The 230686-nt window shown below is 67.1% G+C and carries 204 protein-coding genes, 3 tRNA genes, 1 other RNA gene, 5 pseudogenes and 1 other annotated feature (2 of these 214 running past the window's edge); of the genes and pseudogenes, 112 read left to right on the plus strand and 101 right to left on the minus strand.

Going from position 1 to position 230686, the window contains the following annotated elements:
- A protein-coding gene (locus RS883_RS02805) for an Ig-like domain-containing protein (protein ID WP_315762435.1) crosses the window boundary here: on the plus strand, positions 1-4329 show its end. 8013 nt of this gene lie to the left of the window's left edge; only the last 4329 of its 12342 coding nucleotides appear in the window; the start codon falls outside the window, past its left edge; its stop codon occupies positions 4327-4329.
- 16 nt (positions 4330-4345) lie between these two features.
- On the opposite strand, the gene RS883_RS02810 is transcribed toward RS883_RS02805, so the two are convergent.
- Positions 4346-5599 (minus strand): dicarboxylate/amino acid:cation symporter, encoded by a 1254-nt coding sequence (locus tag RS883_RS02810; protein WP_315762437.1) that lies wholly within the window; start codon positions 5597-5599, stop codon positions 4346-4348.
- A gap of 84 nt (positions 5600-5683) precedes the next feature.
- On the opposite strand from RS883_RS02810, the gene glmM reads away from it, so the two are divergent.
- On the plus strand, positions 5684-7024 hold the full coding sequence (gene glmM / locus RS883_RS02815) for a phosphoglucosamine mutase (protein WP_315762439.1): 1341 nt from the start codon (positions 5684-5686) through the stop codon (positions 7022-7024).
- A gap of 223 nt (positions 7025-7247) precedes the next feature.
- Here glmM and RS883_RS02820 read toward each other — a convergent pair whose 3' ends face one another.
- Complete coding sequence (locus RS883_RS02820) at positions 7248-7613, minus strand: DUF1244 domain-containing protein (RefSeq protein ID WP_315762441.1); 366 nt, start codon at positions 7611-7613, stop codon at positions 7248-7250.
- Between the two features lie 84 nt (positions 7614-7697).
- Between RS883_RS02820 and pyk the strand changes: the two genes are divergently transcribed.
- Positions 7698-9161: a pyruvate kinase gene (gene pyk / locus RS883_RS02825; RefSeq protein ID WP_315762443.1), complete on the plus strand. Its 1464-nt coding sequence runs from the start codon at positions 7698-7700 to the stop codon at positions 9159-9161.
- Positions 9162-9276: 115 nt separating this feature from the next.
- On the opposite strand, the gene RS883_RS02830 is transcribed toward pyk, so the two are convergent.
- The 3 genes from RS883_RS02830 to ykgO are packed head-to-tail and all read right to left on the minus strand — an operon-like array spanning position 9277 to position 11703.
- Positions 9277-10896, minus strand: a complete 1620-nt coding sequence (locus RS883_RS02830) for an alkaline phosphatase family protein (protein WP_315762446.1) — start codon at positions 10894-10896, stop codon at positions 9277-9279.
- A gap of 40 nt (positions 10897-10936) precedes the next feature.
- On the minus strand, positions 10937-11551 hold the full coding sequence (locus RS883_RS02835; protein WP_315762448.1) for an HAD family phosphatase: 615 nt from the start codon (positions 11549-11551) through the stop codon (positions 10937-10939).
- Between the two features lie 26 nt (positions 11552-11577).
- Positions 11578-11703: a type B 50S ribosomal protein L36 gene (gene ykgO, locus RS883_RS02840; RefSeq protein WP_066575973.1), complete on the minus strand. Its 126-nt coding sequence runs from the start codon at positions 11701-11703 to the stop codon at positions 11578-11580.
- Between the two features lie 192 nt (positions 11704-11895).
- On the opposite strand from ykgO, the gene RS883_RS02845 reads away from it, so the two are divergent.
- The 4 genes from RS883_RS02845 (at position 11896) to RS883_RS02860 (ending at position 14269) form a co-directional block, all read left to right on the plus strand.
- On the plus strand, positions 11896-12501 hold the full coding sequence (locus RS883_RS02845) for a DUF4136 domain-containing protein (RefSeq protein WP_315762493.1): 606 nt from the start codon (positions 11896-11898) through the stop codon (positions 12499-12501).
- Positions 12498-13610, plus strand: coding sequence for a M14 family metallopeptidase (locus RS883_RS02850; protein WP_315762495.1), 1113 nt, complete (start codon positions 12498-12500; stop codon positions 13608-13610). The genes RS883_RS02845 and RS883_RS02850 overlap by 4 nt, the downstream gene beginning before the upstream one ends.
- Positions 13580-13981, plus strand: a complete 402-nt coding sequence (locus RS883_RS02855; protein WP_315762497.1) for a GNAT family N-acetyltransferase — start codon at positions 13580-13582, stop codon at positions 13979-13981. Before RS883_RS02850 ends, RS883_RS02855 begins: the two co-directional genes overlap by 31 nt.
- Before the next feature lie 132 nt (positions 13982-14113).
- Complete coding sequence (locus RS883_RS02860; protein WP_315762499.1) at positions 14114-14269, plus strand: hypothetical protein; 156 nt, start codon at positions 14114-14116, stop codon at positions 14267-14269.
- A gap of 2 nt (positions 14270-14271) precedes the next feature.
- Here the strand turns inward: RS883_RS02860 and RS883_RS02865 are convergent.
- The 5 genes from RS883_RS02865 to RS883_RS02885 form a co-directional block, all read right to left on the minus strand.
- Positions 14272-14347: transfer RNA gene (locus RS883_RS02865), tRNA-Thr, on the minus strand.
- A 16-nt stretch (positions 14348-14363) separates the two neighbouring features.
- A complete protein-coding gene (locus RS883_RS02870) occupies positions 14364-15251 on the minus strand; it encodes a hypothetical protein (protein WP_409977379.1) in 888 nt (295 codons plus the stop codon).
- The gene (locus tag RS883_RS02875) at positions 15235-15576 is read right to left on the minus strand and encodes a hypothetical protein (RefSeq protein WP_315762501.1); all 342 of its coding nucleotides are present in this window, start codon (positions 15574-15576) and stop codon (positions 15235-15237) included. Before RS883_RS02875 ends, RS883_RS02870 begins: the two co-directional genes overlap by 17 nt.
- Positions 15576-16922, minus strand: a complete 1347-nt coding sequence (locus tag RS883_RS02880; protein WP_315762503.1) for a serine hydrolase — start codon at positions 16920-16922, stop codon at positions 15576-15578. The genes RS883_RS02875 and RS883_RS02880 overlap by 1 nt, the downstream gene beginning before the upstream one ends.
- Positions 16882-18204 carry a replication-associated recombination protein A gene (locus RS883_RS02885; RefSeq protein WP_315762505.1) on the minus strand — a complete coding sequence of 441 codons (1323 nt, stop codon included), beginning with the start codon at positions 18202-18204 and terminating at the stop codon, positions 16882-16884. The genes RS883_RS02880 and RS883_RS02885 overlap by 41 nt, the downstream gene beginning before the upstream one ends.
- Before the next feature lie 99 nt (positions 18205-18303).
- Here RS883_RS02885 and RS883_RS02890 point away from each other — a divergent pair, with 99 nt between their 5' ends.
- Both RS883_RS02890 and RS883_RS02895 read left to right on the plus strand, forming a co-directional pair.
- The gene (locus tag RS883_RS02890) at positions 18304-18885 is read left to right on the plus strand and encodes a PadR family transcriptional regulator (RefSeq protein ID WP_315762506.1); all 582 of its coding nucleotides are present in this window, start codon (positions 18304-18306) and stop codon (positions 18883-18885) included.
- An 11-nt stretch (positions 18886-18896) separates the two neighbouring features.
- Complete coding sequence (locus RS883_RS02895) at positions 18897-19217, plus strand: DUF2218 domain-containing protein (RefSeq protein ID WP_315762508.1); 321 nt, start codon at positions 18897-18899, stop codon at positions 19215-19217.
- A 99-nt stretch (positions 19218-19316) separates the two neighbouring features.
- Here RS883_RS02895 and RS883_RS02900 read toward each other — a convergent pair whose 3' ends face one another.
- Entirely contained in the window at positions 19317-20462 is a 1146-nt protein-coding gene (locus RS883_RS02900) for a glycosyltransferase family 1 protein (RefSeq protein WP_315762510.1), read from the minus strand.
- Between the two features lie 99 nt (positions 20463-20561).
- Between RS883_RS02900 and RS883_RS02905 the strand changes: the two genes are divergently transcribed.
- Positions 20562-20780, plus strand: a complete 219-nt coding sequence (locus RS883_RS02905) for a DUF2945 domain-containing protein (RefSeq protein WP_315762512.1) — start codon at positions 20562-20564, stop codon at positions 20778-20780.
- Here RS883_RS02905 and RS883_RS02910 read toward each other — a convergent pair.
- From RS883_RS02910 to RS883_RS02925, 4 genes are read right to left on the minus strand one after another with little or no spacing between them, the layout of a single operon-like run.
- Positions 20741-21142, minus strand: coding sequence for an STAS/SEC14 domain-containing protein (locus RS883_RS02910; protein WP_315762514.1), 402 nt, complete (start codon positions 21140-21142; stop codon positions 20741-20743). The two genes, RS883_RS02905 and RS883_RS02910, sit on opposite strands and share 40 nt — an antisense overlap.
- 50 nt (positions 21143-21192) lie before the next feature.
- Complete coding sequence (gene epsC / locus RS883_RS02915; protein ID WP_315762516.1) at positions 21193-22122, minus strand: serine O-acetyltransferase EpsC; 930 nt, start codon at positions 22120-22122, stop codon at positions 21193-21195.
- A gap of 3 nt (positions 22123-22125) precedes the next feature.
- Complete coding sequence (locus RS883_RS02920) at positions 22126-22932, minus strand: phosphate/phosphite/phosphonate ABC transporter substrate-binding protein (protein ID WP_315762518.1); 807 nt, start codon at positions 22930-22932, stop codon at positions 22126-22128.
- Positions 22929-23822 carry a fatty acid desaturase gene (locus RS883_RS02925; protein ID WP_315762520.1) on the minus strand — a complete coding sequence of 298 codons (894 nt, stop codon included), beginning with the start codon at positions 23820-23822 and terminating at the stop codon, positions 22929-22931. Before RS883_RS02925 ends, RS883_RS02920 begins: the two co-directional genes overlap by 4 nt.
- Positions 23823-23992: 170 nt before the next feature.
- Between RS883_RS02925 and RS883_RS02930 the strand changes: the two genes are divergently transcribed.
- Positions 23993-25294, plus strand: coding sequence for a dicarboxylate/amino acid:cation symporter (locus RS883_RS02930; RefSeq protein WP_315762522.1), 1302 nt, complete (start codon positions 23993-23995; stop codon positions 25292-25294).
- On the opposite strand, the gene RS883_RS02935 is transcribed toward RS883_RS02930, so the two are convergent.
- The gene (locus tag RS883_RS02935; RefSeq protein ID WP_315762524.1) at positions 25291-26805 is read right to left on the minus strand and encodes an ABC transporter permease/substrate-binding protein; all 1515 of its coding nucleotides are present in this window, start codon (positions 26803-26805) and stop codon (positions 25291-25293) included. The genes RS883_RS02930 and RS883_RS02935 overlap by 4 nt on opposite strands.
- A complete protein-coding gene (locus RS883_RS02940; protein ID WP_315762526.1) occupies positions 26802-27557 on the minus strand; it encodes an ATP-binding cassette domain-containing protein in 756 nt (251 codons plus the stop codon). The genes RS883_RS02935 and RS883_RS02940 overlap by 4 nt, the downstream gene beginning before the upstream one ends.
- A 56-nt stretch (positions 27558-27613) precedes the next feature.
- Here RS883_RS02940 and RS883_RS02945 point away from each other — a divergent pair, with 56 nt between their 5' ends.
- From RS883_RS02945 to RS883_RS02960, 4 genes are all read left to right on the plus strand, one after another.
- Entirely contained in the window at positions 27614-28390 is a 777-nt protein-coding gene (locus tag RS883_RS02945) for an SDR family oxidoreductase (RefSeq protein WP_315762528.1), read from the plus strand.
- Positions 28387-28764, plus strand: a complete 378-nt coding sequence (locus RS883_RS02950; protein ID WP_315762530.1) for a bleomycin resistance protein — start codon at positions 28387-28389, stop codon at positions 28762-28764. The genes RS883_RS02945 and RS883_RS02950 overlap by 4 nt, the downstream gene beginning before the upstream one ends.
- 225 nt (positions 28765-28989) lie before the next feature.
- Complete coding sequence (locus RS883_RS02955) at positions 28990-29988, plus strand: LLM class flavin-dependent oxidoreductase (RefSeq protein WP_315762532.1); 999 nt, start codon at positions 28990-28992, stop codon at positions 29986-29988.
- 37 nt (positions 29989-30025) lie between these two features.
- Positions 30026-30712, plus strand: coding sequence for an NnrU family protein (locus tag RS883_RS02960; RefSeq protein WP_315762533.1), 687 nt, complete (start codon positions 30026-30028; stop codon positions 30710-30712).
- A gap of 4 nt (positions 30713-30716) precedes the next feature.
- Here the strand turns inward: RS883_RS02960 and RS883_RS02965 are convergent, their stop codons facing one another.
- Positions 30717-31607: a LysR family transcriptional regulator gene (locus tag RS883_RS02965; protein ID WP_315762534.1), complete on the minus strand. Its 891-nt coding sequence runs from the start codon at positions 31605-31607 to the stop codon at positions 30717-30719.
- 95 nt (positions 31608-31702) lie between these two features.
- Here RS883_RS02965 and RS883_RS02970 point away from each other — a divergent pair, with 95 nt between their 5' ends.
- The gene (locus RS883_RS02970; RefSeq protein WP_315762535.1) at positions 31703-32800 is read left to right on the plus strand and encodes an aldo/keto reductase; all 1098 of its coding nucleotides are present in this window, start codon (positions 31703-31705) and stop codon (positions 32798-32800) included.
- Positions 32801-32845: 45 nt separating this feature from the next.
- Here the strand turns inward: RS883_RS02970 and RS883_RS02975 are convergent, their stop codons facing one another.
- A complete protein-coding gene (locus RS883_RS02975) occupies positions 32846-33448 on the minus strand; it encodes a TetR/AcrR family transcriptional regulator (RefSeq protein WP_315762537.1) in 603 nt (200 codons plus the stop codon).
- A gap of 84 nt (positions 33449-33532) precedes the next feature.
- Between RS883_RS02975 and RS883_RS02980 the strand changes: the two genes are divergently transcribed.
- Both RS883_RS02980 and RS883_RS02985 read left to right on the plus strand, forming a co-directional pair.
- Entirely contained in the window at positions 33533-34540 is a 1008-nt protein-coding gene (locus RS883_RS02980; protein WP_315762539.1) for an NAD(P)-dependent oxidoreductase, read from the plus strand.
- Complete coding sequence (locus RS883_RS02985) at positions 34537-35151, plus strand: NAD(P)H-dependent oxidoreductase (RefSeq protein ID WP_315762541.1); 615 nt, start codon at positions 34537-34539, stop codon at positions 35149-35151. Before RS883_RS02980 ends, RS883_RS02985 begins: the two co-directional genes overlap by 4 nt.
- A gap of 3 nt (positions 35152-35154) precedes the next feature.
- Here RS883_RS02985 and RS883_RS02990 read toward each other — a convergent pair.
- From RS883_RS02990 to RS883_RS03010, 5 genes are all read right to left on the minus strand, one after another.
- Positions 35155-35231: transfer RNA gene (locus RS883_RS02990), tRNA-Arg, on the minus strand.
- Positions 35232-35287: 56 nt separating this feature from the next.
- Complete coding sequence (locus RS883_RS02995) at positions 35288-36310, minus strand: serine hydrolase domain-containing protein (RefSeq protein ID WP_315762543.1); 1023 nt, start codon at positions 36308-36310, stop codon at positions 35288-35290.
- Positions 36307-37791 carry a permease gene (locus RS883_RS03000; RefSeq protein WP_315762545.1) on the minus strand — a complete coding sequence of 495 codons (1485 nt, stop codon included), beginning with the start codon at positions 37789-37791 and terminating at the stop codon, positions 36307-36309. The genes RS883_RS02995 and RS883_RS03000 overlap by 4 nt, the downstream gene beginning before the upstream one ends.
- A gap of 126 nt (positions 37792-37917) precedes the next feature.
- Positions 37918-39207, minus strand: a complete 1290-nt coding sequence (locus RS883_RS03005) for a homoserine dehydrogenase (protein ID WP_315762547.1) — start codon at positions 39205-39207, stop codon at positions 37918-37920.
- A 139-nt stretch (positions 39208-39346) separates the two neighbouring features.
- A complete protein-coding gene (locus RS883_RS03010; protein ID WP_315762549.1) occupies positions 39347-40300 on the minus strand; it encodes an isopenicillin N synthase family dioxygenase in 954 nt (317 codons plus the stop codon).
- Between the two features lie 137 nt (positions 40301-40437).
- Here RS883_RS03010 and RS883_RS03015 point away from each other — a divergent pair, with 137 nt between their 5' ends.
- From RS883_RS03015 to RS883_RS03030, 4 genes are all read left to right on the plus strand, one after another.
- Entirely contained in the window at positions 40438-41667 is a 1230-nt protein-coding gene (locus RS883_RS03015; RefSeq protein ID WP_315762551.1) for a multidrug effflux MFS transporter, read from the plus strand.
- A gap of 169 nt (positions 41668-41836) precedes the next feature.
- A complete protein-coding gene (locus RS883_RS03020) occupies positions 41837-42190 on the plus strand; it encodes a DNA primase (RefSeq protein ID WP_315762552.1) in 354 nt (117 codons plus the stop codon).
- Positions 42191-42499: 309 nt separating this feature from the next.
- On the plus strand, positions 42500-43444 hold the full coding sequence (locus RS883_RS03025) for an MliC family protein (protein WP_315762554.1): 945 nt from the start codon (positions 42500-42502) through the stop codon (positions 43442-43444).
- Positions 43444-43836 (plus strand): acyl-CoA thioesterase, encoded by a 393-nt coding sequence (locus RS883_RS03030; protein ID WP_315762556.1) that lies wholly within the window; start codon positions 43444-43446, stop codon positions 43834-43836. The genes RS883_RS03025 and RS883_RS03030 overlap by 1 nt, the downstream gene beginning before the upstream one ends.
- Positions 43837-44222: 386 nt before the next feature.
- On the opposite strand, the gene RS883_RS03035 is transcribed toward RS883_RS03030, so the two are convergent.
- Positions 44223-46865: a ribonuclease E/G gene (locus tag RS883_RS03035; RefSeq protein WP_315762558.1), complete on the minus strand. Its 2643-nt coding sequence runs from the start codon at positions 46863-46865 to the stop codon at positions 44223-44225.
- Positions 46866-47341: 476 nt separating this feature from the next.
- Between RS883_RS03035 and RS883_RS03040 the strand changes: the two genes are divergently transcribed.
- From RS883_RS03040 to RS883_RS03075, 8 genes are all read left to right on the plus strand, one after another.
- Positions 47342-48592, plus strand: a complete 1251-nt coding sequence (locus RS883_RS03040) for an N-acetylmuramoyl-L-alanine amidase (protein ID WP_409977380.1) — start codon at positions 47342-47344, stop codon at positions 48590-48592.
- Positions 48593-48835: 243 nt separating this feature from the next.
- Positions 48836-51385 (plus strand): penicillin-binding protein 1A, encoded by a 2550-nt coding sequence (locus tag RS883_RS03045; protein ID WP_315762562.1) that lies wholly within the window; start codon positions 48836-48838, stop codon positions 51383-51385.
- Between the two features lie 123 nt (positions 51386-51508).
- Positions 51509-52636 carry a peptide chain release factor 2 gene (gene prfB, locus RS883_RS03050; RefSeq protein WP_315762564.1) on the plus strand — a complete coding sequence of 376 codons (1128 nt, stop codon included), beginning with the start codon at positions 51509-51511 and terminating at the stop codon, positions 52634-52636.
- 17 nt (positions 52637-52653) lie between these two features.
- Positions 52654-53430, plus strand: a complete 777-nt coding sequence (locus RS883_RS03055; protein ID WP_409977381.1) for a class I SAM-dependent methyltransferase — start codon at positions 52654-52656, stop codon at positions 53428-53430.
- A gap of 173 nt (positions 53431-53603) precedes the next feature.
- A complete protein-coding gene (locus RS883_RS03060) occupies positions 53604-56033 on the plus strand; it encodes a zinc-dependent metalloprotease (protein ID WP_315762566.1) in 2430 nt (809 codons plus the stop codon).
- 172 nt (positions 56034-56205) lie between these two features.
- The gene (locus RS883_RS03065) at positions 56206-56880 is read left to right on the plus strand and encodes a pyrimidine 5'-nucleotidase (RefSeq protein ID WP_315762568.1); all 675 of its coding nucleotides are present in this window, start codon (positions 56206-56208) and stop codon (positions 56878-56880) included.
- The gene (gene dapD, locus RS883_RS03070) at positions 56865-57689 is read left to right on the plus strand and encodes a 2,3,4,5-tetrahydropyridine-2,6-dicarboxylate N-succinyltransferase (RefSeq protein ID WP_315762570.1); all 825 of its coding nucleotides are present in this window, start codon (positions 56865-56867) and stop codon (positions 57687-57689) included. The genes RS883_RS03065 and dapD overlap by 16 nt, the downstream gene beginning before the upstream one ends.
- A gap of 256 nt (positions 57690-57945) precedes the next feature.
- Positions 57946-60006, plus strand: coding sequence for a S9 family peptidase (locus RS883_RS03075; protein WP_315762572.1), 2061 nt, complete (start codon positions 57946-57948; stop codon positions 60004-60006).
- Between the two features lie 256 nt (positions 60007-60262).
- On the opposite strand, the gene RS883_RS03080 is transcribed toward RS883_RS03075, so the two are convergent.
- The 6 genes from RS883_RS03080 to RS883_RS03105 form a co-directional block, all read right to left on the minus strand.
- Positions 60263-60799, minus strand: coding sequence for an NADPH-dependent FMN reductase (locus tag RS883_RS03080; RefSeq protein WP_315762574.1), 537 nt, complete (start codon positions 60797-60799; stop codon positions 60263-60265).
- 10 nt (positions 60800-60809) lie between these two features.
- A complete protein-coding gene (locus tag RS883_RS03085) occupies positions 60810-61508 on the minus strand; it encodes a lysophospholipid acyltransferase family protein (protein WP_315762576.1) in 699 nt (232 codons plus the stop codon).
- Positions 61508-62047: a YdcF family protein gene (locus tag RS883_RS03090; protein ID WP_315762578.1), complete on the minus strand. Its 540-nt coding sequence runs from the start codon at positions 62045-62047 to the stop codon at positions 61508-61510. The genes RS883_RS03085 and RS883_RS03090 overlap by 1 nt, the downstream gene beginning before the upstream one ends.
- Positions 62048-62049: 2 nt before the next feature.
- The gene (locus RS883_RS03095) at positions 62050-62910 is read right to left on the minus strand and encodes a cell division protein FtsX (protein WP_315762580.1); all 861 of its coding nucleotides are present in this window, start codon (positions 62908-62910) and stop codon (positions 62050-62052) included.
- Positions 62907-63614 (minus strand): cell division ATP-binding protein FtsE, encoded by a 708-nt coding sequence (gene ftsE, locus RS883_RS03100; protein WP_315762582.1) that lies wholly within the window; start codon positions 63612-63614, stop codon positions 62907-62909. The genes RS883_RS03095 and ftsE overlap by 4 nt, the downstream gene beginning before the upstream one ends.
- 78 nt (positions 63615-63692) lie before the next feature.
- The gene (locus RS883_RS03105; RefSeq protein WP_315762584.1) at positions 63693-64487 is read right to left on the minus strand and encodes a DUF1134 domain-containing protein; all 795 of its coding nucleotides are present in this window, start codon (positions 64485-64487) and stop codon (positions 63693-63695) included.
- A gap of 187 nt (positions 64488-64674) precedes the next feature.
- On the opposite strand from RS883_RS03105, the gene RS883_RS03110 reads away from it, so the two are divergent.
- Together RS883_RS03110 and RS883_RS03115 are read left to right on the plus strand one after the other, a co-directional pair.
- Positions 64675-64767 (plus strand) — tRNA-Ser (locus RS883_RS03110).
- A 426-nt stretch (positions 64768-65193) separates the two neighbouring features.
- Positions 65194-66382: pseudogene (locus RS883_RS03115) on the plus strand (IS3 family transposase).
- A gap of 113 nt (positions 66383-66495) precedes the next feature.
- On the opposite strand, the gene RS883_RS03120 reads toward RS883_RS03115, so the two are convergent.
- The 4 genes from RS883_RS03120 to RS883_RS03135 form a co-directional block, all read right to left on the minus strand.
- Positions 66496-66930: a DUF5681 domain-containing protein gene (locus RS883_RS03120; protein WP_315762586.1), complete on the minus strand. Its 435-nt coding sequence runs from the start codon at positions 66928-66930 to the stop codon at positions 66496-66498.
- Complete coding sequence (locus RS883_RS03125; RefSeq protein ID WP_315762588.1) at positions 66927-68213, minus strand: DNA methyltransferase; 1287 nt, start codon at positions 68211-68213, stop codon at positions 66927-66929. The genes RS883_RS03120 and RS883_RS03125 overlap by 4 nt, the downstream gene beginning before the upstream one ends.
- A gap of 413 nt (positions 68214-68626) precedes the next feature.
- Entirely contained in the window at positions 68627-68926 is a 300-nt protein-coding gene (locus tag RS883_RS03130) for a hypothetical protein (RefSeq protein WP_315762590.1), read from the minus strand.
- The gene (locus tag RS883_RS03135; protein ID WP_315762592.1) at positions 68923-69291 is read right to left on the minus strand and encodes a DUF6998 domain-containing protein; all 369 of its coding nucleotides are present in this window, start codon (positions 69289-69291) and stop codon (positions 68923-68925) included. The genes RS883_RS03130 and RS883_RS03135 overlap by 4 nt, the downstream gene beginning before the upstream one ends.
- A 1425-nt stretch (positions 69292-70716) precedes the next feature.
- On the opposite strand from RS883_RS03135, the gene RS883_RS03140 reads away from it, so the two are divergent.
- The 7 genes and pseudogenes from RS883_RS03140 to RS883_RS03170 form a co-directional block, all read left to right on the plus strand.
- Positions 70717-71805 (plus strand): glycosyltransferase, encoded by a 1089-nt coding sequence (locus tag RS883_RS03140; protein ID WP_315762593.1) that lies wholly within the window; start codon positions 70717-70719, stop codon positions 71803-71805.
- A 368-nt stretch (positions 71806-72173) separates the two neighbouring features.
- Positions 72174-73370 (plus strand): O-antigen ligase family protein, encoded by a 1197-nt coding sequence (locus RS883_RS03145; RefSeq protein ID WP_315762595.1) that lies wholly within the window; start codon positions 72174-72176, stop codon positions 73368-73370.
- A 17-nt stretch (positions 73371-73387) separates the two neighbouring features.
- Positions 73388-74743 carry a hypothetical protein gene (locus tag RS883_RS03150; RefSeq protein ID WP_315762597.1) on the plus strand — a complete coding sequence of 452 codons (1356 nt, stop codon included), beginning with the start codon at positions 73388-73390 and terminating at the stop codon, positions 74741-74743.
- A gap of 156 nt (positions 74744-74899) precedes the next feature.
- Positions 74900-75409 carry a serine O-acetyltransferase gene (locus tag RS883_RS03155; protein WP_315762599.1) on the plus strand — a complete coding sequence of 170 codons (510 nt, stop codon included), beginning with the start codon at positions 74900-74902 and terminating at the stop codon, positions 75407-75409.
- A 67-nt stretch (positions 75410-75476) separates the two neighbouring features.
- A complete protein-coding gene (locus RS883_RS03160; protein WP_315762601.1) occupies positions 75477-76691 on the plus strand; it encodes a hypothetical protein in 1215 nt (404 codons plus the stop codon).
- A 334-nt stretch (positions 76692-77025) separates the two neighbouring features.
- Positions 77026-77157: pseudogene (locus RS883_RS03165) on the plus strand (IS5/IS1182 family transposase); the annotation flags it as partial.
- Between the two features lie 57 nt (positions 77158-77214).
- Positions 77215-77373 (plus strand): annotated as a pseudogene (locus RS883_RS03170) (transposase); the annotation flags it as partial.
- Here RS883_RS03170 and RS883_RS17115 read toward each other — a convergent pair.
- Positions 77370-78200 carry a WecB/TagA/CpsF family glycosyltransferase gene (locus tag RS883_RS17115; protein WP_409977382.1) on the minus strand — a complete coding sequence of 277 codons (831 nt, stop codon included), beginning with the start codon at positions 78198-78200 and terminating at the stop codon, positions 77370-77372. The pseudogene RS883_RS03170 and the gene RS883_RS17115 sit on opposite strands and share 4 nt — an antisense overlap.
- 782 nt (positions 78201-78982) lie before the next feature.
- Between RS883_RS17115 and RS883_RS03175 the strand changes: the two genes are divergently transcribed.
- The gene (locus tag RS883_RS03175) at positions 78983-79981 is read left to right on the plus strand and encodes an NAD-dependent epimerase/dehydratase family protein (protein WP_315762603.1); all 999 of its coding nucleotides are present in this window, start codon (positions 78983-78985) and stop codon (positions 79979-79981) included.
- 339 nt (positions 79982-80320) lie between these two features.
- Here the strand turns inward: RS883_RS03175 and RS883_RS03180 are convergent, their stop codons facing one another.
- Positions 80321-81487, minus strand: a complete 1167-nt coding sequence (locus RS883_RS03180; protein ID WP_315762605.1) for a nucleotide sugar dehydrogenase — start codon at positions 81485-81487, stop codon at positions 80321-80323.
- 360 nt (positions 81488-81847) lie between these two features.
- On the opposite strand from RS883_RS03180, the gene RS883_RS03185 reads away from it, so the two are divergent.
- The 3 genes from RS883_RS03185 to RS883_RS03195 are packed head-to-tail and all read left to right on the plus strand — an operon-like array spanning position 81848 to position 84413.
- A complete protein-coding gene (locus RS883_RS03185) occupies positions 81848-82330 on the plus strand; it encodes a DUF3489 domain-containing protein (protein ID WP_315762607.1) in 483 nt (160 codons plus the stop codon).
- Positions 82327-82734 (plus strand): DUF2924 domain-containing protein, encoded by a 408-nt coding sequence (locus tag RS883_RS03190; RefSeq protein ID WP_315762609.1) that lies wholly within the window; start codon positions 82327-82329, stop codon positions 82732-82734. Before RS883_RS03185 ends, RS883_RS03190 begins: the two co-directional genes overlap by 4 nt.
- The gene (locus RS883_RS03195; protein WP_315762611.1) at positions 82731-84413 is read left to right on the plus strand and encodes a recombinase family protein; all 1683 of its coding nucleotides are present in this window, start codon (positions 82731-82733) and stop codon (positions 84411-84413) included. Before RS883_RS03190 ends, RS883_RS03195 begins: the two co-directional genes overlap by 4 nt.
- Before the next feature lie 83 nt (positions 84414-84496).
- On the opposite strand, the gene rtcA is transcribed toward RS883_RS03195, so the two are convergent.
- On the minus strand, positions 84497-85513 hold the full coding sequence (gene rtcA, locus RS883_RS03200; RefSeq protein WP_315762613.1) for an RNA 3'-terminal phosphate cyclase: 1017 nt from the start codon (positions 85511-85513) through the stop codon (positions 84497-84499).
- Positions 85514-85520: 7 nt separating this feature from the next.
- The gene (locus tag RS883_RS03205; protein WP_315762615.1) at positions 85521-86744 is read right to left on the minus strand and encodes an RtcB family protein; all 1224 of its coding nucleotides are present in this window, start codon (positions 86742-86744) and stop codon (positions 85521-85523) included.
- 257 nt (positions 86745-87001) lie between these two features.
- Here RS883_RS03205 and rtcR point away from each other — a divergent pair, with 257 nt between their 5' ends.
- The gene (gene rtcR, locus RS883_RS03210) at positions 87002-88588 is read left to right on the plus strand and encodes an RNA repair transcriptional activator RtcR (RefSeq protein WP_315762617.1); all 1587 of its coding nucleotides are present in this window, start codon (positions 87002-87004) and stop codon (positions 88586-88588) included.
- 54 nt (positions 88589-88642) lie between these two features.
- On the opposite strand, the gene RS883_RS03215 is transcribed toward rtcR, so the two are convergent.
- Positions 88643-90769 carry an AsmA family protein gene (locus RS883_RS03215; protein WP_315762619.1) on the minus strand — a complete coding sequence of 709 codons (2127 nt, stop codon included), beginning with the start codon at positions 90767-90769 and terminating at the stop codon, positions 88643-88645.
- Between the two features lie 207 nt (positions 90770-90976).
- Between RS883_RS03215 and RS883_RS03220 the strand changes: the two genes are divergently transcribed.
- Together RS883_RS03220 and RS883_RS03225 are read left to right on the plus strand one after the other, a co-directional pair.
- Complete coding sequence (locus RS883_RS03220) at positions 90977-91339, plus strand: hypothetical protein (protein ID WP_315762621.1); 363 nt, start codon at positions 90977-90979, stop codon at positions 91337-91339.
- 279 nt (positions 91340-91618) lie between these two features.
- Complete coding sequence (locus tag RS883_RS03225; protein WP_315762623.1) at positions 91619-92104, plus strand: hypothetical protein; 486 nt, start codon at positions 91619-91621, stop codon at positions 92102-92104.
- A gap of 67 nt (positions 92105-92171) precedes the next feature.
- Here RS883_RS03225 and RS883_RS03230 read toward each other — a convergent pair whose 3' ends face one another.
- The 4 genes from RS883_RS03230 to RS883_RS03245 all read right to left on the minus strand — a co-directional run bounded on the left by RS883_RS03230 (position 92172) and on the right by RS883_RS03245 (position 94565).
- Positions 92172-92531 carry a hypothetical protein gene (locus RS883_RS03230; protein WP_315762625.1) on the minus strand — a complete coding sequence of 120 codons (360 nt, stop codon included), beginning with the start codon at positions 92529-92531 and terminating at the stop codon, positions 92172-92174.
- Between the two features lie 125 nt (positions 92532-92656).
- Positions 92657-93199 carry a hypothetical protein gene (locus tag RS883_RS03235; RefSeq protein ID WP_315762626.1) on the minus strand — a complete coding sequence of 181 codons (543 nt, stop codon included), beginning with the start codon at positions 93197-93199 and terminating at the stop codon, positions 92657-92659.
- A 590-nt stretch (positions 93200-93789) separates the two neighbouring features.
- Positions 93790-94296: an SRPBCC family protein gene (locus tag RS883_RS03240; protein ID WP_315762627.1), complete on the minus strand. Its 507-nt coding sequence runs from the start codon at positions 94294-94296 to the stop codon at positions 93790-93792.
- Positions 94293-94565: a transcriptional regulator gene (locus RS883_RS03245; protein ID WP_315762628.1), complete on the minus strand. Its 273-nt coding sequence runs from the start codon at positions 94563-94565 to the stop codon at positions 94293-94295. Before RS883_RS03245 ends, RS883_RS03240 begins: the two co-directional genes overlap by 4 nt.
- A gap of 174 nt (positions 94566-94739) precedes the next feature.
- Here RS883_RS03245 and RS883_RS03250 point away from each other — a divergent pair, with 174 nt between their 5' ends.
- Positions 94740-95381: a dihydrofolate reductase family protein gene (locus RS883_RS03250; RefSeq protein WP_315764943.1), complete on the plus strand. Its 642-nt coding sequence runs from the start codon at positions 94740-94742 to the stop codon at positions 95379-95381.
- Between the two features lie 41 nt (positions 95382-95422).
- Positions 95423-95815 (plus strand): cupin domain-containing protein, encoded by a 393-nt coding sequence (locus RS883_RS03255; protein ID WP_315762629.1) that lies wholly within the window; start codon positions 95423-95425, stop codon positions 95813-95815.
- 817 nt (positions 95816-96632) lie between these two features.
- Here RS883_RS03255 and RS883_RS03260 read toward each other — a convergent pair.
- Together RS883_RS03260 and RS883_RS03265 are read right to left on the minus strand one after the other, a co-directional pair.
- The gene (locus tag RS883_RS03260; protein ID WP_315762630.1) at positions 96633-98087 is read right to left on the minus strand and encodes a GH39 family glycosyl hydrolase; all 1455 of its coding nucleotides are present in this window, start codon (positions 98085-98087) and stop codon (positions 96633-96635) included.
- Positions 98087-99250 (minus strand): FAD-dependent monooxygenase, encoded by a 1164-nt coding sequence (locus RS883_RS03265; protein WP_315762631.1) that lies wholly within the window; start codon positions 99248-99250, stop codon positions 98087-98089. Before RS883_RS03265 ends, RS883_RS03260 begins: the two co-directional genes overlap by 1 nt.
- A gap of 170 nt (positions 99251-99420) precedes the next feature.
- Between RS883_RS03265 and RS883_RS03270 the strand changes: the two genes are divergently transcribed.
- The 7 genes and pseudogenes from RS883_RS03270 to catB all read left to right on the plus strand — a co-directional run bounded on the left by RS883_RS03270 (position 99421) and on the right by catB (position 106495).
- Positions 99421-100092 (plus strand): GntR family transcriptional regulator, encoded by a 672-nt coding sequence (locus RS883_RS03270; RefSeq protein ID WP_315762632.1) that lies wholly within the window; start codon positions 99421-99423, stop codon positions 100090-100092.
- A 109-nt stretch (positions 100093-100201) separates the two neighbouring features.
- Positions 100202-101422, plus strand: a complete 1221-nt coding sequence (locus tag RS883_RS03275; RefSeq protein ID WP_315762634.1) for an MFS transporter — start codon at positions 100202-100204, stop codon at positions 101420-101422.
- Between the two features lie 79 nt (positions 101423-101501).
- Positions 101502-101726 (plus strand): annotated as a pseudogene (locus RS883_RS17120) (IS6 family transposase); the annotation flags it as partial.
- 106 nt (positions 101727-101832) lie between these two features.
- The gene (locus RS883_RS03285) at positions 101833-104019 is read left to right on the plus strand and encodes a TonB-dependent receptor (protein ID WP_315762636.1); all 2187 of its coding nucleotides are present in this window, start codon (positions 101833-101835) and stop codon (positions 104017-104019) included.
- 70 nt (positions 104020-104089) lie between these two features.
- A complete protein-coding gene (locus RS883_RS03290) occupies positions 104090-105253 on the plus strand; it encodes a PepSY domain-containing protein (protein WP_315762638.1) in 1164 nt (387 codons plus the stop codon).
- Positions 105253-105429 carry a hypothetical protein gene (locus tag RS883_RS03295; RefSeq protein ID WP_315762639.1) on the plus strand — a complete coding sequence of 59 codons (177 nt, stop codon included), beginning with the start codon at positions 105253-105255 and terminating at the stop codon, positions 105427-105429. Before RS883_RS03290 ends, RS883_RS03295 begins: the two co-directional genes overlap by 1 nt.
- A 427-nt stretch (positions 105430-105856) precedes the next feature.
- Positions 105857-106495, plus strand: coding sequence for a type B chloramphenicol O-acetyltransferase (gene catB / locus RS883_RS03300; protein WP_315762641.1), 639 nt, complete (start codon positions 105857-105859; stop codon positions 106493-106495).
- Positions 106496-106608: 113 nt separating this feature from the next.
- Here the strand turns inward: catB and RS883_RS03305 are convergent, their stop codons facing one another.
- Genes RS883_RS03305 through RS883_RS03330 form a run of 6 tightly spaced genes read right to left on the minus strand, consistent with a single transcriptional unit; the run spans position 106609 to position 114272 of the window.
- Positions 106609-107097, minus strand: coding sequence for a DUF3237 domain-containing protein (locus RS883_RS03305; RefSeq protein ID WP_315762644.1), 489 nt, complete (start codon positions 107095-107097; stop codon positions 106609-106611).
- Positions 107098-107107: 10 nt separating this feature from the next.
- Positions 107108-108001 (minus strand): kinase, encoded by an 894-nt coding sequence (locus RS883_RS03310; protein ID WP_315762646.1) that lies wholly within the window; start codon positions 107999-108001, stop codon positions 107108-107110.
- Positions 107998-108969, minus strand: a complete 972-nt coding sequence (locus RS883_RS03315) for a D-glycerate dehydrogenase (RefSeq protein WP_315762648.1) — start codon at positions 108967-108969, stop codon at positions 107998-108000. Before RS883_RS03315 ends, RS883_RS03310 begins: the two co-directional genes overlap by 4 nt.
- 10 nt (positions 108970-108979) lie before the next feature.
- Entirely contained in the window at positions 108980-109894 is a 915-nt protein-coding gene (locus tag RS883_RS03320; protein WP_315762650.1) for a TauD/TfdA family dioxygenase, read from the minus strand.
- Positions 109891-111315: an MFS transporter gene (locus RS883_RS03325; protein WP_315762652.1), complete on the minus strand. Its 1425-nt coding sequence runs from the start codon at positions 111313-111315 to the stop codon at positions 109891-109893. Before RS883_RS03325 ends, RS883_RS03320 begins: the two co-directional genes overlap by 4 nt.
- A 29-nt stretch (positions 111316-111344) precedes the next feature.
- Positions 111345-114272 carry a TonB-dependent receptor domain-containing protein gene (locus RS883_RS03330; protein WP_315762654.1) on the minus strand — a complete coding sequence of 976 codons (2928 nt, stop codon included), beginning with the start codon at positions 114270-114272 and terminating at the stop codon, positions 111345-111347.
- Positions 114273-114447: 175 nt separating this feature from the next.
- Between RS883_RS03330 and RS883_RS03335 the strand changes: the two genes are divergently transcribed.
- Together RS883_RS03335 and RS883_RS03340 are read left to right on the plus strand one after the other, a co-directional pair.
- Entirely contained in the window at positions 114448-115023 is a 576-nt protein-coding gene (locus RS883_RS03335) for a MarR family winged helix-turn-helix transcriptional regulator (protein ID WP_315762656.1), read from the plus strand.
- Positions 115024-115298: 275 nt separating this feature from the next.
- Positions 115299-115619: a hypothetical protein gene (locus tag RS883_RS03340; RefSeq protein WP_315762658.1), complete on the plus strand. Its 321-nt coding sequence runs from the start codon at positions 115299-115301 to the stop codon at positions 115617-115619.
- Positions 115620-115844: 225 nt separating this feature from the next.
- Here the strand turns inward: RS883_RS03340 and RS883_RS03345 are convergent, their stop codons facing one another.
- Positions 115845-116120 (minus strand): hypothetical protein, encoded by a 276-nt coding sequence (locus RS883_RS03345; RefSeq protein WP_315762660.1) that lies wholly within the window; start codon positions 116118-116120, stop codon positions 115845-115847.
- Positions 116121-116838: 718 nt separating this feature from the next.
- Between RS883_RS03345 and RS883_RS17125 the strand changes: the two are divergent.
- From RS883_RS17125 to RS883_RS03380, 8 genes and pseudogenes are all read left to right on the plus strand, one after another.
- Positions 116839-117236 (plus strand): annotated as a pseudogene (locus tag RS883_RS17125) (BLUF domain-containing protein).
- Positions 117236-117436, plus strand: a complete 201-nt coding sequence (locus RS883_RS03350) for a hypothetical protein (RefSeq protein WP_315762662.1) — start codon at positions 117236-117238, stop codon at positions 117434-117436. Before RS883_RS17125 ends, RS883_RS03350 begins: the two are co-directional and overlap by 1 nt.
- 1570 nt (positions 117437-119006) lie before the next feature.
- A complete protein-coding gene (locus RS883_RS03355) occupies positions 119007-119507 on the plus strand; it encodes a hypothetical protein (RefSeq protein ID WP_315762664.1) in 501 nt (166 codons plus the stop codon).
- Between the two features lie 21 nt (positions 119508-119528).
- The gene (locus tag RS883_RS03360) at positions 119529-119924 is read left to right on the plus strand and encodes a hypothetical protein (protein ID WP_315762666.1); all 396 of its coding nucleotides are present in this window, start codon (positions 119529-119531) and stop codon (positions 119922-119924) included.
- Positions 119921-120904 (plus strand): hypothetical protein, encoded by a 984-nt coding sequence (locus RS883_RS03365; protein WP_315762668.1) that lies wholly within the window; start codon positions 119921-119923, stop codon positions 120902-120904. The genes RS883_RS03360 and RS883_RS03365 overlap by 4 nt, the downstream gene beginning before the upstream one ends.
- Before the next feature lie 294 nt (positions 120905-121198).
- Positions 121199-121324, plus strand: coding sequence for a hypothetical protein (locus RS883_RS03370; RefSeq protein WP_315762670.1), 126 nt, complete (start codon positions 121199-121201; stop codon positions 121322-121324).
- Positions 121324-122100 carry a sulfite exporter TauE/SafE family protein gene (locus tag RS883_RS03375; RefSeq protein WP_315762672.1) on the plus strand — a complete coding sequence of 259 codons (777 nt, stop codon included), beginning with the start codon at positions 121324-121326 and terminating at the stop codon, positions 122098-122100. The genes RS883_RS03370 and RS883_RS03375 overlap by 1 nt, the downstream gene beginning before the upstream one ends.
- A gap of 56 nt (positions 122101-122156) precedes the next feature.
- Positions 122157-122212 (plus strand) — a sequence feature (sul1 is cis-regulatory element that is thought to sense ions involved in sulfur or methionine metabolism; They are found in Alphaproteobacteria).
- Between the two features lie 62 nt (positions 122213-122274).
- Positions 122275-123762, plus strand: a complete 1488-nt coding sequence (locus RS883_RS03380) for a SulP family inorganic anion transporter (RefSeq protein WP_315762674.1) — start codon at positions 122275-122277, stop codon at positions 123760-123762.
- 27 nt (positions 123763-123789) lie between these two features.
- On the opposite strand, the gene RS883_RS03385 is transcribed toward RS883_RS03380, so the two are convergent.
- The 9 genes from RS883_RS03385 to RS883_RS03425 form a co-directional block, all read right to left on the minus strand.
- Positions 123790-124527 (minus strand): spermidine synthase, encoded by a 738-nt coding sequence (locus RS883_RS03385; RefSeq protein ID WP_315762676.1) that lies wholly within the window; start codon positions 124525-124527, stop codon positions 123790-123792.
- 172 nt (positions 124528-124699) lie between these two features.
- On the minus strand, positions 124700-125149 hold the full coding sequence (locus RS883_RS03390) for a DUF6481 family protein (protein WP_315762678.1): 450 nt from the start codon (positions 125147-125149) through the stop codon (positions 124700-124702).
- A 9-nt stretch (positions 125150-125158) separates the two neighbouring features.
- The gene (locus RS883_RS03395) at positions 125159-126115 is read right to left on the minus strand and encodes a spore coat U domain-containing protein (RefSeq protein ID WP_315762680.1); all 957 of its coding nucleotides are present in this window, start codon (positions 126113-126115) and stop codon (positions 125159-125161) included.
- Entirely contained in the window at positions 126112-128511 is a 2400-nt protein-coding gene (locus RS883_RS03400) for a fimbria/pilus outer membrane usher protein (protein ID WP_315762682.1), read from the minus strand. The genes RS883_RS03395 and RS883_RS03400 overlap by 4 nt, the downstream gene beginning before the upstream one ends.
- Positions 128489-129205, minus strand: a complete 717-nt coding sequence (locus RS883_RS03405; RefSeq protein ID WP_315762684.1) for a molecular chaperone — start codon at positions 129203-129205, stop codon at positions 128489-128491. The genes RS883_RS03400 and RS883_RS03405 overlap by 23 nt, the downstream gene beginning before the upstream one ends.
- Before the next feature lie 20 nt (positions 129206-129225).
- A complete protein-coding gene (locus tag RS883_RS03410) occupies positions 129226-129723 on the minus strand; it encodes a spore coat U domain-containing protein (protein ID WP_315762686.1) in 498 nt (165 codons plus the stop codon).
- Positions 129724-129838: 115 nt separating this feature from the next.
- Positions 129839-131446, minus strand: a complete 1608-nt coding sequence (locus RS883_RS03415) for a HAMP domain-containing sensor histidine kinase (RefSeq protein WP_315762688.1) — start codon at positions 131444-131446, stop codon at positions 129839-129841.
- On the minus strand, positions 131425-132132 hold the full coding sequence (locus tag RS883_RS03420) for a response regulator transcription factor (RefSeq protein WP_315762690.1): 708 nt from the start codon (positions 132130-132132) through the stop codon (positions 131425-131427). The genes RS883_RS03415 and RS883_RS03420 overlap by 22 nt, the downstream gene beginning before the upstream one ends.
- 11 nt (positions 132133-132143) lie before the next feature.
- Positions 132144-133706, minus strand: a complete 1563-nt coding sequence (locus RS883_RS03425) for a DUF4173 domain-containing protein (RefSeq protein WP_315762692.1) — start codon at positions 133704-133706, stop codon at positions 132144-132146.
- Between the two features lie 228 nt (positions 133707-133934).
- On the opposite strand from RS883_RS03425, the gene radA reads away from it, so the two are divergent.
- Entirely contained in the window at positions 133935-135305 is a 1371-nt protein-coding gene (gene radA / locus RS883_RS03430; RefSeq protein ID WP_315762694.1) for a DNA repair protein RadA, read from the plus strand.
- 106 nt (positions 135306-135411) lie between these two features.
- Here the strand turns inward: radA and RS883_RS03435 are convergent, their stop codons facing one another.
- The 8 genes from RS883_RS03435 to RS883_RS03470 all read right to left on the minus strand — a co-directional run bounded on the left by RS883_RS03435 (position 135412) and on the right by RS883_RS03470 (position 141849).
- Positions 135412-136143 (minus strand): extensin family protein, encoded by a 732-nt coding sequence (locus RS883_RS03435; protein WP_315762696.1) that lies wholly within the window; start codon positions 136141-136143, stop codon positions 135412-135414.
- Entirely contained in the window at positions 136140-136847 is a 708-nt protein-coding gene (locus tag RS883_RS03440; protein ID WP_315762698.1) for an NUDIX domain-containing protein, read from the minus strand. The genes RS883_RS03435 and RS883_RS03440 overlap by 4 nt, the downstream gene beginning before the upstream one ends.
- Positions 136844-137338 carry a DUF427 domain-containing protein gene (locus tag RS883_RS03445; RefSeq protein WP_315762700.1) on the minus strand — a complete coding sequence of 165 codons (495 nt, stop codon included), beginning with the start codon at positions 137336-137338 and terminating at the stop codon, positions 136844-136846. Before RS883_RS03445 ends, RS883_RS03440 begins: the two co-directional genes overlap by 4 nt.
- Positions 137335-137679 carry a DUF393 domain-containing protein gene (locus RS883_RS03450; RefSeq protein WP_315762702.1) on the minus strand — a complete coding sequence of 115 codons (345 nt, stop codon included), beginning with the start codon at positions 137677-137679 and terminating at the stop codon, positions 137335-137337. The genes RS883_RS03445 and RS883_RS03450 overlap by 4 nt, the downstream gene beginning before the upstream one ends.
- Positions 137680-137851: 172 nt before the next feature.
- The gene (locus RS883_RS03455) at positions 137852-138802 is read right to left on the minus strand and encodes an acetyl-CoA carboxylase carboxyltransferase subunit alpha (protein WP_315762704.1); all 951 of its coding nucleotides are present in this window, start codon (positions 138800-138802) and stop codon (positions 137852-137854) included.
- Positions 138803-138836: 34 nt separating this feature from the next.
- Positions 138837-139694, minus strand: coding sequence for a tyrosine-type recombinase/integrase (locus RS883_RS03460; RefSeq protein WP_315762706.1), 858 nt, complete (start codon positions 139692-139694; stop codon positions 138837-138839).
- 152 nt (positions 139695-139846) lie between these two features.
- Positions 139847-141691 carry a hypothetical protein gene (locus RS883_RS03465; protein WP_315762708.1) on the minus strand — a complete coding sequence of 615 codons (1845 nt, stop codon included), beginning with the start codon at positions 141689-141691 and terminating at the stop codon, positions 139847-139849.
- Positions 141692-141696: 5 nt separating this feature from the next.
- Positions 141697-141849: a hypothetical protein gene (locus RS883_RS03470; protein ID WP_315762710.1), complete on the minus strand. Its 153-nt coding sequence runs from the start codon at positions 141847-141849 to the stop codon at positions 141697-141699.
- Positions 141850-141929: 80 nt separating this feature from the next.
- On the opposite strand from RS883_RS03470, the gene RS883_RS03475 reads away from it, so the two are divergent.
- From RS883_RS03475 to RS883_RS03485, 3 genes are all read left to right on the plus strand, one after another.
- On the plus strand, positions 141930-142472 hold the full coding sequence (locus tag RS883_RS03475) for a shikimate kinase (RefSeq protein ID WP_315762712.1): 543 nt from the start codon (positions 141930-141932) through the stop codon (positions 142470-142472).
- Entirely contained in the window at positions 142469-143575 is a 1107-nt protein-coding gene (gene aroB, locus RS883_RS03480; protein WP_315762714.1) for a 3-dehydroquinate synthase, read from the plus strand. The genes RS883_RS03475 and aroB overlap by 4 nt, the downstream gene beginning before the upstream one ends.
- Before the next feature lie 96 nt (positions 143576-143671).
- Positions 143672-144442, plus strand: coding sequence for an MJ0042-type zinc finger domain-containing protein (locus RS883_RS03485; RefSeq protein ID WP_315762716.1), 771 nt, complete (start codon positions 143672-143674; stop codon positions 144440-144442).
- Between the two features lie 146 nt (positions 144443-144588).
- On the opposite strand, the gene clpS is transcribed toward RS883_RS03485, so the two are convergent.
- The 3 genes from clpS to RS883_RS03500 all read right to left on the minus strand — a co-directional run bounded on the left by clpS (position 144589) and on the right by RS883_RS03500 (position 147826).
- Positions 144589-144924, minus strand: coding sequence for an ATP-dependent Clp protease adapter ClpS (clpS, locus tag RS883_RS03490; RefSeq protein ID WP_315762717.1), 336 nt, complete (start codon positions 144922-144924; stop codon positions 144589-144591).
- A 141-nt stretch (positions 144925-145065) separates the two neighbouring features.
- The gene (locus RS883_RS03495) at positions 145066-145965 is read right to left on the minus strand and encodes a phasin family protein (RefSeq protein WP_315762719.1); all 900 of its coding nucleotides are present in this window, start codon (positions 145963-145965) and stop codon (positions 145066-145068) included.
- A gap of 115 nt (positions 145966-146080) precedes the next feature.
- Positions 146081-147826 (minus strand): class I poly(R)-hydroxyalkanoic acid synthase, encoded by a 1746-nt coding sequence (locus tag RS883_RS03500; protein WP_315762721.1) that lies wholly within the window; start codon positions 147824-147826, stop codon positions 146081-146083.
- A 93-nt stretch (positions 147827-147919) separates the two neighbouring features.
- On the opposite strand from RS883_RS03500, the gene RS883_RS03505 reads away from it, so the two are divergent.
- From RS883_RS03505 to RS883_RS03525, 5 genes are all read left to right on the plus strand, one after another.
- Positions 147920-149131, plus strand: a complete 1212-nt coding sequence (locus RS883_RS03505; RefSeq protein ID WP_315762723.1) for an LL-diaminopimelate aminotransferase — start codon at positions 147920-147922, stop codon at positions 149129-149131.
- 210 nt (positions 149132-149341) lie between these two features.
- A complete protein-coding gene (gene dapB / locus RS883_RS03510; protein WP_315762725.1) occupies positions 149342-150070 on the plus strand; it encodes a 4-hydroxy-tetrahydrodipicolinate reductase in 729 nt (242 codons plus the stop codon).
- Positions 150067-150738, plus strand: coding sequence for an endonuclease III (gene nth, locus RS883_RS03515; RefSeq protein WP_315762727.1), 672 nt, complete (start codon positions 150067-150069; stop codon positions 150736-150738). The genes dapB and nth overlap by 4 nt, the downstream gene beginning before the upstream one ends.
- Positions 150739-150778: 40 nt before the next feature.
- Positions 150779-151207, plus strand: a complete 429-nt coding sequence (locus RS883_RS03520; RefSeq protein ID WP_315762729.1) for a DUF2147 domain-containing protein — start codon at positions 150779-150781, stop codon at positions 151205-151207.
- Positions 151208-151948 carry a 16S rRNA (uracil(1498)-N(3))-methyltransferase gene (locus RS883_RS03525; protein WP_315762731.1) on the plus strand — a complete coding sequence of 247 codons (741 nt, stop codon included), beginning with the start codon at positions 151208-151210 and terminating at the stop codon, positions 151946-151948.
- A gap of 93 nt (positions 151949-152041) precedes the next feature.
- Here RS883_RS03525 and RS883_RS03530 read toward each other — a convergent pair whose 3' ends face one another.
- Both RS883_RS03530 and RS883_RS03535 read right to left on the minus strand, forming a co-directional pair.
- A complete protein-coding gene (locus RS883_RS03530; protein WP_315762733.1) occupies positions 152042-152677 on the minus strand; it encodes a carbonic anhydrase in 636 nt (211 codons plus the stop codon).
- A complete protein-coding gene (locus RS883_RS03535) occupies positions 152674-154296 on the minus strand; it encodes a SulP family inorganic anion transporter (RefSeq protein WP_315762735.1) in 1623 nt (540 codons plus the stop codon). The genes RS883_RS03530 and RS883_RS03535 overlap by 4 nt, the downstream gene beginning before the upstream one ends.
- 200 nt (positions 154297-154496) lie before the next feature.
- On the opposite strand from RS883_RS03535, the gene RS883_RS03540 reads away from it, so the two are divergent.
- Entirely contained in the window at positions 154497-155705 is a 1209-nt protein-coding gene (locus RS883_RS03540; RefSeq protein ID WP_315762737.1) for an epoxide hydrolase, read from the plus strand.
- On the opposite strand, the gene RS883_RS03545 is transcribed toward RS883_RS03540, so the two are convergent.
- The 3 genes from RS883_RS03545 to RS883_RS03555 all read right to left on the minus strand — a co-directional run bounded on the left by RS883_RS03545 (position 155668) and on the right by RS883_RS03555 (position 159370).
- Positions 155668-156990, minus strand: a complete 1323-nt coding sequence (locus RS883_RS03545; RefSeq protein WP_315762739.1) for an ATP-binding protein — start codon at positions 156988-156990, stop codon at positions 155668-155670. The genes RS883_RS03540 and RS883_RS03545 overlap by 38 nt on opposite strands.
- Positions 156987-157688, minus strand: a complete 702-nt coding sequence (locus RS883_RS03550) for a response regulator (protein WP_315762741.1) — start codon at positions 157686-157688, stop codon at positions 156987-156989. Before RS883_RS03550 ends, RS883_RS03545 begins: the two co-directional genes overlap by 4 nt.
- A 359-nt stretch (positions 157689-158047) precedes the next feature.
- Positions 158048-159370, minus strand: a complete 1323-nt coding sequence (locus RS883_RS03555) for an MFS transporter (RefSeq protein WP_315762743.1) — start codon at positions 159368-159370, stop codon at positions 158048-158050.
- 138 nt (positions 159371-159508) lie between these two features.
- Between RS883_RS03555 and cyoA the strand changes: the two genes are divergently transcribed.
- Genes cyoA through RS883_RS03590 form a run of 7 tightly spaced genes read left to right on the plus strand, consistent with a single transcriptional unit; the run spans position 159509 to position 166119 of the window.
- On the plus strand, positions 159509-160618 hold the full coding sequence (cyoA, locus tag RS883_RS03560; protein ID WP_315762745.1) for a ubiquinol oxidase subunit II: 1110 nt from the start codon (positions 159509-159511) through the stop codon (positions 160616-160618).
- A gap of 7 nt (positions 160619-160625) precedes the next feature.
- On the plus strand, positions 160626-162617 hold the full coding sequence (gene cyoB, locus RS883_RS03565) for a cytochrome o ubiquinol oxidase subunit I (RefSeq protein WP_315762746.1): 1992 nt from the start codon (positions 160626-160628) through the stop codon (positions 162615-162617).
- Positions 162618-162619: 2 nt separating this feature from the next.
- Positions 162620-163246, plus strand: coding sequence for a cytochrome o ubiquinol oxidase subunit III (cyoC, locus tag RS883_RS03570; RefSeq protein WP_315762749.1), 627 nt, complete (start codon positions 162620-162622; stop codon positions 163244-163246).
- Entirely contained in the window at positions 163243-163677 is a 435-nt protein-coding gene (gene cyoD / locus RS883_RS03575) for a cytochrome o ubiquinol oxidase subunit IV (RefSeq protein ID WP_315762751.1), read from the plus strand. The genes cyoC and cyoD overlap by 4 nt, the downstream gene beginning before the upstream one ends.
- Positions 163674-164330: an SURF1 family protein gene (locus tag RS883_RS03580; protein ID WP_409977384.1), complete on the plus strand. Its 657-nt coding sequence runs from the start codon at positions 163674-163676 to the stop codon at positions 164328-164330. The genes cyoD and RS883_RS03580 overlap by 4 nt, the downstream gene beginning before the upstream one ends.
- Positions 164327-165601, plus strand: coding sequence for an ATP-binding protein (locus RS883_RS03585; RefSeq protein WP_315762753.1), 1275 nt, complete (start codon positions 164327-164329; stop codon positions 165599-165601). Before RS883_RS03580 ends, RS883_RS03585 begins: the two co-directional genes overlap by 4 nt.
- Entirely contained in the window at positions 165598-166119 is a 522-nt protein-coding gene (locus tag RS883_RS03590; protein ID WP_315762755.1) for a response regulator transcription factor, read from the plus strand. The genes RS883_RS03585 and RS883_RS03590 overlap by 4 nt, the downstream gene beginning before the upstream one ends.
- 160 nt (positions 166120-166279) lie before the next feature.
- Here RS883_RS03590 and glpX read toward each other — a convergent pair whose 3' ends face one another.
- Positions 166280-167248 (minus strand): class II fructose-bisphosphatase, encoded by a 969-nt coding sequence (glpX, locus tag RS883_RS03595; protein WP_315762757.1) that lies wholly within the window; start codon positions 167246-167248, stop codon positions 166280-166282.
- Between the two features lie 124 nt (positions 167249-167372).
- On the opposite strand from glpX, the gene RS883_RS03600 reads away from it, so the two are divergent.
- The 5 genes from RS883_RS03600 to RS883_RS03620 all read left to right on the plus strand — a co-directional run bounded on the left by RS883_RS03600 (position 167373) and on the right by RS883_RS03620 (position 171635).
- Positions 167373-167726: a hypothetical protein gene (locus tag RS883_RS03600; protein ID WP_315762758.1), complete on the plus strand. Its 354-nt coding sequence runs from the start codon at positions 167373-167375 to the stop codon at positions 167724-167726.
- A 44-nt stretch (positions 167727-167770) separates the two neighbouring features.
- Positions 167771-168688 carry a 4-hydroxybenzoate octaprenyltransferase gene (gene ubiA, locus RS883_RS03605; protein WP_315762760.1) on the plus strand — a complete coding sequence of 306 codons (918 nt, stop codon included), beginning with the start codon at positions 167771-167773 and terminating at the stop codon, positions 168686-168688.
- Positions 168689-168719: 31 nt separating this feature from the next.
- Positions 168720-170054, plus strand: coding sequence for a TldD/PmbA family protein (locus RS883_RS03610; protein ID WP_315762762.1), 1335 nt, complete (start codon positions 168720-168722; stop codon positions 170052-170054).
- Positions 170047-170826: a 3'(2'),5'-bisphosphate nucleotidase CysQ gene (locus tag RS883_RS03615; protein ID WP_315762764.1), complete on the plus strand. Its 780-nt coding sequence runs from the start codon at positions 170047-170049 to the stop codon at positions 170824-170826. Before RS883_RS03610 ends, RS883_RS03615 begins: the two co-directional genes overlap by 8 nt.
- Before the next feature lie 62 nt (positions 170827-170888).
- Complete coding sequence (locus RS883_RS03620) at positions 170889-171635, plus strand: FadR/GntR family transcriptional regulator (RefSeq protein ID WP_315762766.1); 747 nt, start codon at positions 170889-170891, stop codon at positions 171633-171635.
- A gap of 149 nt (positions 171636-171784) precedes the next feature.
- On the opposite strand, the gene RS883_RS03625 is transcribed toward RS883_RS03620, so the two are convergent.
- Positions 171785-172516 (minus strand): FadR/GntR family transcriptional regulator, encoded by a 732-nt coding sequence (locus RS883_RS03625; RefSeq protein ID WP_409977385.1) that lies wholly within the window; start codon positions 172514-172516, stop codon positions 171785-171787.
- Between the two features lie 110 nt (positions 172517-172626).
- Between RS883_RS03625 and araD1 the strand changes: the two genes are divergently transcribed.
- Positions 172627-173616 (plus strand): AraD1 family protein, encoded by a 990-nt coding sequence (gene araD1, locus RS883_RS03630; protein WP_315762770.1) that lies wholly within the window; start codon positions 172627-172629, stop codon positions 173614-173616.
- A 211-nt stretch (positions 173617-173827) separates the two neighbouring features.
- Here the strand turns inward: araD1 and RS883_RS03635 are convergent, their stop codons facing one another.
- The 8 genes from RS883_RS03635 to RS883_RS03670 all read right to left on the minus strand — a co-directional run bounded on the left by RS883_RS03635 (position 173828) and on the right by RS883_RS03670 (position 185248).
- Positions 173828-175414, minus strand: a complete 1587-nt coding sequence (locus RS883_RS03635) for an alpha-N-arabinofuranosidase (RefSeq protein WP_315762772.1) — start codon at positions 175412-175414, stop codon at positions 173828-173830.
- An 82-nt stretch (positions 175415-175496) separates the two neighbouring features.
- Positions 175497-177293, minus strand: coding sequence for an IlvD/Edd family dehydratase (locus RS883_RS03640; RefSeq protein ID WP_315762774.1), 1797 nt, complete (start codon positions 177291-177293; stop codon positions 175497-175499).
- An 11-nt stretch (positions 177294-177304) separates the two neighbouring features.
- The gene (locus RS883_RS03645) at positions 177305-178435 is read right to left on the minus strand and encodes an aldose epimerase family protein (protein WP_409977386.1); all 1131 of its coding nucleotides are present in this window, start codon (positions 178433-178435) and stop codon (positions 177305-177307) included.
- A gap of 79 nt (positions 178436-178514) precedes the next feature.
- A complete protein-coding gene (locus RS883_RS03650; protein ID WP_315762778.1) occupies positions 178515-180161 on the minus strand; it encodes a glycoside hydrolase family 43 protein in 1647 nt (548 codons plus the stop codon).
- A 59-nt stretch (positions 180162-180220) separates the two neighbouring features.
- Positions 180221-181531, minus strand: coding sequence for a xylose isomerase (gene xylA / locus RS883_RS03655; RefSeq protein WP_315762780.1), 1311 nt, complete (start codon positions 181529-181531; stop codon positions 180221-180223).
- Positions 181531-182979, minus strand: coding sequence for a xylulokinase (gene xylB, locus RS883_RS03660; protein ID WP_315762782.1), 1449 nt, complete (start codon positions 182977-182979; stop codon positions 181531-181533). Before xylB ends, xylA begins: the two co-directional genes overlap by 1 nt.
- Positions 182980-182987: 8 nt before the next feature.
- Positions 182988-184145, minus strand: coding sequence for a glycoside hydrolase family 43 protein (locus RS883_RS03665; protein WP_315762784.1), 1158 nt, complete (start codon positions 184143-184145; stop codon positions 182988-182990).
- Positions 184146-184231: 86 nt separating this feature from the next.
- Complete coding sequence (locus RS883_RS03670) at positions 184232-185248, minus strand: glycoside hydrolase family 43 protein (RefSeq protein WP_315762786.1); 1017 nt, start codon at positions 185246-185248, stop codon at positions 184232-184234.
- A 68-nt stretch (positions 185249-185316) separates the two neighbouring features.
- Here RS883_RS03670 and RS883_RS03675 point away from each other — a divergent pair, with 68 nt between their 5' ends.
- On the plus strand, positions 185317-187239 hold the full coding sequence (locus RS883_RS03675; RefSeq protein ID WP_409977387.1) for an NPCBM/NEW2 domain-containing protein: 1923 nt from the start codon (positions 185317-185319) through the stop codon (positions 187237-187239).
- A gap of 124 nt (positions 187240-187363) precedes the next feature.
- Here the strand turns inward: RS883_RS03675 and RS883_RS03680 are convergent, their stop codons facing one another.
- On the minus strand, positions 187364-188377 hold the full coding sequence (locus tag RS883_RS03680) for a cupin-like domain-containing protein (RefSeq protein ID WP_315762788.1): 1014 nt from the start codon (positions 188375-188377) through the stop codon (positions 187364-187366).
- Entirely contained in the window at positions 188374-189060 is a 687-nt protein-coding gene (locus RS883_RS03685; RefSeq protein WP_315762791.1) for a SapC family protein, read from the minus strand. Before RS883_RS03685 ends, RS883_RS03680 begins: the two co-directional genes overlap by 4 nt.
- A 182-nt stretch (positions 189061-189242) precedes the next feature.
- Between RS883_RS03685 and RS883_RS03690 the strand changes: the two genes are divergently transcribed.
- Both RS883_RS03690 and RS883_RS03695 read left to right on the plus strand, forming a co-directional pair.
- Positions 189243-192200, plus strand: a complete 2958-nt coding sequence (locus RS883_RS03690; RefSeq protein ID WP_315762793.1) for a TonB-dependent receptor — start codon at positions 189243-189245, stop codon at positions 192198-192200.
- A 63-nt stretch (positions 192201-192263) separates the two neighbouring features.
- Positions 192264-193811, plus strand: coding sequence for a tryptophan halogenase family protein (locus RS883_RS03695; protein WP_315762795.1), 1548 nt, complete (start codon positions 192264-192266; stop codon positions 193809-193811).
- Between the two features lie 171 nt (positions 193812-193982).
- Here the strand turns inward: RS883_RS03695 and RS883_RS03700 are convergent, their stop codons facing one another.
- On the minus strand, positions 193983-196325 hold the full coding sequence (locus RS883_RS03700; RefSeq protein WP_315762797.1) for a glycoside hydrolase family 95 protein: 2343 nt from the start codon (positions 196323-196325) through the stop codon (positions 193983-193985).
- A 106-nt stretch (positions 196326-196431) separates the two neighbouring features.
- Here RS883_RS03700 and RS883_RS03705 point away from each other — a divergent pair, with 106 nt between their 5' ends.
- Positions 196432-198348 (plus strand): sialate O-acetylesterase, encoded by a 1917-nt coding sequence (locus RS883_RS03705; protein WP_315762799.1) that lies wholly within the window; start codon positions 196432-196434, stop codon positions 198346-198348.
- A 67-nt stretch (positions 198349-198415) separates the two neighbouring features.
- Complete coding sequence (locus RS883_RS03710) at positions 198416-199780, plus strand: L-serine ammonia-lyase (RefSeq protein WP_315762801.1); 1365 nt, start codon at positions 198416-198418, stop codon at positions 199778-199780.
- Between the two features lie 134 nt (positions 199781-199914).
- On the opposite strand, the gene RS883_RS03715 is transcribed toward RS883_RS03710, so the two are convergent.
- Positions 199915-202170: a glycoside hydrolase family 3 N-terminal domain-containing protein gene (locus tag RS883_RS03715; RefSeq protein ID WP_315762803.1), complete on the minus strand. Its 2256-nt coding sequence runs from the start codon at positions 202168-202170 to the stop codon at positions 199915-199917.
- Positions 202171-202363: 193 nt separating this feature from the next.
- Between RS883_RS03715 and RS883_RS03720 the strand changes: the two genes are divergently transcribed.
- From RS883_RS03720 to RS883_RS03730, 3 genes are all read left to right on the plus strand, one after another.
- Positions 202364-203353, plus strand: coding sequence for a LacI family DNA-binding transcriptional regulator (locus RS883_RS03720; RefSeq protein ID WP_315762805.1), 990 nt, complete (start codon positions 202364-202366; stop codon positions 203351-203353).
- A 55-nt stretch (positions 203354-203408) separates the two neighbouring features.
- Positions 203409-206432, plus strand: a complete 3024-nt coding sequence (locus RS883_RS03725) for a TonB-dependent receptor (protein WP_315762807.1) — start codon at positions 203409-203411, stop codon at positions 206430-206432.
- A gap of 81 nt (positions 206433-206513) precedes the next feature.
- Complete coding sequence (locus tag RS883_RS03730) at positions 206514-207956, plus strand: glucoamylase family protein (protein ID WP_315764950.1); 1443 nt, start codon at positions 206514-206516, stop codon at positions 207954-207956.
- A 205-nt stretch (positions 207957-208161) separates the two neighbouring features.
- On the opposite strand, the gene ssrA is transcribed toward RS883_RS03730, so the two are convergent.
- Positions 208162-208507, minus strand: a transfer-messenger RNA (tmRNA) gene (ssrA, locus tag RS883_RS03735).
- A gap of 81 nt (positions 208508-208588) precedes the next feature.
- On the opposite strand from ssrA, the gene RS883_RS03740 reads away from it, so the two are divergent.
- A complete protein-coding gene (locus tag RS883_RS03740; RefSeq protein ID WP_315764955.1) occupies positions 208589-209017 on the plus strand; it encodes an Rrf2 family transcriptional regulator in 429 nt (142 codons plus the stop codon).
- Positions 209018-209092: 75 nt separating this feature from the next.
- On the opposite strand, the gene RS883_RS03745 is transcribed toward RS883_RS03740, so the two are convergent.
- Complete coding sequence (locus tag RS883_RS03745; RefSeq protein WP_315762809.1) at positions 209093-210343, minus strand: cyclopropane-fatty-acyl-phospholipid synthase family protein; 1251 nt, start codon at positions 210341-210343, stop codon at positions 209093-209095.
- 142 nt (positions 210344-210485) lie between these two features.
- Here RS883_RS03745 and RS883_RS03750 point away from each other — a divergent pair, with 142 nt between their 5' ends.
- Genes RS883_RS03750 through rlmN form a run of 3 tightly spaced genes read left to right on the plus strand, consistent with a single transcriptional unit; the run spans position 210486 to position 213601 of the window.
- On the plus strand, positions 210486-211238 hold the full coding sequence (locus tag RS883_RS03750; protein ID WP_315762811.1) for a GDSL-type esterase/lipase family protein: 753 nt from the start codon (positions 210486-210488) through the stop codon (positions 211236-211238).
- Entirely contained in the window at positions 211235-212359 is a 1125-nt protein-coding gene (locus tag RS883_RS03755; RefSeq protein ID WP_315762813.1) for an acyltransferase family protein, read from the plus strand. Before RS883_RS03750 ends, RS883_RS03755 begins: the two co-directional genes overlap by 4 nt.
- Positions 212360-212392: 33 nt before the next feature.
- A complete protein-coding gene (gene rlmN, locus RS883_RS03760; protein ID WP_315762815.1) occupies positions 212393-213601 on the plus strand; it encodes a 23S rRNA (adenine(2503)-C(2))-methyltransferase RlmN in 1209 nt (402 codons plus the stop codon).
- Between the two features lie 277 nt (positions 213602-213878).
- On the opposite strand, the gene RS883_RS03765 is transcribed toward rlmN, so the two are convergent.
- Positions 213879-214073, minus strand: coding sequence for a hypothetical protein (locus RS883_RS03765; RefSeq protein WP_315762817.1), 195 nt, complete (start codon positions 214071-214073; stop codon positions 213879-213881).
- A 183-nt stretch (positions 214074-214256) separates the two neighbouring features.
- On the opposite strand from RS883_RS03765, the gene RS883_RS03770 reads away from it, so the two are divergent.
- Positions 214257-215252 carry an SDR family oxidoreductase gene (locus tag RS883_RS03770; protein ID WP_315762819.1) on the plus strand — a complete coding sequence of 332 codons (996 nt, stop codon included), beginning with the start codon at positions 214257-214259 and terminating at the stop codon, positions 215250-215252.
- Between the two features lie 221 nt (positions 215253-215473).
- Here the strand turns inward: RS883_RS03770 and RS883_RS03775 are convergent, their stop codons facing one another.
- Positions 215474-215701: a hypothetical protein gene (locus tag RS883_RS03775; protein ID WP_315762821.1), complete on the minus strand. Its 228-nt coding sequence runs from the start codon at positions 215699-215701 to the stop codon at positions 215474-215476.
- Positions 215702-215801: 100 nt separating this feature from the next.
- Here RS883_RS03775 and RS883_RS03780 point away from each other — a divergent pair, with 100 nt between their 5' ends.
- Both RS883_RS03780 and RS883_RS03785 read left to right on the plus strand, forming a co-directional pair.
- Complete coding sequence (locus tag RS883_RS03780) at positions 215802-217622, plus strand: ABC transporter ATP-binding protein/permease (RefSeq protein ID WP_315762823.1); 1821 nt, start codon at positions 215802-215804, stop codon at positions 217620-217622.
- An 11-nt stretch (positions 217623-217633) separates the two neighbouring features.
- Complete coding sequence (locus RS883_RS03785; protein WP_315762825.1) at positions 217634-218596, plus strand: alpha/beta hydrolase; 963 nt, start codon at positions 217634-217636, stop codon at positions 218594-218596.
- A gap of 57 nt (positions 218597-218653) precedes the next feature.
- Here the strand turns inward: RS883_RS03785 and RS883_RS03790 are convergent, their stop codons facing one another.
- On the minus strand, positions 218654-219052 hold the full coding sequence (locus RS883_RS03790) for a hypothetical protein (protein WP_315762827.1): 399 nt from the start codon (positions 219050-219052) through the stop codon (positions 218654-218656).
- A gap of 153 nt (positions 219053-219205) precedes the next feature.
- On the opposite strand from RS883_RS03790, the gene recQ reads away from it, so the two are divergent.
- The 4 genes from recQ to RS883_RS03810 are packed head-to-tail and all read left to right on the plus strand — an operon-like array spanning position 219206 to position 222736.
- Positions 219206-220975 carry a DNA helicase RecQ gene (gene recQ / locus RS883_RS03795; RefSeq protein WP_315762829.1) on the plus strand — a complete coding sequence of 590 codons (1770 nt, stop codon included), beginning with the start codon at positions 219206-219208 and terminating at the stop codon, positions 220973-220975.
- A 25-nt stretch (positions 220976-221000) separates the two neighbouring features.
- Positions 221001-221435: a TIGR01244 family sulfur transferase gene (locus tag RS883_RS03800; RefSeq protein ID WP_315762831.1), complete on the plus strand. Its 435-nt coding sequence runs from the start codon at positions 221001-221003 to the stop codon at positions 221433-221435.
- Complete coding sequence (locus RS883_RS03805) at positions 221432-221830, plus strand: hypothetical protein (protein ID WP_315762834.1); 399 nt, start codon at positions 221432-221434, stop codon at positions 221828-221830. Before RS883_RS03800 ends, RS883_RS03805 begins: the two co-directional genes overlap by 4 nt.
- A gap of 30 nt (positions 221831-221860) precedes the next feature.
- On the plus strand, positions 221861-222736 hold the full coding sequence (locus tag RS883_RS03810; protein WP_315762836.1) for a sterol desaturase family protein: 876 nt from the start codon (positions 221861-221863) through the stop codon (positions 222734-222736).
- Here the strand turns inward: RS883_RS03810 and RS883_RS03815 are convergent.
- The gene (locus RS883_RS03815) at positions 222733-223086 is read right to left on the minus strand and encodes a YbaN family protein (RefSeq protein ID WP_315762838.1); all 354 of its coding nucleotides are present in this window, start codon (positions 223084-223086) and stop codon (positions 222733-222735) included. The two genes, RS883_RS03810 and RS883_RS03815, sit on opposite strands and share 4 nt — an antisense overlap.
- Positions 223087-223241: 155 nt before the next feature.
- On the opposite strand from RS883_RS03815, the gene RS883_RS03820 reads away from it, so the two are divergent.
- From RS883_RS03820 to RS883_RS03830, 3 genes are all read left to right on the plus strand, one after another.
- Positions 223242-225335 carry a transglycosylase domain-containing protein gene (locus tag RS883_RS03820; protein ID WP_315762840.1) on the plus strand — a complete coding sequence of 698 codons (2094 nt, stop codon included), beginning with the start codon at positions 223242-223244 and terminating at the stop codon, positions 225333-225335.
- Between the two features lie 117 nt (positions 225336-225452).
- Complete coding sequence (gene purE, locus RS883_RS03825) at positions 225453-225935, plus strand: 5-(carboxyamino)imidazole ribonucleotide mutase (protein WP_315762842.1); 483 nt, start codon at positions 225453-225455, stop codon at positions 225933-225935.
- Positions 225932-227002, plus strand: a complete 1071-nt coding sequence (locus RS883_RS03830) for a 5-(carboxyamino)imidazole ribonucleotide synthase (protein ID WP_315762844.1) — start codon at positions 225932-225934, stop codon at positions 227000-227002. The genes purE and RS883_RS03830 overlap by 4 nt, the downstream gene beginning before the upstream one ends.
- Here the strand turns inward: RS883_RS03830 and RS883_RS03835 are convergent.
- The 3 genes from RS883_RS03835 to RS883_RS03845 form a co-directional block, all read right to left on the minus strand.
- Positions 226939-227415 (minus strand): endonuclease domain-containing protein, encoded by a 477-nt coding sequence (locus tag RS883_RS03835; protein WP_315762846.1) that lies wholly within the window; start codon positions 227413-227415, stop codon positions 226939-226941. The two genes, RS883_RS03830 and RS883_RS03835, sit on opposite strands and share 64 nt — an antisense overlap.
- A gap of 65 nt (positions 227416-227480) precedes the next feature.
- On the minus strand, positions 227481-228209 hold the full coding sequence (locus tag RS883_RS03840) for a class I SAM-dependent methyltransferase (protein WP_315762848.1): 729 nt from the start codon (positions 228207-228209) through the stop codon (positions 227481-227483).
- 3 nt (positions 228210-228212) lie between these two features.
- Positions 228213-228632, minus strand: a complete 420-nt coding sequence (locus tag RS883_RS03845) for a GtrA family protein (RefSeq protein WP_315762850.1) — start codon at positions 228630-228632, stop codon at positions 228213-228215.
- Between the two features lie 101 nt (positions 228633-228733).
- Between RS883_RS03845 and RS883_RS03850 the strand changes: the two genes are divergently transcribed.
- Both RS883_RS03850 and pepN read left to right on the plus strand, forming a co-directional pair.
- Positions 228734-230509 (plus strand): AcrB/AcrD/AcrF family protein, encoded by a 1776-nt coding sequence (locus tag RS883_RS03850; RefSeq protein WP_315762851.1) that lies wholly within the window; start codon positions 228734-228736, stop codon positions 230507-230509.
- A gap of 44 nt (positions 230510-230553) precedes the next feature.
- On the plus strand, positions 230554-230686 hold the start of the coding sequence (pepN, locus tag RS883_RS03855; protein ID WP_315762853.1) for an aminopeptidase N. The gene runs 2462 nt beyond the window's last position; 133 of the gene's 2595 nt are visible here — the first part of the coding sequence; the start codon lies at positions 230554-230556; its stop codon lies off the right edge, out of view.

The raw sequence follows: 230686 nt of genomic DNA on the forward strand, positions 1-230686 counted from the left end.
CCCGGCACCGCGCAGATCAGCATCACGACCGACACGCTGCCCGTGATCGAGGGCGGCCGCGTCGAGATCAGCGGCAACGGCGTCTATCACGTCGCCGACGGCACCGTGATCGACGTGCTGCGGGTGGCGGGTGGCTATGTCTATCTGGACGGCGACGTCTCGATCGGCCGGCTGGAGATGATCGGCGGCATGATGCTGGGCGAAGGCGACCTAACCGTCACCGGAACGCTCGACTGGCATGGCGGCGTCATCGCCGGCGCGGGCGAGCTGACGATCGCCGCCGACGCGACGGCGATGCTGGGTCGCACGCCCGACCTGGACGAAATCTATGGCCGCGAATCGATGACGCTGGGCCGCGACATGACGGTCGAGGGCCGGGTCGAGAGCGGCCACGCCAACCTCTACCTCAACGCCTCGTTCTACGATCCCGAGGATAGCGATTACATCTCGGCCACCGGCAACATCGACATCGCCGATGGCGGCGCGTTCATCGTCACGGGCGACAGCAACATTGTCGAATATAGCCGCGACGGCGTCGAGGATATCGTCGGTGACGGCCGGTTCGAGATTGCCGATGGCGCTCGCCTGACCGCGGGCTACGAAGGGGGAACCGACGCGATCGATGCGAGCGACGGCGAGGTGATCGTCACCGGCGTCTTCCACCTGACCTCGGGCCATGAACTCCAGCGCATCGTCCTGTCGGGCGGCCTGCTGGTGGTCGACGACGACGTGGTGCTGCCCGAGCTTCGGATCGAGGGCGGCACGCTGACGGGGGCGGGCGACCTGACCGTCACCGGCCGCTTCGACTGGCGGAACGGCGACCTGATCGGCGCGGGCAAGCTCGTCCTGGGCGACGCGGCCGAGGCTCGGATCGGCGGCATCGTCGACGGCCAGGGGTCGGTCTATAGCGGCACGCTGGCGCGGACGATCGAGACGACGGGCGACCTGACGATCGGCGACATCTACCTCTACACCTATAATTCGGTCTACGATCCGGCGACCCGCGCCTATGTCACGGCGACCGGCGCCATCGCGGCGAGTGGGGACGCGCGGATCGAATTGACAGAGCGCGTGGACTTCTATGGCCAGCGCGATCCGATCGCACTGTCCGGCGGCGCGACGCTGGTCAAGACCGGGCTCGATACGCTTCAGATCGCGACGCCCTTCGATGATGCAATCACGGTTATGTCGGGGGCGGGCGGGATACGGGTCCTGTCCGGCGGCGACTGGCGCGTGCGCGACAGCGCGATCGAGACGCTGTCGATCGAGGGTGGACGCGTCGTTGCCGATGGCGATGTCCAGATCGGCTCGCTCACCATGAACTATGGCACGCTGACGGGTACGGGCGACGTGACCGTGACCGGCGGGCTCAACTGGGTCGGCGGCGTGATGCAGGGAAGCGGCGCCACGGTGATCGCCGACGGCGCGACCGCGGTGATCGGCGCCGAATGGAACGGCAGCAACTATCTCAGCCAGTACGGCGTCTATCTTTACCGCGACCTCAACGTCGCGGGCGATGCGACGATCGAACAAGCGCGACTTTATCTGAGCGGGACGATCGATGAGGGCGCCGGCAGCGTCGGTTCGATCGGCCGCCTGATCGTCGACTCGAGCGGCGAGTTGACCTTCGCCGGCGCGTATAGCGACGTGTCGCGGGCCAGCAGCCTGGCCGCAGGGATCGTCAACAACGGCTCGATCGTCAAGATGGGCGGCGGCACGTCCACCGTCGATGTCGGCATCGCGATCAGCGGCAGCGGCAGCTATCGCGCCGATGCCGGGCTGCTCGACCTGCCCGACCGCGACATCGGCAGCTTGCCGGTGATCGATCCGGTCGTGGCCGTCGGCGAGAGCGTCGATGCAGGTGAGGTGCTGGAGCTGGCGGCCGGAACCGACCTGTCGGCGCTCACCGTCAATGGCGGCATTGTGCGGATCAACGGGGACGTGACGATCGGTCATCTCGTCGTCATCTCGGGCACGCTCGAGGGGGCTGGCGCGCTGACGATCGAGGATCAGTTCGACTGGCTGGGCGGCACGCTGGCGGGCACCGGCGCCACGGTGATCGCCGATGGTGCGACCGCGGCGATCGGCCGTCCGGTCGATGCCGAATCGCTTCCGGGGCAGAGCGCCTTCTATCTCGGCCGTGACCTCGACATCGCCGGGGACGTCACGGTTTCGCGAGCGGTCGTCTATGCCGGCGCGGGCACCGCCAACTCGGCGTTCCGTGCCGCGACCATCGACGTGCTGGCGGGCGGGTCGCTGGTCGTCGACGGCGGCCAGGCCAGCCTCTATCGCCAGTCGAGCGAGGGTGCGATCAACGTCGATGCCGATGGCAGCTTCGTCCGGCGCGGCCCGGGGAGCAGCCAGATCAACCTGGCGGTGAACGGCGACGTGACGGTCGAGTCGGGAACGCTCGACCTGAGCGGTGGCGGCACGCTGACCGGCGTGGCCGGAGCGGGGACGCTCAAGCTGACCGGCGGCGAGATGAAGGTGCCGACAGATCTCTCGATCGCGAACCTTGCACTCAGCAATAGCATCCTGCTGAGCGGCGACGGCGCCATCGAAGTCACCGATCGCTTCGATTGGGACGGCGGCGTGATCCGGAACGGCGGCCTGACCGTCGGCGCCGACGCGTTCGCGCAGTTCGGCCGCGACGTCTCGCCCGGCAGCTTTGCCTATCCGAACTCCACGACGCTCGGCACCACGCTGACGATCGAGGGCGAGGCGGCCTGGGAAGCGCTGACCGTCTATCTCGGCACTGCCTATTGGGACGGCAACGAATATCGTCCGCTCGGCGGCGAGATCGTCGTCGGCGCGGGCGGCGGGCTGACCTTCGTCGACGGGCAGAACACGCTGTACAAAAACAGTAGCGAAAAGGTCGTCCGCTTCACCGCCGAGACCGGCGCCGACGTCGAGCATGTCGGCTCGGGCAAGGTGATGGTGGGGGTCGAGATGGTGGGCGTCGACGCGCTGTTCGATTCGATCTCGCTGCGCGGCGGCGGAAGTTACCACCTGACTGCCGACTCGCCGGTGACGAGCCTGTCGGTCGAAGGCGGGATCCTCTGGGTCGACGAGGACGCGGTGCTCGACACGCTGGTGCTGGGCAGCGGCGCCATGGTGGCAGGACCAGGCAAGCTGACGATCACGGGCGAGGTCAGCGTCACGAGCTATGCCTATGTCGTCAACACAGGTGGGCTCGCGATCGGCGACGGCGCTACGATGCAGGTGGGCGTAGCCAACGGTAATGGCGGCTATCTGTACCTCGGCAACGAGCTGTCGATCGAGGGATCGGTCCAGATCGATCGCGGCGCGATCTATCAGGGCTATCAGACCGATCTCGGCAGCGAGCGCTATGGCGGTGCGTCGTCGGTCCGGGTGGCCGACGGCGGCTCGCTTCGACTGTCGGGTCCGGACAGCGGTCTGTTCGATATCTATTACGGGTACAACCGCATCGTCGTCGAGGATGGCGGCAGCTTCACCCGCGACGGCGCCGGCGCTTCGCAGATCGGCGGCCTCATCTACGGCGACATCAAGCTGGAGGGCGGTGGCCTGATCCTGCGTGGCGGCGTGTGGACGATCGACGACGGCGCCCATTACGACCACATTACCGTGGAGAGCGGGATCTTGATCGTCCAGGGCAACGTCTCGATCGGCACGCTCACGCAGACGGGCGGACAGGTCCGGGGCAGCGGCACGCTGACGGTCACGAAGTCGTTCGAATGGACGGGTGGCATTCAGGGGGACGACGGCGTCACGATCGTCGCCGATGGCGCCATTGCCCAGCTTGGCCGGGCGTTCGACGGTGACACCCATGGCTATTACGGCGCGCCGCTGCTCGGTCGCGAACTGCGCATCGAAGGATCGGCGTCGGTCGCCAACGGCTATGTCACGCTCGACATCAACGACTACAATATGGGCGCGTGGCTCGGCAGCGGTCTTGGGACGGTGCACGTCGCCGCGAACGGGACGCTGTTGCTCGAAGGCGCCTATAGCGACTTTCGATCGGCCGGTGCGATCGTCAATGACGGCACGATCATCAAGCGGGGCGGTGGCACCTCGACGATCGCGGGGGAGATCGACTTCGTCAACAACGGCACGATCGTGATCGAGGATGGGCGGTTGCTCGACGGCGACGTGGCGATTGGCGGCGCACCGCTGATGGGCGCGCTCGGCCTCGTCGCCGACAATCTGACGGCGATGATCTTCGCGCCCGACGAACTGGTGGCCGCGGCGGCGCCGATGCGCTTCGTGCCGGACGCCGCGTTCGTGCCGGTTCGCGGCGACGAAATGGCGGGCGCGATGGTGCAGATGGCGCTGATGCCGATCGTCTGAGGCAACGGCCGGCGCGCTACTCGCTGAGCAGCGCGTCGGCTTCCGTGCCGCCCAGTCCCTCGGCCTGGCCGCGCGTCACGACGCTGGTGACGGCGAGGTCCATCGTGACGTTGCCAAGCGTGCGGACGATGTCGGGCATCGTCTCGACCGCGACGAGGAGCGCCAGCGGCTCGATCGGCACGCCCATCGCCAGCGCGATCGGCGCGATCGAGGAGACGAAGCTGATCGTGCCGGGCAGGCTGACCGCGCCCAAGGTGGTGATCGCCGCGGCGGCGATGCCGATCGCGATCTGTTCCGGCCCCAGCCGGATGCCGAACACGTGCGCGACATAGAGCGCGACCGACAGGTTCATCGCCGGCCCGGTAAAGCGGAAGATCGCGACCGCCAGCGGCAGCACGACGCCTGAGGCTGCGACGGGCAGCCGCAGCGCTTCGGCGCCGCGCAGCATCGCGGGGAGCGAAGCGAGGCTCGACTGCGTGCTGATCGCCACCGCCTGTGCCGAGCCGGTCGCACGCAGGAAGTCGCGCAGCTTCACGCGGCCGGCGAACACCGCAGTGGGATAGGCGAGCAGCCAGACGAGGATGCCGGTTCCCGCGACGACCGCGACATAATGGACGAGCGCCCCGAACGCTGCCGTCCCCGCCTTGGCGCCGACGACATAGGCGAGCGCGAACACGCCGAGCGGCGCCAGCCACAGCACCCAGGTGATGACGACGAGCATCGCGTCGGCGATCGCCTGAAAGAAGCGCGTCAGGAGCTCGCGCGGCTCGGGCGCCAGACGAGTGAGCGCGAAGGCGAAGGTGACGGTGAAGACGATGAGCGGCAGGAACGCATCCTCCGCCGCGGCCGATACCGGGTTGGTCGGCACCATCGCGACGAGGAAGTCGGAAAAGGGCGGCACCGGGCCGACGGGCGCGGCACTGGTGAAGCTCGCCTTCAGCGCGGCGCTCGCCGCGTCGCCTAGGGGGAAAAGGTCGAGGAGGGTCAGCGTGAACAGCGCGCCCAACGCCGACGAGGTCCACAGACAGATCAGGAAGACCGCGATCGCGCGGCCGGCAAGCTTGCTCGCCCGCGCCGCTCGCGCCGTCGCCGCGACGCCGGTGACGAGCAGGGCGACGACCAGCGGCACGATCGTCATCCGCAGCGCATTCAGCCACATCGTCCCGATCGGCTGTGCGAGGGACGTGCCGGCGATGGCCGCGTCGGGCCGCCATGCGGCCAGCGCAATGCCCGCGGCGATGCCCGCGATCAGCGCCAACAATATTCGCATCGGCTGCGACATGCTCGCCCTTCCAAAAAGGCCGCGCTATCAGGCGGCCGGACCAATCGGCGCAACGTGTAGCGGGATCGCGTAATGGCAAGAAAATATTTCGGCACCGACGGCATTCGCGGCGCCACCAACATGGCGCCGATGACCGCCGAAATGGCGATGCGTGTCGGCATGGCGGCGGGCGCACACTTCCTGCGCGGCGACCACAAGCATCGCGTCGTGATCGGCAAGGACACGCGACTTTCGGGTTACATGCTCGAAAACGCGATGGTCGCCGGCTTCACCGCGGTGGGCATGGACGTGGTGCTGCTGGGACCGGTGCCGACGCCCGCGGTCGCGATGCTGACGCGATCGATGCGCGCCGATATCGGCGTGATGATCTCCGCCAGCCACAATCCCTATGTCGACAATGGCATCAAGCTGTTCGGCCCCGACGGCTACAAGCTGTCCGACGACGACGAGGAAGCGATCGAGGCGCTGATCGACGGTACCGTCCCGCTCGTCCCCTCCGCCGAGATCGGCCGCGCCAAGCGGATCGAGGATGCCCGCGGCCGCTACATCCACTTCGCCAAGGCTTGCTTTCCCGAGGATCTGCGCCTCGACGGGCTGAAGGTGGTGGTCGATTGCGCCAATGGTGCGGCGTATCAGGTCGCTCCTTCTGCGCTGTGGGAGCTGGGGGCCGAAGTCGTCACGCTCGGCGTCACGCCCAATGGCAAGAACATCAACGACGGCGTGGGGTCGACCGCCCCCGGTGTGCTTCAGGAGACGGTGGTCGCGAGCGGCGCCGACCTCGGCATCGCGCTCGACGGCGATGCCGACCGCCTGATCGTCGTCGACGAGCAGGGCGCGGTGGTCGACGGCGACCAGTTGATGGCAACGATCGCACTCGGCTGGGCGCGTCGCGGGCGGCTGAACGGCGGCGGGCTGGTCGCGACGGTGATGTCGAACCTGGGGCTGGAGCGCCGGCTGGCGAGCGAAGGCTTGGAGCTCATCCGCACCAAGGTGGGCGACCGGCATGTGCTCGAGACGATGCGCTCGCGCGGCTATAATGTCGGTGGCGAACAATCGGGCCACATCATCCTCTCCGACTATGGCACCACCGGCGACGGCCTGGTCGCCGCGCTCCAGGTGCTGGCCGAGCTGGTGCGAGACGGCCGTGCGGCGAGCGAGGTGCTCCACCATTTCGACCGAGTGCCGCAGGTGCTGAAGAACGTCCGCTACGAACGGCCCGCCAAGCCGCTGGAGGCGGCGCCGGTGATCGACGTGATCGCCGCGGCCGAGGCGGAGCTTGCCGGCCGCGGGCGGCTGCTGATCCGGCCTTCGGGCACCGAGCCGGTGATCCGGGTGATGGCGGAGGGCGACGACGCGCGCCAGGTCGAGGCGGTGGTGGACCGCATCTGCGACGCGGTGCGCGCGGCGGTCTAGGGAGGTCGACCGTTTGCCCCGTTGGTGGTGCCGACCGCCTCTCCACCGTTCGTGCTGAGCCTGTCGAAGCACGTGGGGAGCCACACCGCTTGCGGCATGTCCTTCGACAAGCTCAGGACGAACGGGCGAAATCAAGACCGGCGTTCGTTTCGAGCGTAGTCGAGAAACGGCTTCTCGACTTCGCTCGAAGCGAACGAGGAATTTTAGCCAGTACGGAGGATGGTCACCGCGGCTCGGTCATCGCCGGCGGGTCGCTGGCGGGGAAGCTGTCCTCCAGCGCCTCGTCCAGTGCGTCCTCGCGCGGGTTCCTCGCGACGCTTTCGTTCATGCGCGCGATCTGGTCGGGCGTTGCGGCGACCTGATGCTGCGCCTTCCAGTCCGCATAGGGCATGCCATAGACGATCTCGCGCCCCGCATCCTTCGGCATGCCGCCCGCTTCCGCCACCCAGTCGCCCAGGCAGTTGCGGCAGAAGCCGGCCAGCCCCATCAGGTCGACATTCTGCGCGTCGGTGCGATGCTGCAGGTGCCTGACCAGCCGTCGGAACGCCGCCGCCGCGACCCGGTCGTCCAGTTCGTCGATGCTCGCCATTGTTAGCGCAATCCTATGCATGGTTGATCGCCCGCCAATATCGGTTACCAACCGCGCCGGACAAGCCGAGGAGCGTTTCTTCCCATGACCAAGGCCATGCCGCCCCGTTCGCGACAGGTGCGCGTGCTCGCGACGCTGGGCCCCGCCAGCAGCAGCCCCGAGATGATCGCGGCGCTGTTCGAGCGCGGCGCCGACGCGTTTCGCATCAACATGAGCCATGGTGACCAGGCGTCGAAGATCCCGGTGATCCAGGCGATCCGCGCGATGGAGGTCGAGTATCGCCGGCCGACGACGATCCTTGCCGATCTTCAGGGGCCCAAGCTGCGCGTCGGCAAGTTCGCCGATGGGCGCGTCATCCTCGAACCCGGGCAGCGCTTCGTCCTCGACCGCTCACCTGAGCCCGGCGATTCGTCGCGCGTCGAGCTGCCGCACCGCGAGATCTTTGCCGCGATCGCGCGCGATGCGCGGCTGCTGCTCGACGACGGCAAGCTCGTCCTGCGCGTTACCGACCATTCGGACGACCAGATCGAGACGGTGGTCGAGGTGGGCGGCGCGCTGTCCAATTCGAAGGGGCTGAACGTTCCCGACGTCGTGCTGCCGATGGCGGCGCTGACCGAAAAGGACATCAGCGATCTCGCCTTTGCGGTCGAACAGCAGGTCGACTGGATCGCGCTGTCGTTCGTGCAGCGGCCCGAGGATCTGGCCGACGCGCGCAAGCTGATCGCCGGCCGTGCCGCGCTGCTCGCCAAGATCGAGAAGCCCTCGGCAGTGGCGCGGCTCGACGAGATCGTCGAGCAGTGCGACGGCGTGATGGTCGCCCGCGGCGACCTGGGTGTCGAACTGCCGCCGCAGTCGGTGCCGCCGCTCCAGAAGCGCATCGTCGAGACCGCGCGGCGGCTGGGCCGGCCGGTGATCGTCGCGACGCAGATGCTCGAATCGATGATCTCGGCGCCGACACCGACGCGTGCGGAAGTCTCGGACGTCGCGACCGCGGTCTATGACGGCGCTGACGCGATCATGCTGTCGGCGGAAAGCGCCGCGGGCGCGTGGCCGGCCGAGTCGGTCGCGATGATGGATGCGATCGCCAACGCGGTCGAGCGCGACCCGGCGCATGGCGACCGCGTCCACTTCACGGTGACGACGCCCGATCCGACCACCGCCGACGCGCTGGCGGCGGCGGCCAAGAACATCTCGATCACGGCAAGCGCGTCGGCGATCATCTGCTTCACGCTGTCGGGCTCGACCGCCCGCCGCATCGCGCGCGAGCGGCCGTCGGTGCCGATCCTGGTGCTGACGCCGCGGGCGCAGACCGCGCGGCGGCTCGGGCTGCTCTGGGGCGTCCACGCGATCCAGACCCGCGACGTCGCCTCGTTCGAAGAAATGGTCGCCAAGGCCAAGCGCATGGCGCTGCGCCACGGCCTCGCCAAGGGCGGCGAGCGCGTCGTCGTGTGCGCCGGCGTGCCGTTCGGCGTGCCGGGATCGACCAACGTGCTGCACGTCACGCAGATCATCGGCGACGAGCTAAAGAACTACAGCCACGAGGGGTGAGGCGGTATCTCCCCCTGGAAGGAGGGGTCGGGGTGGGTTGGTAGCGAATGATCGGGCCGGCTGCCCCGAGCGAGCCGACCCACCCCCAGCCCCTCCTTCCAGGGAGGGGGGCGGCTCAGCGCTTTATGGCGCAGGTGTCGGCCGGCCCGCCGTCCAGGTCGAGGCAGCGTCCGTCGACCTCGCCCGGCGCCAGCTTCAGCCCAACCAGCGCCGCGAAGCTCGGCATGATGTCGACGGTTTCGACCGCAAGCGGCTGTTCGAACCGGCCGATCCCCTTGCGCCAGAACAGGATCGGCACGCGGCGGTCGTAATCCCAGGGGCTGCCATGCGTCGCGCCGGTCTGGTTCGGGGTGATCGCAGGCTTCAGGAACACGAACAGGTCGCCCGACCGTTCGGCGTCATAGGCGGCACGCTGGCGCTCGGCGATCGACCAGGTGTCGGGCGTGCCGGTCGGCATCGGCGTCGCGCGCACCTCCTCGGCAGTCAGCACCGACGCGACCTGGGGCGAGGCGCGCCAGGCGGCGATCGCCGCGTCGCGGACGCGGGTGCGCCACTCGCCGGTCAGCTCGGGCGCGAGCCACACGTCGCCGTTGAGCGATCCGTAGAGCAACTGCCCGCCGGTCCAGCCGAGCTCTGCCGCGATCTTCTTGCCGAGCGACGAGGGCGCCAACGCCGGATCGACGCGCGCGGCGTGCGGTACCGCTCGCTCACGCTCGCGCTCGGGCAGGTCGTTGCCGCCATGATCGGCCGAGAAGCCGACGACATAGTCGACCCCCGTCGCATCGAGCGCGTCGAGCAGCGCCCCCACGGTGCGGTCGAGCGCCGCGACCTGGATGCACATCTCCGACCCTGCGGTGCCATAGCGGTGGCCGACATAGTCGGTCGCCGACAGGCCGACGGTCAGCACGTCGGTGGCGGGACCGCTGCCGAGCTTCATGTCGGCGACGACGTCCGCGGCGAGCTTTCCGATCGCGGCATCGAAGTCGGGCGACGCCTTCCACAGGCTCTCGTTGCCGCCCGCGCGCTCGAAGCGGCCGGCGCCCATCACCGCTTCGCCGACCTTGACCGGGCGGCTGATCGATTCGCAGAAGTCCGGAAGCGGCTTGGCTGCCGCAGGCGCAGCGATCGCGGCGCGTGCGGCATCGTTCGCCGCCACGACGGTCTTCGGCGCCGCGGTCTTGAGCGTCGATACGAAGCCCTGACCGTCGCGCCAGAACCAGATCGCGTCCATCTTGTGGCCGCCCATCATGATCGCCGCGCGATCCTTGCCCGCGATCGAGACGGTGCGCGTGCGCCGGTCGCGCGCCTTCATCCGCTCGCCCAGCGTCGGCACGCGCAAGTGAAGGTCGCTCGGCACATAATCCTTGAACGTGCCCAGCCGCTCGTCCTCGGCGCAATAGACCTCGCCCGGCCGCGGCCCTTTGAACGAGAACCAGTTGTTGGCGATGATGCCCGTCCGTGCCGGTCGGTCGCCGGTCATCAGCGTCGAATGGCCGGGGCACGTCTCGGTCGCGGCATGGCTCTGATAGCCGTTGGGGAACACCGCGCCCTGCGACAGGCGCTTGAGCCCGGCTTGGTAGAAGGGTCGATACTCCTCGAACACGTCCGTCGAGAACTGGTCGGCGGAGATCATGACGACGAGCTTGGGCGGGGTCGTCGGCATCTCCTGCGCGGCGAGCGGCGCGGCGAGGAGGGTGACAGCGGCGGCGAGAAGGCGGAAAGGCTTGGCGATCATGCCCCGCCCTTCGCGCGCAACCATGACGCTTTCGTGGCGATCAGCCCGCGAGCAGCCAGTGTTCTTCGAGGAAGCGGCGGAACGCGGACGCGTCGGTGAAGCGATGCGCATGGATGCCGACCGCATTCGCCGCGTCGACATTGGCGGGGTTGTCGTCGACGAACACCGCATCGCCCGGCTCCAGCCCGAAGCGGGCGAGCGCGAGGTCGTAGATCGCGCGATCGGGCTTCACCAGCCGCTCCTCGCCCGACACGACGATGTCGCGAAAGCGATCGAACAGCCCCGGCCATTCGGCGCGGAAGGGTGGCCAGAATTCGTGGCTGAAATTGGTGATCGCATAGAGCGGCACGCCCGCGGCATCGAGCGACTCGACGATGGCGTGCATGCCCTCGACCGGCCCGCCGACGCTCTCGTTGAAGCGCGGGCCCCAGGCGGCGATCAGCTCGGCATGGTGCGGATGCTCTGCGATCAGCTCCGCCGAGGTGTCGGCGAAGTTGCGGCCGGCATCATGCTGAAAGTGCCATTCGTGCGTCAGCACGTCGCGCACGAACGCGTCGAGCGCCCGATCGTCGCCGATCAGGCGCTCGTACAGGAACCGCGGGTCCCAGTGGAACAGGACGTTGCCGATGTCGAAGATGACGGCATGCGGACGCACGGCCGGACGATCCTCGACCAAGCGAATCAGCCCTGGCGCGCCTTGAAGCGACGCTGCGTCTTGTTGATGACGTACACGCGGCCACGGCGGCGGATCACGCGGTTGTCGCGGTGACGCCCCTTGAGCGACTTAAGGCTGTTGACGATCTTCATGACCGGCTCGATTCATATCCAGAATTACGCGGGAAAAAGCGAAGGCGCCGCCTAGCCGCGAGGGGCGCGGGCGTCAAGGTGCAACGGCCATCCGGACCGACCACGCGAAAGCGGGAAGCCAAAGCGTTGTCGGTGCGTTACGACACCCACGCCGCAGCGCATCCTCGCGGCGCGTCAGGAAGGAAGCCCGCCATGCGTGTTCGTTCGCTCGTCCTTTTGGCCCTGCCGGCGTTTTTCGCCAGTGCCTGTACGACGGGCGGTGTTCGAACCGGGCCGGTCGAGGTGATTCGCTATCACCTGGGCACGCCGATCGCGCCGGGCACCTTCCTCGTCGACCGCAATGCCGGGCGCGGCACCGCCAGCCTGTCGAGCGATTATGACATGATCGTCGATGCGGTCTCGGCCGAACTGTCGCGCATGGGCTATACGCGGGTGCCCGAGGGCGCGGGATCGCTCTACACGCTGGAGGTCAGCGTCGATCGCGGCCAGGTCGGCACGACGCGCGTCGGCCCGCGCTTCGGCATCGGCCTGGGCGGCGTCTCGGGGGGCATGGGCGGCGGCGTCGGCGGCGGGGTCTCGACCGAGCTTGGCGGATCGACCCGCGCGCTGATCGGCAGCGACGTCACCGTCAAGATCCGCCGCCGCACCGACCAGACGGTCGTGTGGGAAGGCAATGCCCGCACCAGCGGCACCGCGCCTGCCAGCGCCGATGCCGCGGCGAACCAGGCAGGCCGCCTCGCCAACGCGCTGTTCAGGGACTTTCCGGGCCAGTCGGGTTTCACTACCACGGTGCCATGACGATCGACGTGAACGCCGCTTTCGACAGCGGCAATATCGAGTTGGTGGGGATCGAGGGCGACCGCGTCGACCTCGAGATCCGCCGGGATGCCCATTCGGACTTCTACCAGTGGTTCCACTTTCGCGTCGCCGGCGCGAAAGGGCGGAGGCTGACCTTTCGCCTGCTCAACGCAGGCGGCGCGGCCTACGCCTTCGGATGGCCCGGCTATCGCCCGCGCGTGTCGAGCGATCGTCAGGCGTGGCCGATGGTCGAGCGTGCTTCCTATCGGGACGGCGTGCTCGAATTCGATCATGCGATCGACAGCGACGTCGTCTGGTTCGCCTATTTCGCACCCTATTCAATGGAGCGCCACCACGACCTAGTCGCGCGCATCGCCGCGGCGCCGGGCGTGTCGCACCGGACGCTGGGCCTGTCGCTCGACGGGCAGTCGATCGACTGCCTGGATATCGGCAACGGGCCGCGGCAGGTGTGGATCTATGCGCGCCAGCATCCCGGCGAATCGATGGCCGAGTGGTTCATGGAAGGCGTGCTGGAGGCGCTGACCGATGCCGCAAACCCTATCGCGGCGACGCTGCGGGAGAAGGCGACGCTGCACCTCGTCCCCAACATGAACCCCGACGGGTCGCGGCGTGGGCATCTTCGCACCAACGCGGCGGGCGTGAACCTCAACCGCGAATGGCATTCGCCGAGCCTGGAGCGCTCGCCGGAGGTGCTTGCGGTTCGCAACGCGATGGATGCGACCGGCGTCGACTGGGCGATCGACGTGCATGGTGACGAGGCGATCCCGGCCAACTTCTTCGCCGGGTATGAGGGCATCCCGTCCTGGACGGGCGCGCATGGCGAGCGCTTCTACGATTTTCAGCGTCGGCTGGCGGCGGGGACGCCGCTGTTCCAAACGAAGCTCGGCTATGACAAGGCGTCGGCGGGGCGTGCCAATCTGTCGATGTCGACCAACCAGCTTGCCGAGCGGTTCGGCGCGGTGTCGATGACGCTGGAGATGCCGTTCAAGGATCATGATCCCTCGCCCGACCCGGTCGAAGGCTGGTCGCCCGCACGTTCCAAGGCGCTGGCGCACGCATGCCTGGCGACACTCGCCGACGTGATCTGATGGACCTGCGCGAGGGGCAGCTCAACCATCCGGCCGTCGTCGCGCTGCTCCAGACGCATTTCGCGGGGATGCTCGCCGCGTCGCCGCCGGGCACCTGCCACTTCCTCGATCTGTCGGGGCTGAAGGTGCCCGAGGTCACGTTCCTGACCGCGTGGGATGGCGACGCGCTGCTCGGCTGCGGCGCGCTCAAGCGGCTGGATGCGGGGCATGGCGAGCTCAAGTCGATGCGCACCGCCGCCGACGCGCTCCGCCGCGGCGTGGCCAGCGCGATTCTGGAGGCGTTGATCGACCGCGCGCGGCGTCAAGGTCTGACGCGGCTCAGCCTGGAAACGGGTACCGGCACCGCCTTTGCCGCGGCCGAGGCGCTGTAGCGGCGGCGCGGGTTCGTCTCATGCCCGCCGTTCGCGGATTACGAGGCGACGGACTTCAATCAGTATCTGACGATGGCGCTCTGATGGACCCATCGCGCCAACCAAGGCGTTGATCGGCCGAGGAGAATGTCCATGGCCGACCGCGATCCGCATGCCGAAAAGCGTTCCGACGAAGGCGAAGACCGCGAGCCCGAGGGCAGCCGCCCACAGGAAAAGGTCGAGGACCGTCAAGTGGTCGGAACGACGACGCCCGATGCATATCCTGACAAGGCCAAAGGCGCGCAGTAGTTTGGTGCCGGTTGCAGGAATCGAACCCGCGACCTTCGGTTTACAAAACCGCTGCTCTACCAGCTGAGCTAAACCGGCGTTCGCGCTCTTTGCGTCAGGTGATGCCGAAGGTCCAGCCTTCGGTGCGTGCGATCTCGCCGGTCAAGCCGCGCGGTGACCAGAGTTCGGGGCGGTGCGCGACCGTGCGGAGCCACGCGGCCGTCAGCAGCGCGTCGCTCTTGTGGTCGTCGATCGGCCCGGTCCGGCCGACCGGCTCGCTGCCGAGCGCCGTCAGGGCCGCATCCAGCGCGGCATAGTCGCGCATCTTGGCGCGGCCCTTCGCGCGTCCGGCGGCGATGGCGGCGAGCGCCGTGTAGATTTCGAGCACGACCGGGCCCGATGCGGGCAGCGGGTCGAACGGCCAGAGTGGGATGTGCCCAGACAGCCGGTGGAGCACGCGCATCCCCGTCAGGCTGGACTTGCCCACCTGTGCCGCGCCGACGAGGTTGAGGTTGCTGTACGGGTTGAGCCCCTGCTCGCGCTGCGCGACTTCTGTCACGCGAAGGCGACCGCGGCCGGTGAAGAACTCGCCCTTTCGGCCGCCATGACGACGGAGGTGCCGGGCGACTTCGGGATCGTCGACGAAGCTTGCGGCGCCCAGATGCGGGTCGTCGGCCGCGATGCGCTCGATCAGCGCCCAGAGCGCGCGGGCATCGCCCGGGCTCTCGGACCAGCCGGGGAAGAACGCGCCGGCATCGGCGAAGGGGAGCGAGGCGCCGAGATCCAAGCCTACGATCGCATCGTCGGGCAGATCGGTGAGGAGCCAGTCGAGCACCTCGCGGCGCGACCAGAGATGGCCCGGCCGCACCAACGCCGGCGCCGCATCGCCGCTCGCGCACATCGCCACCGCAATCCCGCGCTGCCGCTCGCCAGCGGCGCCCGACCAGTCGATGCCGACGAAATGGCCGAAGCGATTAGGCCAGATCTTAAGGCCTTGGGCCAAAGGCCGCGCGCTCCGTCTTCTTGGCCACGTCCCACCAGCGCCGCGCGATCAGCGCCTCGATCCGCTCGCCCGCGGCGCTGCCGTACCGGACCAGCACCGCGGGCCAGCCGCGATAATGGTCGGTCTCCCAGAAGCTGTTGGGATCGGTGTCGATCAGCACCGCCTTTTCGTCCTGCCCGATCATCAGCACGAAGCTGTCCGGCTCGCGGCCAGGCGCGATCAGCGCCTTGCCGTTGTGCTTCGGAACGGGCGATCCGTAGTAGCTCGCCATCGTCACGCCCGGCAGCGTGCAGGCATAGGCGATGGCGGCGTTCCAGTCCTGCATCAACGCGCCTCCAGCACCGCCCTGGTGAAGCCGGCGATGTCGAACGTCGCGCCGGTGCCGTCCTCACCCCGGCGAACGACGACGAGGCGGGCGGCGGGGACGACCATGACATACTGCCCGCGATTGCCCTGCGCGGCGAAGCTGCCGGCGGGCAGGCCCTGGTCGGGACCGAACAGCCACAGCGTCGCGCCATAGCCGGGGCCGCTCGCGGGCTGCGGTCCGGCCGGCGTCGTCATCCGCTTCACCCAGCCCGCGGGCAGCATCCGCTTGCCCTGCCACACGCCGTCGTCGAGCCAGAACTGGCCGAGCCGGGCAAGGTCGCGCGCGGTCGACCAGATCTGGCTCGACAGGATGAAGTTGCCGCGCCAGTCCTGCTCGGCGACGGTGTGGCTCATGCCCAGCGGACCGAACAGACGCTGTGGCAGTGCCTGGTAGGCGCGCTCGCCAAGCCCTTCGCGGAGCGACCGGACGGCGAGCAGCGTGTCGTTGTTGGCGTAGCGGAAGCGCGTGCCCGGTTCGGCTTCCAGCGGCCAGCCGGTCGCCTGCTCGTCGACCGCGGTACCGCCGAAGTAGAGCGCGTCCGTCCGATTGCCGGCATGGTCGCTGTGCAGCCCGCTCGCCATCCGCATGAGGTTGTCGAGCGTGATCGCATGGCGCGGGTCGCCCGGCGTCGCCCAGGCGGCGATGCGCGCCGGCCTGTCTGGATCGACCGCCGACATGCCGATCAGCGTACCCGCGATGCTCTTCGCCACCGACCAGGTGCGGTTGGAGACGAACGGTCCCCAGCCAGCGCCATAGCGCTCGCCGACGACCTGTCCATCGCGGAGGATGATGACGCCCGCGGTCTTCGCCTTGGCGCCGAACCCGCCCGCGAAGGCGCGCTCGATCGTGGCGGCAAGCGCGGGGGAGGGGCGCGGAGCGATGCCGGCATCGCCCATCGGCCAGGCGCGCGCGTCGGCGCCGGCGACGGGCGTCGGCGCCTTGCCCGTGGCGGCGGGCGGCACCCAGCCGATCGGCTCGCTGCGACAGCCGCGCCCGGCGGCAAAGGTCGATACGCGCGGCGGCAGCTTGTTATCGAACGCCACGCTCACTCGCCCACGCGCGCGGTCGACTGTTGCGGGCAGGCCGGCGATCAGCGGCTGATAGTCGGGATAGATGCCGGCAAGCTCGTCGGCGGTCACTTGCGCCTCGGTCCGGCCGGCGTTGAAGATGCCGCTGCACAGCATCGCCGCCTTGTACCCCGCGGCGATCGCGCGAGCATAGGGGGCGGTGGGCGCGGGCGCGACCGCCTGCGCCGCCGCGCCGCTACTCGCCGTCAGCGCCGCGAAGCTCAGCGCGGCGCGCATCCCACCACGCCATCCGCTCGGCGATGCGCTTCTCGAACCCGCGCTCGGTCGGCTCGTAGAAAGCTTCGGCATCCATTTCCTCCGGCCAGTAATCGGCGCCCGAAAAGCCGCCCTCGCGATCATGGTCATAGGCATAGCCGGCGCCATAGCCGATATCCTTCATCAGCTTGGTCGGCGCGTTGAGGATGTTCGGCGGCGGCATCAGCGATCCGGTCGCGCGCGCCGACTTGAACGCGGCCTTCTGCGCCCGGTACGCCGCATTCGATTTGGGTGCGGTCGCGAGATAGAGGCACGCCTGCACGATCGCGAGCTCGCCCTCCGGGCTGCCGAGAAAGTCGTAGGCGTCCTTGGCGGCGAGGCATTGCACCAGCGCCTGCGGATCGGCGAGCCCGACATCCTCGCTGGCGAAGCGGACGAGGCGCCGCAGCACGTAGAGCGGCTCCTCGCCCGCGGTCAGCATCCGCGCGAGATAGTAGAGCGCGGCCTGCGGGTCCGACCCGCGCAGGCTTTTGTGGAGCGCGGAGATGAGGTTGTAATGTCCCTCTCGATCCTTGTCGTAGACCGCGACGCGGCGGTGGAGCAGCGCCGACAGTCCGGCGGGATCGAGCGGTTCGGCGAGGTCGACGGCGAACAGCGTCTCGACCTGATTGAGGAGGAAACGGCCGTCGCCGTCGGCGCTGGCGATCAGCGCGGCGCGTGCCTCCGCCGTCAGCGGCAGCGCGCGCCCGACCTCGACCTCCGCCCGCGCGATCAGCTCGCCGAGCGCCGCGGCGTCGAGGCGGTGAAGGATCAGCACCTGCGCGCGGCTCAACAGCGCGGCGTTGAGCTCGAACGACGGGTTCTCGGTCGTCGCGCCCACCAGCGTGACGGTGCCGTCCTCGACATAGGGGAGGAAGCCGTCCTGCTGGGCGCGATTGAAGCGGTGGATCTCGTCGACGAACAGGAGCGTGCGGCGGCCGGTGCGGGCATGCTCGCGCGCCTCGGCGAACACCTTCTTGAGATCGGCGACGCCGGAAAACACCGCGGAGATCTGCGCGTAGCGAAGCCCAACCGCGTCAGCGAGCAGTCGCGCGATCGTCGTCTTGCCCGTACCCGGCGGTCCCCACAGGATGATCGACGACAGACGACCGGCCGCGACCATCCGTCCGATCGCGCCCTCCGCCCCGGTCAGGTGATCCTGCCCCACGACTTCGTCGAGGCCGCGCGGACGCAGCCGGTCGGCAAGCGGCGGATCAGGCGTGGGCGGGGGTGGCGGGGTAAGGTCCCCGAACAGGTCGGCCATGATCCCCAAGATAGCGTGCGCTGAAAAAATTGCAGCGGACCTTGCGTCGCTGCTTTCAAGATATATCTTGAGCGCGTCAAGAATCATCAAGGAAATGAAATGCACGGACGATATCATGGCTGCGGCGGGGGACCGCGCGGCCGATTCGCGATGCGGGGCGGCCGCCACTGGGGGCCGTTCAGCGTCGAATGGGACATGGGCGGCGGTCCGCGCCGCGGCGGCGGGCGGCGGCGCTTCGACGGGGACGAGCTTCGGCTCATCCTCCTCAAGCTGATCGCCGAGGCGCCGCGCCACGGATACGACCTGATCCGCGAGATCGAGGCGCGGACGGGCGGCGCCTATGCGCCCAGCCCTGGCGTCGTCTATCCGACGCTGACGATGCTCGACGAGATGGGCCATGTCGCCCAGCAGGCGAGCGAAGGCGCCAAGAAGCTGTTCGCGGCGACGCCCGAGGGCGAGGCGCACCTGGCCGAACATGCCGAGCAGGTCGAAGCGCTGATGGCGCGGCTGGCCGACCTCTCCGACGCCAAGGCGCGGGGCGAGGGTGGCCCGGTACGGCGCGCGATGCACAACCTTAAGGCAGCGGTGATCGGCCGCGTCGGCAAGGGTGCCGACACCGAGACGCTGCACGCGATCACTGATATCCTTGACGACGCGGCGCGCCGCATCGAGCGGCTTTGAAGGGAATAACGATGAGCTTTGTCACCGAAGCCAGGGTGCCGACGACGAGCGGCGGCAAATATCTCCAGCAGCTCTGCAAGCATTGGAGCCACAATCTGGCGGTCGAGTTCGACGCCGATCACGGCCGCGTTGTTTTCCCCAAGGACGCGCGCGGCGCGGACTGGCCGGGCGACGCAGTGGTCAGCTTCGACGCCGAGCCCGAGACATTGGCGATCCGCATCGAGGCGAGCGCCGACGGCCAGCGCCAGGGGCTGAAGGGCGCGGTCGAACGCCACCTCGACCGCTTCGCGTTCCGCGAGGCGCCGATGACGTATGATTGGGTGGACGCATAACGCAGCGCCCTCGTGCTGAGCTTGTCGAAGCACGTGTTCCGCGTGGCACGCCCTTCGACAAGCGCAGGGCGAACGAGGGATTGGGTGGTCAGCTGGCTGCTACCGCGCGCGCATCATTTCCAGATAGGCGTCGAGCACCGCCTGGTTCGCGGTCTTCCACACATATTGTTGCGCCGCGCGGTGCCCCGCCGCGCCCGCTGCCTGGCGGAGCGCCTCGTTCTCGACCAGCCGCTGGATCGCGTCGGCATAGGCGGCGACGTCTGTCGGCGGGACGAGGAAGCCGGTCACGCCCTCCTCGACCAAGTCGATCGCGCCGGTGGCGCGCGCGGCGACGACGGGCACGCCCGCCGCCATCGCCTCGGTCGTGACGTTGCCGAAGGTCTCGGTGACGCTGGGCATGAAGAACACGTCCATCGACGCGACCGCCTGGCCGAGCGCGTCGCCCGACTGGAAGCCGGCGAAGACGGCGCCGGGCACGCGCTCGGCGAACCATCCGCGCGCGGGGCCTTCGCCTACCACCAGCACCCTGTGCGGCACGCCGCGCCGCTGAAGCTCGCCGATCACCTCGGCAAAGATGCCGAGCCCCTTTTCGAGCACCAGCCGACCGAGAAAGCCGATCGCGACCTCGCCATCCCGGATGCCAAGCGACCGCCGCCAGTCGAGACTGCGGCGCGCCGGCGTGAAGCGGTCATGGTCGATCCCGCGCGACCAGATGCCGATCGGGCTCGTCACGCCCCACTCGCGCAGCAGCGTGGCCATGCCGGGGCTGGGGACCATGACCCGGTCGGCGCGGTTGTAGAAGCGCGTCGACAGCCTGACCGCCAGCGGTTCGAGGAAGCCGATCCCGTAATAGCGCGGATAGGTCTCGAACCGCGTGTGGAGCGAGGCGAGTGTGGGAATACCGTTCGCCCGTGCCCAGCTCAGCATCCGGTGCCCCGACCAGTCGGGCGCGGAGACATGGACGATGTCGGGACGATAGGCGGCAAGGTTCTCCCGCACGATCTTCGGCAGGCCGCGCCCGAGCTTATATTCGCCGCGCCCCCCCGGCAGCGCGACCGCGGGCACGTCGACCAGCTCGCCGGTCGCTGGAAAGGCGGGCTCCGCTACCGTCGGCGAATAAGCGCGAACGGTCACCCCGGCGTCGATCAGATGCGCCGCCAATCGGTTGAGCGCCTGATTGGCGCCGTCCCGTACATAGTTATAGTTGCCGCTATACAGGGCAATGCGGAGCTTGTCGGGTTGCATTTCAGGCGCGCTTAGACCGGATACGGACCTTTGGCCATTGGAACGAAGGTGACGGACACCGGTTGATTTTGCGAGAACAGGGCCATCGGAGCAGCCGGGATGTCGAACGCCTTTCGCAAGGGTCAGTCGGTGAAGTGGGAATGGGGGAAGGGCACCGCCAAAGGCAAGGTGGCCGACAAGTTCACGCGCCGCGTCCAGCGCACGATCAAGGGCTCGAAGATCGTCAAGAACGGGACCGAAGACAATCCTGCATACCTGGTCGAACAGGATGACGGCGATCAGGTGCTCAAGCGTGGCAGCGAGCTGAGCGCGGGCTGAACTGCGCGGCGGCCGCCGATCAGCCAGTCCATCGCCGCATCCGCGCTGCCGGTGACCTCCAGATAGGGTTGGCGCATCTCGCGGCCGACCTGCATCTGCGTCAGCGTGCTTTCGGTGACGACGGCGATGCGGCTGGCGGCGGGGAAGCCAGCGAACTCGCGCCGGAACGCGCGCAGGCCCGCCTGCGACTGGACGCCCGCGCCGCGCATGTCGATGCGCAGGAGATAGCCGGGTGTGAACTGCGCCTCTGCGAACGCCTGTCGCAGCGAGGCCGCATAGCGCGACACCTCGCGCGGGCAGAACAAACCGTTCCAGCTAACGTCGAGCAGCTCGAACCCGCGATCGAAATCAAAGGCATACATGGCGTTTCATGACTGGTCCCGAATGGTTGCCAAATCATGAGCGCCGGCGGTCAGCCGTCCCGCCCATGCAGCCGCGCGTCGAGATCGGCGGCCTTTTGCAACGGGAGGATGGTGGCGACCGGCTGCGCGACGACGCTGCCGGACGGCACGTCGTCGAGCAGCCAGACATTGCCGCCGATCACCGATCCGGCACCGATGCGGACGCGGCCGAGGATCGTCGTCCCGGCATAGATCGTGACGTCGTCCTCGACGATCGGATGCCGCGCCAGCCGCTCGCGCGGGCCGTCCGACGACAGACCGATCGGCGCCCGCGCCCCGAGCGTGACATGCTGGTAGAGGCGCACGCGCTCACCCACGATCGCGGTCTCACCGATGACGACGCCGGTGCCGTGATCAATGAAGAAGCTGCCGCCGATCGTCGCGCCGGGATGGATGTCGATGCCGGTACGCGCGTTGGCGAGTTCGGAGGCGATGCGAGCGACGATCGGCGCGCCCAGCCGATAGAGCGCGTTGGCGATGCGATGATGCAGGATCGCGGCGGCGCCGGGATAGCTGATGAGGATCTCGTCAATGCTGCGTGCGGCGGGGTCGCCGATCAGCGCGGCGGCGAGGTCGCTGTCGAGCATTGCGCGGATCGCGGGCAGCTCTTCGGCGAACCAGGCGGCAACCTCCGCCGGCTGGTCGGGCTCAAAGGCGTCGGCGGCCTCCGCCTGCCAATAGGCGAGCTCGATACCGACCTGTTCCTCGACGAGATTCAGGGCCTCGCCCAGCCGATCGGCGACGAACCTATCCTCGGCGTCATGTGCGCCGCGCCAGCCGCCGAGGCGAACGGGATAGAGCGCGGCGGCGACCGCCTCCACCATCAGCGCGACGCGAGAGCGGTCTGGAAAGCGGTGCGCGCCGAGCGCATGCGTCTCGCCGCGCGCCTGGCGACGCAGCGCGGCGAGAGCCTCGACGATGTGCGGCGGTGCGGACGACATCGCTCAGTGGAGTATGGGATAACCGAGCGCCGCCGCTTCGCGCTCGATGGTGCGGATCGCGGCATAGCGGTGCCCGCCGACGGGCACGATGTCGCCGAGGAACAGCGCCTCGCGGACGGCGGCAAGTGCAGGATCGCGTGCCGCGGCGACGAGCGCTTCGCGCAGCGCGGCGACCGTCGCGGCGGGGGTCGAGCGCGCAGTGACGAAGGGCAGCGCGGGCACCGATCGCGTGACCGCAAGCTGGCGCAGGCCGGCGATCGCCTCGGGCTCGAACCGCTCGATCGCGGCATAGGTCACGGCGTCGATCGCGGCGACGTCGGCGGCGCCGGTACGGACCGCCTCCAGGCTGGCGCGGTGCGAGCCGGTCAGCTGCACGCCCGCGAAGAAGCGCTCGCCGCCGGCAATCGGCGCCACCGCCGCGCGCAGCAGGTTGGCGCCGGTGTTAGAAAGCGGCGCGTTAACGGCGACTTTACGCCCGCGCAGATGGGCGAGAGCCGTGGCGGGCTCATCGGCACGCACGACGACGCGGCTACGATGCCGGCCCGGCGCGCAATCGGCGACGGCGTAGCTCGGTACGGCCACGACGCGGAGGTCGAGGTCCGGATCGGCGACGAGCGGATAGCCGCAGCATTGCGCGAGCAAGAGGCCGGGGTCGCGCCACGCCGCCTTGACATCGCGATGATCGAGTGCGGCGGGCGCGTCGATGCCGCGCGCGTACAGCTTACCGGCGATGGCGCGCCACAGCGCCTCGTTCGCCGGACGCTGCGCAGGATGATCGTACATCCCGAGCGATGCCACGGCGCCGCTCATCCGTCATGTCCCGGGTGGACCAGCCGATCGTGCGGGCGAAGCGCGAAGCGGCGCACGATCTCGCCATAGCTGCGGTGCGGGCGGCCGGACTGGGCCTCCAGACGGTTGCGATGGCGGCGCTGATGCGCGGGCAGACGGTACCAGGCGAGCTCCGGACGGTCGTGATGCGCGGTGTGGAGATGGTTGTTTAGATACAGGAGGCCGAGCAGCCCGCCGTGCTCGACCGTCGCCGCGCGGGCGGGGCCGGGGATGTCGGCGCGGTGCTCGGCAAAGGAGCGCAGCAGCGTCAGCGACGTGCCCGGCCAGACGATGAGAAGGATGTAGCGCAGCGTCCCGAAGCCGCTGGCTTCGAGACAGGCGACGATCCCCGCGACCGCGAGCAGATGCGGTGTCCAGTCGCGCAGCACGCGCACGGGTGCCACGCGCACCCGCCGCGCCTCTTCGCCGAGCAGCGCCATCACCGCGAGCGGCGGGCCGAATACCAGCCGTCCGATCAGCGTCGCCTGTACCCGCGCCCGCCACCGGCCGCGCCCATCGCCGCCGACATAACGCGATTCGGGATCGTGGAGCGGATCGGTGATCGCGGGACTGCGGTGATGGGCGACATGGCTGTCGCGATAGATGAAATAGGGCAACCACAGCGACAGCGGCACCGCGCCGACCAGCGCGTTGATCGTCCGGCTACGCGTCGGGTGGCCGTGGATCGTCTCGTGCTGGAGCGAGCCGTGCCACGCGATCAGCCACGCGCCGGCCGCCACCGTCAGCGGCCACGGGATCGCCGCATGGAAGCCGATCAGCGCCGCCCACCCGGCATAGATCACACCGGCCAGCAGGATCGTCGGCCATTCGACCGCGCGTTCGGTTGCGGTCGTCTCCGTCACTCGTCTCATGGTTTAAACATCCATCATGAGAGTAGGAATTGAAAGCCAAGTTCTGCGATGAAGCGGCAAAGCCGTGCTTGCCCGTACCCAAGCGTAGGCGACCTACGGATCGATCGGCGGCTATCTATATTCCCTCTCTCAGATCGGATTTGCTATCGAGAGACGAAGGAATGGACGACATGGCGAGCCGGACAGCGACACAGCGCTGGCCCTCGTTCGGGGTGCAGGTGCTGATCGGCATGGCGGCGGGCGTCGTGCTGGGGCTGGTCGCGCGTGAGACGGGGGCGGTGGCGCTTGGCGAGGCGCTGCGCACGGTCGGCGGCTTGTTCGTCCAGTTGCTGAAGGCGTTGGTGCCGCCCCTGATCTTCACCGCCATCGTTGCGTCGATCGCGGCGCTGCGCGAGCTCGAGAACGCGGCGCGGCTGGTGGTCCGGACGCTCGCCTGGTTCGCGATCACCGCGCTGATCGCGGTGACGATCGGCCTTGCGCTCGGCCTGCTGCTCCAGCCGGGCGTGCATGCCGGCGTCGATGCCGCGAGCGCCGCGCGACCGGCGACCAGCGGAAGCTGGCTCGACTTCCTCAAGGGGCTGGTGCCTGTCAACCTGCTGGGGCTCGGCGCCCATACCGCGATCGTGGAGGGCGCGCCGCGCACGACGGTGTCGTTCAACGTGCTCCAGATCATCGTTGCGGCGATCGCGATCGGTGCGGCGGCGGTTCGCGTCGGGCGGCAGGGGGAGGCGTTCCTCGCCTTCAATGCCTCCGCACTGGCGATCTTTCGCCGGCTGCTGTCCTGGGTGATCCGGCTGACGCCGATCGGGACGGCGGCGCTGATCGGCGATGCGATCGTTCGCTATGGCTGGTCGGCACTGGGATCGCTCGGCAGTTTTGCGCTCGCGGTCTATCTGGGGCTCGGTCTGGTGCTCTTCGTCGTCTATCCGGCGCTGCTGGCGGCGAACGGCATCGCGCCGCTCCGCTTCCTTTCTCGCGCATGGCCGGCGATCCAGCTGGGCTTCGTCTCGCGATCGTCGATCGCCACGCTGCCGGTGACGCAGGCTGTCGCCGAGCGCGAGATGGGGGTGCCGAGCGCGTACGCCGCCTTTGCCGTGCCGCTGGGCGCGACCACCAAGATGGACGGGTGCGCGGCGATCTATCCGGCCGTGGCGGCGTTGTTTGTCGCGCAATTCTATGGCGTGCCGATCGGGCCGGCCGAACTCGTCCTGATCGTGTTCGTGTCGGTGCTGGGCTCGGCGGCGACCGCCGGATTGACGGGGGCGACGGTGATGCTGACGCTGACGCTGTCGACGCTGGGCCTGCCGCTGGAGGGCGCGGGGCTGTTGCTGGCGATCGACCCCATCCTCGACATGGGGCGGACGGCGGTCAACGTGGCGGGGCAGATCGTCGTGCCGACGATCGTCGCCAAGCGCGCCGGGTTGATCGAGGCGCGGGAGCCGACGCCGGCCGGAGAAGCGCTCGCCGCCTAGAGCCCGATCGCCTTGGCCAGCCAGCGCGCGGCGGCGGTCGGGCTCTGCTTGTCGGTGTCGCGATCGACGCGAAGGTTCGCCTCGCGCATCGCCTCGACCTTGATCCGCCCGATCAGCGGCCGGAGCGCGGCGACGAAACGGGCGTCCTCGGCGCGCGCGGGCGAGAGCAGCAAGAGCGCGTCATAGCCGGGCATCGCGCCCTTTGGATCGGTCAGCACCTTCAGCCGGTCGGCGGCGATGCGGCCGTCGGAAGAAAAGGCCGAGATGACGTCCGCCCGGCCGCTCGACAGCGCGCGGTACATGAAGGTCGGGTGATAGGCATTGGCGCGCGCGAACGCGATGCCATAGCTGTCGCGGACCGCGCGCCATTCGGGCCGCTCCAGAAACTCGACATCGGTGCCGAAGGAGAGGCGCGGCGCGACGCGGGCGAGATCGGCGAGACTGGCGACGCCGAGTTCCCGCGCGCGGTCGCCCTTCATCGCAAAGGCATAGGCGTTCTCGAACCCCAACGTGCCGAGTACGCGGACGCCATGCTCGCGCCGCGCCCAGTCGCCGACCCCCGCGACGATCGCCTCGCGGCCGGGCACGTCGGTGCGGCGCATCTGGTTGGTCCAGAGCGTCCCTGAATAATCGACGCCGACGTCGATGTCGCCCGCCGCCAACGCCTTGAACCCCACCGCCGAGCCCAGGCCGTCGCGATAGCGGACGCGGTAGCCCGCCGCGGTCAGCCGGTCGCCGATCAGCCGGGCGAGGATGAACTGCTCGGAAAAGCCCTTCGCCCCAATCGTCACCGTGCCCGCGCCGCCCGCCGCCCATAGCGGCGCGAGCGCAAGCGCGGTCGCCGCGGCGAAGGCGGCGAGCGAGGCGCGGACCTGCCATCGGCGCCCCTTGGCAAGGCCGCGCTCGATCCCCGCCAGCAGCAGATCGGCGACGAGTGCCAGCGCGGCGGAGGCGAGGCAGCCGGCAAGGACGAGATCCCAGCTTTGCGTCTGGAGCCCGGCAAAGATGAGGTCGCCCAGCCCCTCGGCACCCACGGTGGTCGACAGCGTCGCCGCGCCGATCGTCCACACCGCCGCGGTGCGGATGCCCGCCATCGCGACGGGGGCGGCGAGCGGCGCCTCGACCCACCACAATTTCTGTCGCCGCGTCATGCCGACGCCGTCCGCCGCCTCCGCGACCGCGGGATCGATCCCGGCGAGCGCCGTCACCGTGTTCCGCAGGATCGGCAACAGCGCATAGAGCGTGAGCGCGAGCAGGGCGGGGAGGAATCCGAGTGCGGGCACCGCGCCCTTGGTCAGGAGCAGCAGCGGATAGAAGAGCGCTAGCAGCGCCAGCGTCGGGATCGTCTGGATGAGCGCGGCGAAGCCCAGCGCCACGCGCGACGCGATCGGGCGGTGCGCGGTCCAGACCGCCAGCGGCAGCGCGATCGCGGTGGCGAGCGCCAGCGCGCTGAGCGACAGGAGCACGTGTGCGGCGATCAGGTCGGGGATGCGGGCGAGCGCGTCGCTCATCGTGCCCCGATCGCCGCCAACCGGTGCGCCTGATCGCGAGGCACGGCGACGAGCGCGTCGGCGACCGGCCCCGCGCGCCCGGCGAGCAGGTCGGCAGGCGCGGCGTCGGCGGCGATCCGCCCCTCCGCCACCACCAGCACGCGGTCGGCGAGCAGGAGCGCCTCTGCCATGTCGTGCGTTACCATCAGCGTGGTGAGGCCGAGATCGTCGTGAAGCGCACGCACCCGCCGGCCGAGCGCGTCGCGCGTCACCGGATCGAGCGCGCCGAACGGCTCGTCCATCAGCAGCAGCCGCGCCTTGCCCGCCAGCGCGCGGGCGACGCCGACGCGCTGGCGCTGGCCGCCCGACAGCTCGGCGGGCATGCGGTCGGCGAGTTCGCGCGGCAGTTCGACCTGATCGAGGCGCGCGGAGACGTCGACCGGCGCGCCGCCGATCCGCTCGGGCATCGCGATGTTCTGCGCGACGGTCAGGTGCGGGAACAGGCCGACGTTCTGGAAGACGTAGCCGATGCGGCGGCGCAGCTCGTGCGGGCGGGCGGCGGCGACATCCTTGCCGTCGATGAGGATGCGGCCGGTATCGGGGACGACCAGGCGGTTGATGGTCTTGAGGAGCGTCGACTTGCCCGATCCCGATCGGCCGACCAGCGCCACGAACGCGCCGCCGGGGATGTCGAGCGTCACGCCGTCGACCGCCGCCGTGCCGCCGAACGCTTTGGTCACGCCGTCGAGGGCGAGGGTCGGCGGGGCTGGCATCGCGCGCGGTTGTGCGGAATGATGGCGCCAGCGTCAAAAGCAAAAGGGATGAGGGGATGGCGAAGCGGCTGTTCGTGACGGGCGGCGCGTCGGGGATCGGGCGCGCGGCGGCGCAGCTGTTCGCGGCGCGCGGCTGGCAAGTGGGCCTGGCCGACGTCAATGAGGCGGGACTGGCGGCGGTCGCGGCCGAGTTGCCCGCGGGGATGGCGAGCACGCACCGGCTGGACGTGCGCGACCGCGCCGACTGGGCACGCGCGCTGGCCGAGTTCGCGGGCGAGGGCGGGATCGACGTTCTGTTCAACAATGCCGGCATCGCCGTCGGCGGTCCGTTCGCTGAGACCGACCCGGCCGAGATCGACCGCTGCGTCGCGATCAACTTCATGGGCGTGGTCAATGGCGCACAGGCGGGCTTTCCGTACCTCAAGCGCGCGCCCGGATCGTGCCTGCTCAACACCGCGTCGGCGGCGGGCATCTATGGCTCGGCGGGGCTCGCCATCTATTCGGCGACCAAGTTCGCGGTGCGCGGCCTGACCGAGGCGCTGGACGGCGAGTGGCGCGGCGAGGGCGTCAAGGTGCGCGCGCTGATGCCGAGCTTCATCGACACGCCGCTCCTCGACGCCGCGGTCGCGGGATCGAACAGCAACGCGCGCGAGCGGGTGCGTGCCGCCGGCCTCGAGTTTACGCCGGTCGAGCGCGTGGCGGAGGCGGCGTGGCGCGCGGTGCATGGCGACGCGGTCCACACCGTCGTCGGCAAGACCGCCGAGCGGATGCGCTTCGCCGCGCGCTGGCTGCCGGGCAAGCTGCGGGCGCAGATGGCGCGGGGTGGCATGTGACCGACCGCGCAGTCCCCAACCTGCCCGCGCGCGATTTCGGCGCGACCGAGGCGTTCTATGCGGATCTTGGGTTCGTGCAGGTGTATCGCGACGCGGGGTGGATGATCCTGGGGGCAGGATCGGTGACGCTGGAGTTCTTTCCGTTCCCCGAGCTCGATCCGGCGGCGAGTTCGTTCAGCGCGTGCCTGCGGCTCGACCATCTGGATGCGTTGGTGGCGCGGGTCGAGGCGGCGGGGGTGCCGCTCGCGGCCAAGGGGTTTCCGCGCTTCCATCCGCCGCAGGTCGAGCCGTGGGGCGGGCGGATCGCGTATCTGGTCGATCCCGACGGGACGCTGCTGCGGCTGATCGACAATCGGAGTTTGGGGGAGGCGTAGGCGCGACCAGTTCATGGCTGGGCTCCGCAGCCCCCACCAGCGTTCGTTTCGAGCGAAGTCGAGAAACGGGACTGGGCACGCCATCAGCGTTTCTCGACTTCGCTCGAAACGAACGCTGGGGAGGGAGCAGGTTCCTCCATGGCGGAGCGCAACCCGCCCCCAGTTTAGCCGCCCCAAGCCATGCTTGACTGGCCCTGCGCGGCCCGCGCCCCCATCTTCATCGACATGACCCGCTATTCCCTTCTCGACCTCGTGCCGGTGCGCGAGGGTTCGTCCGTCGGCCATGCGCTCGCAGAGGCTGCCGACCTTGCCGCTCATGTCGAGGCGCATGGCTTCACCCGCTATTGGGTGGCCGAGCATCATGGCATGCCGGGCATCGCTGGCGGCGCGACCGCGGTCGTGCTCGCGCACGTTGGGGCCGCGACCTCTTCCATCCGGATCGGCGCGGGGGGGATCATGCTCCCCAACCATGCACCGCTTGCCGTCGCGGAGCAGTTCGGGACGCTCGACGCGCTCTATCCGGGGCGGATCGACCTGGGGCTGGGGCGCGCGCCGGGATCGGACCAGCGGGTGATGCGCGCGATGCGGCGCACGCTGGATACCAACGGCCCCGATGCCTTCCCGCAGGACATCCTCGAGCTGCAAAGCTATTTCGCCAATGACGGGCAGACGGGGATCGAGGCGACGCCGGGCGCCGGCGCCAAGATCGAGATGTGGGTGCTGGGCTCCAGCCTCTACGGCGCGCAGCTCGCCGCGGCGCTCGGCCTCCCCTATGCCTTCGCCTCGCACTTCGCGCCCGATGCGCTCGACCAGGCGGTTGAGACCTATCGCCGGCTATTCCGCCCCTCCGCACGCCTCGACAAGCCGTACATGGCCGCGGGCTTCAACGTCTTCGCCGCCGATACCGACGAGGAGGCGCGCTTTATCGCGAGTTCGATGGAGCAGAGCTTCGTCGCGCTGCGCACTGGCAATCCCGGGCGCCTGCCCCCGCCGGTGCGCGACTATCGCGCGAGCCTGGGCGCACAGGGCAACGCGATCCTGAACCATGTCCTCGCCTGTTCGGGGATCGGTGCGCCGGCGACGGTCCGCGCCTCGCTGGAGGCATTCGTCGAGCGGACCGGGGTGGACGAGGTGATCCTGACCGGCGCGACCTTCGATCCCGAGGCGCGCAAGAAGAGCATGAGCCTCGCCGCCGAGCTGATGGACGCGCGCGTGCCTGCCTGAAAGCTGCTATGGCGGACCCGAACACAGGGGGTCCGCCATGCCGCAACTCGTCTTCGCCGTCGCAGCGTTCGTCGGCACGCACTTCCTGCTGTCGCATCCGCTGCGCGCGCCGGTGGTCGGCCGGATCGGCGAGCGCGGGTTCATGGGCGTCTATTCGCTCGTCGCGTTCGCGGCGCTCGGCTGGGTGTATCTGGCATGGAAGGGCGTGCCGGAGCAGCCGCCGCTCTGGCCGGTCGGCGACGGATTGTGGGCGCTTGCCACCGCGATCATGCTGGTGGCGAGCGTGCTGCTGGTGGGCTCGCTGATCGGCAATCCCGCGCTGCCCGATCCCGATGCGGGGTCGAAGCCGGTGCCCATCGCCCGCGGCGTCTATGCCGTCACGCGCCACCCGATGCTGTGGGCGTTCGCGCTGTGGGCGGGGGTCCATATCCTCGTCTATCCCGTGCTCGCGCAGATCGTGCTGGCGGTCGGCATCGCCATTCTATCGCTGGTCGGCGCGGCGCTTCAGGACCGCAAGAAGGAGGCGCTCCAGCCGGATCGCTGGCGCGAATGGGAAGCGCGGACGAGCTATTGGCCCTTCGCCGCGATCGCCGCGGGGCGTGCGCGGTTCGGCGGGTTTCGCCCGCACGACTGGGCCGGCGGCGCGGTCGTCTGGCTCGCCGCGACCTGGGCGCACATGCCGCTGGCGGGGTGGCCGGCGGGTATCTGGCGCTGGGTGAGCTGACGGCCTACTCCCGCCAGCGCAGGTGATCGATCAGCGCGCGGAGCGCCGGCGAGACCTGACGCGCAGGGTAATAGAGGCGGAAGCCGCCAAAGGGCGCCATCCAGTCGGCGAGCACCTGCACCAGCCGGCCAGCCGCTAGATCCTCGGCCACGTCAACCGCCATCATATAGCCGAGCCCCGCGCCCGCACGCACCGCGGCGGCGACGAGCGCCTCGTCATTGGCGATCATCTGACCGCTGACCCGCACGTTGAGCTCCCGCCCGTCGCGCTGGAACCACCAGGGGAGCAAGCCGCCGCCGCCCAACAGCCGATAGTTGATGCAGACGTGGCGATCGAGGTCGGCGGGCGTCGCCGGCGGTGGGTGGCGCTCCAGATAGTCGGGCGTGCCGACCACCGCGGTGAGCAGCGGCGGCCCCACCGGAACCGCGATCATGTCGCGCTCGACCGACTCCTCCAGCCGGATCCCGGCATCGAAGCCACCGGCGACCAGGTCGACCGGCCGGTCGTCCGCCACTACCTCGACCGAGATGTCCGGATGCGCCTTCAGAAAGCTGGGCAGTCGCGGCGCCAGGATCGTTCGCGCCGCATGACCGAACGTTGACAGCCGCACCGTGCCCGACGGTGCGTCGCGCCAGTCGGCGAGTGCGGTCAGCGCGCGATCGACCGCCGTCAGCGCGGGATCGAGCGAGCGCAGCAGCTGCTCGCCCGCCGCGGTCGGCGCCACCGACCGCGTTGTCCGCGCGAGCAGCCGCACGCCCAGCCGCTCTTCCAGCGCCCGCATTGCGTGGCTGAGCGCCGATGGCGACAGGTTGAGCTCGGCCGCCGCGCGCGTGAAGCTGCGCGTACGTGCCACGACGGCAAATGCCGCCAGCCGATCGAGTTCACCCTGCCGCATTGCTGAACCAGGTTCACAGACCCTTGCGCCCAACACCAGCTAATTCGTGCGCGCCGGCCGGCCTATTTACGCGTCTCTTTCAAGGAGACAGCGCCATGGACCTCACCCACTACCGCACGCTCGGCCGATCGGGCCTTGCCGTCAGCCCGTTCGCGCTGGGCACTATGACCTTTGCCGCGGGCCGTTGGGGCGCCGACGAGGCGACGTCGCGCGCGATCTTCGACGCCTATGTGGAGGCGGGTGGCAATTTCATCGACACCGCCGACGTCTATTCGGCCGGTGAGAGCGAAGCGATGCTCGGCCGCTTCGTCGCCGACAGCGGAACGCGCGACCGGCTGGTGATCGCGACCAAGTCGGGTTTTGGGCGGACGCCGGGCAATCCGCTCGCCGCGGGCAACTCCGCGCGCAACATCCGCGACGGCCTGGAAGGATCGCTGCGCCGGCTGGGCACCGATCGGATCGACCTTTACTGGACGCATGTCTGGGACCGAACGACGCCGGTCGAGGAAGTGCTTCGCGCGCTGACCGACGCGGTCGCGCGCGGGGACATCCTCTACTACGGCCTCTCCAACGCGCCCGCCTGGTACGTCGCGCAGCTTGCGACGCTGGCGCACGCGCATGGCCTGCCCGCGCCGGTCGGGCTGCAATATGCCTATTCGCTGATCGACCGCGGAATCGAACTCGAGGTGCTGCCCGCCGGTGCCGCGCTGGGGCTCGGCCTCGTCGGCTGGAGCCCGCTCGCGTTCGGGATGCTGACCGGCAAATACGGGCGCGAGAAGCTGGAGGCGTTCGGCCCCGCGGGCGCGGTACCCGACCGTGCCGACACCTCGGCGGGCGAGGGTGGACGGCTGAACGGCGACAATCCCTATGGCGGAATGCTGTTCACCGAGGCCAATTTCGCGATCGTCGATGCGGTCCGCGCGGTGGCCGAGGAAGTCGGCCGGCCGATGCCGCAGGTGGCGCTCGCCTGGGCCGCGGGGCGGCCGGGTGTGTCCTCGGTCCTGCTCGGCGCCAGCCAGCCGGAGCAGCTTCGCGACAATCTGTCCGCCCTCGACCTGAAGCTGAGCGCCGAGCAGCGGGCCCGCCTGGACGCCGCGGGCGAGCCGCCGCGGCCCAACCCCTATTTCATCTTTCAGATGCCGCGCGAGCAGCTCTTCGGCGGCCACGCCGTCGAACCATGGGGCGGGCGGTAAGCAGAGCGGGCCGGCGCTGTCCTCCAGCCGCCGGCCCGGCACGCCTTATGGCACGCACTTCTCGATGATGTCCGCAAAGGCCGCGATCGCGTCGGCCTCGCCGATCGTCCCGCGGACGATCGCCGCCGACAGCGCTTCGCCCGCGCCGACGAGCGCGATGCACAGCCGGGTGGCGGCCGGGTCCGTCATCGGGCTGACCGGGCGCAGCACGGCGACGAACATCCCGACCGACTGGTCCAGAAGCTCGGCATAGACCTTCGCCATCTCTGCACTGCCGGTCAGCGCCGCGCCGACGATGTGGAACTCGCCCGTCAGGTCGGACGCGCAGCGGATATAGGCGTCGGCGAGCGTCGCGATCGTCTGCTCGCGGCCGTGATTGGCAGCGGCCATCGCGCGGCTGAACGCCTCGATCCGCTCCGTGTCGATCCAGCGATACAGCTCGATAAGCAGGCCCGACCGCGTGCCGAAATGGTCGTACACGACCGGCTTCGACACGCTCGCGCGCACCGCCAGATGGCCGAGCGTCAGGCTGTCGGCTCCTTCCTCTCGGATCACCTCCAGCGCGGTCGCGAGCAATTGGCGGCGCCGGTCGGCCTTTGGAAGTCGGCGGCCCCGGTCGGGAAGTGGCGCGCTCGATTCTGCTGTCATCGCGAAACCCGCTTGCAAAGCTACCAATGGTAACTTACGTGAACCTACACTTCGTAGCTTATCTATCTAGGCAGAAAGGCGCCGATGTCCATCGCACCCATCCTCCTCCTGGGCGGTACCGGCCAGATCGGTCATTTCGCCGCCGCCGCGCTGCGCAAGCGCCACCCCGACCTTCCCCTGCTGATCGGCAGCCGCAACCGGCAAAAGGCCGAACAGGTCGCCCGAGCGCTCGGCGATGCCGAGGCGGTGGTGATCGATCCGGATTCGGACGATCTCGGCATCGGCGATCGCCGGATCGGCGCGATCGTCGTGCTTTACTCCGATCAACGGCTAGCCAGCCTCCGCTATGCGCAGGCACGCGGCATCTCGCATCTCGGCATCTCGACCGGCATGTTCGAGGTCGCGCCCGAGATCGCGGTCCACATGCAGCGTCCGGACGCGGCGGCGATGGTGCTCGGCTATGAGTGGCTCGTCGGCGCGACGACCATCGCGGCGCTGACCGCGGCGAAGGGCTATGCGCGGGTCGACGGCATCAGGATCGGCGCGCTGGTCGACGACGAGGATTGGGGCGGCCCGGCCGTCCAGGAGGATTTCGAGCGCTTCGCCTCGATCATCGCCTCCGTGCTCGCGCGAAAGGATGGGGCGTTCGTCTGGCGCAAGGGCGATGCCATCCAGGGATCATTCCACGCGATCGACGGCACCGAGATCGCCGCGACCGGTTTTTCGCAGATCGACATCGCCGGCCTCGCCGCGGCGACGGGCGCGCGTGACGTCGAGTTCGCGATCGGCACCGGCGTCAGCTCCAGCCGGCGCGCAGGCGGCGCCAAGTCGACCGAGATCATCATCGAGCTGTCCGGGATCGATCCCGCCGGCGATCCGATACGAAGCCGGCACGCCGTCTTTCATCCCGGCGGCGCGGCGCCGCTGACCGCGCTCGGCATCAGCATGGTGCTGGAACGTCTGGCCGGGCTGGACGGCAATCCCCCAACGCCGGCTGGGCTGTTCTTCCCCTATCAGATCATCGACCATGGCGATTATCTGGACCGTTTGGCGCAGGAGGGCGGGCAACTGATGACGCTGCCGCTCGCATGACGCAGCTGGTGCAGGAGCGTGCGCGCCAGAAGGCGCTCGTGGTCATGGCCCACCCCGCCAAATCGTCGCTGACGCGCGAGGTGACGACGGCGATCGTCGCGGCGTGGCAAGCCGCTGGACACGATGCCGAGCTGGCGGACCTGGCGGCGGAAGGGTTCGATCCGGTGTTCGGGCCGGCGGACCATGCCGCCTTCAACCAGGCCGGCGACCTGCCCGACGACGTGCGCGCGGAGCAGCGTCGCATCGACTGCGCGGACCATCTGATCCTCGTCCATCCGGTCTATTGGTGGTCGATGCCCGCGCTCCTGAAAGGATGGATCGACCGCGTGTTCGTCGCCGGCTGGGCGTTCGACGAGGATGCCGACGGGCACATCGACAAGCGTCTGGGAAGGCTGAAGGTCACCCTCGTCGCGATCGCCGGTGCCAACGAGCGGACCTACGCCAAGCGCGGCTATCGCGACGCGATGCGGGTGCAGATCGAAGACGGCATCTTCGACTTCTGCGGCGCGTCGGTGATCGCATCCCGCCTGTTGACGCCGGACCGGTTGGCGCAGCCGTCCGCCCCGCAGGTGATCGCGAACGAGGTCGTCGCGCTGACAGCCGGAATCTGATGATGGCGCACCCGACAGGATTCGAACCTGTGACCTCTGCCTTCGGAGGGCAGCGCTCTATCCAGCTGAGCTACGGGTGCCAGGCGGCGGTGCCTAGCAAAGCGGGGCGGGGGGCGCCAGTGGTTTCGCGATGCGCTCAGCGCGCGTCGAAGGCGCCGATGGCGGCATCGCCGGTGGCGCGGCGAAGCGCGGCGATGCCGCTGTCTGAGTGGCGGCTCGGGTGGACACGGTTGGTGAGGAGCGTCCAGGCAAACCCGCGCTCGAAGTCGAGCCACAGGCCGGTGCCGGTGAAGCCGGTATGCCCGATCGTCGTGTCGTCGCATGCGTCGCCGCCGGGCCAACCGGGCACGCGGCGCTCCCACCCGCAGGTACGCGTGGGCGAGGCACGCTCGCGCATCGCGGTCAACGCCGCCGCCGACGCGCCGCTGCCGCCCAGCAACCCCAGCGCGAAGTCGAGCACGCCGTCGACGGTCCCGAACAGCCCGGCATGGCCGGCCGCGCCGCCGAGCGCGGCGGCATTCTCGTCATGCACCTCGCCCTTCAGCACGCGCTCGCGCCACATGCACCGCTCGGTCGCGACGCTCATCGCGGGATCGGGGCGCCAGGCGAGCCCCTCGGCCATCGGCAGGTGATCGAGCGGGCGGCCGGTCAGCCGCTCGATCGCGATGCCGAGCAGGATGAAGTTGATGTCCGAATAAACCGGCGGCCCCGCGCGCCACTCGCGCTGGAGCACGAAGGCGCGGAGGCGGCGCGGATCGTCGCCATAGGTATAGATGGGCTCGACCGCGGGCAGATGGGTCTGATGCGACAGCGCCTCTCGAAAGGTGATGCGCCGCTCGCGCGCGTGCGCGACGTCGTACTGGCGCAGGTCCGGGATCGCGTCGGCGATCGGCCGGTCGAGGTCGAGCCTGCCCTGATCGGCGAGGCGCAGGATCGCGGGGGTCGTGGCAATGACCTTGGTCAGCGAGGCGAGGTCGAACCAGTGGCCGAGCGTCAGCGGCTCACGCAGCGGCTCGATCTGGGCATGCCCGGTCGAGACGAGCGCGCGCTCGCCATCGGCGGTGACGAGGCCGAGCGTTGCGCCGGGGATGCGCCGCGCGGCGACGGCGCGCGCGGCGGGCGCAAAGGCGGCGTCGGCGACGGCGGACAGCCGGCTCATGCCAGCGCCTCGCGCGGGCGGGCGCTGACGACCAGGGGGAGCAGCAGGAGCGCAGCGAGGCTGAGCGCGCCCGACAGCGCGAAGAAACCGGGATAGCCGATCGCCTCCGCGATGGCGCCTGCGCCGCCGCCGATCAGCCGCGGCAAGAGGAAGGCGAAGCCCGACAGCAGCGCATATTGCGAGGCGGCGAAGGCCGGGTTCACGAGCAGCGAGAGATAGACGACGAACACCGCGCCGGCCAAGCCGTTGCCGAACTGGTCGGCGGCGGTCGCCGCCCAGAGCGCGCCGACATCGGCGTTGCGGCTGCCCAGCCAGACGAAGGCGAAGTTGCCGAACGCGGCGAGCAGCGCGCCGAGGCCGAGCGTCCACGAGGCCGGCCAGCGTGCGGCAAGCCATCCGCCAAGCGCCACGCCCGCCATGCTCGCGGCCAGCGCGACGACGCCGTCGGCGATGCCGATGCTGCGAAGCGAGTAGCCGAGCGTGTTGACGAACGGCTTAGACAGCGTGAGCGCGAGCACGTCGCCCATGCGATAGAGCGCGACGAAGCCCAGGATCGCGAGCGCCGCGAAGCCATAGCGCCAGACGAAGTCGAGATAGGGCCTCACCGCCCCCGAACGCGCGGCGAACGCTTGCGGGGGCAGGCGGCGGATCGCGGGGATCGCCGCGGCGAGCAGCACGAAGGGGAGGAGGGCGACGATCGCGACCCAGGTCGCGACATTGGCGCCGGCATCGATCCCCGCGGCATCGGCGATCGCGAGCAGCGCCCTGCCGATCGCCGCGAAGACGACGAGGATGGCTGCGAACAGCGCGGCGCTGGCGGCAATGCCGACCCCGATCGCCGGCCAGCGCGCGCCGCGACCGTCGGCTTCGCGCGGCGTCGCGGCGATGGCGGGAAGCGCGAGCGCGGCGATCGCGGCGACGACCAGATAGCCCGCCTGCCACCCCGCCGCGTCGGCGACGAGCAGCACGCCCGACCCCGCCGCGACCATCGCGCTGCGATAGCCCCAGATATTGGCGGCGACGAGCGGACCCTGTGTAGCGGCATCGGGCGCGAGGCCGATGCGCCAACCGTCGACCGCGATCTCCAGCATTGTCGTCCAGAAGGCGAGGACGAGCGCCCACAGCGCCGTCGCGGCAAGGCTGCGTGCGGGGTCGGTCAGCGCGAGGCCTACGATCGCCGCGACGATGCCGATCTGGGAGGCGAGAACCCAGCTTCGCCGCCGACCGTAGAAGCGCGCGAAGCCCGGAACGCCGACGCGATCGACGATCGGCGCCCACAGGAACTTGAACGTCGGCAGCAGCGCGACCCAGGCGAAGAAGCCGATCAGCGTCAGCGGCACGCCGCTCTGCGCCAGCCGCAGCGAGAGGATCGTCGAGAAGAGATAGAAGGGCAGCCCCGCGCAGACGCCCAGCAGCGCGAACAGCGCCAGCGAGCGGGCGGGCGCTTGGGTCGGCGCTGATCTCGGCTCGGCCGCCGTCATTCTGTTTACCCCTCCAGCCGTGACTAGGAGGCGCATGCAAATGTTAAGTCAATGATGAAGGTTAGCCGGGGTTCATGGTCAATGCGCCGCGTTCGGCCGCGCCACGCCCCCGCCGCCTGCAATCGCTTACTGGAGGATATGCATCCACATCGGTTGGCCGACGAGGCTGGGCGAGCCGCGCAGCTTGTCGAGCGCCTGCGCAACGCAGCGCTCCGGGCCCTCATGAGTGACGATCGTGACGATCACGCCGCTGTCGGCGACGGCGCCGCGCTGGATCAGGCTTTCGATCGAGACGCCGGCATCGCGCATCGCCGCGGCGATCTCTGCCAGGACGCCGACCTTGTCGACGACGGCGAAGCGAAGATAGGCGCGGCCGCGGCGCTCGCCCGGATCGGCGGCGGGCTGGGCGGCGAGGCTGGCGGACGGCATCGCGTAGGCCGGACCGAACTCGCCGCGGGCGATGTCGATCAGGTCGGCGACGACCGCGCTCGCGGTCGGGCCGTCGCCCGCGCCTGCGCCCTGGAACAGCAAGCGGCCGACGAAATTGCCCTCCGCCACCACGGCGTTCGTAGCGCCGGTGACGTGCGCGAGCGGATGGTCGACGGGGACGAGGTGCGGGTGGACGCGCTGGAACAGTCCCTGCGCGCCGGCCTCCGCCAGCCCGAGCAGCCGCACGCGATAACCGAGCGCCGCCGCTTCGGCGATGTCGGCGGCGATGACGTGGCGGATGCCGGTCACGCGCACGTCGCCGAACGACGGGCTGGTGCCGAAGGCAAGGCTGGCGAGGATCGACAGCTTGTGCGCGGCATCGACGCCGTCGATGTCGAACGAGGGATCGGCCTCGGCGAACCCCTTTGCCTGCGCTTCGGCCAGCACGTCGGCGAAGTCGCGGCCTTCCGCCTCCATCCGGCTGAGGATGAAATTGCAGGTGCCGTTGAGGATGCCATAGACGCGCGCGATCTCGTTCGCGGCGGCGCCCTCGCGAAGGCCCTTGATGACGGGCACGCCGCCCGCGACCGCGGCCTCGAACTTGAGCGCGACATCCGCATCCTCGGCAGCGCGCGCGAGCTCCAGGCCGTGATGCGCGATCATCGCCTTGTTGGCGGTGACGAAGCTCTTGCCCGCGCCGAAGCTGGTGCGCGCGAGCGCGAGCGCCGGACCGTCGGAGCCGCCGATCAGCTCGACGACCACATCGGCGCCGTCATGACGGCCGAGCGCGACGGGATCGTCGATCCAGTCGAAGCGGCCGATGTCGACGCCGCGATCCTTGGCGCGATCGCGGGCGGACACGGCGACGATCTCGATCGGGCGCCCTGCGCGCCGCTCGATCAGCGCGGTATTGGCGTCGATCAGCCGAATGACGCCCGCTCCGACGGTGCCGAGGCCGGCGATCGCGACGCGGAGCGGTTGGGTCATCGAACTATCCTTATCGTCATGCCGGACTCGTTCCGGCATCCACCGTGCCGCGCGAGCAGCCAGCGCGGCTCATGCGGGACGGTGGACCCCGGAACAAGTCCGGGGTGACGAAGAATAGCTGAAGAGAGGCCTAGAACGCCTACTTCTTGATGAGGCCGATCTCCACCAGCCGCTCGTGCAGATAGTCGTGTGCGGTGATCGGCTCGGGATAGCGGTTGGGGCGATCCTCCGTGACGCAGCCGGACAGCGTCTTGATGACGAAGTCGGGCGCGGGATGGAGGAAGAAGGGCATCGAATAGCGCGAATGGCCGCGCCGCTCGACCGGCGGATTGACGACGCGGTGCGTGGTCGAGGGCAGGACGTGGTTGGTCAGCCGCTGGAGCATGTCGCCGACATTGACGACCATCGCCCCCTCAGGCGGCTTGACCGGCAGCCAGCGGCCGTCGCGGTCGAGCAGTTCCAGCCCCGCTTCCTCGGCGCCGAGCAGCAGCGTGATGAGGTTGATGTCCTCATGCGCGCCGGCGCGGACATTGGGCGCATCCTCCGTCACCGGCGGATAGTGGAGGAGGCGGAGGACCGAGTTGCCGTCCCGGACCGCCGGCTCGAACCAATCGGGCGCGAGATCGAGATAGCGCGCGATCGCCGACAGCAGCCGGTCGCCCGCCCGATCAAACGCGGCGAAGAGCTCGATGAAGGTGTCGCGGAATCCTTCCGGCACGTCGGGCCAGATGTTGGGCGACATCACCGCGGCGAAGCGATGCCCCTCGGGCAGCTCGCGGCCGACATGCCAGAACTCCTTGAGGTCGACATGGCTCGCGCCCTTGGCGATCTCCGTCTTGAACGGCGTATAGCCGCGCGCGCCGCCACCGCCGGGGACGTGCCAGCCGCGCTTCTGGTCCTCGGGCAGCGCGAACAGCGCCTCCGTCATCGCCCAGGCGCGGGCGATCAGCGCTTCATCGATGCCGTGGTCGCGCACGATCGCAAAGCCATATCGCCGGAACGCCTCGCCGAAGTCGCGCGCGAAGGCGTCGGGGTCTTGCGCCTGGTCGGCGAGCGAGACGGGCCGGATATCGGCGAGCGGCGTGTCGAGCATGGAACGACCTTGTCCTGATGGCAGTTGCTGCCGGCCAAGATAGGGCGGCGCTCGGGTCTCCTGCAACCCGCGGCGCGGTTCGTTTGGCCGGACAACATTCGGCGTGACCCCATCATTTTGCGCGCTAAAGGAGCCCGATGGACCAGCCGACCACCTCCGCGTCGATCGACCGCGCGCCGATCCCGTTCGGCGAGTTCGTGGCGCTGGCGGCCGCGCTGATGGCGCTGACCGCGCTCGGCATCGATTCGATGCTGCCCGCGCTGCCTGCGATCGGCGACAGTCTGGGCGTTGCCAATCCCAACGATCGACAGTTCGTCATCACCAGCTTCCTGATCGGTTTCGCGGTCGCGCAGCTGGCGCACGGGCCGCTGTCCGACCGGTTCGGGCGGCGGCCGATCCTGGGCGTGTCGCTCTTGATCGCGGTCGCGACCAACCTGGCGGCGGCGGCGGCGGGCAGCTTCACGCTGTTGCTGGTCGCGCGCTTCGTCGCCGGGATGGCGGTCGCTGGCGCGCGCGTCGTCACGGTGGCGATGGTGCGCGACTGCTTCTCGGGCCGACCGATGGCGCGGGTGATGAGCCTGGTCTTCGTCGTCTTCATGGCGGCGCCGGTGCTCGCGCCCGCCTTTGGACAGATCGTGCTGCTGTTCGCGCCGTGGCGCTGGATCTTCGTCGGCATCGCGACGGTCGCCGGCCTCGTCCTCGCCTGGTTCTGGCTGCGGATGCCGGAGACGCTCGACCCGTCACAGCGCAATCCGCTGCGCCCCGGCCATGTCCTGGCGGGCTTCGCCAAGGTGTGCCGCGACCGGATGGCGGTGGGTTACACGCTGGGCGCAACGCTGCTGTCCGGCGGGCTGTTCGGGTTCATCAACTCGATCCAGCAGATCATGGCCGACATCTTCGGCGCGGCCGAGTGGCTGACGGTGGTGTTCGCGTGCGTCGCGGGGACGATGGCGCTCGCCAACTTCATGAACTCGCGCATCGTCATGCGCTTCGGGACGCGGCTCATCTCGCACAGTGCGCTGGCCGGGCTGATCGTCGTTGCGGCGGTGCATCTGGGCGTGGGGCTGCTCGATCTGGAGAGCCTGCCGGTGTTCATCGTCCTTCAGGCGTTGCTGATGGCGTGCTTCGGGCTGGCCGCGTCGAACTTCTCGGCGATGGCGATGGAGAATATGGGCGGGATCGCGGGCCTCGCTTCCAGCTTCCAGGGCTTCGTCTCGACGCTGGGCGGCGCGCTGATCGGCGCGGCGATCGGACAGGCGTTCGATGGCACGACGGTGCCGCTCTATAGCGGCTTCCTGCTGATGGGGCTGATCGCGTTCGGCGTCGTCGCGATCGCCGAGCGCGGGCGCATGTTCCGGCCGCACTGAGCCTTGGCGCGGCACCGGCCCGCTCCCCAACCCCGCCTCCCATCGGCATCATGAATGGGGGGCGGGGTGGGGAGCGGGCCGGTGCCGAAACCGACGCAAGCCGAAAACCACCACGGAACGCGCCGGGCAGATCGCCCGTTTGTGACCCGCTTCAATCAAGGAGGGTCAGATGGGCGGACACCGTGTGGGCGAACAGGGCCCCAATGACGACGGTTTCGACGAGGACGGCTATGACGAGAGCCAGCGCGCCGAGATCCTGGAGGCGACGCGCGACGGCCCCAGCGACGGCACGATCCTGACCGACGTCGCGCCCGATCTGGGCGACGACGACGAGGAGGACGAGGCGATCGACGAGCTCGCGCTCGGCGGCGATGAGGTCGGCGAGGAGGACGAGGACGTCGACCTCGACGAGGAGGATCAGGCCGAGGACGAGGCTCAGGCCGATTTCGACGAGGACTCGCTGGAGAGCGAGGACGGCGACGACGACCTCGACGACGGCGATCGCGCGGCGATCGAGCCATAGGGTCTGTCCTCCGGCACAACAGGGATCGTGATCGCCCGTGGAAGACCATCGACGAGGAGCGCAGCGCAGCCGGGTAGCTGCGCTACCCGCAAGCAAGCGACGACGCTCGATGGTCTTCCACGGGCGACCGCTTCGCGGCGGGCGGATTTTGGCGCAGGGCGGCGTCGCGCGTCGGTCACGATGCTTTGGCATCGCTCCCTCCTTGCTCCTGGCCCTGCGCCAAAATTCGCTCCGTCACGACCCTGTTGTGCCGGAGGGCAGACCCTCAGGCTTGACGGCGACGCCCGCGCTTCGGCACCTTCGTCCGCGATGAAACGACTGGGCGGATGGATGGCGCTGGCGATGCTGGCGGGATGTGGCGGCGGCGGCGATCCAGCGGGCAACGATACGGCCGCGTCGGACGCCCCCGCGGTCGTGCCGATGAACGAGGAAGCGGCGCTGGCCGAGAATGCGGCACTTGCGCCCATCCCCGAGCCGGCGACGAACCTCGCCGCCTCAGACGCCGCGCTTCCCGGCATCGACGCGCCGCCCAACCCGCCCGCCGGCCGCCCCGTCGCCACGCCCTCGCCAGAGGTCGGGCGCGACGAGGCCGCGCGGATCGTCCGCGGCTATTATGCGCGCATCGCCAGGGGCGACTTCGCCGCCGCGCGGGCGATGTGGGACGACAATGGCGAGGCTTCGGGGCTGTCCGCGGCCGACTATGCCAAGCGCTTCGACCGCTTTGCCGAGTTCCGAGCCGAGGTGGGCACCGCCGGTCGCATCGATGCGGGCGCGGGTCAGCGCTATGTCGAGGTGCCCGTCCGCGTCTTCGGCAAGATGAAGGAGGACGGCGCGGCATTCGAGCGGAGCGGCATCGTCACGCTCCACCGCACCGGCGATATCGAGGGCACGACGCCCGCGCAGCGCCGCTGGCGCATCGCCAGTGCCGAGATCCTGCCCAAGCCCGCGCCGACACCCGCCGCGCCGCTGCCGGGTTCCGATCCCGTGCCCTCGCCGACGCCGACGCCGGCGGAGGGCGAGATCGTCACCGCGCGCTATAGCTGCACCAACGGTGCGCGGCTGATCGCGCGGTTCGACAATCAGGCGGGGACGATGCTGCTGCGCCGCGGCTATCGCCGGCTCGGCACGCTGGAACAGCAGCGGTCGGGATCGGGCATCGCCTATAGTGGCGACGGGATCGAGCTTCGCGGCAAGGGCAAGGCGGCGACGATCACGCTGCCGGGCGAGCCGCCGCTTTCCTGCGAGTCGGATTGATGCCCGCTTACACCGCGACGATCGTCGCGGCGCCGGAGGACATCGACGAGCTCGGCCACGTCAACAATGCGGTCTGGGTCCGGTGGATCCAGGACGTCGCCGTCGCGCACTGGTATGCGGTGGCCGATGCGGCCGACGCCGACGCCTATTTCTGGGTCGTGACGCGGCACGAGATCGATTACCGCGGCAACGTCCGCGCGGGCGAGCGCGTGACCGCGGAGACCTGGGTGCCGAGCCCGCCGCGGGGCGCCCGCTTCAACCGCCACATGCGCTTTACTGGCGAGGATGGCCGCGTGAAGGTGGAGGCGGTGACCACCTGGGCGCTGATCGAGCGCGCGAGCGGGCGGCTGATGCGCGTGCCGGCCGAGATGGCGGCGCCGTTTCTGGGGTGAGTTCCTAGAGCTGTGCTTTCGCGGAGGCGGGAGCCTAGGGCGATCAAGCGGGGCATTTGTGGCTCTTGGCTGCCGCCTTCGCGGGAGCACGGGTGGCGTGAGCAACCCTTCGCCTCCCGCCACCACCCCGGCAAGGCCGGGGTCCACTTACGGGTGTGACACGCCACTCACCGTCGTTCCGGAGCTGGACCCCGGCCTTCGCCGGGGTGGTTGCGTGAGGGGCGGGGCGCTTCTTGCCTCGCCAGTCACATGCGCTTTGTCGCTCCGGCCTTGAGCCGGGGTTCCGCGTTCGTCGGTGCCGCGAAGGCGGAATTGTCAGTTCGACGGGGTGACGAGCGGCCGGCCGACACGAAAGAGGCCGGACTTTCGTCCGGCCTCTCGTTCGATCAGGTGTTGCCGAAGGTTCGCTGCCACCAACCGCGGCGCGGCGGGCTCGCGGCTTCTTCACCGTCCGCTGCCTCGGCGACGGTCTCGACGTCCTGGCTGACCTCGTCGGCGGCCGGTGCCTCGACCGCAGCGTCGGCGACGACCGGCGTCTCAGCTTCCGCAGGCGCATCCGCCTTCTTGCGGCGCGTGCGCTTGGGCTTGGCGGGCGCTTCCTCGGCGGCGGCCTCGACCGGCTCGGCCGCAGCTTCGGCAGGGGCCTCGACCGCGTCGGCCTTCTTGCGGCGGGTGCGCTTGGGCTTGGCGGGCGCCTCCTCGGCAGCGGCTTCGACCGGCTCGGCTACGGCGTCGGCAGGCGCCTCGACCGCATCGGCCTTCTTGCGGCGCGTGCGCTTGGGCTTGGCGGGCGCTTCCTCCGCGGGTGCGGTGTCGGCGACGAGCACCGCGGTCTCGGCCTCGACCGGTGCGGCTTCCTCGATCTCGGCGGCGGGCTCGGCCTCGGCGCCGTCGTCGGCGCGCTCGGTCGAGCCGACTTCGTCGCGGCGACCGCCACGGCGGCGGCGGCGGCGCTTGCGGCGCTCGCCGGACTCGGGGGCGTCGGCGGAGACCGCCTCGGTGCCGGTGTCCTCGCTCTCGGCGACCTCGGTTTCGGCCTCATCGGCGTCGGTCTCGCCCTCGGTCTCACCCGTCCCGGTGTCGTTGCCACCTTCCTCGCGCGAGCGGCCGCGGCGGCCGCGCCGGCGGCGGCGCTTGCGGCCACGGCCCTCGTCGCCTTCGGCGCGCTCACCACGCTCGCCGCGATCGCCACGCGGCTCGCGCGGTGCCTCGGCGGTCTCGACCGCTTCTTCCTCGTCCTCGTACTCTTCCTCGATCTCGTCGATCTCGGGTTCGTCGGGCTCGACCAGGATCGGATCGATGCGCGGCGCATGCGCGGGCGGCGGGCCGCCGGCCTCGACCGACATGCGCGCGCCTTCCATCTCGCCGTCCGCGGCGACCTCGACCATCACGCCGTAGCGATCCTCGATCTCGGCGATGTCGGCGCGCTTCTTGTTGAGCACGTAGAAGGCGGCTTCCTGGCTGGCGCGCAGCAGGAGCTGCGATCCGCGGCCACGCGCGGCCTCCTCCTCGATCAGGCGGAGCGCCGACAGACCCGCCGACGAAGCGGTGCGGACCAGGCCTGTGCCCTCGCAATGCGGGCAGGTGCGCGTCGATGCCTCCAGCACGCCGGTGCGCAGGCGCTGGCGGCTCATCTCCATCAGGCCGAACGCGCTGATGCGGCCGACCTGGATGCGGGCGCGATCGTTCTTCAGCGCCTCCTTCATCGCCTTCTCGACCTTACGGACGTTGGACGAATGATCCATGTCGATGAAATCGATGACGACGAGGCCGGCCATGTCGCGCAGGCGAAGCTGGCGCGCAATCTCCTGCGCCGCCTCGAGGTTGGTGGCGGTCGCGGTCTGCTCGATATTGTGCTCGCGCGTCGAGCGGCCAGAGTTGATGTCGATCGAGACGAGCGCCTCGGTCGGGTTGATGACGAGGTAGCCGCCCGACTTCAGCTGGACGACGGGGTGGTACATCGCCGCCAGCTGATCCTCGACGCTGAACCGCTGGAACAGCGGCACCGCGTCGGCATATTGCTTCACGCGCCGGGCGTGGCTCGGCATCAGGAGCTTCATGAACTCCTTGGCCTGGCGATAGCCGTCCTCACCCTCGACGATCACCTCGTCGATATCGCGATTGTAGATATCGCGGATCGCGCGCTTGATGAGGTCGCTGTCGCCATAGACGAGCGCGGGCGCCGCCGACTTCAGCGTGTTCTCGCGGATGCCGTCCCATAGGCGCGCGAGATAGTCGAAGTCGCGCTTGATCTCGGTCTTGGTGCGCTGAAGCCCCGCGGTGCGGACGATGCAGCCCATCGTCGGCGGCAGCTTCATGTCCGCCATGATCGCCTTCAGGCGCTTGCGGTCGGCGGCCGAGCTGATCTTGCGGCTGATGCCGCCGCCATGCGCGGTGTTGGGCATGAGCACGCAATAGCGGCCTGCGAGCGACAGATAGGTGGTGAGCGCCGCACCCTTGTTGCCGCGCTCTTCCTTGACGACCTGGACCAGCAGCACCTGACGGCGGCGGATCACGTCCTGGATCTTGTAGCGGCGGCGCAGGTTCATGCGGCGCTGGCGCAGCGCCTCGGCCGGGTCGTCGCCATTGCCCTTCTTGCGGCGCGGGGCGGCACCGCCCTCTTCGCCGCCCTCATGCTCGGCCTCTTCCTCGTCGTCGCTGGGACGCTCGACGACCTCGACGTCGCCGTCCTCGTCGTCGTCATGATCCTCGGCGGCGCGCAGCGCGGCTTCCTCGGCGGCATGCTCGGCCTCTTCGGCGAGCAGCGCGTCGCGATCCTCCTTGGGGATCTGGTAATAGTCCGGGTGGATTTCCGAGAAGGCGAGGAAGCCGTGGCGATTGCCACCATAATCGACGAACGCCGCCTGAAGCGACGGTTCGACGCGAGTCACCTTGGCGAGATAGATATTGCCCTTGAGCTGCTTGCGCTCGGCCGATTCGAAATCGAACTCCTCGATCCGGTTACCCTGGACGACGGCGACGCGGGTTTCCTCCCGGTGCCGTGCGTCGATCAACATGCGTGTTGCCATTCAAAACTCTCCGCGGCGCGGGCGGCGGCGCAAGGCCGGCGGGGCGCCGATGCGATGGATTGATCGGCGCGCGAGAGCCGGCGCCGACCATTCGATGTGGATAAAATGCCTCTGCCGCAGTGGCTTGGCCGGGGCGTTCGCCCGGCAGCGTCGTCCCGGCCACGCGCCCGCCCGTGGGGGCGGCGATGTGGCGATGGACGAAAACAAGCCTCATTGCAGCGTCAACCTGTAGGCGCCCGGGGCCTGTCGATCACGCCGGCCCCATGCGAATGTCCCGGTGCGGCAAAGCGTCAAACATCGACGCGCCGGGACCGGTCGCGTTGACCTAGCATCAGCGCCCGTCCGCTTCAACCGGCGCTTTCCTGCCGCCCGGCCGGCAAATTCGTGCCGAACGACGCGTTAACCGCAGCCTTTCACCGCGTTCAAAGTGGTGCGGTCCTAGTCGGTCGACATACGCTTTGGGGCAAACAGGGCTTATGCGTTTTGACTTTACCGCCGCGCGGGGTGCGCGGCATAGCGGCCGGGTGTCGTGGATCCTCGCGCTTCTCGCCGCCTGGCTGGGCGGCGTTCCCGCTTTCGCGGGCGACGTGGCGGAGGTTCGCGTGGCCGACGATGCGATCACCGTGACGCTGGACGGCGCGGTCGCCGGCGCCTCGACCTTCATCCTCGACGAGCCGCGCCGGATCGCGCTGGACATCGCCGGCGCCAAGCCCGGCGCGCGCGTCGAGCCCGGCGGGCCGGTGGCGCGCGTGCGCCAGGGCGCGACCGGTGGCGGCGCGCGGCTGGTGTTCGACCTCGACCGCCCGGCGATCGTGCGCGAGGGGCGCTTCGATGCGGCGACGGGCAAGCTGACGCTCGTCCTCACCCGCGTCGACGATGCGCGGTTCGCGCGCGCGGCGGGGGCGGGGCGGCTGAGCCTGACCGGCTTCGACATGGCGCGCCGGCCGAGCGTGCCGGGCGGCAGCCGCGTCAGCCTGCCGGTGCCGACCGCGCGCCGTGCCCCGGCGCTGCCGCGCGTCTATGGCGACGACGACAGCCGTCCGCTGGTGGTGATAGACGCAGGCCATGGCGGCAAGGATCCCGGCGCGCTCAACGGCGAGGCGGGGCTGCGCGAGAAGGACGTGACGCTCAAGACCGCGCTGGCGATCAAGGAGCGGCTGCTGGAAAGCGGCCGGGTCCGGGTCGCGCTGACGCGCGAGGACGACCGGTTCCTGATCCTTCAGGAACGCTATGGCATCGCCCGGCGGCTGAAGGCGGACCTGTTCATCTCGATCCATTGCGACAGTGCGGGCAATCCGGAGGCGACCGGCGCCACCGCCTATACGCTGTCCGAAGTCGCGTCCGACAAGGAAGCCGCGCGACTGGCGGCGCGCGAGAACAAGGCGGACATCATCGCCGGCATCAACCTGGGCGACCAGACCACCGACATCTCCTCGCTGCTGATCGACCTTGCCCAGCGCGAGACGATGAACCGCTCGGCGAGCTTCGCGCGGCTGCTCGGCCGGGAGGCCAAGCCGCTGATGCCGACCAAGGACAATTTTCACCGGATGGCGAGCCTGGTGGTGCTGAAGGCGCCCGACATGCCGTCGATCCTGTTCGAGACGGGCTATATCTCGAACAAGGACGATGCCGAGTTCCTGGGCTCACGCGACGGGCGCAAGAAGGTGGCGGAGAGCGTCGCGCGGGCGACCGAGGTGTATTTCGCGCGGCGGATGGCGTCCCGGTAAGGGGCCGGCCTTCCCCAATCGTCACCCCGGACCTGTTCCGGGGTCCACCGTGCCGCAAGCCAAGCCGCCGCTGAGTACGCGGTGAGGTGGACCCCGGAACAAGTCCGAGGTGACGAAGTGGGTGGGGCATGGTCCGGCTGAGAAGAAGCGGGATCCCGGATCAAGTCCGGGATGACGTCGGTGGGATCTACCCGTCGCGGCGGCATTTCCAAGCGGCGCCCCTTCGTCTAAACCGCGCGTCCGATGGCGGATGCAGACGCGAACAATGTCAATTTCACGCTCCAGCGCGGAGAGGGCGAGGGCTTTGGCGCGCGCTTCGCGCGGGTGCGGCGGCGCTGGTGGTTCCGGCTGCCGGCGATCCTGGCGCTGCTGAGCGGGCTGGGCGTCGTCGTCGGCTGGCTGGTGTTTGCGCGCGACCTGCCCAGCGTCGATGCGCTCAAGGCCTATGAGCCGCCGCTGCCCACCAGCGTGCGCTCCGCCGACGGCACCCCGATCCACAGCTATGCGCGCGAGCGCCGCGTCGAGCTCGACTATGCCGAGTTCCCCCCGCTCCTCGTCCGCGCGTTCCTCGCGGCCGAAGATCGCACCTTCTTCGAGCATCACGGCGTCGACTTTCCGGGCTTTGCCGGCGCGGTGGTCGATTATGTCAGCAAGATGGGGTCGGGCGAGCGTGCGCGCGGCGGCTCCACGATCACCCAGCAGGTCGCCAAGAACCTGCTGATCGGCAACGAATATTCGCCGACGCGCAAGATCCGCGAGATGATCCTGGCGTGGCGGATCGAGGATGCGCTGACCAAGCAGCAGATCCTCGAGCTCTATCTCAACGGCATTCCGATGGGCCGGCGCAGCTTCGGCGTGCAGGCCGCGGCGCGCGCCTATTTCGACAAGGATGTCGACCGGCTCTCGCTGCCCGAGATGGCGTTCCTTGCGACGCTGCCCAAGGCGCCCGAAAGCTATGGCCGCGCGGCCAATGCCGATCGCGCGCTGGAGCGGCGCAACTGGGTGCTGTCGGGGATGCTGCGCAACGGCTTCATCAACCAGCGCCAGTACCAGTCGGCGATCGGCGAGCCGCTGGGCCTGGTCGACCAGCGGTCGGTGACGCTCCAGTCGAACGCAGGCTATTTCGTTGAAGAAGTGCGCCGCCAGCTGATCGACCGCTATGGCGAGAAGGCGGCGGAAGGGCCGTTCAGCGTCTATGACGGCGGTCTGTGGGTGCGCACGTCGCTCGATCCCAAGGTGCAGGAATATGCGACCGATGCGCTCCGCCGCGGCCTGCTCCGCTTCGATTCGGGGCGCGGCTGGTCGGGGCCGCTCAAGACGCTCGACATCGCCGATGGCTGGCGCGGGCCGCTGGCGGCGAGCAACATGGCGCTCGATTTCGAGAATTGGCGCGTCGGCGTCGTCGTGTCGAAGGGCAGCGACAGTGCCGAGATCGGCTTTGCCGACGGCACGACCGGCGAGATGCCACGCTGGGGCGCGCAGATGCCGGTGCGCAGCAAGGGCGGCACCGCGTTCGCCGCGCTGAAGGCCGGCGACGTCGTCGCGGTCGCGCCCGACAATGGCCGCTGGGTTTTGCGCAGTATCCCCCGGGTGTCGGGCGGCATGGTGGTCGAGGATCCGCGCACGGGCCGCATCCTTGCCATGCAGGGCGGCTTCGACGCGCGCATCGACAGCTTCAATCGCGCGACGCAGGCGATGCGCCAGCCCGGTTCGACCATCAAGCCGGTCGTCTATACCGCCGCGTTCGAGAACGGGATGAGCCCCTCGACCATCATCGTCGACGGGCCGTTCTGCGTCTATCAGGGTGCGCGGCTGGGCAACAAATGCTTCCGCAACTTCGGCAATTCGCGCGGCGCGGGGCCGCACACGATCCGCTGGGGCCTGGAGCAGTCGCGCAACCTGATGACCGTGCAGGCGGCGAACCGTACCGGCATGGACAAGGTGGTCGGGCTGATGCAGCGCATCGGCGTCAGCGACACGAAGTACGCCCCCTATCTCTCCTTCGCGCTCGGCGCGGGCGAGACGACGGTGCAGCGGATGGTCAACGCTTATTCGATCCTCGCCAACAACGGCCGTGCGCTGACGCCCAGCGTCATCGACTTCGTCCAGAACCGGAAGGGCGACGTGATCTGGCCCGAGCGCTGGCGCGCGTGCGAGCGGTGCAACATGCCCGATTGGGACGGCAAGCCGATGCCGCGCCCGCGCGTCCGCGCGCGCCAGATCGTCGATCCGGTCAGCGCCTATCAGATGACGCACGTCATGGAGGGCGTCATCCAGCGCGGCACCGCGACGATCCTGCGCGATCTCGGCCGGCCGATCATGGGCAAGACGGGCACTTCATCCGGGCCGACCGACGTGTGGTTCGTCGGCGGCACGCCGCAGATGATCGCGGGTCTCTATCTCGGCTATGACAAGCCCGCGAACCTGGGCGGCTATGCGCAGGGCGGCACGATCGCCGCGCCGATCTTCAAGGCGTTCGCGACCAAGGCGTGGGAGGGGATGGAAGTGCTTCCGTTCCGCGCGCCCCCGGGCACGCGGATGGTGCGCGTCGATCGCGGGTCGGGCCGGCCGGTCACCGGCGCCTGGCCGACCGACGATCCCAAGGCGTCGGTGATCTGGGAAGCCTTCAAGCCCGAGAGCGAACCCACCCGCCAGCGCCGCAACCGCGAGGCGGAGGCCGCCGCCAAGGCCGAAGCCGCCGCCAAGGCAAAGGCCGCCGCCGCCCAGCGCCGTCAGCAACAACAGCGCCCGTCGGACAGCGATTTCTTGCAAAGAGAGGGCGGGATTTACTAACGCGCCCTCATTCGATTTCTCGTCATCCGGCGAAGGCCGGGATCGCCCGCTTTAGGGGAGTGCCCTGACCTCGAGCGGTTCCAGCCTTCGCTGGAACGACGACCTGTTTTTTGGAGTTTCCCGATGCGCGCCGAAGCGCAGGCCTATGCCGATCAGATCAACGCCGCGCTCGCGCTGCTCCGCCGCTTTCTCGATTGGGATCGCGCGCTGCGGCGGCTGGACGAGCTCAATGCGCGTGTCGAGGACCCGACGCTGTGGGACAATCCCAAGGCGGCGCAGGACGTAATGCGCGAGCGGCAGCGGCTGGAAACCGCGATCAACGCGACGCGCGCGATCGAGCAGGAACTGTCCGACACCGCCGAGCTGATCGACATGGCCGATGCCGAGGGCGATGCCGAGATGGCCGACGAAGGCGTGGCGGGGCTCAAGGCGCTCGCCGCCCGTGCCGAGGGCGACAAGATCAAGGCGCTGCTGGCGGGCGAGGCGGACGCCAACGACGCCTATCTCGAGGTCCATGCCGGCGCCGGCGGGACCGAGAGCCAGGACTGGGCCGAGATGCTCCAGCGCATGTACGCGCGCTGGGCCGAACGCCACGGCATGAAGGTCGAGATCGTCGACTATCACGCCGGCGAACAGGCGGGCATCAAGTCGGCGACGCTCCTCCTCAAGGGCGAGAACGCCTATGGCTATGCCAAGACCGAGAGCGGCGTCCACCGCCTGGTCCGCATCAGCCCCTATGACAGCTCGGCGCGGCGGCACACCAGCTTCTCGTCGGTCTGGGTCTATCCGGTGATCGACGACTCGATCGAGATCGAGGTCAACGAAAGCGATCTCAAGATCGATACCTATCGCGCGTCGGGCGCGGGCGGGCAGCACGTCAACACGACCGATTCCGCGGTGCGTATCACCCACGTCCCGTCGGGCATCATCGTCGCCAGCCAGAACGACCGATCGCAGCACAAGAACCGCGCCACCGCGATGGGAATGCTGCGCGCGCGCCTGTACGAAGCCGAGCTCCAGAAGCGCGAGGCGGCGGCGCTCAGCGACTATTCGGCCAAGACCGAGATCGGCTGGGGCCACCAGATCCGCTCCTATGTCCTTCAGCCCTATCAGTTGGTGAAGGATCTGCGCACCGGCGTGACTTCGACCGCGCCGTCGGACGTGCTAGACGGCGACCTCGACCCGTTCATGGCGGCGGCGCTGTCGCAGCGCGTGACCGGCGAAAAGGTCGAGGTGGAGGACGTCGATTGACAAGGCGAGGGGCGCCGATGCTGACGATGATCGCACCGGCGCTCGCGCTGGCCGCCGCGGCGTGCGAGGCGCCGGTCAAGGCGCCGCAGGTCAACAAGACGGAGGAAAAGGTCGAGGGCCGCTTCCCCGCCGCCGATCGCCCCGTCGCCACCATCGTTTCCAACCGCTGGTCGACCGAGGAAGCGCGCGATCGCGTGAAGGAGGCCGAGACGGTGATGGACCGCGCCGGCATCAGGCCCGGCATGACCGTCGCCGATATCGGTGCGGGCGAGGGCTATTACACGATCCGCCTGGCGGCGCGTGTGGGCGAGGATGGGCGGGTGCTGGCCGAGGACATCGTGCCGGGCGTCCGCGACGACCTGGCGCAGCGCGTGGCGCGCGAGCGGCTGGACAATGTCAGCGTTCGGCTCGGCCTCCCTGAAGATCCGCGGCTGCCGGAGAACAGCTTCGACCGCATCCTGATGGTGCACATGTACCACGAGATCGCCGCGCCCTATGAGTTCCTGTGGCGGATGCGGCCGTCGCTGCGCCCGCAGGGCGAGGTGATCGTCGTCGACGCCGATCGCGCGACCGAGAACCATGGCACGCCGCCGGCGCTGCTCGAATGCGAGTTCGCGGCGGTGGGCTACAAGCTCGTGCGGCGCGAGGAGATGCCGTCCGCGGGCGGCTATATCGCCGCCTTCCGCGCCGAGGGCGCGCGGCCTGAGCCGGGTGCGATCAAGGCGTGCCGCATCGACCGCTCGCCCGGCGAGGATGCGCCGAAGCCGCGGGCGACGGGCGACATGCCGGCCTGACGGCCAGGCCAGCGTTATCCCAACGAAGGCTGGGATCGCTCTGCGTCATCGTTGCGCGTTCCACGAGGAGATCCCAGCTTGCGCTGGGATGACGGAGACGGCGGAGAGGCTTCTCCTGCTTGCTCCTGCCATCCCCCCGCGTCATGGTCCCGCGCTCGGACGGGGGGACGGATATGCGGTACAGCAACTTGGCGGCCATAGCGGCGATCCTGATCGCGGCGCCTGTGGCGGCGCAGACCCGCGAAACCCCGATGCTCGCGATCAAGAGCGATCCCGCAGACGCGCGCGTGCTCGTCACCCTGCCTGCGCCCGATGCGCAGGGGATCGCCGGGCGTTTCATCCATGTCGCGGCGCTGCGCAGCGGCCTGGGTTCGGCGGAGATCGCGCTGGATCGCGGCCAGCTCGGGCCCGAACAGATCCTTGCCTTTCGCCGATACGGCAAGAAGGTCGCCGTCACCTTCGAGAACACTCGATTCCGCGCCACCGGCGATGCCGGTACCGAGCGCGGCGCGCGGGAGAGCTTTGCCTTTAGCATCGTGGCGATGCTCGACATCGTCTCGACCGCGTCCGACGGGGCGCTGACCGTCGACCTGGCGCCGTTCCTGACGCGCGACATCCTGGGTGTCGCCGACGCGCTCAACGGGACCGGCTCTGGCGCCGACCTCGCGATCGGGGGCCGCGCGGGCAAGGGATTCAAGCTGGCGGGTGACCTCAGCACCGTCGACCCGACCTCGATCAAGGCGTTCCCGGACAATATCGAGATCGACGCGGTCCAGACCTATGCCTCCGACACGCCGGGCCGCGAGGTGTCGTCGATCGCGCCCGAGGCGCGCCAGGTCAGCTTCGTCGTCCATCACAGCTTCATCCGCCTGCCGGCGCCCGGCTTCGTCACGCGCCGGCTCGACATCCGATCGGGCGCGTTCGGCACCGGCCATTACGACTATGGCAGCCCGCTTGGCACGCCGGTGCTCCAGGAAGTCGCCAACCGCTTCCGACTGGAAAAGGTTGATCCGGCGGCGGCGCGGTCGCGGGTGAAGAAGGCGATCGTCTTCTATATCGATCCTGCCGCGCCCGAGCCGATCCGCACCGCGCTTCGCGAGGGTGTCGATTTTTGGAAGGCGGCATTCGAGGCGGCCGGCCTCATCGACGCGTTCCGCGCCGAGATCCTGCCCGCGGGCGCCGATCCGATGGACGTGCGCTACAACATGGTCAACTGGTCGAACCGGCTGACGCGCGGCTGGTCCTATGGCGGCGGCATCACCGATCCGCGGACGGGCGAGATCATCAAGGGCAATGTCGTGATCGGCGCGCTGCGCGTCCGGCAGGACATGATCATCTTCGAGGGGCTCGTCGGCACCGCCGGCAACGGCAGCGGCGGGCCGCAGGACCCGGTCAGGGCCTCGCTCGACCGCATCCGCCAGCTGGGCGCGCACGAGGTCGGCCATGCGCTGGGCTTCGCGCATAATTTCGCGGCGAGCACGCAGGACCGCGGGTCGGTCATGGATTACCCCGGGCCCCGGGTGAAGCTGACCGGCGGGCAGATCGATCTTTCGGACGCCTATGCGCCCGGCATCGGCGCGTGGGACCGCTATGCCGTCGACTGGCTCTACGCCGACCCGGCGCCGAGCAGCGACCCCGACGCGGCCGCCGCGGCCAAGGCGCGGGCGGCGGCGGGCTTGCGCTATGCCAGCGACGGCGACGGGCGATCGGTCGATGCGGCCAATCCCTATGGCAGCATGTGGGACGATGGCGACGATCCGTTCGCGCATCTCGGCCACATGCTGGCCGTGCGGCGCGTGGCGCTAGGCCGGTTCGGGCCGCAGGTGCTGCGGGCGGGCGAGCCGCTGTCCGACCTTCGCCGCAAGTTCGTGCCGGTGTGGCTGTTCCACCGCTATGCCGTGGATGCCGCGGCCAAGCTGATCGGCGGGATCGATTATCGTTATGCGGTGGCGGGCGACGCCACCCCTCCGCCCGCGCCGGTGCCGGCCGCGACGCAGCTCGCCGCGCTCGACGCGCTGGTCGGGACGCTGTCCCCGGAGGCGCTGACGGTGCCCGCCGGGCTGGTGCCGATGCTCTCGTCGGCGAGCAACGCGCGATCGGACCCGCAGTACAATCAGGAGGTGCTGCGCACGGCGGCGGGGCCGGCGTTCGATCCGCTGGTCGCCGCCGATGTCGCAGCGCAGCTGCCGCTCGATGCGCTGCTGGCGCCCGCGCGCGCCGCGCGGCTGGTCGAGCAGCATCGCCGCGACGCCGCGCTGCCGGGGCTGGAGACGGTGCTCGACCGGCTGGAAACGCGGGTGTTGGCGCGGACCGCCGATCCGGTCGCGCGGCGGATCGCATGGCGCGCGGCAATGACGATGGCGGCGACGGCGCGCGATCCGGCGGCCTCGCCCGAGGTCGCGGCGGCGGTTGGCGACCGGCTGACGCGGCTTGGCACGCAGTTCCGCGCCGCGGGCGGGACGGGCGAGGAGGCGGCGTGGCGCCGCCATCTCGGCACGATCCTGGGCGATCCCGAGCGGCTGAAGGCCGAACTCGACAAGCGCCAGGCCAAGCCGACGATCCCGCCCGGCATGCCGATCGAAAGCGACTGGTTCGGTTTGTAAATCCTCCCCCGGCGGGGGAGGTGGCAGCCGAAGGCTGACGGAGGGGTAATCGCCGCGAACGCTCCGCTTGTGGCCATTCCCCCTCTACCCCCGCTTCGCGGCGGCCCCCTCCCCGTTCCGGGGGGAGGATCAGGTTGCCGCACCGGCTCTGCCCCCCTAAAGCGCGCGGGACATGGACCCGCGGCTTTCGCACATCGACACCTGGATCTTCGATCTCGACAACACGCTCTATCCGGCGGGTGCGGCGCTGTTCGCGCAGATCGAGGCGCGGATGACCGACTATGTGTGCCGGCTGGAAGGCTGCGACCGCGAGACCGGGTTCGCGATCCAGAAGCGGCATTTCCAGGCGCATGGCACCACGCTGTCGGGACTGATGGCGGAGCGGGCGATCGATCCTTACGAGTTCCTCGCCTTCGTCCACGACGTCGACATGGAGGCGCTGCTGCCCAACGACCGGCTGGTCGAGGCGATCGCGCGGCTGCCGGGGCGCAAGCTGGTCTTCACCAATGGCGACGCACCCTATGCGACGCGCGTGCTCGGCCGGCTTGGGCTGGGCGAGAGCTTCGAGGCGATCCACGACATCCACGCGACCGGCTATCGCCCCAAGCCGCATCCCCACGCCTATGACGGCTTGTGCGCGGCGTGGGACATCGACCCGACGCGTGCGCTGTTCGTCGAGGACATGGCGCGCAACCTGGCGCCGGCCAAGGCGATCGGAATGACCACCGTCTGGATCGACAACGGCTCCGAACAGGTCGGCGTCGATCGCACGCATATCGATTTCGTCACGCCCGACCTGACGGCGTGGCTGACCGGCATCTGGGAGGAAGCATGCACGACGAACTGAAGGCCGTGATCGAGGCGGCGTGGGAAGATCGCGCCGCGCTGTCGACCGCGACCACGGGCGAGGTCCGCGATGCGGTGGGCGCCGCGCTGGCGCTGCTGGACGCCGGCACCGCGCGCGTCGCCGAGCCGGGCGAGGGCGGCCAGTGGACCGTCAACCAGTGGCTCAAGAAGGCGGTGCTGCTCTCCTTCCGCCTCAACGACAATGAGGTGATGGAGGGGCCGGGCGGCGCCAACTGGTTCGACAAGGTGCCGTCGAAGTTCCAGGGCTGGGACGCGGGCGCGTTCCGCTCGGCGGGCTTTCGCGCGGTACCGGGCAGCGTCGTTCGCCGCGGCAGCTTCATCGGCAAGGGCGCGGTGCTGATGCCGAGCTTCGTCAACATCGGCGCCTATGTCGGCGAGGGGACGATGGTCGACACCTGGGCCACGGTCGGCAGCTGCGCGCAGATCGGCCGCGACGTCCACCTGTCGGGCGGTGCGGGCATCGGCGGCGTGCTGGAGCCGCTCCAGGCCAATCCCGTCATCATCGAGGACGGTGCGTTCATCGGCGCGCGCGCGGAGGTCGCCGAGGGCGTGATCGTCCGGCGCGGTGCGGTGCTGTCGATGGGCGTCTATCTGGGCGCATCGACCAAGATCGTCGACCGCGCGACGGGCGAGGTCACGACGGGCGAGGTGCCGGAATATGCGGTGGTCGTGCCCGGCTCGCTGGGCGGCGGAGAGGGCAAGCCGGCACTCTATTGCGCGGTGATCGTCAAGCGCGTCGACGAACAGACGCGCGCGAAAACGAGCATCAACGAGCTGCTGCGCGCGTAACCGAGTCTTCGCGGGAGCGCCCGTAAGGCCGTCACCCCGGACTTGTTCCGGGGTCAACCGGGCCGCGAACCCAGCGGCGGCTTGGCTGGCGGTGAGGTGGACCCCGGAACAGGTCCGGGGTGACGAAGAAGGTCGTCCCGCTCTTTTCCCTCAGACGAAGAAAGCGCGCGATCCCGGCTCGATGTCGGGATGGGTGTTGTATTCGACTGAGACACTCGATAGCCTCCCCGCATAACCGTCTCGGGGGAGTCATCGAATGCCGTACCACCCAACCCTTCGTGCCGCGCTGATCGGCGCGGGTGCCGCTTGCCTCGTCGCCGCGGCGCTGCCGGCGCAGACGCCGCCCGCGCCCGCCGGCGACCTCATCCCGCGCGCGCTGATCTTCGGCAATCCCAGCCGATCGGGCGCGCAGGTGAGCCCCGATGGCCGCAACGTTTCCTGGCTGGCGCCGGTCGAGGGCGTGATGAACATCTGGGTCGCGCCCACCGGCAACCTCGCCGCCGCCAAGCCGGTCACGACGGAGCGCAAGCGCGGGCTGTCGAGCTATCAATGGGCGCCCGACGGGCAGCACATCCTGTTCCTCAACGACGAGGGCGGCAACGAGAACGACCATGTCTTCGTCGTGTCGGCAGCGGGCGGCGCGACGCGCGACCTGACGCCCGTCGACGGCAAGGTGCGGGCGCAGATCCAGGGCATCAGCCCGCTCAAGCCCGGCGTCGTGCTGATCGGCCTGAACGATCGCGACCCGCAATTCTTCGACCTGTATGAAGTCGACTACAAAACCGGCGCCAGGACCAAGGTGTTCGAGAATCCGGGTTATGGCGACCTCGTCACCGACAACCAGCTTCGCGTGCGGTTCGCGTCCAAGACGACGCCGGGCGGCGGCCAGGCCTATTACCGGCGCGAGGCGGACGGCAGCTGGAAGGAGGCGGTCGCCTTCGGCAACGAGGATGCGTTCACGACCGGCCCGCGCGGCTTCGACCGCGACGGCAAGACGATGTACTGGACCGACAGCCGCGGCCGCGACAAGGCGGCGCTGGTGGCGATGGACGTCGCCACGCTCAAGACGACGCCGATCGCGTCCAGCGACCAGGCCGACGTCCAGAACCTGCTGCTCGACCCGGTGACGTTCAAGCCGCTCGCCTATTCGGTCAACTACCTGCGCACCGAATGGACGCCGCTCGACCCCGCGGCCAAAGCCGATCTCGACTTCCTGAAGGGCAAGCTGAAGGGCGAGCTGTCGATCACCTCGCTGAGCGACGATGGCCGCTATGCGACGGTGACCGCCAACGCCGCCGAGCAGCCTTCGGTCGCCTATCTCTACGATCGCAAGGCCAAGACGCTGGCCAAGCTGTTCGAGAGCCGGCCCGACCTGGCCCGCTACAAGCTGCGCGCGATGCAGCCGGTGGAGGTCAGGGCGAAGGACGGGCTGACTTTGGTCAGCTATCTGACGCTCCCCGCCGATGCCGATCCCGACGGCGACGGCAAGCCGAACCGGCCGGTGCCGATGGTGCTCTATGTCCATGGCGGGCCGTGGGCGCGTGACGGCTATGGCTACAACTCGATGCACCAGTTCCTGGCGAACCGCGGCTATGCGGTGATGAGCGTCAATTACCGCAGCTCGACCGGCTTCGGTAAGGGCTTCGTCAATGCCGGCGTCGGCGAATGGTCGGGCAAGATGCACCAGGACCTGCTCGACGCGGTCGACTATGCGGTGAAGGCGGGTGCGACGACGCCCGACAAGGTCGCGATCATGGGCGGCAGCTATGGCGGCTATGCGACCCTGGTCGGCGTGACGTTCACGCCGGACAAGTTCGCGTGCGGTGTCGACATCGTCGGGCCGTCGAACCTCAAGACGCTGATGGAAAGCTTCCCCGCTTACTGGCGCCCGAGCCTGGAGGGCAATTTCTACAAGCATATCGGCGATCCGGCGAAGCCTGCCGACGTGCCGCGGATGATGGCGCAGTCGCCGATCAGCCGCGTCGACGCGATCAAGGTGCCGCTGTTGATCGGTCAGGGCCAGAACGACCCGCGCGTGGTCAAGGCCGAGAGCGACCAGATCGTCGAGGCGATGCGCAAGCGGAAGCTGCCGGTGACCTACGTCAACTTCACCGACGAAGGGCACGGCTTTCTGCGACCGGAGAACCGCCTCGCCTTCTTCTCGATCACCGAGGGCTTCCTGGCGCAATGCCTGAAGGGCCGCGCCGAGCCGATCGGCGACGCGTTCAAGGGCTCGTCGATCCAGGTGCTGGAGGGGGCGGACCATGTGCCGGGCCTGACCGCCGCGCTGCCGAAGGGCGGGGCTGCGGGGCAGTAGGGGGAGTTCGACCGCTCCTTCTCTTACTCGTCACCCCGGACTTGTTCCGGGGTCCACCTCACCGCTTGCTCAGCGGCCGCTAGGTGTGCGGAACCGTGGACCCCGGAACAAGTCCGGGGTGACGGGGAGGGTAGGACCGCGCATCCACCGCCCCTAACGTCATCCCAGCGCAGGCTGGGATCGCCCCGTTGGTTCGCGCTATCGGGAGACCCCAGCCTTCGCTGGGGTGACGAATAAAGGGAGGGCGGTGCCGCCCCTAGTCCCGCAGGAACAGCCCGATCTGCGCCATCATCAGCGCGATCTGCCCGTCGGCCTCGCCGACCGGATCGCCGCCCGCGGCCGAGTTGATCGCCACGCCGATCGGCGTCGGCCAGCCGCGCAGCGCATGGGTGACGCCGCGCAGCGCCTGGAGCGTCGTCACCGCCGCCTGCCACCCCGCCGCGGTCGCGACGAGGCCGACGGGCACGCCGTCCAGATAGACGCGGTCATCGCCGCGGGTTAGCTCGACATGATCGAGCGCGTTCTTGACCAGGCCCGACAAGGTGCCGTGATAGCCGGGCGAGCCGATCAGCAGCGCGTCGGCCGAGCGGACGGTGTCGACGAAGTGCGCGACCTTGTCGGTCGCCTCCGCCGCGTCGGGGTCGTAGTTGGGGAAGTCGATCGCCTCGCCGGTCAACAGCGTCGTGCGCGCGCCCGCCGCCTCGGCATGGGCGAGCGCCGCGGCCAGCGCGCGCGACGTGGTGGAGGTCGGGCGCAGCGTGCCGCCCAGCGCAACGATATGCTTTCCCTGCATGATCCGTCCGCTAGCCGATCCGGAACGCCGGCTCCAGCGCATTGATCGCGGCGTGGATACGCGCCTCCGCCTCGTCGCGCGGCAGCCCGGGCGGTAGCGCCTCACCGATCGCGAAGGTGACGGTGCCCGGATGCTTGGGCCCGCGTCGCGGCCAGACGCGCGCGCTGTCGAGCGCGACCGGCACTGTCGGCATCCGCAGCGCCTTGTAGAGGCCGGCGAAGCCGGGTCGCAGCGGCGGCGTCTCGCCCGGCAGCACGCGCGTCCCCTCGGCAAAGATCAGCACCGACCGGCCGGCCTCCCGCGCCGCCGCCGCCTCGCGCAGCATGCGGCGCAGCGCCGCGCCGGATCCCGACCGATCGACGACGATCATGCCGTACTTGCGGGCGGCCCAGCCCCACATCGGGATCTCCATCAACTCCGCCTTCATGACGATCAGCGGCGCGTCGAGGATCAGCCCGAGCTCGAACGTCTCGTAAAAGGACTGGTGCTTGGCGACGTAAAGCGCCGGTTCGGCGGGTGCCACGCCCTCGACGCGCGATCGCATGCCCATGATCGTGCGCGCGCACAGCCGGTGCCAGCGCAGCCAGCCCATCACATGCGCCTTGAGCGCGGCCTGGCCGAACAATGCCGACACGGGCGCGAGCACCACGAACGGGATCGAGCCGCCATAAAAGGCCGCATCGAACAGCCAGGAGCGAAGCCGGTTCATCATCCCCGATAGCCGACGATCAGCGCGATCCGGCGGATCAGCAGCTTGTTGTATTCGCTTGCCAGCACGCCGAAGCGCGCATTGGTGCGGACGGGATCGCCGACGATCTCGACCTCGTCGCCCAGTGCGTTCTGAAGCTCCAGCCGCGCGCGCGCCATGTGCCAGTCGGACGTGACCAGGCGGATGGTGCGGAACCGCTGGCTGCGGACCCAGGCGGCGGTCTCGTCGGCGTTCGACCGCGTGTCGATCGCCTCCTGACCCAGGTCCACGCAGCAGTCGAACAGCCGCCGCGGCGTCGATTTATAGACGGCGGCGAGTTCCTGCGGACGGACGCTGGGGTCGACGCCGGTCACGAGCATCCGCTTCGCCTCGCCCGCCTGAAGCAGCGCAAGGCCGCGGTCGATCCGCCCCGCGCCGCCAGTCGGCACGACGATGCCGTCGGTCTTCTGCCCCTCGAGCGGGTGGCCGAGCCCGAGCAGGAACAGCGCAAAGCCGAGCATATAGGCAAGCGCGGCAAAGGCGGTGATGCGAAGCAGCACGCTCACATCCGCTTGCCCAGCGTGCGCAGCACCGCCGCGCGGGCCGCCAGCGCCGCCAGCAACGCGAACAGGAGCGGCAGCACCGCCAGCACCGCCCAGTCGCCCGCGCGAAGACCGATGCCGGCGACGATCTCCGCTCCCAGCGCGCCCAGCCGCGTGCCGAAAAAAGCCAGGAACGCCAGCGCCGCCGCCGTCCCGATCGCGCCGCCCGCCAGCGTGTCGATGGCGATGCGCCGCTGGAACAGCCGCGCGACCTGGACATCGGTCGAGCCCAGCATGTGAAGGACGGCGATCGTCTCGGCATGGGTGTCGAGCCCTGCGCGCGCCGCGAGCAGCACCACCGCCGTCGTCGCCGCCGCGACCAGCAGCACCAGCCCCGCCGCCAGCCCAGCCAGCGTCGCGATGAAGCCGCGGATCGGTGCCAGCCAAGTCGCGTGCCGGTCGATCCGCGCATTCGGCGCCGCCGCCCGCACCGCGCGCTCGACCGCGGGCAGGGCGCTCTGGTCGGCAAGATCGACGTCGATCATCACCGGCATCGGCAGGTCGGCGTCGAGCCCAGCCTCGCCCAGCCACGGTTCGAGCAGCGCCGCCAGTTGCTCGCGGTTCACTGCCTCGGCGCGCTCGACACCGGGTGTGCCCTTCAACCGCGCGACCAGCGTCGGCGCGGCCGGCGCGTCCTCGGTCAGCTGCACCGTCAGCCGTCCGGCAAGCTCGGCATCCAGCGCGCGCGTCGCCGTCCAGGTAGCGAGCCCCAGCGCCGCGGCGAGCACGGTCAGGAACAGCATGATCGCCATGATCGCGCGCATCGCCCGCATCGTGCGCGCATCGTCCAGCCAGCGCCGCTCGGGCGGGTGGCGGCTCATCGCCCTTCCTCACGCGGCGGGTGGCGCAGCGCACCGGTGGGATCGACCAGCCGGCCCTTCTCGATCCGCATCATCGACGCATCGGGCACGCGGCCGAGCAGGTGGAGGTCGTGCGTCGCGACGACGACGGTAGTGCCGAGCTTGTTGAGGCTGTCGAACAGATGAAGCAGGCGATCGGCCATGTCGGGATCGACATTGCCCGTCGGCTCGTCGGCGACCAGCATCTCCGGCCGGTTGATGACGGCGCGCGCGATCGCGATCCGCTGCTGCTCGCCGCCCGACAGCGTCGCGGGGCGCGCATCGGCCCGGCTGGACAGCCCGACCCAGGCGAGCATCTCGCGAACCGCCTCGTCCAATTCCCCCTCGTCATGACCCGCGAGGCGAAGGGGCAGGGCGATGTTGTCATAGGCGGTGAGGTGCGGAAGCAGTCGGAAATCCTGGAACACCACGCCGATACGCCGTCGAAACCCCGGCAGCCGCCCGCGCGGCAGCGTCACCGCATCCTCCCCGAACAGCCGGATCACGCCGCGGCTGGGCCGCTGGGCGAGATAGAGGAGGCGCAGGAGCGAGGTCTTGCCCGCCCCAGACGCGCCGGTCACGAAATAGAAGGCGCCCGCCCGAAGCGCGAACGACAGGTCGGACAGCGTCTCGGGTCCGGTGCCATAGCGAAGGCCGACATTCTCGAACTGGACGATGTTGGCCATGGCTGACGATTGCGACCCTCAAGGGCGCGAGCCATCGCACGCCCCAAGCGGCGGCTCAAGTCGAGAAGCGGGTCGAACTCAGAAGGGCAGCCACTTCGACTTCTCGGTGAAGCGCATATAGCCGACATTTGCGCCCAGCCGCCACCCGACGCCCAGCCGGATCGGGATCAGCACCACGTCGCCGCGGCGAAGATACGTCGCGGCGAACCCGCCGACGAAATAGACGCGCCCCTCGGCTGCCGGAAAGCGGCGATAGAGCTCCTGCGAATCATAGAGGTTGTAGACGAGCACGAACACCTTGTTCGCATCGCCGCCGACGTCGAAGCCGAGCGACGGGCCGGTCCAATAAACCGGGCGCTGCCCCTCGATCTTGTGCGTCATCACGCCCGAGCCATAGCGCACGCCGACGACGAACGCGCCCGCGGCCTCTCGCCCGGCGATATAGGCGTTGGGGCGACCCTGCTCCGACAGCAGCTTTTCCAGCATGCCGGCCAAGCCCTGCGCGCCCTTGCCGAACACGCCCTCGGCCGCGGTCATCAGGTCGTCGCGGGCAAAGGTCTCCTCGGCAGCGGCGGTGCGCGCGGCGGTGGCGGCGCCGTTCGGGGCGGTCGCCGCCGCCGGCGGCGGCGCGTTCCGCGGCGCGGGCTCGGCGGGGGGCAGGTCGGGCGCGGCGGAGTCCTGGCCGCCGGGATCGACGGTCATCTCGTCTTGGCTGAGCTCGCTTTGCGGCGGCGGCGGCGTCGACGCGCGGCCATTGAGGTCGGCATCGATCGCGCTGTTGGGATCGATCGTGCGCACCTGAGCCGACAGCGGCGCGGCACCCGCCATCGCCAGCGCACCCAGCGCGAACAGCCACTTGCCCGACATCGTCATTCCCCCGGTCCCTAAAGCACACCACCCTGTCGCGGAACGATACAAATATCACGGCTGAAGCAGCAATGAACGGGCGACGGGCCGAGTCGATCGCGCGCCGGATCGAGTCCACGCGATTGCGCGACGGAAGCTGTTGATTGGACCCGGGCCCCTCGCTATAGCGCCGCCTTCAGCGCCGATCGGACCCGGAGACGTGGGTGAGTGGCTGAAACCAGCGGTTTGCTAAACCGCCGTATGGGTAAATCCCGTACCGAGGGTTCGAATCCCTCCGTCTCCGCCAATCAGTCTCAAGTCCCTCGAAACAATAGAGAATGTCGCGCGGAGGCGCCCATTTTCGCGCGATCTCAGTTCGGTTCGGTACCGCAGAGAAGCTGATGCAAACGGTCAGTCGAGGATTCGCTCTGCCTTTCTCCGCCGCAAGCGGCCGCGGTCCGGTTTCGAGAGCGAATGCCTGAATACCCTGTTATGCCGTGATCAACGGATTCTTTCTCCGCCTGACGACCGAAGGCCGGCGAAATTCTAGGCGCGTGCAGAGGCTTAGCCCGAGTTTAACCCCCATCATCCGAAGGGAAACAGGTTCGGAACAGGAGGTTTGCTGGCCAACAACAGGGTATAATCCTCAATGATCACGCGTAGACGGCTTGACGTGACCCCCGTTTCTTCATCCACCTGGACCTAGAGACCGGCCCCTCGATGGGACGGACAGATGAAGCGGAAGCAGTTCACGGAAGAGCAGATCATCGGCATCTTGAAGAAAGCCGAGGCGGGTGCGGTGGTGACGGAGCTGTGCCGTAAGCACGGGGTGTCGAGCGCCACCTACTATGCTTGGAAGGCCAAGTTCGGCGGCCTGGAGGTGTCCGACGCGAAGCGGTTGCGGGCGCTCGAGGAGGAGAACGCCCGGCTGAAGCGGCTGCTGGCGGACACGATGCTGGACAACGCGGTTCTGAAGGATCTGCTGTCAAAAAAGTGGTGACGCCCGCCGCGAAGCGGCAAGCGGTCGCGCATCTCCAGGCGACGCTGGGGATGAGCGAGCGGCGGGCGTGCATGGTCGTCGGGCCGGGCCGCACGAGCATGCGGTATCGCTCTTGCCGGGCGGATGATGGAGACTTGCGGTCGCGGCTATGCGAGCTGGCGCAGCAGCGCCGGCGGTTCGGCTATCGGCGGCTGCACATCCTGCTTCGCCGGGACGGTATCACGATCAACCGCATGAAGACCCAGCGGCTCTACCGCGCGGAGGGCCTGACGGTGCGTCGCCGTAAAGGACGAAGGCGTGCTACAGGCAGCCGGGCACCCGCGCCGATGCTGGCGCTCCCGAACCAGCGCTGGAGCCTGGACTTCGTGCACGACCAGCTCGTCACCGGCCGGCGGTTCTGCGTGCTCAACATCGTCGACGACGTGACGCGCGAATGCCTCCGGGCGGTGGTGGACACGTCGATCTCGGGCCGGCGGGTCGTGCGCGAGTTGACTGATCTGATCGCCGAGCGTGGCAAGCCGAAGATGATCGTCAGCGACAATGGGACCGAACGGACCTCGAACGCGGTGCTCGCCTGGTCCGGCAATACCGGCATCGCGTGGCATTACATCGCGCCGGGCAGGGCGCTCCTGAGCTTGTCGAAGGGCCGACGCAGAACGGGTTCGTCGAGAGCTTCAATGGTCGCACGCGCGACGAGCTGCTCAACGAGACGCTGTTCTTCACCATCGGTCAGGCCCGCTCGATCCTGGCGCGCTGGGTCGACGACTATAACACCGAGCGCTCACGCTCCTCGCTCGGCTACACCACCCCGGCGGCGTTCGCCGCCGAACTTGAAAGGCAACAGGCGGGGTTAACCCCGCCCGTTGCTTCACCTGCGCTCATGCGCGACAACACCGGTCGGTCTCTGGTTGCCGCTGGATGAAAGACGGGGGTCACGTCACTGACATCCGACAAGTCGATCCGACATCAGCCGGAACCCGCAGACAAAAAGGCCCCCGCTTGGGGGGCCTTTCGATAACGATCAGTAGCGTTGGATCACAGGCGCTTAATACGCTTCACCCAGACGTCCACGGCAGTGCGAAATGCCGGATCAGCCGTCCCCGTCGGGCTTTCGTGCAGCATTCGGAACATCTCTGCGTTGCCGAGTTCGGGATGACGTCGCATGCGTTCTTCAAGCGCCAGAGGCCACCACTTCATCCAGAAGTTGATGGCTGTAGGATTGCCCTTCGCCGCCAAAGCGAAGATCCGCTCGAGCAGAAGTTCTCCCTTGGTGATCGTTCTCGGACCCGACGGGCCATCGACGGTGATTTCCTGGTCAGCAATCTCGGTGATGTCGCGGAGGATCTGGCTGGGAACCATCAGGCGGCGCCGTTTGGCGGGGCGGCCACGACGATTGCCAGACGATCCCGGCATAAACCGACCATCCTTGCCGCGCTGAGGCCGAGCCTCATCATCATTACGATCGCTCATGCTGCCTGCTCCTCAATCTGAGCAGCACGAGCACCGGCTACCTCGTCGAAGGACCTGCCGTCCCCTGCGAGCGTGGCCGTAATGCGAAATCGCGCCTGCATTCGCTGGACGATCGTATCACAATAGATGGGGTCCAACTCGATACCGTACCCGCGCCGCTTGGTCGTCTGTGCGGCAACGAGCGTCGTCCCTGATCCCGCAAAGGGATCAAGGACGATCTCCCCTCTTCTCGAACAATCGAGAATGGCGTCTGAAACCATGGCCACCGGCTTAACCGTAGGGTGCATGGCCAGGTCGCTATTGCGCGTCCGACCGAAGCTGTTCGCCCCGGCATACGTCCACACGTTCGTACGAAAGCGGCCGTTCTTGCCCAGTTCGATGTTGTTGCAATGAGGCGCCTTCCCGGCCTTGAACACGAAGATGAACTCGTGTCCCGAACGATAGAGCGACCCCATGCCGCCGTTGGCCTTAACCCAGACGCAAATGTTCTTCAGCTCGCTGTAAGCGTTCGAGCCCGCTTCAAGAATGTGCTCCGTGTGACTCCAATCCATGCATTGATAGTGCATCGACCCGTCACGGGAGTGACGAACGAGTAGCGAAAATACCTTTACCAGAAAGCTCTTGAACTCGAAGTCACTCATTTCACCGGAAGCCATCGGGAACTCGCGGTGCCTACCACTTCCTGAAACATGCCCGTTGATCCGCACATTGTAGGGCGGATCGGCAAAAATCATCGCCGCCTTCTCGTCCCCCAGCAAAGAAAAATAGGTCTCAGGCATGAGCGCGTCGCCACAGACCAGGCGATGGTTGCCGATGTTCCAGATGTCGCCCGGTCGCGTAACTGGCATCGCTGCCGCTTTGGGCAGTTGATCATCGGGTGACAGCTCTTTCCCGATCTCGGCCACGTCCAACAGTCCGTCCACCTCGGCCAGGTCGAAACCGGTCAGGGTGAGATCATAGTCCTCCTCAAGATCGGACAGATAGCGCAGCTCAATCGCAAGCAGATTCTTGTCCCATCCGCTCTTCTCAGCCAGCCGGTTGTCCGCAATTACATAGGCGCGAACATCTGCTTCGCTCATCCCGCCCAGAAGGATGGTCGGCACTTCAGAAAGGCCAAGTTCACGCGCCGCTTCGATGCGGCCATGGCCAGCGATGATCCGATCCTCCTCGTCGATCAGCGCGGGGTTCGTGAAACCGAACCGCTGAAGCGACTTCTTGATCTGCTCGATTTGCTTTCGGGAGTGCGTCCGGGGATTGCCTGCGCGCGGGCGCAGCTCGGACAAGTTCCGATACAAGATCTCATTCTTAGTCATTGCAATACCTTTCGATCAAACGACCGGAACGGTACGCGCCGAAGCACGCGGTTCCGGACTAAGTCCAAAACCACGTGTCTCATTTGAGAATGACGTGGGACCCAAGCAAACCGAGCAGCAGGCGCGATAGGCTTGAATTGAATTGCAGGTGAAGAGTAACGCTGATGATGGCTACAGTCAACTCAGCTAATCGCAAAAAGTATTCGCCATTTACCTGGTGTATTACTAGTTCGAAGCACCACTTACTCGGCAAGGCGGCTCGCGATACCGCTTATCTGTCGAGGCCTCGCTGTCATCGACATTCAAGCGATGGGCGATGGCTCCGTCGACATGCGTGGAGGTCGCCGCGGTCTTTACCGAGATCCGGTGATCACCCTACCGCCCTATGCCTCTCTCGATTTCGCGACGGCGATGATCTCGGCGCCGAGCTGCCTGGTGTTGCGCGCGCCGCCAGCCGAGTTGAGCAGCGACACGCCGAGATCGGCGGCTATCTCCTTGAACACGGGCAACACCGGAGCGATCGATTGCCCATGCTCTTCGATCGCAATCGTGCCGCTCTCGAATTGTACGATGCGCTTGGCGCCGACCGTCGCCTCTGCGGCGATCGCGAGCTGATCGAGCGGGACAGCTATCCTGAGGCGCCCGCGGAGGCGATATACGTACTCGGCAGGACCTTCGATCACGTGGGTCGGCAGGGCGGAACAGGGCAGTCAAGCAGCTCTTCGATCGACGCTTCATTTTCTTCCACATTGAGGCGCAGGACGATCACCCGATCGACATGCTGATGCGTGCTCTTGCGAAAGGAGACCTGGTTCGAGGTCGTCACCGTCTTGACGGAGATCCGTTCGTTCTCGGCGCTGACGACATCATAGCCATGTTGGTTGGTCGACAAGGCCATCTGGCCCCGCGTAATCATCGCGGCGTAGAGCTCGCCGATGCGGCCAGTCAGATGCCCGAGTTGTGCCGGCTGGACCCCCCAGGCGAGTTCCTTTTCGAACCACGCGAGCGCCTCGCCTAGCGATCGGATGATTTGGACCTGCGACAGCATTCGACGCTCCTATAAGGGAGCGCGCTGCCGCCGATCGGCTTCGTCGTCGCTCCTATGTCCTCTCGGGGCGACGGCCTGAAGCCGGATGTTGGAAACCTGTCTTGCGGCAGGCGCATGCGCCTTTACCGTTGCCGGCTGGACATGCGCGCATGCCACCCGGCCTCAGCAAAGCTGTGACCGAGCTGGCAAGAAGGGGTTTCCACGCCCCGCTCCCGAGTGTCGCGGGAGCCGGACCACATTGCTCGCGACGGCGCCGCAGGCAAGTCGTTTTCGCGAGCTGCTCGTGACTGCATGCGGGCCAAAGATCCCTTGTTTGGATTGCATCAGGGCAAGCCTGCGCGACCGAGTGCCAAGATCACGCTTGTGCAACTTGACCAGCAAGTTGCGTCGACGATCGGACCCATTTTCGCTTCAGCGCGTCGATAAAATGACGGCGGGTTAACCTTGCCGGTCTTTTTACCGAGGAGCCCAACAGAACGTGACGGCGCGAGCACACTACGCTGATGGTTGCCAGCCCGGATCGCGATGCACGACGACCACAAATCAAATTTATCTCACGAGGATCGCCTTCGATACCTAACTCACTCGTGATGGCGCGTGGGCAAGCCGGCGTTCAGAAGCGAGTTGACTCATAACCAGGCACTCGCATTCGTTCTGCCACTGCTCCAAGCCGTCCCTTCATTCATGCGTCGTCGGGCAACTGTTAGCCGCATTGTACCTGCCCGAATCATACGTTCGCCAGTGCTATTCTACTTTATTCCCTCAAACTGTCTTGTGGGTGTCATCGCCGCAACCGAAACCAAACAATCTCCAATTAGCGAAGTGTGCCTGCTGATGAGCAGGCTCCCGGGATTAAAAGTCGCTCACGGCTCAGCCGTGTAACTGCCCTGACAGCACGTGGGTGGAGGATAGACACCTTTCCTTTCGACGATGTGAGTGAGCTCTGCTGAGCTCTCACGAGATGAAGACGCTGCAGAAGTTCGCCAGCGTGCACGCCAACATAAACTACCAATTCAGCCTCGAACGTCATCTTGTCGACTGCCAGATCTACAAGGAACGCCGCTCAGCGGCTCTCGCAGAACGCGGGCGCCTTTAGGCTAGCCACTGCTCTCGAAGACGAGACTGCATCGCGCAGGGACAGGTTCGCGTCAGACTGAAAGCACCTTAAAGAGGCCTCCTGTAGGCTCGCTTGTCCGTCGCTCGAGCGCCTCCCACGCTTCGGTTGGCGCTCCTAGAAACAGATGAACCTAAGCAATACTGACAGCAGTTCCGACATCTGTTATAACGGGATAGCCTTAATGATCTTGGCAAGTGTTGTCGGACGAGGCCTGCCGAACCATCGTCTAAGCGATAGCAAAATAACAACGGCCCCCTTTTGGACGGAAAGCTTCTATGAACGGCCGAGCTCTCATTCTCTGTACGCAAATGGAATACGGCGGAGTTCAGGTCCGCGCGCTAGAAATCCAGAAGTACATTACGCAAAGAGGCGGAACTGTCGATGTCGTCTTCCTCTACAAGAAGCGCGAAATATCAGATCGCATAAACAATCTGAAATGTCTGATAGAGGGCAAGCCGAAAAACCCCTTTAACGTGCTAGTCGCATTAATAAAGCTTTTTCGCATGATACGATCAGGAAGGTACGATTGTGTCGTGGGTTTTGCTCATTATTCTTCGCCAATCGCCACATTTCTCGGCTTTATCGCAGGGGTTCCAACTCGCATAGCTACGCAGACTAATCCTCCGCACAAATCTAAATTCGCCGCTGTTCCGCTCGACAAGGTCTGCGGAACGCTTGGGATTTATACATCGAACATAGCAGCTTCCAGAACGATAGCGGATAATCTTCAATCTTATCCAAGGATGTATCTGGAGCGGCTTAAAGTAATAAACAACGGCATAAGAGTTATGAATCCGTCTATGACTAAGAACGAGTCGCGGGAAAGATTTGGCGTTTCGGATGGAGATGTGCATCTGGTTAGTTGCGGTAGACTATCGGATCAAAAAAACCATAAGTTCATTGTGGAAATGATGAGCTATCTCCCGAGCCACTACAAACTAAGCATCGTTGGCGAAGGCGAGCTTAAAGACAATATCCAAGCACTTATCAATAGACTAAAATTGGCCAACAGAATTAACTTAGTAGGAGGTTTAAATTCCAATGACGTGGCGAACTTTCTGATCGGGGCGGATATCTTCCTCTTCCCGTCAAAATACGAAGCCTTTGGTTTGGCGATGGTCGAAGCAATGGCTGTCGGCATTCCCGTTGTATGCTCAAGCCATCCGGCTCTGGTTGAGGTCGGCGGATCGGCGGTCGTTGCCCTCCCGATTGTTGATCCGAGCTCATGGGCAGCAGCGGTCCTCAAGCTTCAAAAATCTGACACGAGAGAACGATATATCGCAAACGGTATGGATCAGGCTCGGACATTTACTTCCGACGTCATGAGCCAAAAGTTCATGACTGAAATGTTCGGCAAAGTGCTCGAAGCGGAGCATAAACTACAAGGGGGTCGGTAAAGCACAGCACTTGGCGATTGGGGGCGCGAAATTTGTTGCTAGCGGTGCTGGAGCAGGGCGCGCCTCGTTGAAGCCGCCGATCGCCGACCGTGCAATCGCTCACTGGACGGCGGCGCCCTTCCAGCCAAGTTCGGCTCTGGCCACCAACCGCCCAAATGGGTATAAAATCCCGACGGGCTTGGCATCCCAATTGAGCATGCAAAGGCGCGTTGGTCAATCTTATCGTATGAGCCGTTGGGTTTTAGGCAAAGCCCTAAGTACGTTGTCGAGACATTTAGAACAGTGACGCGGTTGAAAGGGTGTATTTGGTGCCATCAAAAGGTGTTATCTCGTACGATCGAATCCTAACAGGATGGATCGCCTTTTCGGTGGCTGCCGCATGCCTTGTATCCATCGGGCCATTTAACGATCAACTGTTTGCCTTTCCGGGTATAAGTCTGGCTGAGGTTCAGCAATACTTGACCATTGGGTTTTGGTCATTTGCGGGATTGCTGAGCTTGATAGTCGCAAAAGGCGATAAGCTTTATCGTCTTCCGCTGTCCATTATTGCATTCTTCATCTATGCGGCGCTGAGTGGCATTTGGGCCACTAGCACAGTCGATGGTGTTCAGAAGGGTGCAATCCTAATTGTCGTCGCCGTGATGGTGTACTTAACTACCATGGCATTAGATGCGCGCCTTTTCATCCGTTCAATCCGAATTAGTACTCTTTTAATCTGCCTCGCCTCTTGGCCGGTCGCTATTCTCCGGCCTGAAATTGGAACATCAGCATCGTTCTATCATACAGGTGCATGGGAAGGTGTTTTCAATAGCAAGCAGGCTTTGGGCATTAGTGGAGCTCTGGCGCTATTTAGTTCAATATGCCTCGTTATGGATAGGGATAGCAAGCCAAGTATCCTCGGTATTGTGTGGCTTACCTTTATTGCAACGGTTGGTGCCGTTACATGTTTCATGTCTGAAAGCCGGGGCGCGGCGCTTGTAGTCATAGTATCTACGATCATGATTTATATCGGTAGCAAGTCCAGGACGGCGCGGCACCTATTCGCCCTTGTTCCCATTCTCACGCTTGTCGTAGCGGCTGTCCTAATCGCAATTCTCGCTGTCAGCGGCGATGACGCTTATCAGGTTGGCTCACAACGAATAGATCTTACCCAAAGAACGCTCATCTGGCATCATGCATTGCTGCATTGGTTGGACCGCCCACTCTTTGGTTTCGGAACAAACGGATTCTGGAATATAGAGGCTGTTAACAATTCATTTAAGCTTCAATATGGCTGGTTTATTCCGAACTTCCACAGCGGATATATTGCGATTCTGACAGAACTTGGACTTGTCGGATTCGTCCTTTTTGCAATTATGACCTTTGCCTATAGCTCTCGGCTATTTAAGATTGGCGGCATTGGTGTTCGAAGCGATATCTCTAGGATCGTAATCCTGGGAGCACCAGTGATAATTTACATCTTAAATATCTCCGAGACCTTCTTTGGGCGGTCAACAAACTTCGTAAACTGCCTGTATCTGTTTACCATGTTTCAAGCATCAAGGCTGTTGCAGAGGCTTGAATGACAAGTCGGGATTTGAACTTGGCTAAATTCACTAGTAAGCGCAGGGCAGCCTTTCGTAACCTGTTCTCAATGGGTGCGCTGTTGATCCTTCCAGCGGCCGCGTTGTCGGCAAGACGGCCGCTAGAGAGGGAGCCCTTAAAAGGCACACCCGCTGAGAAACTGGTTATTGCGCTGAAAAGCAAGTCGGCTCTTCTCGACGTCTCACGATCAGTCTCACTAATCGAGACCCTCGGATACGGCGAGGTTGGACGCGGCTCGGCACGCTACGTCAGAGACCATGCAATTGCTCCCGAAATTGTCAAACAAATTCCTGAGGCCGTCATCGTCGCAAAGGACGGTAGTGTATTCCGGATCGCTGAGGAACTTCCAACCATCTACCATTTTGGGGGCGTCGGTACTGGGTACCACGATGACGCCGACGCGTGGGCGGCGTTGTGCCGCTTCGCGGAGACAACGGGTGCCCGTAGAGTTTCGCTCGCAGGTGCAATCGTTGGAGCGCGACGTCCATTTATTCTGCCAGCCGGGGTCAGTCTCGAAGCGCGTGGGGGGCAGTTTAAGGCTCTTTCTAACTTTATAGGCGAAACCGTTGTTTCATCACCTGAGAACCAGCAGTATCGCGATCTAACCATTGATCTCCTCGATATTGATGTTGATGGACAGATGAGTAGCGAAGGGCGCCCGATCGGCGGATTATGCTTTCCTTGGGCATCATATGTAACGATCGATAAAATATTTGTAAGGAACTGTACCGGTTTTGGAGTGCAGATCAGAAAGGGTGTTGAAGGCGCCGTCTCAGGCAGTACGCACGAGCTATTTTGTAGCTATATATCGATTATGGCGGCCCAAAACGTGTCGAAAGACGCTGTCGGGTTTTCTGTCGATGGCTCGGATCATTGCTTTCAGTATGGTGTGGTGTTCGGATTTGCTGTTGGGGGAGCATCTCCAGGCTCAAATAACTTCTTGGGTACTTGGCATGTCTGGAGCCGTTATCGCGAGGGTTGGACGCAGATGCGACTGGGTTGGGATGCAAGCGGCGAAGGAAATCGAGCCGTCTTGGAGATTGACAGTCCCGGCTGTGTAGATGCCTCCGAACCCTCAAGTCTCGCCAATGGTCCTGTAGGAGTTCACCTCCATAACCACGCTATTAGAAACAAGATAGAAATCCTGATCAACGTATCTAGGTGGGGAAGTGCATCCTCCATGCCGAAGCCCAAATCTATCATTCCCATCTTTATCGAAACAGGCGGTAACAGAATAGACCTAGATATTGTCGACTATTTGGGTAGAGTGAGAAAGAACTCCACCATATCCGATTCTCGTGTTGTGTACTCCGACGAGAAGCTAGCGCCCAAGAACATTGTCAGCGGCGGCTAATATCCTAGACGCACAAAGAGGCATCTCGCATCTTTACGTGTAGATCTCCGGTGAAAACTTGGTGTGCAAACGGTGTCCAAGGTTGGTGCCGCGCGGCTAATTGGGTGTTCCCTCCAGACTCGCGGCGAGATCTTGGAGGTAACGAGGGAATATCAGATGGTAAAAAAAAATAAAACAATAACGGCCTTTGTCTTTCAAGACTGGCATGCAAATTCAGGCAATTTCAAAGGTAGAATATTCCTGGCGTTGTACCGCCTCGCTAAGTGGTTTCATGATGGCAACAAACCTCTGAAAGTCCTAGGTACTCCGATCATTGCAGGGTACAAGATTGTAAGCCAATTCGGCTTTGGCTGCGATTTTCCATTAACGCTAAGTCTGGGGCCAAGGGCGAAGATCGTGCACATACACGGTTTGGTTGTTAACCGAAAAACAAAGATCGGTTCGGATGTGGTCCTTAGAAACGGCGTTACCCTCGGAATAAAGGGCGACGGATTCCCAGGAGCGCCGATCATTGGCGATCGCGTGGAGTTCGGGTCAAATTCAATTGTTGTTGGGCCTGTTGAGGTCGGCAACGATGTTAAAATCGGCGCAGGCTGTGTTGTTGTGAAGAACGTACCTTCGGGAGCGATCGCGGTCGGCAACCCTGCGCGTCTAATAATCAGATGATTGTTGGCCTTTGGGCTTTTCCATTGACCGTAGCGAGGACAGATCCTTGAGGAAAGTCTTTGAGCGCGTGTCCTACCTTAGTGGACCCATAGTCTTCTCTTCCGCGGGATTTGTCGCTTCCTTATTGGTGCAAAAAACGTGTTCACCGACAGAATTTGGAATATTCGCCTTTGTCCAGGTAGCGATAGCTACCGGCATGGCTCTTTCAAACGGGCTTATAACGGTACCTGCCGCTTCAAGAATTGCAGAGGGCGGTGATTTTGCAGGCGTCGCGACCGTCTTTATGCCGGTCGGCTTGATGGTGTCACTAGTCGGTGCAACGTTGATTGCCGTTCCTATTTTCGCAGCGGGCGCAAGCGGAACGGTGCTTCTACTGTCTAGCATATTGGCGTTAATCACATGGGCGCGTTATGCGTATCGTGCGATTTGCCTGGTTGGTTTGCATCGTAGGTCGGCGAGAAACTCCGACCTAGCATATGGGATTACCCATATTTGCTGCTCGCTTGCTGCATATTCACTGGGACAGCACCAGGTTGCTACATTTTTGTTTGCACAAGTCTTCGCAGCGCTAATTTCAGCCGTTCCGGTAACGGTGGCTCTGGGTCACGGCTTTTCCTGGAACGAACAAGTAAAAGGGACATACATTGAACTTTTTAAGCGGTCAGGGGCCGGTCCATTAGCCTCCTCGTTCTGCGGTCAAGTTTCGTCCAGTTCTCACGCTTATGTCACGGCTCTGTTTTCATCGCCAGCGTCGTTCGCTCCGATCGCCTTGGCGACACTCGTTTATCGTCCGCTCGGCGTCATTCTGACCGGAGTCATGCAGTTCGAGTCCCCTAGGATTGCCCGAGTAATTCGAGATCGTGGGAGCTTAAGCGCGGGCCTGAGCGCTAGAGCTATAATCAAAGAACTGTTCCTAATACTCTCTGTGTGCTGGTTAGCAAATGCTGTAGTGGCTATACTTGTGTCGATATACCTTGACGCTCTGGTCACCGATCCATCATATAACTTTGACGAGATTAGGCTTTCAATATTCCTTATGTCCTTCTTAGTACTTCTGCGATCGCTTCGGGAGCCGCATTCTGCAACTTTGAATCTAAGTGGTTCAAGTATAGAACTCGCAAAAATCAACGCAGTCTGCGCTGGAATTACGCTGGCGACAGTCACCCTTTTCGCTTTGACCTTCAGGAGCTCGCCGGCGCTTACCATTATTGGTCCACTCATCGGTGAAGCCTTGAACCTCCTGGCGGTCGTGCGCCTGTCCAGAGGAAAGACCAGGGTGTGAACTGACTGTTGTCGGGCTCAGCGGCGCTTGAGAGATTGAGGGAGGCACTTGGTCCGGTCTCTTGATCTCAGGGGATGGCATTGACATCTGCTCGCGTTCTGGTCGATTGTGTTTGTGTCGTTGCCAATGACTGTGAGCACCGGTTGCGGAGTTATAATCCTCCGAGTGGCATGACTGTTCTCGAGCGGCTGTTCGGAACATGAATCCCTGGCCGCGATCGTTAGACCGCTACGCATCTGTGCGCCGCCGCGGCTGATCATGCTTCCCTTCACTCTTCGAGTGCGGCGTTCGACCGAGGCCCTACCCGATCGGCCAAGCCTAATTCAGCATCGGCATGAGCCGATACGACCCGACCGACTTTGAGTGGCGCGTGATCAAGTCGCTGCTGTCCAACAAGCCGCAGGGTTCGCCTCGCGTCGATGATCGCCGCGTGCTGAACGGAGCCTTCTGGATGCTGCGATCCGGTGCGCGGTGGTGCGACCCGCCCGAGCGTTACGGCTCGCGCTCGTGCTTTAGCAAGAGGCTGTACAGCGAGCGTAACCTGATCGAACGGTTCTTCTCAAAGCTTAAGTACTTCCGCCGCGTCGCCGCCCGCTATGACAAGCTCGCCGCCAATTTCCTCGCCATGGTCCAGCTCGCGTCAATGCGGCTGTGGCTCCGGGCTTATGAGTTTAAGGGCTAAATTGGCCTCATTTTTGTATGGCGAAGAAGCCTGTAAAACGAATAAGGGTTCGTAGTTAAGTATCGCCATCCCAAGCGTCTCGGCTCTTTAACAGAGCGGAACAACCACTCTAGGCAAAGGTTCTGCATCCAGTCCGGGGCTCGAGGAGAATCCCCTGAGAGAAAGCTATATAGACCTCCGCAAGTCTTGATCCAACCTACACCTCGAAGGTTAGCCCGATTTCGAACGCACCATAACTCCTGAAGTGGCTTCCCTAGCCCTACCCATAATACATCAGCGCCACTTTCGCGAATGTCGCGGCATACCTCAACCTCTTCATCTCGACTGAAGTATCCATTGCGTCGTCCGGCAATTTTCAGCCCAGGATAAAGTTCAAGCATGCGTTCAACTGCTCGCGCGTTCTGTCTTTCGGAAGCTCCAAGCACGTAGAATGAGAGTCCATTACGAAGAGCAGCTTTAGCCGCGTCATGGAAAAAGTCGGTGGTCGCGATCCGCTCAGGAAGGGGAGCACGAGTCATTTTGCTCGCGAGAACTACCGATTGCCCGTCAGCGTGTATCCACGACGCTTGCATCATGAGATTGTGATACGTGGGATCGCGTCCGGCCAATGCCAGGCCCTGCCCATTGGACGAGAAAACAAGCTTCGGTTCCCAATCCTTGCGGTTTAGCCTAGCCTTTTCGCAATCCGCTACCATTAAATCCGCGAAGTCGGCACGCGAAACCCGGACAGTCGGCAGACCACCCACGACTATTCGATCGAGAACTTTACTCATCGTGGCTCCGAAGGTGGCGCGTTTAAATCTATGCATCAGCCAAAACGTATTCATCTTCCCAGCTGACTAATTGTGCTTCTTTAGCAGGTAATAAGGTGATCAATTATCGCGCTATAAAATTTGTCAGGAACCTAAGGCTCCACTGCACCCAAAGTGATTCTATAGCAATGGGCGAAGGTGCGCCGGTTCTTGTTCAACTGAGGTCCCTGACTCCCTTCTAACTCATCTTACCAATATAGCGTCGCCCGTAGCGTCCGCTCTCTTCATGATGGCGCGCGAAAGATTGATCTCGGCCGCCGTTTCTCGAGTTGCTCAAACCATGAAGCACGAAATCCAAGATGGTGGGCGGCGTTTAACAGTCAGAGGTAGGCCGTTCTAGATACCGCGATCTCAAATAGTCACCCCGTTCCACTTATCTCAAAGCTGAGACAAGGCGCAAGGCTTGGTGCTCCAGAGCGTTCGACGTTTGCCAACGGCGATTCAGCAAAACGTTGGTGGGTGCCTGTTTCTGCGTCAATCGGCTGAGCGCGGTGATCAGCGTCAGCCCTGGTCTCAGCCGCTGATTAGGTTTCGATCACGTGTGATCGCAAGCGGCAGAGGTTTGGGGGGCGCGTTCATAGCCGAGCTGAGCACCTCCAGCCCAAGTTGACGCCTTAGTACAGTCAGACGGCAAGCGTCTGATTGGTCGACGGCGGCGCTGTCGGCTGCGAGGATCAAGCGTGATCGAGGGGAGATGGCCTCGGTGCCAACATCGCGGCTTGGATTTTGCGGATTGCTCTCAGCGAGTCTTGTGGCAGAGCGCCGACGCGCTACTGTTACTTTATCCGGGGGGCGAAATGACGGTTCTAATAACGGGGATGGCGGGTTTTATCGGCTATCACTTAGCCGAAGCCCTGCTCGCTCGCGGTGAGCGGGTGGTCGGGATCGACGATCTCAACGCGTATTACGATCCTGCGCTCAAGCAGGCGCGCCTCGATCGGCTGGACGCGCGGCATGGTGCTGCCTTTACCTTCCACCGGCTCGACTTCGCCGACGACGCGGCGTTGGCGGCGGCTCTTAAAGGAATTGAGATCGACCGCATCGCGCATCTTGGCGCGCAGGCGGGCGTCCGCTACTCGCTCGAGAACCCGCGTGCCTATGTCCGCTCCAACCTGGTCGGGCACGTCAACCTGCTCGAGCTCGCGCGCGAGCGGCGGGTGCGCCATCTCGTCTATGCTTCGTCCTCGTCAGTTTACGGCGCCAACGAAAAGCAGCCGTTCAGCGTCCAGGACCGCGTCGACCATCCCGTCTCGCTCTATGCCGCGACCAAGAAGGCGGACGAGCTGATGAGCGAGACCTACGCCCATCTCTACCGCATCTCGCAGACGGGACTGCGCTTCTTCACCGTTTACGGTCCCTGGGGCCGGCCCGACATGGCGATGTGGATCTTTACCAAGGCGATCCTGGAGGGGCGCCCGATCCCGGTCTTCAATCACGGCAGAATGCAGCGCGACTTCACCTATATCGACGACATCATCGCCGGCGTGATCGCCGCGCTCGACAACCCACCGCCCGACGATAGCGCGCTCAAGCCCGGCGGAAGCAAGGCACCGCATCGGATCTACAACATCGGCAACAACCGGCCCGAGCAGCTCGGCACGATGATCGACCTGATCGAGGCGGCGTGCGGGCGTCCGGCAATCCGCGACTATCGCGACATGCAGCCGGGCGACGTGCCCGCCACCTATGCCGACATCGACGCGATCGCCGGCGACCTGGGCTTCGCGCCGACGACCTCGCTGGCCGAGGGTGTACCCCGCTTCGTCGAATGGTATCGCGGTTACAATGCCGGCTAAGTGCGTCTGAACGACTTATCGTTGTGCTAAATGAGCTGGTTCCCAATTGACTGTATGAAAGTGCGATCGGGACCGGCTCGCCAAGCCGCGCTTCTGACGGGTGTATCGCAATTGTTCGCTAAGCCGAGCGAAGTCAATTGTGGACCACTAATTGGCGTGGAGGATGCGCTTGTAAGCGGATCAGCCAACCCCCCAGATTGTCATTTCGGCGACTAGCGAAGACCGGTCTGGTGGTCACCTCGCACCCCGGGGTGACCACGCCTTAAGATCTACACGGTTCGGCCATCGGCGGACTATGTCGAGCTGCCTCAGATTGAAAGAATTGTTAGCGCGGGGGCTTTAATCCGAGCCGAATAGGTCGCGGGTGAACACCTTGTCGGGCACGTCGCCGATCTCGTCGGTCAGCCGGTTGGCGATGATGACGTCGACCTCCGCCTTAAAGACGTCGAAGTCGCGGACCACGCGCGATCCGAAGAACTCGTCCTGCTGCATCGCCGGCTCATAGATCACGACCTCGATGCCCTTGGCCTTGATCCGCTTCATGATGCCCTGGATCGAGGATTGACGAAAATTGTCCGAGCCCGCCTTCATCACCAGCCGGAACACGCCGACCTTGGCAGGTTTGCGATCAAGGATGCGGTCGGCGAGGAAGTCCTTGCGCGTGCGGTTGGCGTCGACGATCGCGCGGATCAGGTTCTGTGGCACCTCCGAATAGTTGGCGAGGAGCTGCTTGGTGTCCTTGGGCAGGCAATAGCCGCCATAGCCGAAGCTGGGATTGTTGTAGTGTCGCCCGATCCGCGGATCGAGCCCGACGCCGTCGATGATCTGCCGCGAGTTGAGCCCGCGCGCGATCGCATAGCTGTCGAGTTCGTTGAAGAAGGCGACGCGCATCGCGAGGTAGGTGTTGGCGAACAGCTTGATCGCCTCGGCTTCGCTCGTGTCGGTGAAGAGGATCTCGACGTCCTTCTTCTCGGCACCCTGCAGCAGCAGGTCGGCGAAGATGCGCGCGCGTTCGGATTGCTCGCCGACGATGATCCGCGAGGGGTTGAGATTGTCGTAGAGCGCGCGGCCCTCGCGCAGGAATTCGGGGCTGAAGATCACCTGGGTGGTGCCCAGCCGCTCGCGGACGTCCTCGACGAAGCCGACCGGGATGGTGGACTTGATGACGATCGTCGCCTCAGACCCCGCATCGATCGCGGTCTGGATCACCGCCTCGACCGAGGAGGTGTCGAACTTGTTGGTCTCGACATCATAGTTGGTGGGCGTGGCGACGATGACGTAGTCGGCGCCAGCCAGCGCTGCCTCCGGGTCGAGCGTCGCGGTCAGGTTCAGCTCGCGGCTGGCGAGAAAGTCTTCCAGCTCGGCATCGATGATCGGCGACTTGCGCGCGTTGAGCATCTCGACCCGCTCGGGCGTAATGTCGACCGCGGCGACCTCGTTATGCTGGGCGAGCAGCACCGCGTTCGACAGTCCGACATACCCCAGCCCGAACACCGCGATCTTCATACCGTCTAGCCCCCGCTTGCGTGCTTTGCTGCACCTGCACACTGCGCCTATACGAGACGTCCGCCGAAGAGAATAGATCGACCTACTGGGCATCGCGAGGACTCGCTTCTTTCCCGGGCAATCGGTCAGAATAGGTGGGGCGATAACGATAGGTTCAACTCAGCTCGGGCGGAGGATCCACAGTGGCGCACGTGAGGCAGCGCCACACGAGTAACGCTCGACATCCCGCTCCAACAGAGCAACAGGATGCACTGACTCGCCGCCACATATCGGCGGATAGGCGGACTCGCCCCGATCGACGTGATCGACGGGGCTTTGGCTGGTGGGACGGCGCGAAGCCGTCGCAACGATGGAGCCACCATGCCGAAAGTCACCCCCATGCAGTCCCTACTGCTCAACCATGCGGCGAGCCGCGAGAACGGCAGCTTATTTCCGCTGCCCGAGGACATCATCCACCCACCTACAAGCAAGCGTTCGATCAAGTCTATGATTAGACTTGGCTGGCTAGAGGACGAAGGCCTCGAAGCGATCTCAAGCTCGCAAGGCGATCCTGATTGCCGCGTCTCCCTTACTCCCGCGGGACGTGCAGTGATCGGTGCTGCAGAGGCAGAAGCGATACCCGATACTTTGCCCGCCGACACTCACCGCCTGACCAAAGTCGCGCAGGTAATCGCGCTCTTGTCGCGCGAGGGCGGCGCCACGCTCGACGACCTGACGAAGGCAACTGGATGGTTGCCGCATACTACCCGCGCGGCGCTCACCGGACTGCGAAAAAAGGGACATGTGCTCGACAGGGAGAAGCGGGGCACGGGCGTGAGCCGCTACTGGATCGTCGCAGCATGATCGCGCTGGAGGCGCAGCTCGCCAAGCTGCAGGACATGGCACTACCGGCATTGCGAGTACGCTGGATTGAAGTGGCGGCAAGCGCAGTGCCGCAGGTCAGCCCGGCGCTGTTGCGGCTGGCAATTGCGTGGGAGCTTCAGGCCCAGGCCGCCGATGCCGTGAGCAGCAAAAGATCACGCGGGATCGATCAATTGGCCCAGACCCCGCTGCGCTCTGAACCCTCCCAACCTCAGCGACTTACACGTGAGTGGCGCGGACGGATTTACGTCGTCACCGTGGATGAGAATGTCATCCGCTGGGACGGACGCGAATGGAATTCGCTAAGTGAAGTCGCGCGGGAAATCACCGGCACTCGCTGGTCAGGCCCTGCCTTTTTCGGCCTTAAGAAGAAGGTGGCGGCATGATCGAGGGAAAGATCAGATGCGCCATCTATACGCGCAAATCCAGCGACGAGGGGCTCGAGCAGGACTTCAACAGCCTAGACGCGCAGCGGGAAGCTTGCAGCGCCTATATTCGCAGCCAAGCCTCACAAGGCTGGATCGAATTGGCGGAGCGCTATGACGATGGCGGCTTCTCAGGAGGAACGCTCGAGAGGCCCGGGCTCAAGCGCCTGCTCGCCGACGTTGCTGCTGGCCACATCGACGTCATCCTCGTGTACAAAGTCGATCGTCTAAGCCGCTCACTGTTCGATTTCGCCAAGATCGTGGAGGCTTTCGAGAAATCGGGCGCGAGCTTCGCCAGCATTACACAAGCGCTCAACACCACGAACAGCATGGGGCGGCTGACGCTAAACATGCTCCTTTCGTTCGCGCAGTTTGAACGCGAGATCACCGCGGAGCGCATCCGCGACAAGCTCGCTGCTTCGAAGGCGAAAGGCATGTGGATGGGCGGCGTCTCGCCGCTTGGTTATCGACCGGACGGTCGCAGCTTGGCTATCATCGACGAGCACGCGGCGATCGTACGGCATGTGTTCGAACGGTATCTCGCGCTCGGCAGCGTTCGCCGCCTTGAGGCCGAGATGAAAGCCGACGGCATCGTTGCGCCTGAACGCGTCACGGGCAGCGGGAAGCGGCTGGGCGGCACGTTGTTCACGCGCGGCATGCTGTACCTCATGCTTCGCCGCGTGGTTTATACCGGTCGCATCTCCCATCGCGGCAAGGTCTATCCTGGTAATCACCTCGCCATCGTCGATGATGAAACATTTGACCGAGTACAGGCGCTGCTTGCCGACCATCGGCAGGGGCGGCCGCGGACCCGCAAAGCGAGCCCTAATCTCCTCGCCGGTAAAATCTTCGATCCGGCGGGCGATCCGCTCATTGCCGCGCATGCCACAAAGACCAATGCTGCCGGCAAGACCGTGCGCTACCGCTATTATGTCAGTGAGAAGCTCCATCACAAGCACAGCGACGACGGCATGCGCGTCCCAGCGGGCAATCTCGAAGCGCTGATTGCCGAACGGGTTGCGACCTTGTTCGATGATCCCATAGAGCTCGTGGGCAGTGCCTGGCTCGATGTACCGCCGGAGGCTTATGCGGACTTTCAGAAGCGCTGCGCCGAGCTCGCCGCCAGGCAACGCAGACGACAGCCTGATGCGCTTGCGGTGCTGCAGCAGGTGAGGGTGAAAAGTGATGGCGTGCAGGTGATCTGCTGCCCTCACGCGATCGCTGCCGCCTTGTCGATCCGCACGAGGCCAGGTCAGCCAGACAGCCTCTCGCTCAATGTGCCGGTCAGATTGACCCGCACTGGCCGCGCATTGCAGCTAGTCGAAGACGATGGTTGCTTGCCCGGTGCGGAGCCAGATCCGTCGTTGATCCGGCTCGTCATGCTCGCGCGCCGCTGGTGGGAGGAACTGCGGCAGGGCATGATCGACATCACTGAACTTGCGCGGCGGGAGAATGTTACCGGCTCCTATGTGACGCGGGTGGTGCGGCTGGCGTTCCTCTCCCCGCAGGTTGTCGAAGCCATTCTGTGCGGAAAACAACGTGCGGGCGTGACGGGCAAACGGCTGACGAGCGGCGCGCCAGTTGTTCTCTCATGGGCGGAGCAAGCTCGATTGCTGCTGCCTTCCTCCAACGCTGCGTGACATCCCGAGACGCCTCGCTCAGTCGGCCACCCCATCTCAATCGATAGAGTGGCCGACTGACCTTCAACGCCGTCCGCTACTGATCAGTCGATCCTGACCAAGTGCAGACCCGACGCCTGCTGCTCGAAGACGGTTCGCCGGTCGAGGAACCGCGCGATGATGTCGGCCGCGGTTCGGCTATGCTGGCTCGGCTTCACCGTCGTGAAGCTTCCGCCACCCGCCAGGGCCATCGGCAACAGCAACTGATCGGCGAGGTAGGGACCGGCAAACGCGTCCGACGCCTCATAGCCGCGCATCCGGTGCGCGGCGGTATGCGCCAGCCGCTCTGCCGACACGCCGAGCTTGCCGAAGCCGCTGACGATCTCGGTCACATGCCCATACTCGGCTTCGAGCATCAGGATCGTGCCCGGCCCTTGGTCGACGGGAAGCTCGCGCACGGCGAACGCGTCCTCGGGCCAGTCGGGCAGCGCCTTGCGCGCCGTTCCGATCGCCCGATTGGCAATGTCGGGCGGAAGCGCGGCGAACAGCATGGTCGCGGAGCGTGTCGCCAACGCGCCGCGGGCCAAGCAGTCGATCCGCCTGAGCGGCGCCGGGTTGATCTCAACCTCGATGCGTCCGCCACCACGCGGATAGAAGCCGTGGCGCACGATCCGTGCGGTGACGCTCGGCCCCATCCGGTTGATGATCGGCAGAAACGACCGCTCGATGAAATCGAATGGCGGCGCGAGCATGTTGTGCGTGCCGCCCTCGAGCACCAGGCGGGAAGGGGCGTCCGCAAGGCACAGCGGCATGAGCACGGTCTGGAGGACCAAGCCCGTGCTGCCCGCGGTGCCGACCGCGAACTTATACTCGCCCGGCACCACTTTCCCCGGCGTGAAGGCCATCTCCGACGATCCCACCGTGAGCCCTTCGCACGCCGCGCCGCCGATACGGCACGCTGCCTCAATCGCGGTGACGTGCTGGCGCATCAGGCCGGGCTTCTCGCGGCCGCCGCGGATGTTGGTGATGCGAAAGGGCGCGCCGGTGACGAGGGACAGCGCGCACGCGTTGCGCACGACCTGCCCCCCGCCTTCGCCCTCCGATCCGTCGATGACGATCACGGTTTGATTACCCCTTCACGCAGACGATCTGCTTCAGCGTGTGGACGATTTCGACCAGATCGGCCTGCGCCGCCATCACCGCCTCAATCGGCTTGTAGGCCTTGGGCGTTTCGTCGATCACGCCCTCGTCCTTGCGGCACTCGACCCCTGCCGTGTCGGCAATATGCTCGTCGAGCGTCACCAGCTTCTTTGCCGCGGTGCGCGACATCACGCGCCCCGCGCCGTGGCTGCAGCTGTCAAACGACTCCGGGTTGCCCAGGCCGCGGACGATGAACGACTTGGCGCCCATCGATCCCGGGATGATGCCCATCACGCCCTTGGCGGCACGGACCGCGCCCTTGCGCGTGACCAGCACGTTCTGCCCGAAATGGTTCTCCCGCTGCACGTAGTTGTGGTGGCAGTTCACGGCTTCCAACTCCGCTTCGAACGGCTTGGCGATCTGCCCGCGGAGCGCACGAATGACGTTGGTCATCATCATGCGCCGGTTGATCGCGGCATAGTCCTGTGCCCAGCCGACCGCCTCGACATAGTCGTCAAAATGAGCGGTACCTTCGGGGAAGTAGGCGAGATCCTGATCGGGCAGGTTGATGTGCCATTTGCGCATGTCCTGCTTCGCCAGCTCGATGAAGAAGCTGCCGATCGCATTGCCGACGCCGCGTGATCCCGAGTGCAGCATGACCCACACCCGCTGCGCCTCGTCGAGGCAGAGCTCGATGAAGTGATTGCCGGTGCCAAGCGTGCCCAGGTGAACGAGGTTGTTCGTGTTCTTCAGACGCGGATGCTTGTCGCACAACCGATCGAAGCGCTGCGCGAGCGCTGCCCACGCCTCGACGATCGCGGCGGGCGGCGACCCCCAGGAGCCATGGTCACGCTGACCGCGGCCAACGCTCCGCCCATGCGGCACAGCCTGCTCGATCGCCGAGCGGATCGCTTCGAGGTTGTCGGGGAGATCGCTTGCCATCAGCGAGGTGCGCGCCGCCATCATGCCACAGCCGATATCGACGCCGACCGCGGCAGGAATGATCGCGCCCTTGGTCGGGATGACCGAGCCCACCGTCGCGCCGATGCCGACATGAACGTCGGGCATCACCGCGACATGCTTGAAGACGAACGGCATCTGTGCCGCGCGGGTCAGCTGCGCGCGGGCGCCGTCCTCGACAGGCACGCCCCGAGTCCACATCTTGATGGGCACGCCGCCCTCGACGGGCTGGTATTCGTAAGCTTCGGTCATCGAAACGCTTCCTCGTTCCGGCTTGGGGGCGGCCGGCCCATTCCGACCGCCCCGCTTCACCGCGGATGCCGGGCTGTTCGATCTCACCCGGCAGCTGGAGCTTTGCATTCGGCATGCCAACTCTGATCCCTGTTGAACTCGTCAAGCTAAAAGATCGGCAAAACAATGGATTAAGTGGCACTGACGGTAGCAGGGCTTGGCAGGCTTCTGCTTCAGACACTATCGACAAGCATCGTTGTTTATCCCACAGTATCGTGATGAAGCAGCTGGTGGTGATCGGGTTCCTGGGTTCGACGCTCGATGCGGCCAAGTTCGGGCCATCGCGGTGGAACAAGTGGCGGCCGTCGGTCGGGCTGACCATGCATGAGGATCTGCGCGTCGATCGCTTCGTGCTGATCCACGGTTCGGCGCACCGCCGGCTGGCCGAATATGTGACCGAGGACATCGCCGCGGTTTCGCCCGAGACCACTGTCGAGCCTCAGCTCATCGACTTCGACGATCCGTGGGATTTCGAGGAGGTCTATGGCAAGCTCCTCGACTTCGCGCGCGGCTATCACTTCGATCCTGACACAGAAGACTATCTGATCCACATCACCACCGGCACGCATGTCGCGCAAATCTGCCTGTTCCTGCTCACAGAAGCGCATTTCCTGCCGGGCCGCCTGCTCCAGACCCAGCCCCGGCGGGGAACGGCCGACGCGGCCGGAATCTGGAACACGATCGATCTCGACCTGTCGCGCTATGACAGCATCGCGACGCGCTTTGCCGCCGAGAGCGTTGCGGCGACCTCGTTCCTTAAGTCTGGCATCGACACTCGCAACGCCGCCTTCAATCGCATGATTGACGAGATCGAGCAGGTCGCGGTGCGAAGCCGGGCGCCCGTGTTGCTGATGGGTCCGACCGGCGCGGGTAAGAGCCAGCTGGCGCGGCGCATCTACGAGCTGAAGCGGCTAAAGCATCAGGTCAAAGGGCCGTTCGTCGAGGTCAATTGCGCGACCCTGAAGGGCGATGGCGCGATGTCGGCGCTGTTCGGGCACAAGCGGGGCGCGTTTACCGGGGCGACGCATGATCGCCCCGGCCTGTTGCGGAGCGCCGATACCGGCACGCTGTTCCTGGACGAGATCGGGGAGCTCGGGCTCGACGAGCAGGCGATGATCCTGCGCGCGATCGAGGACAAGCGCTTCCTCCCCGTCGGCGCCGACAAGGAGGTCGTCAGCGACTTTCAGCTGATCGCCGGCACCAACCGCGATCTGGGCGAAGCGATCGCCGCGGGCACGTTCCGCGAGGACCTCTACGCGCGCCTCAACCTCTGGACCTTCACGCTGCCCGGCCTTGCCGAGCGGCGCGAGGATATCGAGCCCAACCTCGACTATGAACTCGACCGCTTCGTCGAGCGAGAAGGGGACCGCGTTACCTTCAACAAGGAGGCGCGGCAGCGGTATCTCGCCTTTGCGATCAGGCCCGAGGCGCGATGGTCGGGCAACTTCCGCGATTTGGCGGCAAGCGTGACGCGGATGGCCACCTTCAGTCCGACGGGGCGCATCGACGTGCCCACGGTCGATGCGGAAGTCGCGCGGCTCAAGAAGCTGTGGGCGACCCATGACCGCGCCGATGACGGGCTTGCGTCGGTGCTGCCGCCCGAAGCCATCGAAAAGCTCGATCCTTTCGATCGCGTGCAGCTGGCACATGTCGTCGCGACGTGCCGCGAGAGCCGATCCTTGTCGGAGGCGGGACGAACGCTGTTCTCCGCTTCGCGCGCCGTACGGACATCGACGAACGATGCGGATCGCCTCCGGAAGTATCTCGCCCGCTACGAGCTGTCCTGGCCCGACCTTCGCGCCTGAAGCCGTGAAACGACCCTTGGCTCTCGAAGTGCTCCCACGGAGGGTGGGTGAGCCTCAGAAGATGCCCAGGAACTTCTTGCGTGGCTTGTCCTCTGCCTTGCCCGACGCGCCGGTGCCGACATCGTCGCGCGGTTTGCCGTCGCGGGTGCGCTGCGCCTTGGCCGTGGCGCCGGCGAGGACGGGGCCGCACGCCGCGCCCTTGGCATCGCCGGGATCGACGAACGCGAGCAACGCCGCCGGCGGTGCTGCCACTACCGCCAGGCCCAGCCCGGCGCCGGCGCGGCCGAGCAATTGCGGCGTGACCACCGCAAGCGAGGGCTCACTGAAATACCCGCCGATCCCTACCGGCGACTGACCCGAGAACAGGCTGAACTTCTTGGCGTCCGCGCGGAAGGCCAGGTCGATCTGCTCGGTCGCAAAGCTGAACCCGCCGCGCCCGGTAATCACGTTCTTGCGCGTGTCGATGAGGATGGGGTCGGCGGCCGCCACACCCCCGCGCACGGTAAAGGCGACCAGGCCGCAGTTTAGCGCAACCGGCTCTTTCAGCCGCGCCTCGAACATCTTCTGGATGAAGGTGCCGAGATCGAGTTCGGAGAGCTGGACGTTGCGGGTCGTCAGCTTGCCTTGCGGAATGACGAGGGCGATGCGGCCGCGCGCGGTCGCCAGCGAGTCGTGTAGGGTGTCACCATCGCCCTGTAGCTGCAGACGGCCACGGATCGTGCCGGTGGTGCCTGCCTCTGCCACGCCGAAGCCGCCGAGCAGCTGGGCGATCGGCGTGTCGGCCATGCGGAAGTCGTAATCGACGCGCGCCGGCCGCCGCCGCCAGTCGAAGCGTATGTCCGACGCGACGGTGCCGCGCGCCATCGTGAACTTGAACGGTGACAAATCGAGCAGACCATCGTCGAGCGCGACGGTCACCGACAGGTCGGTCACCGGCACGCTGTCCGATCGCAAACGAGCGACGCGATAGCGGACATTGGCGTCGAACGCGCGCAGGCCTTCGGCACGAAGCGAGGTGTCGGGCAGCAGACGTGCGGGGGCGGCGCCCGCAGCCCTCGCGGCGACGGCCACGCCGCGGCTGGCGACCAGATCGGGATTGTAGCCGATGAACGGCGCGACATCGATGATGTCGAGCGACCGCGTTGTGAGATCGGCGTCGACATGGACGCGCGGGCCGCCATTGTTGACGGTAAAGGCACCGACGATGTCGCTGTCGCCAAACCGGCCGGTCATGTCGCCGAAGCGATACGCCGCTTCGCGCTTCACCAGCGTCGCCTTCAGCCGGTAGTCGCGCGTTTGCGGAATGACGATGCCAAGGATGCCGAGCAGTTCGGCAGCGTTCTGGCCTCGTGCCGTGACCGCGAGCGGCACGCCCTCGATGTCGGCAAGGCTGGGGAGGGTGCCCGACATGGTGATGCGGTTGCGCGCGGCGAGTGCGTTGAGGACGAGCCGATTGCGGCCGCGTGCCGCGGTGTCGTTGGGGGTGAGCAGCGCGCCGTTCAGCGTGAACGGCGTCCGCCGGACGCGCCCCTTGCCGGTAAATCTTACCGCTTCGCCAATCCGGGCATCGCGCGACCGGATCGTCGAGAAATCGAGATCGGCGAGCAGGTCCATCCGCGGGTCGCGATAGCGCAGCGCAGTCGAGACCAGGCTGGCGCGGTCGATCACCGGCAGCTCGAAGGGCTTCCCCTTCCCATCGCTGGTGAAGGTCCAGCTGTTCGCGGTGTGCGCCGCATTCCACTCGAGATCGAGCGACGCATCGGTCAGATCGAGCCATCGCAGCCGCCGTCGGCCGAACAGCAGCGACCATGGTGCGATCCGCGTGTCGATGCGCTTCGCCGCGAACAGATGGGGGCGGGTGGTCCAGTCGGGGTTGGCGACGGTCAGCCCCTCGGCCAGGAACTTGATGTCGAGCGGCGCGAAGTACAGCTGGAAGTCGCCGCCAACCTTTACCGGGCGGTCGATCAGATGCGCGACGGTGCGCTCGAACGGCTCCTTCAGGAACCGTCCCTTGGTGATGAAGAGCACGAGCCAGATGGCGGCAATGAGCGTGACGAACCCGATCGCGACGTTGCGCACGACCCGCCAGATCCGGCGACGCGGGCGCTCTGCCACGACGTCAGGGGCGGGTGGCTCGGGTCGTGTTGTAGCCGTTTCCGGCGCCGCCCCGTCATGGTTCATCGCGCTGCATCATCCATCGTCGATCCGCGTCCCACTCGAAGGCGCGGGCTGGCCTGCGCCAACCGCACATCGAACCGCGCCGCTGCTTCAAACCTGAGTGGTGCCTGCTACGTTCCCCACTTTCGGCTCCGAGCGCTGACTGAACGCTCATCGCACGAGTGCGCGTTTGTCCGCTTTGCGGTAGGCCGAGGGCCGATAGGAAAGCGCATGAACGATACGTCGAAATCCTGGGATGCCGATCGCGTCCGCACTTGGCTGGATCGCCGGCTCGAGGCGGCACGGCTCGACCAGGCCGCGGCCGACAAGCGCGGGTACGGGGCCGAGAACGACTATGACGCGGCGGCGGCCGAGGAGTGGGTGTGCCGGGCGTTGCAGATGAGCGGAAAGGCCAGCGATCAAGCCGAGTTCGCCGCACATGTGAAGGCCCTGCTCGCCAAGGAAGAGTACCCGGCCACCAGCATCCACGACGATCGCCGCTTCGATCGAGCCGTTCGCGCGACACTCCGCAAGATCGCGAAGATGACCAAGGCGAACGAAGGGTTCGAGAACACGCTGCACTATCAGCGGTGAGGCGTCGCGCGGACAGAGCGCTACAGCGGATATGTTTGCGTGAAAACAATGACGAAGGAGATCGTTGAGTGGTGCTTTCGATTTGAGCGCGGCTTTGGTTCTTATTGGTCCCGAGGTTCAACGAACAGCTGCTCACGGAACTCAAAACCGCATCGGGAAAGATAATGCCGACGCAAATTCAGGTCGTAGGGTCGTAAAGAGCGCCGTCGGCTATCGCCTGATTTAGGACGCAGAGATTGGCCATGATGGTCGTGATAACGTGTCGGGGGGTAATCCCTAATGCTGCTCGTGCCGATTATCTTCAGCCTTCTACAAGCTGCCGATCCAAGCTCTGCTGCATGGAAGGAGCGCCACTTTCCATCTATGCCGAACGTGCCTGAGTGCAGCTTCACTAAGCCATTCAGGCAAGTAGGTTCGATGGCGGACCTGCCGGAGCAAGTCAGGGCCGAACTTGTTGGCTTCTTTGCGGGTAGCTGCGGTTTGGCCGATGCCAACGGCGAATTTAACTCCACCGATGTCGCTGAGAATAAGAGAGTGCCGCGCGCTCGCTTCGTTCGCGCATATTTGACCGAGGATGTTTGGTTCATTTGGTGGGAATCAGGCGGTGTTGGCCGAGGGCTCAACACATTAGCCTTGAAGCAAGGGCGCGGAAAAGGCAGCGAAGTAGAAGCTTACCATGCTGAGCCTGGAAGCATCTTCACGGGCGACTTGTGTGCCGGATCAAAAGCATTCTTGGCGGGCGCGCGCGCCGCACCCGGCTTCTAAGCGGTTTCCTCGCCGTGTCCGCTCTCCTGCCCGAAGCGGAAGGGCTGCTCACGCCCAGGAGCAGACGTCAGCTCCACCATTCCTCTACGGTGAGGATGCCGCCCGAAAGCTCTACGTTTAGGGTGACCCCCTGCGCAGCGTTCCGCGACCGGGTAAACGCGCAATGCAATGCCGAGGTGCGTTGGCAGAAACGTTCAAGAGTCGAACCACTGCCGTCCACCTTGTATCGCCACTTGGCAAAGCCTTCGCCAAAATTGAAGCTCCGCTCCTTAGAGATCAAGGCGTCGTATGAAACGACCGTGGAACCGAGCACCTCTTGCTGCACCTGAGACGGCCATCGCACCGCGAAAGTGTACTGGTCCCAAAGCCAAGTTGCTGCCGCAGTGCATCCTAAGAACACGAACAGCATCAAGAGCTTTGCGCTCACAGGTCGGCGCGGGTTCATAGGTACAAGCTGCCGCTCAAGCGGGTCACCCGTCAACGTCCGCTTACACCCGTTCCGGACATTAGGCCGTGATCCGATTAGGGCTCGTGGCAGAATGTCGGAACGCCTTAATCTCGCAATCCTGCAGCAGCCATGCCCGTTTTCATCTGATCACTGCAACGCTGCACCAAAGCGAGTGCCGAGGGCTGTCCGCCGATGCTGTACATCCAGCGGCCATAGTCTCGGCGCGCCGCCTCCCAGTCCTTAGAAACGAGACTTGATGCACCTCCCTCTCGCTTCGCGGCTTGCATCTTTGCGAACGCGATGAGGCGCTCAAGCTGCTGACTATCGAAGGCCAAGGCGGCCTCGATTGCGGCTCGGCGCATCGCGGCATTCCCGTCTTGCTCCATGCACCTGCTCATTTCGCGAACGATGCGCTTCACTTGAGCAGCGCGGCCTGGATTTGACTTAATCAACTCCTCGGCAATCGTGTCATCAATGCCATCCGTCCCTGATATTGGCTCGGACATTGCCACGTTGACGAAACGTTCGGCCAACTGTTGGGGTGTTGGCACGGTTGCCGACGTGGAGGTCTGTGTGCCGCTTACGACAATCAAAAGAGCGGCTGCGAGCACAGGGATTTCTTTCGACAAAAGGTATTCGCGCCTCACGGCGTGCTCAGGTCATAGCAGAAACCGGCTGGCATGTTTCAAGGGCGTTTCGGCGTCCGTTATCCTGCCCATTTCAGACGCTCCGGTCCCCTGCGGGTGACCCCGAAAGCGGTCGTTCTGCTTACGCCCACTTGCCGACATTCGGCGGCTTCGTAGAATGGGGCATGCGTCTAGTTGGCCGAGTCTTCCAAGGTCTCGTCCGCACCGTCTTGGTGCTCGTGCTGATCGGCTGGATTTTATCGACACCCCTTCTGATCGCAGCAGCGGGGGCCACGCTTGAACGTCCCGATCACGGCTCGCACGTAGCATTTTTTGTCATCGGAGAGGCGGTTGCGTGCGCCGGGTGTCTTTTCGCTCTTCTATGGCATCACGAGCGCGCTTGGCTATGGTTCGTGGTCGGCTCGGTCGGGCTTTGGCTGCCTACAGCGGGTATGATGGCGGCATGGATAGGTTAAAAGGTCGATGGCCGCTTTCCAACTCATAGCTGACGTCGGAATCGACTGGCGCGATGCCAGAAAGCGGAATATCTGCTCACGCCCAATTGCGGTCATTCACGCTGCCCTCACCGCTCCCCAGTTTCTGCCATCCATTCATATCGGACTGGCGACCGCCTTCGGATTTCCCCGCGCCAGCAATCTGGCCAGGCTCTCCAGCGTCTGCTGCCCATATTCGACCGCGCCGAAGCCGATCACCGCGTCGCGGCGCTCGCGGCTGGGATGCAATTGGCGCAGCGTCAATACCGTTTTGCCGTCGGCCTGCGCATCGAAGCTAACTGCCATTCGGAAGCGATCGGGATCGTCCGGCGACGGCGTGCCGTAGTCCATTACGATGCGCTCGTTCGGGACGATCTCGAGGAAGCGCATCAGATTGGGGAAGCGTTGCGGCTTTCCATCAAACGTTCCGACCATGTCGAAGCGCCACTGCCCGCCTTCGCGCAAATCCGCCTCATGCGTCTCGATGGCGAGCCCGTCGGGGCCATACCACATCGCCAGCGCATCGGGATCCATCCAGGCCGCGAAGACGCGTTCACGCGGGTGATCGAAAACCTTCACGACGACGACCTCGCGATCGTGCGGCCAAGGTGTGGGTATCGTCATGCGTCGTCGTCCTTCTCTTGTCGATCGAGATAGGTTTCGAGACGGTCCAGCCGGTCGACCCAGCGGCGGCGCTCGGCTTCCATCCACTCGGCCGCTTCCTCGAAGCGCGGCCGGACCAGCCTGCACCAGCGGCTTCGCCCGCGCTTCTCGCTGGCGATTAATCCCGATTCCTCGAGCACCTTGATGTGCTGAGCGAAGGACGGAAGCGCCATGTTGAACGGCTGGGCGAGCACGCTGACCGGCACTTCCCCTTGCGCGAGGCGCGACACGACAGCGCGGCGGGTTGGGTCGCTGAGCGCGTGAAAGGCAAGATCCAGCGGAGTCGAACGATAAGGCATTTCGATACTTTGGCGCGGGACCATAGCAGGTCAAGAAAGAAAGGCACTTGCCTCAATATCCAAAACGCAACACAAAGGCATATGGCTTACTTTTGAGAGGTGATCATGCGCGTTCGTGTTGATCTCATGATATCGCTGGATGGGTTTGCGACGACGACCGATCAGACGCCGGAGGATCCGTTCGGGCAGGACTGGTCGCGGCTGGTCGGCGCCTATGCCGCCACCCGCAACTTTCGCGAACGCGTGCTGGGCGATGCCAGCGGCGAAGGCACGACCGGCGTCGACGATCGCTACGCCCGGCATTATTTCGAGAATATCGGCGCCGAGATCATGGGGGCGGGCAAGTTTGGCCTGCATGCTTTCCCCGACGATCCGGAGTGGCGCGGCTGGTGGGGCGACGAACCCCCGTTCCGTTGCCCGGTATTCGTGCTCACTCAACGACCGCGACCGCCGATTACGATGGCAAACGGCACCAGCTTCACTTTCCTGCGCGCCAGCCCAGCGGAGGCGTTGGATCAAGCGCGTCCGGCGGCGAACGGCAAGGATGTGCGGATCGGCGGCGGGCCGACGATCGTGCGCGACTACCTAAAAGCCGGGCTGGTCGATCACCTCCATGTTGCGATAGCACCCATCCTGCTGGGCCGGGGCGTTCGCCTGTGGGACAATCTGCGTGGGCTGGAAGCGGGATATACGGTCACGTCGGAGGTTGCGGAGAGCGGGACTCTCCACCTCACCTACCGGCGCTGAAAACCGGCGCGCGCGTTCCCGAATCAAGGAGTTACGCCGAGATGCGAAAGGATTTCGACCCCGCGACGGTTTCGCCGGATGGGCGCAGCGCTGCCAAGGCGCGGCTGTTCGACCCCGCAGCGGATGGCCCATGGCGCGGCGATGTCGAAGGCGCGACTTTGAACACCAGCTGCACCCTGCTCGCTTATGGCAACGATATCCCCGGGGCGGGGCCGCAGCTTCACGTTCACCCCTATGATGAGATCTTCATCATCGTTGCGGGCAATGCGCGCTTCTTCGTCGGCGATGCGACCATCGACGCGACGGCGGGAGAGATTGTGTTCGGGCCGGCGGGGGTTCCCCACCGCTTCGAAAACCTTGGCCCCGGTCGCTTGCAAACAATAGACGTGCATCAGGGACCGCTCTGGCTGCAGAACGACATCGCCGGCGATTAGTCCTTTGCTCCGAGTCGAACGGAGGACCTCCGGCTTGAACCGACGCTCCACCCCGACTGAGCTACGCTCCGCCCACATGGCCGCTGCACTCTATTGAATGGCCGCTATCTAGCATTCAGTCCTGAAAAGCGGGCAGTCCGCTTTCCTGCCCGAAGCGGACGCTGGGACTACTTGGCATGCTGCCCGAAAGCAGCCGTTCCGCTAACGCCAATTGCGGACATTCACCCCTACGCCGGCCGCACAGAAACATGAAAAGCTTCCTTGCGTGCTGTCGCCAGTGGGAGTGATGAAGGCGAAACGCGGAGCGAGCGTCATCAATGCTTACATGTTCCGCAAACCAAATCACCTCCGGCATATCGAGCTTTGGATCGGCGAGATCATCAATCGCCTCCGCGGTCACGAACTCGTCATCGAGCCCAAGTCGGATCAGCTACTGGATAGTACGGTTCTGTCAGACTAACGTGGCAGGCGCAGACGGACGCTGTTAGCGTGCCGCGCCGATCCAGAGCCAAGCCCCGTCACCCTTCCGCCGCTTCAACTCGTCGCCCGACATGATCCGGCTCGTAGAGCTAATATACGTGCGGCCGGCAGTGCCGTCACATGGCAGGCGCCTATCGATGCCTGAAATCACGGCGCGCGTAATTTTAAAAGCTGTTTGACCGGCTTGATCTGTTCGACACCGTCCGAGCAGAAGAAAACGAGCAGAGTTATGTCACGGATCGGCGACATAAGGACCGAACTCCGCCATCGCAATTTTGTTAAGCCGCAGCGCCTTTTCTCCATCAGAGAAGCAGCATTTGCCAAACACGCAATCTTGCTAATTTCCGCGGACGATTTCGATCATCTCCACACCAGGCGCGGTCAGGTCGCCGTTTAGCATGACGGTGGCCCCCTCGCCCTCATAGGCGTTCAGTTGTTCGCCTCGGTGACCCGCGTCCGCGCGGTAACGGACGATCTTGTGCGGACCGTCGCCCCAGGGGAGGCCGGTGACCTCCAGCGCATAACCGGTATGGCCGGCGCTCGCGGCATCCACTCGTCGCGGAGGGACGTTGAGGGACATATCCGTCCGCACCGAGCCGATCGGCACCTGAAACTCGAAGACGTCGCGATCCCGCGCGATCAAATAGGGGGCGGGAATCGCGTAGTTTGCGATGAGGATGCGAACGATGTCACGATCAGCGGTGCGGCCGGCCAGCACCGCGAAACCGTTCTCATCTCCGCCCGTGACCGCCAGGCGCTCCGTCGCGGCCAGCGTCTGACCGACCAGGCGGAAGGCGCCCGTTCTTGCGTTCTCACCGCCATTCGCCTCGAAGATTCCCGCAGGATCCCTGAAGTTATAGTGGAAATCGGCACCCGTATCCGCGCGGAAGAAAATCGCTTTGTCGACCGCGGAATCCTGCATGTAGATCGCCGCTGCTGCGATGAATGCCGCATTGTCCGGATCTGTGAACTGGGCCGTCGGGATGCCGGTCATGCTCCAGTACGAAAGCACGAGTTCGGTCTCACCAAAGCCATGACTGTCGAGGATCGCGCGGACCTCCGCCGCAATCCTTCGAAAATCGAGCGGATCACGCGAATTGTCGCCGTACCACATCCAGGACAGGAAATCCAAAGGCAGCCCCTTGCCTTTGATGAACTCGAGCAATCCTTCGCGATATGGCCCTTCATTGAGTGGAAACGCGATGCACGGACCACCGAACCGCAGATCGGCATCGACACACTTCACCGCTCGTGCGGCGGCTGCGTACATCTCGTAGAACTGCTCTGGCGTGCCGGCGAAGTGCAGGGCGCCGAAGTCGGGCTGATCCCCGAATTCCCAGTGGCTGACCGCCCGGTCGAAGCCGTTGCCCCAGCCGCAAACATAATGGCGAACGATATTCTCGACGACCTGCTCGTACTTTGCGAGGTCACGGGCCGGCTGCTTGTTCGACGGGATTTCGCTCGCGATCGTGAAGAGGATCTCCGCGCCAAGCGCACGCGTCTGTCGCACCCAGGTGTCCGTGCCCTCGAAATTGTAGCTCGCCGGGTCGTCGGGATCGGCCGACCAATCGGGAAACAGGCTGACCGGGTTGTCGACCGTGTCGAGCCTCGAGACCCAGTCGTAACTCCGAACGAGCGATAGCGCCGCCGTCTTCCACACGCCCGAAATGTCGGGGACGCTTTCCGCGCCTGCCGCCGGAACGGGAATACCCGTCGTACCCTGAAGCTTTCGCATGTCGCCGATCGAAACCGCCGCATTGACGGACAGCTTCGCGATGCGTTGGTCGGTCATCAGTAGGGGCTTTCCAGGATGCGGTGGACGTAATCGAGCGCGGCTGGCTCCTCGTTCACCAGATGGGCGAGACGCCGATCGAGCGCCTCGGGCGTCGCGGAGTCGAACTCCTCGTGCATCATCTGGAGCGAGGTATCGTAGATGGTCTTCACGCGCGGGTACCGCCGGGCCATGAACCGGGTCTGCACGTCGTTGAGCGGTTCGCCGCTTTGCAGGAGTTCGGCAAAGACGACGCCGTCCTCGATCGCCATCGCCGCACCCGATCCGAGATAGGGCGTCATGGCGTGCGCGGCATCGCCCATGATCATCACCCGGCCGCGATACCAGGGGTAGGGGACCATCACCGTATCCAGCGGCGTGTAGGCGACGTTGGTGGCCGTGAGCAGCGATCCGATCGACTCCGCCATGAAAGGGGAATCGCCCATCATGTCCCGCGCGACCCCGTGCATGATTTGCGGGAACGCCGCGCGATCATGGCGGGGACGGCCGGCCTCGAAATGGGTGACGATCACGTACATCATGCCGCCGGCCAGCGGCACGAAGCCGACTTTCCCGCCGAAACCGTGGCAGAAGAGTGCGCCCTTTAGCGTCTCCGGCGCCGGAACCGGCGCGCGCCAGGCAACCCCGCCACTGCGCACCGGGACGTACCTGTCCCCGAACAGGTAACCCCGGATGCTCGAGTTGATCCCGTCGAAGCCGATGACGAGGTCGTACCGGTCCGACGACCCGTCGCTGAACTCGACGTTCACGCCGGCGTCGTCCTGCTCGATATCGACCACCGTTGTCGACATCCTGATCGCGCATCCATGCTCGCGGGCGCGGGTGCTGGCCATCTCGAGAAAGCCGGTGCGCGGCAGCTGGACGTTGTTGGGCATGCCGTCGAAATGTCGTCCATAAGGGATGTCGACGACATGGCGTCCCTGCCGGTCGAAATAGGAAAGCGGCGGTGTCGGGAACCCGATGGCGAGCGTATCCTCTAGGAGACCGATCTCGCGCAGGGCTCGTAGGCCGTTGGTTCGCAGTCCCCATCCGACGCCGGCCACGGCGTTGTCCGGCTTGATATCGATGACGTCGACCTCGACGCCAATCCTGGCGAGTGCGATCGCCGTGCACAGGCCGCCGATCCCCGCGCCGACGATCAGAACCTTCTCGCACTCCAGCATATCGACCTCTTAGCGTAGTTGCGGGCGACGCCCCGTCACTGCCCCCATCGTCCTGTTTGTAATATATCACGGCTTCAGGGTCGTCAATTCCGGTGGCCATCCCAACCTTGCCAATGCTTCGCCGGGGAGCCACACCCCGCAGTCGAACGACGCTGGGCTGGAGGTGACTGATGATGGAGGGCGAAGGGCGCAAACAGACGCTCGCCGACCAGGCCTATGCACTGCTTCGGCAGCGAATCGTGTCGTTGAAGATGCCCCCTCGCATGCGCTTCACCGAGCGGGAAATTTCAAGTGAAATCGGCTTCGGCGCGATGCCCGTGCGCGAGGCGCTGGACCGCCTCAATCACGACGGCTTGGTCGAGACGATCCCGCGCCGCGGCTACCGCGTCGCGGGGCTCACGCTGAAATCCGTCGATGATTTTTTCGCGGTTTGGGGTGTGGTCTCGCCGTTGATCTTTCAGCTTTCGTCTGAGCGACTTACCCCGGACCAGGCAGCGCGCCTGGACGCCCTGCAGCAGGATCACGCGCGCGCGATCAAAAGGCCGAAACTCGACACCGAAAAGTGGATCCAGCTTTCACGGCAGCGCTTTGACCTGCTGGTCGAGGCGACCCGCAATGCCCAACTTCAGGCCATCTATCGGAAGCTGTCGGCCGAACTCGACCGCATCTTCTACTCCATCAGCCACCACGGCGAGGATGTCCGTGCGATCTTCGCGCTGACGACCCGGTTCGACGGGGCTATCCCGTCTGCCAACGACGCGCGTGAGTTCATCGAAATCAGTCGTCGGAAGATCTCGGAGGTGATCGTCGAGAAAGGGTTCGATTACCCCTACGGCAACTGAAGGCTCCTCCAGAGCCGTCCGCACGCTTGCGGCTTCCAGCGCCTGTGATATATTACCTGTAAGGTCGCGTTGCGCATAAGCGCGGGCGATCATGGTCGGGAGGGGCTTGATGGGCCGTTTGCAGCACGATCGAGACCGCCGGGCGGGTGTGTCGCAGGGCCTTACCGTCACGATCGCAGGCTTCCTGCCGATGATCGCCGTGGTCTCGATGTTCCCCGCGGTTCCGTCGATCATCGACCACTTTCAGGGCGATCCGACGGCGACCTGGAAAGTGCCATGGATGGTCACCGCGCCGGGTCTCGCGATCGCGGTGATCGCACCATTCGCCGGCGCGCTGATCGATCGCTTCGGTCGCCGCGCGATGGTCGTGTGGTCCACGCTGCTGTATGCGATCGCGGGGACCGCCCCGTTCCTTTTGACCAATCTCGATGCGATGTTCATGTCGCGCCTTGCGCTTGGTATCGCAGAGGCGGCCATCCTGACGACGGTCAACACGCTGATCGCTGACTATTGGGATGAGGGGGGACGCCGGCGCTGGCTCAGTATCCAGGGGATGATCGGTCCGCTCGTGGGCAGCGCGGTAATCCTGGGGGCCGGCTATCTGACGGCGATGCGATGGAACGGGGTGTTCCTGATCTACTTGGCCGCATTCCCGATTTTCCTGGCGATGCTCGCCTTCGTCTTCGAGCCGGCTGTCGACACGTCGCACGCGGCAGCGGGGGAGGCGCTGCGGGACAAGCCCGCCTTTCCCGTGAACAAGATCGCGCTGATCGGCGCGGTGACGTTGCTCTCATCGATCATCTACTATGTTTACGCCGTCAATGGTGGTCTCGCCTTTCGAGAGGTCGGCGTGCAATCATCGGACGAGCTCGGTCGTATCACGTTCCTGCCCAGCCTTGGCGTTTCGGTCGGGGCCGGCATCTTCTGGCTCGTCGGAAAGCGCCGCTTGGAAGTCGCGTTCGTCCTCATGCTGGCGCTCGTGGGCGGGGGCCTATGCCTGATCGGCGTGGCGCCCGATTGGCAGTGGATGGCAGCGGGGGTGGTGTTTCAGCAGACCGGGGTGGGAATGATGATCCCGACGCTGATCACCTGGGCACAGCGCGACCTTCCGGCCGCACATCGCGGGCGCGGCATGGGCGTTTGGACGGGGTGCTTCTTCCTTGGGCAGTTCCTGAGCCCGCCGATCGTCACGCTGATGAAGTCCGCGACCGGCAGCATGCAGGGGACGTTCGCCGTCGCCGGCCTCGCCGCCTTCGCCGGCATGCTGGTCGCGATCGCGGCGCTGCTTCGGCGCGAAAGCGCGATCGGGGCGGCTGTCGCCCCGAATTGATCGATGGCCGCACCCGGCGCTGTAAGACTAACGTGGCAGGGGCAGACGAACGCAGTTCGCGCGGCGGCGTGCCGCGTCAATCGCGAGCCAAGCTCGCCTCTCTTTCCGCCGCTTCAACTCGTCACCCGACGTGAACCGGCTAATCGTACTGATGTACGTGCGCTTCCCATTGTCACTTCGAAACCTAGAAGATCTGCTGTGCGAGCGCGGCATCGACATCTGCCACAAGACCGAGCGGCTTTGGTGGAACAGCTTCGCAACGCTGTTTGCCGTCGACATCCGACGCCAGCGCGTCAGCCAGCTCACGAACGCCTCCAATAGCGAAGATCGGAAGCACGAGCTCACCGCTATTGATTGTTAGAACGACTCGCATTAGCGACTCGAGCTCGAAGTGCGGGGGTTCTATGAAGATGAAGAAGCCGATCTGCTGGTGGGCTCCGGCGGTGAGTGCGCTTGCGCTGTCGGCCGCTCCCGCGTGGGCGCAGGACTCGGCTGTTGACGAGGCTTTGACGGACGACATTGTCGTCAATGCCCAGCGCAACAACCAGACGGAGGTCGCGCGGAGCGGCTCCGTCGGCGTGCTGGGTGACAAGGATGCGGGCGACGTACCGTTCAGCATCAAAAGCTATAATGAGCAGCTGATCCTGAACCAGCAGCCGCAGTCGCTCGGCCAGGTATTAGAGAATGATCCGTCGATCCGCACCACCTATGGCTTCGGCAACGCCGCCGAGCAGTTTGTAATTCGGGGCTTCGCATTGTTCGGCGACGACGTGGGCCTCAACGGCCTCTACGGCATTACACCGCGCCAATTGGTCGCGCCCGAACTTTACGGTTCGGTTCAGGTGCTGAACGGCGCCAGCGCTTTCTTGAACGGAGCGGCGCCGAGCGGCACTGGCTTCGGAGGCAACGTCAACCTGCTCACGAAGGTTGCCGGGAATGACCCGCTCACCCGCGTCACCGCCAATTACACGTCCTCGTCGCATTTCGGCGGCAGCTTTGATGTGGCCCGCCGGTTCGGTGCGAACGATGAATGGGGGGTGCGCGTCAACGGGGCCTTTCGCAGCGGCGACGTTGCGATCAACGACGAGTTCCGTCGCGCGGCGGTGATCGGTGCCGCGCTCGACTACCGCGGCGACCGCGGGCGCGTGATCGTGGACGTCGCCTATCAGCGTTACGAGGTGGATCGCCTTCGTCCGACCGTGACGCTCGGCTTCGGCGTGACCGCCATTCCAGAAGTACCCGACGCCGACCACAATTACGGTCAGGCGTTCACCTCTACCGAAATCCGCGACATCTTCGGCACTGTCCGCGCCGAATACGACATCGCAGACAATGCGTTGCTCTACGCCACCGTCGGATCGATCGACGGCAGGGAGGACGGCACCTATGGCGGCCTGACCGTCACCAACGCGCTGACCGGCGCGGCCGATGGTTCCGCCAGCATCATCCCCTATGAGCGCAACGGAACATCGGCGACCGCCGGATTGCGCGTCAAACTGCAGGCGGGCGGCGTCACCAACGAGTTCAATTTGGGCGGCTCGCACATCTGGCAGGTGAACCGCACGGCCTATGACTTCCGCTATGCCAACGCCGGGTTCGGCGTCCCGTACCAGACCAACCTTTATGTCACGCCGCAGGTGCCGCTGCCGACCGGTTTCAGCTTCGCCGGCGGCGACCTCAACGACCCGTTCCCGATCTCGCGCAGCCGGATCGGCAGCGCGTTCGCGTCCGACACGCTCGGGCTGTTCGATGATCGGGTGCTGATTACCGGCGGCGTGCGCCTGCAGAACATCCAGCAGTCGAGCTACAGCTACGCCGATGGTTCGCTCGTCACCCGGTATAGCGAGAGCGCGGTTACCCCGGTCGTCGGCGTGGTGGTGAAGCCCACGGACGGCGTGTCGCTGTTCGCGAACCGGATCGAGGGTCTGGCGGCCGGCGCCACCGCGCCGAACAATGCCGACACGCTGAACGCGGGGGAGGTTTTCGCTCCCTACAAGACGCGCCAGTACGAGGTCGGGGGCAAGCTGCTGCTCGGCCGCTTCAACCTCAGCCTCGCCGCGTTCCAGATCGACCTGCCGAGCGCCTATGTCACTCCGACGCCGACCGCGACCAACGTGAATGCCGTGACCTTCGGCTATTTCGGGCGGCAGCGGAATCGCGGGCTTGAGCTGAGCCTCGACGGCGAACCGGTGCGCGGCCTGCGGATCATTGCCGGCGGCACCTATATCGACGCGAAGCTGCGCCAGACGGCGGGCGGCCTCAATGAGGGCAACGAGGTGTTCGGCGTGCCCGAATGGCTGGCCAACGCGAATGTCGAGTGGGACCTACCGTTCGGCGCGACGATGACCGGCCGGGTCGTCCATACCGGCGACCAGTGGTACGACAATGCCAACACGGTGAAGCTGGACGACTGGACCCGCTTCGACGTCGGCGCCCGCTACGTCGTGCCGCTGGCGAGCGCGCCGCTGACGCTTCGCTTCACCATCGATAACGTCGCCGACAAGCGCTACTGGGCGTCGTCCTTCGGTTCGTTCGGCCCGGCGCTGCTGCAGGGGCAGCCGCGGACTTTCAAGGCGTCGGCTTCCATCGACTTCTGATGGCCGGTATTGTCATCCTGTCCCTCGGCTGCGCGCTTGCCAGCATCCGTGCAGCGCGCAAGACGCCCGCATGACCCGCCGCACCATCCGCATCTGGTTCCAAGTGCACAAGTGGACCAGCCTGATCTCGACGGCGTTCCTGCTGATGCTGTGCCTGACCGGGCTGCCGTTGATCTTTCACGACGAAATCGACATGTTGACCGGGCCCCCGCCGCAGTTCGGCCGACCGGGTGTCGGCTCATCCTCCGATACAGTCGGGCTGCTGCCGCTCGACGAGGTGCTGAGACGCGTGCTCGCGACGCGGCCGGGCGACGTGCCGGTGTTCATGGCCTTCGACAATGCGCAGCCTGCCATGACGGTCACGACCGCGCCGAATCCTGGTTCGCACGCCGCTGACATGACGCTCCACCTGATCGATCGTTCGACGGGTAATCCTTACGCGGTCGAGGACGAGGGGGGTGTCATGCACTTCCTGCTCCAGCTCCATACCGACATGTTCCTGGGCTTGCCGGGCATGTTGTTCCTGGCGCTGATGGGCGTCCTGTTTGTCGCCGCGATCATATCGGGGGTCGTGCTCTACGCGCCGTTCATGCGGAAGCTTGATTTCGGCACGCTGCGGGTCTCACGCAGTAGGCGGATCAAATGGCTCGACTATCACAACCTGCTCGGGATCGTGGCGGTTGCCTGGACGGTGGTCGTTGGAATGACGGGCGTCATCAACGCCCTCGCGACGCCGATCAACCAACTTTGGCAAGCGCGCGAGCTGCAGGACATGACACGCACCTACGCGGGTCGCCCGGCGCTTCCGCCTGCTCGCTACGGCTCGCTCGACCGGGCGATGGCGGCGGCGCGGCGTGCATTGCCCGGCTACAACCCGCAGTTCATCGCCTTTCCTGGCGGTACCTTCAGCTCGAAGCATCATTATGCCGTCTTTTTCCAGGGCGACACCCCGCTGACCGAGCATCTGCTAACACCCGCGCTAATCGATGCGGAAAACGGCGTCTTCACCGATGCACGCGCGATGCCCTGGTATTATCAGGCGCTGGCGCTATCCCGCCCGCTCCACTTTGGTGATTATGGGGGCGTGCCGCTCAAGATCCTGTGGGCGGTGCTAGACCTGTTCACCATCGCCGTCCTCGTGACCGGGCTCTACTTATGGTTGGGGCGTCGACGTCAGGCACCCGACGCGCCGGTGCTGGAGGTCACAAGCGGCGGCCTCATCGCGGCGGACTGATGCGCGGCGCTGCCTTCTGGCGCACCTTTGCGATGCCGTCGGCGATCGGCCTGCTCGGCTGCATCGGCCTGGTCAGCGCGCTTACCGGCGACGGCTGGAGAGATGCGCTGAGCTGGGCCGCGTTGGGCACGCCGACCGCGGTTCTCGGTTGGGCCTGGGGGCATAAGCGAAAGTAGAGCGAGTGCTCGCCACGAGCAGGGACACGCGGACCCTAGAACGCAGCTGCCGGTCCATAAATGATGAACCAGGGTCCGGAACCCGCTTCGCGCCGTTCGAAAGCGGCATGTCCGCTTTCCTGCCCGTTGCGGACGATCAGACCGTTCGGGAGCAAACCCCAAAGCGGCCATTCCGCTTCCGCCCATTTTCAGACGATCGTTTGTCGGTTCGCGCTGCCTGAAAGCAGCCGGTCCGGTTGGCATCAACGCCCGATTGGGATAGCTTCGACAGATGAAGTCCGCAGACCGAAGCACCGTCATCGCGCTTACTTGTATCTGATACTGTAAGCGGGGGCGGCGATCCCTAGGATCGCTTGCCGAGCTTCACCCGAGCGTGTTCGGGTGAACCTTCGCCGCCTGCGCGGTATGCAAATGATCGGTCTACGTAATGAGAAATGTCTTCGAAAGCCCATTCAGGGGCATCGCGCTCGATCGCCTTGCCACCAATCCTAACATTCGCGTCGGGCGTTACAGCTACTATTCCGGCTATTATCACGGCCACGGGTTTGATGAGTGCGCCCGTTTCCTCTTGCCGGACGAGGGCGTCGACAAACTCGTAATCGGCTCCTTTTGTTCGATCGGTTCGGGTGCAGCTTTCATCATGGCTGGAAACCAAGGCCATCGAAACGATTGGATCAGCACCTTTCCTTTCTATTGGATGTCGGAGATCAACGTCTTTGAGGACGCACAGAACGGCTTCGAACCAGCCGGAGATACGGTTGTCGGTAACGATGTCTGGATCGGCACTGAGGCGGTCATCATGCCGGGCATCAAGATCGGAGACGGGGCCGTTATCGGCACACGCGCCTTGGTAACGAAGGACGTCGAGCCCTACGCAATTGTTGGGGGGAATCCCTCGAAGACGCTGCGGATGCGGTTCGCCGAGGCCGATATTGCTCGTCTCCTGGAAATCCGTTGGTGGGATTGGAGTGATGATGAATTGAGAGCGATCATGCCAATTCTCACCAGTGGCGACATCTCCGCTCTCTATCGTTACTGGAAGACGTTGAACAAGCCGCAGCCATAGCCAAAGCGGTTCATGTCCGCTTATGCCCGTCCTGTTGTTCAAACGGGACGGGCAACTAACCTGCCCTTAGCGGACATTCGGCCATCGAGCAGAAGATCATCGTTTTTTGGGTCCTAGATCACGCGCCATACCCACAGCTTGATCGCGTTTGGAAAGCGGGCGCCGGTGCATAGAAAGATGCTGGAGTTCATCCAGTCGTAGCGACCGAGCGGCGCGATGAATTCAGGCACCGTCCGGAAATAGTAGGCGGCGGGGTCGACGGGGTCGCCCGCCGCCAGCCGCGCCATCACTTCCGCGGGACCATGGCGCAGGCCGCGGTTGCGGATCTGGATCAGCACGCCGTCGTCGGTCTCGATCGGATAGGTCGCGTCGGCGACGGTGACCTCGTCCGAGCGAAGCACCTGCCAGTCGCTGCCGCCTGCGAGGATGCGGCCGCGGATGCGCGGCCCCGCCACCGTGCCGGACAGGATGGGGATGATGCGACGCGCGCCGTCCGGTGTTTGACCGATGGGAAGCGGCGCGCCGAGCTCTGCATGCGCCTCGTAGACGAACTCGAACCCCGGATGGATCGCATCGGCGGGGATGGCGGGGTTGGTCGGCATCTGGCCTCCGTCAGCCGGGGTCATGGTCGCAGGTGAGACCGCTCGCGCGCACGACATTCTGGTCGATGTCGAGATCGAGCACGATGTCGGCATGGCTCGGCAGCGTCGCGAAGTTGTGGCGCGTCAACCGCTCGTAATGGCTGATGAAGCGCTTGACCCCCGAATCGTCCATCACCCCCGGCGCGTCCGGCGCCACTGCGCGCAGCTTGTGCTCCTGAAGCAGCCGGTTGCGCGCGACGGCCTCGAACGATGGTGGCCGTAGCATCACCAGCCGGTCCAATGGTGCGAACAGCGCCGTGTATGCGGTCGCGAGCGCATCGTTCACATGGCGCCGCCAGCAGCCATCCGCGTCTTCATCGGCCTCCAGCGCATTCTGGGGATCGGCGAGATCGCGTGCATCCTGCGGCCGGGTGCCGACACACCATCCCTCGAACAGCACGACGTCGACCCGGCCGTGGTGCCGCGTCCAATCGGGCGAGGGCAGGCGATCGTCCAATGCCTTGCTGAACCGCGGCATCGCGATGTCGCGCCCGGCGCGCAGCGCGTCGAGGATGGAGACGCCCAGCGCGACGTCGTGCGTTCCCGGCACGCCGCGCGTCCGCAGCAGCGGGTGAACCTCCTGCGCCAAGCGCTCGCGATCGGATCGGGGCAGATACAGGTCGTCCAGCGAAAGCGTCACGGTCGACAGGCCGCGCACGGCCAACAGCAGTTCTAGGAAGCGGCAGAGCGTCGACTTGCCGCTCCCCTGCGCGCCGTTGATGCCGACGATCAGCGGCGATCGTGCGGCCGCGTGCCATTCGGCGATCCGGTCCGCCAGCGGACGCCACCATGTGTCGACCGTCTCGGCATAGGCCTGCGGCAAGCGCTCGTCCGCGATCAGGCGATCGATCGCCCCCGCGGTCACAGCGCGTCTTGCGGCGTCCGCCCTGCCGCCCAGTCGTCGAGGTTCGCCAGCGCGCGCAGGCCCATCGCCTCCCGCGTCTCCCGCGTCGCGCTGCCCAGATGCGGGAGCAGCACGGTGTTGGGCGCCGCGATCAGCCGCGGCGACACGTTCGGCTCGCCCGCGAACACGTCCAGCCCCGCCCCGGCAATGCCGCCCGTCTCCAGCGCGTCGATCAGTGCCGCTTCATCCACCACATCGCCGCGCGCCGTGTTCACGAGGATGGCGTGCGCCGGCATCCGCGCCAGCACCTCCCTGTCGATGATGTTGCGCGTCGCCGCGCCGCCGGGAATGTGCAGCGAGAGGATGTCGCTCCGTGCGGCGAGGTCGTGGAGCGAGGCGCAATAGCGAGCCTCGACAGGCGCCGAGGCGGCCTCCGGCGCCGGACGGCGGGCAAAATAGGCGATGTTCATGCCGAAGCCGAAGCGCGCGCGCGTCGCCATCGCCTGAGCGATGCGGCCATAGCCGACCAGTCCCAGCGTCTTGTAGCGCAGGCTGGTGCCGAGCAGATGCGTCGGGCGCCAGCCGGTCCACGCCCCGGCCCGCAACTCCCGCTCGCCCTCTCCGGCGCGGCGCGCGGTCATCAGCATCAGCGTGATGGCGATGTCGGCAGTGGCATCGGTCAGCACGCCCGGCGTGTTCGACACGATGATTCCGGCCGAATGAGCGGCATCGAGGTCGATATGCTCGAACCCGGCGCCGTAATTGGCGATCATCCGCACGCGCCGCTGCGGCGCCGTCAGAATGCCAGCGTGCAGGCGATCGGTGATCGTCGGCAGGATCGCGTCATACTCGCCCATCGCGGCAGTGAGGCGCGCCTCGTCCAACGCCACGTCGTCGGCGTTGAAGGTCGCGTCATAGCGCTCGTTCAGCAGCGCCTCGACCCGCTCGGGCCATTTGCGGGTGACGAGGACCCGCAGCTTGTCGGTCATGGCTTCGCGGTCAGTTCGATGGCGTCGACGAGGCGAAATAGGCCGTGAACGGATCGTCGGCCTGCTCCGGCGCATCGCCCTCGCGCACCGTGGTGCGCCGCATGTCGCGGCGCTCGTTATAGATGTCGAAGTCGCCGCCGCGGTGCATGGTCGCCAGATTGTCCCAGATGACGAGGTCGCCGGGCTCGTAGGAAACGCCGAAAGTATATTGCGGCTGGGTGGCGAACTCGATCAGATATTTGATGAGCGCGCGCCCCTCTTCCTTGGGCATGCCGACGACGTCCATCGCATGGCTGCCGATATAGATGGCGGTACGGCCGGTCGCTTCCTGCGGCATGATCATCGGCTGAAGCGCCTTGGGCCGGGCGTCGATCTCTTCCTCCGTCACGGGGAAGCCGGCGAGCAGGCGGGAATACCAGAGCGAATGCTCGGCGGTCAGGGTGCCGATCTTCTCGCGGATGTCGGCCGGCAAGTCTTCGTAGGCCGAGCGCATGTCCGCGAAATAGGTCAGCCCGCCCTCCTTCGGCGCTTCGTAGCACAGGAGAAGCGAATAGGCCGAGCGCATGGCCATGAACGAGGAATCGGTGTGCCAGAGCCGATCGCCCTTCTTGTGCAGCACCATATTCTCATCGACCAGGATTTCGCCCTCGGGCGTCAGGTTGCTGGCGTCGAAGATCTCCGGCGTATGCGGATGGCGGCGCGGGCGGTTCTTGACCGCGGGCGCCTTTTCCAGATGGCCGAGATGCCGGCTGAATTCGACATGCCCGACATTGTCGAAGCCGGTGTTGCGGATGACGCAGACGCCCCAGACGTCCATGGCGGCGCGGATCTCGGCGACGGTGGCGTCACTGAGCGGCTGGCTGAAGTCGATGCCGGTCAGTTCGGCGCCGAAGCGCGGCGTGATCGGCGTGGCGGTGATGGTCATGATCGCTGTTCCTTGATTGGGTTCGCAGCCCCGGCAACCAGGGGAATTTCGTCGGTTGAAACGGAAAGCGGCGGCGTCCGTGCTCGGCCGACCCGCGCCAGGAGGACGAGCGCGATCGCGGTCATCAGCGGCGTCGCCGCCAAGAGGACGAACAACAGCCGCGGCGGCACGTTGGTCGCCAGGAGGTAGCCGCCGAGCAAGGGGGCGAAGATCGACCCGATCTTGGCGATCGAGGTCGCCCAGCCGGCGCCGTTGGCGCGGATCGAACTGGCGTAAAAAATGCCCGCGATCGAATGCATGCCGACATGGGTGCCGCCGATCACCGCCATGCTGAGCAGCGACAATGCCGCCAACCCGCCCAGACCGACCGGCGCCAGCCCCATCAGGAGGAGGAGAGGCGCGGCAATCAGCGGATAGACGGCGATCGCGATCGGTCCGAGCCGGTCGGTAAAGCGCATCAGCAACAGGCCCGACAGCGAGCCGCCGATCGAACTGACCGACATGATCATCGCCGCCTGCGTCCGTGTGAAGCCGACGTCCTCGAAGATGATCGGGCCCCAGTTCGACTTGAAATAGACCGCCATCGAGCTGCCGATATAGGCCAGCCACAGCAGCGAGGTGATCCAGCGCAGATCGCCCGCGAAAAGCTCGCCGAGATGGAATTTGCGCTCGCTGGAGCCACCGGCTTCGTCCGTGACGACGAAGCGATCCTGCGGTCGTGCGTCGAGGCCGGGTGACAGCGCGTTGAGCGCCGCGACGATCCTTTCGGGTGCCTTGCCCCTGACCGCCAGCCAGCGCGCTGATTCGGGCAGCAACGCGAATAGCACAGGTACCAGCGCCAGCGTCGCGACGCCTGCCACCAGGAAGACCGACTGCCAGCCATAGAGCGGCGCCAGCCACACGGTCACGGGCCCGGCGACCACGCCGCCCAGCGTGTAGCCCATCATGATGATCGTCACGACAGTGGCGCGGAACCGGCGCGGGACATATTCGATGTTCAGCGCCCAGGCGAGCGGCATCAGGCCGCCCAGCGCGATACCGTTGGCGAAGCGCAGCGCCATCAGCGCGCGCATATCCGGTGCCATCGCCATCGCGATGCCGGTGGCGCCGAAGGCCGCGACCGCCGCGATGATGATCGGTCGGCGGCCATAGCGATCGCCGAGCCAGCCGAACGCGATCCCGCCCAGCATCGCCCCGAAAACACCGGTCGCGAACAGCTCGCCGAGCGAGATGGCGGTCGCCCCGAACCCGTCGCGCAGATAGGGCGCGACGAACGAGATGACGAGCATGTCGAACCCGTCGAGGAAGGTCACGGTCCATGAGATCGCGACGAGCCGGATGACGAACGCATTGATCCGCTGACGCTCGATCACGTCGGTCACCTCGATGGTGACGGGGGGTGTCGATCCCGAAGCGCTCATCATCGCTCGTCCTGCGCCGTTCCCGATCCCTATGATCCGAAGTGGAAGCGGGCACCGAACTTGAAGGCGCGGCCGACGGGATCGAACAGGATCTGATTGGTGCCGCCCGACGGGCCGGGGATCGCCGGCGGATCGCGATCGAGCAGGTTGTTGACGGTCGCGAACAGCTGGAACGTGCGTCCGGCGCCTGCCTCGACATTGTAGCGCGCGGTCAGGTCGAGATAGAAGCGGCCGGGCACGCGATTATTGTCGACGCTGTTGGGCAAGGTCGGCGCATAGCCTTCCTGATCGGGACCGATGAAGTTGGTCCAGTAGATGCCCGACGGGATGTAGCGACCGTGACCGGTCAGCTGGAACCCGTCGGTCGACCAGGTCAGCACGCCGTCCAGCACATAGTCGGGCACGCCGGGGATCGTACCCGTGCGAACCCCGGTCTGGCCTGCTCGATCCACTGCGCCCAGCTGATCGACGGTGGTGAGTTCGCGGGTGATGTTGGCGATGACCTGCGCGCTCAGTTCGCCCAGCGCGCCGATCGGCTGGCGATACTGCATCTCGATGTCGAAGCCGCTGGTCTTCAGCGCATTCGAATTGAGGATGACGTCTCGCACCTGGGTGATCTGGTTGCTGGCATCGCGCGTGATCTGGCTGCAGAAATCGGTCGCGCCCTCCGCGCACCGATTGACCAGCGTCTGCGCGCCCAGCGCGCCGATCGCGCCCTTCACCTGGATGTCGTAATAGTCGACCGAAAGCTTCAGGCGCCGCAGAAAGCCTGCGCGGGGCGTCAGCACCACGCCGACAGTCAGGCTGTCCGCCTTTTCCGCCTGAAGATCGGGGTTGGATCCGGTCAGCACGAACGGATTGGTCTGAAGGCCGTTGTTCTGCGGATCGGACAGGCCGATCGAGCGCAGCGTCTGCGGTCCGAACAGCTCGAAGATGTTGGGCGCGCGGATATCGCGCGAGCGCGTGCCGCGCAGCCGGATACCGTCGATCGGCTCATAGACCGCGCCGCCCTTCCATGTCGTGACCGCGCCGCTGGTGCTGTAGTCGGTCCGGCGAACCGCGCCGTTCAGGTCGAGCGAATGACCGATCGGCGAGTCCCGCAAGATCGGAACGGCGATTTCGCCGAACGCTTCCTTGACAGTCACCGCGCCAGAGAGCGCTGAGCCGTTTAGCGAATAGAAGCCGTTACGCGCCGACACGTCGTCGGCGGTACCGTCGACCGAATCGCGGCGATACTCGGCACCGACCGCGACTTTCACCGCACCGGCGGGCAATTCGAAAAGATCGCCGCGCAGATCGACACCGGCGACATGCTGTTCGCTGACGGTCCGCTGGAGGCCGTTGCCGGTGATATAGCCGACCGCGGCCGCGCTGTACCGGCCTTCACCGAAAGGGTTGAACGGTACGCACGCGGGATCGTCGTTGGTGGTGATCGCGTCGGCGTTCACCCGGCACACGATCTGGCCGTTCGAGCGCACCGCGTCGACCGCCTTCAGGATGTTCGCCTGATTGACGAGATTGGTGGCACGCTGGGTGAAGTTGGTGCGGCCATATTGATAATAAGCGTTGACCGTCCATTCGGGGCTGAGCTTGGCTTCCATGCCCAGGACGCCGCGATAGGTTTCGGTGGTCGATGTCGCCTGACCCGGCCCTAGGTCGAACGCCGCCTTGCCCAGGATGAACGATGCCACGCCGTTCGCATCCATCGCGTTGGCGACTTCGGCCGGGATGAACGGATTGTCGCGCCTGATCCGGCCCAGCAGCGTGCCGTTAAAGTCACGGAAGATCGCGCCGTCGACCGTGCCCTTGACCCGGCCGTAGGAGCCATCGGCGGTCAGCGTCACGTCGTCGGTCACCTGCGCGGTCACCGCCGCATAGCTCGACACGCGCTCCACCGGCACCTTGAGGCGCAGGGCGGAGATGAAGCCGTTACGCCCTTGCCCTTCGCCGCCCAGCATGAACAGCGGGCCGACCAGCGTGCCGTACTGGAACCGGCCCGGCGTGCCGTCAGCCAGGAACTTGGTCCCGCGCAGCGGATCGGTGGCGGTGGTGCCGATCACCTGACCGGCCGCGTTGTAGGAGCGGTTGATGAGCCCGCCGGGCGTCATCGTCGAGGTGTTGACGCCGCCGATGATCAGGTTCGCGGGCAGGCCGCCCGCACCCGGCGCCGTGTTGCCAAGGATCAGCGTCTGGCTGTTGCACCAGCTGCGCGTGGTGCAGTTGCCGAGCCCTTCGAGCGCTTCATACTCGACCGCACCGACCACGTTGATCCGCTCGCCAATTGCGAACCCGCCGGCCACGCTCGCGAACCGGTTGGCGTCGTCGCCGCGCTCGGAAATGCCGGCGGAAAGGTCGACATCCAATCCGGTTTTCTTGCGATCGAGGATGAAGTTGACCACGCCGGCGACCGCATCCGACCCATAGGCCGCCGAAGCGCCGCCGGTGACGACATCGGCCGAGCGGACCAGCGAGGAAGGAATGAGGTTGGTATCGACCGACCCCTGCACGGTGCTGGGCACGAAGCGTTTGCCGTCCACCAGCACCAGCGTGCGCTGCGGGTCGAGGCCGCGAAGGTCGAGGAGGCGCGCGCCGATGTTGCCGCCGAGATTGGCCTGCGCAGCGGGGCCGGTGGAGGCGCGGAAGCTCGGCAATTGGGTCAGCGCCTCGCCGACATTGTTGATGCCGAGCGCTTCGAGACGCTCCGAGCCGATCGACGTCACCGGCGTCGGCGCCGTAAAGCCCGAGCCGAGCCGCGTACCGGTGACCACGATGTCTTCCGTGACGCCGCCGGTCGGTTCCGCCTGATCCGCATCGGCCGTCGTGTCGGCGGGGGTCTGAGCGGTGGTCGACTGGACCGCGGTCGTGGCAGCGTCGGGCGCATCTTGCGCCATGGCGGTGTCGGCAAAGGTCGCCATCATCGCGCAGGCTATCGCTGCCCCGCTCACACCGCGTCGCATCAGGTGACTGCTCGGTCGCATCGCAAACTTCCTCTCCTTGGGCCTTCTCGCGAGGCCTCGTCAGGATTTATGTATCAGGGTACATATGCTGTCAACACGCGCGGTTTGGAGCACGCCGTCGCAGCGCGTAGGATGAACCAGCCCGCGGCGCCGGCATTGAAGTCTTGGGGATTGAATGATTTCGGACAGCGACGATCACGCAGGTTCGTTCGGCAACGAGACGCCGCGATACCGCGAGTACTTTCCGGAACGCTCGCGCGACGAGATCGAGTTTTCGCTCACCCGCATCTTGTCACTGTCGTCGCGCCGGTGGGGTGCGCATGTCGAAAACCGTATGTTGGCGGCCACGGGCGAAACGCGGCCACGGTGGCAGACGCTGTTCGTCCTCAGCGTTGCAACCCCGCCGGTGACGACATCGCTGCTGTCGAACCGACTGGCGATCCAGTGGCCGCCACTGATCCGCACGCTCAATTCACTCGAAGCCGATGGCCTTATCCGCCGCACGCCAAATCCTCACGACAAACGCTCACGCTACATCGAAATCACGCCGGCCGGCCTCGCGGTCGTGGACAGGGTGCAACCGGCGCTCGCGGAAATCCGTGCGTCAGTGTTCAAGGACATCAGCGAAGACGACATGCGTCACGCGGCGAGGGTCCTGCAATTGATCCTGGCGGGTGTCGCCAACGCGGAAACCGACCGCGCTTCGCAGCATGGAAAGGTCGAAGATGACCAGGAAAACTCATCGCGATGATTGCGCCGGGTCGCGTGCTTGGACCGTCGCGCCTGACCAAACTCCCGATCAAGCCAGCCGCGTAAATTCATGCAGCATCAGGCGGGGAGTTGCAGAGTAGATACGCGCATCTCGCGACCGGTGTCGCTACGGACGCCAAGCGCGATCGCGAAGGATCTGAAAGCTGTCCTTCCGCTTTCGCCCAATAGCGGACTTCGGTTTTGCCGGTGCCTAAGCTAATATGCGGTTCAAAATCACGCGTGTCGGTATGCGCTGTGGGTGAGGGATAACCAGAGATGTTCGGGTTTCTTTTATTTCTTACCCCGACAAGTCAGCATGTTGAAAGTCCATTTCTTTCCGCTCAGAAAGAATGGCAAGCATGTACGGCAAGATTTTCCAGACAGCATGCGGATGCATCAAACGATCCTCATGAAGTCTCGATAGCTAAGGCCGTCACTAATTGCCATTCGTACTATGTTCAAGCCGAACAGGCCCTGTTATCCGATCCACAATTTAAGGGCCTGAGTGAAAACCAAATGAAAAGCGCCTTGGCGCTCATGGTGTCCGATTGGCGCTTGGTTATAGCTGCCGGCCTAAATAAGCTTCTGCCCCGCTGATACCTGCTTAGCCAGTGAACGTCCGCTTTCCTGCCCAGAGCAGACGCAGCGCCGCGCCGCGCGGGACGCCGGAAAGCGGACGGGCTGCTTACGCCCACAACCGGACATTCTGATCTGAGCGCTCGCTGACGCGGGCGTTGCGATAACTAGTAGCCAGCTACCGCGATCAGCAGGGTCAGCGTTTGTGTTGGTGGTTCCTGCCCGCAGCAGCGTGCTGCTCACAACTCAGGATCTCTTCGCTTGATCGCTCCCGGCTGGTGCTCCAACGGCGCCCAGACACGCTGACAGCGTAATCTGCAGCAAATCCGTTCCGTCGCGCGTCAATTCAACCCTTCGGCGGCGACGATCGGCAAAGTCGTCTTCGATCGTGATCAGGCCATTTTCTTGCAGCTTAGCCAAGTATCTTAGCCCGGTGCTTGACGACGATCCGGAGCCGATAGTTGCCGTGGACATATAGGTCACGCGCCCCTCGCTTTCGCGAACGAGAAGGTCAAGCAGCATGTCCCATGCGGGATCGCCAAATAGGTCCGGATCGGGAAAGAGGGAATGTCGCCGGCGTCTGATTAGAAGGGCGGCGCGAGCCAACTGGACGCAGGTAGCGGCATCCGCGGCGCCTGCACTGACTACGGGCTCTGCTTCGGGTTCTACGTCAAGTCGCTTGGCAACATCACGAAGCTGCTCAGCTATGCGTAGCACATCTGAACGAAGATCCATCTCCATGCTTCCCAGCATCAACACCGATCGCGATGATCTTCACATCACTTTGAAGTCTCGTTATTGATCTAGATTGGTACGGATACGTACCGAACAAGCTTCACGCTTTACTTTCGGCGGGCCGTGTCCTGCAGATCGTAGCAAAGCCGCTATCGAGCTTTACCGACCCGGAGCAGGCGGCACCTGCAGAACCTTCTGAGCACGCAGATGGTTGATCGCCTGCATTCGATCCATGCCGCTCTCTGTCATGAGGCGGAGGATTTGTTCTTCGGCTGGCATCATGGCTGCTCAACTAACATTTGTTAGTTTAGTCGCAAGCGGTTCAATCTCCCGGTGCCGATTTCCCCGCTCGGCCCGCATGCGAGCATCGCTAGATTTCACCGCTATTCCCTTGAAATGGTAAGCGCGGGGCGCGGCGCCCCGCTCAGCCCCAGCTGCTATGATAGCTGGCGTACCAAGTATCGCGCGGTTGGAACGGGCGGGTCTGAAGACGCATTCCGTTCGAATGCACGCTCTAATCCACCGGATCGTTTACCAAAGCTCCGCTAGCGACGCTCTTATCCAGCAGGATTTTGACCTGATCCTCTCCCAATCGCGTCACAACAACTCCCTCGATGGTGTGTCTGGCTTTCTCGCTTGGGAGGGCGACACTTCGTTCAGCTGCTGGAGGCAGCTCCGGGCATTTTAGCCGGCACCTTTGAACGCATCGCGAGGGACAAACGTCATAAGGATGTGCTGCTCTTGCACTCCGAGGACGACGATCACCGGTTGTTTCCTGACTGGGCGATGGGGTTGGCCGAAGCACACGGTCCCGGCTCGCTCGCCGCTCAACGGATAAACCGCTATCTTTCAGGTGCATCTTCGGCGGTACGGGATGCGTTTCGCCAAGTTGGGGTTGTCTGATGATCGCCACCGACCAAGAGGGCTGGGTTGAGGCCTCTAAGCTCAAGCACCAACACGGTAGTTCCGCTGTGGCCTATGCTGCGGCGGAGGTTCAAAAGCACGCCGAGGTCGGCGACGCCGCGGGGACGCGTCGCTGGATTAATATAGAGCTCTGCCTTGCCATCCTCATCAACGAAGCTGACGCGCCCCCAGATCAATGACCTGGGGGCGGGAAGCTCCGCTGGGAGCTGGCGCTTCGAAAGCCCTTTAGCAGTGTTCAAAATTGACACATGCCTATCCTGCGATCGGTACGCTGACGGACTATTCCATCGCGACGCCGGCTTCGACTTACATCGTAACGATGGCGCAACTATCAGTGGAGCAACTAGGCGCGCGAACACCAAGAGGGTCACGGCATGCATTCGGCGATAACCGAGCCTCTATCCCGAAGGCAGCCAACTCGGCTCGCTAATGGGTTCGTCTACGCCGCCATCGCTGTAACCCTGTCGGGGTTCTGGTTCGAAGTCGCGCGATTAGTTCTTTGATCCTGCCATTGTGCCTATGCCCTCCGTCACTTTCGACAGCGCATCGCCCGTGAAGCGCAAAGGTACTGAAATTGGGGACGGTCACGGGCGCCCGAAAACATACAATCTCCGTTTGCACAGCTGCTGGGTTTCTCTCCCTTTTCTCGGCCGTGTTGACCTGGCCAAGTTGCCAGCAACCGTTAGGCCGAGTGGACGAAGAGGCGAGCCGCGTTCCCCCACACCCCATAAGCGTTTCGCCTCTTCTATCCGAATGACGGCATCGCGAGGCTACGGCGCGCAGACGAAAGCGGCCCCCTCAAGGCTGCCGCGGAAGCCGCGTAACATCTACCAGACTATCGCTCCCGTATCTTCAAGCCAATTGGAAGAGCTATTATCCTTAATGCAGTCGAGACGGCGAAGATCGGACAGCTGCGGACTTGCCGCCTCAGATCGGAAGCGTTGAACGCTCTTGCCGCATGGATTACTCAGCAACGATCGGCTTGGGACTGGCGACGGATCGATTGGTAGATCTGGTAGGTGAGCGTGGTCACTGGCTTCTCAGCCGCGCCGACGATGTTTGCTTTCCTGCCCATAGCAGACGTCACGACCGAGTGGCGCGACACCCGGTATCGGCCATTCCGCTCTCACCCAATCGCGGACGATCATTGCCAGAAGACATTCAAGGATTTGATGGCCGTGCGAGCTGCCGGCCGGCTCTGCACGACGTAATCGCCGCGCGACCTGTCGAGCGACGCTGGATCAGTGCGTGACGCTACGGTTAGCTGCATGCGGGGCTGATTGGAGGATGACATGCTGCGCGGAATTGCGTGCCTGATCGCTGGTTTGATGCTGCTTCATGTCACACCGGCAAGTGCACAATATGCTCCAGTGGACACCACGCCGATGGGGCACACTGCAACCGGCGTGATGGCCAACAAACATTCCGGCGACATCGCCAGCAGAAGAGTCCGTTCAAATTCGGTATCGAGCCGATGCTTGGCCGATTCCGGGCCTGGTCCTGAACGGCGAACGATGGAGGCGCAGTATGCGAGGGTTCTCCGCTCAAGCGGTCGACAACGTGCTGATGCATGGCGGGCAGAGCATGGGCGTCGCTACCGCGCAAAGCTTAAAGCCGAAGGGAAATGTAAGTAGGCGTAATCTGGTCGGAACCATCGCTATCTGCCCGTTGCGGACGCTTCGGTCTAGCGCGACATGAAGCGGATGAGCGGCAACGACATGCGCGCGCACGATCTGACGGAGAAAGGCTTTGTCGAGCGATAGTGCGCCGCTGACGCCGAGCGAGAGGGCCGAAATGGAAGCGGCAATCGTTCGCGCGGTTGTGGGCGGCGTCACCGACGTGACCGACGGCGAGTGGGGCGAGCGCGACTGGCTGCATCTGCTCGTCGATATCGAGCTGGCCGCGAAGGAGGACCGATCGAGCAGCATCACCTTCGCCTTTGCACGACTGCCCGGCCAGGCGGTCGAGAAAGTGGCGTTTCGATTGCCGCAGGAAGCAAAGCGGCTGTTCCGCCAGTTGGCCGACGCGATGGACACGTCTTCGAACGGCAGGTGGAGCAGCGCGCGGCTGCGGGTATCACGCGACGGGCGATATACGCTGGAGTTCTCTTACGAGCCGCCGTGGCGGCTTGGCGGCAACCTGATCGACAAGCGGTTCGACGGGGCGCTCGAGCACTGGCTGGCAAGCGACGAAGGCGCGCCGTACCGTCCACGGGTGAAGCGGTGGTGGCAAGGCCGACTTGGCGTGTGAGTTTATAGATGAGGAGCCGCAATGGTCTTCAAGCTCGCCGGCATCGCGCTGGCCGTGTTGGCAGCGCAGGTGACGCACACGGGGCCGCTTGTCGCCACCGCGGAGGACTCGGCCGCGATGCGGATGCATGTCGGCGATACCGGGATCCGCTGCGTCAAATTGCCTTGCCCGTCGCGCGGTGTGTTCCTGCCCGACCGGGATGGGAGCCCGCAAAAGGAGCTGTTGTACGCCGATCGCGACGGCAAGACACCGCCGCCGCCAATGGTCGGAAGACCAGAGGTGCAGGCCGCGGTTGTTCGGGCATGGGAAACCCGTGCGTGCCTTGCGATCGATGCGCGATTGATCGGGGGCGTGGACGACCGGCCGGTGTTGCGCGTTGACCGGATCGTCGGACCCTGCGGCGGTCCCGAAGAATGAAGCGGGCCGGATGGCTGGGTGCGATGTTGCCGGGGCTGTTTCTGTCGGGCTGCGGAGACCGCCAGGGATCGATCGATGCCGCGGTGGCGCTGGCCGAGGCGGTGTATCCCGGTCAACTCGAACTGCTCGATAGCCAGTTGAAGAAGGGCCAATATGCGGTCACGATGGGCATCAAAGGCGACCCATTGACGCGCATCCGCTTCGACGTCGATCCCGACCCCGCGCAATGCCGCGTCGGCACGCGCTGCGAAGAACGACTGCGCCGCGCCTATGCCGCTGGGGTCGCGGCTGGCGTCAAGATGAAGGCACTCAACGCCACCCTGCCGGCCTGCGGCGTCAGGATGCTGGGCGTGCAAGAGACCGAGATCACGCCAGCGTTCCGCACAGTGGTCGAACTCGACCTCGACCCTGCTGACCCACAGCCGGGGCTCGATCGCATGACGCCGTGCATCGCGGCCTATCGCGCGGCCATGCCGGCCGATGCGAGGGACGATCACCTCGCATTCCGTATCCTGCTGCCGAACGGCGCGCCCGCAAAAAGCGCACCGCTCACGTTCGAGCGTCAGCTGGACGGCGCGCGCAACGACGAACCGAGCTACATGATCAGCGTCGCCCCTGACGCAGCGTCGCTTTCGGCCAGTCAGTTGCGCCTTTATGCGTGGTTCCTCTCCACCCCGGACCGACGGGACCGCCTTGCCGACGCGGCACGCGCTGCGCTCGCGGCGCGGCGAAGCCCAGGGCACGTCCCCAAACTGCCCTACTTCCACGGAACACGGCTCGATCCGCAGCGGCTCGACGTGTTGCGCACCTATGTGCTGGCGTGCAGCGAGCATGAGCAAGGTAAGGGGCCATGCCGGACGGACATGGCCGTCAGCCTCCGCTATGACGTCCGAAGCGGCGAAATTTCTGAGCCGGCAATCCTGCACGACATCCGCGACGCCAAGGGACAGATCACGCTGCCGGAGCTTCCGGGACGCTGAGCGACGCCTGCCGCTACTTCATTTCGCGCAAGAAGCCGTGGAGCAGGTTGGTCAAGCACCCGTGAAGCATCAGCGAAAACCCCGCCCGTAGCGGCGCGCATCCGCTACTCTTATTGCTCGTCCGACGTGCATGTCTTCAGGTTGCGCGCCGAGCGCCACGAAGCGATCGTGATGGCCTGAGCGCCGCGCCGGCGGAGAGCTGGGCTTGATCGGGCGAAAGCATTTGCGACAGCGTCATCGCACGCGGGCATTGTAGGGACAGGCGCCCGAACCCGTTCAAGAGGGACGTGTCGCATGAACATCGCTTGGGCCTCGCTGGCCATGCTCCATCGCGCGCCGGCGATGGCGAAGCGGCGGAGCGATCGTCAGGACGTTTGGCATCTGGCGGTTGCCGCCTGCTCGTCGGTACAAGCGCGGTGATGCACATCGATCTGCTCTACTCCCTGGCCGGCCTGTTGGTCGGTGTCCTCGTGGGGATGACGGGGGTTGGCGGCGGATCGTTGATGACGCCGCTGCTCGTTCTCGCCTTCAACTTCCATCCGGCGACCGCGGTCGGAACCGACCTGCTCTATGCCTCCGTGACCAAGTCGGTCGGGACGGTGGTCCATGGCGCGGGCGGGACGATCGACTGGCGAGTGGTCCGGCGCCTGGCGGCCGGAAGCGTCCCGGCGACGATCCTGACGTTGCTCGTGCTCAGCCGCCTCGACGTCAATATGGGCGGGACGGCAAAGGCGATCACCGTCACGCTCGGTCTCGCGCTCATCGCGACCGCCATCGCGATCTTCTTTCGCGCCAGGATCGTCGCCGCGTTTGCCCGATCGCGGCCCACACGATCATCGCGGAAGGTCGCGATCGCGACGATCATCCTCGGCGGCTTTCTCGGCGTGCTCGTATCGCTCTCCTCGGTGGGGGCGGGCGCGCTCGGGATGACGGTGCTGCTCGTTCTCTATCCGGAGCTGCCGATCAACCGGCTCGTCGGATCGGACATCGCGCATGCGGTTCCCCTCACGCTGATCGCCGGCGCGGGGCATTGGGCAATAGGATCGGTAGATCTCGGCCTGCTCGGATCGCTGTTGATCGGCTCGGTGCCCGGTATCGTCATCGGCAGTCTGGCGGCGCACCGCGTGCCCGAAGGCGTGTTGCGCACCGTGCTCGCCGCGACGCTTGCCGTCGTCGGCTTCAAGCTGCTGGTCTGATCGCCGCCCGGCGTCTTGCGTAGCAGGGCCTCGACCGACTAAGGGCCAAGCATTCGCAAGGACCCGGTGCAATCCCGGGTGGCTATTCCGGCCGCCGATCCGCCGGACAACAACACGCACCGAAATCTTCGAAGCGCGCCAAGGCTGCGCGCCGTGTCCTGTTGTGGAATCCAGATGACCCTCGATCCTGTTGCCTATCGCCGCCAGTGGTTCACCACCGGCGCCGCCGCCCGCCGCGACGTGCTGGCCGGCATCGTCGTCGCGCTTGCCCTCATCCCCGAAGCCATCGGCTTCTCGATCATCGCCGGCGTCGATCCGCGCGTCGGCCTCTATGCCTCGGTCGCGATCGCCATCGTCATCTCGCTGATCGGTGGACGGCCGGGCATGATCTCCGCGGCGACCGCCGCCGTCGCCGTCCTGGTCGGGCCGCTGGTGCGCGTCCACGGCGCCCAGTATCTCTTCGCCGCCACGATCCTGATGGGGCTGATCCAGATCGCCGCGGGGCTGGCGCGCCTCGATCTCGTCATGCAGTTCGTCTCGCGGTCGGTCATCACCGGCTTCGTCAACGCGCTCGCGATCCTGATCTTCATGGCACAGCTGCCGCAGCTGATCGGCGTCACGTGGCACACCTATGCGATGGTCGCGGCGGGACTTGCCATCATCTACCTGCTGCCTCGCCTGACCCGGGCGGTGCCGTCGCCGCTGGTCGCGATCCTGCTGCTCAGCGTGGTCAGCATCGGGCTCGGGCTGCCCGTCAACACCGTCGGCGACATGGGTCGGTTGCCCAATGGTTTGCCCAGCTTCGCGCTGCCGATCGTGCCGCTGACCCTCGATACGCTGCGGATCATCCTGCCCTATTCGGTGACAATGGCGGCGGTGGGGATCCTCGAATCGCTCCTCACCGCCCAGATCGTCGACGACATGACCGATACCGACAGCGACAAGCGCGTCGAATGCGCGGGTCAGGGCGGGGCCAACATCGTCGCCGCGCTGATCGGCGGCATGGGCGGCTGCGCGATGATCGGCCAGTCGGTCATCAACGTGACCTCTGGCGGACGCGGGCGGCTGTCGACCTTCGTCGCGGGGGCGTTCCTGCTCGTCCTGCTCGCCGCCTTGGGGCCGTTCGTCGGGCGCGTGCCGATGCCGGCGCTCGTCGCGGTGATGGTGATGGTGTCGATCGGCACCTTCAGCTGGCACTCGATCCCCAATCTGCGCCGGCATCCCCCGACTTCGTCGATCGTCATGCTGACGACGGTGGTCGTCGTCGTGGCGACGCGCGACCTGTCGCTGGGCGTCGCGGCGGGGGTGCTGCTTTCCGGCATCTTCTTCGCGGGCAAGGTCCAGCGCATGTTCGCGGTCGAGCGTCGGGAAGCCGACGGGCTTGTGACCTATGCCGTGTCGGGCGAGATCTTCTTCGCCTCGGTCGATCGCTTTACCCGCGCTTTCGCGGCCGAGGACGCGGGCCGGGTGCGGATCGACGTGTCGGCAGCGCACTTTTGGGACATTTCGGGCGTCGGTGCCCTCGACAAGATCGTCGCGCGCCTCCGCCAGGGCGGCGCCGTCGTCGAGGTCGTGGGCTACAACCGCGCCAGCGCCGACATCGTCGACCGCTTCGCGCTGCACGACAAGATCGGGGTCGAAATGGGGCTGGCGCCGCACTGACGGCACCAATCTCTCATCGCGGAGGGGCTATTCTGCCGTCAGCGGCCGTGTCGCCAGCCAGATCGTATAGGGCGCCCGGTCCGCACCCAGTTCGTCCGCCAGCTCCACCTCCTCGACGCCGAACCCGGCCGCTTCGAGGCGATCGCGGAAGGCATCGTCGGGATAGGCGGACCAGACCGCGAGGATGCCGCCCGGCCGCAGCGCGCGCCGGGCGTCCCTCAGACCCCAATTGCAATAGAGCCTGTCGTTCGCCGGCCGGATGAAGCCATCGGGGCCATTGTCCACATCGAGCAGGATCGCGTCGAACTGGCCGTCCGCCTCGGCGATCACGTCATGGACGTCGCGAATGTCGAGCGTCAGGCGGGGGTCGTCGAGCGCCGCGCCGTACAGATGCGCAAGCTCGGCGCGGGCCCAGCGCACCACCTGGGGCACGAGCTCCGCCACGACGACGCTCGAGCTGGCCGGCAGTGCGGCGAGCGCCGCCTTCAGCGTGAACCCCATGCCGAGCCCGCCGATCAGGATGCGATCGTGCTGCTCGCCCATTCGCTCGATCGCCAGATCCGCCAGCGCCTCCTCGGACTGACAGGCATCGCTGCCCATCAACTCGTCCTCGCCGAGCTGGATCGAGAAGGACGACCCGAAGCGCATCAGGCGCAGCGTGCCGCCGCCGGGCACTGCCGCGGTGTCGATGCACTCGCCATCGTGTTGCGCGCCCGTCACCGGCTCTGCGCCGGGCGTGATCGGCGCCAGATCGGCGGTCAGCATGATTGGCCAACGCGGCGATCGAGCGTGCAAACCGAAGGGGCAGGCGAAGGATCTCGCCGACGATCGGCGAGGTTGGATTGGGTCATGGTGATCCTGAAAGCTGACGGCGATGGGCGACGCCGGAGAGAAGAGAAAGGCGTCGTCCCAGCGCCGAATCGCCGGAGGACGGGCGTCAGCGCTTCCGTGCCTTGCGTGCCGCATAGCGGGCGTCACGCTCGGCCTTCAGTTCCGCTTCCGTCTTCTGGGTGCGCTTGCTCGCGGCCGCGGCGCTGGCGGCCTTGGCGAGCTTGCGCGCTTCCTTCTCGGCTGCAGCCGCTTCCATTGCGGCAGCGCGTGCGGCACGCTTTTCCGCCGCGGCGGCATCGCGCGCGGCCTGCGCGGCCTGGCGCTCGGCCACGATCGCGGGGTCGATCGGCGGCTTGTTGCGCAGCTTCTCGAGCGCCTTTTCCTTCGCCGCCTTTGCCGCCGCCACACGGTCGTTGAAATCGGGGGGCGTAAATCGAGCCATTATCCATCCATTGTCTTCGAGCGGCGAAATGCCCCGCTCCGAACGGGCCTCTAGCAGGCCTGGGCGGACTCGCCGAATGCAATGTGACATGATCGACGCGGCGATGCCCGCCAAGGCGTCATCCTAATAGGTGACCGTCGCCACCACCGTGTCGCTGTAGAGGCCGGGCGAGGGCGTCGTCTGGACGGGCACCCGACCATAGATCGTCATCTGCTGGGTGGTGCCGAGCCCCATACCGGACTGCTGCGCGCCCGCGCTCCAGGCAGAGGCGAGGGCCGCGTCCCTGAACAGGCCATAGCTGATGAAGCCGCCCGAGGGGCCGCGCATGCGCCGGCCACCGGCGGCGTCGGCGTTGCGGCCGGCATCGAGCTGAAGGGCATAGGCGGTCTGATTGGTGCACGCGACCGACAGCTGGCTTTGCGCCGTCACCGCACGCGAAAGCACGCCGGCGGTCGGAAAGGTGAGCGGCGTGGCGGCGATCGTGCAGCCCTTTGGCGGCGCAGCCAGCACGCTGAAGGTCGGGCGGATCGAGGCGGCGCCCGCAAAGCCGGTACAGCTGTTGCTCGCCCCCAGCAGCTGCGCGCCATAGCTGAAGTTGGTCGCGTTGCCGGCGAAGTTCGACTGATAGCTTCCGGGGACCGCGCTCGTCTGACCGCCGAACAGGCGGGCATAGAGGATGCGCGTGGCCGAACCGGCGCCGTTCAGGGAACCCGACACGATGATCGCCGGCACCGTCCCGAGCACCGGATTGTCGAGCGAGCCCCAGGCCACGGATCGTGCGGTATCCTGATAAAGCTGGTAGCGCAGCGACCCGGAAGGCCCCGCCATCAGCCGCCCCGACCCATCGGTGCCGCCGCTTCCCGCGCCGATCCCCGGGCAGACCTTCACGACGCTCAGCAGCGGAATGCTCGTGCAGGTGACGGTGACCGTGCCGGTTACATCGAGCGGGCCGCCCGAGATCAGCGACGGGCTGCCGAAATCGATCGTCGAGATGGTGGCCGAACAGGTCTGGGCGCTGGCGGGCGAAGGGATGGCCAGGACGCCGCAGAACAGCAGAAGCGCGACCAACAGCCGTTTCATCGCACCGCCGCCGAGATCGGGGTGCAGACAGCGCGAATGCTGACCTGCTCGCCCGCGCGCGCGGCAAAGGCGAAGGCGGCGCGGCACTGCCTGCCATCGGGATCAGCGATGACGACCTCGTTGCGGGGGCCGAGTGCGGCGAGGAAGGCGGCCCCGTCATAGCCGACGACGTCGTTGGCCTGGTCGGCGCGGGTGATCCGCGACCCGAGCGGCAGCGGACGGCCGGCTTCGTCGACGAACTGGACGAGCGCCGTATCGGCGCTGCGCGCCACGCCGAAACTGACGACCGCCGGCACCCGCGTGAAGGCGACCGCCTCCGCATGGGTGGTGGTGATCTGGGTGTCGACGGGAAGGGAGGAGGGGTCGATGGTGATCGCGCTCGGCTCGAACGGGGCGATGTCGGGAACGAGCAGCTTTCCGGACGCACCGGTCGTGCCCACCAGCCGGTTTTCACGAAACACGCGCACGCCGGGCGCGCCGGCGTCAGCGACGGCGAACGACTGGTCGAGCCGCCGGGCGGCATGAACGCCGCCGCCCACCAGCGCGACCGCGCCTTCCGCCTGCAGGGTGCCGGAGACGTTGCCGCCGGCATAGAGGCCGGTCGCCTCGAACAAGGCGAAGTCGGTCGTGTGGCGGACGATCGCATGGCCGGCACGCTCCCGCCCGTCGGCGACGCGCACCGACCAACCCCAGGAGCCCGGCTCGTGCGCGCCCTGGCGCGACAGCTCTGCATAGCCGGAGACGCGGCGGTCGGAGACGGTCGCGCCGGTCGTCGCCGACGACCGCTCGCCCAGCGGCAGGCTGGCACCGACGAACAGGGCAAGGTTGCGATCGCTTCCCAGATCTGCGACCGCGTTGGCGAACAGCGACAGCCGGCCGACGCTGACGGTCGAGGACAGGCTGGCGAGGCGATAGCGGTCGCCCGAGGCGGTCTTCGAGTTGACGAGGCTGACGCCGACCGAGGCCGAGGTCCGCGCGATCGGCAGCGACAGCGAGAACTGATCGACCTCACGCGGCGCGCCGAAGATGCGCCGATCGCCGGTCAGGATCGGTCCGAACGATGCGGTGCGCGACGCAAGGTCGGCATAGTCGCCGATCGTCCGCATCGACCGCACCAGGATCGCGATGCCGGGCCGCCGCACCTCAAACCCCAGGTCGACGAGCGCGCCGGTGGCGCCGCCCGCCCGGCTGACCGCGCCGGCCACCGACACGAGCGCCTGATTGCGAAGCGTGAAGACGCTGCCGGCGCCGAGCTGGAGCAACCCTGCGCCCGCTTCGACATGGCCCTGCAGCGTCAGACCGTCAGAGATGCCGCGCCGCGCCGAGGCCGAGAGGAGGAGGCGCCGGTCATAGTCGTTCGACAGGATGGCATAGCTGCGGCGCGCGAAGCCGATCTCGGCGCTGAAGTCGGTCAGCCCCTTTGCGAGCAATTGGGGCGAGGCATAGAAGGGGGCGCTCGACACGGTTTCGCGGCCCAGCGCGTCGCGCACGACGACCGTGGCGACGCCCGCGCCCTGAACGACAGGCGGGTGCATCACCGCATAGGGACCGGCCGGCACGTCGGCGCTGAGCGCGCGCACCCGGTCGATGAACAGGTCGAGGGTCGAGGGCGCCGCCGCACTGCCCAGGAGGCGCGGGACCGGCATGGTGACGAGGTCGGGGCGCAACCCGAAGGTGCGCTGGACCTGAAGCCCGGCCATGCGGATCGGCCGCGTCCATGCATGGCCGCCATTGATCGTGTCGCCCGCCCGCAGCGTGATCAGCCGCCCGGGATCCTCATAGCTGTAGGTGCTCGACAGGCGGGTGAAGCGCATCCCGTCCGACAAAAGGCCGATGGCGCTGTTCTCGAACAAGCCGAACGGGCCGAACACCCGGACGCCGAACGCGCCCGATGCGCCGGTGAAGCGCGGCCCGACCGCGCTGTTGTCGGCGCTGGCGAACAAGGTGTAGTCGAGCACCGCGCCGAGCGGTGGCCGGGCAGGGGCTGCTTCACCGCGGACTACCTGGCGACCGTCGATCAGCGTCGGGCGCTGGAGCGTCGGGCCGGCGACCAGCCACATGATCTGCTTGGCCTCGTCATAGCGGTAGCGAAGCCCCGGAATGCGCTCGAGCGGCACGTCGCCGGCATCCGCATCGTCCGGCAACTGGACGCCGAGCGTGCGGAGCTCGGTGGCGGGCGAGCTGAACTGGCCGTCCGGGCGACGCGTGAACGACGCGACGAAGCCGGTCGGATGCTCGTTCAGATAAACCTCCAGCTGGAGCGCCTGAAGCTGGCGCTCGGGATCCACATCGACCCCTATGCGAAAGCTGCCGCCGTCCTGCGCTTGCGCCACTTGGACGCAGAACAGCGTGGCGAGGAGCGGCCATGCGAGGTCACGCGCGCGGCTGCGTCGCAAGGGAGACCTCGATCGGGCCGCCGTCCGACACCGCCCGCATCCGCAGGTCCGATCCGCTCGGAACGGTGGTACCGGCATCCAGCGGGATGCGCAGTTCCGATCCCGCAAGGACATAACCGACCAGACCCGCGCGCGAGAGCAGCTGCTGGCCGCCGGCGATCAGCTGAAGATCGGCGATGCGCAGGCGGCGATTGCCCTTGTTGCGCCCGACCAGCGCCGCGCCGCCGTTCGATCGGTCGATCCGCCAGGCGACGTCGGGGGTGCGGCGCGGCACGTCGGAGAAGAACGCCGGGATCGACTGGCGCACGACCAGGTTTACCGTGCCCGGTCGCGCATCGGCAGGATCGGGCACCTCGTCGATCAGGACGCGATAGGATTCCTCACCCACCGGCGCCGCCTTGGCCGTGCGGACGACGCGGATCAGATATTGCTGCTGCGGCGCGAGCGTGGAGAAGGGCGGGCTGGCGACGACCTCGTCGGTCGGTGCCAGCACGTCGACCCCGTCCTTCGACGTCCATTTCATCACGCGGACCTGGACGCGGACGGGCCGCTGCTCGGCGTTGCTGAGCGTCAGCGACGTCGTGCGCGCGCCCGGCAACGGATCGATGGCGACGGGCGCCACGCGGATGTCCGACGCCATCGCCGCGGTCGGGAGGGGGAGCAGGAGCGCGGCGGCGATCATTGCTTTCTTCATTCGCGATCTCCGCTCGGTTCTCAGTAGGTGACCGTCACTTGCACCGTGTCGGTGTAGCTGCCCGCGGCGGGCGTGGTCTGGGCGGGGACGCGGCCATAGACGGTGAGCGTCTGCACCGCGCCGTTGCCGATCCCGGCCAGCGTATCGGTGCCGGCGGTATTGCCCCAGATCTGCGAGCGCGCGGGATCGCGGAATAGTTCGTAGGTGACGGTCGCACCGGCGCCCGACGTCATTCGCCGCGCCGCCACGGTCGCGCCCGAGCCCGCACCGGCATTGAGGCCGATGTTATAGGGCGTGGTGTTGGTGCACTGGACGCCGATCGTGCTGGTCGACGTGATCGCGGTCTGGATGACGCCGGTGTTGCCAAAGGCGAGGTCGCTGGCCGAAGTCAGCCGGCATTCGGCCTGGATCGTCATCGAGACCTGGAACTGCGTGCTCTGCTGAGCCGCCGCCTCGCCGGGCAGCATGACGGCACCGAAGCCCGCCACGATTGCGAAGGATGCGATGGAGCGTTTCACGGCGCGTTTACCTCCCGTAGCCATGTCTCCGAACAAAGCGCGGGGCTCCAAGCGAGAGGCTTTGCTTCCGATTTCGGAAGCATTTTCCGCGGGATGGTCGCGCGACGCGGACGCTTTAATGCGCGCGGCCGGCGCCCGGCACGCGGACGAGGAAGGCAGCACCCTGATCGCTGTCGAGCGACACGAGCGTGCCGCCGACGCCCGCGATCAGCGACTTGGCGATCGGCAGGCCGAGGCCGGTGCCGCCGCGTCCGCGCCGGGAAGTGAAGAAGGGTTCGAAGATGCGGCGTCGATCGGCTTCGGGGATGCCGCTGCCGTCATCGGTGACGGTGACGGTGACCTCGTCGCCGCCCTTGATGCGGAGCGCCACCCGGTTGGCGCTCGCCTGCACGCTGTTTTCGACCAGGGTCGTCAGCACGGCGTCGAGGGTCGCGGCGGGCGCGCGTGCGAGAACGGTATCTGCATCTGCCTCGATGACGATGTCCGTCGATCGGGTTCGCAGGGCACTCGCAACCGTGCGCGCGACGGCGACGACGTCCGCCACTTCTGCCTCGCTCGCCACCGTCATGTCGGCGCGCGCGAGCTCGAGAAGGCGGGAGACCAGCAGCGTCAGGCGGGATGCGTCGGCGTCCGCATTGGCCAGGAACCGTCGGCGATCCTCCGGCAACATCGTATCGGCATGATCCTGAAGCAGTTCGAGCGCGCCGCGGATTCCTGCAAGCGGCGTCTTGAACTCGTGGCTGACCGCATGGGCGAAGTCGCGCAGATAGTGCGACCGGACCTCGATCGCGCCGGCCATGGCGGAAAAGTCGCGGAACAGGTCCTGGATCTCGATCGCCGCGGTCGGGGGGATCGGCGGCACATGGCCCTGACCTGCGGCGAGGCTCCTAGACGTAGCGCGCAGGGCATCAATCGGGCGGGCGATCGCGCGCGAGAGGATGCCGGACAGCAGCACGAGCGCGGCGAGGATCAGCAGCACGCCGATCGCGATCTTGCCCCAGTCCTGATAGAGGCCGACGAACAGCGACCGCGAGGAGCGCGAGAGCAGCAGCACGCCGACCGCCCGACCGTCGACAATGATCGGGCGCGCATGGTGGACGCGAAGCGCCGCGGCGCTTGACAGCCACTCGAAGCGATACACCGCGCGATAGTCCGCGTTCCGCCGCAACACGGTCGACGCCCTTCCATCCAGTGCCGCTGCGACCTCCGGCAGCGCCGCATAGCTGCCGCGCACCGCCGTTCCGTCGACGATTCGGCCGTCGCGATCGAGCAGGATGATCGATGCCAAGGTCTCGCGACGCGTGGCGTCCAGGACCGGGCGGAGCCTGGTGGCGGCGGTTCGGCTGTCGCCCATCGGCAGAGGTGCCGGTTTCGGCGCCGGCCGTTCGGCGAAGATCGGGGCGTTGCTCAGGTCGATCGTATCGTCGGGGAGCAGACTATAAGGGTCGGCCTCCACCCCGACTTTGGTGACTTGCCGGCCCTCGGCGCCCAGAGGCCAGAGCACCGCGGCAGCCGCGGCCAGCGCGGCGCCTTGCGCAACGAGCTCGGCCTGGGTCTGGCGGACCAGCGTGTTCTCATAGACGCGCAATGCGACCGCGCCGACGCCGGGCAGCGCGGCCACCAGGAAGAAGCTGGCGAACAGATAGGTTCGCAGGCTCAGGCGCGGCCAGTGCCGTTTGGCCCAGCGCTTCGCGGCGCCGATCACCCGACCGCGCCGGCGCACGCCCCCAGGCGATAGCCGATGCCCGGCCGCGTCTCGATCAGGTCGGTGCCGCCCCGCTCGGCGAACTTGGCGCGCAGGTTGCGGACATGGCTGTCGATCGTGCGGTCGGTGACGGCGAAGCCCGGACCATGCAGCCGGTCAATGATTGCATCGCGGCTGAACACCTTGCCGGGCATCACCGCCAGCGTGCGCAGGATCGAGAATTCGGTGACCGTCAGCGGCACCTCCGCCCCGTTCCACTGCGCCTGCCATCCTTCGACGTCGATCGTCAGCCGATCGTGCCGGATGAGGGGACCGGCGCGGTCGGCGGCGGGCGGATGCGCCTGAGTCCGGCGCAGGATCGCCATGACCCGCGCCACCACCTCGCGCGGGGAGAAGGGTTTGACCACATAGTCGTCGGCGCCGAGTTCGATGCCCAGCACGCGATCGATCTCGTCATCGCGCGAAGACAGGAACAGGATCGGCAGCTCGCCCGATGCGCGCAGCCGGCGGCAGACCTCCAGCCCGTCCATCCGCGGCATGTTGATGTCGAGGATGACCAGATCGGGGTGCTGCGCCTCCGCCATCGCCAGCGCAACCTCGCCATCCTCCGCCTCGATCGTGTCGAGCCCGGCCTTGGCAAGCGCGAAGACGAGCAGTTGCCGGATATGCGGGTCGTCGTCGGCGATCAGGATCGTGCGGGGCATGGGGCACAGGATCATGGTCGCTGGCGCTTCGTCAACGGGGTGGGTGTCGGCCGGACAGGCGGCGCGGAGACGTCCTCCGGCGGACGGTTGGGCGCGGCGTCGCAGTCGCGGCCCCATTGCGCCTTTCGCGGCACCGCCGCGTCGCTGCCCAGCCGCTCGCGCGCCGCCGCGAGCCGGCGGGCGCCCCGCCAGGTCCAGCGGTGCCAGTCTGCCTGGTCCAGTTCGAGTGTGCGCATTGCCCGCGCCCGAAGGAAGGCGGCGCGGTCGCGTAGCACCGGCCCGCCGGCGCGCGCTTCAAGCTCGATCAACGGCAGCAGCGCAGACGGGCCAAGGCTGCCGAGATAGCAGAGGTCAAGGTCCTCGCCCCGGCTGGCGTGGCGGACGTTCCAGGTCGCGGCGATCGCGCCCAGGTTGCTGAAGGCAGCAGCCGTGAGCAGGACGCCCGCGGCGAGCGTGTTGGCGTTGATCAGCCAGCGCGTCGTTCGACCGGCGAGCATCCGCCACGTGATGAGCACGAGCCCCACCGCGACCAGCCCCATCCAGCCCAGCGCGGCGATCCGCAATCCGGTCAGCGAATAGGCGGCGACATAGTCCAGCGTCCGATGGATGCTGGATGCCACAAGCAACAAATTCTGCGCGACCCAGAGCACGATCAGACGCCGGACCAGCGGACTTGCCGCCGCCGCGCTGCCCGGCCGCGCCGCGATCAGGACGAAGCCGGCGGCGAGCAGCGCCGTGACGATCAGCGGATAGGCGCCCTGATGCGCATAATCGGCAAGCGTGACGCCGGCGGGAAGCGGCGCGCCGCTCCACAGGAAGACGAGGTCGAGAACGTTCTCGATCGCGAAGACCGCATTGAACGTGACCAGCGACAGGATGAGAGGCAAGAGCGGGATCGATGGCAGCGAGCCTTGATCGCGTAACGTGCCGCGGTCGTGCAGAACGGCGCGCGCTGGCCGAAAGCCGGGCCAGATCGCCAGCAGGACGATCGACCAGAAGAGGAGGTGCAGCATGCCCGTCCCGACATCCGGAAACCGGATGGCGGCGAATGCATTGGCGATCAGCGGATTGGCCGCGGCGAACAGCATCAGGAACACGCCGCCGCCGATGACCGGCAGCGCTAGAGTCGCGGCCACGTGGCGGAACTTGGATCTGCCGGCAGGGCGCCGGGGTCGCATCAACCGCCTGAGGTCGCGAACGGGCGTCGCCAGCCCGCGCACCGCGTGGACGAGCAGGCCGCCGACCCAGTTAATCGCGTGATCGAAGCGGCCAAGCGGCAGCAGCGCGGCTGAAGCGATCGCGGTCCAGAAGAGCACCCAGTCGAGCGGACCGGGATCGTCGATCATCGCCGCACCGAACAGCGCCGCGCCGGCGAGCGCAGAGCGGGCGGGGCCGCTCCGACGGACGTCCCGGCGCACGAGCGCGAGCACCGCCGCCCATGCCAGCGCGAAGCCACCCAACGTCCATCCCGGCTCCTCGCCATAGAACAGGAAGTCGGCCAGGCCGATCAGTGCGACGGCACCGACGATCTTGGCCAGGAACGTTGCGCGTCGCATCGAGTCGTTGAGAACCATGCCGACCTCCTTCGATCAGTGGTTCTGAGCGATGGCGGTCGACGCGTGCCGGTCCGGGCGGTGCCGATCGCGTGGGCATGGCGTGCAGATTCCGTGCAGGCGGCCGCGATTGCGCTCCGACGCCGCGATCTCCGCCGCCGAGCGATCGGCGGCACGCTGCGCTTCCGGATGTAGGCACGGCGCGACGGGCATATTCCCTTTTCGTTCCGCCGCTGCTACGCCGCCGGCATGGCCAAGCCCCGCAAGCGCTATGTCTGTCAGGCCTGTGGGTCGGTGACGTCGCAATGGGCGGGGCAATGCACCGATTGCGGCGAGTGGAACACGCTGGTCGAGGAAGCGCCGGTTGCGGTCACGCCGTTCCAGCAGAAGCACAATCTCCAGTCCGGCGGGCGCGCGATCCTGCTCTCGGGGCTCGACACCGACGTCGCGCTGCCCGAGCGGATGGCGACGGGGATCGCCGAGCTCGACCGGGCGCTGGGCGGCGGGTTTGTCGAGGGTTCGGCGACTCTGATCGGCGGTGATCCCGGCATCGGCAAGTCGACCTTGCTGCTTCAGGCGACGGCCAAGCTGGCGCTGGCGGGCAAGCGCGTCGCCTATGTCTCGGGCGAGGAGGCGGCGGACCAGGTGCGGCTGCGCGCGCGGCGCCTCGGCCTCGGCAACGCGCCTGTGCAGCTGGCCGCCGCGACCTCGGTCCGCGATATCCTGACGACCTTTGGCGGGGCGGGGCCGCCCGACCTGCTCGTCATCGATTCGATCCAGACGATGCATTCCGACCTGATCGAGGGCGCCCCCGGCACTGTCAGTCAGGTGCGCGCGGCGGCGGGCGAGCTGATCCGCTTCGCCAAGGAGCGCGGGACGGCGGTGGTGCTGGTAGGCCACGTCACCAAGGACGGCAGTCTCGCCGGTCCTCGGGTCATGGAGCACATGGTCGACACCGTGCTCGCGTTCGAGGGCGAGCGCAGCCACCAGTACCGGATTTTGCGCGCGATCAAGAACCGCTTCGGCGGCACCGACGAGATCGGCGTGTTCGCGATGGAGACGCAGGGGCTCTCCGAAATCGCCAACCCCTCCAGCCTGTTCCTGACAAGCCGTGACGAGGGCGTGACGGGCACCGTCGTGTTCCCCGCGCTGGAGGGCACGCGCCCGGTGCTGGTCGAGGTGCAGGCACTGACCGTGCGGCTGGCGAGCGGTGCGACGCCGCGGCGTGCGGTGGTGGGCTGGGACAGCGGTCGGCTGTCGATGATCCTGGCGGTGCTGGAGGCGCGGTGCGGGCTCAGCTTCTCATCGGCCGAAGTCTATCTCAACATCGCCGGCGGCTATCGCTTGTCCGATCCGGCGGCGGACCTGGCGGTCGCGGCGGCACTCGTCTCAGCGCTGAGCGAACGCGCGGTGCCGATCGATGCGGTGGCGTTCGGGGAGATCGCGCTGTCGGGAGAGGTGCGGCCGGTGGCGCACGCGAACCTGCGGCTGAAGGAAGCGGCGAAGCTCGGCTTCCAGCGCGCGCTGGCGGCGACATCACCGGGGACCGAGGATGGCGGCATGCGGCTCCAGTCGTTCCGGACGCTGGGGGCGTTAGTGGAGCATCTGCTGGGGCGGTGACCCCAACCCCCGTTCGTGCTGAGCCTGTCGAAGCCCGGGTCACAGGCGGGGCGCCTCCCACGTGCTTCGACAAGCTCAGCACGAACGGGTTTTCAAAAGCTCGAGGCTACCGACACGCGCGCCAGCCGCTCTCTCCGCGTTCGGCCTGATCCAGGTGGAAGTGGTCGGCGTGGGCGGCGTTGTAGTCGGGCGACAGCACCGTCGCGAACAGGTCGCAGGCGCCCGTCCGCACTTCGCGCAGAAACGCGCCCTTGGCCCCTTCGTTCTTCCAGTCGCCGAGCACGCTGACGCGGGTGCCGTCGCTCAGGCGAAAGCCGGCGATGTCGACCGCGTCGGCGGTGGCGTGCTCCGAATAGTCGCCCGTGTCGCGGCCATACATTCGCCGGCAGTTGTAGCTGCCGAGATGATCGATCCGCGTCACGCGCGCGCCGAAATGCTTCTCGGCGGCGGGCTGGACGATGTTCCATTCCCACATCGCCAGCGATGCGGCGACGGGGCAGGAGACGCCGAGATTGGCGGGCGAAAAGCCGATCCGCCGCGCGCCGCCGCTCGCGAAGCGCACCGCGTCGCGATAGCCGCAGGACGCCCCCGCCTCCACCGGCGCGAGCACGGTGTAGCGGACGCCGGCTTTGTCGAGCAGTCGCCGGCACTGGCCGAAATCCTGGGTCAGGCCGGTGAGCTTCCGCCCGGTGAACAGCCCGATCGGCTGACCGAGATCGAGCTTCGTCCAGGGCAGGTCCTGCGGCCGGCTTTTCACCCAGGCATAGAGCGCGAACGCCGCAGCGAGCAGCAAAGCCGCGATCAGCACCGCGGTGACGATGCGGCGGACCTCGCTCATGCGCGCTGGGCGCTCGCCATCGGTTCGGCGGTGACCGGATAGCCGAGATCGTCGGGAATGCAGAGATGCGGCACGCCGCCGCGATCCTCGATCGTCGGGGTGATCGTGCGCACCGGATGCCGGGCGGCGTCGGCGAAGATCGCGTCGATGTCGGGGTGCTGCGCCAGCCGTTCGAGATTGCGGCGGGTGGGGAAGATGAGCTTGCCGCCGCCCGCCAGCACGTCGGCCGGGCGCGCCCAGAAGGCGCGCACATTCTCCACGCCATCGACCACGGGCTTACCGTCGCCGCGCGCGAGATAGAAGCGCGTGTCGAAGATGCGGTGCGGCAGGCCGAGCGGCAGCCAGCGCGCGAAGGGCGTGAGCGCGGCGAGGTCGAAGGCAGCGGCGGGCAGCAGCGTCTCGACCGGCTCGCCCGCGAGCAGCGCGTCGCGATGGCGGGCGAGCGCGGGGTCGAGGCCGATCGCCAGCCCCGCTTCCTCGATCGTTTCGCGGATTGCGGCGATGCGCGCCACGGTGTCGTCCGGCTCGCCGCCGAACCGGGCCGCAAGCGCGCGGTCGCCGGGATCGACGCGCCCGCCCGGAAACACCAGGGCGCCGCCGGCAAAGGCGAGGGTGGCGCCACGCTCGACCATCAGCACTTCGGGGCCGCCAGTGGCGGGGCGCAGCACGATCAGCGACGCGGCGGGGATCGGCGCATCGCTCACCAGAATTGCGTGCCCGGCCCGCCCTTGAACGGCCCGGCAAGGTCGGCGGTCACCCAGCCGCCATAGAAGCCGCCGGGCTGCGCGACTGCGCGCTTGCCATCGACCAGGCAGGTGTCGAACAGATGCGGGTAAAAGGCGATGTGCCCCGCCAGCATCGCAAAGGCGCGGGTCGGCTGCGCATAGCTCCACGCGCCCTCGACAATCGCCTCCCCCTCGACATGGACGTCGAAATAGCGAGCCTGACCCTTCCATTCGCACAGGCTGCGGTGGGTGGCGGGGCGGAGGAGGGCCGTCGCCACGTCCCCGCGCGGGAAATAGTAGCTCGGCGGGTGGCTCGTCTCCAGCGTGCGGATGCCGGCGCGGGTTTCGGCGATGGTGACGCCGCGATGGCGGACGACCAGATGGCGCATCGTTGGCTCGGCGATGGCGGGGCGCGGATAGGTCCAGACGCTTTCCTGGCCGGGGCCGACGGGAACGGGCGTCGGCCTCATGCCAGCCACCGCTGCAATCGCGGGCGAACGCGGAGGAAGCGATCGTAGAGCGCGTCGAGCAGCGGCAGCACACCCGGCAGCCGCGCGCACTGACCCAGCGGACTAAGCAGCGGAATCGCCCGCCACATTGCCGCGAACGCCGCGGCGCCGTTCAGCACGCGGCCGTCCTCGATGGCGTGGAAGCGGGCGAGCGCCTCGCGCCGATCGATCGGGCAGCTGGCGGCGGGATCGGCGGCATCGACGAACGCGATCGCCCCGCGCGTGTCGAGCCGGCGCATCAACGCGATCTCGCGCGCGCAAAGCGGGCAGGCGCCATCGTGAAGGACGGTGAGCTTGGCCATACGCCCAAGGTGGCGTCCGCGGCCGGCGGGTGCAAGCACGGTCGAAAGGTCCGGGCAGCCTTGAGCCTCATCAATCGTCATCCCGGACTTGATCCGGGATCCCGCTTCTTTCTTTCGTCGGAGGCCAAGAAGCGGGACCCCGGATCAAGTCCGGGGTGACGAAGCGGAAATGTTATGCTCCGCGCCCCATCTTCAGGAATTTCTCGCGGCGCGCCTTCTTCAGCGCCTCGGGCGTCTGGCCTTCCAGCGCGGCGAGCGAGGCTTCGATCGCGTCGCCAAGCGCGGTGATCGCGGCGGCGGCGTCGCGGTGGGCGCCGCCCAGCGGCTCGGGCACGACGCGGTCGATGACGCCGAGCGCCATCAGGTCCTGCGCGGTGACCTTCATCGCTTCGGCGGCGTCGGCGGCCTTGTCGGCGGTGCGCCACAGGATCGAAGCGCAACCTTCCGGCGAGATCACCGAATAGACCGCATGCTCCATCATGATGACGGTGTTGCCAGACGCGAGCGCCACCGCGCCGCCCGATCCGCCTTCGCCCAGGATCGAGGCGACGAGCGGCACGCCCAGATTGAGGCAAGCCTCGGTTGCGCGGGCGATCGCCTCGGCCTGACCGCGTTCCTCCGCCTGGACACCGGGGAAGGCACCGGAGGTGTCGACCAGGGTGACCACGGGCAGGCCGAACCGGTCGGCGAGCTGCATCAGGCGGATCGCCTTGCGATAGCCCTCGGGCTTGCCCATGCCGAAATTGTGGCGAAGACGGCTGGCGGTATCGTCGCCCTTTTCATGGCCGATCACCATCACGCGCCGCCCGCGGAAGCGCCCCAGACCGCCGATGATCGCCGCATCATCGGCAAAGGCGCGATCGCCGCCCAGCGGCATGAATTCCTCGATCAGCGCGGCGACATAATGCTTGAAGTGCGGCCGCTCGGGATGGCGGGCGACCTGCGTCTTCTGCCAGGGCGACAGCCGCGAATAGGTCTCGCGCAGCAGCTTGTCGGACTTGGCCTGGATGCGCGCAACCTCGGCGTCGATGTCGACCTCGCCCTCGGCGGCGGTGTCGCGCAACTCGTCGATCCGCGCCTGCAGCTCGGCGATGGGTTTTTCGAAGTCCAGAAAGCTAGCCATTGGCCCGCGCGGTTAGGCCCCGCGGGGTTCGGCGTCAACTTGGGGGCATGAGCTCGGCCAGCGGATGGCGCTGGTTGACGAGCTCGACCAGGCGCCGACTGTCGACATGCGTGTAGATTTCGGTCGTCGCGATATCGGCATGGCCGAGCATCGCCTGAAGCGCGCGCAGGTCCGCCCCGCCTTCCAGCAAGTGGGTGGCAAAGGCGTGGCGAAGCACGTGCGGGCTGACGCGGTCGGGGGGGATCCCCGCCGCGGCGGCGAGCGCGCGGACCAGCTGGTAGAGCCGGACGCGCGACAGGTGGCTCTTGCCCGAGGGGAACAGCCACGTGGCATCTTCGGGAACATTCGCGCGCCATGCGGCGACGGCGGCACGCGCGCGGTCGGAGATCGGCACCAGTCGCTCGCGCCCGCCCTTGCCCTTGAGGATCAGGAACGGCCGGTCGGGATGGATCGCGGCGCGCGGGATCGAGACGAGCTCGGTCGCGCGCAGCCCCGAGCCGTAGAGCAGCTCGAACAGCGCGGAGAGGCGAAGGTCGAGCGGGTCGGGCGGCATGCGCTTCAGCCGGTCGTCGATCGCGGCGAAGAGGCGGTCGATCTCTGCCGCCGACAAAATCTTGGGGAGCGCGCGGCGGGTGCCGGGGCGCGGAAGCGCGTCGGAGGGATCGTCCGCGCGCAAGCCATCGTCCACGAGGAAGCCGAAGAAGCGCCGAAGCGCCGCCGCCTTTCGCGCGACGGTGGCGGGGGAGAGCGCGTCCCAGCCGTCCGCCAGCCGGCCGATCGCGGCGGCATCGGCATCTCCGAGGTGTCCGCCAAGCGCCTGCGACGCGAGCCGCAAGTCGGTGCCGTAAGCGGCGAGCGTGTTGCGCGCCGCGCCGCGTTCGGCCGCGAGCATCTCGAGGAAGCGATCAATTAGGGCGGCGTCGCTTCCACGTATGTGCTCCCGCGAAGGCGGGAGCCCAGCGTTGTTGTCCTCAACGGGTGTTGCTCTGCTTGGCTCTGGGCTCCCGCCTGCGCGGGAGCACTGGGTTTCTTCGTCCTCCGCGCTCACGTGCGGGAGACCGCCTCCGCGGCGATCATCCGCGCTTCGCCCTCAAGCCCGACCTGGCGGAGCGCCGCGACGATGTGGAACAGCGCGGCGGGCGACACGCCGCGCCAGTCGGGCGTCTGCATGCCGACCGCGGCGAGCAGCACCACGGTGGCGGGCTCGCGCCGCTCGGCCGCGGTGCGGATCGCGCGGACCCAGCCATTCTCCGCCCCGATCGCGACGCCGAAGCTCTGCGCGAGGCTGGGGATGCTGCCCTCGTCCATGCGGCCCAGGCCGGCGATGCCCGCGAAGAACATCTGCGCGCGGCGCTCGTGGGAGGTGCCGCGATAGCCGTCGACCTCGCCCGAGCCGAGCCGGCCAGGCAAATCGGGATCGGTGAGCGCGATCAGCGCCCAGGCGTGGCTCGACGGCTCGACGACGGCGCGCCAGCGCGCGGCGGGGCGGTCGAGCCCGGCGGTCAGCATCGCCGCGACCAGATCGCCGGCGGCGCCGGCCTGCGCCTCCGACGGGCGGACCATCGCGGCGGCGCGGGCGGCGAGGACCATGCGCGCATGACGCTGGCGCGGGTCCGAGGCCTCCGACCAGAGCTGGGTGAGGAGCGACACGCGCTCGCCCATGTCGGCGCTGGTATAGGCGGCGCGCAGGTCGCGCGCGACGCTCGAATCGCTGTTGCTCGCTTCCTCCGCGTCCTCGATCTGGCCCCACAGGTCGACCATCGCGAGATTGGAGAGCACGCCCTGCGACGCGGCCCAGTCGGCGGCACGCAGGCGCAGCGCCGGTGCGATGCCCGCCGCACGCGCCGCCCAGCCGCGTACCTGCGGCCCGGCGGTGGTGATAAGGTTGTCGGGCACCGCCACGCCGGAGGCGGTGGCCAGACCCCAGCGCCAGGCCGACAGCCGGTCGACGCCGTCCCACTCGATCGTCACCGCGCGGCGGCCTTGTGCGCCCGCGCCCAGCACCTTTTCGGCGAGCAACAGGTCGATGCCCGTCGCCGCGCGCTGGCGCCGCGCCGCGTCGATCAGCCGCCCGGCCTTAGATGGCTCGCCGGCCAGCCCCGCGCACATCGCCTCCGCCAGCCGCCAGCCGGTGTCGCGCGAGCGCGCCATCGCGAAGGGCTGGAGCGGGCAGAGCATCGCCGGGTCCGCGGTCGCCATCGCGACCTGCATCGCCACCTGGTCGAGCTTGGGGGTGAAATTCTCGGTATCGACGCCATTGACGACGTCGCGCGCCGCCTGTGCCTCGCCCATGCGCAGCAGCAGCCAGGCGCGCTCGGCCGCGAAGTCCGCGCCGTTCACCTGCACCGGCGTGTCGAGGCGCGAGACGAGCATGCGCCTCAACGTGATCGATAGCCAGCGTGAGGCGATCGGCGCGTCGAGGCGTCGCATCAGGCCTTGCAGAAAGCGCCCATCGGCATTGCCGAACGCGTTTGCCGGCATCCCGCCTTCCGCCAGCCCGATCGCGCCGACCCGCGCCGTCGAGCGGCGGGCATAGTCGGGCAGGTCGTACTGGAGGAGTTCGGCCGGGGTCAGCGGCGTCGCGGTGGGGGTGGGCGTCGGGGTCGGGCCGGGCGCGGGCAGCCCCGGCGCGGTCGGCAGGCCGGGAAGCGGCTGGACGATCTCACCCGGGCGGCGCACCGGCGCGGGTGCGGGGGTGGTCGGTGCCTGCTGTTGCTGGGGCCGATCCTGCGGCGGCGGCGGCGGGGCGGGGTCGCCGAACCCCTCTGGCAGCAGCGATTCGGGCGCGTCGCGATCTTGCGACTGCGCGCTCAGCGACCGGGCGGCCAGCGACGCGCCGGTCGCCGCCAGCGCGATCGCGCCAAGCGATGCGGCCCAGCGCCCGCGCATCGGCGTCAGTTCGCCAGGTTCTCGAGCGCGACCGGCTTCTCGACCGTGACCGGCGGCTTTTCGGTCGTGCGGCCCGCCAGGAACGCGAGAAGGCCCGCCAGCGCCAGCAGAATGACGAACAGGATGACGAGCGGACGGGGCACAAGCGAACGGGACACGGGAGCGGCAATCCTTTCGGGCGGTCGGTCGCGCCGGGCTTTTGCCCGAGGCGAGGGGGCGCTGTATAGCCCCCGCGCAAATGCTGCAAACCCGTGATCCCGCCCGCGCCAAACGCTTTGACCGTCCGATAGTCCTGGTCGGGCTGATGGGCGTGGGCAAGTCGACCGTCGGCCGCCGCCTGGCCGTGCGGCTGGGCCTGCCCTTCGTCGATGCCGACCATGAGATCGAGGCGGCGGCCGGGATGACGATCGCCGACATCTTCGAGCGGTTCGGCGAACCCTATTTCCGCGATGGCGAGCGGCGGGTGATCGCGCGGCTGGTCGACGGCCGGCCCAAGGTGATCGCGACCGGGGGCGGCGCGTTCATCAACGACGAGACGCGCGCGCTGATCCTGGAGTCGGCGCTGGCGGTGTGGCTGGATGCCGAGCCGCGGGTGCTCGCCCAACGCGTCAGCCGGCGCGACACGCGGCCGCTGCTGCGCGGACGCGATCCGCTGGCGGTGCTGACCGATCTGGCGGCACAGCGAAATCCCTTCTACGCGCTCGCGCCGATCCACGTGACAAGCTACGACGCGCCGCACGAGGCGACGGTGAACGCCATCCTGGAGGCGATCGAGAAATGACGAGCGTGCATGTGGCGCTGGGGACCCGCGGCTACGACATCCTGATCGAGGCGGGCGCGCTCGCCCGCAGCGGCGAGCTGCTGGCGCCGCTGGCCAAGGGCCGGCCGATGCCGATCGTCACCGACGCCAATCTGAAGGCGCAGCTTAACGCGCTGCGCGAATCGCTCAATGCCGTCGGGATCGAGACGCAGGCGATCGTCGTGCCCGCGGGTGAAGGGTCGAAGAGCTGGGAGATGCTCGCCTTCGTCATGGACCGGCTGCTCGACATGGGGATCGAGCGGTCGGATCACGTGATTGCGCTCGGCGGCGGGGTGATCGGCGACCTGGTCGGCTTCGCCGCCTCGATCCTGAAGCGCGGTTGCCGCTTCGTCCAGGTGCCGACCAGCCTGCTCGCGCAGGTCGACAGCTCGGTCGGCGGCAAGACCGCGATCAACACGCCCGCCGGCAAGAACCTGGTCGGCGCGTTTCACCAGCCGAGCTTCGTGCTGATCGACCCGCTTGTGCTCGAAACGCTGCCGCCGCGCGAGCTGCGCTCGGGCTATGCCGAGGTGGTCAAGTACGGGCTGATCGACGATGCGGGCTTCTTCGCCTGGTGCGAGGCGAATGGCGAGGCGCTGCTCGCCGGCGATATCGAGGCGCGTGAGGTCGCGATCGCGCATTCGGTGGCGGCCAAGGCGCGCATCGTCGCCGAGGACGAGCGCGAGACGAGCGGACGCCGGGCGCTCCTCAACCTGGGCCACACCTTCGGCCATGCGCTGGAGGCCGAGACGGGCTTTTCCGACCGGCTGCTCCACGGCGAGGCGGTGGCGGCGGGGATGGCGCTCGCCTACGCCTTTTCGGCATCCGAAGGCCTGTGCGATCCTGCCGATGCGGATCGCGTCGCCGCGCATCTGAAGGCGGTCGGCCTGCCGCACGATCTGCGCAGCGCGGGGGTGGACGCCTCAGGTGCGACGCTCGTCGCCCATATGCGCCACGACAAGAAGATGGAGGCGGGGACGCTGCCCTTCCTGCTGACGCGCGGGATCGGCGCCACCTATCTGGACCGCACCGTCTCGCTCGATCGCGTCGCGGCGTTCCTCGATAGTCACACCGTCCCGGCCTGAGTCGCCGAACCCATTCGAGCGCTTGCCAGCGGGCGGTGCATCATGTTTAGATTCGGTTCGGCCAATCCGGTCGGTCCGGTCTGAAAAGTCGCCGACATGATCCTCGAATGCACCCAGTGCCGTACGCGCTACCTCGTCCCCGACACCGCCATCGGCGCGGAGGGGCGGACGGTGCGCTGCGCCCATTGCAAGCATAGCTGGTTCCAGCCGCCGCAGGTCATGGCGCTGGCGCCCAAGCCCGCGCCGAAACCCGAGCCCGTGCCCGCCGCGCCGCAGCCGGCGCCGGTCGCGAAGGCCGCCCATCCTGCGCCCGTCGCCGCGGCGCCCGCACCCGTTGCCGAAGCGGCGCCTGCGCCGGCCGAGCGCGTCTATAGCTATGTCGATCCGAACATCGACAATCCGCATTTCGATCCGTTCGCGCACAAGCCGCCCTTCCAGCCGACGCGAAATCCCGCGCGGCGCTGGACGATGGCGGCGGCGATCGCGGGAACGTCGATGCTGCTGGGCGCCGGCGCGATCCTCTACACCGGTGCGCCGGGGATCGCCGCGCAGCTCGGCCTGCCGCTGCCGGGGGCGGAGACGCCGCTCCGCTTCACAGAGCGCGCGATCGAGCGGCGCTATCTGTCGAGCGGCAACGAGCTGTTCGTCGTGTCGGGCAAGGTGTCGAACCCCAGCGGCAGCGCGCAGCCGGTCCCCGACATCCGGGCGGAACTGCGCGATCCGCAGGGGCGCATCGTCTATAGCTGGACGATCACGCCCGAGATGCGGCGGCTCGCCCCCAATGCCAGCGTCGCGTTCAGCAGCGGCAAGCTGGACGTGCCGGCGAATTCCAAGCAGCTCGACCTGAGTTTCGCTGGCGGGATCTGAGGGGGGGCTACTGGGTAGGTTGTACCCCGGCGAAGGCCGGGGTCCAGTTACGGCCGGGGTCTGAGGGCGCGCCGACCTAACTTCCGCCTTCCTAACTGGGCCCCGGCCTTCGCCGGGGTACAAAGGAAATCAGAAGAAAGAGGCTCTCACGCCTTTTCCAGCGTGCATTGCAGCGGGTGCTGGTTCTCGCGGGCGAAGTCCATGACCTGGCTGACCTTGGTCTCGGCGACTTCGTAGCTGAACACGCCGCACACCCCGACGCCCTTCTGGTGGACGTGGAGCATCACCTGCGTCGCTTCCTCCATGCTCATGCGGAAGAAGCGCTGGAGGACGAGCACGACGAACTCCATCGGCGTGTAATCGTCGTTGAGCATCAGCACGCGATAGGGCGTCGGCTTCTTGGTCTTTTCGCGCGTGCGGGTGGCAATGCCGACCGACGGGCCGTTGCCGCCGGCGCCGCCCTGTTCGTCATCGTCGGTCATGCGGGGATCGGAAAGCATCATCGCGCCCGAAAATAGGGGATGCCCCCCCATCGGGGCAAGGGCCGCGTTGCCCGGAAACGGAAAAGGGGCGGCCGCATCGCGACCGCCCCCAATCCGTTCGTCCGATGCGCGGGTGCGCGATCAGGCGACGACCTTCACCTTCTCGGCGGCGACGGCCATGCGGTTCGACAGCGGCTGCATCGCGTCGCTCGACAGCTTCAGCATGTGCTCGGTCGTCTTCGACGCTTCGGCGACATAGGCGTCGAAGGCCGAGCGGACATAGTCGCTCTGCAGCTTGAACAGCTCGGTCGGCGACTTGACCGACGCGAAGCTCTTCATCGCGGCGGTCGCGTGCTCGAACGACTTGCGGCTGTACTCGGCGGCTTCCTGGCCCAGCGTCTCGACGCCCTTGGCGGCGATGCGGCTCGACTCGACGACGGCCTCGAGGTTGCCCTTGGCGAAATCGCCCATCTCTTCGGCGAGCTTGGCGCTCTTTTCCATCGCGGCCTTGGCGCGGTCGTTCATCTCGCCGAACGCGAACTGGGTCTTCTGGGCGGTCGTCTCGGCGGCATTGCGGATGTCGGTCATCGGCGGCTTTTCCTTCTGCACGGTCTGGGCGGTAGTTTCCGCCGCAGCCGTCACGGCCTCGGCGGTGTCGGTCGCGGCGTTTGTGGCGGCCTCGACCAGGGTCGAGGCGGCCTTTGCGACCGGTTCGGCGACATTCTGAACGGTCGCCTTGGCGGTGTCGGCAGCCTTTTCGGCGACCTCCACCACGGGAAGCTTGGGGGCAGGCGCGGGCGTCGCCTGGGCGACGGGCGCAGGCTTGGCCTCTGCCACGGGCGCTGGCTTGGCGACCGGTGCGGGCTTGGGCGCGGCGACCGGCGCGGCAGCCTTGGGCGTCTCGACCTTCAGCGCCTCGGCGGCGACGATCGCCGTCTCTGCGGGCGCTGCGACGGGCGGCTTCACCGGCTTGGGCGGCACGATCTTGGCGCGCGGAGCGGCCGCGCGGGGAGGGTTCGTTTTGGGACCTTTGATCGCCATGGCTACGCCTCACGCATGATGGATGCGGCGCAGCATTTACTTGATCTGACGCAAGTGCACAAGACTTTTGTTGCAATGCAACAAAAGTGGAAAAGCGGCGTTTTATCGCGTTGGTTCAGCGGGTTCGCACATAGCTCCCGGGTGCATCCTCAAGGGCCGCAAGCGTACCTCCGCCGGGGATGCGCGCACCCGCAGCGGGCACGGTTTCCGAATCCAGCGAGCCGATCCACGCGCGCCAGTCGGGCCACCAGCTCCCCTTCACCTCCCGCGCGCCGGCGACGAAGTCGGCCAGGCTGCCGACCTTCGCGTCGTTGATCCAATATTGGTACTTGCCCGCCGCGGGCGGGTTGACGACGCCGGCGATGTGCCCGGATCCGGCAAGCACGAAGCGCAGCGGCCCGGCGAAATGATGCGTGATCTTCCACACGCTTTCGGCCGGCGCGATATGATCCTCGCGCCCCGCCTGGACATAGGTTGGCGTCGCCACTCGGCTTAGGTCGATCGGCGTTCCCGCCACGCTGATCGCGCCCGGCGTCGCCAGCTTGTTGTCGCGATAAAGGTCGGCGAGATAGCTCTGGTGCCACTTCGACGGCAAGTTGGTGACGTCGCTGTTCCAGTGGAGCAGGTCGAAGGGCGTGTATTCGGCGCCCATCAGGTAGTTGTTGGCGACATAGTTCCAAATGAGGTCGCGCCCGCGCAGCAGGTTGAACGTCGCGGCCATGTACCGCCCGTCCAGAAACCCCTCGGGCGACAGCGTCTCGATCAGCTTCATCTGCTCGTCGTCGACGAACAGGTTGAGGTCGCCGGCCTGGCTGAAGTCGACCTGCGCGGTGAAGAAGGTCGCCGACGCGACCTTGTCCGCCTGTCCGCGCGCGGTCAGCAGCGCCAGCGTCGCGGCAAGCGTCGTGCCCGCCACGCAATAGCCGATGGTGTGGACCGCGGGCACGTCCAGAAGCTCGCGCACCGTGTCGACCGCGTCGATCTGGCCGCGTTCGATGAAGTCGTCCCAGACCACGTCCTTCATCGACGCGTCCGCCGACTTCCAGGAGACGACGAAGACGCTCAGACCCTGCTCGACCGCCCAGCGGATGAAGCTCTTCTCGGCGGTGAGGTCGAGGATGTAGAAGCGGTTGATCCAGGGCGGGAAGATGACGAGCGGGATCTTGGCGACGCTTTCCGTCGTCGGCGCATAGTGGATCAGCTCGTACATCGGCGTGCGCTTGACGACCTTGCCCGGCGTCGTCGCGATGTTGCGGCCGAGCTCGAACGAGCCCTCGCTCGTTTGCGTCAGCTGCCCCTTGGCCATGTCGGCGAGCATGTTCTGGAGACCCTTGAGCAGGCTCTCGCCCTTGGTCTCGATCGCCTTTTCCAGGACCAGCGGGTTGGTTGCGGGAAAGTTGGTCGGGCTCATCGCGTCGATGAAGCCGCGGGTTGCGAAGCGGATCTGCTCCTTCTGCTTGGGGTCGACGCCCTCGATCGCGTCGACGCCCTTCACCAGATGCTCGGCGATCAGGAAATAGCTGCGCCGGATGAAGTCGAACACGGGATCGTCGCGCCATTGCGGCGCCTTGAAGCGCTTGTCGCGCGCCTGCTCGGGCGTCTCCTCGGGCGCGGCGGCGCCGGCGGGGTCGAGGAAGCGCTGCCAGAGCTTCATCGTGTCGGCCCAAAAATCGGCCTGTGCGCGGATCACCGGGGTGGGGTCGAACGGCGCGGGCAGGGTGCTCCCCTGCGCCGGCTGCATGAGGTCGAGGCCATGCTCCATCATCATCTGCTGCATGCGGCCCAGCACCCAGGTCCAGTGCTGAAGGTCCTTGAGGTCGGGCGCGGCGCCCCCGGTGTTGCCCTCGGGTTGGTCGGCCATCTTCCTCTCCTCTGGCAGTCCGCGGTGCCGGTCCGTATAGCGAACGCACCGCACACGCGAAATCGCCCGTTGCGGTCCCAGGAGTAGAGGAAAATGTCCGACGATTTCTACCGCATCAAGCGCCTGCCCCCCTATGTCATCGCGGAAGTGAACGCGATGCGGGCAGCGGCGCGTGCGGCAGGCGAGGACATCATCGACCTGGGCATGGGCAATCCCGACCTGCCACCGCCGCCGCACGTGCTGGAGAAATTGTGCGAAGTGGCGATGAAGCCCGACGCCCACGGCTATTCGCAGTCGAAGGGCATCCCCGGCCTTCGCCGCGCGCAGGCCAACTATTATGCGCGCCGCTTCGGGGTCGAGGTCGATCCCGAGAGCGAGGTCGTGGTGACAATGGGGTCGAAGGAGGGGCTCGCCAGCCTCGCCACCGCGATCACCGCGCCGGGCGACGTCGTGCTGGCGCCCAATCCTTCCTATCCGATCCACACCTTCGGCTTCATCATCGCCGGCGCGACGATCCGCAGCGTGCCGACGACGCCGGACGAGGAGTATTGGAAGAGCCTAGACCGGGCGATGGCGTTCACCGTGCCGCGGCCGAGCATCCTCGTCGTCAACTATCCGTCGAACCCGACGGCGGAGACGGTCGACCTCGCCTTCTACGAGCGGCTGGTCGCCTGGGCCAAGGAGAACAAGGTCTGGGTGCTGTCCGACCTTGCCTATTCCGAGCTTTATTTCGACGGCAATCCGACGCGCTCGATTCTGGAGGTGCCGGGCGCCAAGGACGTGGCGATCGAGTTCACCTCGCTTTCCAAGACCTATTCGATGGCGGGCTGGCGGATGGGCTTTGCGGTCGGCAACCCGAAGCTGATCGCGGCAATGACGCGGGTGAAGTCGTATCTCGATTATGGCGCGTTCACGCCGATCCAGGCGGCGGCGTGCGCGGCGCTGAACGGCCCGCAGGACATCGTCGAACGCAACCGCACCCTCTACCACAAGCGTCGCGACGTGATGGTCGAGGCGTTCGGCCGCGCGGGCTGGGAGATCCCGGCGCCCAAAGCGTCGATGTTCGCCTGGGCACCCTTGCCGCCGGCGCTCAAGCATCTCGGCAGCCTGGAGTTTTCCAAGCAACTCCTCACCCATGCCAAGGTCGCGGTGGCACCCGGCGTCGGCTATGGCGAGGACGGCGAGGGCTTCGTGCGGATCGCGATGGTCGAGAACGAGCAGCGGCTGCGCCAGGCGGCACGCAACGTGAAGCGGTATCTCCAGTCGATGGGGGTGAACACGCCGGCGCGGGCGAGCAACGGGTAACGCTCGCCACACCCGTTCGTGCTGAGTAGCGGCTGAGCGAAGTCGAAGTCGCGTATCGAAGCATCCTTGGCGGTCCTTCGATACGCCATTTCGCCAAGCTCAATGGCTACTCAGGACGAACGGCTGAATGGGAGGCGAGGGTGACGCGGTGCCCCCTGTCCCTCTGCCCTCACCCATGCCAAAGACCCCGCACCAACCAAGAGGATGCGCATGAACCGGATCGGCATTTACGGCAGCCTGGGCCGCATGGGACAGGCGATCGTCGGCGCCATGCCGGCGCTGGGCGGCGTGCATGCCGGCGGCGTGGATGCGGGCGAGGATCCCGGTCCGCTGGCGCGCGAGTGCGACGTGCTGGTCGACTTTTCCGCGCCGGCCGCGCTCGATGCGCATCTGGAGGCGGCGCTGGCCGCAGGGACGCCGATCGTCGTCGGCACCACCGGCCTGTCGCCGCATCATCACGAGGCGATCGATGCCGCAGCCGAGCGGATCGCAGTGCTCCAGACGGGCAACACCTCCGTCGGGGTCGGGCTCATCATGGCGCTGGTGCGCGATGCCGCGCGCAAGCTGGGGCAGGAATGGGACATCGAGATCGTCGAGATGCACCATCGCGACAAGATCGATGCCCCCTCCGGCACCGCGCTGATGCTGGGCGAGGCGGCGGCGGCGGGGCGCGAGACGACGATCGCGGAAACGGGCGTGCAGGGTCGTGCCGGCCTGGTCGGCGCGCGCGCGCGCGGGACGATCGGCTTTTCCAGCCTGCGCGGCGGCACGGTCGTCGGCGACCATAATGTCGTGTTCGCCGGCAATGGCGAGCGGATCGAGATCGGCCATTACGCGCAGGATCGCGCGATCTTCGCCGCGGGCGCGGTCAAGGCGGCGCTGTGGCTCGCCGGCCGCGCGCCCGGCCGTTACCGGATGGACCAGGTCCTCGGACTTTGAAGAAGGCCGACGTTTTCGAGTTCTTCCGGCGCCTGGCCGAAGCCAATCCAAGCCCCGAGACCGAACTTGAATCGGTCAACGTCTATACCCTGCTCGTCGCCGTGGTGCTGTCGGCGCAGGCGACCGATGCGGGCGTCAATCGCGCCACGCGCCGGCTGTTCGCGGAAGTGGACACGCCCGAGAAGATGGTCGCGCTGGGCGAGGATGCGCTGAAGGACCACATCAAGACGATCGGGCTGTTCAACACCAAGGCGAAGAACGTCATCGCCCTGAGCCAGGCGCTGATCGACGAGCATGGCGGCGAGGTGCCGGCCAGCCGCGACGCGCTGGAGAAGCTGCCCGGCGTCGGACGAAAGACCGCCAACGTCGTCATGAACGTCGCGTTCGGGGCGGAGACGTTTGCGGTCGACACGCATCTGTTTCGGGTCGGCAACCGCACCGGCCTTGCCCCCGGCAAGACGCCGCTGGCGGTCGAGCTCAAGCTCGAAAAGGCGGTGCCGGGGCCGTTCCGGCTGCACGCGCATCACTGGCTGATCCTGCACGGCCGCTATGTCTGCAAGGCGCGGACGCCCGAATGCTGGCGCTGCGTCGTCGCCGATCTCTGCCGCTACAAGCCCAAGACGCCGCCGCCCAGGGATCGCAAGGCCGACTCAACTATTCAGGCGTGAGGCCCTATCTGGGCGCCCGATGGTTCGAAGAGGTCGTTTCATGCTGATGTCCATTCTGGCGAGCGCGCTGCTCGCCGCGGCACCTGCGCCCGCCCAGTCGGCGCCCGATTGGTCGGGTGTGTGGCGCAACGGATCGAACAGCGTCCATATCCGCGCCAGCCGGTGCGGCGACGCGATGTGCGGTACCGTCATCTGGGCCAACGAAAAAGCGAAGGCCGATGCGGCCGCGGGCGGCACCGACAAGCTGGTCGGCACGCGCATCTTCGACGGCTTCACGCCGGAGGATGGCGAGTGGGTGGGCGAAGTCTATGTCCCCGACCTGGCGCGCAGCTTCTCGGGCTCGGTTTGGTTGGAGGGGCGCAACACCCTGGTCGGGCGTGGCTGCCTGTTCGGCAATTTCGGCTGCCGCGAGCAGCGCTGGACGCGCGTCGCTGATACTGCCCGGCCCGCACCCAAGCGCCGCCGCTGAATGGCGACGCCCGCCTGGCCGCCCGATTCGACGCCGCGGCTGTTCGTCGAGACGCCGCTTTCCGAAGGCGCGGTGCTGACAATCGACGGCGGACAGGCGCATTACCTGTCGGGCGTGATGCGGCTGAAGCCGGGCGAGCCCGTGCGCCTGTTCGACGATGCGACCGGCGAATGGCTGGCCGAAGCGCGTGACGTCCGCAAGCGCGACCTGACGCTGGCGGTGACGAAGCGGCTTCGCGAGCGTGAGGCGGTGCCCGACCTGTGGCTGTGCGCCGCGCCGATCAAGAAGGGGCGGATCGACTGGGTCGCGGAAAAGGCGTGCGAGCTGGGCGTCGACCGGCTGGTGCCGGTGCTGACCCAGCGGACGATCGTCGACCGCCTCAACCTCGACCGGCTGCGCGCACACATGATCGAGGCGGCCGAGCAATGCGGGCGCACCGCGCTGCCTTCGCTGGTCGAACCGGTGAAGCTTGCGGCGCTGCTCGGCTCATGGCCCGCCGAGCGGGCGCTGTTCTTCGCCGACGAGACCGGCGGTGTGCCGGCGGCCGAGGCGATGCGAGCGCGGCCGGGGCCGGCGGCGATCCTGGTGGGGCCGGAGGGCGGCTTTACCGACGCCGAGCGCGACCTGATCCGCACTTGTCCTGCGGCGGTCGGCATTTCGCTCGGACCGCGGATCCTGCGAGCCGAGACCGCGGCAGCGGCGGCGGTGTCGGTGTGGATGGCGGCAGCGGGCGACTGGTAGGGTTCGATCGGGAAGCCGCGAGGAGGGGATCGCGGCTTCCCGACCCGCAGACCGCCCGGCGGCGATACGCCCCGCCGGACGATCCGAAGCGGTTCAGACGAGCACGGGCTCCGGCCGCTCGACCGCATCGAGGCGCGTCTCCGCGTCGATCGTCATCAGCGGCTTGAGGATGCCGTCGCGCAGGTCATAGACCCAGCCGTGGAGCGTCAACTCGTGACCGCGCTCGAACGCGGCCTGGACCAGCGGCAGGCGGGCGAGGCGGACGAGCTGATCGCGCACGTTGAGTTCGACCATGCGGTTGAGGCGCTGGCCCTCGGGCAGCGCATCGACCTCTTCGCGGTGCTCGGCATAGACGTCGTGGACGCCCGCGACCCATTCGCCGATCGCGCCCTGACCTTCGCGCTTCCAGCCCTGCGCCACGCCGCCGCAGCCATAATGGCCGCACAGGATGACGTGGCTGACCTTGGTCCGTTCGATGGCGGTCTGGAGCACCGCCATCAGGTTGAGGTCTTCCTCATAGACGAGATTGGCGACGTTGCGGTGGATCGACATCACGCCCGGGGGCGAGTTGGTGATCTGGTCGGGGGCGACGCGGCTGTCGGAACAGCCGATCCACAGGAAGTTGGGCTTCTGCTCCTCGGCCTGGCGCGCGAAATAGTCGGGCCGCTCCTCGCGTAGCTGTTCGGCCCACGCCTTGTTGGCGAGGAGGAGGAGTTTGTAGTCGTTCATAGGTGGACGAGCTCCCGGCGCGGCGCGTTGACGAGCGGCGCGCTCTTTTCGGCGATGTCGCCGCGGACGGAGACCTTGATGTCGCGGAACGGCGCGCCGCGGACGAAGGCGTTGATGATGTCGATATTGTCGAGGTCGACATAGGAGGTCGACGACAGGTCGATCAGCAGGTCGGCGCCGGTCGGCACCTGGTTCAGCGCCTTTTGCAGCTCGTACTTGTGGATGAAGTAGAGGTTGCGGCGGGCGCGGATCATGCAGCTCTGGCCGTCGCCGTCGCACACGAAGCTGACCGCCGGGCGGAAGTTGCGCGCGACCACGAACACGAATCCGATGGCGAGGCCGATGACGATCCCGACGAGCAGGTCGGTGAACAGGATCGCCGCGATCGTCGCGACGAACGGCACGAACTGCGTGTAGCCCTGCTTCCAGCGCTTGAGGAACAGCGCCGGCTTGGTGAGCTTGTAGCCGGTCTGGATCAGCACGGCGGCGAGGGCGGCAAGCGGGATCAGGTTGAGGATCGCTGGGATCAGGAGGACGCTGAGCAGCAGCCAGCTGCCGTGGAGGATCGTCGACAGCTTGCTGGTCGCGCCCGAATCGACGTTCGCCGACGAGCGGACGATCACCGAAGTGACGGGCAGGCCGCCGATCAGGCCGGAGACGAGGTTGCCAGTCCCCTGCGCGAACAGCTCATGGTTCTTGTCGGTGGTGCGGCGCTGCGGATCGAGCTCATCGACCGCGGTGACGCTGAGCAGCGATTCGAGGCTGGCGACGATCGCCAGCGTGATCGCCACGGTCCAGACGGTCGCGTTGCCGACCTGGCCGAAATCGGGGAGCGAGAACAGGCTGACGAAGCCCGAAATGCCTTCGGCGATCGGGACCTCGACCAGATGCTCGCGCTGGAGCTGAAGGCCGGGGGCGATCGTGCCGAACAGTGCGTTGAGGCCGACCGCGCCGGCGACGACGACGAGCGGGCCGGGGAGCAGCTTGAACGGACCGTCCTTGGGCCGGTTGGCATCCCACCAGAACAGGAAGGCGATCGAGATCACCGAGATGACGACGGCGCCCATCGTCAGCTTGTCGGTGAAGGAGAACCACAGGGCCGACAGCGTGTTCATGCCGTCGGTCTGGCTGAAAGCGAACTCGCCCGAGGGATCGCCGTCATAGCCGACCGCGTGCGGGATCTGCTTGAGGATCAGGATCAGGCCGATCGCCGCGAGCATCCCGGTGATGACCGAGCTCGGCACGAATTCGGCGAGCACGCCCGATCGGCTGAGCGAGAACAGCATCTGCATCGCGCCCGCGAGCACGACGGCGAGGGTGAAGGCCTGGAAGCTCGGCAGCGACTGGATCGCGTCGAAGACGATGACGGTCAGGCCCGCAGCGGGGCCGCTGACCGACAGCGGCGACTTCGACATGAAGCCGATGACGATCCCGCCGACGATGCCGGCTATCAGGCCCGAGAACAAAGGCGCGCCCGAGGCGAGGGCGACGCCCAGGCACAGGGGCAGCGCGACCAGCGCGACGACGATCGAGGCGGGCAGGTCCTGCTTGAGCCCGCCGAGCGGCGGCAACAGGCCGGAGAAGAACCCCGGCTTTGCCTGTTGCACGGCGGCGGTCATGCCGCGGCCCCGAGCCCAAGGACGCATCCGTTTGCGTCGGTCATCGCCAATCCCTCCTCACTCGCCGATTCCCGACAGGGGGACCGGCCCGATCCTGGCATAGACGGCGGGATCTTTCCGGTTGGGGACGGGATGTAACGAATGATTGCTGGCGGGCGATGGCCTTTGATGCAGGATAGGCGCACCGTCGATGGCCGCGTTTGGACAAAGGACGGCGTTTTAGAAAGGTCGCGCGCTGCCGTTCCGTTCTCTCGGAGACCATCATGATCTCACCCTATACGATCGACATCCCGGACGAGCGGCTCGCCGCGATCAGAGCCAAGGTCGAGGCTTATGACTGGCGCCAACTGCCGGATGCGGGGGGCTGGTCGGCGGGGGTCGGGATCAGCGATCTCAAGCGGCTCGCCGCGTATTGGCGGGACAGCTACGACTGGCGTGCGGTCGAACGGCGCCTCAACGCGCTGCCGAACTTCATGGCCGACGTGGAGGGCGAGCCCCTCCACTTCCTGCATATGAAGGGCGACGGCTCCAAGCCGCCCGTCCTGCTTCTCCACGGCTGGCCGGGCTCGTATCTCGAGTTCGAGCGCCTGTTGGAGCCGCTCGCGGCGGACGGGCACGATGTCGTCGTCCCCTCGCTTCCCGGTTTCGCCTTCTCCAACCCGATCACGCGCCCGATCGGCCCGCGGCGGGCCGCTGCGCTCGTGCATGGGCTGATGGTCCAACTGTTCGGCGACGCGCGCTATTTCGTTCAAGGAGGCGATTGGGGCCACAGCGTCGCGGCCTGGGCCGCGCATGATCGACCGGACGCTCTGCTCGGCATCCATATCAACATGATGACCGTGCGCGCGGAAGACGCCGTTCCGACCACCGACGAGGAGAAGTCCTTCGCCGCCAGGCGTGCCGCGATCGCCGATTGGGAGAGCGCCTACTTTCACGAGCAGGAAACCCGTCCGCAGACGCTCGGCGTCGCGATGGCCGACAGCCCGGTGGGAGCGGCGGGCTGGATCCTCGAAAAGTTCGGCAAGTGGGCCGATCTTCCGACTACTGCGGATGGCGACCCCGACATCTGGAGCAAGTTTTCCGAGGAGGAACTCCTCACTAACATCATGCTCTACATCGCGCCGGCATCGTTCGTGACGGCGACCTGGATCTACTATGGCAGCCGGCTCGAGAAGTCGCGGATGCTTCCGGCCGGCGCTCGCATCCAGGTGCCGACCGGCGTTGCGGCCTTTCCCGATCCGGTGTTCATGCCGCCGCCGCGCTCGTTCGCCGAGAAGACCTTCAACATCGTACACTGGACCGACATGCCCAGGGGCGGGCATTTCGCCGCAATGGAAGAGCCGGAACTGATGCTGGCCGACCTCCGCGCCTTTATCGCGCTGGTGTCGGGAGCCCGATCGTCGCCCTAAGCCCCCCCTCAGCCCGATTCTGCAGCTCTAGCGTGCCGCCCTCGGTCGCGACGGCTCGGGCCACGATGGAGAGGCCGAGGCCGAAGCCCGCGGTGTCGCGGCCGCGGGCATTGTCCAGGCGGACGAAGGGTTCGAGGACCATCGCCAGCGAGTCCTCGGGAATGCCGGGGCCGTCGTCCTCGACATGGAGGCAGACCGCGTCGCCGCGCGCTTCCAGCCGGACGAGGACCTGCTCGCCATAATGGACGGCGTTGTCGACAAGGTTGGTGACCGCGCGGCGGAAGCTCGACGGACGGACCTGATGCTCGAGGTGCGAGGGCCCTTCGTACCGGACGTCGTGGCCATGGTCGCTCGCATCGTCGGCGAGGCTGGCGCACAGCACCGCCAGGTCGACGCGGCGCGGTGCTTCGGGCTCCGCCTCGCCGCCCAGGAAGGCGAGCAGCGAATTGACCATCGCCTCCATCCCCTCGATGTCGGCGGCGACGTCGCGGCGCAGCGTCTCGTCGGCGATCGCGTCGGTGCGCAGCCGTAACCGCGCCAGCGGCGTGCGCAGGTCGTGGCCGACCGCGGCGAGCGCGCGCGTGCGCTCGTCGATCAGCCGCCGGATGCGCGCCTGCATCGCGTTGAACGCGGCGATCAACCGGCGAATCTCGGCCGGCCCGGCCTCGTCGAGTTGGGGCAGCGGCTCGCCGGGCTTGTAGCGCTCGACCGCGCCGGTCAGGCCGCGGATCGGCTTGAGCGTGCGGCGGATGAGGAGGCCGCCCATCAGCATCACCGCGAAGACCGGGATGAGCGCCGCCACCATCCGCTCGATCGGCAGGCCGGCGGAGCGCACGGGTTCGCGCGTGCGGAAATAGATCCAGCTTCGGTCGGGCAGCCGCATCACGCCGGTAATGACCGACTTGGTGCCGACGCGGAGCAGCGCGAGGCGAAGCTGCTGGTCGCCGAGTCCGGGTTCCCAGGCGATCACCTGGCCGCGGATCTGGTCGGGGGCGGGCCCGTTCTGCGGCAACGCCGGCGCGGCCGGTGTCCAGCGAACGATGTAGCGGTCGGTGGTCAGTTCCTCGGCATAGCGGGGCCGGGCGGGCGGCGGCGCCTCGCCGACCAGGCGGCGGACGATGACCAGATGCTCGGCCAGCCGCCGCGCTTCGTCGTCGCGGACGGAGAATTCGCTGGCGCGTTCGTAGAGGAGCGTGCTCGCGACGAATTCGAGTGCGAGCGCGAACAGGAGGATCGCGACCAGCCGACCGATCAGGCCGATCGCCGGCCAGTGCGGGCGGATCATTCGCGCGTCACGGGCGCGCTCAGCATGTAGCCGACGCCGCGCACGGTGACGATCGGCGCGGGCCGCTCCTCGGTCGACAGCTTGCGGCGCAGGCGGCTGATGAGCACGTCGATCGAGCGGTCGGACGAATCGCCGATGCGCGTGCGGGAGAGCTCGATCAGTCGCTCGCGGGCGATCACGCGCTGGGCATGGTCGACGAGCACCGCGAGGAGGTCGAACTCGGCGCCGGTCAGCTCGACGACGGCGTCGGTGGGCGAGCGCAGCTCACGCCGGGGTAGGTCGATCGTCCAGCTCTCGAACCGGGCAATGCCCTTGGACCGCTCGTCACCGCCGTTGCTCTTGGCTTCCCAGCGGCGGAGCACGGCGCGGACGCGGGCGATCAGCTCGCGCGTGCCGAACGGCTTGGGCAGATAATCGTCGGCGCCGAGTTCCAGGCCAATGACGCGATCGACCTCGCTCCCCTTGGCACTGATGAAGATGATCGGGACGTCGCTCTGCTGGCGGATGCGGCGGCACAGGTCGATGCCGCTGGTGCCGGGGAGCATGATGTCGAGCAGGATGAGCTCGACGTCGCCGCCCTCGAACGCCTGCCAGAATTCGGGCGCGGCGGCGCAGGCGCGAACCTGATACCCGTTTTCCTGCAGCGCGCGCGCAGTGAGGACGCGGAGCGCCGGATCGTCTTCGACAAGCAGGATCATGGAGGGGGTTTAGTGCGGCGCGCGACTGAGGGGAAGGTGGGCTTCCGCCCAAACCGTTCATGCTGAGTAGCGGCCGAGCGCAGTCGAGGTCGCGTATCGAAGTACGGTTCCGCGCGCCACGGTCCTTCGATACGCCGTCTCGATACGCGCTTCGCGCTACTCGACGGCTACTCAGGACGAATGGGGTTGGGAACAGATTGCGCGCGCGCGAGCACGGCTCGAAAAAATGCGCGGACGTCAATGGCCCTGCCCCGACCGGCTCCCTGGAAGGAAGGGAGGGGCTGGGGTGGTCGGTTCGAGGGCGGAGCGCCTCCTCGCCACCAACCCACCGACCCCCCCTTCCAGGGAGGGGAGGATTGTCAATCCAGCCGCCGTGCGAGTTCCTTGTTGAGGCCGAGTGCCAGCAGCGTCGCGATCGCGCCGGAGAGGAGGTAGCCGCCCGCTGCGACCAGCCCGAAATAATGAGTGAGGACCAGCGCCCAGAACGGCGCGAAGCCGGCGCCGAACAGCCAGGCGAGGTCGCTGGTCAGCGCCGCGCCGGTGTAGCGCGCGCGCTTGGGAAAGTTGCTCGTCACCGCGCCCGACGACTGGCCGAAGGAGAGGCCGAGCAGGATGAAGCCCGAGATCATGAACACCGATTCGCCGACCGCACCGCCGCGCAGCAGCTGCGGCGCGAAACCCGAGAAGACCGCGATCGCCGCGGCGGTGTAGCCGAGCACCGAGCGGCGGCCGATCCGGTCGGCGAGCCAGCCCGACAGGACGATCGATCCGACGCCGAACGCCGCGCCCACCATCTCGATCAGGAGGAAGCGCGTCAGGCTCTCGCCGGTGTAGACATAGACCCAGGAGAGCGGGAACACCGTCACCATGTGGAACAGCGCGAAGCTGGCCAGCGGGGCAAAGGCGCCGATGACGATGTTGCGCCACTGCGCCTTGATCGTCGGGAGGACGCGCGAGGGGGTGAGCTCGCGGCTCTTGAACAGCTCGGCATATTCGGCGGTGACGACCATGCGCAGCCGCGCGAACAGCGCGACGACGTTGAGCGCGAACGCGACGAAGAACGGATAGCGCCAGCCCCAGGCATAGAAATCCTGGTCGCCCAGCGTGCCGAGCAGGAACGCGAACAGCCCGCTGGCGACGATCAGGCCGAGCGGGGCACCCAGCTGCGGCACCATCGCCCACCAGCCGCGCTTGTCGTCGGGCGCGTTGAGCGCGAGCAGCGACGCCATCCCGTCCCACGCGCCGCCCAGCGCCAGCCCCTGGCCGATGCGCAGCAGGCCCAGGATTACTGCCGCCCAGAGCCCGATCGCCTCGTATCCGGGCAGGAAGCCGACCGACACGGTCGAGGTGCCGAGCAGGAACAGCGCGATCGTCAGCTTCGTTCCGCGGCCGTGCCGCCGGTCAATCGCCATGAAGATCTGCGTGCCGATCGGCCGCGCGAAGAAGGCGAGCGGGAACAAAGCGAAGGACAGAAGCGTCGCGGTGACGCGATCGGCAAAGGGAAAGATGAGCGTCGGAAACACGATCACGCTGGCGATCGCATAGACGAAGAAGTCGAAGAATTCGGAGGTGCGGCCGATGATGACGCCGATCGCGATCTCGCCCGGGCGGACATGCTCGTCGGCATGCATGGCGCGGGCATCGCGCTCGAGCGAGCTGGAATGGGCGACGGCTTCGGCCATGAACACTTCCTTCGGGCGGGGCGTCGGGGCAGGCAACCCGCGAGCCGCGATTGCGCTCCATTACGCCCCGCCGCCCGCGCATGGGATAGGACATTTTGTCCTATTCCGCGCCGCAGCGGACCGGCCTAGCTCGGCGCCATGCTGAAGCCCCCGCGCGCCCTGGCTGCCCCCCTCGCGCTCCTTGCCCTGCCGCTCGTGCTGGGCGGGTGCGACATGGTGGTGATGAACCCCTCGGGCGACGTCGCGCGCCAACAGGCGGACCTGATCCTGTGGTCGACGGGGCTGATGCTGCTCATCATCGTGCCCGTCATGGTGCTGACCGCGGTGTTCGCCTGGCGCTATCGCGCGTCGAACGAGGAGGCCGAGTACCGACCCGACTGGGACCATTCGACGGGGCTCGAGCTCATCATCTGGTCGGCGCCGCTTCTCATCATCATTGCGCTCGGCGCGCTCACCTGGGTGGCGACGCACACGCTCGACCCCTATCGCCCGATCGGCCGGATCGCCGCGGGCCGCGCCTTGCCCGCCGAGCAGAAGCCGCTGGAGATCCAGGTCGTCTCGCTCGACTGGAAATGGCTGTTCATCTATCCCGAACAGGGCGTGGCGAGCGTCAACCAGCTGGTGCTGCCCCTCGACCGTCAGGTCCGCTTTCGGCTGACCTCGTCGAGCGTGATGAACACCTTCTACGTGCCGGCGATGGCGGGCATGATCTATACGATGGCGGGCATGGAGACGAAGCTCCATGCGGTCATGAACAAGCCCGGCACGTTCGACGGCATGTCCGCCAACTATTCGGGCGCGGGCTTTTCCAAGATGCGCTTCCGCACGCAGGCGGTGGACGAGGCGGACTTCGGGCGCTGGGTCGCCGCGGCGAAGGCGGGGCAGGGCCGGCTGGATGCCGCGACCTATCTGAAGCTAGAGCAGCCGAGCGAGGGCGTGCCGCCGATGCTGTTCTCGCGCGTCGAGCAGGGGCTGTTCGGCCGCATCGTCAACCTTTGCGTCGCGCCCGGCCAGCCGTGCATGACCGAATCGATGCACGGCCATCATGGCGGGCTGCCCGCCCCCACCAACAACGTCGCGCGGCCGCGCACCGAGGGCGTGTTCCAGCGCGCACCGGGCGAGGACGCGCCGAGCCCGCGTACCGACTCGCATGGGCAGGGCGCCGGTCCGGCCGCCCGGACCGGCAGCGGCCAGCGCGTCGATCGCGAACAGCCCGCGCAGGGCGATCCCGCGCACAAGGGGCATTGAGAGAACCATGTCTGACGCGCTCTATCAGCTGATCTTCGGCCGCCTGACGCTCGAGGCGCTGCCGCTCCACGAGCCGATCGTCGTCGGCGCGTTCGTGGGCACCGCGCTGCTCGGCCTCGCGCTGCTCGGCCTGGTCACCAAGTACAAGCTCTGGGGCTATCTCTGGACCGAATGGTTCACGACCGTCGATCATAAGAAGATCGGCATCATGTACATGATCCTGGGCACGGTCATGCTGCTTCGCGGCTTTTCCGACGCGATCATGATGCGGTTGCAGCAGGCGATGGCGTTCGGCGGGTCGGAGGGGTATCTGGACGCGCACCACTACGACCAGATCTTTACTGCGCACGGCGTCATCATGATCTTCTTCGTGGCGATGCCGTTCGTCACGGGCCTGATGAACTATGTCGTCCCGCTCCAGATCGGCGCGCGGGACGTCAGCTTCCCGTTCCTCAACAATTTCAGCTTCTGGATGACCACGGCGGGTGCGATGCTCATCATGGCGAGCCTGTTCGTCGGCGAGTTCGCCAAGACCGGCTGGCTGGCGATGGCGCCGCTCTCGGGCCTCGACTATTCGCCCGACGTCGGCGTCGACTATTATATCTGGGCGCTCCAGATCGCCGGCGTGGGCACATTGCTGTCCGGCGTCAACCTGATCGCCACCATCGTCAAGATGCGCGCGCCGGGCATGAGCCTGATGAAGATGCCGGTCTTCACCTGGTCGGCGCTGGTCACCAACGTGCTGATCGTCGCGGCCTTTCCCGTGCTGACCGCGGTGCTCGCCTTCCTCAGCCTCGACCGGTATGTCGGCACCAACTTCTTCACGAACACGCTGGGCGGCAACCCGATGATGTACGTGAACATGATCTGGATCTGGGGCCACCCGGAAGTCTACATCCTGATCCTGCCCGCGTTCGGCGTGTTCAGCGAGGTCGTGTCGACCTTCTCGGGCAAGCGCCTGTTCGGCTATACGTCGATGATCTACGCGCTGATCGTCATCTGCATCCTGGCCTATCTCGTCTGGCTCCATCACTTTTTCACGATGGGGTCGGGGGCGAGCGTCAACAGCTTCTTTGGCATCACGACGATGATCATCTCGATCCCGACGGGCGCGAAGATCTTCAACTGGCTGTTCACGATGTACAAGGGGCGCATCCGGTACGAGCTGCCGATGATGTGGGCGGTCGCGTTCATGCTGACCTTTACCGTGGGCGGCATGACCGGCGTGCTGCTGGCGGTGCCGCCCGCCGATTTCGTCCTCCACAACTCGCTGTTCCTCGTCGCGCACTTCCACAACGTCATCATCGGCGGCGTGCTGTTCGGCATGTTCGCGGGGATCAACTACTGGTGGCCCAAGGCGTTCGGGTTCAAGCTCGACCGCAAATGGGGGCTGGTCAGCTTCTGGAGCTGGGTGATCGGCTTCTGGGTCGCGTTCACGCCGCTGTATATCCTGGGGCTGATGGGCGTGACGCGCCGCCTGCGCACCTTCGACGATCCGAGCCTCCAGATCTGGTTCGTGATCGCCGGGATCGGCGCGGCGATCATCGCGGTCGGCATCGCCGCCTTCCTCGTCCAGATCGCGGTCAGCATCATGAATCGTGACAAGCTGCGCGACGAGACCGGCGATCCCTGGGGCGGGCGCACGCTCGAATGGGCGACCGCGTCGCCGCCGCCCGCCTATAATTTCGCGTTCACGCCTGTCGTCCACGATCTCGATGCCTGGCACGACATCAAGGCGCGGGGCGGCAAGGCGCCGGCGGAAGGCTATATGGACATCCACATGCCCAAGAACACGGGTGCGGGCGTCATCCTGGCCGGCCTGTCGGCGGCGAGCGGGTTCGGGTTGATCTGGCACATCTGGTGGCTGGCCGCGGCGGGGCTGCTCGGCGTGATCGGCTATGCGATCTGGCACAGCTTCGATTATGACCGCGACTATCACATTCCCGCGGACGAGGTCGCCGAGACCGAGCGCGCGCGGCTGGCGCTGGCGGGGGCGTGACGATGGCGAGCATCACCGCACAGGACGGCGAGGCGCCGCACTTCTGGGAGACCGAGCCGCATCATCATGAGGCGGGGTCGAGCACGATGCTCGGCTTCTGGCTCTATCTGATGAGCGACTGCCTCATCTTCGCGATGCTGTTCGCCGGGTGGGGCGTCTATGGCCGGAGCGCCGCAGGCGGGCCGACCGCGCCCGAATTGTTCGACCTGAAGCTGGTCGCGGTGAACACCGCGATGCTGCTGTTCAGCTCGATCACCTATGGCTTCGCGATGATCGCGGCGCAGGAGAAGAACAAGCGCGGCACGCTCGGCTGGCTGGCGGTCACCGGGCTGTTCGGCGCGGCGTTCCTGGGCATCGAACTCTATGAGTTCGCGCACCTCATCCACGAGGGCGCGGGGCCGCAACGGTCGGCATTCCTGTCGAGCTTCTTCGCGCTGGTGGGCACGCACGGGCTCCACGTCTTCTTCGGCTGCATTTGGCTGATCGTGCTGATGACGCAGGTCGCGCGAAAGGGCCTGATCGAGGCGAACACCCGCCGGCTCGCCTGCCTCAGCCTGTTCTGGCACTTCCTCGACGTCGTCTGGATCGGCGTCTTCACCTTCGTCTATCTTCTGGGATCGATGCAATGAGCCGCGAAGCAACCGCCGCCGAGGCCAAGGGCGTCGCCGACCAGACCTCCGACCATGCCGTCCACGGTGAGGGCGGGGCCGCGCATGCGACGCGCAAGGGCTATCTGACCGGCTTCCTCCTGTCGGTCGTGCTCACTGCCATCCCGTTCGCGCTGGTGATGGGCAACGTGATCGCCGACCCGCGCGTCGCGGCCGGCATCGTCATGGCGCTGGCGGTGGTGCAGATCGTCGTCCACATGATCTACTTCCTCCACATGGACACGCGGTCGGAGGGCGGGTGGACGCTGATGGCGCTGATCTTCACGACGGTGATCGTCGTCATCACCATCGCCGGCTCCTTGTGGGTGATGGTCAACATGAACCGTTACATGATGCCGCCAATGACGCCGCCCGCCGCCGCCAGTCCCGCGACGGACATGAGCGGCATGTGAAGCGCGCCGCCGCCCGGATCGGCGTGCTGGCCCTGATGCTCGGCTTCGTCGGGCTGGGGATCTGGCAGCTCGAGCGGCGGACGTGGAAACTCGACCTGATCGCGCGGGTCGAGGCGCGGCTGGCGACCGCGCCGGTGGCGCCGCCGATGCGCGCGGTTGGCAAGGACGATGAATATACCCGGGTTGCCGCCAGCGGCCGCTGGGTGTCGGGGCACGACACCTATACGCAGGCGGTGACCGAGCTTGGCGGCGGGTTCTGGGTGCTGACGCCGCTCGACACGGGCGCGGGCCGCATCCTCGTCAATCGCGGCTTCGTGCCGCCTGACCGCCGCGGCCGGGTGCCGCCGCCCGCCGGCCCGGTGCGGGTCGAGGGACTGCTCCGGCTGACCGAGCCGGGCGGTGGCTTCCTCCGGTCGAACGATCCGGCCGCCGACCGCTGGTATTCGCGCGACGTCGCGGCGATCGCGGCGGCGCGGGGGCTGGGGCCGGTCGCGCCGTGGTTCCTCGACGCGGGCGTGAATGGCGAGGGCTGGCCGCGCGGCGGGCTGACGGTCGTCCGGTTTCGCAATACGCATCTCCAATATGCGCTGACCTGGTTCGCGATGGCGGCGCTGCTCGGCGTGCTCGCCTGGCGCGCGGGGCGGCGGGCATGAGCGGGCTCGCGCCGGAGGATGCCGGGCGGCGCAATCTGCTGCTGCTCGTCCAGCTGCGCTGGCTCGCGGTCGCGGGGCAGCTCGCGACGATCCTGGCGGTGGCGTTCGGGATGGGCGTGCCGCTGCCGATTCTGCCGATGTTCGCCACCCTGGGCCTGCTGATCGGCCTCAACCTCGTCCAGTTGCTCGCCGAGCGGCGGCGAGCGGTGACCAATGCGCAGCTGTTCGCCGCGCTGATGCTCGACGTCGCGGCGCTCAGCGTGCAGCTCTATCTGTCGGGTGGGGCGACCAATCCGTTCGTCGGCCTGTTCCTCCTCCAGGTCGTGCTCGGCGCGATCCTGCTCAGGCCGGCGACGAGCTGGCTGATCGTCGCGGTGACGAGCGGCGCCTTTGCCGCGCTGACGCTCTGGTACCAGCCGCTGGCGCTACCCACTGGCATGGGGAGCGCGCTGTCGCTCCCCTATCTGGTCGGCAACTGGTTCAACTTCACGCTCGCGGCGGTGCTGATCGTGCTGTTCGCGACGCGCGTCGCGCGCAACCTGTCGGAGCGCGACGCGCGGCTGGCGGCGATGCGCCAGCAGGCGGCGGAGACCGAGCATATCGTTCGCATGGGGCTGCTCGCGAGCGGCGCCGCGCACGAACTCGGCACGCCGCTGTCGACCGTGGCGGTGGCGCTGGGCGACTGGGCGCGCGATCCCGTGATCGCGGGCGATCCTGCCCGCGCCGAGGAAGTCGCCGACATGGCCGCGGAGATCGCGCGGTGCAAGGCGATCCTGTCGGGTATCCTCCTCGCCTCAGGCGAGGTGACGGGGAGCGCGCCCGAGCGGACGACGCTGCGCCGGTTCCTGGGCGGCGAGATCGCGCGGTGGGACGCAAGCCATCCGGGCTTCGTCGCGTTCGAGGATGCGTTGGGAAGCGATCGCCCGATCGTCGCCGACCGCGCGCTCGCCCAGGCGCTGGTCAACGTGCTCGACAATGCGGTCGAGGCGGGGGCGAGCCGTATCGCGGTGCGCGCGTCGGTGGAGGGTGAGGCGCTGGTCCTCCGCATCGTCGACGACGGGCGCGGCGTGCCGGAAAGCATTCTCGCGCATCTCGGCAAGCCCTATCAGTCGAGCAAGAACCGGCGGGGGGCGGGGCTGGGGCTGTTCCTGGCGGTCAACGTGCTGCGCGTGCTGGGTGGCACGCTGACGCTCGCCAATCGTGCGGGCGGCGGGGCGGAAGTGGTGTTCCGCCTGCCGCTTGGCGCGCTCGCGCTGGAGGATCGCGGATGAGACGGTTGCTGATCGTGGAGGACGATGCGGTGTTCGCCCGCACGCTGGCGCGCTCGTTCGAGCGGCGCGGCGATGCGGTGCGCGTGCTGTCGGGGCCAGAGGGGCTGGAGGAGGCCGCGCGCGAGCACGAGGCGACGCACGCGGTCGTCGACCTGAGGCTGGGCGGCGCGTCGGGGCTGACCTGTGTGGCGGCATTGCATGCCATGGACCCGGCGATGCGGATCGTCGTGCTGACCGGCTTCGCCAGCATCGCGACGGCGGTCGAGGCGATCAAGCTGGGCGCCACCAACTACCTCACCAAGCCCGCCAACACCGACGATATCGAAGCGGCGTTCGAGCGCGTCGAGGGGGATGCCGAGGCGGACCTGAAAGCGGCGCCGACGTCGCTGCGCACGCTGGAGTGGGAGCATATCCACCAGGTGCTGGCGGATACGGGGTTCAACGTGTCGGAGGCGGCGCGGCGTCTGGGGATGCACCGGCGGACGCTCGCGCGGAAGCTGGAGAAGCGGCATTTGTGAGGGGCGGCGGTCAGCTTGGCCTGAAGAACCCCGTTCATCCCGAGCGAAGTCGAGGGAGCTTGCCGAGCGAAGCCGAGGCCTCTTGCCGCATTTTCGCTACGCTCGAACAAGTCCCTCGACTTCGCTCGGGATGAACGGGTGAGTTGGGATTTTCAGCCCCTCAGATCCGGTGCTCGCCCTTCACCCAGCGCACCGTGCCCGAGCTCGCGCGCATGACCACGCTCTCGGTGCTCATCACCTTGCCCTTGCGCTTGACGCCGGCGAGGAGCGAGCCGTCGGTGACGCCGGTCGCGGCGAAGATGCAGTCGCCGCGGGCGAGTTCGTCGAGCGAATAGACCTTGTCGAGGTCCTCGATCCCCCAGCGGCGCGCGCGCGAGCGCTCGTCGTCGTTGCGGAAGAGCAGGCGGCCCTGGAACTGGCCGCCGACGCAGCGGAGCGCCGCGCAGGCAAGCACGCCCTCGGGCGCGCCGCCCGAGCCCATGTAGATGTCGATCGTCGTGTCGGGATCGGTCGTCGCGATCACGCCGGCGACGTCGCCGTCGCCGATCAGCATCACGCCGCAGCCGATCGCGCGCAGCTCGGCGATCAGCTTCTCGTGGCGCGGGCGGTCGAGGACGCAGGCGATGATCTCGTGCGGCTCGACCCCCTTGGCCGCGGCGACCGCGCGGACATTCTCGGTCGGCGATTTTTCGAGGTCGATGACGCCCGCCGGATAGCCCGGGCCGACCGCGATCTTGTCCATATAGACGTCGGGCGCATTGAGGAGGCAGCCTTCCTCCGCGATCGCCAGCACGGCGAGCGCGTTGGGACCGGCCTTGGCCGTGATCGTCGTGCCTTCCAGCGGGTCGAGCGCGATGTCGATCTTGGGCCCCTTGCCCGGCGCCGAGCCGACCTTCTCGCCGATGAACAGCATCGGCGCCTCGTCGCGCTCGCCCTCGCCGATGACGACGGTGCCGTCCATGTAGAGGTCGTTGAGCGCCTCGCGCATCGCCTCGACCGCGGCGGCGTCGGCGGCCTTTTCGTCACCGCGGCCGATCAGCGTCGACGCGGCGATGGCGGCGGCCTCGGTCACGCGGACCATCTCGAGCACGAGCACACGGTCGAGCACATGGCTGGGCGATTGCGTCATGTCGGATGATCCCCTTGGTCGCTTCTATTTGCGCGCGCGATAGGCGGGCGGGGCGCCAAGGGCAATGGACGAACGATGCGCTTCGTGATTGGATCGGGGCGGACCGATCGAAAAGGCGCGACCGATGCTGGCGATGCTGTTGTTGGTGCAGGCGAGTGCGGCCGACCCCGCGCGGCTGGTCGCGGAGACACGCGCGCTGACGCGTGCCGCCGTCGAGTGCCGCGCCGAGCGCCAGGGCGAGGAGATCGTCGTCTGTGCCCGGCGCGACGCGGATAAGTGGCGCGTGCCCTTCGTCACGCCCGATCCGGGCGCGATCGATCCCGACGACGTGCCGACCGAGCGCGCGCGGCTGATCGCGCAGCCGAACAACTGCACCGAAATGAAGGTCATGGCCTATGGCTGCGGATCGGTCGGCGTGTCGATGACGACGGGCGGGCGGGGCACGCGGTTCGAGGCGCCCCGGCCGCTCGCGCCCTGAACGGGGGTTCCGCGCGGCGGGCGGCGATGGCATGAGGCCTCGTCATGAGCGCCGCGCCGATCGTACCCGACAGCGAGCACAAGGGACTGGTCGCGCGCCTGCCCGGCCGCGCCCGCGCGCTGGCGCTGCTCGCGCGGTTCGACCGGCCGATCGGCTGGTGGCTGCTGTTCTGGCCGGGCGGCTGGGCGATCGCGCTTGCCGGAGGCCTGCCGGCGCGATGGGACCTGCTCCTCTGGTTCCTGCTCGGCAGCATCGCGATGCGCGGGGCGGGCTGCGTCTATAACGACATCGTCGACCGCGACCTGGATGCCGCGGTCGACCGGACGCGCGCCCGCCCGCTGCCGAGCGGCGCGGTCAGCGTGAAGGCGGCATGGATTTGGCTGGTGACGCTGTCGCTGGTCGGCTTCGTCGTCCTGCTCCAGCTTCGGTTCGAGGCGCAGATCGTCGCGCTTGCCAGCCTGGCGCTGGTCGCCGCCTATCCCTTCATGAAGCGGATCACCTGGTGGCCGCAGGCATGGCTGGGCATCGTCTTTTCCTGGGCGGCGCCCGTCGGCTGGGTCGAGGTGACGGGCGGGGCATCGGCGACGCTGGCGCTCCTTTATGCCGGCTCGATCGCGTGGGTGATCGGGTACGATACCATCTATGCGCTCCAGGATATCGAGGACGATGCGCTGGTCGGCGTGAAGTCGTCGGCGCGCGCGATGGGGCGGCATGTCCGTGCCGGCACGGCGATCTTCTATGCCGCGGCGGTGGCGCTGTGGGCGACGGCGTTCTGGCGCGTGTTCGCCGATCCGCTGGCGCTGCTCGCGCTGCTGCCGGTCGCGGGGCATTTCGCGTGGCAGGTCTTGACGCTGCGGCCGGCGGATGGAGCAGGGGCGCTGGCGCGGTTCCGGTCGAACCGGACGGCGGGGCTGCTGATGTTTCTCGCCTGTGCCGTGGTCGGCACGGCCGCCGCCCTTTGACGCTGGGGGTCGCGCACCCTAACTCCGGTCGATGCTGACCGTTTCCCAAGCCGTCGAGATTGCCGCACGCGCCGCCGAGCGGGCGCGGGCTGCTGGCGCCGATGCCGCCGATGCGAGCGTTGCCGGCGATCAGTCGACGGGCATCGGCGTGCGGCTGGGCCATCTGGAAGAGATCGACCGGTCGGAGGGCGAGAGCCTGAGTCTCCGCGCATTCGTCGGCCGCCGCGTCGCCAGCGTGTCGAGCTCGCGCATGACCGACGCCGACCTCGACCGGCTGGCCGAGCGCGTCGTCGCGATGGCGAAGGCGGCGCCGGAAGACCCCTATGCCGGGCTCGCGCCGCAGGACCGGCTGATGCACGGTTCTGCGCCCGACCTCGATCTTCACGACGGCGGCGCGGTCGAGCCCGACCGGCTGCGCGACTTGGCGCTCGCCGCCGAGGACGCGGCGCGCGGGGTCGAGGGGATCACCAACAGCGACGGCGCGGGCGCGTCGGCGCGGGAGACGGTGTCGGCGCTGGCGACCAGCCACGGCTTTGCGGGCGGGTACAGGACGACGAGCTACAGCCTGTCGGCAAGCGTCATTGCCGGGACGGGCGAGCGGATGCAGGGCGGCGACGCTTCCCACTCGGCGCGCTATCTGGCGCAGCTCGAGGCCGCCGACATCATCGGCCGGCGCGCGGGTGAGCGCGCGGTCGAGCGGCTCGATCCGGTGCAGGTCGAGAGCGGGCCGCTGCCGATCGTCTTCGATCGGCGGGTGAGCGCCAGCCTGATCGGCCATTTCACCGCCGCGATCGCGGGCGCCGCGGTGGCGCGCGGGACGAGCTTCCTCAAGGACAGGCTGGGCAAGCCGGTGTTCGCGGAGGGGGTGACGATCTGCGACGATCCGCAGCGGCCGCGCGGGCTGCGGTCTCGGTCGTTCGACGGCGAGGGGCTGCCCGTCTCACCGGTGACGCTGGTCGATCGCGGCGTGCTCCAGACCTGGCTGCTCGACAGCGCGGCGGCGCGGCAATTGGGGCTGGAGCCCACCGGCCATGCCGCACGCGGCGGCGGCGTGTCGACCAGCAACGTCCACATGGCTGCGGGGACGATCCCGGTCGAGACGCTGCTGGGCGAGGTCGATCGAGGCATCTATGTCACCGAGCTGATCGGCCAGGGCGTCAACGCCGTCACCGGCGACTACAGTCGCGGCGTCGCGGGCTTCCTGATCGAGGGCGGCGAGCTCGTGCGCCCGGTGGCGGGGATCACCGTCGCCGGCAACCTTCTCGACATGTACCGCGCGCTGACGCCGGCCAGCGACCTGGAGTTCCGCTACGGCGTCAACGCGCCGACGATCCGCATCGACGGCATGACGGTCGCGGGTGGCTGAGTCGCTTGCCGACCGAGTGAGCGCGATCGCGGCAGAGGCAGGCGCGCTGGCGCTGTCGCGCTTCGGCGGCGAGGTGAAGCGCTGGGAGAAGACGCCCGGCCATCCGGTGTGCGAGGTCGACATCGCCGTCGACCAGTTGCTGCGCGGCCGGCTGTCGGCGCTGCTGCCGGAGGCGGGATGGCTGTCGGAGGAGACGGTCGACAGTGCCGATCGGCTGGGCGGCCGACGCGTGTGGGTGGTCGATCCGATCGACGGCACGCGCGATTACCTGCGCGGACGGCCGGGCTGGGCGGTGTCGATCGCGCTGGTCGAGGACGGGCAGCCGGTCATCGCGGTGCTCGACGCGCCGGCGCGCCGCGAGCATTGGCGCGCGGTCGCGGGCGAGGGCGCCTATCGCGGGACGGTGCGCGTGCGGGCGAGCGGGCGGACCGAGCTGGCCGGCGCGCGCGTGCCCGCCGATGCGCTGGCGAAGGCGGACCGCGATTTCGTCGTCGTGACCAAGCCCAACTCGATCGCGCTGCGCATGGCGATGGTCGCCGCGGGAGAGGCCGACCTGCTGGCGACGCTGCGCTGGGGCCATGAATGGGACATCGCCGCCGCGGTGCTGATCGCACGAGAGGGCGGCGCGGCGGTCAGCGATGCGCTGGGCCGGCCGCTGTCCTTCAACACCCCGCGCGGCGAGGCGTTCGGCGTGCTCGTCACCGCCCCTGCGATCCACGCCGCCGCGGTCGAGCGGCTTCGCGAGCGAGCCGAGGCGGCAATCGCGCGTTGACCATCAATGGTCAGGCCAGCCGGTGATTGTCTGACCGGTTAACCCGCGATAACGTCGTCGGCATGGCACGCAAATCCTCGCAGCGCCTCTATGCGCAGGTCGCAGGCGGCATCGCCCAGCGGATCGCTTCGGGCGAATACCCCGTCGGTCGCCGCCTTCCGTCCGAGCGGGACCTGGCCGTGGCGTTCGGCGTTTCGCGGCCCAGCATCCGCGAGGCGATTATCGCGCTGGAGGTCGATGGGCTGGTCGAGGTGCGGATGAGCTCGGGCGTCCATGTCATCGCCAGCGAGCCGCGGGGCGGCAAGTCCGCGATGACGGGGGTCGGTCCTTTCGAGCTCTTGGAAGCGAGGCGCGCGATCGAGGCGGAGGCGTGCGCCCTCGCCGCGCAGCGCGTGACCGACGCCGATCTGGCAGGCTTGCGCTCGCTGGTCGAGGAGATGACGGCGGCGGGCCCAGACTGGCGCACGGCCGAGGATGCGGACGAACGGTTCCACTTCGCCATCGCCGACGCCACGCGGAACAGTGCGATGTCGGCGGCGGTCCACGCGCTGTGGGAAGCCAAGGCGCAATCGCCGCAATACCGCCTGTTCTCGCGCAAGGCGCATGAGGCGGGCGTGTTCCCGCGCATCGACGAGCATGCCGCGATCCTGGACGCGCTCGCCTCCCGCGATCCGCTGGCGGCGCGAGAGGCGATGCGGCTCCACATCACGCGCGTGCTCGAGTCGCTGCTCCAAGCGACCGAGGTCGAGGAGGCCGAGCGGCTGGCTGAACAGGTTGCGGCGCGGCGACGGATGTTCGTCGCAGGCTGACCTATTTGACTAACCCGATTGGTCATGCCAATTGGGTTTCACGTGCTCTCTCCCGAGCTCGCAAGCCTTACGCCGGTCAGCCGCCATCCGCGGCGGCCGGCGTTTTTCGTTCCATAGTCGAGTTCTGGCCTGACCAGATCAGTCCGGCGTCAGCGGGTCATCGCCGCCCGCGTATCGTCGAACGCCATCTCAACGAGCTTGCGCATCGCCGCGTCGGCGGCGTCGATGTCGCCGGCGGCAATCGCATCGGCCACGCGGCTGTGGTCGGGAACCGGATCCCGCGGCAGCGCGCGGGCGCGCTGCTTGTACTGCGTCGTCCAGTTGACCGCCGCGCCGATCCCGGCGCTCAAGGCGAAGAGCGCGTCGTTGCGCGTTGCGCGCAGGATCGCGTCGTGGAATTCGCGGTCGGCGACGCGGCCGGGATCGGTGGCGAGCGTAAAGCGGCGCATCGCGGCGAGCGCGTCCCGCATCGCCTTGATATCCGCCTTGTCGCGGCGCTCGGCGGCGAGGCGCGCGGCCGCGGGCTCGACGATGGCGCGAAGTTCGAACAGGTCTCGCACGACGTTCATGTCGGGCTCCTTGGCGAAGGCCCAGGCGAGCACTTCGGGATCGAGCAGGTTCCAGCGGTGGCGCGGCAACACGCGGGTGCCCGCCTTGGGTCGGCTCTCGACCAGGCCCTTCGCGGTCAGCACCTGCACCGCCTCTCGATAGGCGCTGCGCGACACGTCGAGCGCTTCTGCGTTGGCGACCTCGCCCGACAGACGCTCGCCCGGCGCGATCTCGCCCGAGACGATCGCGGTGCCGAGGTAATTGGCGACCGCGCCGCGCAGGCGACGTCCGGTGCCACGCGCCTTTTTTGCCTGTTCTTCCACCCGCCTCATCCCCTCGACTATGCTCTCGACGGTAATCCGCCGTATCGCGCTCGGCAAATGTCGCGTTGCCAATTTGGCAATCGAGTAATAAGTCAGAGTAAATAAAGCGAGAGGCGATTATGCGATTGTTGCAGTTGCGTGCGGAAGAGGGCCGACAGGTCGTGGCGGCGGATGAGGGCGGCGCGCACGTCGTCAATGGCGTCCGCAGCGTCCGCGAACTGGCGCTCCGCGCGATCGAAGCGGGGCAGAGCCTTGCGCAGGCGGTTGAAACCGCGGGCCGCGGCGCCGTGGTCGACCTGGCCGCAGCAGCGGCCGAAGGGCGGCTGCTCGCGCCGATCGACCATGACGATCCGGCGCACCTGATCCTGTCGGGGACAGGCCTCACCCATCTCGGCTCGGCCGAGGGGCGCGACAAGATGCATCGCGCCGCGGCCGAGGCGACCCACCAGACCGATTCGATGCGGATGTTCCTGGAAGGCGTCGAGGGCGGCAAGCCCGCGGCGGGCGCGGTCGGGCAGCAGCCCGAATGGTTCTACAAGGGCGATGGCTCGCAGCTCGTCGGACCGGGCGAGCCGCTGCCCATGCCGGGCTTCGCGCAGGACGGCGGCGAGGAGCCGGAGCTGGCGGGCATCTATCTGATCGGTCCCGACGGCACGCCGCACCGGATCGGCATCGCGCTCGCCAACGAGTTCAGCGACCATGTGACCGAGCGGCACAATTACTTGTGGCTCGCGCACTCCAAGCTCCGCTCGGCGGCGCTGGGGCCGGAGATCCTGACCGGCACGCCGCCCGCCGACGTGCGCGGGACCAGCCGCATCCGCCGCGACGGCGAGGTGTTGTGGGAGAAGCCGTTCCTGTCGGGCGAGGCGAACATGTCGCACACGCTTGCCAATCTCGAGCATCACCATTTCAAGTACGACCTGTTCCGCCGCCCGGGCGACGTTCATGTCCACTTCTTCGGCACCGCGACGCTGTCGTTCAGCGACGGGATCGCCACGCAGGAAGGCGACGTGTTCGAGATCGAGGCCGCGCCCTTCACGCTGCCGCTGCGCAGCCCGCTGTCGCGAGAAGCGGCGCGCGAGGGGGCGACGGGGGTGAAGGTCCTCTGACTCCGTCGGCCCAGCTTTCGCTGGGATGACGTTTCTTCTTCGTCACCCCGGACTTGTTCCGGGGTCCACCGCTCCGCAGGTGCCGCCACCGCTGGGTTCGCGGCACGGTGGACCCCGGCACAAGGCCGGGGTGACGGTGTGGGCGAGTAGCCCGGGCTTTTCTGACTTGCCTGAACGCGCTTGTGCTCCCGCGTCGCGGGAGCACTGGAGCCTACCGGATCGCCAGCATCGTGACCGATGCGGGCGGCAGCGTCACGGTGATCGCGCCGCCCGCCACGCTCGCCGCGATTGGCTGCGGCTTGACGACGTCGGGCGAGGCGAAGCTGTTGAGGCTGTTGACCGCCGGGCCCGTCAGCACCTCGCCGCTCGCCGCGGTCGCGGCGACGCCCGCCAGCCGCGCGTCGATCGTCGCCGGGCGGGTAGGGTCGAGATTGACCAGCGACAGATAGAGCCGCCCGTCCGTGGCCTTGGCTGCCACCGCATCGACCCGCGGCATGGCAAGGTCGCCGAAGCGATAGACGCCCGCGCCCACGTCGACCGGCACGAACGTCGCGTCCTGGAACGGCAGGTACATCTTGTGGATGTGATAGGTGGGGGTCAGCACCATCTTGGCGCCATCGGTCAGGATCATCGACTGGAGGACGTTCACCATCTGCGCGATGTTGGCGACGCGGACGCGGTCGGCATGGCGCGCGAAGATGTTGAAATTGAGTGCCGCGATGATCGCGTCGCGCAGGCTGTTCTGCTGCTGGAGGAAGCCGGGGTTGGTGCCAGGAATGGGTGCCGCCCACACCCCCCATTCGTCGACGACGAGCGCGACCTCCTTCTTGGGGTCGTACTTGTCCATCACTTCGGAATGCTTGGCGATCAGCCCGTCCATGCCGAGCGTTTCCTTGACCAGGGTCGCATATTCCTTCTCCCCGAAGTCGGTCGAGGAATAGCTGACTGGCCAGCCGCCCGTCGTGTAGTTGTGGAGCGACAGCCCCTCGATGTTCCAGGCCCAGTCGTGCGCCTTCCACGCCTTCATCACCGCCTCGGTATAGGCAGTGTCGCCGGTGCCGGGGCCGACCGCGATTCGGCGCATCGCCCCCGGCATCTTCTCACGCTGGTCGGGGTGATAGTTGCGGATGAAGCGGGCATAGAGCTTCATCTGGTCGGTGTAGAAGTCGGGCGTCATCGCGCCGCCGCACGACCAGCTTTCGTTGCCGATGCCGAGGAACTTGACCTTCCATGGCGCCTTGCGACCGTTCGCGGCGCGCTCCGCGCCGGCGCTGGTCGTGGCGGCGTCGCCGGTCATGTACTCGATCCAATCGACCGCCTCCTTGACGGTACCCGAGCCGATGTTGACCGAGACATAGGCCTCGGCGCCGACCTGCTCGGCAAAGTCCATGAACTCGTGCGTGCCGAAGCTATTCGGCTCGGGCGCGTTGCCCCAGGCGGCGTTGACCTTGCGGGTGCGCTTCGCCTGCGGGCCGATGCCGTCGCGCCAGTGATATTCGTCGGCATAGCAGCCGCCCGGCCAGCGGACGTTCGGCACGCGGATCGCCTTCAGCGCCGCGACCACGTCGCTGCGGATGCCGCGCACGTTCGGTATCTTCGAATCGCGGCCGACCCAGACGCCGCCATAGATGCCGGTGCCGAGATGCTCGGCGAACTGGCCGAAAATGTCGCGGTCGATCTTCGCGCCCGGCTGATCGGCCTGGACGGTGACCGGGACCGCCGTTTCCTGGGCCGCCAGCGGGCACGCCAGCACCACCGCGCAGGCAGCAAGGCCCGCGCGCAACATCGTCTTCGTCATGGTCGCTCTCCCTTTGCGGTCCAGCATGGCTGGACTGGTACGGCGCCGCCCTGACTCCCGCGGGGGCGAGCGCCGCCCTCAATCAATGGCTATCGCGCGGCAGGCCCTTGGTCTGGGCGATCCGCTGGAACTGCTCCGAGCCCTCGAGGATCGCACCGGTCGACAGCTGGCCGACGAGATCGCGCTGGATGGCCTGCCACGGCGTCTGCGACGCCGGATACTGGTACCCGCCCTCGGCCTCCAGCGCGCGGCGGCGCTCGGCGAGCTCCTCAGGCGGCAGCAGGATATCGGCGGTGAACTTCTTGAGGTCGATGCGGACGCGGTCGCCGGTACGCAACAGCGCCAGGCCGCCCATCGCCGCCGCTTCCGGGCTGGCGTTGAGGATCGACGGGCTGCCGCTCGTCCCCGACTGGCGGCCGTCGCCGATGCACGGCAGGCTGTGGATGCCGTCGGCGATCAGGTAGGCGGGCGGCCGCATGTTCACGACCTCCGCCGCGCCCGGATAGCCGATCGGGCCGGCGCCGCGCATGATGAGGAGCGTGTCGGCAGTGATGCCGAGCGCGGGGTCGTCGATCGAGTGGTGGTACTGCTCCGGACCGTCGAACACGACGACCGGACCCTCGAACGCGTCGGGATCGTCGGGGTTCGACAGATAGCGGGCGCGGAACTCGTCGGAGATGACCGACAGCTTCATGACGGCGGCGTCGAACAGGTTGCCGCGCAGCACCGCGAAGCCCGCTGTGGTGCGGAGCGGCTCGTCGAAGCGGCGGATGACCTTTTCGTCCTCGATCACCGCGTCGCGGCAATTGTCGCCGATCGACCGGCCGTTGACGGTCAGCGCGCCCTCATGGACCAGCCCCTGGCCCATCAGCTGCGCAACCACCGCGGGGACGCCGCCCGCGCGATAATAATCCTCGCCCAGATACTCGCCCGCGGGCTGGAGGTTGACGAGCAGCGGCAGGTCGAGGCCGTGGGTGTGCCAATCCTCGATCGGCAGGTCGACGCCGATATGGCGCGCGATCGCGGCCAGGTGGATCGGCGCGTTGGTCGAGCCGCCAATCGCGGTGTTGACGCGGATCGCGTTGATGAACGCTTCCTTGGTCAGGATGTCGGAGGGCTTCAGATCCTCGTTGACCATCTCGACGATGCGGCGGCCGGTGCGCCATGCGCATTCCTGGCGGTCGCGATAGGGGGCGGGGATCGCCGCCGAACCGGGCAGCGACATGCCCAGCGCCTCGGTCAGCGAGTTCATCGTCGTCGCCGTGCCCATCGTGTTGCAATAGCCGGTCGAGGGCGCGGAGGAGGCGACGAGCTTGATGAACTGCTCGTCGTCGATCTCACCCGCGGCCAGCAGCTGGCGGGCCTTCCAGACGATCGTGCCCGAACCCGTGCGCTCGCCCTTGAACCAGCCGTTGAGCATCGGGCCGACCGACAGCGCGATCGCGGGGATGTTGACGGTGGCGGCGGCCATCAGCGCGGCCGGCGTCGTCTTGTCGCAGCCGATGGTCAGCACGACGCCGTCCATCGGATAGCCGTAGATCGCCTCGACCATGCCGAGATAGGCAAGGTTGCGGTCGAGGCCCGGCGTCGGCCGCTTGCCCGTCTCCTGGATCGGGTGGACGGGGAATTCGAGCGGGATGCCGCCCATCTCGATGATGCCCGCACGCACCCGCTCGGCGAGGACGAGGTGGTGGCGATTGCAGGGGCTGAGGTCGCTGCCCGTCTGCGCGATGCCGATGATCGGCTTGCCCGACCGCAGTTCCTCCAGGCTGAGCCCGAAGTTCAGGTAACGCTCCAGATAGAGCGCGGTCATGTCGACATTCTCGGGATTGTCGAACCAGGCGCGCGAACGGAGCTTGGGCGTGGGCGTATCGGTCATGGCGCGGTCGGTCACTTTCGAGTGGTCAGGCGATAGATCATCACGTGGCGATAGGGCTTGCCCGGGTCGACCCGCGGCGAGGCGAAGTCGGGCTTGTTGGGCGCGTCGGGGAATTTCTGCGGCTCAAGCGCGATGCCGTCGCCCTGGCGATAGGCGTGGCCCGCCTTGCCGGTCACCGACCCGTCGAGGAAGTTGCCGGTGTAGAACTGGACGCCGGGCTCGGTCGTTAGCACTTCGAGCACGCGGCCGGACTTGGGATCCTCCAGCCGGGCGGCGAGCTGCGGCGCGGGCGTCTGTCCCTTGTCGAGCGCGAAATTATGGTCGTAGCCGCGGCCGAGGCGGATCTGCTCGTCGCGCATGTCGCGAAGACCCTCGGCGATCAGGCGCGGGCGCGTGAAGTCGAACACGTTGCCCGCCACCGCGCGCCGCTCGCCCGTGGGGATCAGCGTCGCGTCGACCGGCGTATAGGCCCTGGCCGGGATGGTCAGCAGATGGTCGGCCGTGCCCGCCGGCGCGCCTTCGCCCGCCAGGTTGAACAACGCGTGGTTGGTCATGTTGGCGATGGTCGGCTTGTCGGTCTTGAGGTCGTAGGCGATCGTCAGGTTGCTCGCCTCGTCGAGCGAATAGGTGACCGTCACGTCGGCCTTGCCCGGATATCCCTGGTCACCATCGGGGCTGGTGAGCGCGAGGACGAGCTTGGCGGTCGGGCCGCTCGCGACCGAGACGATGCGCCAGTTGCGCTTGTCAAAGCCCTGCGTGCCGCCGTGCAGCGAGTTGGTCTTGTCGTTGAGCGTCAGCTGGTACTGGCGCCCGTCGAGGCTGAACTTGCCGCCCTTGATGCGGTTGGCATAGCGGCCGACGGTCACGCCGAAATAGTTCGGCACCTTCTCGTACATGTCGGCCGTGTCGTAGCCGAGCGTCACGTCGGCGCGCTTGCCCGCGCGATCGGGCCCGATCAGCGCCTGGAGCGTCGCGCCATAGGTGATGATCCGCGCCTCGACGCCGGCCTTGTTCTTCAGCGACACGATCTCGACCGGGGTGCCGTCGGACAGGGTGCCGAAGGGCTTGCGCTCGGCATCGGCGGCGAAGGCCGGCATTGCGGTGGCGGCCAGAAGGAGCGCGGCTCCCAAACGCATCATCATGGTGTCTTCCCTCCCGCGCGCCCGGCACGGTGGCACGGGCTTATAGTCTGACAATAGTTGAGGCAAGCGGATTGCCCGCTCAGCCCGTGTACGCGAACGGCCCGATCACCGTCCCGACAAAGCCGCCGGCCCGATTGGTGCTGAGGAAGCGCGTGTCGAGCGCGTCCTTCAGCGTGCGCTTGGCCGACCCCGCGTGATAGTCGAATGCCATCGACCCGGCATTGGCGCGGATCGTCAGCGTCACCGGGCGGCGCGGATCGACGGGGACGGAGGCGACGAGCGTCTCCTCGCCCTTGTCGCGGGTGTAGAGCGCCACCACCGGCTTGCCGGCGATCCGCGTCACGCCGAAGAACAGGTTGGACTGGTCGCTCTGCATCGCCGCGAGCCCGGCGCGGTCGCCATCCTTTGCCGGCGCGAAGGTCACTGTCGTGCTGGCGGTCGCGATGTGATGCTGCTGGCGGCGCCCCACAAAGGCCGGCACGCCCTTCTGGTCGCCAAGTGCCGCGCCGCCCTTCATGACGAGGTCGCCGCGGTCGAGCCGCCACAAATTCGCCTTGGGCGTGCGCACGCCGATCCACTGCATGGCGAGGCGGTTGCCGTCGAACTCGTCGACATAGCCGAAGTCGCCGCTGGTCGGCAGCTGGGGCGCCGTGCCGGCGGGGAGGCGCGGCCTGGCGGCGACGTGCGGGATCGGCTTGCCGCGCTCCAGGATCACGGGCCAACCATCCTTCCACGTGACGGGCAGCAGGAACGTCTCGCGCCCGATATTGTAGAAGTCGCCCTCATAGGGGCGGGTCGCGAGGAAGGTTGCCCACCAGTCGCCGTTCGGCGCCTGGACAAGCTTGGCATGCCCCGCCGAGGTGATCGGCGCGGGACGCGCGGGATCGAGGTCGCGCTGGGTGAGGATCGGATTGCCTTCCCACGGCACGAACGGGCCGGTCAGCGCCTTGGACCGGAGCACCACCTGCGAATGGTTGACGCTGGTGCCGCCCTCCGCCGCGGTCATGTAGTACCAGCCGTCCTTCCGGAAGATGTGCGGCCCCTCGATCCAGACGGGCTTCTTCGACAGGTCGACGCCGCCGTTGACGAGCTGCGTCGACGGGCCGACCATCTTGCCGGCGCGCCAGTCATATTCCTGGATCCAGATCGCGCGGTGGCCGTCATAGCGCGGCGGTTCATTGGGCGCGCGATTGTTGACGATATAGGCGCGGTCGCCCTCCCAGTAGATCGAGGGGTCGATCCCCTCGAACGGGAGCCAGATCGGGTCGGACCAGGGGCCCGCCGGGTCCTTCGCCGTGATGACGAAATTGCCCTTACAGTCGACGCAGGTGTTGACGATGTAGAAGGTGCCGTCGTGGTACGAGATGTCGGGCGCGAACACGCCGCGCGACACGGCGAGGCCCGAAGTGTCGAGCTGGCCCGGTCGGTCGATGGCGTTGCCGATCTGCGTCCAGTTGACGAGGTCGCGCGACTTGAAGATCGGCAGCCCCGGGAAGTGCGTGAAGGACGACAGGACGAGATAGTAATCCTCGCCCACGCGCGTGATCGACGGATCGGGATAATAGCCCGAGAGGATCGGGTTGCGATACTCGCCGGCCTTGGGCAACGCGCGCTCGATCGAACGACCGTCATAGCTGAAGCGGCTGAAGCGCGCTTCCTGCGCGGCGGCGGGGAAGGCGAGGGCGGCGCCGGCAAGCGCGGCGGTCAGAAGGGCGCGGGCGCGCATCGGCGATCCTCTCAGAAACAGGAGGGGGGCCGCGATACGTGCCGCGGCCCCCTTAGCAATCAGACGAAGCGGTTGACGAGGTTCTCGAGCCGCTCCTGCTGGCCCGACTTGTGGCTGGGCTTCAGGTCGCGTGTCACCGCGAGGTCGGCGATGCCCGCCAGGTCGAGGCCGGCAAGCTCGCCGCCCAGGCCGTCGGTCCAGCCCGAATAGCGCTTGGCGCGAATTGCATCGACGCGGCCGTCCTCGATGATCGCGGCGGCGTTGAGCAGGCCCTTCGCGACGGTGTCGATGCCGCCGATGTGGCCATAGAACAGGTCGACCGGGTCGATCGACTGGCGGCGCACCTTGGCGTCGAAGTTGAAGCCACCGGTGGTGAAGCCGCCAGCGCGGATCACCTCGAGCATCGCCAGCGTCAGTTCCTCGACCGAGTTCGGAAACTGGTCAGTGTCCCAACCATTCTGGTGGTCGCCGCGGTTGGCATCGATCGAGCCGAAGATGCCGAGCGCGCCGGCCATCGCCAGCTCATGCTCGAAGGTGTGGCCCGACAGCGTGGCGTGGTTCGCCTCGATGTTCACCGCGACCTCGTTCTCCAGGCCATAGCGCTTGAGGAAGCCGTACACGGTGGCGGTGTCGAAGTCGTACTGGTGCTTGGTCGGCTCGTGCGGCTTGGGCTCGATCAGGATCGTGCCGGTGAAGCCGATCTTGTGCTTGTGCTCGACGACCAGGCTCAGGAAGCGGCCGAAATTGTCCATTTCGCGCTTCAGGTCGGTGTTGAGGATCGTCTCATAGCCCTCGCGGCCGCCCCACAGGACGTAGTTCTCGCCGCCCAGGCGATGGGTCGCTTCGAGCACGTCGCGGACCTGCATCGCGGCAAAGGCATAGACCTCGGGGTCGGGGCTGGTCGCCGCGCCCGCGGCGAAGCGCGGGTGGCTGAACAGGTTGGCGGTGCCCCACAGGAGCTTGCGACCGCTGGACGCCTGAAGCTTCTCCAGGTGATCGACCGCCTCGGCCAGATAGCGGCGGTGCGACGTGACGTCGTTCGCCTCGGCCATCACATCGACGTCGTGGAAGCAGTAGAAGGGGACGTCCATCTTCTGGAAGAAGTCGAACGCGACCTCGCGCTTCATCGCCGCGGCGGCGCTGTCGTTGGCGCCGGCGTGCCAGGGGCGGTTGAAGGTGCCGCCGCCGAACACGTCGCTGCCCGGCCAGCAGAAGGTGTGCCAGAAGCAGAGCGCGAAGCGGAGGTGATCCTCCATCCGCTTGCCGAGGACCACCCGGTCCTTGTCGTAGAAGCGGAACGCGAGCTCGTTGTCGCTGTCCGGCCCCTCATATTTGATCTGGGGGATGTCGGCGAAGAAGTCGGTGGCCATTAGATGCTCCTGGGCGTGATGCGGGGATAGGCGGCGCGGAAGGCCGCCAGCTTGGGGGCGAGACGCTCGACCAAATCGGGGTCGGGCGCGATGGTGTGGCTGGTGGTGAGCTTGGTGCAGACCGCGGCGGGATCGCCGCCGTCCACGGCCAGCTGGGCGAGCCGCGCCGCGCCGAGCGCCGGTCCGACCTCGCCGCCCTGCGCATAGACGAGCTCGACGTTGAGCGCGGCGGCCAGCGTCTGGCCCCAATAGCGCGAGCGGGCGCCGCCGCCGATCACCGACAGGCGGGTGAGGTCGGTGCCCGCCTCGCGAAGCACCTCGACCCCGTCGGCGAGCGCGAAGGCGACGCCCTCCAGCACCGCCTGCGCCAGCCGCTCGGGCGTGGTGTCGTGGTCGAGGGCGAGGAAGCCGCCGCGGACCTCCGCGTCGTTGTGCGGCGTACGCTCGCCCGACAAATAGGGAAGGAAGATTTCCGGACCACAGGCGGGGCCGACGCTCTCGGCGCGCGCGAACAGCTCGGCCGCGCCGCTCGTGCCGGTGAGGCGCGCGACCCAGTCGATGCAGGCGGCGGCCGACAGATGGACCGCCATCTGGTGCCACATATCGGGCAGGCAGTGGCAGAAGGCATGGACCGCGCGCGCCGGGTTGGGGCGGAAGTCCCGGGTCGCGACGAAGATGACGCCCGACGTGCCCAGCGAGAGGAGGGCATCGCCATCCTCGACCACGCCGACGCCCGCGGCTCCCGCGGCATTGTCGCCGCCGCCGCCGGCGACGGGCACGCGCTCCATGCCCCATGCCTCGGCCACTTCGGCGCGGAGCGTGCCCGACACCTGCGACCCTTCGACCAGGCGCGGCATGTGCTCACGCGTCAGGCCGGTGGCGGCAAGGATCGCGTCGGACCAGTCGCGCGCGGCGACGTCGAGCCAGAGCGTGCCGGCCGAGTCGGACATGTCCGACACCTTATCGCCGGTCATGCGCAGCCGCACCTCGTCCTTGGGAAGGAGTACGGTGCGCGTGGCGGCGAACGTCTCGGGCTCGTGGCTTGCCACCCACATCAGCTTGGGCGCGGTGAAGCCCGGCATCGCGAGGTTGCCCGCAATGGCGTGGAGGTCGGGCGCCTTGGCCTCCAGCGCCTTGCACTCCGCCTCGCTGCGCCCGTCGTTCCACAGGATCGCGGGGCGGAGCGGACGATCGTCGGCACCGAGCAGGGTCGCGCCGTGCATCTGGCCGGCGATGCCGATGCCGCGGACGGCCCGGCGCACCGCCGGGTCGATCGCGCGCACCGCGGCCTGGGTCGCATCCCACCACGCGTCGGGGTGCTGTTCGGACCAGAGCGGGTGCGGCCGCTGGACGGTGAGCGCCGCCACGCCGGTGGCCACGACGCCGCCGCGCTCGTCGAGCGCGACGGCCTTGACCCCTGACGTCCCGATATCGATGCCGAGGAACATGCGCGTCCTTACTTCGCGAACGGGTCGATGGTCTGGATCGAACCGTCGGGATTGTACTTCAGCTCGGTCATCTTGACGTTGCGAAGGCGCGTCTGACCCGACAGCTGGACGTCGTGGTAGAAGAGGTAGCTCTTGCCCTTCCAGTCGACGATCGAATGGTGGCTGGTCCAGCCGTTCACGGGCTCGAGGATGCGGCCGCGATAGGTGAACGGGCCATAGGGCGACTTGCCCGTCGCGTAGACGAGGTAATGCGTGTCGCCGGTCGAGTAGCTGAGATAATAGGTGTCGCCGCGCTTGTGCATCCACGCCGCCTCGAAGAAGCGGCGGTCGGTGTCGCCGCCCAGGATCGGCTTGCCCGCCTCGTCCACGATCCTGATGTCGCGCGGCGCCTCGGCAAACTCCATCATGTCGCCGTTGAGCTTGGCGATCTTGGGCGCGAGCGCGGGCTCGTTCGGCTTGCCGGCGTCGGTCTTCGACCCGTTGGGATCATAGGTGCCGGTGGTGTTGCGCTGAAGCTGACCGCCCCAGATGCCGCCCCAGATCATGTAGTGATCGTTGCCGTCGGCGAAGACAGCGGGATCGATCGAGAAGCTGTTCTTGATGGGTTCCGGATTGGCCTTGAACGGGCCGACCGGCGACTTCGACGTGGCGACGCCGATGCGGAACGCGCCCTGCTTATCCTTGGCGGGGAAATAGAGGTAGTAGGTGCCGTTCTTGAACGCGGCGTCGGGGGCCCACATCTGCTGGCTGGCCCAGGGCACGTCCTTGACGTCCAGCGCAACGGGGTGGACCGTCGTCTTGCCGCCAGGCTCGTCCATGCTCAGCACGCGATAGTCGCGCATCTCGAAATGGCTGCCGAGATCGTCTTCCTTGGCGTCGCCGTCGATATCGTGGCTGCCATAGACATAGAGCTTGCCGTCGCCCCAAACATGCGCGGAGGGATCGGCAGTGTAGATTTCGGTCGTCAGCGGCTGCGACAGGTACTTGCGGCCATCGGGACCGACCGCATCGGCGCTGGCGTTGGCCAGGATCACCGCATTGCCCAGCGTCTCCGCGGCGGCGTTGTCGGCCGCGGCTTCGTTGCCGGTCTGCGGCGCGTTCCCCGAACAGGCGGCAAGCGCAAGGGCAAGCGCGCTGACGATCAGGGGATTGCGGGCGTTCTTCATTCAACCTCTCCTGCTTGCGGTTCGTTCGGCCGCATGCGGTGTCGATAGCGCTAACATGCTCGTCGCGCCAGTGGGGCTGCGCCGGTTCAGCGAACCTTGGCGTCGGCGGGGGCGGGCACGGTGACGCCCGCTGCGGTGTGCGGCACCTTCTTGAGCGTGCCGTCGGGATTGTAGCGAAGATACTCGGCCGTCACCGTGCGGCGTCCGATCGACCCGTTGAGGTCGCCGATCGCCAGCGTCGCATTGTGCATGAAGATGTACCAGTTACCCCTGAACGCGGCGATCCCCGGATGGATCGTGAAGCTGTACTTGCCCGAATCGGCCAGCTCGCCGCGATAGGTCCACGGTCCCTTGATCGACGGCGCGGTCGAATAGGAGATGCGCTCGTCGCGGTGCTTCGACCGGTCGAGCGAGGCATAGGTGAGATAGTACATCTTGCCGCGCTTGTGCAGCCAGGGCCCCTCCTCGAAATGCGGGGGCGTGATCTCCGTGATCGGGCCGTCCAGTTCGATCATGTTGGGCTTCAGCTTGGCGATATAGGCCTGGCGATTGCCCCAGGCGATGTAGGTCGAGCCATCGTCGTCGGTGAAGACGGTCGGGTCGATATCCTCCCAGCTGTGCGTGCCCTTGGGCGTCATCTGGTTGGTGATGAGCGCCGATCCCTTGGCATCCTTGAACGGGCCGGTGGGCGTGTCGGCGACGGCTACGGCGATCGCCTTGCCCGGGTGCGTGTCGTCATGCTCGACCGCGGCATAGAACCAGAACTTGCCGTTCTTTTCGATCGTCTGCGCGGCCCAGGCATCCTTCTTGGCCCATTTGAAATCCTTGACGTTCATGATCGCCGGGTGCGGGGTCCAGGTCTTCATGTCCTTGGTCGACCAGACCAGCCATTCCTGCATGTTGAACATCTCGTCGCGCTGGGCGACGTCGTGGCCGGTGTAGAGATAGAGCGTGTCGCCGACGACCAGCGGCGCAGGGTCTGCGGTGAAGCGGTCGCGGAACAGCGGGTTCGATCCGGGGGCGGTGCCCATGCGGTCCTGCGCGAGCAGCGGTGCGGCCAGCAGCGCAAGCGCGCCCAGCATCAGGCCCGAACGAAGCTTCATTACCCTCTCCCCTTTTGGTCGCCGGCAGTTTAGTCGGACAAAAACCACGGTCAACACGGGAGAGAGCGATGATCGGACGGACGCTGCGCAACGGACTGTCGGCGGCAGTGCTGGCCGCGATGATGGTGGCACCGGCGAGCGCGCAGACGCGCCGCGATCCGCTGGCACCCACCGGCCGCTGGAGCGCCAACACCGCCGGTCGCGCGGCGACGCCGCCGATGGGGTGGAACAGCTGGAACGCGTTCTACAGCGACGTCGACGAGGAAAAGGTGATGGCCTCGGCCAAGATCATCGCCGACAGCGGGCTTCAGGCGGCGGGATACCGCTCGATCAATATCGACGACGGCTGGTGGCTGCGCCGCCGCCAGCCCGATGGCCGGATGGTGATTCGTGCCGACAAGTTCCCCTCCGCGCGCACCGGCCGGGACGGCGAGACCACCTTTCGCCCGCTGACCGACCGGCTGCACTCGATGGGCTTTCGTGCCGGCATCTACTCCGACATCGGCCGCAACAGCTGCGGCCAGATCTACACGCCCAATTTCGCCAACCAGCCCGAGGGGACGATCGCCGAGCGTGAGGTCGGGCTCTATGGCCATGTCGACCAGGACATCCGCCTCTATTTCGCCGAATGGGGCTTCGACGCGATCAAGGTCGACGGCTGCGGCGTGCGCGGGCTGGGCGCCGACAGCGACCATGTGAAGAAGGGCGACTACCGCCAGTTCGACCCGCTGATCGACATGAACGCGATCGGCCGAACCGACATCGCGCGCGTGCGCGGGCTCTATCAGGAAGTCGCCGACGCGCTGAAGCGGCACAATCCCGACGGCGACTATATGTACTCGGTCTGCCTGTGGGGATCGTCGAACGTCCGCGCCTGGGCCAAGGATGTCGGCAACATCTCTCGCACCAGCGACGACATCACGTCGAACTGGGCGCGGATGCTCACCAATTTCGACACCACGCTGACGCGCGCGCTCTATGCGCATCCGGGCAGCTGGAACGACCCCGACATGCTGTTCGTGGGGCAGGGCGACTTCGACAAGGACCATATGACCGAAGCGCGATCGCACTTCGCGCTTTGGGCAATCACCAATGCGCCGCTGCTGATCGGATACGACCTGCGCAAGGCGACGCGCGAGCAGTTGGCGCTGTTCGGCAACAAGGGGCTGATCGCGCTCAACCAGGATGCCGGCGGGCATCAGGCGGTGCCCGCTTATCTGTCTGACGACGTGCAGGTGCTGGTGAAGACGCTGGCGAACGGCGAGAAGGCGGTGGCGCTGTTCAATCGCGGGCTGGCGCCGATGAAGGCGGTGCTGACCGCCGAGCACCTCAAGATGCGCGCCGACCGGCCGGTGGCGCTGATCGACCTGTGGGGCGGCAAGGCACGCAGCTTCACCGGCGAGACGAGCTTCGAGATCGCGCCGCGCGAAACGCTTGTGTTCACCGCCAAGGGGACGCGGTCGCTGGAGGCGGGCATGTACCTGTCCGAGGTGCCGGGCGACGTGAACCCGGCCGAGGACGGCGTGGTGGTGCCAAAGGCCGACCCGACCATCCATCATTCGGTGATCCCCTGGGTCGGCACCAAGGGTCGCGGCGAGCATCCGCAATATGCCGGCTGGGGCGGGGCGCAGGCGGATCGGTCGCCCTTCCTGACGCCGCTGCGCGTCGCGGGAACGCGGATCGACACGGGGCTGGGCGTGCTCGCCAATTCGCGGCTGGAGGTGCAGGGGCGCGGCGCGTCGCGCTTCGCGGCGACGGTCGGCGTGGACGACGCGGCGAGCGACCGGACGCGGGCGGTGGTGTTCGAGGTCTATGGCGACGGGCGGCTGCTCAAGCGGTCGGCGCCGGTGCGGGCCGGACAGGCGGCAGTGCCGATCGAGGCGGAGTTGGGCGGCGCGCGCATCGTCGAGCTCGTCGCGCGTGCGGCAGGGCGCGGGCCGGCGGGCGAAGCGCTGCCGGTGGTGTGGGGCGAGGCGCGGCTCCTGCGGTAGGGACCGAGCCCGACCGCCAACACCGTTCGTTCTGAGCCTGTCGAAGCACGGGTAGCGGGGGTTGCGCCTGCCACACGCACATCGACAAGCTCAGTGCGAACGGGATAAGCTTGGGGCTCCTGCGCTAGCGGCCGCCGCGCAGCCACTGCATCACCATCGCGCGGATCCGGCCGCGGTTCTGCGCGAGTGGTCCGAGCACGCCGCGCTGCTCGGCCGGCAGATGCTCGAGCGGATGGCGGTCGGGGCGAAAGACATAGTGGTCGTAGAACGCGCGCCATGCCTGCCGCTCGGGCAGCGGCCGCTCGGCCAGCGTCGTCATTGCGAGCAGCAGCGCGGTAAACGGCGCGTCGGGGCCGCTGGGGAACGCGTCCCACCAGTAATTGACGAGAAGGTTGAGGTGGCCCGTGGCCTCGACCTGATGCCACCAGAGCTTTGGCAGGTACAGCGCGTCGCCGGGTTCCAGATCGGCGACGAGCGCGCGGTCGCGCCACGCCTCGAACCGCGGCCAGCGCGGATCGCCGGCGGGCGAGCCGGCCGCGAGGCCGACGGGCTGCCCCGCCATCGTATGGTCGATCGGCCCGACATAGAGGTCGTCGATCGCCTCCGGCGGGAACAGCGTGAAGCGGCGCCGGCCCGCGACGCAGATGGCGAGATTGTCGAGCCGGTCATGATGGCAGGCGACCTGCGACGCGGTGCCGATCCACAGCCGCGGCGTCACTTCGGGCGCGAGCCACGGCATAGGATGCACGGCGGGAAAGCGGACAAATCCCTGGTCGGCGGGAAGCGAACCGAGATAGAGGCTCTCGCCGCCCTCCGCCGCGGCGTGGCCAATCGCGGCGAGCGCCTGACCCAGCTTCATCGTGCGGCGTTCGAAATTGAAGCCCGCCAGATCCTCCGAGTAATAATAGCGGCCGGCGATGCGCGGATCGCCGACGAAAAGCTCCGCTGAGTGATCGTCGGCAAGCTCGGCAAGCGTGTCGATCAGCGCCGCGTCACTTCGAGCCGCCGCCTGGCGGAGCGGCCAATCGGCAGCCGCGCCGCGCAGCACGACAGGGCGGCAGGGCGCCACCACCTCGGTCTCGAACGCTGCGCGGCTCGGGATCGCGCGCGCGTCGATCGCGGCGACCGCGTCGCTCACCCCGCGGTCAACCGAGCATTGCGCAGCCGCGCGAGCCGGCCGATCTGACGCAGTGACTGCACCATCGTATAAGCGGCCTGGAGGTGCCCGGCGCGCAGCAAGGCGAGCGCATCGGCGTCGGGAAGCTCGCCGATCGCGTCGAGGCTGATGGAATAGAGCCCGGCCAGGTTGAGCCGCTCACCATCGTCGAAATCGAGCGCGACCTCGATTGGCTCGAGCAGGCGATGCCGCTCCATCGCGTCGATGAACGCCTGGGTCGCGTCGAGGCCCAGCTTGAGCCGGCCGAGCGACCGCGCCATCGCCTGAAGCGCGGGGGAGGGGGTGTCGCCCTCGAACATCGGCTCGCCCGCGGTGTCGGCGAAGCGCGGATCGTCGCGGTCGATCGCGATCTGCTCGCCCGAGACATGGAAGCCGCGGCGCATCCAGTCGAGCGGCTCGAACAGCCCGGTCAGCTGGTCGCGCGTGACGAGCGTCGGCTCGTCCGGTTTGAGCCCTAGGATCGCGCCGGCATAGAATTGGCCGGTCTCGGCCGCCTTGGTGATGAGGATCGGGCAGAGCGCGGCGGCAGCGGCGAACTCGTCAATGACGATCTGTACGAAGTGCGGCGGCGCTTCGTCGAGCGACCCGAGGCGCAGCGCGCCATGATCCTGCGAATTCAACAGTTCCAAGCGCTGCTGCGCCATGATGACTTCCCCCCTCCGTCCGGTCGGGCCGGTGTTTTCAGCTTTAGACCGACAATTGAGATTGTCGCCACCCGAAAAAGCCGATAGGGTTGTCAACGTTCGGCCGCTGTGCCGGACGTGCGACGCCGATCCGCAAGAGCCGGGGGACGTCGTTTAGAACAGAGCGGACGGGAGAGGACAGTATGAAGGGGTTTTCCGACTCGGCGTATGTTACCGGTATCAGTGGCGGCGCGATGCGCCGGCTGCTTGCCGGTGGCGCGAGCGCCGTCGCGATCGTGTGCGCGACGCCGGTTATGGCGCAGGATCAGACCGTTAATGGTGAGAATACCGCACCGGCCGAAGGCAATGCGGTTCCGGACGCGGACGCTGCTTCGCAGGACATCATTGTTACCGGTATCCGTGGCTCGCTCCAGCGCAATTTGGACATCAAGCGCACCTCGCCGGGTGTCGTCGACGTCATCTCGGCCGAAGACATCGGCAAGTTCCCCGATTCGAACGTCGCGGCGTCGCTCCAGCGCCTGCCAGGCGTGTCGATCAACCGTTCGGGCACGCGCGGCGAGCCGCAGGGCATCACCGTTCGCGGCTTCGGCGGTGACTTTAACGAGACGCTGATCGACGGCCGTCGCATCTCGACCGCGTCGGGTGGCCGTTCGGTCGACTTCACCACGGTCGGCGCCGACTTCGTCGGGCAGCTCGCGGTCTACAAGACGCCGGACGTCACCGTGTCGTCGAGCTCGATCGGTGCCACCGTCAACATCAGCTACCCCAAGCCGTTCGACAAGATGGGCGAGCGCATCGCGATGACCGCGGGCGGATCGATCCAGGACAAGGCCGGCACCTTCGTGCCGACGCTGGGGGCGCTGTTCAGCAAGACCTTCGCCAACGACACGATCGGCCTGCTCGGCAGCGCGATCTATACCCGCCGCGATACGGAGACGAACCGCGTCTATGTGTCTGGCTGGCAGGGCGGCCGCTATGCGCCGTGCCAGATCGCCGGTTCAACCGCCGCGACTTGCGCGCCGACTGCCGATCCGAACTCGGCCGCCTGGGCAACGCCGACCAACCGCCGCAACATCGTCGGCTGGTACATGCAGCAGTATGGCGCCGACCAGCGTTATACCAAGGACGAGCGTCTCGACGGTCGCCTCGCGTTCCAGTGGCAGCCCTCGGATGCGGTGCTGCTGACGATCGACGACAATTACTCGCGCCAGACCGTCAACACCAACATCGCCGGCTTCGGCGTGTGGTTCAACCAGGACCAGTTCCGTAACGTTCAGCTGGACGAGAACGGCACGACGATCGACTTCCGTCAGGCCGGAACGCCGACCGATTTCACCGGTGCGATCGACAGCGCGCTGCTGGAAACGAACCAAGTCGGCGCCAACCTGAAGCTCGAAGCCACGCCCAGCCTGCGTTTCGAGTTCGACGCGAGCTATTCGCTGTCGAAGCTCAACCCCGATGGCCGCATCAGCAGCGACAATGCCGACGTGGGTTACGGCGGTCTGCTCGGCACGACGCTCGGCGTTCAGGTTCTCGGCGACAGCAGCAACAGCTTCCCGACGTTCACGACGTTCGGCCCGAACGGCAATCAGGCGCGCTGGACCGACACGTCGGTCATCGGCAGCCACGTGACGGTGCGCACGGCGCAGCAGAACCGCGACGAGGTCAAGCAGTTCCGCGCCAACGCGATCTGGGAGCGCGAGCAGTTCAGCGTCAAGCTCGGCGGCATGTACCTGGAGGACGAGTACAGCCTCGTCGGCCGGAACACGTTCGTGAACAATTATTGGCAGGCCTATGCCGGCTACGGCCCGCCCTCGGGTCAGGGTGGCGGCGTGCTGATCCCGGGCAACCTTCTTGCCGATCGCATTCCGACAGGTAACTGGATCCCGGGCTTCGAGGGTGGCCTGCCGCCCGAGCTAATCGCGATCAACCCGTTCCTGTACCAGAAGTATCTGGAAGGGCTGGGTAATCCGCAGACGCAGACGGTCCCGGGCTTCAACACCGGCTGCTGCACGCCGCCGTTCGCGGGCCGTTTCGACCTCGCGCTCGATCCGGGTCGCCAGAACATTCAGGAGAAGACCTGGGCGGCGTATATCCGCGGCGACCTGAAGGGTGAACTGGGTGGGATGGCGTTCCGCCTGAATGCCGGCGTCCGCTATGAGAAGACCGACATCGCCTCGACGGGCCTTGGCCGCCTGCCGACGTCGATCGTCACCAGCACGACCGACCCGACGCTGCTCACCGTGATCTTCACGCCCGAGCAGTCGGTGACGACCGAGAGCAGCTACGACTATTTCCTGCCGAGCCTCGATGCGAAGCTGGAGATCACCGACACGCTGCACATCCGCGGCGACGTGTCGCGGACGCTGACGCGGCCGGCGCTCAACACGCTGACCCCGGTGCTGAACGTCGGTGTCGGTCAGCGCCGCGGCGCGCTGACGGCAACGGGCGGCAACCCGGCGCTCCAGCCGTACCTGTCGTGGAACTACGATGCGGCGATCGAGTGGTATTACGCTCGCAACTCGTATTTCGCGGTCAACGGCTTTATCAAGGACGTGTCGAACTTCGTTGTCGCCGGCGCGCAGCCGCAGACGATCAACGGCGTCATCGATCCGACTACGGGTCAGCCGGCGGTGTTCGTCGTGTCGCAGCGCGTCAACGGGCCGAGCGCCACGGTGAAGGGCGTCGAAATCGCCTGGCAGCAGGTGTTCGGCGACTCGGGCTTCGGCTTCAACGCCAACGCGACGATCGTCGATACCAACAAGCCCTATGACGAGACGGACCTGTCGACTTCAGGTTTCGCTGTCACAGGCCTTGCCAACTCGGCGAACTTTGTCGGCTTCTACGACAAGAACGGGTTCCAGATCCGTGCCGCGGTCAACTGGCGCGATAAGTATCTTTCGCAGTTCGGTCAGGCGCAGAACAACTCGAACTTCGGTGCCGAGCCGACCTTCGTCAACGAAGCGATCCAGGTCGACCTGTCGTCGAGCTGGGACATCACGAAGAACTACAGCGTGTTCGTCGAGGCACTCAACGTGTTCGACGAGGTTCAGAGCACTCATGGGCGCTTCTCGAACCAGCTGCTCGACGTGTTCGCCTATGGCCGGCGGTTCACCGGCGGCGTTCGCTTCCGCTTCTGATCCCCTACTGGGGCCGGGCAGTACGGCTTGCTCGGCCCCAATTTTTTCATCAGGGTAGAGGACATGGCTGGGCCGGTCCGAGACATCGTCATCGTCGGCGGCGGCACCGCCGGCTGGCTGACCGCGGGCGTGATCGCCGCGCGGCACAAGGCCCGCATCGATGCGGGCAGCTTCACCGTCACGCTCGTCGAATCACCCAACGTGCCGATCATCGGCGTGGGAGAGGGGACGTGGCCGACGCTTCGCTCGACACTGTCGAAGATGGGCGTCAGCGAGACCGATTTCTTTCGCGAATGCGACGCGGCGTTCAAGCAGGGCGCGCGCTTCCAGCGCTGGACGACCGGCGCGCCCGACGACGCCTATTACCACCCGCTGATGCTGCCCAAGAGCTTCGGGCAGCTCAATCTGGTGCCGCACTGGCTCGCGGCGAACGACGACGAGAGTTTTTGTGACGCGGTCTGTCCGCAGGGGCGCATCTGCGACGACGGGCTCGCGCCCAAGACGATCGCGACGCCCGAATATGACGCGGTCGCCAACTATGCCTATCACCTCGATGCGGGGAAGTTCGCCGACTTCCTGATGCGGCATTGCACGGGCAAGCTGGGCGTGCGCCACGTCCTGGCCGATGTGCGCGAGGTCGTGCAGGGCGAGGATGGCGACGTCACCCACCTCGTCACCGAGCAGGCTGGCGAGATCGCGGGCGACTTGTTCGTCGATTGCACGGGGTTTCGGGCGATTCTGATCGGCGGCGCGATGGGCGTGCCGTTCAAGCCGCTGGGCGACGTGCTGTTCTGCGATACCGCGATGGCGGTGCAGGTACCGCACGAGCGGCCGGACAGCCCGATCGCTCCTCATACGCTGTCGACGGCGCAGTCGGCGGGATGGATTTGGGACATCGGCCTGCCGACGCGGCGGGGCCTGGGCTATGTCTATTCGAGCGCGCATGTCGATGACGAGACGGCCGAGCGCGAGCTGCGCGCCTATGCGGGCGCGGCGGCGGACGGGCTGTCGGTGCGCAAGATCCCGATCCGGGCGGGGCACCGCGAGACCTTCTGGAAGCGCAATGTCGTCGCCGTGGGGCTGGCGGCGGGATTCCTGGAGCCGCTGGAGGCGTCGGCGATCGTGCTGATCGAGCTGTCGGCCAAGCTGATCGCCGAGCAGATGCCCGCGCGGCGCGAGGTGATGGACACGATCGCGCGCCGCTTCAACGAGACGACGGCGTATCGCTGGGGGCGGATCGTCGACTTCCTCAAGCTCCACTACGTGCTGACCAAGCGGACCGACACCGACTTCTGGCGCGACAATGTGCGGGCCGAGAGCATCCCCGACCGCCTAGCCGAGCTGATCGAGCTCTGGCGCTGGCAGTCGCCCTGGTTCCATGACGAGTTCGATCGCGCTGAGGAGGTGTTCCCGGCGGCGAGCTATCAGTATGTGCTCTACGGCATGGGCTTTCGCACCGAGGTCGAGCGCGCGGCGCTCGGCGGGGATGCGCGGCTGGCAGAGCGCGCGATGCGGGAGAACCAGGCGCAGACCGAGAAGCTGCGCGCAGGGCTGCCGCGGCACCGCGAACTGATCGAGCGGATCAAAGCGCAGGGAATGCGGGCGATTTGACGATTGTGCTCCCGCGAAGGCGGGAGCCCAGGGTTGTCGAGCGCGGTGCTGCTTTTTCATTGTTCCCCGGCGGAGGCCGGGGTCCAGGTGGGGGACGTTGGTGGGACTCAGCAGAGCCTTCCCAACTGGACCCCGGCCTCCGCCGGGGAGGTAATCTGGAGGATGTTGTAACTAGGCGAAATCCCGCGCCGTCAGCCGCACCGCCCGGCCGGGCGCCAGCCGCACCTGTTTTTCCCGGTCGCCGAGCACCACGCGCCGCGTGTCCCCGAGCTCGCCGCGCAGTCGCGAGCTTACGAGCTTGCCGCCGCGCCAGGATAGGTCGAGCGTGCCGCGCCCCTTTAGTCGCACGCCGCTCACCGAACCCTGCGGCCAAGCGCTCGGCAGCGCCGGGAGCAGCAGCAGCGTGTCGCCGCGATCCTGGACGAGCATCTCCAGCATCCCCGCCGCACCGCCGAAATTGCCGTCGATCTGGAAGGGCGGATGCGCGTCGAACAGGTTGGGATAGGTGCGCTCCGGCCCGAGCAGGAAGCGGAGGATGCGGTGTGCGTGGTCGCCGTCGCGGAGCCGGGCCCAAAGGTTGATCCGCCACGCCGTCGCCCAGCCCGTGGCCTCGTCACCGCGAAGCTCGAGTGTGCGCTTGGCCGCGGCGGCGAGTGCGGGCGTGGTGTCGGGCGCGATCTGGTGGCTGGGGTAGAGGGCGTAGAGGTGCGAGACGTGGCGGTGGTTGCGCTCGGGCGCTTCCATGTCCCAATCCTCGGCCCATTCCTGAAGCTGGCCGGCCTTGCCGACGCGGTCGGGGGCGAGGCGCGCGCGGGCCGCCGCCATCGCGCGCGTGCCCTCATCCTCGCGGCCGAGGATGCGTGCGGCCTCGCTGACGCGGTCGAACAGGTCGCGGAGGATCTGGTTGTCCATTGCCGGACCCGCGCACAGCGCGCCGCCGAACGGATGCTGGTTCTCCGGGCTGATGCTGGGATTGGTGACGAGGTGGCCGGTCTTCGGATCGCGCTGGAGCGTGTCGACGAAGAACAACGCCGCGCCGTGCAGCACCGGAAAGACCCGCTCAAGAAAGGCGCGGTCGCGGCCATAGTCCCAGCGATCCCACAGGTGCAGCGCCAGCCATGCGCCGCCGGTCGGCCACAAGCCCCATTGCGGCCCGTCGATCGGCGCGGTCGCGCGCCACAGGTCGGTGTTGTGGTGGCAAAGCCAGCCGCGCGCGCCGTACATCTCACGCGCGGTGCGGGCACCGGTGACCGCCAGTTCCTCGACCATGCGGATCAGCGGCTCGGTACATTCGGGCAGCGCCGCCGCTTCGGCGGGCCAGTAGTTCATCTCGGTATTGATGTTGATCGTGTACTTGCTTTCCCAGGGCGGGGTGGGGCGGTCGTTCCAGATGCCCTGGAGATTGGCGGGCTGCGTTCCCGGACGCGACGAGCCGATCAGCAGATACCGGGCATAATCGAAATAGAGCGCGGCGAGCGCTGGGTCGTCGCCCGTCCGCATCGCCTGCACGCGCTGGTCGGTGGGCAGGTCGGGACCGTCGCCGAGGTCGAGGCGGACGCGATCGAACAGGCGGCGATGCTCGGTGGTCGAGGCCGCGGCGATGGTGGCAAAGGACTTGGCCGAGGCGCGTGCGATCTGGTCGCGGGTGGTCGCCGCGGGGTCGCCGGACGTGTCGTCGAAGCGGCGGAAATTGGTGGCGATCGCGATCAGCAGCGTCACGGCATCGGCGCCGGCAACCATCAGCGCGTCGCCGGCAGCGGAGACGCGGCCGCCGTCCGGCAGCACGCGCAGGCGCGCCTCGAACCGGATCGCGGCGGGGGCGGGACGTTCCTTCTGCGGATCGCCGCTCCCCGACAGGACCAGCGTGTCGTCGCCCTCGGCTGCGGCGCGCCACTGCTTCAACGGACAGCTATAGCCCAGCCGCGCGTTGATCGCGCCGGGCTGGTCGGCCTCGATCCGCACCGCAATGACCTGATCGACAGGGGAGGCGAGGACGCGGCGGCGATAGGTGACGCCGCCCGCGGTCCAGCGCGTTTCGGCGACCGCGGTGCCGATGTCGAGGCTGCGGCGATAGCCCGTCACGTCCGCATCCGCGCCGGGCATGTCGATGAGGAGGCTGCCGGCGGTCTGATAGGGTGCCTGCTTGATCGGCACCGCCATCACGTCGGCGCTGGCGAGCTTCTCGGCCTCGGCGAACTTGCCGGCGAAGACGAGCGCGCGGACGCGGTCGAGCGCCCCCTTTGCGCGCGGGTTGACGGGATCATAGGGCGCGCCCGCCCAGACCGTGTCTTCATTGAGCTGGAGCTGTTCCTTGGCGGTGCCGCCGAAGATCATCGCGCCGAGCCGGCCATTGCCGACCGGCAGCGCCTCCGTCCATTTCGCCGCGGGCTGCGTGTACCAGAGCTCGTGCCGGTTCGGCCGGCTGCGGCGCTGTGCGGCGGCGGGGAGGGCCAGGGCCGCCGCGCCGCCCGATGCCGCCGCCAGTGCGCCGCGCCGCGTGATTCCGCTGGTCATTGGTCCTCTCCCTGCCGCTTGTTGCGCTTCTGGGCGCGTGATAGCGGTATCAGATACGATAAAGAAGAGAGGGAGCAGGATGGGGGCGATCCTTAGGCGGGTGAGCATGGCCGCGGCGTTGCTGGTGGGGGCCGGCGCGGCGCGAGCCGAACCGGTGATCCTGACGCCGATGAGCGACCATGCGGTGATCCAGCAGGGCACGCCGATCGTCGTCACCGGGCGGGCCGATCCCGGCGAGGCCGTGGCGGTGAAGCTCGGTTCGGCAAGCCGGCGGGTAACCGCGGGGCGCGACGGCAGCTGGCGCGCGGTGCTGCCGGCGATGCGGGCCGGGGGCGGCGCGCTGCGGCTGACCGCGACGGGCAAGGGCGGCGTCGTCGCGACGGTCGACGACCTCCTGATCGGCGACGTCTGGCTCTGCTCGGGTCAGTCGAACATGGAGTTCGAGACGCGCCAGACCCTGAATGGCGGCGGCATCGTCGCGGGATCGGCCGATCCGGAGATCCGCCTGCTCTCGATGGAGCACAAGGTGGCGTTCTCGCCCGAGACGCCGCTCGCGCCGCGTCCCGCGTGGACGGCGGCTGGGCCGGACAGCGTCGCCGGTTTTTCGGCGGCCTGCTACCTGATGGTCAAGCAGCTCAAGGCCGAGCGCAAGGTGCCGATGGGCGCGATCGATTCGAGCTGGGGCGGCACGCAGATCCGGCCCTGGATCCCAAGCGAGGACGCCGCCGCGCTGCCCGGCATGGGCGAGGATGTGGGCCTGCTCGCGCTTTATCAGCGCGATCCGGTGGCGGCGACCGGCCGCTTCGCTGAGCGCTGGGGAACGTGGTGGCGTGGCCTGAGCGGCGATGCGCCGGGGCAGGAGCCGTGGAACGCACCCGACCGCCGCCGGTGGAAGCCGGTGCCGGGCATGACCTTCTGGGAGCAATGGGGCGTGTCGGAGATGGCCAGCCTCAACGGCACCGTCTTCTTCCGCAAGACCGTCATGCTGCCGCGGGTCGGCGGCGATGCGGTGCTGGAGCTGGGCGGGATCGACGAGCTCGACACCGTGTGGGTCAACGGCGTCGCGGTGGGATCGAGCTTCGGCTGGGGCAGTCCGCGCCGCTATCCCGTGCCCGCGCGCGCGCTGAAGGCCGGGGCGAACGAGATCGTCGTCGCGGTGACCGACACCTATGGGCCCGGCGGCATGAACGGCCCGGCGGCGGCGATGCAGCTGACGCCCGCGGGCGGCGCGCCGGTGCCGATCGGCGAGGGCTGGCGCTACAGCATCGCCGACGAGCCGGGTGCGACGGCGGTCCCGCGCGTGCCGTGGGAGAGCCATGCTGGGCTGGCGACGCTCTACAACGGGATGATCGCGCCGCTCGGCCCGATCGCGCTGAAGGGTGTCGCCTGGTACCAGGGCGAAAGCGACGTCGGAAAGCCCGGATACGACCGGCGCATGGCGGCGCTGATGGCGGGGTGGCGGCGCCAGTTCAGGTCGCCGGACCTGCCGTTCCTGATCGTGGGCCTGGCCGACTATGGCGCGCCGCCGATCGCGCCGACCGACAGCGGCTGGGGCGTGGTGCGCAACGAGCAGCGGCTGGCGGCGAAGAACGACCGCGCGGCGGCGATCGTCACCGCGGTCGATATCGGCGAGCGGACCGACATCCATCCGGCCAACAAGAACACGCTGGCCGAGCGGCTCGCCCGCGCGGCCAACGTCCTCGCTTATGGCGCCAAGCAGTCGGCGTCCGGTCCATTGATCGAGAGCGCAAGTCTGGAGGGGAGCGACGTGGTGCTGCGCTTCACCGGCGTGACGGGCGCGCTGCATGCGTGGAGCGCGGCGGGGCCGATCGGGTTCGAGCTGTGCGGCGGCGGGTCGTGCCGGTTCGCCGAGGGGCGGGTCATGGGCGACCGCGTAGTGCTGCGCGGCGACGGGCGACCGGTGGAGCGCGTCCGCTATGCCTTTGCCGACGCGCCGGTGGTCAATACCTTTGACGAGGCGCCGCTGCCGGTGGTTCCTTTCGAGATCGCGGTGGGCCGCTGATCGACAGTTTCAACTGAAACCGTTATCCTTCCGCGTCGCCAGCGCGCGACGCGGAGAGGAGGCGGCGTTGGTCGCAAGCGTATTCGAGCTGTTCAAGATCGGCGTCGGGCCGTCGTCGTCGCACACGATGGGGCCGATGACCGCCGCGTGCGACTTCGTCGAGGGGCTGGGCGATGCGCCGGTCGCGCGGCTGCACGTCGACCTCTATGGCTCCCTAGCGCTGACGGGGAAGGGGCACGCGACCGACCGTGCGGTGGTCCTGGGGCTGTCGGGTTGCCGGCCCGCAACCGTCGATTCCGATGCGATCGACGGCATCGTCGCGCGGGTCGAGGGCGAGCGCTGCGTGACGCTGCCCGGCGGGGCGCGCGCGGACTTCGACCCGGCGATCGACATCGAATGGCGCATGTTCGAGCGGATGGACTTTCATTCCAACGCGATGCGGCTGGCGGCGTTCGATGAGGGCGGCGCTATGGTCGCCGAGCGCGTCGTCTATTCGGTGGGCGGCGGCGCGGTGGTCGAGGCGGATGCGGTGCGCGGCAATGCCGGGCCGGCGATGATGGACGACCCGCCCTTTCCGTATCGGTCGGGCGTCGACCTGCTCGCGGCTTCGCGGCAATGCGGATCGGTGGCCGAGGTTCAGCGCGCCAACGAGCTTGCCGCGATCGGCGAGGCCGAACTTTCCGAGCGGCTGGCGGCGATCGCGCAGGCGATGCGCGACTGCATCGACCGCGGGATGCGCACCCACGGCATCCTGCCCGGCGGGCTCCGGGTCAAGCGGCGTGCCGCGGCAGGGTTCGAGCGGCTGATGGCGCGGCGCGAGATGATGCTCGCCGACCCGCTGTCGGTCATCGACTGGGTCAACCTCTGGGCGCTAGCGGTCAACGAGGAGAATGCCGCGGGCGGCCGCGTCGTCACCGCGCCCACCAATGGCGCGGCCGGGATCGTGCCCGCGGTGCTGCGCTATTACGAGCGGATGGTGCCGGGGGCGTCTGCACGCGGGACCGAGGACTTCCTGCTCACGGCCTCCGCGATCGGCAGCCTCTTCAAGGAGAATGCCTCGATCTCCGGCGCCGAGGTCGGGTGCCAGGGCGAGGTCGGGGTTGCGTGTTCGATGGCGGCGGCGGGGCTGTGCGCGGTGCTGGGCGGCACACCCGAGCAGGTCGAGAATGCCGCCGAGATCGGGATGGAGCATAATCTCGGCCTCACCTGCGATCCCGTCGGCGGGCTGGTGCAGGTGCCGTGCATCGAGCGCAATGCGGTCGGCGCGATCAAGGCTATCGAGGCGGCGCGGCTCGCCTTGCTCGGCGACGGCACGCACCGCGTCAGCCTGGACGAGGTGATCGAGACGATGCGCAAGACCGGCCTCGACATGGGCGAGAAGTACAAGGAGACCGCGCAGGGCGGCCTCGCCGCCAATGTGGTGGAGTGTTGAGATCGAACTGATCCTCCCCGGCACGGGGAGGTGGCAGCCGTAGGCTGACGGAGGGGGCGGGCCGCAGGCGCTACGCTCGCGGCGATACCCCTCCACCGCCTTCGGCGGTCCCCCTCCCCGTGCCGGGGAGGATCCTATGCCAGCGTGAACTCGCCCGACACGCCCTCCGCCTCTGCCGACGGCGCGATCCAGAGGCGGAACTTGCCCGCCTCGACCGTCGGCTTGAGGTCGGTGCCGATGAAGGTGAGGTCGTCGCGGCGGAGCGTGAACGCCACCCGCTGCGATGCGCCGGGGGCGAGGCGAACCTTGCGGAACGCCTTGAGCTCGCGGACCGGCCGGGTGATGCTGGCGGTGACGTCGCGGATGTAGAGCTGGACGACTTCCTCCGCCGCGCGCGTGCCCGAGTTGGTGATCGTCGCCGCCACCTCGATCGTGCCGCCGGCGTTCAGCACCCCGCCGCCGGCCTCCAGGTTCGAATAAGCGATCCGGCCATAGGTGAGGCCGTGCCCGAACGGGAAGCGCGCGCGGTTGAGCGTCTCGCGGAAATGCGCCTTGTAGGGCTCGGGCTTGTCGCCGGGATTGGGACGGCCGGTCGCCTTGTGCGCGTAGTGATAGGGCGACTGCCCGCTCTCGAACGGGAAGCTGACGGGCAGGCGTGCCGACGGGCTCTGCACTCCGAACAGGATGTCGGCGGTCGCCGGGCCGCTTTCCGACCCCAGGAACCACGCCGCGAGGATCGCCGGCGCCTCGACCACCGCGCCGTGGAGCGCGAGGCCGCGGCCGTGGCGCAGCACGACGACGATCGGCTTGCCCGTCGCGGCGACCGCTTCAGCGAGCGCCATCTGAGCGGACGGGATGACGATGTCGGTGCGCGACTGTGCCTCGCCCGACATGCCCTGGCTCTCGCCGATCGCAAGGACGACGATGTCGGCCGCCTGTGCCGCGGCGACGGCGGCCTCGATCCCGCCCGCGATCGGCGCGTCGATCGCCGAGCCGTCGACTGCGGTGACGAGGCTGGCGTCGGAGACGGCGGCGCGGACGCCGGTGAGGAGGTCGGTCGCCTCGGCATCGGTGCCATAGACGTTCCACGGGCCGATCAGCTCGCGCTTCCCCTGCACGAACGGGCCGATCAACGCGATGCGCTTGCCCGAGCGGGGAAGGGGGAGGAGGTCGCCCTCGTTCTTGAGCAGTACGATCGACTTGGCCGCGGCCTCGCGGGCGAGGGCGAGATGCGCCTTCGTCCGGATGCGCGTCTTTTCTCGCCGGGGATCGATGCGGCGGAAGGGATCGTCGAACAGGCCGAGCTTCTCCTTCAAGGCCAGCACGCGGCCGACCGCCTCGTCCAGTCGCGCCATCGGCACCTCGCCCTTGGCGACGAGGTTGGGTAGGTGGCGGATGTAGAAGCTCGACTGCATCGACATGTCGACACCCGCCAGGAAGGCGAGCTTCGCGGCTTCACGCTCGTCGGCGGCAAAGCCGTGGTCGATCAGCTCCATGTCGCCGGTATAGTCGGAGACGACGAGGCCGCCCCAATTCCACTCCTTGCGGAGCAGGTCGGTCAGCAGCCATTTGTTGGCGGTGGCGGGGATGCCCGACAGTTCGTTGAAGCTCGCCATCGTCGTCGCGGCGCCGGCATCGAACGCGGCCTGGAAGGGCGGGAAATAGATCTCGCGCAGCGTCCGTTCGGACACGTCGACGCTGTTATAGTCGAGCCCCGCCTCCGCCGCGCCATAGGCGGCGAAATGCTTGGCGCACGCCGCCATCGCATCGTCGGCGGTAAGGCCCTTGGTGCCCTGGAACCCGCGCACGCGCGCGGTCGCCATCAGCCGGCCGAGCAGCACGTCCTCGCCCGCGCCCTCGATCCCGCGGCCCCAGCGCTGGTCGCGGGCGATGTCGACCATCGGCGCGAAGTTCCAGTCGATGCCCGCCGCGGTCGCCTCCACCGCCGCGGCTCGGGCGGTGCGCTCGGCGAGGTCAGGATCGAAGCTGCCTGCCTCCGCCAACGGCATCGGGAAGACGGTGCGGAAGCCGTGGATGACGTCGGCGGCGAAGATCAGCGGCACCTTCAGTCGCGACTCGCGCACCGCGACGGTCTGCATCCGTCGCGCCATCGCCGCGCCATTGCCATTGAACACGCCGCCCAGCCGGCCCGTCCGCGTCTCCTCCAGCTGCCCCTCGAAGCTGTTGTTGCCCGCGGGCGGGTTGAGCGTCGTCGCCGCGCCGCCGGCCCAGGCCGCGGCCATCAGCGTCACCTGGCCCGCCTTTTCCTCGACCGTCATCCTGGCGATCAGATCGCGGACGCGCGCCGACACGCCGCCTTCGGTCGCCTGGGCGAGGAGCGCGCGCGCGGGCGAGGTCGCCCAGGCCGCGGCGGCGCCCGCACCGATCATCAGGGCGCGGCGGGACAGGCGGGGCGAGTGCGGCAAGGGGCGTCTCCTCTCTTCGGATGACCGTTCAAACGGCCACGATGAATCGTTGTTGCGGCGGGTCATAGTTTCATGTAACCGGTTTCAGCAAGGGCGAAGGAGCCGAATGGTCCCCTGCCGCTCCAACAAGGTTTCAGGTCGAGAGGGTGCGTACCGAATGGCGAATGCCACCATCCGCGATGTCGCGCGCGAAGCGGACGTGTCGGTTGCGTCGGCGTCGCGTGCGCTCAATGGCCGCGACAATGTCCGTCCGGAACTGCGCGCGCGTGTCGAGGATGCGGCCAAGCGCCTGGGATACGTGCCCCATGCCGGCGCTCGCAGCCTGAGCCTGTCGCGGACCGGCGCGATTGGCGTCGTGCTCCCCGACCTGCACGGCGAGTTCTTCTCCGAGTTCGTCCGCGGCATGGATCGTGAGGCGTCGGCACGGCACCTTCACCTGCTGCTCTCCAACATGCATGCCGATCCCGAGCAGGGGATCGAGGCACTGCGCGCGATGCGCGGGCGCGTCGACGGGCTGGTGGTGATGGCGCCGCAGGTCGATGCCGACGTGCTCGGCCAGCATCTGCCCGCCAGCGTGCCCGCGGTGCTCGTCAACTGCGCACCCAATCAGCAGCAGCGCGCGGAGCTTCGCATCGACAATGCCGCGGGTGCGGCGGCGATGGTCGATCACTTGGTCGCCGGCGGGCGCCGCGCGATCGTCCATGTCGCGGGTCCCGACGGCAACATCGATGCCGAGGAGCGGCGCCGCGGCTATCTGGACGCGATCGCACGCGCTGGATTGAAGCCGCGTATCGTCGCCGGAACGTTCGAGGAAGCATCGGGCGCCGCCGCCGCGACCGAGCTTTCGACGGGCGGCGAGCGGTTCGACGCGATCTTCGCCGCCAACGACATGATGGCGATCGGCGCGATGGTCGCGCTTCGCGAGGCGGGGCTGCGCGTGCCGCGCGACGTCGCGGTCGCCGGGTTCGACGACATCCCGCTCGCGCGGCTGGTCAGCCCGGCGCTGACCACCATCCGTGTCGGCATTGCCGATGCCGGCGCGCGCGCGGTCGTGCGCCTCGCTGCATTGATCGACGGCGGCGAGGATCATTTCGTCGAAGCAATGGTTCCGAGGCTGGTCGTCCGCGCAAGCGCGGGCGCCGACTGAGAGGCTGCATGTCCCCGGTCAAAGAGGGACAAGGTTCAGGGGTAACAAGATCATGATGAAGCATCACGCATTCCGCATCCTGCTCGGCGGCGCCACCGCGCTTGCCACCACCATCACGCTCGCCGCGCCGGCCGCCGCGCAGACGACGACGGCCAGCCTGCGCGGCATCGTGCGCAGCGCGGGCGCGCCCGTCGGGGGCGCGACCGTGACCGTGGTGGCACAGGCGACCAACCGCACGCTGACCGCGACCACTGCGGCGAACGGCGCCTATATCTTCAACGGTCTGCGTCCCGGCGCCTATACGCTGCGTGTCGAGGCGAACGGCCAGCGGTTCGAGCGTGTCGTGACCGTCGCGATCGGCCAGTCGGCGACGTTCGACGTGACGCTGGGCGCCGCCGCGCCCGCGCCCGCCGACGGCGCGCCGCCCGTCGTCCCCGCGCCCGGCGAGACGCCTGCCGAAGGCGAAGTCGTCGGCGGCGGGGTCGAGGCGTCGGGTGACGACATCATCGTCACCGGCTCGGCGCTTCGCGAGGTCAAGACGAGCGAGGTCGCGACCAACGTCAGCCAGGCGCAGATCCGCATCCTGCCGCAGACCGACCGCAACTTCCTGAGCTTCGCCGCGCTCGCGCCGGGCGTCCGCTACAATGACAGCGAGACCGACAAGGGGTTTCGTGCGGGTGCGTCGGCGGCGAGCCAGGTCAACGTCTTCATCGACGGCGTCAGCCTGAAGAACAAGCTGCGCGAGGGCGGCGTCGCCGGCCAGCAGAACAGCCGCGGCAATCCGTTCGGTCAGCTCGCCGTCCAGGAATTCCGCGTCCTGACGCAGAACTACAAGGCCGAGTACGAGCAGGCGGGCTCCGCCATCATCACCTCGGTCACCAAGTCGGGTACCAACGAGTTCCATGGCGAGGTGTTCGGCCAGTATACCGACCGCTCGCTAACTGAGACGAGCTTCCTCGACGAGCTCAACGGCCGGCTCAAGCCCGCGTTCGAGCGCAAGCAGTATGGCGTGTCGCTGGGCGGCCCGATCATCAAGGACCGATTGTTCTTCTTCTTCGCCTATGAGGGCAACGACCAGGACCGCGCGTTCAACGTCGATTCGACCGCGCAGCAGCCGGCGATCGACGATTTCGAGCGCTTCTCGGGCCGCCGCCTGTCGGAGTTCGAGGGCGCGTTCGTCAGCCCGTTCCGCCAGGATTTCTACTTCGGCAAGCTGACGCTGACCCCCGACGACAACCAGACCTTCGACCTGTCGTTCAGCCGCCGCGAAGAGACGGACATCCAGGGCTTCGGCGGCAACGTCTCGTTCGAGAATGCCGAGAACAAGCGCAACCTGGTCGATACGTACCTGTTCAAGTGGACGTACAATGGCGACAACTTCATCAACGAGTTCAACGCCAACTATCTGAATTACGAGTTCAACCCGACGTCGATCAATCCCGACCTGGCCACGTTCGATTATGACGGGGTCATCATCTATGGCGGCAAGGATTCGACCCGGCGCGAGCTCCAGCAGAGCTACACGCTGCGCAACGACACGACCTATACCGGGATTGAGGGGCACGCGATCAAGTGGGGCGTGCGCGTCGAGGTCACCGATATCGAGTTCAACAACAACGCCTATATCCAGCCGCGCTATACCTTCCGCCGCGGTGACAATGCCGGCACGCCCAATGATCCGACCGACGACCTGACCTTCCGCTTCCCGGCGGAGGCGCGGCTCGGGCTGGGCAACGGGCGCATCTATGGCTCGAACACGCAGCTTGGCCTGTATGCGCAGGACGATTGGGACGTGACCGACCGGTTGCAGCTCAACGTCGGCGTGCGCTGGGATTACGAGACCAACGCCAACAACAACAAGTTCGTGACGCCGGCCAACGCGGCCGCGGCGTTGCGCGCGCTGCCGGTGACCGACTATTTCAACCCAGAGGATTACATCAGCACGGGTCGCAACCGTAAGCCGTTCACCGGCGCGATCGCGCCGCGCTTCGGCTTCTCCTATGACCTGACCGGCGAGGAAACGACGGTGATCTTCGGCGGCGCGGGCCGCTATTACGACCGCAACAACTTCAACAACACGGTCGACGAGCTGTCGCGGACGATCAACCCGATCGGCGTGTTCCGCTTCTCGCCGAACGGGACGCCGCGCAACGGCCTGCCCACGGTCGCGTGGAACGACAGCTATCTGACGCGCGACGGGCTCATCCAGCTGATCGCGACCAACCCGGAAACCGCGCTGCCGGAGCTGCTCGTCACCAAGAACGACGCGCGCCCGCCGGTCAACGACCAGTTCAGCCTGGGCGTGCGGCAGAAGATCGGACCGTTCCAGGCGTCGGTCTCGGGCTCGTATCAGCGCGGTCGCAACGGCTATACCTATCTGTTTGCGACCCGGAACAATGGCGGCCTGGGCGGTTGCTGCAACACCGCGCCAGTCGTCGCCAACGGCTATTCGAACGCGCTGATCGGGTTCGACGGGCTCGACACGCGGTACAAGGCGCTCTTCGTCACGCTGGACAAGACCTATACCGAGCGGTCGGGCTGGGGCCTGTCGATCGCGTACACGCTGTCCAAGTCGGAGATCAACAATGACGGGCTGTTCAGCCTGGATGAGATCACGCCCGACGATTATGGCTGGCGGACCGCGCCGGGCGACGAGCGCCACCGCGTCGTCGTGACGGGCATCGCCGACCTGCCGCTCGGCTTCCAGTTCTCGACGCTCAGCACCTTTGGGTCGGGTTCGGCGTATCAGGTGATCGATACGACCATCGGGACCGAGCCGGGGCAGCGCCAGTTCTCCGCCGCCTATCCGCGCAAGAACTGCATCGGCATCTTCGCCTTCTGCGAGGTCAATTTGACCCTGTCGAACAAGCCCAAGATCCTGGGCGGCGAGCTGGAGGTCGCGGTCGACCTGCTCAATGCCTTCAACAGCCGCAACTATTCCGGCTTCGACGAGGGCGTGAACCTTCGCATCAATCCCGAGACCGGCCAGGTGTTCGATCCGTTTGTGCCGGCCGATATCGGCAACAACCTGCTGACGCTGCCGCGTCGCGTCCAGTTCAGGGTCGGCTATCGCTTCTGATGCCGGTCCTTGCCGGGGCGGTCCCCTCTCCCCTGAAGTCCGCCCCGGCACCATCGTTCGCGTAACCAAGAGGAGGTCGCCCTGTTCGACCGACGCCGTTTCATGAGCTCCGCCGGGATCGGCCTGGCGGGGATGGCGGGCGCTTGCGCCGCACCCCGCCGGGGCGACCCGCTGGTGGCGGGGTCTGGCAGCAGTGCCGCGCCGCCCGCAGCCGACGTTCCCGTCGCCGCGCTGATGGACGATATCCAACGCCGCGCGTTCGACTTCTTCTGGGACACGACCGATCCCGAGCGGGGCCTCGCTCCCGATCGCTGGCCGACCCCGAGCTTCGCGTCGATCGCGGCGGTGGGCTATGCGCTCACCGCCTATCCGATCGGCGAGAGCCATGGCTGGATCAGCCGCGGGGCGGGGCGGGACCGCACGCTCAAGACGCTGGAGTTCTTCGCCGGCGCGCCGATGGGGCCGGAGCCCACGCGGCGGAGCGGCCACAAGGGGTTCTTCTACCATTTCCTCGGCGTGACCGAGGGGTGGCGGTTCGCCCGCGCGGAACTGTCGACGATCGACACCGCGCTGCTGCTGGGCGGGGTGCTCTTCGCGCAGAGCTGGTACGATCGCGACGATGCGGTCGAGGCGCGCATCCGGGCGCTCACCGACCAGCTCTACCGCGCGGTCGAATGGGACTGGATCACGCCGCGCCCGCCCTTCGTCTCGATGGGCTGGCATCCCGAGAGCGGGTTCATCCCCAGCGACTGGAACATCTACAACGAGGGCATGATCCTCTACGTGCTCGGCCTGGGATCGCCGACGCACCCGCTGGCCGACGGCACCTGGGTGGCGGTCGCCGACCGCTTCCGCGCGAGTTGGGGTACGCATTGGGGGCAGGAATACCTCCATTTCGCGCCGATGTTCGGGCACCAGTACAGCCACGTCTGGATCGACTTCAAAGGCATCCGCGATCCGCTGATGCGCGAGAAGGGCATCGACTATTTCGAGAACAGCCGCCGCGCCGCCTATGCGCAGCGGCAATATGCGATCGACAATGCGGGCGGCTGGGCCGGCTATGGCGCCGATTGCTGGGGACTGACCGCGTGCGATGGGCCGGGCGACTTCAAGGCCGGCGGGCGGCAGTATTTCAGCTATTCCGCGCGTGGGCCGGGGGAGCGCGACGACGGGACGCTGGCGCCGACGGCGCTGCTCGGCAGCTATCCGTTCGCGCCCGAGATCGTCGAGCCGGCGGTGGCGGCGATCTATCGCCGGTACGGGACGGGGCTCTACGGCAAATACGGCTTTCTCGACGCGTTCAACCCGACGATCCAGTCACGCCCGCCCGAGCCGTTCCAGCATGGCGAGCTGCGCCCCGGCGTGGGCTGGGTCGACAAGGACTGGCTGGGGATCGACCAGGGCCCGATCGTCGCGATGATCGAGAACCATCGAACGGGGCTCGTCTGGAAGACGATGCGGCGGAACCCATACATTCGCCGTGGTCTTGAACGAGCCGGTTTCTCGGGCGGGTGGCTGGGGTAGAGGCGCCTCGTCAATCCGACGCTCAACCGTCACCCCGGACTTGTTCCGGGGTCCACGGTGCCGCGTACCCATCGGCGACTTGGCTGGCGGTGAAGTGGACCCCGGAACAAGTCCGGGGTGACGATGGAGGGTTGGGCGCGCCGCTGCGCCAAATCACGGGAAAGGTCCGGGGGGATTCTGTTGCTCGGCCCCCCCGGCGGCCGCCGGTATCCGCTTCTGTTGCCCGGTGCGGTCCGAACCGCGCTTTTGTCAATCTAACCTAGACCGTGAGGTCTTGGGTTAGGCCGCAATCGCGAGCGCCTCGTTATCGTTGGCACTTGTGAGATGGGCCGTTGCGGTGGTCCCATTCCGGGCGAAAGCAGCGCTTTTCAACACACGTCGATCCTGGTTCGGCCCCGTCAGAAACGGTGTCCAGTTCCACCACCATTTCTGGTGGAGCCGCCGGGTACTGCCCCCGGGTCCGCTGCGTCTATGACACACTACAATTTATCGCCATATCCGGACGAGCCGGCACCGACCGATATAGGCGATCGCGCGGCAAAGAAAAGAGCGGCGTCGTTCGCCAAATCCGATCGGAAAAGAGCGGTTTCGCCTTTCCACCGCCGCAAAGCGGTGGCATGGGAAACCGCATCATGTTGACGCAGCGTTCGCGGTACGCGCTCCGCGCGATGATCTTCCTTGCCGGACAGCCGATCAACGGCGCCCCCGTGCCGATGACCCGCATCGCCGCCGAAGCCAATGTCCCCCGCAAGTTCCTCGAGCTGATCCTAGCCGACCTGCGCGAATCGGGCTTCCTCTACTCCACCCGCGGCAAGGCGGGCGGGTACCGGCTGGCGCGCCCGGGGCACCTCATCTCGCTGGGCGAGATCATCCGCACGATCGAGGGGCCGCTGGCGCTGGTGCCGTGCGTCAGCCGCACCGCCTATCGCCCCTGCACCGACTGCAAGGACGAGGCGACCTGCGCGATCCGCATCGCGATGGCGCGGGTGCGCGACGAGACCGCACGCATCCTGGACGGCACGACCCTCGCCGACACGCAGGCGCACGCCCTGGCGGCCTGAAGCGCCGACACCTTCCCCCCAGGGAGGGTGGTCTCGACGCGGACGGGGGGGCGAGCGGGCCGCCCGCCGCCCGCCTCATGCCACCGGCTGCGGCACCTTCTGCTCGCCCAGTGCCCGCTCGCCGTCGATCATGTAATCGCGCGTGAGCGGCAGTGCGTGGCGGTCGCGCGCGTACTGGAGCTGGTAGTTGACGAGCCCGCCATGGCGGAAGCTCACCTCGCTGCCCGCCAGATAATAGGTCCACATGCGATAGAAGCGCTCGTCGTAGAGCGCGACGATCGCGTCCTTGGCCGCCACGACGCGGTGGTACCAGGCCTCTAGCGTATAGGCGTAATGGAGCCGCAGCACCTCGACATCGGTGAGGAACATGCGCAGCCCCTCATGCCCGCGCGCGATCTCCGACAGGGCGGGGATGTAGCCGCCGGGGAAGATGTACTTGGCGGTGAAGGCGTCGGTCGTGCCGGGGCCCCCCGCGCGCCCGATCGTGTGGAGCAGCATCACGCCCTCGGGCGTCAGCAAATCGCGGCACTTCCGAAAGAAGGTGCGGTAATGCGCCGGGCCGACATGCTCGAACATGCCGACCGAAACGATCCGGTCGAATTGGCCGGTCAGGTGGCGATAGTCGATCAGCTCGAACCGCACCTTGCCGTCGACGCCCGCCATCTCCGCGCGACGGCGCGCGACCTTGAGCTGTTCCTCCGACAGGGTGATGCCGCACACCTCGGCGCCCGTCTGCTGGTGAAGATAGAGCGCCATCCCACCCCAGCCGCAGCCGATGTCGAGCACCTTCATCCCCGGCTCGATCGCCAGCTTGGCGGCAATATGCGCCTTCTTGTCGACCTGTGCCTGCTCGAGCGGCATCGACGGGTCGCTGAAATAGGCGCAGCTATATTGGCGGTCGACGTCGAGGAAGAGGTCGTAGAGCCGATCGGACAGGTCGTAATGGTGCGCGACGTTGCGCTTCGACCGGCGCGCCATGTTGATGCGGTCGATGCGGAAGCGGACGGCATCGACGCCGCGCTTCAGCGGGCTGACGTCCAGCGTCCCACGCCCTTCCTCCCACCGGTTGTTGGCGGTGGCGAGATTGAGGAAGTCGCGGATGTCCCCGCGCTCGATCAGCAGGCGCCCGTCCATGAACGCCTCCGCCGCGCCCAGGCTGGGGTCGGCGAGCAGCTGGCGCAGCGCGCGCCCGTCGGCGAAGCGGATCGCGACGTGGCCGAGCTCGGGATCGGGCGTGCCATAGGTGGCGGTACGCCCGCCGGGAAAGGTGACGGTAAGCTCGCCGCGGCGGATCGCGCGGGCGAGGAAACGATCGATGAGCGACATGAGCGTCCGCTACCGGACAAAGCGGGGCGAGAATAGGGCGGAGGGTGATGGCGGTTGCTCGCGGCGCATCGATCCGGCGGCGATTTAACGATGTTTAATCATGCCGCCATTATTGTCGTCATTCAACGGCTTGAGGACGACCATGGCGATAAAGGCGCACGGCGGAGAGACATCGCTCCCCTACAAGATCATCATCGCCCTAGCATTTTTCTTGGCCGTCATGACGGGTTGGCTGTTTGGGCGGCTGGACGAGAACCACCGTATCGCCGATGCGATTTCGGGCACGCCATTGCCCACTGCGCCGGTTCCCGCGCGTTCGAAAGATTGCCTGATCTGGTTCATCGGCAGTTCGTCGATCGCCAATTGGCGGTCTATGGCGGAAGATATGGCGCCTTGGGAGGCGCGTAACCGCGGCATCGGTGGCGCTACGATGAGCGAAATTACCGACCGGCTGATCGCCGAACCGCCCGGCATGCCACCAGCGGGCATCGTCTATTATGCGGGCGAGAACGATCTGGCGTTCAAGCGAGACGTCGACTCCGCGTTTCGAGACTTTGAACGCTTCGTCGCAGCCAAGCGCGCGCGATACGGCGCAACCCAGATGCTGGTGCTGTCGCTCAAGGCTTCGCCGACACGTTGGCGCGATCTCGGGCTGCAGCAGGACTTCAACCGCCGGATCAAGGCGTTTGCGGCGCGTCAGAGCGATCTCGTCTATCTCGACCTGGCAAGCCAATTGATGGCGGACGGTCGGCCCGGGCCCTATTTCACCGACGACGGCATCCACTTGAACAAGGCGGGCTATCAAATCTGGTCCGCATCGATCGGCAAAGTGCTTCCAGAAGTGCTCGCGCACCATGGAGAGCGCTGCAAGGCGTCCGCATCCGACGTTTCATGAGCCGTCAGCACCTTCCCGGTCTAGACTTCTGGCGAGCGCTGTTGCTGCTCGGCGGATTGTTCGTGCACGGCGTCATGCTGCACCCGGATCTCGTCATCCTTCAGATGGTCGCGTTTGCATCAAGCGGGTTCCGCATGGCGGCGTTCTTCACCATCGCCGGATACCTTGCCGAGCGATCGTTGCGTCACCGCGAGCCATCACGTTGGCTGCAGGCGCGGACGATTCGGATCGGCATCCCGGCAGTCTTCGGCGTTTTAACGATTTCGCCGACGATCTGGTGGCTCACCCACGATCCGAGGGAAATCGCCGATGAACGCGCGCGGTTGATCTTCGACTGGCACCACCTCTGGTTCCTCTACGGACTGATGATTTATCAAGCGGCGGCATTCGTAATAGTCCGCCACATCTCGCGTCGAACGATCCGTCGAGGCTTGGTCACGATCCGTCGCCAAGGACAGACCAAGGTCAGCCTGATGCTGACGATGCTGATGCTGGTACTGATCGCCGTTACAACTGCGGGCGTCATCGTGTTGGTACCGGCGCCCTACGCACCAATGTCACTCCATCTAAGGCTCATTTTTGGGTATCTGCCGCTTTATCTGTTCGGAATGGCGCTTTCGGCATCGCCCAGCCTGTGCCGCACGATGTTGGTCGACGCGCGTCAGCCCGCGCTTTTCCTGCTGGCGCTCGCCGGGGTTTACGCTCTCTGGCGTCTGATATTGACACCGATGATCCCAAGCGGGTCACGCCCGCAGATCGAGGTCGCGATCGAGATCATCTATGGCGCGATCTGCCCTGCGGCTGCTGTTCTTCTGGTGATGCGATCGGCGCTTCGGATTAAGCGGCACTCGACCCTGGTCGCCAAGTTGTGTGCGGCATCCTTCACAATCTATGTGCTGCATTATCCGCTGATCTATGTCGCTCATGCGATCGCCAGTCGCGTCGCATGGTCGCCGCTTCTTGAATACGGCCTTGCCGTCGTTGGGGTGGGCTTAATCGCCTTTGCCTTTCACGGCGTTGTCGTCGCGCGGCATCCGCTGCTCGCCTTGCTGATCAACGGCCAAGTGCTGCGCCGGCGCAGCGGCGGTGATCGGCGACCGCCCGATCGCGCACCAGCCTAGCGCCAGCGCGCGTTTTCGACTATATCGCGCCGCATGCAGACAGCTTCGGCCGCCCCCATGCCCATTCCCGGGCACATCGATCCCGTGCCGGTGGCGCGGGCCCCTGCGGCGCGGCCGGATGGGCGTGTCGACCTGGTCGGGCTCGATAAGGCGGCGATCCGCGCGGCGCTCGAGGGCGCGGGCATGGAGCTCAAGCAGGCCAAGCTGCGCGCCAAGCAGCTATGGCACTGGATCTACAATCGCGGCGTCACCGACTTCACGCTGATGACCGACATCGCCAAGGCGCAGCATCCGTGGCTGGCCGAACGCTTCGTCGTCGGGCGGCCCGATGTGAAGGAGGCGCAGGTCTCCGAAGACGGCACGCGCAAATGGCTGCTCACCTCGCCCGACGGGCAGGATTACGAGATGGTGTTCATCCCCGATGCCGATCGGGGAACGCTCTGCGTGTCGAGCCAGGTCGGCTGCACGCTCAATTGCCGCTTCTGTCACACCGGCACGATGCGGCTGGTCCGCAATCTGACCGCGGGCGAGATCGTGGGACAGGTGATGCTCGCGCGCGATGCGCTCGGCGAATGGCCGTCGAGCCCCGACGGGCGCCTTCTCACCAACATCGTCATGATGGGGATGGGCGAGCCGCTCTATAATTTCGACGCGGTGCGCGATGGCTTGAAGATCGTCATGGACGGCGATGGGCTGGCGCTGTCGAAGCGGCGCATCACGCTGTCGACCAGCGGCGTTGTGCCGATGATGGCGCGCGCGGGCGAGGAGATCGGCGTCAACCTGGCCGTCTCGCTCCATGCGGTGACCAAGGACGTGCGCGACGAGATCGTGCCGCTCAACAAGAAATACGGGATCGAGGCGCTGCTCCAGGCGTGCGCCGACTATCCCGGCGCCAACAATGCGCGGCGCATCACGTTCGAATATGTGATGCTGAAGGACAAGAACGACAGCGACGCCGACGCGCACGAGCTCGTCCGGTTGCTGCGCCACTACAAGCTGCCGGCGAAGGTCAACCTGATCCCGTTCAATCCGTGGCCTGGCGCGGATTACGAATGTTCGACGCCGGATCGGATCCGCTCCTTCTCGAACATCGTGTTCGAGGGCGGCATCTCCGCGCCGGTCCGCACGCCTCGCGGCCGCGACATCGATGCCGCCTGCGGCCAGCTGAAGACCGCCGCGGAGAAGAAGAGCCGCGCCGAGCTCGACCGGCTGGCGGCGGAGAAGCAGGCGGCGCTGGGCTGAGGCACGTGCTGTCATCCCGGACTTGATCCGGGATCCCACTTCTTCGTTGCAGTCGGTCAAAGTAGCGGGACCCCGGATCAAGTCCGGGGTGACGAATCACTGTAAGGCTCAGAATGCGCGCCGTGACTCGGCGCGAGGCAGAGCATCCCTCGTCTACGTCACCCCGGACTTGTTCCGGGGTCCACCGGCCCGCAAACCTAGGCGCCGCTGAGTACGCGGCGCGGTGGATGCCGGAACAAGTCCGGCATGACGGATGAAGTTAGGCGGTCCGGAACCCTCAGGCGTTCCCGCTCAGGTCGTCGATGTCGAGGCTGCCGCCGGGCTCCAGGTCGGTCGGCGCGCGGCACGCTGCCAGCAGCGCGTCGACGTCGCCGGCCGTCAATCCCGAGACGGCGTCGAGCACGCGGTCGGTGGGCGCATCGCCGCGGAACGCCTTCAGGCGAAGGCGGGCGAGGTCGAGAGCGTCGTTCAAGCAGGCCTCCTCAGTCATGCCCGAACAACGAGAGGCCAGGGGCGTCGTTCCGGACGCCGCGCGCCGCTTACCGGCTTTGGTCCGGGCGGCCCTGGCAAGTCCTTGTTTTTGCCGAACCAACTCCGCGTTCGCCCGTTGAACGGGCGCGCCGATCTTCGGCGCGGCGGACTTCAGGAGCGGCGGATGAGCGACGGCACCACTTCACGGCGCGCAGTGCTGGGCGGCGCGGCGCTCGGCCTGGCGGGTACCGGCCTGCCGCTGGCGGCACAGGCGCAGGGCCAGGCGCCCGCCGCGCCGCGCCCGCTCACCGACCCGCGCAGCAAATATACCAGTGAACCGTTTCCCGAACAGAAGCAGCCCTGGCCCGGCCTCCAGTCGAAGATGACGCCCAAGCCCGATTGCGGGGAGGCGAGCTACCGCGGGTCGGGGCGCCTCGCGGGGCGCAAGGCGCTCATCACCGGCGGCGATTCGGGCATCGGCCGCGCGGCGGCGATCGCCTATGCGCGCGAGGGCGCCGACGTCGCGATCAACTATCACCCCGACGAGGAGCCCGACGCGCGCGAGGTCGTCGACCTGATCCGTCAGGCCGGCCGCCGCGCGGTCGCGATTCCGCGCGACCTGCGTACGCTGGCGGCGTGCGAGGCGATCGTGGCGGCGGCGCGCAAGGGGCTGGGCGGGCTCGACATCGTCGTCAACAACGCTGCCTATCAGCAGTCCAAGCCCGACATCTTCGCAATCACCGACGAACAGATGGTGCGGACGTTCGAGACCAACATCTATGCCTATTTCCGGATCGCCCGCGCGGCGGCGCGCGACATGGTGCCGGGATCGGTCATCCTCAACGTGGGGTCGGTCAACAGCTATGACCCGGGCGAGGAGCTGCTCGACTATGCCTCGACCAAGGGCGCGATCCTGATCTTTACCAAGGGGCTGGCCAAGCAGCTCGCCAAGCGCGGCATCCGCGTCAACATGATCGCGCCCGGCCCGATCTGGACCCCGCTTCAGGTCGCGGGCGGGCAGTTGCCGGGCCAGATGGGCGAGTTCGGCCAGGACACGCCGATGGGCCGCGCGGGCCAGCCGGCGGAGCTCGCCGCGCTGTTCGTGACGATGGCGTCGGACGAGACGAGCTTCTCCACCGGCACGGCGGTGGGCGCGCATGGGGGGAAGGGGAGTCCGTGAGGCGACCACGCTAGGTACCGACGTCGCCCCGGACTTGTTCCGGGGTCCACACCTCCGCCAGCCAAGCCGCCGCTAGGTTCGGGGAACAGTGGACCCCGGAATAAGTCCGGGGTGACGAGGAAGAAAACCTGTCATCCCAGCGAAGGCTGGGACCTCGTGGTGGCTAAAGCGACGATCCCAGCCTGCGCTGGGATGACGTGTGTGATGCTTCGGGCGGGTGCTCAACCCCGCGGCTTCCCCGGCGCCTCCGCCATGCGCATGCCCTGCTGCTGGCACGCCGCCGTCAGTTCGGGAAACGACAGGTCGCTGTTGCGCCGGAGTGCGTCGGGCATCGCCGCCTGGCATTCGAGGACGCTGCGATAGCGAACCGGCTCGACGCGTGCCTGCTCGCATGCGCTGCCGGCGTCGCCGCAGCCCATGATTGCCATTACGAAATAGAGCGGTTCCATCGTCCTTGCCTCCGGACCCATCAACGCAAGGCAAAGATTTTCGTTGCTTTTTCGGGCAAGGTTTGCATGTCCCCGCGCCGCACCCCAGATTGGCGCCCGCATGCCCCCCATCGATACCACCAGTTCCACCGTCGAGCGGCCGCTGATCCCGACGGTGCGGCGCTTCCTCCCCTATCTGTGGCCCAAGGATGCGCCGCAGCTGAAGGTGCGGATCGTCGTCGCGATGATCTTCGTCCTCTGCTCGAAGCTGGTGCAGGTCTATGGTGCGCCGTTCGCGCTGCAGGGCGCGGTCGACGGGATGGCGAGCGGCGATCGCAGCGCCGCGACGCTGATCGTGCTGCTCGTCATCGGCTATGCCGCCGCGCGGCTGGGCACGGTGCTGTTCGACAATCTGCGCAACGCGGTGTTCGAGCGGGTGGGGCAGGACGCGACGCGGCGTCTTGCCGCCGCAGTATTCCGCCACCTCCACCAACTCTCGCTCCGCTTCCATCTCGAGCGGCGGACGGGCGCGATCACCAAGGTGGTCGAGCGTGGGACCAAGAGCATCGACACGATGCTCTACTTCCTCCTGTTCAACATCGCGCCGACGATCCTGGAGCTGGGGCTCGTCCTCCAGATCTTCGGCTCGCGGTTCGGCTGGTGGCTGGTCGCCTCGACGCTGGCGATGGTGGTGATCTACATCACCTTCACGCGGGTCGTGACCGACTGGCGCCAGAAGCTGCGCGAGGCGATGAACGACCTCGATACCGGCGCGGTCGCGCACGCGGTCGACTCGCTGCTCAATTTCGAGACGGTCAAGTATTTTAACGCCGAGAAGCGCGAGGCGGAGCGGTACGAGCGTGCCGTCCGCGCCTATGCCAATGCCGCGACCAAGAGCGAGAACAGCCTCGCCTGGCTCAACATTGGCCAGTCGGTCATCACCAACGGGATGCTGGCGATCGGCATGGGCGTCATCGCCTGGGGCTGGTCGACCGGGCGGTTCACGCCGGGCGACGTGGTGCTGGTGTCGACCTTGCTCAGCCAGCTGTTCCGCCCGCTCGACATGCTTGGCTGGGTCTATCGCACCATCCGCCAGGGCGTGATCGACATGGGGTCGATGTTCGACCTGCTTGATACCGGCGCCGAGGTGCGCGATCCCGCGGGCGCGCCGCCGCTGGTCGTCGGCGACGCGGCGGTACGGTTCGAGGGCGTGGTGTTCGGTTACGAGCCCGATCGCGCGATCCTGAAGAACATCGACCTCGACGTGCCGGCGGGTGCGACGGTGGCGATCGTCGGCCATTCGGGCGCTGGCAAGTCGACGATCGCGCGGCTGATGTTCCGCTTCTACGACGTGCAGGCGGGGCGCATCCTGATCGACGGACAGGATATCGCCCGCGTCCGCCAGGACAGCCTGCGCGCGGCGATCGGCATCGTGCCGCAGGACACGGTGCTGTTCAACGACACGATCGGCTACAACATCGCCTATGGCCGCGAGGGCGCGGCGCCCGAAGAGATCGCCGCCGCGGCGCGCGGGGCGGCGATCGGCGACTTCATCGAGAGCCTGCCCGACCGCTACGACACACGTGTCGGCGAGCGCGGCCTGAAGCTGTCGGGCGGCGAGAAGCAGCGGGTGGCGATCGCGCGCACATTGCTCAAGGATCCGCCGATCCTGATCCTGGACGAGGCGACGAGCGCGCTCGACAGCCGGACCGAGGCGGAGATCCAGGCGACGCTGGAGGCGATCGAGCGCGGCCGCACGACCATCGTCATCGCCCACCGCCTGTCGACCATCGTCCACGCCGACCGCATCGTCGTGCTGGAGGAAGGGCGGGTTGCCGAGCAGGGCAATCACGCGCAATTGCTGCGCCAGGGCGGCATCTATGCCGAGATGTGGGCGCGGCAGGCGCGCGAGCGCGAGGAAGCGCTGGCGGCGGCCGAGTAAGGGAGCGGCAGATGGCCGAGAAGCGCACGAACGGATGGGGCGTCGCCGCGGTGGCGGCGGGCGCGATCGGCGGCGGACTGGCCCTGTGGTCGGCGCTCGCGGCGCGATCGGCCGAGCGCGCGGTCCCGCCCGACGGCGAGTTCGTCGAGGTCGAGGGCGCGCGCATCCATTATGTCGATCTCGGCTCGCGCCGGCCGGACGCGCCGGTGCTGCTGATGGTCCATGGACTGATGGGCCAGCTTCGCAACTTCACCTATGCGCTGACCGACAAGCTCGCCGCCGACTATCGCATCGTCGCGATCGACCGGCCGGGCTGGGGTCATTCGGTGGTCAAGGGGCGGCGACCGAACATCCTGGAGCAGGGGCGGATCGTCGTCGCGGTCGCCGATCGGCTGGGGCTGAAGTCGCCGGTGCTGGTCGGCCATTCTTTGGGCGGGGCGGTGGTGCTGGCGGCGGCGCTGGCGGCGCCCGGCCGCTTCGGCGGCGTCGCGCTGATCGCGCCGCTCACCCAGCCGGTCGAGACCGCGCCGCCACAATTCGCGGGCATGGTCGTGCCCGCCGGCGTCCGCGAAGTGCTGTCCTGGACGCTTGCGGTGCCTAGCGCGATGCTGACCGGTCCGGTCGTCGCCCGTGCGGTGTTCGCGCCCGATCCGGTCCCCGCCGACTTTGTGACGAGGGGCGGCGGCGCGCTGTCCGCCCGCCCGCAAAGCTATCGCGCCGGATCGTTCGAAGTGATGAACGCCAAGTCGGAGATCGCCTGGATGGCCGCGCATTATGGCGAGCTGTCGCTTCCCGCAGGCATCCTGTTCGGTCGCGAGGACGCGGTGCTCGACCCCGAGATGCACGGTCGGGCGACCGCGGCGACGATCCCGGGGTGCCGGCTGGAGCTGGTGGACGGTGGCCACATGCTGCCGGTGACGCATGCGGATGTGGTGGCGGCTTTCGTGCGAGGGGTGGCGATGCGGGCGGGATAAGGCGGGGAAGCGGGAGATGCGCTTCGATGCGGGTAGATTGGCTGCCGACCAAGAAGGTTAGCAGGGGCTATGCCAGTACACGTTATGGCCCAAATGCGACCAGCATTCCGGAAGCATCGTCAGGCTCTGCTTTTCGGCTGCGAAGCCATACCCCCAGCCTCCGTCGAAGAATGGTTTGGTCGTAATCTCAACCGTGGCGCTCGATATCATCACGGTGGCTGGCTGAAGGCTGGCAATCACCGAAGGCCATTCATCCTGTGGCACCTCGACGAAGCCCGCGCCCGGACTGATCGGGTAAGTTGCCATCAGTCGCTGCGCTTCAATCGCTATGCTGTTGAGTACGGCATCATCATAGGTCGGGTGCGGTATGACGCAGTAGATTCCTATCGCGACGAGCGACAGAATGGGCAGTACAACGCTTAGCCATCCTCGCACGTGCTTCTCCGGCCGCTGCATCGTATCAGCAGACGTTCTAGACCCTCTTCCGGTACCGACAAGTGGACGAGCAGCGACCGGTCGCGTCTGTTCCCAAGACATTGGCTTCCTCGCCGGCGCGTATTGACCCGCGCCACCCGTTCCCCCCGCGCCAATCCTTGCTAAGGGCACGCGATGGCCGATCCCCTCGACGTCCTTCATGCCACCTTCGGCTTCACCCAGTTCCGCGGTGTTCAGGCCGAGGTCGTCTCCCGCGTGCTCGCGGGCGAGCGGACGCTGGCGGTGATGCCGACGGGGGCGGGGAAGTCGCTGACCTATCAGTTGCCGAGCGTGATGCTCCCCGGCACGTGCGTCGTCGTCAGCCCGCTGATCGCGCTCATGCACGACCAGCTTCGCGCCGCCGAGGCGGTGGGGATTCGCGCGGCGACACTGACCAGCGCCGACGCCAATCGCGCCGAGACGATCGATCGGTTCAGGGCGGGCGCGCTCGACCTGCTTTATGTGGCGCCGGAGCGCGCCTCGCAGGGGCATTTTCGCGAGCTGCTCCAGCAAGCGCGGCTCTGCCTGTTCGCGATCGACGAGGCGCATTGCGTCAGCGAGTGGGGGCACGACTTCCGCCCCGATTATCGCCTGCTCCGTCCGCTCCTGGACGTGTTCCCGGACGTGCCGCGCCTCGCGCTGACCGCCACCGCCGACGCGCATACCCGCGCCGACATCCTTGAACAGCTCGGCATTCCGCAAGAGGGCCTGATCGTCGCCGGATTCGACCGGCCGAACATCCGCTACACCATCACCCCGCGCGACAACACGACGCGCCAGATCATGGACGTGATCGCAGAGGCGGACGGGCCGGGCATCGTCTATGCCCAGACGCGCGCCGGGACCGAGAAGCTCGCCGAGGCACTCGCCGCCTCCGGCCGGCCGACGCGCGCCTATCATGCCGGGCTCGACCCCGCGGTCCGCGCCGCCAACCAGGCGGCATTTGTGGCATCCGAGGACATGGTGATCGCCGCCACCGTCGCGTTCGGCATGGGGATCGACAAGCCCGACGTCCGCTTCGTCGCGCATGCCGGGCTGCCCAAGTCGATCGAGGCCTATTACCAGGAGACCGGCCGCGCGGGGCGCGACGGCGACCCGGCGGTCGCGCATTTGTTCTGGGGCGCCGACGACCTCGCGCGCGCACGCCAGCGCATCGCCGAGGTCGAGCCGCATCGCCAGGCAGGCGAACGCGCGCGCCTTGCCGCGCTCGCCGGGCTGGTCGAGACCGCCGAGTGCCGCCGCGCGGTGCTGCTGCGCTATTTCGGCGAGGACCCGCCCGCGCATTGCGGCAATTGCGACAATTGCCTGACCCCGCCCGCCACCGTCGACGCGACCGTCGTCGCGCAGAAATACCTGTCGGCGGTGTTTCGCACCGGGCAGATGTTCGGCACCGGCTATATCGAGCAGGTGCTGACCGGCAAATCGACCGAGCGCAGCCTGACCAGCGGCCATGAGCGCCTGTCGGTCTGGGGCATCGTCGAGGGCGAGGACGCGGCGTTGCTCAAGCCGGTCGGGCGCGCGCTGATGCTGCGCGATGCGGTGCGCGCCAACCCGCATGGGGGGCTCGAGTTCGGCCCGGGCGCGCGCGCGATCCTGAAGGGCGAGGCGGAGTTGCGCCTGATCGTCCCCCCCAAGCGCGAGCGGCGCCGCCGCGGCGGCGGCAGCGGCGCCACCGCCAACCCGGTCGGGCATCCACTGTTCGAGGCGCTGCGTGCCCGCCGACGCGAGATCGCGCAGGAAACGGGCCTGCCCCCCTATGTCATCTTCCATGATTCGACGCTGCGCGAGATGGCGATGGCGCGGCCTGCCAGCCTCCACGAAATGGGCCGCATCGCCGGGATCGGCGCGCGCAAGCTTGACGACTATGGCGCCGCCTTCCTTGAGGTGATCGCTGCGCACGCATAGATGCGGGCGGCAAAAGGAGATGCCCATGCCCGACATCCGCCGCATCGACGACAAGATCAGCGTCGCGCCCCAGATCTTCCCCGAGGAACTCCCCGGCATCGCTGCGCTCGGCTTTACCGCAATCGTCAACAACCGCCCCGACGACGAGGAGCCCGGCCAGCCGAGCGACGCGGCGATGCGCGACGCGGCAGAGGCGGCTGGCCTCGCTTATACCTCGATCCCGATCACCCATGCCGGGTTCAGCCATCCGCAGATCGACGCGATGGCCGAAGCGCTGGACGCGGCGAACGGCCCGGTGCTCGCCTATTGTCGGTCGGGCACGCGCTCCTGCAACCTCTGGGCGCTTGCGGCGGCGAAGGCGGGCGGGTCGCCCGACGAGATCACCGGCAAGGGCGCGGGCGCGGGCTATAATCTGGGCGGCATCCGGCCGATGATCGACGCGCTGTCGAGCCGCGCATGAGTTGGACGCTGCTCGCCGGGTCGCTCGCCGCGGTCGTCGCACTGGCGGCGATCGCGCGGCGGCTGCGGCTGGGCGAGAGCAACATCGCCGATCCCGAGACGGCAATGGCGCTGGCGGAGGCGCATCTGGTCGGCTTCCACGCGCGCCACGCGCTGGTCGGCGGCAATGGCGAGGGCGCGCTGGTGGCGGGCAACGGTACGCTGGCGCTGCTCAAGCGGCACGGCGCGCGCGTGGCGGTGCGGCGCATGGTCGCGCCGCTCACGCTGTCGCCCGCGGTCGAGGGCGTCGCGATCGACAGCGGGGAGGCGATGTTCGGCCGCGTCGCGCTGTTCGGCGTCACCGACGATCAGGTGCGCGAGGTCGAGGCGCTGGCGAACCGACCGACCGTGCATTGAGGCGACGCTGACACGGGTGTAAATAGGGCCATGCCGCCGGCGCTGCCCGATCCCGTGACCTATGCCATTCCGGGCTTCGTCCTGCTCGTGCTCGGCGAGATGCTGCTGGCGCGGCGGCGCGATCCGTCGCGCTATTGCCCGCGCGACACGCTGACGTCGCTGATGCTGGGGCTGGGGAGCACGATCGCGGCGCTCTTGTCGGCGGGCGCGGTGTTCGCGATGGCAATGTGGGTCCACGGCTTCCGCCTCTTCGACATTGGCTGGGCGTGGTATTGGTTCGTGCTCGCCTTCGTGCTCGACGACTTAGCCTATTACGCCTTCCACCGCTCGGCGCACCGGGTGCGGCTATTCTGGGCGAGCCATGTCGTCCATCATTCGAGCCAGCACTATAATCTTTCGACCGCGCTCAGGCAGACCTGGACGGGGTTCTTCAGCCTCAACTTCCTGTTTCGGCTGCCGCTATTCCTGATCGGCTTTCCGCCGGCGATGATCTTCTTCGTGGCGGGGCTCAACCTCGTCTATCAGTTCTGGATCCATACGGAGGCGGTGGGGCGGATGCCGCGGTGGTTCGAGGCGGTAATGAACACGCCCAGCCACCACCGCGTCCACCACGCTGCGAACGCGCGTTATCTCGACCGCAACTATGCCGGCGTGTTCATCGTCTGGGACAAGCTGTTCGGCACCTTCGAGCCCGAGCGGGAGGAGCGGCCCCGCTATGGCCTGGTCCACGATATCGGCAGCTTCAACGTGCTGTGGGCCGCCGTTCACGAATGGGCCGGCATCGCGCGCGACGTGTGGCGGGCGCCTTGGGGATCGAAGCTCGGGTATCTGCTGCGCGAACCCGGCTGGAGCCATGACGGGAGCCGGGAGACGTCAGACATGATCCGGCGGCGAGCGCGCGATTAAGCGTCGGGCCGGCTCCAGATCCAGGTGCCGCTGACCAGCGCGACCAGGATCGGGATCAGCCAATAGGGCCAGGGCGCGAAGGCGAGCCCCAGGATCGCGCTGCCCGTCAGCCCGATCGTCGCCGCCCATTTGCCGCGCCGCGGGATCGCGCCGTGCTGGCGCCACGCAACCACCGGCGGGCCAAAGGTCGGGTGCCCGAGCAGCCACGCCTCGAACCGCGGGCTGCCGCGCGTGAAGCAGAAGGCGGCGAGGATCAGGAACGGCACGGTCGGCATGATCGGCAGGAAGGCGCCGATCACCCCCAGCAGCACCGCGATGCCGCCGCCCAGATTCCACAAGTGACGTATCACGGGGTCGTGCTGCCTTCGCTCTCGATCGTTTCAGCTTCGATCAACCCGTAAGCCGGGCAAGGGGTCCGGCCCGGTCCGTCATTGCGGATCGGGCGGCGCGCATGCGATAAGCGCGATTGCGCCCAGTGTGTTGGCGCGTTAATACAGTCATTCCGATGCGCATCGACAGCTACGACGCCTGGGGCCAGCCGCCCGCCCCGCCCGAGCCCGCGGCGCCTTATGGCGCGTCCCGTGCCGAGGGGCACCCGACCGGCAGCGACGGCACGCCCCCGCCGCTGCCGCCCGGCTGGCGGCCGAGCCCGATGCGCTGGGTGGCACGAGGCGCGGCGGCGCTGATCGTGCTGCTCGTGATCGCCATCGCCTGGCTGGCGATCACCGCGCCGCTCTCCAAGTCGCTCGAGCCGCCGGTGCCGCCCTCGATCACGTTGCTGTCGGCCGAAGGCGAGCCGATCGCGCGCCACGGCGCAGTCATCGGCAAGGCGGTCGACGCAACCAAGCTGCCCGCGCATGTCACCGGCGCCTTCCTCGCGATCGAGGATCGGCGGTTCCGCAGTCACCTGGGGGTCGATCCCCGCGGCATCCTGCGCGCCTTCGTCAACAACGTCTTCACGTCGAAGAGCTCGCAGGGCGGCAGCACGATCACGCAGCAGCTCGCCAAGAACGCGTTCCTCAGCAGCGACCGCACGCTCGCGCGCAAGCTGCGCGAGGTGATGATCGCCTTCTGGCTGGAGGCGTGGCTGACCAAGGACGAGATCCTGTCGCGCTACCTGTCGAACGTCTATTTCGGCGACAACGTCTATGGCCTCCAGGCCGCCGCACGCCATTATTTCAGCCGCGACGCCGACGAGCTGACCACCGGGCAGGCGGCGATGCTGGCGGGCCTCGTCAAGGCGCCGAGCCGGCTCGCGCCGACGCAGAATCTGAAGGGCGCGCGCGATCGGCAGGCGATCGTCGTCGGAGCGATGGCGGACGCGGGCTATCTGACCGCGAGCGAGGCGCGTGCGGTCGAACCCGCTCGGCTGAAGGTCGCCAAGGCCAAGCGGTTGCCGACCGGCACCTATTTCGCCGACTGGGTGCTGCCACAGGCGCGCGATCAGGCCGGCGCGATCGGTGCCGACCAGACCGTGCAGACGACGCTGGAGACCCGGCTCCAGCGCGCCGCCATCCGCGCGGTCAACTCGGCTGGCCTTCGCCAGGCGCAGGTCGCGATCGTGTCGATGCGCCCCGACGGCCGCGTCGTCGCGATGGTCGGCGGCAAGGATTACGCCGCCAGCCCCTTCAACCGCGCGACGCAGGCGCGGCGCCAGCCCGGATCGACGTTCAAGCTGTTCGTCTATCTCGCGGCGCTGCGCAGCGGGATGAGTCCCGACGATACCGTCGACGATTCACCGGTGACGATCGCCGGCTGGAGCCCGAAGAACAACGACGGCCGCTATCTGGGCGAGATCAGCTTGGCGCGCGCCTTTGCCCGATCGAGCAACGTCGCGTCCGCCCGGCTGACGCAGCAGGTCGGGCCGAAGGCGGTCATCAAGGCGGCGCGCGACCTCGGCATTTCGACGCCGATCCCCAACGAGGCATCGATCGCGCTCGGCACCTCGTCGGTGTCGCTGCTCGAACTCACCGCCGCCTATGCCGCGGTGGCGGCGGGCGAGATGCCGGTCCATCCGCGCGGGTTGGCGCGGCCGCCGGAGGGAAGCTGGCTCGAGAAGCTCGGCCTCGACACGCGGCGCATTCCGGGCGACCAGCTTGCCGGCCTTCGCACGCTGCTCGCCGCCTCGATCCGCGAAGGGACGGGGCGTTCGGCCAACCTGTCGGTCGAGGCGTTCGGCAAGACCGGGACGACGCAGGACAATCGCGACGCGCTGTTCATCGGCTATGCCGACGGCATCGTCACCGGCGTGTGGGTCGGCAACGACGACAACACGCCCAATGCCGGCCTGTCGGGCGGCGGGCTGCCTGCGCGGATCTGGCGCGATTACATGATGCGCGCGACGGGGGCTGGGCCGGCGGGCCGGCCCGATCCGGTGATCGAGGACGTGATCGACGGCGCGGGCGACGATGTCGGCAACCTGATCGACGTCATCGGCAACGGTGTCGAGGGGCTGCCGGGCGCGGTCCAGCGCGAGCTCGACGGCATCGGCGTGCGCGTCGGCCGCGACGGCGGGATCGAGATCGATCGCGACCGCTTCGAACCCGACCGCCGCCGCCCCGAGGAAGGACCGCCGCCGGAGGATGACGAGGAGTTCTAATTCGTTCTTCGTCATCCCGGAGTTGTTCCGGGGTGACGGGTGGGCGGGACGTTCCACGTTGCCCTTTCCGATCCTCGCCGCTAGGGCACCGGGCTTTCCCGTTCGGGGCGAGATAGAATGAGCCAACCGCTCGTCGGCATCATCATGGGCAGCACGTCCGACTGGGACACGATGGCGCGCGCCGCCGAGATGCTGGACACGCTGGCCGTCCCGCACGAGACGCGCGTCGTCTCCGCGCACCGCACCCCCGACCGGCTGGTGAGCTATGCGCGCGAAGCGGAGGGACGCGGCATCCGCGTGATCGTCGCCGGGGCAGGGGGCGCGGCGCACCTGCCGGGCATGGTCGCGGCGATGACGCACCTGCCGGTGCTGGGCGTGCCCGTCCGCTCCAAGTCGCTGTCGGGTCTCGATAGCCTTCTCTCGATCGTCCAGATGCCCGCGGGTGTGCCGGTGGGCACGCTGGCGATCGGCGAGGCGGGGGCGGCGAACGCGGCGCTGATGGCCGCCTCGATCCTGGCACTCACCGACGAGGCGCTGCGTGACCGGCTGGTCGCCTGGCGCCAGGCGCAGACCGACAAGGTCCCCGACAGCCCGCAATGATCGAGACACTGTCCCCCGGAACCACGATCGGCATCCTCGGCTCGGGCCAGCTCGGGCGGATGATCGCGATCGCCGCCGCGCAGCTCGGCTATCGCTGCCACATCTATGCGCCGGAGACCGGGCCGGCGAACGACGTTGCGCCCGCCTTTACCCAGGGCGCGTATGACGACGATGCGGCACTGGCGCACTTCGCCGCTGCGGTCGATGTCGTCACCTATGAGTTCGAAAATGTCGAGGCGGCGCCGATCGAGCGGCTGAGCGATCTGGTCCCCGTCCGCCCCTCGCCCAAGTCGCTGGCGATCGCGCAGGACCGCGTCGCCGAGAAGCGCTTCGTCGAGGAGCTGGGCGGGCGCGCGGCGCGCTGGGCCGAGGTGCCGGACCGCGCGAGCCTGGACGCCGCGATCGCCGCGATCGGCTGTCCCGCAATCCTGAAGACCACGCGCTTCGGGTATGACGGCAAGGGACAGGCGCGGCTTGCCTCGCCTGCCGATGCCGACGCCGCGTGGGAAGCGATCGGTGGCGGGCCGGCGATCCTGGAGGGGTTCGTCGCGTTCGAGCATGAATTCTCGATCGTGCTGACGCGCGCGGCGGACGGCACGATCGCCGGCTATCCGCCCGTGCTCAACGTCCACAAGGACGGCATCCTCGACACCTCGACGCTCCCCGCACCCGCCGACGTCGCGGCGCAGTGGACCGAGGCGGCGACGCTCGCCGGCCGCGTCGCCGACGCGCTGGACCATGTCGGCGTGCTGACGCTGGAGTTCTTCTGCGGCGCCGACGGCCCGGTGTTCAACGAGATGGCGCCGCGCGTCCATAATTCGGGCCATTGGACGATTGAGGGTGCCGAGACCTCGCAGTTCGAGAACCATGTGCGGGCGATTCTGGGCCTCTCGATCGGCACCACGGGGCTGACGGGCGAGCGCGTCGAGATGCGCAACCTGATCGGCGACGATGCCGCGGACTGGGCGACGCTCGCGGGGGAAGCGGGCACCCACCTCCACCTCTACGGCAAGCGCGAAGCGCGGCCGGGCCGCAAGATGGGGCACGTGACGCGAGTGGTGCGGTAGGCCTTCCTCAGTCCTCCCCCGGGAGGGGGAGGGGGACCATGCGCAGCATGGTGGAGGGGTAGGTTGCCGCGCAAGCTTTCGACAATGTGACGCACGACGGCATCCAGATCGGTCAACACGTCTCTCGCTGGAATGCGCAGCACACGAACGCCGTTTGCTGACAGCCAAGCATCTCTGGCACCGTCTCGTACCGGCCGATCACCGCGACCATGAGCCTCGCCGTCGACTTCGACCGCAAGCCGATGCGCTGCGCAGAAGAAGTCGAGGACAAAAGGTCCAGCTGGATGTTGGCGGCGAAAACGCAGTCCGCCGGGTCTTGCCCGCAAGGCTTGCCACAGCAGCACCTCGGGCAAAGTCATTTCACGGCGCAATCGTCGCGCGACCTGTTGCGTTCGTTTCGGGCCGTGCAGCATTGCCGCAGCCTACCCCTCCACCGTTGCTTCGCAACGGTCCCCCTCCCCCTCCGGGGGAGGAATAGTCAGGGCTTCCGCACCAACGTGATGATCGACAGCCCCGGCGGCAGGGGGACCCGCCCAACCAGGTGCCGCTCCAGCCGGAACACCGTCTCCAGCGCCTTGTTCACCGGCGCCGCGGGAGGCGAATCGTCGCTGTCGTCCTTGCCGGTGAGCTTGCCCGCCAAGCGCGCGGCGACCGCCACTGGGAACAACAGCGAGTTGAAGTAGCGCAGGCCATTGTGCCGGAGCCCCGCGGCGCGGATCGCCTGGTCCAGCGATCCCTTCGAATAGCGGCGGTGATGGTGGTTCACCGTGTCGTGCGCCGACCACATCCACGGATGCGCCGGTACGGTGACGAGGATCGCACCGCCCGGCTTCAGCACGGCGGCCATGCCCCGGAGCGCGGCGACGTCGTCCTCGACATGCTCGACCACGTCGAGCACCGCGACGAGGTCGTAGGACCCGCGCTCGACCCCGGTAAGCGAGGGGAGGGGCGCGGTGCCGACGGGCTTGCCCAGTCGCTCGCTGGCGAAGACGCGTGCCGCCTCGTCGATCTCGATCGCGTCGACGTCGCCGAACCCCGCCAGCATCGGCAGGTTGTGGCCGGTGCCGCAGCCGATCTCGAGGATCCGCGCGTCCTTGGGGAGCGCCGCTTCCCGCGTCAGATAGTCGGCGAGGATCTCGCGCCGCGCGCGGTACCACCAGTGCGTCGTGTCGTGCGCCGCCATGCGGTCGTAGACGATGCGATCCATGGCTTAGCGAAACACCCATTGGCGGTTGAGAAGGAAGGTGACGATCGGCACCAGGATGAGGCCGGGGATCAGCGGCATCCAGGCGGGCATGCCCATCAGGTCGGTGACGATCCAGGTGATCGCCGCGTGCATCAGCAGCCCCGCGCCCTGCACGCCGACGAACTTGGCCCGCTGTCCCGCCCCTTCCGACCGCGAACCGTGCCCGCGGAAGCTCCAGTTGCTGTGGAGCCAGAAGCCCGCGGTCACCGCCACGGCAAAGGCGAACGGCACCGCCAGCACCGCGCGTTCGCGACCGAACACCCACATCGCGAGCGGCAGATAGACCGCGGTGTAGAGCAGGGTCGTGATGCCGCCCGCGACGAGGAAGCGCATCAGCTGGCCGACGATCGGCGCTTCCCGCAACCTGTCGATGCCGCTTGCCATCGATCCCACGCACTTGCCCTTTGCGAAGTCTGGAGTAGGGCCGCACGATCGGCCGTTCGCCATCCGCCCTATCGCCCCCATTGCCCCGAGAAAAGCCCGAGATGCAGCCCGACTTCCTCGACCGCCAGCTCGATCGCCACTGGCTGCGCTGGACGCTGCTCGCCTGGGGCGTGTTCGTCGGCTGGTTCCTGTGGCAGCGCTGGGGCGGGATCTACTGGCTCGCTTTGTCCGATACCGACGACAATATGCGGCTGATGCAGGTCCGCGCCTGGCTCAATGGCCAGGGTTGGTACGATCTGAAGCAGTATCGCCTCAACCCGCCGGGCGGGTTCAACATTCATTGGAGCCGCATCGTCGACCTGCCGATCGCGGGGCTGATCCTGTTCTTCGGCCTGTTCCTGAGCCCCGCCTGGGCAGAGCGATGGGCGGTGGCGATCGCGCCGATGCTGCCGTTCGCGATCGTGATGGTCTCGGTCGCGGTAGCGGCGCGGCGGCTTGTCAGCCCGCGAGCCTGGCCGCTGGCGCTCGTCTTCCTGTTCGGCTGTGCCGCGACGCTGCTGATGTTCATGCCGACGCGCGTCGACCATCATGGCTGGCAGCTCGCCGCGCTTGCCGTGACGGTGGCGGCGCTCGCCGATCCCAGGGCCGCGCGCGGCGGCGCGATCGTCGGCGGTGCGAGCGCCTTTTCGCTGACGATCGGGCTGGAAATGCTGCCCTATGCCGTGGGCGCGGGCGGCATCCTGGCGCTTCGCTGGGTATGGGATCGGGCGGAGGCGCCGCGGCTTGCCGCTTACGGGGCGGCGCTGGCGGGCGGGAGCGCGATTGGATTCGTGCTGTTCGCCTCAAACGCCAATTACGCGATGCGGTGCGATGCGCTGACGCCGATCTGGCTGTCGGCGACCGTCGCGGGCGGCGCGCTGCTGCTGGGCCTGGCCTGGGCGAACCCTGCGCATCGCGGCGTGCGGCTGGTGCTGGCGCTGGTCGCGGGCGGCGTGCTGGCGGCGGGGTTCGCGTCGCTGTTCCCGCAATGCCTGTCGCGGCCGGAGGGCGTGTCGGAGGAGCTGGCGCGCACCTGGCTGGAGAATGTCCGGGAGGCGCGGCCGATCTACAAGCATCCGCTGCGCACCGCCTTCCCGATCGCGGCGCTGCCGGTCGTCGGGCTGGTCGGCGCGGTCTTCGCCACCTGGCGCGCGCGGTCCGACGCGGCGCGGCTGGCGGGTTGGGTGCCCGTCGCGCTGTTCACCGCGCTCGCCTGTGCGCTGCTGCTCTGGCAGGTGCGGGTGGGGCCGGCGGCGCAGCTGCTGGCGGTGCCGGGGGCGACGGCGCTCGGCTGGGCGCTGTTCCCGTGGCTGCTCCGCCACCGGCTGATGCCGGTGCGGGTCGTCGGCACCGTGGCGGCGTTCCTGATCGTATCGGGCTTGTTCGCGGGACTGATGATCCGCTGGCTGCCGATCGATCGCCCCAACGCCGTCCAGCGCACCGTCGCCCGCGCCAATCAGCGATGTGCGACGATCCCCGCGATGCGCCCGCTCGACCGCCTGCCCGCGCAGACGGTGTTCACGCACGTCGACCTGGGGCCGCGCCTCATCACGCTGACGCACCATTCGGCGATCGCCGGGCCCTATCATCGCAATGGCGACGCGATCCTGGACGTCCATCACGCGTTCCAGGGATCGGCAGCCAATTTCCACGCGATCGCCAAGCGGCATGGCGCGACCTTGCTCTTGATCTGCCCCAACATGGCCGAGACGACGGTCTATCGCGCGCGGTCCAGAAACGGCTTCTACGCACAGCTCGTGCGCGGCGACGTGCCTGCCTTCCTCGAGCCCATGCCGCTGCCCAAGGGATCGCCGCTCCGGCTGTTTCGAATAAAGTAGAACGGCGGATTGTGGTGCCCTCGCCAAGGGCCTAACTCGATCGGATGCTCGACGCCCTCAACGCTCCCGCCGTGCCCAAGACCGTGCGCCGTGCCGACTATCGGCCGCCCGAATGGCTGGTGCCGACGATCGCGCTCGACTTCGACCTCGACCCGGCGGCGACGCGCGTGCGCGCGG

The organism is Sphingomonas sp. Y38-1Y, assembly GCF_032391395.1.
GTDB lineage: Bacteria > Pseudomonadota > Alphaproteobacteria > Sphingomonadales > Sphingomonadaceae > Sphingomonas.

Coding starts and splice junctions, on each gene's coding strand:
- RS883_RS03015 (WP_315762551.1), top strand. CDS start 40,438: ATGGACCAGCCGACCACCTCCGCGTCGATCGACCGCGCGCCGATCCCG.
- RS883_RS03040 (WP_409977380.1), top strand. CDS start 47,342: ATGCGTTTTGACTTTACCGCCGCGCGGGGTGCGCGGCATAGCGGCCGG.
- RS883_RS03405 (WP_315762684.1), bottom strand. CDS start 129,205: ATGAAGAAAGCAATGATCGCCGCCGCGCTCCTGCTCCCCCTCCCGACC.
- RS883_RS02920 (WP_315762518.1), bottom strand. CDS start 22,932: ATGAGCGGCGCCGTGGCATCGCTCGGGATGTACGATCATCCTGCGCAG.
- RS883_RS03810 (WP_315762836.1), top strand. CDS start 221,861: ATGCCGCCGGCGCTGCCCGATCCCGTGACCTATGCCATTCCGGGCTTC.
- RS883_RS03690 (WP_315762793.1), top strand. CDS start 189,243: ATGAAGGGGTTTTCCGACTCGGCGTATGTTACCGGTATCAGTGGCGGC.
- RS883_RS02850 (WP_315762495.1), top strand. CDS start 12,498: ATGACGATCGACGTGAACGCCGCTTTCGACAGCGGCAATATCGAGTTG.
- RS883_RS02980 (WP_315762539.1), top strand. CDS start 33,533: ATGTCCATCGCACCCATCCTCCTCCTGGGCGGTACCGGCCAGATCGGT.
- RS883_RS03315 (WP_315762648.1), bottom strand. CDS start 108,969: ATGACCGACAAGCTGCGGGTCCTCGTCACCCGCAAATGGCCCGAGCGG.
- RS883_RS03175 (WP_315762603.1), top strand. CDS start 78,983: ATGACGGTTCTAATAACGGGGATGGCGGGTTTTATCGGCTATCACTTA.
- RS883_RS02830 (WP_315762446.1), bottom strand. CDS start 10,896: ATGATCGCCAAGCCTTTCCGCCTTCTCGCCGCCGCTGTCACCCTCCTC.
- araD1 (WP_315762770.1), top strand. CDS start 172,627: ATGCGATTGTTGCAGTTGCGTGCGGAAGAGGGCCGACAGGTCGTGGCG.
- RS883_RS02940 (WP_315762526.1), bottom strand. CDS start 27,557: ATGCCAGCCCCGCCGACCCTCGCCCTCGACGGCGTGACCAAAGCGTTC.
- RS883_RS03585 (WP_315762753.1), top strand. CDS start 164,327: ATGAGCGGGCTCGCGCCGGAGGATGCCGGGCGGCGCAATCTGCTGCTG.
- RS883_RS03500 (WP_315762721.1), bottom strand. CDS start 147,826: ATGGCCGACCAACCCGAGGGCAACACCGGGGGCGCCGCGCCCGACCTC.
- RS883_RS02995 (WP_315762543.1), bottom strand. CDS start 36,310: ATGAGCCGGCTGTCCGCCGTCGCCGACGCCGCCTTTGCGCCCGCCGCG.
- RS883_RS03020 (WP_315762552.1), top strand. CDS start 41,837: ATGGGCGGACACCGTGTGGGCGAACAGGGCCCCAATGACGACGGTTTC.
- RS883_RS03000 (WP_315762545.1), bottom strand. CDS start 37,791: ATGACGGCGGCCGAGCCGAGATCAGCGCCGACCCAAGCGCCCGCCCGC.
- RS883_RS03260 (WP_315762630.1), bottom strand. CDS start 98,087: ATGACCGACCAACGCATCGCGAAGCTGTCCGTCAATGCGGCGGTTTCG.
- RS883_RS03380 (WP_315762674.1), top strand. CDS start 122,275: ATGACCCTCGATCCTGTTGCCTATCGCCGCCAGTGGTTCACCACCGGC.
- RS883_RS02810 (WP_315762437.1), bottom strand. CDS start 5,599: ATGCGAATATTGTTGGCGCTGATCGCGGGCATCGCCGCGGGCATTGCG.
- RS883_RS03755 (WP_315762813.1), top strand. CDS start 211,235: ATGAGCCGTCAGCACCTTCCCGGTCTAGACTTCTGGCGAGCGCTGTTG.
- RS883_RS03035 (WP_315762558.1), bottom strand. CDS start 46,865: ATGGCAACACGCATGTTGATCGACGCACGGCACCGGGAGGAAACCCGC.
- RS883_RS03775 (WP_315762821.1), bottom strand. CDS start 215,701: ATGGAACCGCTCTATTTCGTAATGGCAATCATGGGCTGCGGCGACGCC.
- RS883_RS03805 (WP_315762834.1), top strand. CDS start 221,432: ATGAGTTGGACGCTGCTCGCCGGGTCGCTCGCCGCGGTCGTCGCACTG.
- RS883_RS03285 (WP_315762636.1), top strand. CDS start 101,833: ATGAAGAAGCCGATCTGCTGGTGGGCTCCGGCGGTGAGTGCGCTTGCG.
- RS883_RS03375 (WP_315762672.1), top strand. CDS start 121,324: ATGCACATCGATCTGCTCTACTCCCTGGCCGGCCTGTTGGTCGGTGTC.
- RS883_RS02895 (WP_315762508.1), top strand. CDS start 18,897: ATGAGCTTTGTCACCGAAGCCAGGGTGCCGACGACGAGCGGCGGCAAA.
- RS883_RS03820 (WP_315762840.1), top strand. CDS start 223,242: ATGCGCATCGACAGCTACGACGCCTGGGGCCAGCCGCCCGCCCCGCCC.
- RS883_RS03830 (WP_315762844.1), top strand. CDS start 225,932: ATGATCGAGACACTGTCCCCCGGAACCACGATCGGCATCCTCGGCTCG.
- RS883_RS03345 (WP_315762660.1), bottom strand. CDS start 116,120: ATGCTGCTTGACCTTCTCGTTCGCGAAAGCGAGGGGCGCGTGACCTAT.
- RS883_RS02985 (WP_315762541.1), top strand. CDS start 34,537: ATGACGCAGCTGGTGCAGGAGCGTGCGCGCCAGAAGGCGCTCGTGGTC.
- RS883_RS02860 (WP_315762499.1), top strand. CDS start 14,114: ATGGCCGACCGCGATCCGCATGCCGAAAAGCGTTCCGACGAAGGCGAA.
- cyoA (WP_315762745.1), top strand. CDS start 159,509: ATGCTGAAGCCCCCGCGCGCCCTGGCTGCCCCCCTCGCGCTCCTTGCC.
- RS883_RS03485 (WP_315762716.1), top strand. CDS start 143,672: ATGATCCTCGAATGCACCCAGTGCCGTACGCGCTACCTCGTCCCCGAC.
- RS883_RS03445 (WP_315762700.1), bottom strand. CDS start 137,338: ATGAGGCCGACGCCCGTTCCCGTCGGCCCCGGCCAGGAAAGCGTCTGG.
- RS883_RS03790 (WP_315762827.1), bottom strand. CDS start 219,052: ATGCAGCGGCCGGAGAAGCACGTGCGAGGATGGCTAAGCGTTGTACTG.
- RS883_RS03455 (WP_315762704.1), bottom strand. CDS start 138,802: ATGGCTAGCTTTCTGGACTTCGAAAAACCCATCGCCGAGCTGCAGGCG.
- epsC (WP_315762516.1), bottom strand. CDS start 22,122: ATGTCGTCCGCACCGCCGCACATCGTCGAGGCTCTCGCCGCGCTGCGT.
- RS883_RS03190 (WP_315762609.1), top strand. CDS start 82,327: ATGATCGCGCTGGAGGCGCAGCTCGCCAAGCTGCAGGACATGGCACTA.
- RS883_RS03435 (WP_315762696.1), bottom strand. CDS start 136,143: ATGAGCGAGGTCCGCCGCATCGTCACCGCGGTGCTGATCGCGGCTTTG.
- glmM (WP_315762439.1), top strand. CDS start 5,684: ATGGCAAGAAAATATTTCGGCACCGACGGCATTCGCGGCGCCACCAAC.
- RS883_RS02875 (WP_315762501.1), bottom strand. CDS start 15,576: ATGCAGGACTGGAACGCCGCCATCGCCTATGCCTGCACGCTGCCGGGC.
- RS883_RS02820 (WP_315762441.1), bottom strand. CDS start 7,613: ATGGCGAGCATCGACGAACTGGACGACCGGGTCGCGGCGGCGGCGTTC.
- RS883_RS03675 (WP_409977387.1), top strand. CDS start 185,317: ATGATCGGACGGACGCTGCGCAACGGACTGTCGGCGGCAGTGCTGGCC.
- RS883_RS03370 (WP_315762670.1), top strand. CDS start 121,199: ATGAACATCGCTTGGGCCTCGCTGGCCATGCTCCATCGCGCGCCGGCG.
- clpS (WP_315762717.1), bottom strand. CDS start 144,924: ATGACCGACGATGACGAACAGGGCGGCGCCGGCGGCAACGGCCCGTCG.
- RS883_RS03715 (WP_315762803.1), bottom strand. CDS start 202,170: ATGATCGGTGCGGGCGCCGCCGCGGCCTGGGCGACCTCGCCCGCGCGC.
- rtcR (WP_315762617.1), top strand. CDS start 87,002: ATGAAGCAGCTGGTGGTGATCGGGTTCCTGGGTTCGACGCTCGATGCG.
- RS883_RS03005 (WP_315762547.1), bottom strand. CDS start 39,207: ATGACCCAACCGCTCCGCGTCGCGATCGCCGGCCTCGGCACCGTCGGA.
- RS883_RS03640 (WP_315762774.1), bottom strand. CDS start 177,293: ATGACCGATACGCCCACGCCCAAGCTCCGTTCGCGCGCCTGGTTCGAC.
- RS883_RS03225 (WP_315762623.1), top strand. CDS start 91,619: ATGCTGCTCGTGCCGATTATCTTCAGCCTTCTACAAGCTGCCGATCCA.
- RS883_RS03080 (WP_315762574.1), bottom strand. CDS start 60,799: ATGCAGGGAAAGCATATCGTTGCGCTGGGCGGCACGCTGCGCCCGACC.
- RS883_RS03065 (WP_315762568.1), top strand. CDS start 56,206: ATGGACCCGCGGCTTTCGCACATCGACACCTGGATCTTCGATCTCGAC.
- RS883_RS03550 (WP_315762741.1), bottom strand. CDS start 157,688: ATGATCCTGCTTGTCGAAGACGATCCGGCGCTCCGCGTCCTCACTGCG.
- RS883_RS03320 (WP_315762650.1), bottom strand. CDS start 109,894: ATGACCATCACCGCCACGCCGATCACGCCGCGCTTCGGCGCCGAACTG.
- RS883_RS03350 (WP_315762662.1), top strand. CDS start 117,236: ATGATCGCCACCGACCAAGAGGGCTGGGTTGAGGCCTCTAAGCTCAAG.
- RS883_RS03535 (WP_315762735.1), bottom strand. CDS start 154,296: ATGACCGCCGCCGTGCAACAGGCAAAGCCGGGGTTCTTCTCCGGCCTG.
- RS883_RS03725 (WP_315762807.1), top strand. CDS start 203,409: ATGAAGCATCACGCATTCCGCATCCTGCTCGGCGGCGCCACCGCGCTT.
- RS883_RS03465 (WP_315762708.1), bottom strand. CDS start 141,691: ATGCGCGGGCGCTGGGCCGCATCGCTTGGCGCGATCGCGCTGGCGGCG.
- cyoD (WP_315762751.1), top strand. CDS start 163,243: ATGAGCCGCGAAGCAACCGCCGCCGAGGCCAAGGGCGTCGCCGACCAG.
- RS883_RS03205 (WP_315762615.1), bottom strand. CDS start 86,744: ATGACCGAAGCTTACGAATACCAGCCCGTCGAGGGCGGCGTGCCCATC.
- xylB (WP_315762782.1), bottom strand. CDS start 182,979: ATGTTCCTCGGCATCGATATCGGGACGTCAGGGGTCAAGGCCGTCGCG.
- RS883_RS03845 (WP_315762850.1), bottom strand. CDS start 228,632: ATGGCAAGCGGCATCGACAGGTTGCGGGAAGCGCCGATCGTCGGCCAG.
- RS883_RS02970 (WP_315762535.1), top strand. CDS start 31,703: ATGGACCTCACCCACTACCGCACGCTCGGCCGATCGGGCCTTGCCGTC.
- RS883_RS02900 (WP_315762510.1), bottom strand. CDS start 20,462: ATGCAACCCGACAAGCTCCGCATTGCCCTGTATAGCGGCAACTATAAC.
- RS883_RS03685 (WP_315762791.1), bottom strand. CDS start 189,060: ATGGCGCAGCAGCGCTTGGAACTGTTGAATTCGCAGGATCATGGCGCG.
- xylA (WP_315762780.1), bottom strand. CDS start 181,531: ATGGCCACCGACTTCTTCGCCGACATCCCCCAGATCAAATATGAGGGG.
- ykgO (WP_066575973.1), bottom strand. CDS start 11,703: ATGAAGATCGTCAACAGCCTTAAGTCGCTCAAGGGGCGTCACCGCGAC.
- RS883_RS03305 (WP_315762644.1), bottom strand. CDS start 107,097: ATGCCGACCAACCCCGCCATCCCCGCCGATGCGATCCATCCGGGGTTC.
- RS883_RS03340 (WP_315762658.1), top strand. CDS start 115,299: ATGTTCGGGTTTCTTTTATTTCTTACCCCGACAAGTCAGCATGTTGAA.
- RS883_RS03645 (WP_409977386.1), bottom strand. CDS start 178,435: ATGATGATGCGTTTGGGAGCCGCGCTCCTTCTGGCCGCCACCGCAATG.
- pyk (WP_315762443.1), top strand. CDS start 7,698: ATGACCAAGGCCATGCCGCCCCGTTCGCGACAGGTGCGCGTGCTCGCG.
- RS883_RS03520 (WP_315762729.1), top strand. CDS start 150,779: ATGCTGATGTCCATTCTGGCGAGCGCGCTGCTCGCCGCGGCACCTGCG.
- RS883_RS03785 (WP_315762825.1), top strand. CDS start 217,634: ATGGCCGAGAAGCGCACGAACGGATGGGGCGTCGCCGCGGTGGCGGCG.
- RS883_RS03635 (WP_315762772.1), bottom strand. CDS start 175,414: ATGACGAAGACGATGTTGCGCGCGGGCCTTGCTGCCTGCGCGGTGGTG.
- prfB (WP_315762564.1), top strand. CDS start 51,509: ATGCGCGCCGAAGCGCAGGCCTATGCCGATCAGATCAACGCCGCGCTC.
- RS883_RS03240 (WP_315762627.1), bottom strand. CDS start 94,296: ATGACGATACCCACACCTTGGCCGCACGATCGCGAGGTCGTCGTCGTG.
- RS883_RS03335 (WP_315762656.1), top strand. CDS start 114,448: ATGATTTCGGACAGCGACGATCACGCAGGTTCGTTCGGCAACGAGACG.
- RS883_RS03610 (WP_315762762.1), top strand. CDS start 168,720: ATGCTGACCGTTTCCCAAGCCGTCGAGATTGCCGCACGCGCCGCCGAG.
- RS883_RS03670 (WP_315762786.1), bottom strand. CDS start 185,248: ATGAAGCTTCGTTCGGGCCTGATGCTGGGCGCGCTTGCGCTGCTGGCC.
- RS883_RS03525 (WP_315762731.1), top strand. CDS start 151,208: ATGGCGACGCCCGCCTGGCCGCCCGATTCGACGCCGCGGCTGTTCGTC.
- RS883_RS03365 (WP_315762668.1), top strand. CDS start 119,921: ATGAAGCGGGCCGGATGGCTGGGTGCGATGTTGCCGGGGCTGTTTCTG.
- RS883_RS03265 (WP_315762631.1), bottom strand. CDS start 99,250: ATGCTGGAGTGCGAGAAGGTTCTGATCGTCGGCGCGGGGATCGGCGGC.
- RS883_RS03420 (WP_315762690.1), bottom strand. CDS start 132,132: ATGCCCCGCACGATCCTGATCGCCGACGACGACCCGCATATCCGGCAA.
- dapB (WP_315762725.1), top strand. CDS start 149,342: ATGAACCGGATCGGCATTTACGGCAGCCTGGGCCGCATGGGACAGGCG.
- RS883_RS03135 (WP_315762592.1), bottom strand. CDS start 69,291: ATGCTGTCGCAGGTCCAAATCATCCGATCGCTAGGCGAGGCGCTCGCG.
- RS883_RS03185 (WP_315762607.1), top strand. CDS start 81,848: ATGCCGAAAGTCACCCCCATGCAGTCCCTACTGCTCAACCATGCGGCG.
- RS883_RS03220 (WP_315762621.1), top strand. CDS start 90,977: ATGAACGATACGTCGAAATCCTGGGATGCCGATCGCGTCCGCACTTGG.
- RS883_RS02880 (WP_315762503.1), bottom strand. CDS start 16,922: ATGCGCGCCGCGCTGAGCTTCGCGGCGCTGACGGCGAGTAGCGGCGCG.
- RS883_RS03835 (WP_315762846.1), bottom strand. CDS start 227,415: ATGCTGCACGGCCCGAAACGAACGCAACAGGTCGCGCGACGATTGCGC.
- aroB (WP_315762714.1), top strand. CDS start 142,469: ATGACGAGCGTGCATGTGGCGCTGGGGACCCGCGGCTACGACATCCTG.
- RS883_RS03270 (WP_315762632.1), top strand. CDS start 99,421: ATGATGGAGGGCGAAGGGCGCAAACAGACGCTCGCCGACCAGGCCTAT.
- RS883_RS03505 (WP_315762723.1), top strand. CDS start 147,920: ATGTCCGACGATTTCTACCGCATCAAGCGCCTGCCCCCCTATGTCATC.
- RS883_RS03740 (WP_315764955.1), top strand. CDS start 208,589: ATGTTGACGCAGCGTTCGCGGTACGCGCTCCGCGCGATGATCTTCCTT.
- RS883_RS03475 (WP_315762712.1), top strand. CDS start 141,930: ATGCTGCAAACCCGTGATCCCGCCCGCGCCAAACGCTTTGACCGTCCG.
- RS883_RS03590 (WP_315762755.1), top strand. CDS start 165,598: ATGAGACGGTTGCTGATCGTGGAGGACGATGCGGTGTTCGCCCGCACG.
- RS883_RS02885 (WP_315762505.1), bottom strand. CDS start 18,204: ATGGCCGACCTGTTCGGGGACCTTACCCCGCCACCCCCGCCCACGCCT.
- RS883_RS03850 (WP_315762851.1), top strand. CDS start 228,734: ATGCAGCCCGACTTCCTCGACCGCCAGCTCGATCGCCACTGGCTGCGC.
- RS883_RS03530 (WP_315762733.1), bottom strand. CDS start 152,677: ATGAACGACTACAAACTCCTCCTCCTCGCCAACAAGGCGTGGGCCGAA.
- RS883_RS03075 (WP_315762572.1), top strand. CDS start 57,946: ATGCCGTACCACCCAACCCTTCGTGCCGCGCTGATCGGCGCGGGTGCC.
- RS883_RS02965 (WP_315762534.1), bottom strand. CDS start 31,607: ATGCGGCAGGGTGAACTCGATCGGCTGGCGGCATTTGCCGTCGTGGCA.
- purE (WP_315762842.1), top strand. CDS start 225,453: ATGAGCCAACCGCTCGTCGGCATCATCATGGGCAGCACGTCCGACTGG.
- RS883_RS03155 (WP_315762599.1), top strand. CDS start 74,900: ATGGTAAAAAAAAATAAAACAATAACGGCCTTTGTCTTTCAAGACTGG.
- RS883_RS03620 (WP_315762766.1), top strand. CDS start 170,889: ATGGCACGCAAATCCTCGCAGCGCCTCTATGCGCAGGTCGCAGGCGGC.
- RS883_RS03705 (WP_315762799.1), top strand. CDS start 196,432: ATGGCCGCGGCGTTGCTGGTGGGGGCCGGCGCGGCGCGAGCCGAACCG.
- recQ (WP_315762829.1), top strand. CDS start 219,206: ATGGCCGATCCCCTCGACGTCCTTCATGCCACCTTCGGCTTCACCCAG.
- RS883_RS03770 (WP_315762819.1), top strand. CDS start 214,257: ATGAGCGACGGCACCACTTCACGGCGCGCAGTGCTGGGCGGCGCGGCG.
- RS883_RS03275 (WP_315762634.1), top strand. CDS start 100,202: ATGGGCCGTTTGCAGCACGATCGAGACCGCCGGGCGGGTGTGTCGCAG.
- RS883_RS03010 (WP_315762549.1), bottom strand. CDS start 40,300: ATGCTCGACACGCCGCTCGCCGATATCCGGCCCGTCTCGCTCGCCGAC.
- RS883_RS03360 (WP_315762666.1), top strand. CDS start 119,529: ATGGTCTTCAAGCTCGCCGGCATCGCGCTGGCCGTGTTGGCAGCGCAG.
- RS883_RS03695 (WP_315762795.1), top strand. CDS start 192,264: ATGGCTGGGCCGGTCCGAGACATCGTCATCGTCGGCGGCGGCACCGCC.
- RS883_RS02955 (WP_315762532.1), top strand. CDS start 28,990: ATGACCCGCTATTCCCTTCTCGACCTCGTGCCGGTGCGCGAGGGTTCG.
- RS883_RS03800 (WP_315762831.1), top strand. CDS start 221,001: ATGCCCGACATCCGCCGCATCGACGACAAGATCAGCGTCGCGCCCCAG.
- RS883_RS03625 (WP_409977385.1), bottom strand. CDS start 172,516: ATGAGGCGGGTGGAAGAACAGGCAAAAAAGGCGCGTGGCACCGGACGT.
- RS883_RS03255 (WP_315762629.1), top strand. CDS start 95,423: ATGCGAAAGGATTTCGACCCCGCGACGGTTTCGCCGGATGGGCGCAGC.
- RS883_RS03295 (WP_315762639.1), top strand. CDS start 105,253: ATGCGCGGCGCTGCCTTCTGGCGCACCTTTGCGATGCCGTCGGCGATC.
- rlmN (WP_315762815.1), top strand. CDS start 212,393: ATGCAGACAGCTTCGGCCGCCCCCATGCCCATTCCCGGGCACATCGAT.
- RS883_RS02845 (WP_315762493.1), top strand. CDS start 11,896: ATGCGTGTTCGTTCGCTCGTCCTTTTGGCCCTGCCGGCGTTTTTCGCC.
- RS883_RS03665 (WP_315762784.1), bottom strand. CDS start 184,145: ATGAAGAACGCCCGCAATCCCCTGATCGTCAGCGCGCTTGCCCTTGCG.
- RS883_RS02935 (WP_315762524.1), bottom strand. CDS start 26,805: ATGAGCGACGCGCTCGCCCGCATCCCCGACCTGATCGCCGCACACGTG.
- RS883_RS03325 (WP_315762652.1), bottom strand. CDS start 111,315: ATGAGCGCTTCGGGATCGACACCCCCCGTCACCATCGAGGTGACCGAC.
- RS883_RS03250 (WP_315764943.1), top strand. CDS start 94,740: ATGCGCGTTCGTGTTGATCTCATGATATCGCTGGATGGGTTTGCGACG.
- RS883_RS02945 (WP_315762528.1), top strand. CDS start 27,614: ATGGCGAAGCGGCTGTTCGTGACGGGCGGCGCGTCGGGGATCGGGCGC.
- RS883_RS03750 (WP_315762811.1), top strand. CDS start 210,486: ATGGCGATAAAGGCGCACGGCGGAGAGACATCGCTCCCCTACAAGATC.
- RS883_RS02975 (WP_315762537.1), bottom strand. CDS start 33,448: ATGACAGCAGAATCGAGCGCGCCACTTCCCGACCGGGGCCGCCGACTT.
- RS883_RS03105 (WP_315762584.1), bottom strand. CDS start 64,487: ATGACGATGTCGGGCAAGTGGCTGTTCGCGCTGGGTGCGCTGGCGATG.
- RS883_RS03600 (WP_315762758.1), top strand. CDS start 167,373: ATGCTGGCGATGCTGTTGTTGGTGCAGGCGAGTGCGGCCGACCCCGCG.
- RS883_RS03140 (WP_315762593.1), top strand. CDS start 70,717: ATGGAATACGGCGGAGTTCAGGTCCGCGCGCTAGAAATCCAGAAGTAC.
- RS883_RS02925 (WP_315762520.1), bottom strand. CDS start 23,822: ATGAGACGAGTGACGGAGACGACCGCAACCGAACGCGCGGTCGAATGG.
- RS883_RS02960 (WP_315762533.1), top strand. CDS start 30,026: ATGCCGCAACTCGTCTTCGCCGTCGCAGCGTTCGTCGGCACGCACTTC.
- RS883_RS03045 (WP_315762562.1), top strand. CDS start 48,836: ATGGCGGATGCAGACGCGAACAATGTCAATTTCACGCTCCAGCGCGGA.
- RS883_RS03055 (WP_409977381.1), top strand. CDS start 52,654: ATGCTGACGATGATCGCACCGGCGCTCGCGCTGGCCGCCGCGGCGTGC.
- RS883_RS03385 (WP_315762676.1), bottom strand. CDS start 124,527: ATGCTGACCGCCGATCTGGCGCCGATCACGCCCGGCGCAGAGCCGGTG.
- radA (WP_315762694.1), top strand. CDS start 133,935: ATGGCCAAGCCCCGCAAGCGCTATGTCTGTCAGGCCTGTGGGTCGGTG.
- cyoB (WP_315762746.1), top strand. CDS start 160,626: ATGTCTGACGCGCTCTATCAGCTGATCTTCGGCCGCCTGACGCTCGAG.
- RS883_RS03555 (WP_315762743.1), bottom strand. CDS start 159,370: ATGGCCGAAGCCGTCGCCCATTCCAGCTCGCTCGAGCGCGATGCCCGC.
- RS883_RS03700 (WP_315762797.1), bottom strand. CDS start 196,325: ATGACCAGCGGAATCACGCGGCGCGGCGCACTGGCGGCGGCATCGGGC.
- glpX (WP_315762757.1), bottom strand. CDS start 167,248: ATGACGCAATCGCCCAGCCATGTGCTCGACCGTGTGCTCGTGCTCGAG.
- catB (WP_315762641.1), top strand. CDS start 105,857: ATGAGAAATGTCTTCGAAAGCCCATTCAGGGGCATCGCGCTCGATCGC.
- RS883_RS03780 (WP_315762823.1), top strand. CDS start 215,802: ATGCCCCCCATCGATACCACCAGTTCCACCGTCGAGCGGCCGCTGATC.
- RS883_RS03460 (WP_315762706.1), bottom strand. CDS start 139,694: ATGCTCGCGGCCGAACGCGGCGCGGCGCGCAACACGCTCGCCGCTTAC.
- RS883_RS03030 (WP_315762556.1), top strand. CDS start 43,444: ATGCCCGCTTACACCGCGACGATCGTCGCGGCGCCGGAGGACATCGAC.
- RS883_RS03180 (WP_315762605.1), bottom strand. CDS start 81,487: ATGAAGATCGCGGTGTTCGGGCTGGGGTATGTCGGACTGTCGAACGCG.
- dapD (WP_315762570.1), top strand. CDS start 56,865: ATGCACGACGAACTGAAGGCCGTGATCGAGGCGGCGTGGGAAGATCGC.
- RS883_RS02910 (WP_315762514.1), bottom strand. CDS start 21,142: ATGTATGCCTTTGATTTCGATCGCGGGTTCGAGCTGCTCGACGTTAGC.
- RS883_RS17115 (WP_409977382.1), bottom strand. CDS start 78,200: ATGAATACGTTTTGGCTGATGCATAGATTTAAACGCGCCACCTTCGGA.
- RS883_RS03095 (WP_315762580.1), bottom strand. CDS start 62,910: ATGAGCCGCCACCCGCCCGAGCGGCGCTGGCTGGACGATGCGCGCACG.
- RS883_RS03720 (WP_315762805.1), top strand. CDS start 202,364: ATGGCGAATGCCACCATCCGCGATGTCGCGCGCGAAGCGGACGTGTCG.
- RS883_RS03215 (WP_315762619.1), bottom strand. CDS start 90,769: ATGAACCATGACGGGGCGGCGCCGGAAACGGCTACAACACGACCCGAG.
- RS883_RS03425 (WP_315762692.1), bottom strand. CDS start 133,706: ATGGTTCTCAACGACTCGATGCGACGCGCAACGTTCCTGGCCAAGATC.
- RS883_RS03060 (WP_315762566.1), top strand. CDS start 53,604: ATGCGGTACAGCAACTTGGCGGCCATAGCGGCGATCCTGATCGCGGCG.
- ftsE (WP_315762582.1), bottom strand. CDS start 63,614: ATGGCCAACATCGTCCAGTTCGAGAATGTCGGCCTTCGCTATGGCACC.
- RS883_RS03840 (WP_315762848.1), bottom strand. CDS start 228,209: ATGGATCGCATCGTCTACGACCGCATGGCGGCGCACGACACGACGCAC.
- RS883_RS03495 (WP_315762719.1), bottom strand. CDS start 145,965: ATGGCGATCAAAGGTCCCAAAACGAACCCTCCCCGCGCGGCCGCTCCG.
- RS883_RS03290 (WP_315762638.1), top strand. CDS start 104,090: ATGACCCGCCGCACCATCCGCATCTGGTTCCAAGTGCACAAGTGGACC.
- RS883_RS03545 (WP_315762739.1), bottom strand. CDS start 156,990: ATGATCCGCCCGCACTGGCCGGCGATCGGCCTGATCGGTCGGCTGGTC.
- RS883_RS03450 (WP_315762702.1), bottom strand. CDS start 137,679: ATGGCCAAGCTCACCGTCCTTCACGATGGCGCCTGCCCGCTTTGCGCG.
- RS883_RS03120 (WP_315762586.1), bottom strand. CDS start 66,930: ATGAGCGATCGTAATGATGATGAGGCTCGGCCTCAGCGCGGCAAGGAT.
- cyoC (WP_315762749.1), top strand. CDS start 162,620: ATGGCGAGCATCACCGCACAGGACGGCGAGGCGCCGCACTTCTGGGAG.
- RS883_RS02905 (WP_315762512.1), top strand. CDS start 20,562: ATGTCGAACGCCTTTCGCAAGGGTCAGTCGGTGAAGTGGGAATGGGGG.
- RS883_RS03395 (WP_315762680.1), bottom strand. CDS start 126,115: ATGAAACGGCTGTTGGTCGCGCTTCTGCTGTTCTGCGGCGTCCTGGCC.
- RS883_RS03085 (WP_315762576.1), bottom strand. CDS start 61,508: ATGAACCGGCTTCGCTCCTGGCTGTTCGATGCGGCCTTTTATGGCGGC.
- RS883_RS03330 (WP_315762654.1), bottom strand. CDS start 114,272: ATGCGACGCGGTGTGAGCGGGGCAGCGATAGCCTGCGCGATGATGGCG.
- RS883_RS02855 (WP_315762497.1), top strand. CDS start 13,580: ATGCCTGGCGACACTCGCCGACGTGATCTGATGGACCTGCGCGAGGGG.
- RS883_RS03650 (WP_315762778.1), bottom strand. CDS start 180,161: ATGCGCGCCCGCGCCCTTCTGACCGCCGCGCTTGCCGGCGCCGCCCTC.
- RS883_RS03195 (WP_315762611.1), top strand. CDS start 82,731: ATGATCGAGGGAAAGATCAGATGCGCCATCTATACGCGCAAATCCAGC.
- RS883_RS03745 (WP_315762809.1), bottom strand. CDS start 210,343: ATGTCGCTCATCGATCGTTTCCTCGCCCGCGCGATCCGCCGCGGCGAG.
- ubiA (WP_315762760.1), top strand. CDS start 167,771: ATGAGCGCCGCGCCGATCGTACCCGACAGCGAGCACAAGGGACTGGTC.
- RS883_RS03025 (WP_315762554.1), top strand. CDS start 42,500: ATGAAACGACTGGGCGGATGGATGGCGCTGGCGATGCTGGCGGGATGT.
- RS883_RS02890 (WP_315762506.1), top strand. CDS start 18,304: ATGCACGGACGATATCATGGCTGCGGCGGGGGACCGCGCGGCCGATTC.
- RS883_RS02930 (WP_315762522.1), top strand. CDS start 23,993: ATGGCGAGCCGGACAGCGACACAGCGCTGGCCCTCGTTCGGGGTGCAG.